General features: G+C 69.5%; 199 protein-coding genes, 3 tRNA genes and 1 pseudogene (2 of these 203 running past the window's edge). 111 read left to right on the forward strand and 92 right to left on the reverse strand.

The annotated features are described in order from the left end of the window. A protein-coding gene (locus tag AC07SQ_RS25265) for an NAD(P)/FAD-dependent oxidoreductase (RefSeq protein ID WP_447746174.1) crosses the window boundary here: on the forward strand, positions 1 to 799 show its 3' portion. The gene continues 548 nt to the left of window position 1, outside the view; only the last 799 of its 1,347 coding nucleotides appear in the window; its start codon lies off the left edge, out of view; the stop codon is at positions 797 to 799. Between the two features lie 19 nt (positions 800 to 818). Further along, entirely contained in the window at positions 819 to 1,070 is a 252-nt protein-coding gene (locus AC07SQ_RS25270; protein ID WP_070062528.1) for a hypothetical protein, read from the forward strand. 39 nt (positions 1,071 to 1,109) lie between these two features. Here AC07SQ_RS25270 and AC07SQ_RS25275 read toward each other — a convergent pair whose 3' ends face one another. From AC07SQ_RS25275 to AC07SQ_RS25285, 3 genes are all read right to left on the reverse strand, one after another. Continuing rightward, the gene (locus AC07SQ_RS25275) at positions 1,110 to 3,035 is read right to left on the reverse strand and encodes a PhoX family protein (RefSeq protein WP_495271703.1); all 1,926 of its coding nucleotides are present in this window, start codon (positions 3,033 to 3,035) and stop codon (positions 1,110 to 1,112) included. Between the two features lie 60 nt (positions 3,036 to 3,095). Further along, positions 3,096 to 3,671 (reverse strand): thermonuclease family protein, encoded by a 576-nt coding sequence (locus AC07SQ_RS25280; protein ID WP_495271704.1) that lies wholly within the window; start codon positions 3,669 to 3,671, stop codon positions 3,096 to 3,098. 96 nt (positions 3,672 to 3,767) lie between these two features. Further along, positions 3,768 to 4,799 (reverse strand): LacI family DNA-binding transcriptional regulator, encoded by a 1,032-nt coding sequence (locus AC07SQ_RS25285; RefSeq protein WP_495271705.1) that lies wholly within the window; start codon positions 4,797 to 4,799, stop codon positions 3,768 to 3,770. Positions 4,800 to 4,929: 130 nt separating this feature from the next. Here AC07SQ_RS25285 and AC07SQ_RS25290 point away from each other — a divergent pair, with 130 nt between their 5' ends. The 6 genes from AC07SQ_RS25290 to AC07SQ_RS25315 all read left to right on the forward strand — a co-directional run bounded on the left by AC07SQ_RS25290 (position 4,930) and on the right by AC07SQ_RS25315 (position 9,913). Beyond that, positions 4,930 to 5,796, forward strand: coding sequence for a dioxygenase family protein (locus AC07SQ_RS25290; protein WP_495271706.1), 867 nt, complete (start codon positions 4,930 to 4,932; stop codon positions 5,794 to 5,796). 22 nt (positions 5,797 to 5,818) lie between these two features. Next, entirely contained in the window at positions 5,819 to 6,589 is a 771-nt protein-coding gene (locus AC07SQ_RS25295) for an SDR family NAD(P)-dependent oxidoreductase (protein ID WP_495271707.1), read from the forward strand. After that, positions 6,586 to 7,494, forward strand: coding sequence for a beta-keto acid cleavage family enzyme (locus AC07SQ_RS25300; protein WP_495271708.1), 909 nt, complete (start codon positions 6,586 to 6,588; stop codon positions 7,492 to 7,494). Before AC07SQ_RS25295 ends, AC07SQ_RS25300 begins: the two co-directional genes overlap by 4 nt. Continuing rightward, positions 7,491 to 8,486, forward strand: a complete 996-nt coding sequence (locus tag AC07SQ_RS25305) for a quinone oxidoreductase family protein (RefSeq protein WP_495271709.1) — start codon at positions 7,491 to 7,493, stop codon at positions 8,484 to 8,486. The genes AC07SQ_RS25300 and AC07SQ_RS25305 overlap by 4 nt, the downstream gene beginning before the upstream one ends. A gap of 18 nt (positions 8,487 to 8,504) precedes the next feature. After that, positions 8,505 to 8,861: a cupin domain-containing protein gene (locus tag AC07SQ_RS25310; RefSeq protein ID WP_095746215.1), complete on the forward strand. Its 357-nt coding sequence runs from the start codon at positions 8,505 to 8,507 to the stop codon at positions 8,859 to 8,861. Positions 8,862 to 8,923: 62 nt separating this feature from the next. Further along, positions 8,924 to 9,913 (forward strand): Bug family tripartite tricarboxylate transporter substrate binding protein, encoded by a 990-nt coding sequence (locus tag AC07SQ_RS25315; RefSeq protein ID WP_495271710.1) that lies wholly within the window; start codon positions 8,924 to 8,926, stop codon positions 9,911 to 9,913. On the opposite strand, the gene AC07SQ_RS25320 is transcribed toward AC07SQ_RS25315, so the two are convergent. The 7 genes from AC07SQ_RS25320 to AC07SQ_RS25350 form a co-directional block, all read right to left on the reverse strand. Continuing rightward, the gene (locus tag AC07SQ_RS25320) at positions 9,900 to 10,277 is read right to left on the reverse strand and encodes a DUF3325 domain-containing protein (protein WP_495271711.1); all 378 of its coding nucleotides are present in this window, start codon (positions 10,275 to 10,277) and stop codon (positions 9,900 to 9,902) included. The genes AC07SQ_RS25315 and AC07SQ_RS25320 overlap by 14 nt on opposite strands. Then, positions 10,274 to 11,893: a PepSY-associated TM helix domain-containing protein gene (locus AC07SQ_RS25325; RefSeq protein ID WP_495271712.1), complete on the reverse strand. Its 1,620-nt coding sequence runs from the start codon at positions 11,891 to 11,893 to the stop codon at positions 10,274 to 10,276. The genes AC07SQ_RS25320 and AC07SQ_RS25325 overlap by 4 nt, the downstream gene beginning before the upstream one ends. Continuing rightward, a complete protein-coding gene (locus AC07SQ_RS25330) occupies positions 11,890 to 12,192 on the reverse strand; it encodes a hypothetical protein (protein ID WP_495271713.1) in 303 nt (100 codons plus the stop codon). Before AC07SQ_RS25330 ends, AC07SQ_RS25325 begins: the two co-directional genes overlap by 4 nt. A gap of 91 nt (positions 12,193 to 12,283) precedes the next feature. Then, entirely contained in the window at positions 12,284 to 14,761 is a 2,478-nt protein-coding gene (gene fhuE, locus AC07SQ_RS25335; RefSeq protein WP_495271714.1) for a ferric-rhodotorulic acid/ferric-coprogen receptor FhuE, read from the reverse strand. 70 nt (positions 14,762 to 14,831) lie between these two features. Next, complete coding sequence (locus tag AC07SQ_RS25340; RefSeq protein WP_495271715.1) at positions 14,832 to 15,878, reverse strand: FecR domain-containing protein; 1,047 nt, start codon at positions 15,876 to 15,878, stop codon at positions 14,832 to 14,834. Between the two features lie 61 nt (positions 15,879 to 15,939). Continuing rightward, a complete protein-coding gene (locus AC07SQ_RS25345; RefSeq protein ID WP_070062515.1) occupies positions 15,940 to 16,443 on the reverse strand; it encodes a sigma-70 family RNA polymerase sigma factor in 504 nt (167 codons plus the stop codon). Between the two features lie 113 nt (positions 16,444 to 16,556). After that, entirely contained in the window at positions 16,557 to 17,306 is a 750-nt protein-coding gene (locus AC07SQ_RS25350; protein ID WP_495271716.1) for an SDR family oxidoreductase, read from the reverse strand. Positions 17,307 to 17,408: 102 nt separating this feature from the next. On the opposite strand from AC07SQ_RS25350, the gene AC07SQ_RS25355 reads away from it, so the two are divergent. Next, on the forward strand, positions 17,409 to 18,314 hold the full coding sequence (locus tag AC07SQ_RS25355; RefSeq protein WP_495271717.1) for an AraC family transcriptional regulator: 906 nt from the start codon (positions 17,409 to 17,411) through the stop codon (positions 18,312 to 18,314). A 16-nt stretch (positions 18,315 to 18,330) separates the two neighbouring features. Here AC07SQ_RS25355 and AC07SQ_RS25360 read toward each other — a convergent pair whose 3' ends face one another. Next, complete coding sequence (locus AC07SQ_RS25360; RefSeq protein ID WP_495271718.1) at positions 18,331 to 20,028, reverse strand: long-chain fatty acid--CoA ligase; 1,698 nt, start codon at positions 20,026 to 20,028, stop codon at positions 18,331 to 18,333. 206 nt (positions 20,029 to 20,234) lie between these two features. On the opposite strand from AC07SQ_RS25360, the gene AC07SQ_RS25365 reads away from it, so the two are divergent. The 3 genes from AC07SQ_RS25365 (at position 20,235) to AC07SQ_RS25375 (ending at position 22,374) form a co-directional block, all read left to right on the forward strand. Next, entirely contained in the window at positions 20,235 to 20,795 is a 561-nt protein-coding gene (locus tag AC07SQ_RS25365; RefSeq protein ID WP_495271719.1) for a CHRD domain-containing protein, read from the forward strand. Between the two features lie 109 nt (positions 20,796 to 20,904). Beyond that, positions 20,905 to 21,345: an OsmC family protein gene (locus AC07SQ_RS25370; protein ID WP_495271720.1), complete on the forward strand. Its 441-nt coding sequence runs from the start codon at positions 20,905 to 20,907 to the stop codon at positions 21,343 to 21,345. A gap of 42 nt (positions 21,346 to 21,387) precedes the next feature. Beyond that, positions 21,388 to 22,374 (forward strand): Bug family tripartite tricarboxylate transporter substrate binding protein, encoded by a 987-nt coding sequence (locus AC07SQ_RS25375; RefSeq protein WP_062475921.1) that lies wholly within the window; start codon positions 21,388 to 21,390, stop codon positions 22,372 to 22,374. Positions 22,375 to 22,387: 13 nt separating this feature from the next. Here the strand turns inward: AC07SQ_RS25375 and AC07SQ_RS25380 are convergent, their stop codons facing one another. Beyond that, positions 22,388 to 23,116 (reverse strand): Crp/Fnr family transcriptional regulator, encoded by a 729-nt coding sequence (locus AC07SQ_RS25380; protein ID WP_159275937.1) that lies wholly within the window; start codon positions 23,114 to 23,116, stop codon positions 22,388 to 22,390. Positions 23,117 to 23,258: 142 nt separating this feature from the next. Here AC07SQ_RS25380 and AC07SQ_RS25385 point away from each other — a divergent pair, with 142 nt between their 5' ends. The 9 genes from AC07SQ_RS25385 to AC07SQ_RS25425 all read left to right on the forward strand — a co-directional run bounded on the left by AC07SQ_RS25385 (position 23,259) and on the right by AC07SQ_RS25425 (position 30,797). Further along, positions 23,259 to 23,759, forward strand: coding sequence for an ester cyclase (locus tag AC07SQ_RS25385; protein WP_495271721.1), 501 nt, complete (start codon positions 23,259 to 23,261; stop codon positions 23,757 to 23,759). Further along, positions 23,756 to 24,529: an SDR family NAD(P)-dependent oxidoreductase gene (locus tag AC07SQ_RS25390; RefSeq protein ID WP_495271722.1), complete on the forward strand. Its 774-nt coding sequence runs from the start codon at positions 23,756 to 23,758 to the stop codon at positions 24,527 to 24,529. Before AC07SQ_RS25385 ends, AC07SQ_RS25390 begins: the two co-directional genes overlap by 4 nt. A 44-nt stretch (positions 24,530 to 24,573) precedes the next feature. Next, entirely contained in the window at positions 24,574 to 25,647 is a 1,074-nt protein-coding gene (locus tag AC07SQ_RS25395; RefSeq protein WP_495271723.1) for an MBL fold metallo-hydrolase, read from the forward strand. A gap of 46 nt (positions 25,648 to 25,693) precedes the next feature. Continuing rightward, positions 25,694 to 27,031 carry an MFS transporter gene (locus AC07SQ_RS25400; protein WP_495271724.1) on the forward strand — a complete coding sequence of 446 codons (1,338 nt, stop codon included), beginning with the start codon at positions 25,694 to 25,696 and terminating at the stop codon, positions 27,029 to 27,031. Between the two features lie 88 nt (positions 27,032 to 27,119). Then, positions 27,120 to 27,884, forward strand: coding sequence for a GntR family transcriptional regulator (locus AC07SQ_RS25405; protein ID WP_495271725.1), 765 nt, complete (start codon positions 27,120 to 27,122; stop codon positions 27,882 to 27,884). Beyond that, on the forward strand, positions 27,881 to 28,678 hold the full coding sequence (locus tag AC07SQ_RS25410; protein WP_495271726.1) for a transporter substrate-binding domain-containing protein: 798 nt from the start codon (positions 27,881 to 27,883) through the stop codon (positions 28,676 to 28,678). The genes AC07SQ_RS25405 and AC07SQ_RS25410 overlap by 4 nt, the downstream gene beginning before the upstream one ends. A gap of 15 nt (positions 28,679 to 28,693) precedes the next feature. Then, positions 28,694 to 29,356, forward strand: coding sequence for an amino acid ABC transporter permease (locus tag AC07SQ_RS25415; protein WP_062475944.1), 663 nt, complete (start codon positions 28,694 to 28,696; stop codon positions 29,354 to 29,356). An 18-nt stretch (positions 29,357 to 29,374) separates the two neighbouring features. Next, positions 29,375 to 30,028 (forward strand): amino acid ABC transporter permease, encoded by a 654-nt coding sequence (locus AC07SQ_RS25420; protein WP_095746234.1) that lies wholly within the window; start codon positions 29,375 to 29,377, stop codon positions 30,026 to 30,028. Continuing rightward, positions 30,012 to 30,797 (forward strand): amino acid ABC transporter ATP-binding protein, encoded by a 786-nt coding sequence (locus AC07SQ_RS25425; RefSeq protein WP_369629633.1) that lies wholly within the window; start codon positions 30,012 to 30,014, stop codon positions 30,795 to 30,797. The genes AC07SQ_RS25420 and AC07SQ_RS25425 overlap by 17 nt, the downstream gene beginning before the upstream one ends. Before the next feature lie 33 nt (positions 30,798 to 30,830). Here AC07SQ_RS25425 and AC07SQ_RS25430 read toward each other — a convergent pair whose 3' ends face one another. Further along, entirely contained in the window at positions 30,831 to 31,151 is a 321-nt protein-coding gene (locus AC07SQ_RS25430; protein ID WP_159275929.1) for a LysR family transcriptional regulator, read from the reverse strand. A gap of 397 nt (positions 31,152 to 31,548) precedes the next feature. After that, a complete protein-coding gene (gene idi, locus AC07SQ_RS25435) occupies positions 31,549 to 32,094 on the reverse strand; it encodes an isopentenyl-diphosphate Delta-isomerase (protein ID WP_495271727.1) in 546 nt (181 codons plus the stop codon). Positions 32,095 to 32,618: 524 nt separating this feature from the next. On the opposite strand from idi, the gene AC07SQ_RS25440 reads away from it, so the two are divergent. The 11 genes from AC07SQ_RS25440 to AC07SQ_RS25490 all read left to right on the forward strand — a co-directional run bounded on the left by AC07SQ_RS25440 (position 32,619) and on the right by AC07SQ_RS25490 (position 40,336). Next, a complete protein-coding gene (locus AC07SQ_RS25440) occupies positions 32,619 to 33,125 on the forward strand; it encodes a P-loop nucleotide/nucleoside kinase family protein (RefSeq protein ID WP_495271728.1) in 507 nt (168 codons plus the stop codon). An 11-nt stretch (positions 33,126 to 33,136) separates the two neighbouring features. Then, on the forward strand, positions 33,137 to 33,625 hold the full coding sequence (locus tag AC07SQ_RS25445) for a GNAT family N-acetyltransferase (protein ID WP_495271729.1): 489 nt from the start codon (positions 33,137 to 33,139) through the stop codon (positions 33,623 to 33,625). A gap of 72 nt (positions 33,626 to 33,697) precedes the next feature. Then, positions 33,698 to 34,279 carry a YceB family lipoprotein gene (locus tag AC07SQ_RS25450; RefSeq protein WP_062475964.1) on the forward strand — a complete coding sequence of 194 codons (582 nt, stop codon included), beginning with the start codon at positions 33,698 to 33,700 and terminating at the stop codon, positions 34,277 to 34,279. Then, positions 34,276 to 35,283 carry a glycerophosphodiester phosphodiesterase gene (locus AC07SQ_RS25455; protein WP_495271730.1) on the forward strand — a complete coding sequence of 336 codons (1,008 nt, stop codon included), beginning with the start codon at positions 34,276 to 34,278 and terminating at the stop codon, positions 35,281 to 35,283. The genes AC07SQ_RS25450 and AC07SQ_RS25455 overlap by 4 nt, the downstream gene beginning before the upstream one ends. After that, a complete protein-coding gene (locus tag AC07SQ_RS25460) occupies positions 35,280 to 35,555 on the forward strand; it encodes a hypothetical protein (RefSeq protein WP_070062497.1) in 276 nt (91 codons plus the stop codon). Before AC07SQ_RS25455 ends, AC07SQ_RS25460 begins: the two co-directional genes overlap by 4 nt. 40 nt (positions 35,556 to 35,595) lie before the next feature. Next, positions 35,596 to 36,006, forward strand: a complete 411-nt coding sequence (locus tag AC07SQ_RS25465; protein ID WP_495271731.1) for a hypothetical protein — start codon at positions 35,596 to 35,598, stop codon at positions 36,004 to 36,006. A gap of 77 nt (positions 36,007 to 36,083) precedes the next feature. After that, entirely contained in the window at positions 36,084 to 37,583 is a 1,500-nt protein-coding gene (locus AC07SQ_RS25470; protein ID WP_495276230.1) for a TolC family protein, read from the forward strand. Between the two features lies 1 nt (position 37,584). After that, the gene (locus tag AC07SQ_RS25475; protein ID WP_095948997.1) at positions 37,585 to 38,973 is read left to right on the forward strand and encodes a multicopper oxidase family protein; all 1,389 of its coding nucleotides are present in this window, start codon (positions 37,585 to 37,587) and stop codon (positions 38,971 to 38,973) included. Positions 38,974 to 39,005: 32 nt separating this feature from the next. Beyond that, entirely contained in the window at positions 39,006 to 39,527 is a 522-nt protein-coding gene (locus tag AC07SQ_RS25480; RefSeq protein WP_447746246.1) for a cupredoxin domain-containing protein, read from the forward strand. A 21-nt stretch (positions 39,528 to 39,548) separates the two neighbouring features. Next, entirely contained in the window at positions 39,549 to 39,998 is a 450-nt protein-coding gene (locus AC07SQ_RS25485) for a DUF411 domain-containing protein (RefSeq protein WP_495271733.1), read from the forward strand. A 47-nt stretch (positions 39,999 to 40,045) separates the two neighbouring features. Then, entirely contained in the window at positions 40,046 to 40,336 is a 291-nt protein-coding gene (locus AC07SQ_RS25490; RefSeq protein WP_062475985.1) for a copper-binding protein, read from the forward strand. A 3-nt stretch (positions 40,337 to 40,339) separates the two neighbouring features. Here the strand turns inward: AC07SQ_RS25490 and AC07SQ_RS25495 are convergent, their stop codons facing one another. Next, a complete protein-coding gene (locus tag AC07SQ_RS25495; protein ID WP_495271734.1) occupies positions 40,340 to 41,641 on the reverse strand; it encodes an NAD(P)/FAD-dependent oxidoreductase in 1,302 nt (433 codons plus the stop codon). Between the two features lie 40 nt (positions 41,642 to 41,681). Here AC07SQ_RS25495 and AC07SQ_RS25500 point away from each other — a divergent pair, with 40 nt between their 5' ends. From AC07SQ_RS25500 to AC07SQ_RS25515, 4 genes are read left to right on the forward strand one after another with little or no spacing between them, the layout of a single operon-like run. Then, on the forward strand, positions 41,682 to 42,710 hold the full coding sequence (locus tag AC07SQ_RS25500) for a P1 family peptidase (protein WP_495271735.1): 1,029 nt from the start codon (positions 41,682 to 41,684) through the stop codon (positions 42,708 to 42,710). A gap of 27 nt (positions 42,711 to 42,737) precedes the next feature. Further along, on the forward strand, positions 42,738 to 44,120 hold the full coding sequence (locus AC07SQ_RS25505) for a TAXI family TRAP transporter solute-binding subunit (RefSeq protein WP_495271736.1): 1,383 nt from the start codon (positions 42,738 to 42,740) through the stop codon (positions 44,118 to 44,120). A 21-nt stretch (positions 44,121 to 44,141) separates the two neighbouring features. Next, positions 44,142 to 45,272, forward strand: a complete 1,131-nt coding sequence (pabB, locus tag AC07SQ_RS25510) for an aminodeoxychorismate synthase component I (RefSeq protein WP_495271737.1) — start codon at positions 44,142 to 44,144, stop codon at positions 45,270 to 45,272. After that, the gene (locus AC07SQ_RS25515; RefSeq protein ID WP_495271738.1) at positions 45,269 to 45,901 is read left to right on the forward strand and encodes an aminotransferase class IV; all 633 of its coding nucleotides are present in this window, start codon (positions 45,269 to 45,271) and stop codon (positions 45,899 to 45,901) included. The genes pabB and AC07SQ_RS25515 overlap by 4 nt, the downstream gene beginning before the upstream one ends. A gap of 75 nt (positions 45,902 to 45,976) precedes the next feature. Here AC07SQ_RS25515 and ettA read toward each other — a convergent pair whose 3' ends face one another. Continuing rightward, the gene (ettA, locus tag AC07SQ_RS25520) at positions 45,977 to 47,638 is read right to left on the reverse strand and encodes an energy-dependent translational throttle protein EttA (RefSeq protein WP_062475998.1); all 1,662 of its coding nucleotides are present in this window, start codon (positions 47,636 to 47,638) and stop codon (positions 45,977 to 45,979) included. Positions 47,639 to 47,932: 294 nt separating this feature from the next. Between ettA and AC07SQ_RS25525 the strand changes: the two genes are divergently transcribed. Further along, a complete protein-coding gene (locus AC07SQ_RS25525; RefSeq protein ID WP_495271739.1) occupies positions 47,933 to 49,729 on the forward strand; it encodes a DEAD/DEAH box helicase in 1,797 nt (598 codons plus the stop codon). Positions 49,730 to 49,925: 196 nt separating this feature from the next. Here the strand turns inward: AC07SQ_RS25525 and AC07SQ_RS25530 are convergent, their stop codons facing one another. Next, complete coding sequence (locus AC07SQ_RS25530) at positions 49,926 to 51,314, reverse strand: hypothetical protein (RefSeq protein ID WP_495265879.1); 1,389 nt, start codon at positions 51,312 to 51,314, stop codon at positions 49,926 to 49,928. Between the two features lie 130 nt (positions 51,315 to 51,444). Between AC07SQ_RS25530 and AC07SQ_RS25535 the strand changes: the two genes are divergently transcribed. Then, positions 51,445 to 52,494, forward strand: coding sequence for an endonuclease/exonuclease/phosphatase family protein (locus AC07SQ_RS25535; protein WP_139702865.1), 1,050 nt, complete (start codon positions 51,445 to 51,447; stop codon positions 52,492 to 52,494). Between the two features lie 9 nt (positions 52,495 to 52,503). Here AC07SQ_RS25535 and AC07SQ_RS25540 read toward each other — a convergent pair whose 3' ends face one another. The 5 genes from AC07SQ_RS25540 to AC07SQ_RS25560 all read right to left on the reverse strand — a co-directional run bounded on the left by AC07SQ_RS25540 (position 52,504) and on the right by AC07SQ_RS25560 (position 57,515). Further along, a complete protein-coding gene (locus AC07SQ_RS25540; RefSeq protein ID WP_062476010.1) occupies positions 52,504 to 53,703 on the reverse strand; it encodes a mandelate racemase/muconate lactonizing enzyme family protein in 1,200 nt (399 codons plus the stop codon). 86 nt (positions 53,704 to 53,789) lie between these two features. Next, positions 53,790 to 54,800, reverse strand: a complete 1,011-nt coding sequence (locus AC07SQ_RS25545; protein ID WP_062476013.1) for a TRAP transporter substrate-binding protein — start codon at positions 54,798 to 54,800, stop codon at positions 53,790 to 53,792. A 61-nt stretch (positions 54,801 to 54,861) separates the two neighbouring features. Beyond that, complete coding sequence (locus tag AC07SQ_RS25550; RefSeq protein WP_070062487.1) at positions 54,862 to 56,163, reverse strand: TRAP transporter large permease; 1,302 nt, start codon at positions 56,161 to 56,163, stop codon at positions 54,862 to 54,864. Next, on the reverse strand, positions 56,160 to 56,711 hold the full coding sequence (locus tag AC07SQ_RS25555) for a TRAP transporter small permease (RefSeq protein ID WP_223301408.1): 552 nt from the start codon (positions 56,709 to 56,711) through the stop codon (positions 56,160 to 56,162). The genes AC07SQ_RS25550 and AC07SQ_RS25555 overlap by 4 nt, the downstream gene beginning before the upstream one ends. Before the next feature lie 54 nt (positions 56,712 to 56,765). Continuing rightward, entirely contained in the window at positions 56,766 to 57,515 is a 750-nt protein-coding gene (locus AC07SQ_RS25560; RefSeq protein ID WP_062476018.1) for a FadR/GntR family transcriptional regulator, read from the reverse strand. A 215-nt stretch (positions 57,516 to 57,730) separates the two neighbouring features. Between AC07SQ_RS25560 and AC07SQ_RS25565 the strand changes: the two genes are divergently transcribed. The 5 genes from AC07SQ_RS25565 to AC07SQ_RS25585 all read left to right on the forward strand — a co-directional run bounded on the left by AC07SQ_RS25565 (position 57,731) and on the right by AC07SQ_RS25585 (position 62,540). Then, positions 57,731 to 59,470, forward strand: coding sequence for an IlvD/Edd family dehydratase (locus tag AC07SQ_RS25565; RefSeq protein WP_062476021.1), 1,740 nt, complete (start codon positions 57,731 to 57,733; stop codon positions 59,468 to 59,470). 298 nt (positions 59,471 to 59,768) lie between these two features. Further along, on the forward strand, positions 59,769 to 60,680 hold the full coding sequence (locus AC07SQ_RS25570; RefSeq protein ID WP_492741677.1) for a 2-dehydro-3-deoxygalactonokinase: 912 nt from the start codon (positions 59,769 to 59,771) through the stop codon (positions 60,678 to 60,680). Further along, the gene (locus AC07SQ_RS25575) at positions 60,677 to 61,318 is read left to right on the forward strand and encodes a 2-dehydro-3-deoxy-6-phosphogalactonate aldolase (protein ID WP_495271740.1); all 642 of its coding nucleotides are present in this window, start codon (positions 60,677 to 60,679) and stop codon (positions 61,316 to 61,318) included. Before AC07SQ_RS25570 ends, AC07SQ_RS25575 begins: the two co-directional genes overlap by 4 nt. A gap of 44 nt (positions 61,319 to 61,362) precedes the next feature. Continuing rightward, the gene (locus AC07SQ_RS25580; protein ID WP_095746253.1) at positions 61,363 to 62,100 is read left to right on the forward strand and encodes an aldolase; all 738 of its coding nucleotides are present in this window, start codon (positions 61,363 to 61,365) and stop codon (positions 62,098 to 62,100) included. Between the two features lie 113 nt (positions 62,101 to 62,213). Further along, positions 62,214 to 62,540: a hypothetical protein gene (locus AC07SQ_RS25585; protein WP_095746254.1), complete on the forward strand. Its 327-nt coding sequence runs from the start codon at positions 62,214 to 62,216 to the stop codon at positions 62,538 to 62,540. A 9-nt stretch (positions 62,541 to 62,549) separates the two neighbouring features. Here AC07SQ_RS25585 and AC07SQ_RS25590 read toward each other — a convergent pair whose 3' ends face one another. The 4 genes from AC07SQ_RS25590 to AC07SQ_RS25605 all read right to left on the reverse strand — a co-directional run bounded on the left by AC07SQ_RS25590 (position 62,550) and on the right by AC07SQ_RS25605 (position 66,619). Continuing rightward, positions 62,550 to 63,257 (reverse strand): SDR family oxidoreductase, encoded by a 708-nt coding sequence (locus tag AC07SQ_RS25590; RefSeq protein ID WP_495271741.1) that lies wholly within the window; start codon positions 63,255 to 63,257, stop codon positions 62,550 to 62,552. A gap of 38 nt (positions 63,258 to 63,295) precedes the next feature. Beyond that, positions 63,296 to 64,720, reverse strand: a complete 1,425-nt coding sequence (locus AC07SQ_RS25595) for an MATE family efflux transporter (RefSeq protein WP_095746256.1) — start codon at positions 64,718 to 64,720, stop codon at positions 63,296 to 63,298. Positions 64,721 to 64,735: 15 nt separating this feature from the next. Next, positions 64,736 to 66,052: an MFS transporter gene (locus AC07SQ_RS25600; RefSeq protein WP_495271742.1), complete on the reverse strand. Its 1,317-nt coding sequence runs from the start codon at positions 66,050 to 66,052 to the stop codon at positions 64,736 to 64,738. 111 nt (positions 66,053 to 66,163) lie between these two features. Next, entirely contained in the window at positions 66,164 to 66,619 is a 456-nt protein-coding gene (locus AC07SQ_RS25605; protein ID WP_070062480.1) for a MarR family winged helix-turn-helix transcriptional regulator, read from the reverse strand. 75 nt (positions 66,620 to 66,694) lie between these two features. Here AC07SQ_RS25605 and AC07SQ_RS25610 point away from each other — a divergent pair, with 75 nt between their 5' ends. The 9 genes from AC07SQ_RS25610 (at position 66,695) to AC07SQ_RS25650 (ending at position 76,894) form a co-directional block, all read left to right on the forward strand. After that, the gene (locus tag AC07SQ_RS25610; protein WP_070062479.1) at positions 66,695 to 67,261 is read left to right on the forward strand and encodes a PaaI family thioesterase; all 567 of its coding nucleotides are present in this window, start codon (positions 66,695 to 66,697) and stop codon (positions 67,259 to 67,261) included. A 63-nt stretch (positions 67,262 to 67,324) separates the two neighbouring features. Continuing rightward, on the forward strand, positions 67,325 to 70,030 hold the full coding sequence (locus AC07SQ_RS25615) for a phage head spike fiber domain-containing protein (protein WP_495271743.1): 2,706 nt from the start codon (positions 67,325 to 67,327) through the stop codon (positions 70,028 to 70,030). A 283-nt stretch (positions 70,031 to 70,313) separates the two neighbouring features. Continuing rightward, on the forward strand, positions 70,314 to 71,375 hold the full coding sequence (locus AC07SQ_RS25620; protein WP_159275910.1) for a Fe(3+) ABC transporter substrate-binding protein: 1,062 nt from the start codon (positions 70,314 to 70,316) through the stop codon (positions 71,373 to 71,375). Between the two features lie 35 nt (positions 71,376 to 71,410). Further along, positions 71,411 to 73,096 (forward strand): ABC transporter permease, encoded by a 1,686-nt coding sequence (locus AC07SQ_RS25625; protein ID WP_495271744.1) that lies wholly within the window; start codon positions 71,411 to 71,413, stop codon positions 73,094 to 73,096. Further along, entirely contained in the window at positions 73,093 to 73,776 is a 684-nt protein-coding gene (locus AC07SQ_RS25630) for an ABC transporter ATP-binding protein (RefSeq protein ID WP_495271745.1), read from the forward strand. Before AC07SQ_RS25625 ends, AC07SQ_RS25630 begins: the two co-directional genes overlap by 4 nt. Before the next feature lie 14 nt (positions 73,777 to 73,790). Further along, positions 73,791 to 75,047, forward strand: coding sequence for a hypothetical protein (locus AC07SQ_RS25635; RefSeq protein ID WP_495271746.1), 1,257 nt, complete (start codon positions 73,791 to 73,793; stop codon positions 75,045 to 75,047). A 100-nt stretch (positions 75,048 to 75,147) separates the two neighbouring features. Further along, positions 75,148 to 75,828 (forward strand): glutathione S-transferase family protein, encoded by a 681-nt coding sequence (locus tag AC07SQ_RS25640; protein ID WP_159275906.1) that lies wholly within the window; start codon positions 75,148 to 75,150, stop codon positions 75,826 to 75,828. Positions 75,829 to 75,885: 57 nt separating this feature from the next. Next, a complete protein-coding gene (gene gloA / locus AC07SQ_RS25645) occupies positions 75,886 to 76,299 on the forward strand; it encodes a lactoylglutathione lyase (RefSeq protein WP_070062472.1) in 414 nt (137 codons plus the stop codon). A 25-nt stretch (positions 76,300 to 76,324) separates the two neighbouring features. Continuing rightward, positions 76,325 to 76,894, forward strand: a complete 570-nt coding sequence (locus AC07SQ_RS25650) for a DUF1697 domain-containing protein (protein ID WP_159275905.1) — start codon at positions 76,325 to 76,327, stop codon at positions 76,892 to 76,894. Between the two features lie 4 nt (positions 76,895 to 76,898). Here AC07SQ_RS25650 and AC07SQ_RS25655 read toward each other — a convergent pair whose 3' ends face one another. The 4 genes from AC07SQ_RS25655 to AC07SQ_RS25670 all read right to left on the reverse strand — a co-directional run bounded on the left by AC07SQ_RS25655 (position 76,899) and on the right by AC07SQ_RS25670 (position 80,895). Beyond that, on the reverse strand, positions 76,899 to 77,627 hold the full coding sequence (locus tag AC07SQ_RS25655; RefSeq protein WP_062480144.1) for a haloacid dehalogenase type II: 729 nt from the start codon (positions 77,625 to 77,627) through the stop codon (positions 76,899 to 76,901). Positions 77,628 to 77,629: 2 nt separating this feature from the next. Next, entirely contained in the window at positions 77,630 to 78,265 is a 636-nt protein-coding gene (eda, locus tag AC07SQ_RS25660; RefSeq protein WP_095949017.1) for a bifunctional 4-hydroxy-2-oxoglutarate aldolase/2-dehydro-3-deoxy-phosphogluconate aldolase, read from the reverse strand. 48 nt (positions 78,266 to 78,313) lie between these two features. Next, complete coding sequence (gene edd / locus AC07SQ_RS25665; RefSeq protein WP_495271747.1) at positions 78,314 to 80,143, reverse strand: phosphogluconate dehydratase; 1,830 nt, start codon at positions 80,141 to 80,143, stop codon at positions 78,314 to 78,316. 200 nt (positions 80,144 to 80,343) lie between these two features. Further along, positions 80,344 to 80,895 (reverse strand): OmpA family protein, encoded by a 552-nt coding sequence (locus AC07SQ_RS25670; RefSeq protein ID WP_495271748.1) that lies wholly within the window; start codon positions 80,893 to 80,895, stop codon positions 80,344 to 80,346. Positions 80,896 to 81,030: 135 nt separating this feature from the next. On the opposite strand from AC07SQ_RS25670, the gene AC07SQ_RS25675 reads away from it, so the two are divergent. Next, complete coding sequence (locus AC07SQ_RS25675; protein WP_495271749.1) at positions 81,031 to 81,726, forward strand: gamma-glutamylcyclotransferase; 696 nt, start codon at positions 81,031 to 81,033, stop codon at positions 81,724 to 81,726. Then, entirely contained in the window at positions 81,723 to 82,262 is a 540-nt protein-coding gene (locus AC07SQ_RS25680; RefSeq protein ID WP_495271750.1) for a superoxide dismutase family protein, read from the forward strand. Before AC07SQ_RS25675 ends, AC07SQ_RS25680 begins: the two co-directional genes overlap by 4 nt. Positions 82,263 to 82,279: 17 nt before the next feature. Here the strand turns inward: AC07SQ_RS25680 and AC07SQ_RS25685 are convergent, their stop codons facing one another. Next, the gene (locus AC07SQ_RS25685) at positions 82,280 to 82,849 is read right to left on the reverse strand and encodes a nucleotidyltransferase family protein (protein ID WP_495271751.1); all 570 of its coding nucleotides are present in this window, start codon (positions 82,847 to 82,849) and stop codon (positions 82,280 to 82,282) included. Positions 82,850 to 82,878: 29 nt separating this feature from the next. Here AC07SQ_RS25685 and pdxH point away from each other — a divergent pair, with 29 nt between their 5' ends. Further along, entirely contained in the window at positions 82,879 to 83,535 is a 657-nt protein-coding gene (gene pdxH / locus AC07SQ_RS25690; RefSeq protein ID WP_495271752.1) for a pyridoxamine 5'-phosphate oxidase, read from the forward strand. Between the two features lie 7 nt (positions 83,536 to 83,542). On the opposite strand, the gene AC07SQ_RS25695 is transcribed toward pdxH, so the two are convergent. From AC07SQ_RS25695 to msrA, 6 genes are all read right to left on the reverse strand, one after another. Further along, positions 83,543 to 84,760: an OmpA family protein gene (locus AC07SQ_RS25695; RefSeq protein WP_495271753.1), complete on the reverse strand. Its 1,218-nt coding sequence runs from the start codon at positions 84,758 to 84,760 to the stop codon at positions 83,543 to 83,545. Then, a complete protein-coding gene (locus AC07SQ_RS25700; protein WP_495271754.1) occupies positions 84,760 to 85,143 on the reverse strand; it encodes a hypothetical protein in 384 nt (127 codons plus the stop codon). Before AC07SQ_RS25700 ends, AC07SQ_RS25695 begins: the two co-directional genes overlap by 1 nt. A 254-nt stretch (positions 85,144 to 85,397) precedes the next feature. Next, on the reverse strand, positions 85,398 to 86,348 hold the full coding sequence (locus tag AC07SQ_RS25705) for an AEC family transporter (RefSeq protein ID WP_139702887.1): 951 nt from the start codon (positions 86,346 to 86,348) through the stop codon (positions 85,398 to 85,400). Positions 86,349 to 86,391: 43 nt separating this feature from the next. Beyond that, a complete protein-coding gene (locus tag AC07SQ_RS25710) occupies positions 86,392 to 88,488 on the reverse strand; it encodes a TonB-dependent receptor (RefSeq protein WP_495271755.1) in 2,097 nt (698 codons plus the stop codon). 83 nt (positions 88,489 to 88,571) lie between these two features. Then, positions 88,572 to 88,967 carry a hypothetical protein gene (locus AC07SQ_RS25715; RefSeq protein ID WP_495271756.1) on the reverse strand — a complete coding sequence of 132 codons (396 nt, stop codon included), beginning with the start codon at positions 88,965 to 88,967 and terminating at the stop codon, positions 88,572 to 88,574. Positions 88,968 to 88,986: 19 nt separating this feature from the next. Beyond that, positions 88,987 to 89,538, reverse strand: coding sequence for a peptide-methionine (S)-S-oxide reductase MsrA (gene msrA / locus AC07SQ_RS25720; protein WP_159270836.1), 552 nt, complete (start codon positions 89,536 to 89,538; stop codon positions 88,987 to 88,989). A 103-nt stretch (positions 89,539 to 89,641) separates the two neighbouring features. On the opposite strand from msrA, the gene AC07SQ_RS25725 reads away from it, so the two are divergent. From AC07SQ_RS25725 to AC07SQ_RS25740, 4 genes are all read left to right on the forward strand, one after another. Then, positions 89,642 to 90,319 carry a TetR/AcrR family transcriptional regulator gene (locus AC07SQ_RS25725; protein WP_159270835.1) on the forward strand — a complete coding sequence of 226 codons (678 nt, stop codon included), beginning with the start codon at positions 89,642 to 89,644 and terminating at the stop codon, positions 90,317 to 90,319. A gap of 94 nt (positions 90,320 to 90,413) precedes the next feature. Next, on the forward strand, positions 90,414 to 91,091 hold the full coding sequence (locus tag AC07SQ_RS25730) for a protein-L-isoaspartate O-methyltransferase family protein (protein ID WP_495271757.1): 678 nt from the start codon (positions 90,414 to 90,416) through the stop codon (positions 91,089 to 91,091). A gap of 16 nt (positions 91,092 to 91,107) precedes the next feature. Further along, positions 91,108 to 91,461: a rhodanese-like domain-containing protein gene (locus tag AC07SQ_RS25735; protein WP_070062458.1), complete on the forward strand. Its 354-nt coding sequence runs from the start codon at positions 91,108 to 91,110 to the stop codon at positions 91,459 to 91,461. A 24-nt stretch (positions 91,462 to 91,485) separates the two neighbouring features. Then, positions 91,486 to 93,015: a TolC family outer membrane protein gene (locus AC07SQ_RS25740; protein WP_495271758.1), complete on the forward strand. Its 1,530-nt coding sequence runs from the start codon at positions 91,486 to 91,488 to the stop codon at positions 93,013 to 93,015. 16 nt (positions 93,016 to 93,031) lie between these two features. Here the strand turns inward: AC07SQ_RS25740 and AC07SQ_RS25745 are convergent, their stop codons facing one another. Beyond that, entirely contained in the window at positions 93,032 to 94,423 is a 1,392-nt protein-coding gene (locus AC07SQ_RS25745) for a 3-deoxy-D-manno-octulosonic acid transferase (protein ID WP_369629673.1), read from the reverse strand. A 7-nt stretch (positions 94,424 to 94,430) separates the two neighbouring features. Then, a complete protein-coding gene (locus AC07SQ_RS25750) occupies positions 94,431 to 95,813 on the reverse strand; it encodes a phosphomannomutase/phosphoglucomutase (RefSeq protein ID WP_062469990.1) in 1,383 nt (460 codons plus the stop codon). 110 nt (positions 95,814 to 95,923) lie between these two features. On the opposite strand from AC07SQ_RS25750, the gene AC07SQ_RS25755 reads away from it, so the two are divergent. The 3 genes from AC07SQ_RS25755 to AC07SQ_RS25765 all read left to right on the forward strand — a co-directional run bounded on the left by AC07SQ_RS25755 (position 95,924) and on the right by AC07SQ_RS25765 (position 99,061). After that, positions 95,924 to 97,528: a DNA-3-methyladenine glycosylase 2 family protein gene (locus AC07SQ_RS25755; RefSeq protein ID WP_495271759.1), complete on the forward strand. Its 1,605-nt coding sequence runs from the start codon at positions 95,924 to 95,926 to the stop codon at positions 97,526 to 97,528. Further along, positions 97,525 to 98,022 carry a methylated-DNA--[protein]-cysteine S-methyltransferase gene (locus AC07SQ_RS25760; protein ID WP_495271760.1) on the forward strand — a complete coding sequence of 166 codons (498 nt, stop codon included), beginning with the start codon at positions 97,525 to 97,527 and terminating at the stop codon, positions 98,020 to 98,022. Before AC07SQ_RS25755 ends, AC07SQ_RS25760 begins: the two co-directional genes overlap by 4 nt. Positions 98,023 to 98,098: 76 nt before the next feature. Continuing rightward, the gene (locus AC07SQ_RS25765) at positions 98,099 to 99,061 is read left to right on the forward strand and encodes a DMT family transporter (protein ID WP_159270831.1); all 963 of its coding nucleotides are present in this window, start codon (positions 98,099 to 98,101) and stop codon (positions 99,059 to 99,061) included. A gap of 6 nt (positions 99,062 to 99,067) precedes the next feature. Here the strand turns inward: AC07SQ_RS25765 and AC07SQ_RS25770 are convergent, their stop codons facing one another. Next, positions 99,068 to 99,721 carry a DUF1345 domain-containing protein gene (locus tag AC07SQ_RS25770; RefSeq protein WP_070062606.1) on the reverse strand — a complete coding sequence of 218 codons (654 nt, stop codon included), beginning with the start codon at positions 99,719 to 99,721 and terminating at the stop codon, positions 99,068 to 99,070. A 186-nt stretch (positions 99,722 to 99,907) separates the two neighbouring features. Between AC07SQ_RS25770 and AC07SQ_RS25775 the strand changes: the two genes are divergently transcribed. Together AC07SQ_RS25775 and AC07SQ_RS25780 are read left to right on the forward strand one after the other, a co-directional pair. Beyond that, on the forward strand, positions 99,908 to 100,747 hold the full coding sequence (locus AC07SQ_RS25775) for a hypothetical protein (RefSeq protein WP_495271761.1): 840 nt from the start codon (positions 99,908 to 99,910) through the stop codon (positions 100,745 to 100,747). 114 nt (positions 100,748 to 100,861) lie between these two features. After that, positions 100,862 to 102,469, forward strand: coding sequence for a class I adenylate-forming enzyme family protein (locus AC07SQ_RS25780; protein WP_495271762.1), 1,608 nt, complete (start codon positions 100,862 to 100,864; stop codon positions 102,467 to 102,469). Between the two features lies 1 nt (position 102,470). Here AC07SQ_RS25780 and AC07SQ_RS25785 read toward each other — a convergent pair whose 3' ends face one another. From AC07SQ_RS25785 to AC07SQ_RS25795, 3 genes are read right to left on the reverse strand one after another with little or no spacing between them, the layout of a single operon-like run. Beyond that, positions 102,471 to 104,015 carry an acyl-CoA synthetase gene (locus AC07SQ_RS25785; RefSeq protein WP_495271763.1) on the reverse strand — a complete coding sequence of 515 codons (1,545 nt, stop codon included), beginning with the start codon at positions 104,013 to 104,015 and terminating at the stop codon, positions 102,471 to 102,473. 5 nt (positions 104,016 to 104,020) lie between these two features. Next, positions 104,021 to 105,154 carry a DUF5938 domain-containing protein gene (locus AC07SQ_RS25790; RefSeq protein ID WP_159275887.1) on the reverse strand — a complete coding sequence of 378 codons (1,134 nt, stop codon included), beginning with the start codon at positions 105,152 to 105,154 and terminating at the stop codon, positions 104,021 to 104,023. Positions 105,155 to 105,176: 22 nt separating this feature from the next. Next, complete coding sequence (locus AC07SQ_RS25795) at positions 105,177 to 105,980, reverse strand: SDR family NAD(P)-dependent oxidoreductase (protein WP_095746287.1); 804 nt, start codon at positions 105,978 to 105,980, stop codon at positions 105,177 to 105,179. Between the two features lie 202 nt (positions 105,981 to 106,182). Between AC07SQ_RS25795 and AC07SQ_RS25800 the strand changes: the two genes are divergently transcribed. From AC07SQ_RS25800 to AC07SQ_RS25815, 4 genes are all read left to right on the forward strand, one after another. Then, entirely contained in the window at positions 106,183 to 106,854 is a 672-nt protein-coding gene (locus tag AC07SQ_RS25800; protein WP_139702901.1) for a TetR/AcrR family transcriptional regulator, read from the forward strand. A gap of 7 nt (positions 106,855 to 106,861) precedes the next feature. Beyond that, on the forward strand, positions 106,862 to 107,824 hold the full coding sequence (locus AC07SQ_RS25805; protein WP_495271764.1) for a TIGR03571 family LLM class oxidoreductase: 963 nt from the start codon (positions 106,862 to 106,864) through the stop codon (positions 107,822 to 107,824). Positions 107,825 to 107,878: 54 nt separating this feature from the next. Next, entirely contained in the window at positions 107,879 to 108,583 is a 705-nt protein-coding gene (locus AC07SQ_RS25810; RefSeq protein WP_307637852.1) for a glutathione S-transferase N-terminal domain-containing protein, read from the forward strand. 250 nt (positions 108,584 to 108,833) lie between these two features. Further along, a complete protein-coding gene (locus AC07SQ_RS25815) occupies positions 108,834 to 110,225 on the forward strand; it encodes a hypothetical protein (protein ID WP_495271765.1) in 1,392 nt (463 codons plus the stop codon). A gap of 37 nt (positions 110,226 to 110,262) precedes the next feature. Here AC07SQ_RS25815 and AC07SQ_RS25820 read toward each other — a convergent pair whose 3' ends face one another. The 3 genes from AC07SQ_RS25820 to AC07SQ_RS25830 form a co-directional block, all read right to left on the reverse strand. Then, on the reverse strand, positions 110,263 to 111,513 hold the full coding sequence (locus AC07SQ_RS25820) for a glutamate carboxypeptidase (protein WP_495271766.1): 1,251 nt from the start codon (positions 111,511 to 111,513) through the stop codon (positions 110,263 to 110,265). 74 nt (positions 111,514 to 111,587) lie between these two features. Beyond that, positions 111,588 to 113,267, reverse strand: a complete 1,680-nt coding sequence (locus AC07SQ_RS25825) for a cyclic peptide export ABC transporter (protein ID WP_495271767.1) — start codon at positions 113,265 to 113,267, stop codon at positions 111,588 to 111,590. A gap of 85 nt (positions 113,268 to 113,352) precedes the next feature. Further along, positions 113,353 to 113,586 carry a hypothetical protein gene (locus AC07SQ_RS25830; RefSeq protein ID WP_070062443.1) on the reverse strand — a complete coding sequence of 78 codons (234 nt, stop codon included), beginning with the start codon at positions 113,584 to 113,586 and terminating at the stop codon, positions 113,353 to 113,355. 162 nt (positions 113,587 to 113,748) lie between these two features. Between AC07SQ_RS25830 and fhuF the strand changes: the two genes are divergently transcribed. The 6 genes from fhuF (at position 113,749) to AC07SQ_RS25860 (ending at position 121,433) form a co-directional block, all read left to right on the forward strand. Continuing rightward, on the forward strand, positions 113,749 to 114,534 hold the full coding sequence (fhuF, locus tag AC07SQ_RS25835) for a siderophore-iron reductase FhuF (protein ID WP_495271768.1): 786 nt from the start codon (positions 113,749 to 113,751) through the stop codon (positions 114,532 to 114,534). Positions 114,535 to 114,602: 68 nt separating this feature from the next. After that, positions 114,603 to 115,709: a GNAT family N-acetyltransferase gene (locus tag AC07SQ_RS25840; RefSeq protein ID WP_495271769.1), complete on the forward strand. Its 1,107-nt coding sequence runs from the start codon at positions 114,603 to 114,605 to the stop codon at positions 115,707 to 115,709. Next, positions 115,696 to 117,015 (forward strand): lysine N(6)-hydroxylase/L-ornithine N(5)-oxygenase family protein, encoded by a 1,320-nt coding sequence (locus AC07SQ_RS25845; protein WP_495271770.1) that lies wholly within the window; start codon positions 115,696 to 115,698, stop codon positions 117,013 to 117,015. Before AC07SQ_RS25840 ends, AC07SQ_RS25845 begins: the two co-directional genes overlap by 14 nt. A 160-nt stretch (positions 117,016 to 117,175) precedes the next feature. Next, positions 117,176 to 117,754 carry an RNA polymerase sigma factor gene (locus tag AC07SQ_RS25850; RefSeq protein ID WP_159275880.1) on the forward strand — a complete coding sequence of 193 codons (579 nt, stop codon included), beginning with the start codon at positions 117,176 to 117,178 and terminating at the stop codon, positions 117,752 to 117,754. Further along, the gene (locus tag AC07SQ_RS25855; protein ID WP_495271771.1) at positions 117,751 to 118,779 is read left to right on the forward strand and encodes a FecR family protein; all 1,029 of its coding nucleotides are present in this window, start codon (positions 117,751 to 117,753) and stop codon (positions 118,777 to 118,779) included. Before AC07SQ_RS25850 ends, AC07SQ_RS25855 begins: the two co-directional genes overlap by 4 nt. 206 nt (positions 118,780 to 118,985) lie before the next feature. Continuing rightward, positions 118,986 to 121,433 (forward strand): TonB-dependent siderophore receptor, encoded by a 2,448-nt coding sequence (locus AC07SQ_RS25860; protein ID WP_495271772.1) that lies wholly within the window; start codon positions 118,986 to 118,988, stop codon positions 121,431 to 121,433. 96 nt (positions 121,434 to 121,529) lie between these two features. Here the strand turns inward: AC07SQ_RS25860 and AC07SQ_RS25865 are convergent, their stop codons facing one another. The 10 genes from AC07SQ_RS25865 to AC07SQ_RS25910 form a co-directional block, all read right to left on the reverse strand. After that, positions 121,530 to 128,906 carry an amino acid adenylation domain-containing protein gene (locus tag AC07SQ_RS25865; RefSeq protein WP_495271773.1) on the reverse strand — a complete coding sequence of 2,459 codons (7,377 nt, stop codon included), beginning with the start codon at positions 128,904 to 128,906 and terminating at the stop codon, positions 121,530 to 121,532. Continuing rightward, entirely contained in the window at positions 128,907 to 136,670 is a 7,764-nt protein-coding gene (locus AC07SQ_RS25870) for an amino acid adenylation domain-containing protein (protein WP_495271774.1), read from the reverse strand. After that, positions 136,667 to 139,762, reverse strand: a complete 3,096-nt coding sequence (locus AC07SQ_RS25875; RefSeq protein WP_495271775.1) for a non-ribosomal peptide synthetase — start codon at positions 139,760 to 139,762, stop codon at positions 136,667 to 136,669. Before AC07SQ_RS25875 ends, AC07SQ_RS25870 begins: the two co-directional genes overlap by 4 nt. 14 nt (positions 139,763 to 139,776) lie before the next feature. After that, positions 139,777 to 146,820 (reverse strand): SDR family NAD(P)-dependent oxidoreductase, encoded by a 7,044-nt coding sequence (locus tag AC07SQ_RS25880; protein WP_495271776.1) that lies wholly within the window; start codon positions 146,818 to 146,820, stop codon positions 139,777 to 139,779. Continuing rightward, the gene (locus tag AC07SQ_RS25885) at positions 146,820 to 152,087 is read right to left on the reverse strand and encodes an amino acid adenylation domain-containing protein (protein ID WP_495271915.1); all 5,268 of its coding nucleotides are present in this window, start codon (positions 152,085 to 152,087) and stop codon (positions 146,820 to 146,822) included. The genes AC07SQ_RS25880 and AC07SQ_RS25885 overlap by 1 nt, the downstream gene beginning before the upstream one ends. Positions 152,088 to 152,092: 5 nt before the next feature. Further along, on the reverse strand, positions 152,093 to 152,794 hold the full coding sequence (locus AC07SQ_RS25890) for a 4'-phosphopantetheinyl transferase family protein (protein ID WP_159270816.1): 702 nt from the start codon (positions 152,792 to 152,794) through the stop codon (positions 152,093 to 152,095). Beyond that, positions 152,772 to 153,518, reverse strand: a complete 747-nt coding sequence (locus AC07SQ_RS25895; RefSeq protein WP_495271777.1) for a thioesterase II family protein — start codon at positions 153,516 to 153,518, stop codon at positions 152,772 to 152,774. Before AC07SQ_RS25895 ends, AC07SQ_RS25890 begins: the two co-directional genes overlap by 23 nt. A 5-nt stretch (positions 153,519 to 153,523) precedes the next feature. Next, positions 153,524 to 153,772, reverse strand: coding sequence for an MbtH family protein (locus tag AC07SQ_RS25900; protein ID WP_495271778.1), 249 nt, complete (start codon positions 153,770 to 153,772; stop codon positions 153,524 to 153,526). 159 nt (positions 153,773 to 153,931) lie between these two features. Further along, entirely contained in the window at positions 153,932 to 154,177 is a 246-nt protein-coding gene (locus tag AC07SQ_RS25905) for a FecR/PupR family sigma factor regulator (RefSeq protein ID WP_495271779.1), read from the reverse strand. A gap of 39 nt (positions 154,178 to 154,216) precedes the next feature. After that, on the reverse strand, positions 154,217 to 154,750 hold the full coding sequence (locus AC07SQ_RS25910; protein ID WP_070062431.1) for a sigma-70 family RNA polymerase sigma factor: 534 nt from the start codon (positions 154,748 to 154,750) through the stop codon (positions 154,217 to 154,219). Between the two features lie 175 nt (positions 154,751 to 154,925). Between AC07SQ_RS25910 and AC07SQ_RS25915 the strand changes: the two genes are divergently transcribed. The 5 genes from AC07SQ_RS25915 to AC07SQ_RS25935 all read left to right on the forward strand — a co-directional run bounded on the left by AC07SQ_RS25915 (position 154,926) and on the right by AC07SQ_RS25935 (position 158,257). Next, positions 154,926 to 155,774 (forward strand): ParB N-terminal domain-containing protein, encoded by an 849-nt coding sequence (locus AC07SQ_RS25915; RefSeq protein ID WP_487848185.1) that lies wholly within the window; start codon positions 154,926 to 154,928, stop codon positions 155,772 to 155,774. Positions 155,775 to 156,124: 350 nt separating this feature from the next. After that, positions 156,125 to 156,841, forward strand: a complete 717-nt coding sequence (locus tag AC07SQ_RS25920; protein ID WP_095950834.1) for a hypothetical protein — start codon at positions 156,125 to 156,127, stop codon at positions 156,839 to 156,841. Next, positions 156,838 to 157,362 carry a GTP-binding protein gene (locus tag AC07SQ_RS25925; protein ID WP_062469903.1) on the forward strand — a complete coding sequence of 175 codons (525 nt, stop codon included), beginning with the start codon at positions 156,838 to 156,840 and terminating at the stop codon, positions 157,360 to 157,362. Before AC07SQ_RS25920 ends, AC07SQ_RS25925 begins: the two co-directional genes overlap by 4 nt. 48 nt (positions 157,363 to 157,410) lie before the next feature. Further along, positions 157,411 to 157,794, forward strand: coding sequence for a roadblock/LC7 domain-containing protein (locus AC07SQ_RS25930; RefSeq protein WP_062469906.1), 384 nt, complete (start codon positions 157,411 to 157,413; stop codon positions 157,792 to 157,794). A gap of 103 nt (positions 157,795 to 157,897) precedes the next feature. Further along, positions 157,898 to 158,257: a hypothetical protein gene (locus AC07SQ_RS25935; protein WP_095746312.1), complete on the forward strand. Its 360-nt coding sequence runs from the start codon at positions 157,898 to 157,900 to the stop codon at positions 158,255 to 158,257. Between the two features lie 55 nt (positions 158,258 to 158,312). Here the strand turns inward: AC07SQ_RS25935 and AC07SQ_RS25940 are convergent, their stop codons facing one another. The 5 genes and pseudogenes from AC07SQ_RS25940 to AC07SQ_RS25960 all read right to left on the reverse strand — a co-directional run bounded on the left by AC07SQ_RS25940 (position 158,313) and on the right by AC07SQ_RS25960 (position 163,449). Continuing rightward, the gene (locus AC07SQ_RS25940) at positions 158,313 to 159,554 is read right to left on the reverse strand and encodes a dienelactone hydrolase family protein (RefSeq protein ID WP_495271780.1); all 1,242 of its coding nucleotides are present in this window, start codon (positions 159,552 to 159,554) and stop codon (positions 158,313 to 158,315) included. Positions 159,555 to 159,605: 51 nt separating this feature from the next. Next, positions 159,606 to 160,067 carry a flavin reductase family protein gene (locus AC07SQ_RS25945; RefSeq protein WP_253252594.1) on the reverse strand — a complete coding sequence of 154 codons (462 nt, stop codon included), beginning with the start codon at positions 160,065 to 160,067 and terminating at the stop codon, positions 159,606 to 159,608. Between the two features lie 36 nt (positions 160,068 to 160,103). Then, positions 160,104 to 161,339, reverse strand: a pseudogene (locus AC07SQ_RS25950) (styrene monooxygenase/indole monooxygenase family protein); the annotation flags it as partial. 13 nt (positions 161,340 to 161,352) lie between these two features. Then, positions 161,353 to 162,606: a styrene monooxygenase/indole monooxygenase family protein gene (locus AC07SQ_RS25955; RefSeq protein WP_495271781.1), complete on the reverse strand. Its 1,254-nt coding sequence runs from the start codon at positions 162,604 to 162,606 to the stop codon at positions 161,353 to 161,355. A gap of 48 nt (positions 162,607 to 162,654) precedes the next feature. Then, the gene (locus tag AC07SQ_RS25960) at positions 162,655 to 163,449 is read right to left on the reverse strand and encodes an SDR family oxidoreductase (protein WP_095950837.1); all 795 of its coding nucleotides are present in this window, start codon (positions 163,447 to 163,449) and stop codon (positions 162,655 to 162,657) included. 185 nt (positions 163,450 to 163,634) lie between these two features. Here AC07SQ_RS25960 and AC07SQ_RS25965 point away from each other — a divergent pair, with 185 nt between their 5' ends. Next, the gene (locus AC07SQ_RS25965) at positions 163,635 to 164,645 is read left to right on the forward strand and encodes an AraC family transcriptional regulator (protein ID WP_070062423.1); all 1,011 of its coding nucleotides are present in this window, start codon (positions 163,635 to 163,637) and stop codon (positions 164,643 to 164,645) included. A 15-nt stretch (positions 164,646 to 164,660) separates the two neighbouring features. Here AC07SQ_RS25965 and AC07SQ_RS25970 read toward each other — a convergent pair whose 3' ends face one another. Continuing rightward, positions 164,661 to 165,470 carry a siderophore-interacting protein gene (locus AC07SQ_RS25970; RefSeq protein WP_369646202.1) on the reverse strand — a complete coding sequence of 270 codons (810 nt, stop codon included), beginning with the start codon at positions 165,468 to 165,470 and terminating at the stop codon, positions 164,661 to 164,663. Between the two features lie 110 nt (positions 165,471 to 165,580). On the opposite strand from AC07SQ_RS25970, the gene AC07SQ_RS25975 reads away from it, so the two are divergent. The 5 genes from AC07SQ_RS25975 (at position 165,581) to AC07SQ_RS25995 (ending at position 170,231) form a co-directional block, all read left to right on the forward strand. Next, positions 165,581 to 166,204, forward strand: coding sequence for a TetR/AcrR family transcriptional regulator (locus AC07SQ_RS25975; RefSeq protein WP_062469927.1), 624 nt, complete (start codon positions 165,581 to 165,583; stop codon positions 166,202 to 166,204). Between the two features lie 418 nt (positions 166,205 to 166,622). Beyond that, positions 166,623 to 167,573, forward strand: a complete 951-nt coding sequence (locus tag AC07SQ_RS25980) for a universal stress protein (protein WP_495271782.1) — start codon at positions 166,623 to 166,625, stop codon at positions 167,571 to 167,573. Continuing rightward, positions 167,563 to 168,078 carry a hypothetical protein gene (locus AC07SQ_RS25985; protein WP_354343854.1) on the forward strand — a complete coding sequence of 172 codons (516 nt, stop codon included), beginning with the start codon at positions 167,563 to 167,565 and terminating at the stop codon, positions 168,076 to 168,078. Before AC07SQ_RS25980 ends, AC07SQ_RS25985 begins: the two co-directional genes overlap by 11 nt. 76 nt (positions 168,079 to 168,154) lie before the next feature. Beyond that, positions 168,155 to 168,418, forward strand: a complete 264-nt coding sequence (locus AC07SQ_RS25990) for a hypothetical protein (protein WP_492728115.1) — start codon at positions 168,155 to 168,157, stop codon at positions 168,416 to 168,418. Between the two features lie 169 nt (positions 168,419 to 168,587). Beyond that, positions 168,588 to 170,231 carry an ATP-binding protein gene (locus AC07SQ_RS25995; protein ID WP_495271783.1) on the forward strand — a complete coding sequence of 548 codons (1,644 nt, stop codon included), beginning with the start codon at positions 168,588 to 168,590 and terminating at the stop codon, positions 170,229 to 170,231. On the opposite strand, the gene AC07SQ_RS26000 is transcribed toward AC07SQ_RS25995, so the two are convergent. From AC07SQ_RS26000 to folC, 11 genes are all read right to left on the reverse strand, one after another. Further along, positions 170,228 to 170,845: a DUF4337 domain-containing protein gene (locus tag AC07SQ_RS26000; protein WP_062469943.1), complete on the reverse strand. Its 618-nt coding sequence runs from the start codon at positions 170,843 to 170,845 to the stop codon at positions 170,228 to 170,230. The two genes, AC07SQ_RS25995 and AC07SQ_RS26000, sit on opposite strands and share 4 nt — an antisense overlap. 253 nt (positions 170,846 to 171,098) lie before the next feature. Continuing rightward, entirely contained in the window at positions 171,099 to 171,470 is a 372-nt protein-coding gene (locus tag AC07SQ_RS26005) for a hypothetical protein (protein ID WP_159275861.1), read from the reverse strand. 218 nt (positions 171,471 to 171,688) lie between these two features. Further along, a tRNA-Asp gene (locus AC07SQ_RS26010) sits at positions 171,689 to 171,765 on the reverse strand. Positions 171,766 to 171,834: 69 nt separating this feature from the next. Then, positions 171,835 to 171,910 (reverse strand) — tRNA-Glu (locus tag AC07SQ_RS26015). Between the two features lie 51 nt (positions 171,911 to 171,961). Beyond that, positions 171,962 to 172,037 (reverse strand) — tRNA-Ala (locus AC07SQ_RS26020). Positions 172,038 to 172,073: 36 nt separating this feature from the next. Next, entirely contained in the window at positions 172,074 to 173,462 is a 1,389-nt protein-coding gene (gltX, locus tag AC07SQ_RS26025; RefSeq protein ID WP_495271784.1) for a glutamate--tRNA ligase, read from the reverse strand. A gap of 11 nt (positions 173,463 to 173,473) precedes the next feature. After that, positions 173,474 to 174,697, reverse strand: coding sequence for an O-succinylhomoserine sulfhydrylase (locus AC07SQ_RS26030; RefSeq protein WP_495271785.1), 1,224 nt, complete (start codon positions 174,695 to 174,697; stop codon positions 173,474 to 173,476). Between the two features lie 21 nt (positions 174,698 to 174,718). Then, on the reverse strand, positions 174,719 to 176,221 hold the full coding sequence (gene purF, locus AC07SQ_RS26035; RefSeq protein ID WP_070062415.1) for an amidophosphoribosyltransferase: 1,503 nt from the start codon (positions 176,219 to 176,221) through the stop codon (positions 174,719 to 174,721). Between the two features lie 12 nt (positions 176,222 to 176,233). Next, a complete protein-coding gene (locus AC07SQ_RS26040) occupies positions 176,234 to 176,719 on the reverse strand; it encodes a CvpA family protein (RefSeq protein ID WP_070062414.1) in 486 nt (161 codons plus the stop codon). Positions 176,720 to 176,754: 35 nt separating this feature from the next. Then, positions 176,755 to 177,630 (reverse strand): SPOR domain-containing protein, encoded by an 876-nt coding sequence (locus AC07SQ_RS26045; protein WP_495271786.1) that lies wholly within the window; start codon positions 177,628 to 177,630, stop codon positions 176,755 to 176,757. Between the two features lie 72 nt (positions 177,631 to 177,702). Next, positions 177,703 to 179,010 carry a bifunctional tetrahydrofolate synthase/dihydrofolate synthase gene (folC, locus tag AC07SQ_RS26050; protein ID WP_492728125.1) on the reverse strand — a complete coding sequence of 436 codons (1,308 nt, stop codon included), beginning with the start codon at positions 179,008 to 179,010 and terminating at the stop codon, positions 177,703 to 177,705. A gap of 36 nt (positions 179,011 to 179,046) precedes the next feature. Here folC and AC07SQ_RS26055 point away from each other — a divergent pair, with 36 nt between their 5' ends. The 4 genes from AC07SQ_RS26055 (at position 179,047) to argG (ending at position 181,897) form a co-directional block, all read left to right on the forward strand. Then, positions 179,047 to 179,400, forward strand: coding sequence for an ArsC family reductase (locus AC07SQ_RS26055; RefSeq protein ID WP_495271787.1), 354 nt, complete (start codon positions 179,047 to 179,049; stop codon positions 179,398 to 179,400). Positions 179,401 to 179,458: 58 nt separating this feature from the next. Continuing rightward, entirely contained in the window at positions 179,459 to 180,088 is a 630-nt protein-coding gene (locus AC07SQ_RS26060; protein WP_495271788.1) for a hypothetical protein, read from the forward strand. A 126-nt stretch (positions 180,089 to 180,214) separates the two neighbouring features. Continuing rightward, positions 180,215 to 180,541, forward strand: a complete 327-nt coding sequence (gene ppnP, locus AC07SQ_RS26065; RefSeq protein ID WP_095950849.1) for a pyrimidine/purine nucleoside phosphorylase — start codon at positions 180,215 to 180,217, stop codon at positions 180,539 to 180,541. A gap of 15 nt (positions 180,542 to 180,556) precedes the next feature. After that, positions 180,557 to 181,897 (forward strand): argininosuccinate synthase, encoded by a 1,341-nt coding sequence (gene argG / locus AC07SQ_RS26070; RefSeq protein WP_062469963.1) that lies wholly within the window; start codon positions 180,557 to 180,559, stop codon positions 181,895 to 181,897. Positions 181,898 to 181,987: 90 nt separating this feature from the next. Here argG and AC07SQ_RS26075 read toward each other — a convergent pair whose 3' ends face one another. Together AC07SQ_RS26075 and murB are read right to left on the reverse strand one after the other, a co-directional pair. Further along, positions 181,988 to 182,821: a glycine-rich domain-containing protein gene (locus AC07SQ_RS26075; protein ID WP_495271789.1), complete on the reverse strand. Its 834-nt coding sequence runs from the start codon at positions 182,819 to 182,821 to the stop codon at positions 181,988 to 181,990. Between the two features lie 4 nt (positions 182,822 to 182,825). Continuing rightward, positions 182,826 to 183,878 (reverse strand): UDP-N-acetylmuramate dehydrogenase, encoded by a 1,053-nt coding sequence (murB, locus tag AC07SQ_RS26080; protein ID WP_495271790.1) that lies wholly within the window; start codon positions 183,876 to 183,878, stop codon positions 182,826 to 182,828. A gap of 43 nt (positions 183,879 to 183,921) precedes the next feature. Between murB and AC07SQ_RS26085 the strand changes: the two genes are divergently transcribed. Both AC07SQ_RS26085 and AC07SQ_RS26090 read left to right on the forward strand, forming a co-directional pair. Then, the gene (locus AC07SQ_RS26085; RefSeq protein ID WP_095746332.1) at positions 183,922 to 184,407 is read left to right on the forward strand and encodes a YajQ family cyclic di-GMP-binding protein; all 486 of its coding nucleotides are present in this window, start codon (positions 183,922 to 183,924) and stop codon (positions 184,405 to 184,407) included. Positions 184,408 to 184,414: 7 nt separating this feature from the next. Continuing rightward, positions 184,415 to 185,059: a retropepsin-like aspartic protease family protein gene (locus AC07SQ_RS26090; protein WP_495271791.1), complete on the forward strand. Its 645-nt coding sequence runs from the start codon at positions 184,415 to 184,417 to the stop codon at positions 185,057 to 185,059. 19 nt (positions 185,060 to 185,078) lie between these two features. Here AC07SQ_RS26090 and AC07SQ_RS26095 read toward each other — a convergent pair whose 3' ends face one another. The 4 genes from AC07SQ_RS26095 to AC07SQ_RS26110 all read right to left on the reverse strand — a co-directional run bounded on the left by AC07SQ_RS26095 (position 185,079) and on the right by AC07SQ_RS26110 (position 187,711). Beyond that, positions 185,079 to 185,432: a RidA family protein gene (locus AC07SQ_RS26095; protein WP_070062404.1), complete on the reverse strand. Its 354-nt coding sequence runs from the start codon at positions 185,430 to 185,432 to the stop codon at positions 185,079 to 185,081. 7 nt (positions 185,433 to 185,439) lie between these two features. After that, complete coding sequence (plsY, locus tag AC07SQ_RS26100) at positions 185,440 to 186,075, reverse strand: glycerol-3-phosphate 1-O-acyltransferase PlsY (RefSeq protein ID WP_062469978.1); 636 nt, start codon at positions 186,073 to 186,075, stop codon at positions 185,440 to 185,442. A 73-nt stretch (positions 186,076 to 186,148) separates the two neighbouring features. Then, on the reverse strand, positions 186,149 to 186,640 hold the full coding sequence (locus AC07SQ_RS26105; RefSeq protein WP_495271792.1) for an aminoacyl-tRNA deacylase: 492 nt from the start codon (positions 186,638 to 186,640) through the stop codon (positions 186,149 to 186,151). Positions 186,641 to 186,649: 9 nt separating this feature from the next. After that, a complete protein-coding gene (locus AC07SQ_RS26110; protein ID WP_062469984.1) occupies positions 186,650 to 187,711 on the reverse strand; it encodes an aldo/keto reductase in 1,062 nt (353 codons plus the stop codon). 118 nt (positions 187,712 to 187,829) lie between these two features. Between AC07SQ_RS26110 and AC07SQ_RS26115 the strand changes: the two genes are divergently transcribed. Continuing rightward, positions 187,830 to 188,756 (forward strand): alpha/beta fold hydrolase, encoded by a 927-nt coding sequence (locus AC07SQ_RS26115; protein ID WP_495271793.1) that lies wholly within the window; start codon positions 187,830 to 187,832, stop codon positions 188,754 to 188,756. A gap of 2 nt (positions 188,757 to 188,758) precedes the next feature. Here the strand turns inward: AC07SQ_RS26115 and AC07SQ_RS26120 are convergent, their stop codons facing one another. Beyond that, entirely contained in the window at positions 188,759 to 189,454 is a 696-nt protein-coding gene (locus AC07SQ_RS26120; RefSeq protein ID WP_495271794.1) for an aspartate/glutamate racemase family protein, read from the reverse strand. Between the two features lie 131 nt (positions 189,455 to 189,585). On the opposite strand from AC07SQ_RS26120, the gene AC07SQ_RS26125 reads away from it, so the two are divergent. Both AC07SQ_RS26125 and AC07SQ_RS26130 read left to right on the forward strand, forming a co-directional pair. Continuing rightward, positions 189,586 to 190,419: a MetQ/NlpA family ABC transporter substrate-binding protein gene (locus tag AC07SQ_RS26125; protein ID WP_495271795.1), complete on the forward strand. Its 834-nt coding sequence runs from the start codon at positions 189,586 to 189,588 to the stop codon at positions 190,417 to 190,419. Further along, positions 190,416 to 191,771 (forward strand): LLM class flavin-dependent oxidoreductase, encoded by a 1,356-nt coding sequence (locus AC07SQ_RS26130; protein ID WP_495271796.1) that lies wholly within the window; start codon positions 190,416 to 190,418, stop codon positions 191,769 to 191,771. Before AC07SQ_RS26125 ends, AC07SQ_RS26130 begins: the two co-directional genes overlap by 4 nt. Positions 191,772 to 191,912: 141 nt before the next feature. Here AC07SQ_RS26130 and AC07SQ_RS26135 read toward each other — a convergent pair whose 3' ends face one another. Then, complete coding sequence (locus AC07SQ_RS26135) at positions 191,913 to 192,815, reverse strand: LysR family transcriptional regulator (RefSeq protein ID WP_495271797.1); 903 nt, start codon at positions 192,813 to 192,815, stop codon at positions 191,913 to 191,915. A gap of 111 nt (positions 192,816 to 192,926) precedes the next feature. On the opposite strand from AC07SQ_RS26135, the gene gcl reads away from it, so the two are divergent. The 3 genes from gcl to AC07SQ_RS26150 are packed head-to-tail and all read left to right on the forward strand — an operon-like array spanning position 192,927 to position 196,464. Further along, complete coding sequence (gene gcl / locus AC07SQ_RS26140) at positions 192,927 to 194,720, forward strand: glyoxylate carboligase (protein WP_495271798.1); 1,794 nt, start codon at positions 192,927 to 192,929, stop codon at positions 194,718 to 194,720. 17 nt (positions 194,721 to 194,737) lie between these two features. Beyond that, positions 194,738 to 195,523 (forward strand): hydroxypyruvate isomerase, encoded by a 786-nt coding sequence (gene hyi, locus AC07SQ_RS26145; RefSeq protein WP_495271799.1) that lies wholly within the window; start codon positions 194,738 to 194,740, stop codon positions 195,521 to 195,523. A gap of 23 nt (positions 195,524 to 195,546) precedes the next feature. Beyond that, complete coding sequence (locus AC07SQ_RS26150) at positions 195,547 to 196,464, forward strand: 2-hydroxy-3-oxopropionate reductase (RefSeq protein ID WP_495271800.1); 918 nt, start codon at positions 195,547 to 195,549, stop codon at positions 196,462 to 196,464. A gap of 2 nt (positions 196,465 to 196,466) precedes the next feature. Here AC07SQ_RS26150 and AC07SQ_RS26155 read toward each other — a convergent pair whose 3' ends face one another. Beyond that, entirely contained in the window at positions 196,467 to 197,807 is a 1,341-nt protein-coding gene (locus AC07SQ_RS26155) for an NAD(P)/FAD-dependent oxidoreductase (protein ID WP_495271801.1), read from the reverse strand. A gap of 221 nt (positions 197,808 to 198,028) precedes the next feature. Between AC07SQ_RS26155 and AC07SQ_RS26160 the strand changes: the two genes are divergently transcribed. Then, complete coding sequence (locus tag AC07SQ_RS26160; protein WP_070062392.1) at positions 198,029 to 200,329, forward strand: NADP-dependent malic enzyme; 2,301 nt, start codon at positions 198,029 to 198,031, stop codon at positions 200,327 to 200,329. Positions 200,330 to 200,403: 74 nt separating this feature from the next. Here AC07SQ_RS26160 and AC07SQ_RS26165 read toward each other — a convergent pair whose 3' ends face one another. From AC07SQ_RS26165 to AC07SQ_RS26175, 3 genes are read right to left on the reverse strand one after another with little or no spacing between them, the layout of a single operon-like run. Next, the gene (locus AC07SQ_RS26165; RefSeq protein ID WP_495271802.1) at positions 200,404 to 201,195 is read right to left on the reverse strand and encodes an aspartate/glutamate racemase family protein; all 792 of its coding nucleotides are present in this window, start codon (positions 201,193 to 201,195) and stop codon (positions 200,404 to 200,406) included. 13 nt (positions 201,196 to 201,208) lie between these two features. Then, positions 201,209 to 202,258: an S-methyl thiohydantoin desulfurase domain-containing protein gene (locus AC07SQ_RS26170; RefSeq protein ID WP_062473363.1), complete on the reverse strand. Its 1,050-nt coding sequence runs from the start codon at positions 202,256 to 202,258 to the stop codon at positions 201,209 to 201,211. 42 nt (positions 202,259 to 202,300) lie between these two features. Continuing rightward, positions 202,301 to 203,962 carry an OPT/YSL family transporter gene (locus AC07SQ_RS26175; RefSeq protein ID WP_495271803.1) on the reverse strand — a complete coding sequence of 554 codons (1,662 nt, stop codon included), beginning with the start codon at positions 203,960 to 203,962 and terminating at the stop codon, positions 202,301 to 202,303. Positions 203,963 to 204,121: 159 nt separating this feature from the next. Here AC07SQ_RS26175 and AC07SQ_RS26180 point away from each other — a divergent pair, with 159 nt between their 5' ends. From AC07SQ_RS26180 to AC07SQ_RS26230, 11 genes are all read left to right on the forward strand, one after another. Further along, the gene (locus AC07SQ_RS26180) at positions 204,122 to 204,901 is read left to right on the forward strand and encodes an IclR family transcriptional regulator (RefSeq protein WP_062473361.1); all 780 of its coding nucleotides are present in this window, start codon (positions 204,122 to 204,124) and stop codon (positions 204,899 to 204,901) included. A 296-nt stretch (positions 204,902 to 205,197) separates the two neighbouring features. Then, on the forward strand, positions 205,198 to 206,112 hold the full coding sequence (locus tag AC07SQ_RS26185; RefSeq protein WP_062473360.1) for a dihydrodipicolinate synthase family protein: 915 nt from the start codon (positions 205,198 to 205,200) through the stop codon (positions 206,110 to 206,112). Between the two features lie 38 nt (positions 206,113 to 206,150). Continuing rightward, entirely contained in the window at positions 206,151 to 206,768 is a 618-nt protein-coding gene (locus AC07SQ_RS26190) for a TRAP transporter small permease (protein ID WP_495271804.1), read from the forward strand. A 1-nt stretch (position 206,769) separates the two neighbouring features. Beyond that, positions 206,770 to 208,035: a TRAP transporter large permease gene (locus AC07SQ_RS26195; RefSeq protein WP_062473357.1), complete on the forward strand. Its 1,266-nt coding sequence runs from the start codon at positions 206,770 to 206,772 to the stop codon at positions 208,033 to 208,035. A gap of 55 nt (positions 208,036 to 208,090) precedes the next feature. Further along, positions 208,091 to 209,089: a TRAP transporter substrate-binding protein gene (locus tag AC07SQ_RS26200; RefSeq protein WP_070062387.1), complete on the forward strand. Its 999-nt coding sequence runs from the start codon at positions 208,091 to 208,093 to the stop codon at positions 209,087 to 209,089. A 155-nt stretch (positions 209,090 to 209,244) separates the two neighbouring features. Beyond that, complete coding sequence (locus tag AC07SQ_RS26205) at positions 209,245 to 210,279, forward strand: ABC transporter substrate-binding protein (protein ID WP_062473355.1); 1,035 nt, start codon at positions 209,245 to 209,247, stop codon at positions 210,277 to 210,279. Further along, the gene (locus AC07SQ_RS26210) at positions 210,279 to 211,142 is read left to right on the forward strand and encodes an ABC transporter ATP-binding protein (RefSeq protein WP_493193513.1); all 864 of its coding nucleotides are present in this window, start codon (positions 210,279 to 210,281) and stop codon (positions 211,140 to 211,142) included. Before AC07SQ_RS26205 ends, AC07SQ_RS26210 begins: the two co-directional genes overlap by 1 nt. 10 nt (positions 211,143 to 211,152) lie before the next feature. Next, on the forward strand, positions 211,153 to 211,923 hold the full coding sequence (locus AC07SQ_RS26215; protein WP_139702026.1) for an ABC transporter permease: 771 nt from the start codon (positions 211,153 to 211,155) through the stop codon (positions 211,921 to 211,923). Positions 211,924 to 211,934: 11 nt separating this feature from the next. After that, a complete protein-coding gene (locus AC07SQ_RS26220; RefSeq protein WP_159273291.1) occupies positions 211,935 to 212,411 on the forward strand; it encodes a nucleoside deaminase in 477 nt (158 codons plus the stop codon). Between the two features lie 14 nt (positions 212,412 to 212,425). Beyond that, positions 212,426 to 213,229 carry an aminoglycoside phosphotransferase family protein gene (locus AC07SQ_RS26225; RefSeq protein WP_495313011.1) on the forward strand — a complete coding sequence of 268 codons (804 nt, stop codon included), beginning with the start codon at positions 212,426 to 212,428 and terminating at the stop codon, positions 213,227 to 213,229. Positions 213,230 to 213,239: 10 nt separating this feature from the next. Further along, on the forward strand, positions 213,240 to 214,670 hold the full coding sequence (locus AC07SQ_RS26230) for a hypothetical protein (RefSeq protein WP_495271806.1): 1,431 nt from the start codon (positions 213,240 to 213,242) through the stop codon (positions 214,668 to 214,670). Here AC07SQ_RS26230 and AC07SQ_RS26235 read toward each other — a convergent pair. The 3 genes from AC07SQ_RS26235 to AC07SQ_RS26245 are packed head-to-tail and all read right to left on the reverse strand — an operon-like array spanning position 214,667 to position 216,934. Beyond that, entirely contained in the window at positions 214,667 to 214,888 is a 222-nt protein-coding gene (locus AC07SQ_RS26235) for an oxidoreductase-like domain-containing protein (RefSeq protein WP_062473346.1), read from the reverse strand. The two genes, AC07SQ_RS26230 and AC07SQ_RS26235, sit on opposite strands and share 4 nt — an antisense overlap. 16 nt (positions 214,889 to 214,904) lie before the next feature. Further along, positions 214,905 to 216,257, reverse strand: coding sequence for a sensor histidine kinase (locus tag AC07SQ_RS26240; RefSeq protein ID WP_495271807.1), 1,353 nt, complete (start codon positions 216,255 to 216,257; stop codon positions 214,905 to 214,907). Continuing rightward, positions 216,254 to 216,934: a response regulator gene (locus AC07SQ_RS26245; protein WP_062473345.1), complete on the reverse strand. Its 681-nt coding sequence runs from the start codon at positions 216,932 to 216,934 to the stop codon at positions 216,254 to 216,256. Before AC07SQ_RS26245 ends, AC07SQ_RS26240 begins: the two co-directional genes overlap by 4 nt. A gap of 122 nt (positions 216,935 to 217,056) precedes the next feature. On the opposite strand from AC07SQ_RS26245, the gene AC07SQ_RS26250 reads away from it, so the two are divergent. Further along, complete coding sequence (locus AC07SQ_RS26250) at positions 217,057 to 217,749, forward strand: phosphatase PAP2 family protein (protein WP_495271808.1); 693 nt, start codon at positions 217,057 to 217,059, stop codon at positions 217,747 to 217,749. A gap of 127 nt (positions 217,750 to 217,876) precedes the next feature. On the opposite strand, the gene lpxO is transcribed toward AC07SQ_RS26250, so the two are convergent. From lpxO to AC07SQ_RS26265, 3 genes are all read right to left on the reverse strand, one after another. After that, complete coding sequence (gene lpxO / locus AC07SQ_RS26255) at positions 217,877 to 218,773, reverse strand: lipid A hydroxylase LpxO (RefSeq protein WP_062473341.1); 897 nt, start codon at positions 218,771 to 218,773, stop codon at positions 217,877 to 217,879. Positions 218,774 to 218,866: 93 nt separating this feature from the next. Next, entirely contained in the window at positions 218,867 to 220,297 is a 1,431-nt protein-coding gene (locus tag AC07SQ_RS26260; protein ID WP_062473339.1) for a sensor histidine kinase, read from the reverse strand. Then, positions 220,294 to 220,977 (reverse strand): response regulator, encoded by a 684-nt coding sequence (locus AC07SQ_RS26265; RefSeq protein WP_062473337.1) that lies wholly within the window; start codon positions 220,975 to 220,977, stop codon positions 220,294 to 220,296. The genes AC07SQ_RS26260 and AC07SQ_RS26265 overlap by 4 nt, the downstream gene beginning before the upstream one ends. Positions 220,978 to 221,143: 166 nt before the next feature. On the opposite strand from AC07SQ_RS26265, the gene AC07SQ_RS26270 reads away from it, so the two are divergent. Then, complete coding sequence (locus AC07SQ_RS26270) at positions 221,144 to 222,280, forward strand: alpha/beta hydrolase (RefSeq protein WP_495271809.1); 1,137 nt, start codon at positions 221,144 to 221,146, stop codon at positions 222,278 to 222,280. A gap of 3 nt (positions 222,281 to 222,283) precedes the next feature. Here the strand turns inward: AC07SQ_RS26270 and AC07SQ_RS26275 are convergent, their stop codons facing one another. After that, positions 222,284 to 222,443, reverse strand: partial view of an NAD(P)-dependent oxidoreductase gene (locus AC07SQ_RS26275; protein WP_307588797.1) — the final stretch only. The gene runs 719 nt beyond the window's last position; 160 of the gene's 879 nt are visible here — the last part of the coding sequence; its start codon lies off the right edge, out of view — the gene reads right to left on this strand; it ends in the stop codon at positions 222,284 to 222,286.

Raw genomic sequence — 222,443 nt, forward strand, 5'->3', positions numbered from 1 at the left:
GATCGCCAAGCACACGCTCGCGGGCGAGTTCCGCCGCATCGACCCCGGCAGCGCGCAGGTGCTGCTGGTCGAGGGCGGCCCGCGCGTGCTGCAGGCCATGCCCGAAAGCCTGAGCCAGAAGGCGCTCGAACAACTGGAACGGCTCGGCGTGGAGGTGCGGCTGAACGCGCGCGTCACCGCCATCGACAACGCCGGCCTCGAAGTGCAGACCGGCGGCGGCCCCGACGGCGCGCCGCTGCAGAGCTACCGCATTCCCAGCAGCTGCGTGGTGTGGGCGGCCGGTGTCGCGGCCTCGCCGCTGGGCCGGCTGCTCGGCAATGCCACGGGCGTCGAGTGCGACCGCGCGGGCCGCATCAAGGTCGAGCCCGACCTGAGCCTGGCCGGCCACCCCGAGATCAGCGTGGTGGGCGACCTGGCCGCCGCCATGAGCCACGCGCCCGGCAAGCCGCCCAAGCCGGTGCCCGGCGTGTCGCCCGGCGCCAAGCAGGCCGGCCGCGCGGCGGCGGCGAACATCCTGCGCCGCCTGGCGGGCCAGCCCACCGTGCCGTTCCGCTACGCCGACTACGGCAACCTGGCCACCATCGGGCGCAACTCGGCGGTGGTCGACCTGGGCACGCCCTTCGGCCCGCTGCGCTTCAGCGGCCGGCCCGCGTGGCTGTTCTGGCTGTTCGCGCACGCGTACTTCCTCATCGGTTTCCGCAACCGCGTGGTCGTGATGTGGGACTGGGCCAGCGCCTATTGGAGCTTCCAGCGCAACGCGCGCGTGGTGGCCGACGTGCAGGGCCGCAGCGAGTCGTAAGCACTTCCCACGCCGCGCGATGACGTTGCTCTGGTGGGTCGTCTTTCATGCGCTCGATGCGCTGTTCTGGCTCTGGATCCTGCGCTGGGGCGGCGCGGCCTGGCTCGAGGGCACCTTTCTCTCGGGCTTTCTCGTGAGCATCTTCGCGCCGCGCTGGGGCGCCGAGGGCCTGCGCATGTTCGCGCTGCTGATGCTGGTCGTGTGCGCGATCAGCTTCGTCTGGGGCCTGCTCATGCCCGAGATGCGCTGCTGGTACTCGGGCCACTGCTGAAGGCCCGAGGGCGCCCCGCAAGGCGCCCTCTTGGCTGCGTCAGCTGCCGATCACCCCACCGTCGATCTTCGTGATGACCACGGTCGCCGAGCGCGGCCGGCCCGCGCCGTCGGGCCACTTCGACACGGCGAGCGGGCGCTCGGGGTCGCTGCGCTCGTTGGCCGGCTCGCCCGGGTGCTGGATGTTGATGAACAGCGTGCGCAGGTCGGGCGTGGCCGTGAGGCCGGTGATCTCGCAGCCGGCCGGGCCGAGCAGAAAGCGGCGGATCTCGCCCTTGGTCGGGTCGCAGGCCAGCATCTGGTTGTTCGGCAGGTTCGTGTACTCGCCCTTGCCCAGCGTGGAGGTCGACACGTCGGTCTGGATCCACAGCACGCCGCGCGCATCGACCATCAGGCCGTCGGGGCTGCCGAAGGCGTCGCCCTTGACGTTGCCCTGCGCCTCGTAGCGCGTCTGCTTCGGGTCGCCCGCGAGCACGAGGTGGTTCCACGCGAACTTCGTGGCGTCGAGGTCGCCGCTTTCCTTCCAGCGGATGATCTGGCCCATCGTGTTGTTGGAGCGCGGGTTGGCCGCGTCCATGAAGGGCTGGCCCGGTGCGCCGCGGTTGCTGTTGTTGGTGAGCGTGCAGTAGACCTCCTTCGTCAGCGGATCGACGGTGGTCCACTCGGGGCGGTCCATCTTCGTCGCGCCAAGGATGTCGCTGGCCTGGCGCGACTTGATGAGCACGTCGCCCTGCGTGGCGAAGCCCTTGTCGGCCACCAGCCCGCCCTTGCCTTGCACCAGCGGCAGCCATTCGCCCGTGCCGTCGACGTCGAAGCGGCCCACGTAGAGCGTGCCGTGGTCGAGCAGCTCGCGGTTGGCGGCGGCGCCGCCGGGGCGGACCTTGTCGCGGCTCACGAACTTGTAGATGTACTCGAAGCGCGAGTCCTCGCCCATGTAGACCACGGCGCGGCCGTCGTCGGTGAGCGCCACGGCCGCGCCCTCATGCGCGGCGCGGCCCAGTGCGGTGCGCTTGCGCGGGGTGGAGCTCGGGTCTTGCGGATCGATCTCGACCACCCAGCCGTAGCGGTTCGATTCGTTCGGGTGCTTTTCGACGTCGAAGCGTTCTTCGTGCTCGTGCCAGCGGTACTTGGCGCCGTTGCCCTTCTTGAGGCCCCAGCGCTTCTGGTGCGCGTCGGGCGTGGCCGTGCCCTCGAAGTAGTCGGCGAAGTTTTCCTCGCAGGTCAGGTAGGTGCCCCACGGCGTCTGGCCGTTGGCGCAGTTGTTGAAGGTGCCGAGCACCTGCGTGCCCGAGGGGTCGCCCGCCGTGCGCAGCATCGGGTGGCCGGCCGCGGGGCCGGTCAGCGTCATCGGCGTGAGCGCGGTGATGCGGCGCGCGAAACGCGAAGGCAGCACCTGCTGCCAGGCCGCGCCGTCGCGCTGCAGCTCGATCACCGACACGCCGTGCGCGTGCATCGACTTGCGCACCTTCGCGGCGCTCCAGGTCTTCATGCCGTCGGTGTGCAGCAGGCCGTCGTCCACGTACTCGTGGTTCAGCACCAGCAGGCCGCGGTTCGATCCATCGAGCGGAAAGAAGGCCATGCCGTCGTGGTGCATGCCGGCCTGCAGCGCCTGGTCGTCGGCGGAGTCGGAGGCATCGGTCTTGAAGGCGGGCATGCGGCCCGCGATGCCGGTGGGGTCGCCCCAGCGGTACAGCACCTGCGTGCGGTAGCCCTCGGGCACGACCACCTGGTCGACCGCCGCCATGGGCACGCTCTTGAAACCGATGGCGCGGCCCAGGCCGCTCACGGCGCTATTGCTACTGCCGCTGCCCGTGCTGGCACAGCCGGCCAGCGGCCCGAACAGGCCCGCCACGGCCGCCGCCAGGCCGCCGCGCACGAAGACCCGCCGCTGCGGATCGGACACGTCGTGGATGGTGGGGTTGCTGGAGGGGTTCGAGTCCTCCATGCGCGCGAAGTCTTTGGCCATGTCCTGGGGGTCCGTGGGAATCGTGGGAACCTGCGATGCTCCCGCGCCCCCATGAAGCCGTCATGACAGGGGTTCGAAGCGCACGTCGCCCCAGGGCCGCGAGTTACCGCCGTGGTTGTTGTTGCCGCGCGGCTGCTCCCGCCGTTCGCGGCGCCAGTCCCAGGGCGGCGTCGGCGCGGTGTCGGCCCACAGGCCCAGATGCTGCGCACGCGCCGCGGCCTCGAGGCGGAACAGGTCGCCGCCACGCTTCTTCGCGATGCCGTGGTAGTCGTACACCCAGGCCCAGCCTTCGGCCACCAGGCGGCGGCCGGCGTCTTCGCCGTTGCAGCGCACATCGGCCACGGTGCGGCCGTAGCGGTCGGTGTCGCGCTCGGTGATGACGGCCTTCTCGGCATAGCACAGGCGGCTCAGCGCCTGGCGGCTGCGCTGGCCGTAGGGCTGCGCTTTCTCGGGCGCGTCGATGGCGGCGATGCGCACCTTGACCTGCTCGTAGGCGCCGCTGCGGCCGCAGCGCGCGGTGAGCGTGTCGCCGTCGCTCACGCCCACGACGAGGCAGGTGCGCGGCGACGCGGCGTGGGTCAGCAGCGGGAGGGAAAGGCCGAGGGAAAGAAGCAGGAAGACGGGACGAAAGCGCATGCGGAAAGGGAACGGAACACGGGGCCGGGAATGGCCGACGATTCTCGGCGCGAAGTGTGCGCGCCGCCCTGCGGATGCATTTGTTTTCGTCTTCGTTCAGCGCGCGGCCGGCGCGGCCGTCGACTTGCGCACCACCAGCTCCGGGCGCAGCACCACGGTGGAGGCCGACAGCGCCTGCCCGTCGATCTCCTCGAACAGCATCTCGGCCGCGCGCCAGCCGAGTTCGCGGTGCGGCAGGCGGATGGTGGTGAGCGGCGGATCGACCATGTCGACCAGCGGCATGTCGTTGTGGCCGGTGATCGAAATGTCCTGCGGCACGCGCAGGCCGGCCTCGCGCAGCGCGTCGTAGGCGCCCAGCGCCACGAGGTCGTTGCAGCAGACCACGGCTTGCGGCGCGGCGCCGGCCGCGAGCATCTGCTTCATCGCGACCGCGCCGGCCTCGCGGCTGTAGCTCGTGCATTCGACGATGCGGGCCGGCTTCATGCGGTGGTCGCGCAGCGCCTGCTCCACGCCCAGCAGGCGGCCCACGCCGGTGGGGATGGTCTGCGGCCCCGCCAGGTGCGCGATGCGCTTGTGGCCCAGGCCCACGAGGTGATCGACCGCGAGCTTCATCGCCAGCCGGTCGTCGCTCACCACGGCGGGCAGGCGGCCGGTTTCGTCGGCGCGGTTGACCAGCACCGCGGTCATGCCGGCCTTGGCGACGAAGTCGACCAGCGGGTCGTCGCGCGTGGCGGTGGCCAGGATCACGCCGTCCACGCGCTGCGCCAGCATGCGCTCGAGCACCGGCCGCGCGAGCGCCGGGTCGACCACGTTGGTGACGAACACGAAGTAGCCGCGCGCCGCCGCGCTGGCCTCGATGCCCTGCAGGATCGGCGGGAACACCGCGTTCGTGATGTCGGGCACCAGCACGCCGATGGTGTGGGTGCGGCCCGTGCGCAACGCCGAGGCCGCGCGGTTGGGCCGGTAGCCCAGCCGCTGCGCGGCCTCCTCGACCACGCGCAGCACCTCGTCGCTGATCAGCGAGCGCTTCTCGAGACTGAGCGCGCGCGACACGGTCGACACATGCACCCCGGCGGCACGGGCGACGTCGCGGATGGTGACGGGGCTGGAAGGGGGATGGGTGCTCATTGGTGCAAACGATTGTTGGGCATCCGGTGCGCCATGGTTGGCGAATTCCCATTCTGGCATCCCGGATACCCGCCATTTTACTTTTCTGGAATCTGCCGTAAGATTATGCAAACGATTGCAAGAATTGCAGATGAACATCGCCACCTCCCCCGATTCGGTGCTCGGCTTTGCGCTCGACGCCATGCAACGCACCCCCGACCCGCGCCTGCGCACCGTGATGGACGCGCTCACGCGCCACCTGCATGCCTTCGTCCAGGAGGTGAAGCTGACCGAGGAGGAGTTCGAGCAGGCGCTCGAATTCATCGTCGCCATCGGCCACGCCACGGGAGAGACCAAGAACGAGGTGGTGCTGGCGGCCGACATCCTGGGCGTGTCCACGGTGGTGGCGCTGCAGAACAACCAGGACCCGCACGGCGAATCGCCGGCCGCCCTGCTCGGCCCCTTCTGGCGCGCCAACTCGCCAGCCTGCGCGGCGGGCGAGAGCATTGCGCGCTCGGGCACGCCCGGCACGCCGCTGGAGGTGACGGGCACGGTGCGCGACGTGGGCGGGCAGCCGATGGCCGATGTCACGGTCGATGTGTGGCAGGCCTCGCCGGTCGGGCTCTACGAGAACCAGGACCCCGAACAGGACGACATGAACCTGCGCGGACGCTTCACCACCGATGCCGAGGGCCGCTTTCATTTCCGCAGCGTGCGCCCCGCCGGCTACCCCGTGCCCACCGACGGGCCGTGCGGCGTGCTGCTGCGCGCGCAGCAGCGCCACCCGAACCGGCCCGCGCACCTGCACTTCATGCTGAGCAAGCCGGGCCACAAGGTGCTGGTCACGCAGGTGTTCGCCGACGACGACGAGAACCTGGAGAGCGACCCGACCTTCGGCGTGACGCGCCAGCTCATCGGCCGCTTCGCGCTCGCGCCCGACGGCGGTAGCGCCACGCTGCAGTACGACTTCCAGCTCGAACCCGGCGAGATGAAGTTCCCCCGCCCACCGATCCCCTGATTCCGCAACTTCCCTTCATCCCATGAGCTTCGATCCCCAATCCCGACTCCACGGCAAGATCGCCGTCATCACCGGCGGCCTCGGCGCCATCGGCTATGCCACGGCCACGCGGCTGGCCGCGCTGGGCGCCACCTGCGTGCTACTGCACCGCGGTGGCGACAACAACAACGCCGCCGCGCGCGCCGCCGCCCTGCCCTCGGACAGCGGCCAGCGCCACGGCGCGATCCGCGCCGACATCGTCGACACGCCGAGCCTGCAGGCCGCCGCCGCCGAGGTGAAGGCCGCGCACGGGCGCTGCGACATCCTGGTCAACAGCGCAGGCCACACGCGGCCCGTGCCCGCCGCCGACCTCGACGCGCTGACCGACGACCTCATCGACGACCTGCTGCGCGCCAACTTCCGCGGCGTGTTCGCCACCATCCGCGCCTTCGCGCCGATGCTCAAGGCGACCGGCGACGGGCTGGTGGTCAACATCTCGTCCATCGCCGGCTTCACGGGCGTGGGCAGCAACCTCGCGTACGTCGCGGCCAAGGCCGGGCTCGACGTGGTGGGCGACGCACTGGCCAAGGCGCTGGCGCCGGCGGTGCGCGTGGTGTCCGTGTCGCCGGGTGCGGTCGAGTCGGGCTTCGTGCCCGGGCGCGGCGCGGAATTCGCCGACAAGATGGCCAGCACCACGCCGCTGGGGCGCATCGGCAAGCCCGACGACGTGGCGGCCACCGTGGAAGCGCTGGCCACCACGCTGCGCTTCGTCACCGGCACGCGCATCGTGGTCGACGGAGGGCGCCACCTGTGAACAACGCCAAGACGCTCATCACCTGCGCCGTCACGGGCAACCTCGTGAAGCCCGAGCAGACGCCGCACCTGCCGATCACGCCGGTGCAGATCGCCGACGAATGCCTGGCCGCCGCCGAAGCCGGCGCGGCGCAGGTGCACATCCACGTGCGCCACCCGGAGACGGGCAAGCCCTCGATGGAGGTCGAGCTGTACCGCGAGGTGGTCGATCGCATCCGCCGCGAGAACCGCGAGCTGATCGTGAACCTCACGACCGGGCCGGGCGGGCGCTTCATTCCGAGCGAGGACGACCCGAAGATCGCCGCGCCCGGCACCACGCTGCTGCCGCCCGAGAAGCGCGTGGAGCACATCGCGCTGATCCGGCCCGACGTGTGCTCGCTCGACCTCAACACCATGAACTCCGGCCCCGACGTGGTGATCAACACGCCGAAGAACGTGCGCCGCATGGCGAAGGTGATGCGCGAGGCCGGCGTGAAACCCGAGCTGGAGATCTTCGACTCGGGCGACATCCACCTGGCGCTGGACCTCATCGCCGACGGCACGCTCGATGGCCCCGCGATGTGGACCTTCGTGCTCGGCGTGAAGTACGGCTTCGCGCCCACACCCGAGACGCTGCTCTATGCGCGCAACCTGCTGCCGCGCGGCGCCTTCTGGAGCGCCTTCGGCATCGGCCGCACGGAGTTTCCGATCGTCGCGCAGTCGTGGCTGCTGGGCGGCCACGTGCGCGTGGGCATGGAAGACAACATCTACCTCGAGAAAGGCGTGCTGGCCCAGAGCAACGCGCAGCTCGTGGCGAAGGCGCGCGACATCCTGCGCAGCCTGGGCGGCGAGGTCGCCAACCCGCGCGAGGCCCGCGCGATGCTGGGGCTGGCCGACGCCCGCGCCGTTCAGGGAGCCGCACGATGAGCGCCGTCACTCAAGAGCCCCGCGCCCTGCGCGTGAACGGCAAGGCCGCCAACCCCGAGGCACTGCACCTGGAGGCCGCGCCGCAACCCGAGCCCGTGGCGCCACCCGGCCATGCCGTGGTGCGCGTGGCCGCCGCCGCCGTGAACCCGAGCGACGTGAAGGCCGCGCTGGGCCTGATGCCGCAGGCCGCCTGGCCGCGCACGCCGGGCCGCGACTTCGCGGGCACCGTCGTGAGCGGCCCTTCGGAATGGATCGGCCGCGAGGTCTACGGCTCGGGCGGCGATGTCGGCATCACGCGCGACGGCTCGCATGCGCGCTACCTGGTGCTGCCCGAAGCGGCCCTGCGCGCCAAGCCGAAGGGCATCTCGATGGACGAGGCCGGCGCGGTGGGCGTGCCCTTCGTCACGGCCTACGAGGGCTTCCGGCGCTGCGGCATGCCGCAGACGGGCCAGACGGTGCTGGTGCTGGGCGCCAACGGCAAGGTCGGGCAGGCGGCGGTGCAGCTGGCCGCGCAGGCCGGCGCGCGCGTGATCGCGGTGCAGCGCGGCCCGGGGCCCTTCGCGGGGTTCGCGAGCGCGCCGGTCGACGTGGTCGATGCGCGCCACCACGCCGACGTGGGCGCGCAGGTGCGCGAGCTCACCGACGGACGCGGCGCGCACATCGTCTACAACACCGTGGGCAGCGCCTACTTCGAGGCCGCCAACAAGGCAATGGCCAAGGGGGCCACGCAGATCTTCATCGCCACGCACGACCGCGCGGTGCCCTTCGACATCTTCGCGTTCTACCGCGGCATGCACACCTACGTGGGCATCGACTCGCTGGCGATGGACTGCGTGGCCTCCACCGCGCAACTCGACGCGATGCGCGAAGGCTTCGAGCGCGGCACGCTGAAACCCTTTCCCGTGGCACGCCACTTCGCGCTCGACGAGGCGCTCGACGCCTACCGGCTGGTGCTGTCGGGCAGCACCGACCGCGTCGTGCTGCGCCCCTGACTCCCGAGGACACCCACCATGCATGTGACCCGTTTCAGCGAGGCGCCGCACTACGAGGCGCCCAACCACTTCGACATGCGCTGCCTGCGCCTGCAGGGCAAGGAAGCCGGCCCCTCGACGCAGATGTGGATGGGCATGAGCCAGATCCTGCCGGGCGGGCACACCGGGCTGGACGGCTCGCCGATGGAAAAGCTCTACCTTGTGCTCGAGGGCGAACTGCACATCGTCGGCGAACTCGAGGGCGCGCACCAGGAAGACGTGCTGCTGCCCTACGACAGCTGCCGCTTCGCACCCGGCGAGAAGCGCCAGCTCGAGAACCGCAGCAACCGCCCGGTGCTGGTGGCGCTGGTGATGGCGAACGCACCGCCCGCCTGACGCGCTCCTTTCCCAGTCAGTCATTCATCGCTCGCACCAACAAATCAACGGAGACAAGACGCATGAAGAAGACATTCCCCTGGAGCCGCCGACAGGCACTCACGATCGCTGCGGCACTCGCGGCCTGCACGCTCGGCGGCGCCCATGCACAAGGCGCGTGGCCGGGCACGCAGCCCATCAAGCTGGTCGTGCCCTTCACGGCGGGCAGCGGCACCGACATCGTCGCGCGCCTGGTCGCCGAAAAGCTCGGGCCCGCGCTGGGCACCAGCGTGATCGTGGACAACCGCCCCGGCGCGGGCGGCACGCTGGGCGCGGCCATCGCCGCCAAGGCGCCGGCCGACGGCTACACGCTGCTGGTGCATTCGGCCGGCCATCTCGTGAACCCGTGGATCTACAAGGGCCTGTCGTACGACACGCTGAAGGACTTCACGGGCGTCACGCCGATGGCCAGCCTGCCCAACGTGCTGGTGACCTCGCCCTCGCACTTCGCCGACGTGAAAGACCTCGTGGCCAAGGCGAAGGCCAAGCCCGGCGGGCTGAACTACGGCTCCGCGGGCAACGGCTCGGCCACGCACATGAACGCGGAGGTGTTCCGCCTCGCGGCCGGCGTCGATGCGCAGCATGTGCCCTTTCGCGGCACGCCCGAAGCCATGACCGAGGTGATGGCCGGGCGCGTCGACTGGTTCTTCGCGCCGATGGTGTCGGCGCTGCCGCTGATCAAGAGCGGCAAGCTGAAGGCGCTGGCCGTGGGCACCGCCGGCCGCTCGTCCGCCCTGCCCGACGCGCCCACCACCGTGGAGGCCGGCGTGCCGGGCTCGGCCTACCTGTTCTGGGTCGGCCTGTTCGCGCCCGCCAAAACGCCGCAGCCCGTGGTGGACCGGCTGCAGGCCGAGGTCGCGAAGATCATGGTCGCGCCCGAGCTGAAGGAACGGCTGGAGAAACTCGGCGCCGAACCTTTCACCATGCCCTCCGCGCAGTTCAACAAGTTCATTGCCGACGAGACCGCGAAGGCGCAGCAGGTGGTCAAGGCCGCGGCCATCAAGGTGGACTGACCTCAGCGCAGCAGCGCCGCCAGCACCGGCGCCAGCCCCGCTCCACCGGCCACGGCGGCAGCACCGGCGCCCACGCCACGGCGCGTGGGCGGTACGGCAACATCAGCGCCACCGGCAACGCACCCGCCGACAGGAAGCCCAGCCAGGCGACCGTCCCGACCGTCGGGCCCCACGCCATCACGCAGGGCACGATGGCCGCTGCCAGCAGCACCATGCCGATCGCGCGCAAGCCCGTGCGCCGGCGCGCGGGCACTTCGCGTCCGCGCGTCAGCTGCTCGTGGTGCCGGTCCATGGCAAAGCTCAGGCACGCCATGCCCGCATACGCCAGCGCAAGGCCAAGCAACGAAGCCCATGCCGTCGTCATCGCACCACCTTCTTCAGCAGATGGCGCAGCGCGCCCAGCGCCGCAAGCCCGAAGGCCACCACGCCCAGTTCGACGCCGAGGCTTTCCCAATCACTGCGCCGAAACTGCGCCAGCAGGTGATCGCCCGTGGTCACGAAGTTGAGCACCGGCAGCAGCAGGCACAGCGCGGCCAGCGCACCGAGTTGCTCGCGCCACGCGCGCGCCGGCTGGCGCACGAAGGCGTGCACCAGCGCCAGCGCCCACAGCGCGAAGAAGACCTGCAGTTCGCGGTCCGCGCGGTGCCCGATGCCCACCGGCACCAGCCGGTTGGCCCACAGGTAGCCCACGCAGGCGATCGCCAGGCCGGCGATGGCCGCGACGTTCAGTGCCTCGACCAGCCGGTAGACCCGCGCCGTCGCGCCGGCGAACTCGCCCAGATGCTTCTGGCGGCGCTTGACGATGAACAGCACGGCGCCCGACCCCATCATCGCGGTGCCCGCGAGCCCACATAAAAAGTAGAGCCACTTCATCGGCCAGCCGCCGAAGGTGACCATGTGCAGCCCGCTCATGGCCGACTGCGCGAGCATGGCCGCGCCGCCGTCCGCGGCGCCCGGCAGGCGCACGCGCTGCACCTCGCCACTGGCGGCCGAGAACTGCACCATGCCGGTGGTGGCGCTGAGCCGGCGCGCGGATTCGTCGTCGCCGTTCCATCCGTACACGCCGATGCGCGCAGCCGCGTCGCCCGGGTGGTCGATGACGACCGCGCGCACCGGCTGGCCCATGCGCTCCTGGCCGCGTGCCGCGAAGGGTTCGAGCACGGGCACGGGCATCGCGCGGCCGGTGGCGGCGGGCTTGTCGCTGTCGCCCAGTTCGGAGACGAAACGCACCTGCGCCTGCGGGCCCGTGCCGTAGTGCAAGACCTTGGGGGCCGGCATGAAGCTGGTGCCCGAGATCACGAGGCCGGTGTAGGCGATCATGAACTGGAAGGGCAAGGTCAGCACCGCCACCGCGTTGTGCGCGTCGAGCCAGCTGCGCTGGCCTTTCTTGGGACGGAAGGTGAAGAAGTCCTTGAAGATGCGCTTGTGCGTGATGACGCCCGACACCAGCGCCACCAGCATCGCCATCGCGGCGATGCCGACGATCCACAGGCCGACAGTGCCGGCGTGCAGCTCGTAGTGGAAATCGACGAAGTGATGGCCGCCGAGCGTGGCGCGCGCCGCGTGGCCGCCGTCTTCCTTCAACGGCTTGCCGGTGGCGGGGTCGAGCGCGACGCCCGCGTACTGGCGGTTGGCGTCGAACCAGAACACACGCAGCTCACCGCCGCCTTGCGCGTCCGAAGGCCACAGCTCCCACATCGAGGCGCCCGGGTGGTGCTCGGCCATGTAGGCCATGCCCCAGGCCAGGCGCTGCGCGCGGTCGGCCGTGGGTTCGCCCTTTCTGGCTGCGGCGGCGGCTTCCTCGGCGTGGTGTTCCGGCGTCATCCAGTGGGTGATGGGCTCGTCGAACACCGCCAGCGTGCCGGTGAGGAACACCGCGAACAGCAGCCACGAGAACCACAGGCCGCACCAGGTGTGCAGCCAAGCCTGGGCCTGGCGAAAGCCCCCTCGCGAGGGCGCATTGGTTGTCTTCGTGCTCATGCGCCGCCTCCCGCGCCGCGCAAGGCCAGGCCGAGCCCGGCCAGCACCACGGCGGGCAGCACAAGGCCGGCCCAGGCGCGCGGCAGCGACACGGGCGCAAAGGCCCAGATCACGGCGACGGTGTAGACCGCGAAGCTGAACTGCATGCCCCCGAGCGCGGCCTCGGCGGGGCCGGCCGGCAGCACGGCGGCCAGGAAGACGGCGGCGGCCGAGGCCAGCGCGTAGCCGCCAAGCACGGCGGCCGCGACACGGGACAGCAGCCGCAGGGCGGGAGAAAAGGAGGAGGTGCGGGTGTTCATCGGGGACCGGAAAACGGGGCGCGGACATGCGCCCCTCCCCTACATGACAAACGAGAACGAAAAAAGGGTCATGCCCCCCGCTCTTTCCAGGTCAGAACGCGTAGCTCAGCGTCGCCACCGCGTTGCGCGGCGTGCCGAAGTAGGCCTGTCCGTCGATGTTGCTGTAGTACTTCTTGTCGAAGAGGTTCTCGATGTTCAGCTGCAGCGCCAGCTTGGGCGTGAAGGCGTAGCGCGCCATCAGGCTCACGACCGCGCGCGAGCCCTGCTGGTAGCGCAGGTCGACGTCGCCCACGCTGTACGCGTAGTAGGTGCGGTTCTGCCAGTTGACGCCACCGCCCAAGGTGAGCCGGTGCCATTCGCCGGGCAGCCGGTAGGTGGTGAACAGCGTGGCCTGCGTGGTCGGCATGGCGGTGTTGATGCGGTTGCCGTTGCCTTCGCGGCCCAGCGTGCGCGCGATGCCCGCGTTCAGCTGCCAGCCCGGGGCCAGTTCGCCCGACACCTGCAGCTCGATGCCCTTGCTGGTCACGCCGCGCGCGCCGTAGTAGGCGCCTTCGCTCGAGTTGGGCACGAGCTTGGTGCCGTCGCGCTGCGCCACGTTCTCCTGCTCGGCGCGGAAGACGGCGATGGAGGTGTTGAGCTTGCCGTTCAGGTGCTCGCCCTTGAGGCCGATCTCGTAGCTCTTTCCGGTCACCGGGTCGAGGTACGCGCCGCTGGCGTCGCGGTAGTTCTGCGGCTGAAAGATGTCGGTGTAGCTCGCGTACACCGAGTAGTTCTCGCTCAGGTCGTACACCAGGCCCGCGTAGGGCGTGAACACCTCGTGCTTGCGCGTGGCCGGGGCGTCGGCGGTCAGGCGCGTGGAGCGCCAGCTGTTCTGACGCCCGCCCACGATGAACTTGAGCGAATCGGCCAGCGACAGGCGCGCGGCGCCGTAGTAGCCGGTCTGGCGCGTCTTGGTGATGGCCGAGACCTTCAGCGGGTCCCAGCCCGGCTCGGGGTACGACGCGGCGTTCCAGTCGTAGAAGTTGCCGGTGTCGGGCAACGCGCTGGTGCGTGGATGGCTCGCCTCCACGTAGCGCGACTGGCTGTTGCTGACGCCCACCACGAGTTCGTGCGTGCGGCCCAGCAACTTGAACGGGCCGGTGGCCTGCAGGTCGAGGCTGTTCTGGCGGAACTGGTGCTCGAAGTAGCCGGGCAGCGAGCCCAGGCCGGTGCCGGTGAGGCGGTCGAGGTCGCCGTACAGGTACAGCAGCTTGGCGTTCTGCTTGCTCTGCCGGTGCGAGCCGTTGGCCTTGAGCTTCCAGCCGTTGTCGAACTGGTGCGTGAGGTTCGCGAAGGCGGTGGTGGTGGTCGTGTCCCAGTGGGTCCATGGTGTTCCGACGGTCTTGGAGCGGTCCCAGCGCGTGGCCGTGCCGTCGCTGAAGGTCAGCGGCAGGCCGCCCCAGGTCGACGAGGTGGGCCGCGTGGCCTGCGACTCGATGCCCACGCTCAGCGTGGTGCTGGGCGTGAGGTCGGCATCGACCACGCCGTACAGCACGTGCTTGCGGCCGTGGTACATGTCGATGAAGGAGTCGCGGTCTTCCGTCATGCCGATGAGGCGGGCGCGCACGCGGCCGTCTTTCGTCACCGGCGTCTGCAGGTCGACGGTGCCGCGGCGCAGGTTCCACGAGCCCAGCGCGAGCGATGCGTTGCCGGCGAACACCTTGCTGTCGGCGTGCTTGCGCACCAGATTCACCGAGGCCGACGGGTTGCCCGCGCCGGTGAGCAGCCCCGTCGAGCCGCGCACGACCTCGATGCGGTCGTACAGCACCGGGTCGTTGGTGGAGGCGCCGAAGAAGTCGGTGGTGACCGTGGTCGGCACGCCGTCGTACTGGTAGTTGTCGATGTAGAAACCGCGCGCGTACAGGTCGGTGCGGTCGCTGTCGGAACTCACCGAGAACACGCCGGGCACGCTCTGCATGGCCTGGCCGAGCGACAGCAGGTTCTGGTCGTCGATCTGCTGGCGCGTGATGACGGTGACCGACTGCGGCGTCTCGCGCGGCGAGAGCGCGAGCCCCGTGGCCGCCGCCGTGGCGCGCGTGGTGTAGGCGCCGGTGCCTTCTGTGGTGCCGCTGCGGTCGGCCTCGGCCGTGACGGTGACGGGCGAGAGCGTGTCGATGCCGCCCAGCCCCACAGCAGGCGCGCCGGCCTCGCGGCGGTTCAGCGTGTAGCTGCCGTCGGTGCGCGCCACCACCTGCAGGCCGCTGCCCACGAGCAGGCGCTCGATGGCTTCGCGCGCGGTGTAGCGGCCGGCCACCGCAGGGCTGCTGCGCCCCTGCGTCAGCGCGGGGTCGAACGACAGCGCGATGCCGTTGCCCGCCGCGAAGGCGGCGAGCGTGCGGCCCAGCGGACCGGCGGGGATGTCGTAGGCGCGGGACGCGGCGTCGAGCGAGGACGGCGACGCCTGCGCGAAGGCCGGCCCTCCCGCGCCGGCCAGGCCGCCGAGGGCAAGCGCCACCAGGGCATGGCGAAGGACGGTGTTCAGGCGGCGCTCTGCGAACGGGCGCAAGGCGGACGGGCGGGATGCAGACATGGAGACGGGCCTTTCGGTTGGGCAACGGTGGGTTCTTCACCCTCCTTGCCAGCCGAAACGAAAAAAAGTCTCACCCCCGGATCGAAATATTTTTCGAAGTGCCCGCCGCGCCTTCTTCAGATGCCGCACGCGGCACCAGCGTGACCCAGTAGCCGCGCAGGCGCGTGGCCGCGTCCACCGGATACGTCGACACCAGCATGCGCAGCACGCCGTCGGTGTCGGCCAGCGGAAAGGCGCCCGAGACACGCAGCTCGGCCACCGCCGCGTCGCACTGCAGCAGGCCGGGGCGGTAGCGCGACAGCTCGGCGGCGAAGTCGGCCAGCCGCATGCCGTCGGCGAGCAGCATGCCTTGGGTCCACGCCAGCACCGAGGCGTCCGCCGGGCGGAAGTCGTCGATGCCGTCGGCCGTGAAGCGGGCCTGCTGCCCCGCCGGCAGCACGCGCGCGGCGGCGCGCTCGGGCGTGATGCGCACCGCGCCTTCGAGCACGGCGATGTGGGTGGCGCCGCCGGCCTCCTTGCGCACGCTGAAGCGCGTGCCCAGGGCCTCCAGCGTGCCGCCGGCGCTGGCCACGCGGAACGGGCGGTGCGCGGCGGCGGGGTCGGGCGCGGTGGCGATGAAGATCTCGCCCGCCTGCAGCACCACGCGGCGCTGCGTGCCGTCGAAGTGCACATCGACCGCGCTGGCGGTGTTGAGCGTGAGGCGGCTGCCGTCGGCCAGCCGCAGTTCGCGGCGCTCGCCGGTGGCGGTGCGGTGCCCGGCCATCCAGCCGCGCTCGTCCGCCATCTCGACCGCCTGCCAGCCGAGCCAGCCGGCGGGCACGGCCGCCAGCAGCGCGGCCAGCCGGCCGAGGGTGGCGCGGCGGCTGTTCGCATTGCCGCGCGCGGGCCGCGCGAGCGATGACATCGCCAGCGCCGGCGGCAGGCCGCCGAGCTTGTTCATCAGCTGCTCGGCGCGCGCCCAGGCGCGGGCGTGGTCGGGGTGGCTCTGGCGCCAGCGCTCGCAGGCGCGGCGGTCTTCGTCGGTGACGGCGCTGTCGTGCAGCCGCATCAGCCATTCGGCGGCTTCGTCGAGCACGCGCGGGGCGAGCGTCGATGTTTCGAAATTCATCGCGCTCATCAGAATGCCTTCGTGCTTCGCACTTCGGCGCGCGCTTGCTTGGGGCGGCCCGGCGCGGCGCTCATGCCATCACCGCCAGGCAGCCCCGGAAGCCCTGCTGCATGTAGCGCTTGACCGTGACCAGCGACACGCCCAGCTCGCGCGCGATGTCCTCGTACTTCATGCCGTCGAGCTGCGACAGCAGGAAGGCCCGGCGTGCGAGCGGCTTGAGGGCGTCGAGCATCGCGTCGATCTCGTGCAGCGTCTGCAGGATCACCAGCCGCTGCTCGGGCGACGGCGCCTCGGGCTCGGGCATCACGGCCAGCGCCTCGAGGTAGGCCCGCTCCAGCGCCTGGCGCTGGTACCAGTTCACGAGGATGTTCTTGGCCACGCTCGTGAGGTAGGCGCGCGGCTGCACGATGACCTCGGGGTTGCGCGCCGTCAGCAGCCGCGCGAAGGTGTCCTGCGCGAGGTCGGCCGCATCGCACGAATTGCCGAGCTTCTTGCGCAGCCACGACTGCAGCCAGCCGTGGTGGTCGCTGTAGAGGGTGTGGACTTGCTGGAAGGCGGCTTCGGCAGCGGACATGGCGGGCGGCACGGCGGCGGGGGCTCCGCCTACAAATAAGAATTATTCTCATTTTAAGCAAAAAGGCCGCACTGCCGCCCTGCCCGTCCTGTCCGCACTGCGGACAGCGTGGCTCAGGCCGGCCGGGCCGCCGCGAGCGCCACCGCGTCCGCGCCCGCCGGATAGCGCAGCGTCTCCGCCGTGTCGTTCGCGGCGCGCCAGACGGCCTCGGCCACGTCGGCCGCCGTGGTCACGGCCGTGGGGTTGCCCAGCGCCGCGAAGACGCCCTGCGCGAGCGGTGCGTAGTCCGGCGGGATCAGGCCCTGCATGCGCTGCGCCCCGTTCTCGGTGAACCGCGTGCCGGGCCCGTACCCCGGCTCGACCAGCTTCACGCGCACGTCGAACGCCGCCAGCTCGAACGCGAGCGAGGCAGTGAAGCCCTCGATCGCCGTCTTGCTCGCGGTGTACGCGGCCACCAGCGGCATCGGCGCGAGCGTGACGGTCGACGTGACGTTGACCAGCAGCCCCGAGCGCCGCGCCCGGAACTGCGGCAGCACGGCCTGCGCCATGGCCATCATGCCGAAGGTGTTGGTCTCGAACACCTCGCGCACGGCGGCCATGGGCGTGGCCTCGAAGGCGCCGAAAAGACCGACGCCCGCGTTGTTCACGAGCACGTCGATCGGGCCCGCGTTCTCGATGGCGGCGGCGATGCTGTCGGGCTGCGTCACGTCGAGCGGCAGCACGCGCAGGTTCGGCGCGTCGGGAAAGAGGTCGTCGCGCGGTGTGCGCATGGTGGCGACGACGCGCCAGCCCTGAGCGTGGAAGTGGCGGGCGGTGGCCAGGCCGTAGCCGGAGGAGCAGCCGGTGATCAGTGCGGTTTTCAATGGGGTTCCTTGGAAGTGGGTGATGAAGAGCCCCAACGATAGGGACGACCGACCGGACTTGCTACCATCGAAAGTCGCCATTTCTTTTGCAGGAGTCCAGCCATGGCCGATCCCCTGGCCGAGGTCATCGCGCTGCTTCGCCCGCGTGCCGTGTATTCCAAGGTGATCGCGGGCGCCGGCGCCTGGGCCGTGCGCTACTCGGCCTTTGGCCAGCCCAGCTTCTGCACCATGCTCGAGGGCGAGTGCATCCTGGCGGTCGACGGCCAGCCGCCGCTGGCGCTGGCCGCCGGCGACTTCCTGCTCATGCCGGCCACGCCCGGCTTCACGCTGTCGGGGCGCACGCCGGCACCGCCGGTGTTTCTCGATTCGCATGAACAGGCGGCGCGCGAGGACGCACACAACGAGGTTCGCCACGGCGACCGGCAGGGCCCGCCCGACGTGCGCATGCTCGGCGGCTACTTCGCCTTCGATTCGCCCGACGCCGCCCTGATGGTGTCGCTGCTGCCCTCGGTGCTGCACATGCGCGGCGTCGCGCGGCTGTCGCTGCTGGTGCAGCTCGTGCGCGAAGAGTCCCTGGCGCAGCGGCCGGGGCGCGACCTCGTGCTCGGGCGGCTGGTCGAGGTGCTGCTGATCGAGGCGCTGCGCTCGGCGCCTGGCGAAGGCGCGCCGCCGGGGCTGCTGCGCGCGCTGGCGGACAGCCGGCTGGCCGTCGCCGTACGGCACATGCACGCGGACCCCGCGCGTTCATGGACGGTGGAAGAACTCGCCGGCAAGGCCGCGCTCTCGCGCTCGGCCTTCTTCGAGCGCTTCTCGCGCGCCGTGGGCCTGCCGCCGATGGAATACCTGCTGGCGTGGCGCATGGCGCTCGCCAAGGACCTGCTGCGCCGCGGCGGCTGCGCGCCGGCGGAGGTGGCCGCGCGCGTCGGCTACAGCTCGGCCAGCACCTTCAGCACGGCGTTCAGCCGCCATGTGGGCCAGGCGCCGGGGCGCTACGCGCGCCAGCCCTAGCAAAGACAAAGGCTGCTCAGGCCGCCGTGCCTTCCTTCTCCTGCAGCAAGCGCCACATCACCTTGCCGCTGCCGCTCTTGGGCAGCGCATCGACGAACTCCACCTTGCGCGGAATCTTGTAGACCGCCATGTTCTCGCGGCACCAGTCGATGATCTGCTGCTCGGTCGTGTCCTTGTGCGTGGCGCGCAGCACCACCACGGCCTTGACCGATTCGCCGCGGTAGTCGTCCTTGGTCGAGATGACGCAGGCCTCCTGGATCGCGGGGTGGCGGAACATCAGCAGCTCGACCTCGGCCGGCCACACCTTGAAGCCGCTCGCGTTGATCATGCGTTTCAAGCGGTCGGTGATGAAGAAGTAGCCCTCCTCGTCCATGCGGCCCATGTCGCCCGAGCGGAAGAAGCGCTTGCCCTCGAACTCGACGAAAGCGGACTTGGTGGCGTCGGGGCGCTTCCAGTAGCCCTGGAACACCTCGGGGCCGTGGATGATGATCTCGCCCGATTCGCCGATGGGCATCTCCTGCAGCGTGTCGGGGTCGACCACGCGCGCGTCGGTGCTCATGAACGGAATGCCCAGGCACTGCTGCTTGGGGTGGTCCGAGGGGTTGGTGTGCGAGGGCGCGGCGGTCTCGGTGAGGCCGTAGCCTTCCTGGTACTTCAGGCCGTACTGCTCGAGCAGGCGCTGCGCCACGGCCTGCGGCATGGCGGCGCCGCCGCCCCCGATGTGGGTCATGCTCGTGAGGTCGTAGCTCGCGAAGTTGGGGCTGGCCATGAGGTCGATGACCATGGTGGGGATGTTGGTCCAGCTCGTGACCTTCCAGCGCGAGATGAGCCGGCCCGCCACGTCGCGGTCCCAGCGCGGCATGATGACCAGCGTGGCCGCCGCGAGGATCGAGGTGTGCATCATGCTCACCACGCCGGTGATGTGGAACATCGGCACCACGGCCAGCACCACCGCCTCCGACGTGGCCTGGCCCCAGAGCTGGCCGGCCATCGCGTTGTGCATGAGGCTCGAATGGTGGTGCACGCAGCCCTTGGGCAGGCCGGTGGTGCCGCTGGTGTAGGGCAGCAGCGCCATGTCGTTGGCGCCCACCACGTGCGCGGGGGCCGGGTGGCCGGCCGCGAGCGCGTCGGTCCACGCCATGACCTGGCCGTCGGCCAGCGCGGGCAGCGGGTGGCGCGTGCCGAGCCAGTCGACCCAGGCCGGCGCGGGGGCGTCGTCGCCGGTCACGCCGGCATCGAAGGCGTCGGTGAACTGGCTCACGATGAGGTGCGACAGGCGCTGCTCGGGCGGCAGTGCGTCGCTGGCCTTGGCCAGCTCGGCCGCGAGGTCGCCGGTGGTGATCGCCACCTTGGCGTCGGGGTCGACGATGTAGTGCTTGAGCTCTTCGGCCCGGTTCATCGGGTTGACCGGCACCACGACGGCGTTGGCGCGCAGGATGGCGAAATGCGCGATCACCAGCTGCGGGCAGTTCTGCATGTTCAGCACCACCCGGTCGCCGCGCTGCACGCCCAGCGCATGCAGCGTGCCGGCCAGCCGCTCGACCTGGTCGGCCACGTCGCGGTAGCTCAGCACGCGGCCGAAGAAGACCAGCGCGGCCTTGTCGGGGTAGCGCGCCGCCGAGGTGGCCAGGTTGTGCCACAGCGAGGTCGCGGGGACGGTGATCGAATGCGGGAGGCGCTTGGGCCAGAACTTGTAATGCGGGCGTGGTTGCATGGTCTGTGAACAGGCGAAGGAGGAAGGAGAGGGAAAAGAAAGCGGTGCGACAAAGGCGCAATGCGCCAGCCTAAGCCGCACCGGCCGCCGCTCCCATCGGGGAAGCCCCCGGGGCGTCACCTTGGCGACGCCCATTCTTCGTACGTCGGGTAGGCACAGCGCATCGGCTATCGTGCGGGCTCCGCTTCACCCCGTGACTGTCCGCCATGCCTGATCCCGCCCGCACTCCCCTGCGCCGACGCATCGCCCTCTTCGGTGCCGCACTGGCCGCCCTGGCCGCGGCGGGCTGCTCGCGGGTCCCCCGGTTCGGCATGTCGGCCCCGACGACGGAGCAGCCGTCCAAGGAACCACCGACGTGGTTCGTGGCCGACTGCTGGCTCGGAACCGAAGAGGTGGTCCCGCCGCACAAGGGCAAGGCCGGCGGCTCGGCGGCCGGCACCCTGACGCTGGCCACCGGGGTGTTCGAATGGCGCGTGAACGCCGCACGCCTGAGCGGGCCGGCAACGGTCGTCGGCTTCTACGGCCCCGCCGCCACGGGCAGCAATGGCCCGCTGGCGATCCAGCTGCCGCTGTCCAGCGAGGGGGAGCCGCGCAACGACGGCACCGGCGCCGGCTACGAGCGGACCGGCACGAGCCGGTTGACGCCCGCCCAGATGGCCGACCTGATGGCCGGCCTCTGGTATGTCAGCGTGTCGACCCTGGCCTGGCCGGGCGGCGAGGTCCGGGGCCAGCTCAAGCGCAGCACCTGGGGCGTGCACGGCGGCTGACGTCGGCCCCCGATGCGATGCGCTCTGCGACTACAGACAGGCGCGGATTTCGGAGCGATACCTGCGGTTCTCCCTCCGATCCACCCTCCACCTGACTGAAGGAATGTCCATGGCAGCAGACAAGCACGCAAGCGTTCACTGGGAAGGCGCCGGCAAGACCGGCAAGGGCCTGGTCAGCACCGAGACCGGCGCCCTCAAGGACTATCCCTACGGCTTCGCCAGCCGCTTCGAAGACGACCGGCGCGGCACCAACCCCGAGGAGATCGTCGGCGCGGCCCATGCGGCCTGCCTGACGATGGCCTTCGCCTTCGCGCTGGAAGCGGCAGGCCTGACCGCGACGCGCGTCGACACCAAGGCCGCCGTGCGGCTGGCCAAGGACGGCGCCGGCTTCAAGATCGACCGCATCCAGCTCGAACTGGACGCGGCCGTGCCGAACCTCGACGAAGCGAAGTTCCAGGAAATCGCCGCCGCCGCCAAGGCCGGCTGCCCGCTGTCGAAGGCGCTGGCGAGCGTGCCCGAGATCACGCTGAAGGCCACGCTGGCGAACTGACCGCGCTGCTTATGATCGTCTCCACAACAAAGGAGACGGATCATGAGCAAGCCCACCCGGACCGCATCGGCGGTCCTTTCTTTCGCCCTCGGCGCATTCGGTGCGTTCGGCACCACGGCGGCCCTGGCCGCCTACCCCGACAAGCCGATCAAGGTCGTCATCGGCTTTCCGGCCGGCGGCCCGCTCGACCAGCACGCGCGCCTTCTGACCGACAAGCTGCAGGCCGTGCTCGGCCAGCCGCTGATCGTCGACTACAAGCCCGGCGCGGGCGGCTCGGTCGGTGCCGACTTCGTCGCCAAGAGCCCGGCCGACGGCTACACGCTGGTGCTGGCCAACACCGGCGTGGCGGTGATCAACGGCGCGCTCTACAGCAAGCTGCCCTACAACACGCAGCGCGACTTCGTGCCGATCGCGCGCACCGCGATGCAGCCGCTCGCGCTCCTGGTCACGCCCAAGCTGCCGGTGCAGAACCTCAAGCAGTTCATCGACTACGCCAAGGCGCGGCCGGGCCAGGTCAACTACGGCTCGGCGGGCAACGGTGGCATCAGCCACCTCGTGCCCGAGATGTTCAAGACCGCGACCGGCCTCTTCATGGTGCACATCCCCTACCGCGGCAGCGCGCCAGCCTTCACCGACCTGATGGGCGGGCAGGTTCAGTTCATGGCCGAATCGATTCCGCAGGCCGCCAACTATCACAAGCAGGGCAAGGTGCGCGCGCTGGCCGTGACCAGCCGCGAGCGCAACCCCGCGCTGCCCGACGTGCCGACCGTCATCGAGTCGGGCGTCAAGGGCTTCGAGGTGGTGGGCTTCTACGGTTTCCTGGCGCCGAAGGACACGCCCAAGGACGTGGTCGCCAAGCTCAGCGATGCGTTCAGGCAGGTGCTGACCAGCCCCGAGGTGCGCGAGCGCATGGTGAGCCAGGGCGCGGACCCGGCCTACCTGGGCAGCGAAGACTTCGCACGCTTCCTCGCGACGGAAACGCCGCGCTGGGACAAGGCGGTGAAGGCCTCGGGCGCGCGGATGGACTGAACCCCGGCCGCGCTCAGCGCGGCGTGGCCGCGTGCCGCTCCAGCTGTGCGCGGTCGAGCAACTCGATGCTGCGGTAGCGCACGCGCAGCGTGCCGTCTTCCTCCCACAGCTTGAGCTGTCGGTTCACGCTCTGGCGCGACACGCCGAGCATGAACGACAGGTCTTCCTGCGACACGCCCAGCAACGTGCCGCCCCCTTCCTCGGTCGGCGCGACCGCGCGCGCGTCCAGCGTGAGCAGCCGGTGCGCCAGCCGCACGGGCAGCGGCATCAGGATCACGTCGTCGATCCAGGCCAGCGCCTGGCGCAACCGCAGGCACACGAGCCGGGTGAAGGCCATGTGCACGTCGGGATGGTCGGCCACCAGCCGGTGGAAGTCGGCCGCCGCGACCACGGCCATCTCGGTGGTGTCGACCGCGCAGGTGTCGTAGACGCGCTCGCGCCCCACCAGCAGCGAGACCTCGCCGAACCAGTGGCCCGGCTCCAGCATCGCGATCACCGCCTCGCGCCCGCCCGGCGCCACCACGCTCACGCGCAACGAGCCGCTGACCACGCCGAACAGCGCGTCGGGCGACGAGCCCTTGTGGAACAGCGATTCGCCGCGCACCAGCGTGCGCCGGTGCGCCACCGCGAGCAGGCGCTGCTGCACGTCGTCGGCCAGCCGCATGTCGCTGTTGTGCACGGGCGAAGGCTGCGCGTCCGGCTCGGCGGGGCTGGCGCTGGCAGAAGGGGAAGAGCGTGGCATCGCGGGTTTGTCCGGGGCCTCGATTGCCAACACCGGACAGTCTGGGTTCGAGGGGCTGTCGATAGTACGCAGGCCACCCGGGTCGACGCATTCGCGGCAACCCGATGTCCCCTGTCACCCCTGTCGCATGGAGCACACCCCGATGACCACACTGACCGACCTGCAAGCCCGCCGCGAGCGCCTCGTGCTCGACCATTTCGCCGACGAGACCCGCCAGGACTTCGACGCGGTGCTCGGCACCTTCCCGCACCCGCACTACGAGCTGATTCCCAGCGGCGAGGTGCACGACGGCATCGCCGACGTGCGCCAGTACTACACCGACACGCGCCGCGCCTTCCCCGACCAGCGCCACGAGATCATCCAGCTGCGCCATGCCGACGATTCGGTGATCGTGGAGTTCTGGCTGCTCGGCACGCACCGCGGCCCGCTCAAGGGCCTGCCGCCGACGGGCAACAGCTTTCGCTGCCGCATGAACGCCTTCTTCATCTTCGAGGGCGACCGGCTGGTGTGCGAGCGCGTGTACTTCGACACGCTGACGATGCTGCGCCAGCTGCTCGTGGGCGTGCCCCCGGAGATGGTGGGCGGCATGGTCGCCGGACTGCTCGGCCAAACCGCCCCGCGGCCCGAGGCAGCCACGGCATGACCGGCACGCCCGCCCGGGCGCTCGAAGGGCGCCATGCGATCGTGACCGGCGGTGCGCGCGGCATCGGCCTGGCCATCGCGCGGCGCTGCCTCGCGAACGGCGCGAGCGTCGCGCTGTGGGACGTCGAGGCCGCGACGCTGGCGGAGGCCATGGCGCAACTGGCGCCGCTGGGCACCGTGGTCACATCGTTGGTCGACGTGCGCGATGAAGACCAGATCGCCCACGCGGCCTCGCAGTCGCAGGAGCGCTTCGGCCGCGTCGACATCCTCGTCAACAACGCGGGCGTGCTCGGACCGACCGTGCCCGCGTGGGAGCACACGCCCGCGCAATGGCGCCACGTGCTCGACATCAACCTCACGGGCGCCTGGCTGTGCTGCCGCGCCATCGCGCCGCTGATGCTGGCGCAGCAGCGCGGGCGCATCGTCAACATCGCCTCGGTCGCGGGCAAGGAAGGCAACGGCTTCAACGCCGCCTACTCGGCCTCGAAGGCCGGGCTCATCGCGCTGACCAAGTCGCTCGGCAAGGAGCTGGCGTCGTCGGGCGTGCTGGTGAACTGCATCACGCCGTCGGCGGCCGACACGGCCGTCTTCGCAGGTGTGCCCGCCGAGCACCGCGAACAGCTGCGCGCCGCCCTGCTCTCGCGCGTGCCGATGGGGCGCTTTGTCGACGTCGACGAAGTGGCGGCGATGGCCGCGTGGCTGGCTTCGGACGAGTGCTCGTTCAGCACCGGCGCGGTGTTCGATATCTCCGGAGGGCGCTCGATGTACTGAGCGACGAAGCAAGCAGCCCACGCATCCAGACACAGGAGACGACCATGACCCGAGACCCCGACCCCACCGGCTTCGCGCAGATCACCGAACTCGACGGCACGCGCGACGTCGCCATGCCGCAGGACCGCCTGCGCGCCATCCGCCGCGGCGCCGAAGCCCTGCGCGAGCGGCTGCTCGACGCGCCGCCCGTTCACTTCGCGCGCAGCTTCAACCTGCTGCGCATTCCGTACCCCGCGTGGTTCGCCTTCACCGGCGTGTACTCGCAGCAGCTGCTCAAGCCGCACATGGTGCATCTGCTGGCGCGCACCGTGCTCGTCCAATACGACGACTTCGAAGGCCGGCTGCGCACGCTGCTCTTCACGCCGGCCGACTTCGAGGCCGGCAACGAGACGCCCTACTTCAAGCGCCTGAGCGACCAGACGCCGAAGTTCCTGCACAAGGCCATCGCGCCGGTCTACCAGACCGTGCTGCAGGCGCTCGCCGGCTGCGGCGTTTCGCCCGAACAGATCGACCACATCACCTACGACCACCTGCACACGCAGGACGTGCGCCGCTGGCTCGGCAACGCGGGCGCGCCGGGCCTGCTGCCGAACGCGAAGCTGCTGGTGCACCGCCAGGAACTCGCGAACGTGCAGGGCCTGCTGCCGGTGCAGGCCGAGTGGTACTGCCCGCACGGCCTGGACGGGGTGCCGCCCGAACGCATCGTCGCCTTCGACGGCAGCCTGCAGCTCGGGCCCGGCGTCGCGCTGGTGCACACGCCGGGGCACACCGAAGGCAACCACTCGCTGGTGTACCGCACGGGCGACGGCCTGCGCGTGAGCAGCGAGAACGGCGTGTCGGCCGACAGCTGGGCGCCGCTGCAGTCGCGCCACAACGGCATCCGCCGCTATGCGCAGGCCACGGGCGCCGAGGTGATCCTCAACGGCAACACGCAGGAGAGCAGCAACGACCAGTACCTGTCGATGGTGCTCGAGAAGACGCTCGCGGGCACCTCGGCGCTGCACGGCTTCAGCAACGTCGTGCCGTCGGCCGAGTGCTCGCCGCACTGGCTGTTTCCGGGCGCGCCCACGAGCCACCTGTGGGGCGAAACCAGCTTCGGCGCGCTCGTGCCGGCCTGACCTGCCAACACGCGCACAACAGCAAAAAAGAGAAGGAGACACACCGATGAACACCGCCACCCTCGACGCCGCCGCCGGCGCGCGCACACCGGCCTCGGCCGATGCGCGCGACGATGCCGCGCTCTTTCGCAAGATCACCTGGCGGCTGATGCCGCTGCTGTGCGCCTGCTACGTGCTGAACTACCTGGACCGCACCAACGTCGGCTACGCGCAGCTGCAGATGAAGGACCAGCTGGGCTTCAGCGACGCGGTGTTCGGCCTGGGCGCCGGCATCTTCTTCCTGGGCTATGCGGTGTTCGAGATCCCGAGCAACCTGATGCTCGCGAAGATCGGCGTGCGCGCCACGCTGCTGCGCATCATGGGCCTGTGGGGCCTGGCCTCGGCGGCGATGATGTTCGCCACCACGCCCACGCAGTTCTACGTGCTGCGCTTTCTCATCGGCGTGTTCGAGGCCGGCTTCGCGCCGGGCGTGCTGTTCTACCTGACGCTGTGGTTCCCCTCGCGCCGCCGCGCGCAGGCGACCGCGCTCTTCTTCATGGCCTTCGGCGCGGCGCCCATCGTCGCGGGGCCGATCGCCGGGCTCACGATGACCTACCTGGACGGCGTGCTCGCGCTGCGCGGCTGGCAGTGGCTGTTCCTGCTCGAGGGGCTGCCGAGCGTGCTGCTGGGCGTGATCGCCTTCCGCACGCTGTCGAACAGCCCGGCGCAGGCGCCGTGGCTCTCGGCAACCGAGAAGCAGCGCGTGGCCCACCTGCTGGCCGAGGACCAGGCCGCGCACGGCGCCGCCGGGCGCCACACCTTCGGCGCGGCGATGCGCGACGGGCGCGTGTGGCTGATCGGCTTCATGTCCTTCCTGATCATCCTGGGCATCTACGCGCTGTCGTTCTGGCAGCCGACGATCCTGAAGTCGATGGGGCTCAGCGTGCTGCAGATCGGCTTCTATTCGGTGATCCCCGCCGTGGCCGGCATCGCGGCCAACATCGTCGTGGGGCGCCACTCCGACCGGCACCAGGAACGCCGCTGGCACTTCGCGCTGGGCGCGCTCGCGGGCGCGGCCGGGCTGGCGCTGACCACGCTCTTCATGCACAGCCCCGTGGCCGCCGTGCTGTGCCTGGCGCTGGCGTCGATGGGCATCTCTAGCGCCTTCACCGTGCTGTGGGCGATTCCCGGCAGCTTCATGTCCAAGAGCGCCGCGGCGGCGGGCATTGCGCTCATCAGCACCATCGGCGGCAGCGCGGGGCTGGTGGCGCCGATGATGGTGGGCGCGCTCAAGACGCTCACGGGCGGCTTCACGGCCAGCCTGTATGTGCTGAGCGGCGCGCTGGTGCTGTCGGCGCTGCTCATGCTGCTGGCCCTGCCCCGCAGCGCGCTCGGCAAACGGTAGCGCGCACCGCCGGCGCACCGCGGCCGGCCCATTTCGGTGCACACGGCTTGCATACCAGTTGGCACGGAAGCTGCTGATATGCAGGCATATGGCCATCTCCGCATCCGAAATCAGTGCACGCATCGTCGAAGCGGTGATGGCGCAGAAGCTCGCGCCCGGCGCGCGCCTGGGCGAGCAGCCGCTGGCGATGCTTTTCGACTGCAGCCGCACCATCGTGCGCGAGGCGCTCACGCGGCTGGCCGCACGCGGCATCGTCACGGTGAGCGCGCGGCGCGGCTGGTTCGTCATCGAGCCCTCGCAGGACGAGGCGCGCGAGGCCTTCGAGGCGCGGCGCGTGATCGAGCTCGGGCTCATCCGCAGTACCGACAAGATCGACAAGGCTGCGCTGCGCCAATTGAAGGCGCACCTGCAGCGTGAAAAGGCCGCACTGAAAGAGAGCGACGTCGGCCACCGCAGCTTCCTGTTGGGCGACTTCCATGTGTGCCTGGCCGAGTGCCTGGGCAACACGCTGCTGGCCGACACGCTGCGCGACTTCACCGCGCGCACCACGCTGATCGCCATGCTCTACCAGAGCACGCATGACGCGGTGCAGTCGTGCGAAGACCACGTGCAGATCGTCGCGGCGCTGGAGCGCGGCGACCACGCCGCCGCCGAGGCGCTGATGGCCGAACACATCGGCACGGTGCAGTCGGCGCTGCGCGTGCAGGCGCCCGCCGACCCGCTCGCGCAGCTGCGCGATGCATTGGCACCGCTGAACAACAACCCCACCCCCACGCCGAAGCGCCGCCGCAAGGCCGCGCCCGCCGACGACGCCACCACCGATTCATCGACCTACCTAGGAGCCCTGCTATGACCTCTTTCGCCTCCCGCCGTCTTGCCCTCGCGCTGGCCAGCGTCGCCCTGCTGGCCGCCACCGGCGCCGCCCAGGCGCAGAACGCGCTCGACAACGTGCTCAAGGCCAGGACCATCAAGATCGCCGTGCCCACCGACTACCCGCCGTACGGCTCGGTCGACCGCAACATGCAGCCGCAGGGCCTGGACGTGGAGATGGCGCAGCTCGTCGCCGCCAAGCTCGGCGTGAAGGTCGAGCTGGTGCCGGTGACCAGCGCCAACCGCATTCCCTACCTGCAGACGCGCAAGGCCGATCTCGTGATCTCCACGCTCGGCAAGAACGTCGAGCGCGAGAAGGTGATCGACTTCAGCGCGGCCTATGCGCCCTTCTTCCAGGCCGTGTATGCCGCCAAGAGCATGAAGCTCACGAGCTTCGCCGACATGGCCGGCAAGACCGTCGCCGTGACGCGCGGCGCCATGGAAGACCAGGAACTGAACAAGGTGGCGCCGCCGAACGTCGACTACCGCCGCTTCGAGGACAACAACGCGACGATCGCCGCCTTCGTGGCCGGCCAGACGCAGACCCTCGCGACCAGCGCGGCGGTGGCCGGCGACATGCTCGCGAAGAACCCGAAGGTGAGCGCCGAGTACAAGCTGCTGCTGAAAGACAGCCCCTGCTTCATCGGCATCGCCAAGGGCGAGACCGCATTGAAGACGCGGGTCAACGAGATCATTGCCGCCGCCAAGAAGGACGGCACGCTCGACGCGATGTCCAAGAAGTGGCTTGGCAAGGCCGCCGGCGACCTGCCGGTCTGATCGAAGGGCGCGGCCATGGGCATTGAATTCGACTTTGGCGCCGTGCTCGCCGAGTGGCCGCTGCTGCTGCGCGGCGTGGCATGGACGCTGGGCCTCACGGCCGTCGGCACCGTGCTCGGCCTGGCGGTGGGCACGCTGTGCGCGTGGGCCCGCTCGGGCGGGCCGGCGTGGCTGCGCGCGCTCGTGGGCGCGTACGTGGAGCTGATCCGCAACACGCCCTTCATCGTGCAGCTGTTCTTCATCTTCTTCGGGCTGCCGGCGGCGGGCGTGAAGCTCTCGCCCGAGGTGGCGTCGGTGATCGCGATGGTGATGAACCTGGGCGCGTATTCCACCGAGATCATCCGCGCCGGCATCGAGGCCACGCCCAAGGGGCAGATCGAAGCCGCCGTGAGCCTGGCGCTCAGCAAGGCGCAGGTGTTCCTGCGCGTGGTGCTGCCGCCGGCGCTCAAGAAGGTGTGGCCCGCGATGGTGAGCCAGATCGTCATCGTGATGCTGGGCTCGGCGGTGTGCGGGCAGATCTCGACGGAGGAGCTGAGCTATGCGGCCAACCTGATCCAGAGCCGCAACTTCCGCGCCTTCGAATCCTTCATCGTCGCCACGCTCATCTACCTGGCGCTGGCCGTGGCGCTGCGCCGCCTGCTCCAGTGGGCGGGGCCGCGCTTCTTCTTCGGCCGCTGAACGCGAGGCCCTTGCACCATGGTCGATTTTTCTCTGTGGGACATCCTGCGCAACCTGCTGATGGCACTGCGCTGGACCGTCGTGCTCTCGCTCATCGCCTTCGTCGGCGGCGGGATCGTGGGCGCGCTGCTGCTGTTCGCGCGGCTGCGCGGCGGCAAGGCGGCGCAGCGGGCCGTGGGCCTGTACGTGCAGCTGTTCCAGGGCACGCCACTGCTGATGCAGCTGTTTCTCGCCTACTTCGGCATCGCGCTGTTCGGCATCGACGTGTCGGCGTGGACCGCCGCGAGCGTGGCGCTCACGCTGTACACCAGCGCCTTTCTCACCGAGATCTGGCGCGGCTGCGTGGCCTCGATCCCCAAGGGCCAGTGGGAGGCCTCGGGCAGCCTGGCGCTGAGCTTCGGCGAGCAGATGCGCCACGTGATCCTGCCGCAGGCCGTGAAGATCGCCATCGCACCGACGGTCGGTTTCCTGGTGCAGGTGATCAAGGGCACGGCGCTGGCGTCGGTGATCGGGTTTGTCGAACTCACCAAGGCCGGCAGCATGATCTCGAACGCCACCTTCCAGCCCTTCGTGGTGTTCAGCTGCGTCGCCCTGCTTTACTTCGTGCTGTGCTTCCCCGTGAGCCTGTACGCCAAGACCCTCGAGAGGAAGACCCATGGCCGCCGTGCTTGAACCAACACCACAACCCGAAGCCGCACCGTTCGCCGCGCCCATCGTGCGCATCACGGCGCTGCGCAAGTCCTACGGCACGAACGAGGTGCTCAAGGGCATCGACCTGGACGTGAAGCGCGGCGAGGTGATCGCCATCATCGGCAAGAGCGGCTCGGGCAAGAGCACGCTGCTGCGCTGCATCAACGGGCTCGAGGTGTTCCAGGAAGGTGCGCTCACGGTCGACGGCAAGCCGCTCCTGCATGAGAGCGCGATGGCCATGCGCACGCTGCGCCAGCGCGTGGGCATGATCTTCCAGGGCTTCAACCTGTTCCCGCACCTCACGGTCGGCAAGAACGTGATGCTCGCGCCCACGCTGGTGAAGAAGCGTTCGTCGATGGAAGCCGCTTCGCAGGCGCGCAAGCTGCTCGAGCGCGTGGGCCTGGCCGAGAAGTTCGATGCGATGCCCGAGCAGCTGTCGGGCGGCCAGCAGCAGCGCGTGGCCATTGCCCGCGCGCTCGCGATGGAACCGGCGGTGCTGCTGTGCGACGAGATCACCTCGGCGCTCGACCCCGAGCTGGTGGGCGAGGTGCTGCGCGTGGTGGAGTCACTGGCCGACGAAGGCATGACGCTGTTGATGGTCACGCACGAGATGAGCTTTGCGCGCAAGGTCAGCGACCGCGTGATCTTCATGCACCAGGGCCGCGTGCACGAGATGGGCCCGCCGGCGGAACTGTTCGGCGCGCCGCAGACGCCGGAGCTCAAGCAGTTCCTGTCATCGCTGCACGACTGACCGCGCGCGCGGCGGCAGCAGCAGCAGCAGCCGCTACAGGTGCTGCGATTCGTCGATGCCCAGCCGCAGCCCCGCGGCCAGCGGCGGCACCAGCCGTCCGCCGCGCCGCTCGACCTCTTCGCCTGCCTTCAGCAGCTGCTGCACCTGCTGGAAGAGTTCGTCGCCGGCCGCGGTCAGCTGCACGCCCTGCTGGCTGCGCGCGAACAGCGCGTGCCCGAGGATGCCTTCGAGCTCCCTCACGCGGGCCGTGATGGCCGGCTGGCTGACAAAGAGGTGGCGGGCCGCCGCGTTGACGGAGCCCAATGTCGCGGCCCAGTGAAAGGCCTCCAGTTGCCGGAAGGTGATGCGCAACACCGCAGCCCCCTTTCAGCCGGGGGCTGTCGTGGACGTGCAGGGGTACACCGCGGCCTGTTCGCTCTTCTGCTTCATGTCTGCCTTCTTTCAAAGCAATTCAATCGCATCGAATGGCGAGAAGGCCACGCAACGGGGAATTCTAATTGCGTGAATTCCCATGACTACGGACGCAAACCACGGATCCAATCCAATTCAACAGAGGTGATTCCTTCTCATCAAATCCTTGAATTAACCGACTCCCAGGCTTGTAAGGCATCGCCGGGAGCGAATTGAGAATTTAGTGCAATTGCAGTTCCTGTTAAAGAGAATTTTTTGATATAGAACTTTGGCGTTAGGTGCGATTCGGCCGAAAGCCACGGGAATCGGTGGGCCTTGCGGGCCTGGCCGGGGCCGCGCGTCAATGCGCCGCCAACGCGCGCTCCCGCCAGGCCCCCAGGCCTTCCGGCCCGAAGCGCTCGGCGATGCGGTGCAGCCAGATGGTGAAGTGCGCCGGGGCCCGCGCCAGTTCGCGGTGCAGGTCGGGCAAGGCCAGCCATCGCCACTCGCGCACCTCGCCGGGGTCGGGTTGCGGCAGCCCGTGCGCGATGCCGACGAACACGTGGTCGTACTCGTGCTCGACCAGCTCCGCGGACACCGCCTCCCGGTAGAGAAAGGCCGTCACCGGCTGCAGCGCGCACCGCAGGCCCAGCTCTTCGTGCAGCCGCCGCAGGGCGGCCGCGCCGGTGTCCTCGCCAGGGCGCGGATGCCCGCAGCAGCTGTTGCTCCACAGGCCGGGCGAGTGGTATTTGCCCAGCGCGCGCTGCTGCAGCAGCACCCGGCCCTGCGTGTCGAACAGGAAGATCGAGAACGCCCGGTGCAGGATGCCCTCGCGGTGGGCGTTCATCTTCTCGACCGCGTGCAGCGACCGGTCTTCGGCGTCGACGGCGATCAGGAATTCGTCCATGAGCTGCTCCAGAAATGAGGGCCCGGAGCCTCGCGGCCCTGCGATTTCCGTGGCCTGGCGGCTTCGAAAAAACCGGCTCGCTTCTTTAGCACGTATTTTTTGCCAGACCACAATAAGAAATTCAAATTAGTTCGAACTGATTACATCGATGAAGAATATAAAAAATGGAATAAACACAAATAATTACATAGATAACAAAAATATCGAATCCGATTCACAAATGCGCCCAAACCGCTCCACAGGTATTTCTTTCGCATTTCGAACCGTGGTTCCTGGTTCGCCCCTCGCGGCCCGGTCAATGGCGCGCCATCGGCAACGCGTGATCGCCGCCGCTTTCCCGCGCGCCCCGGGCCGGGTTAACCTCGCCCTCCATGGCCCGCCTTCGCACCGCATCGATCATTCGCCCGCTCTCGCGAGAGCGGGTGAGCTAGCGCACGGTTCGAAACCACGCCATGCAACCCGCCCCAGGAGGCGGGTTTTTCTTGTCCGTCTCCCGAGCTTTGTTCCCACCCGCAGGAGACCGAATGACATCGACACCACCCTCACCGCCCTCGCCCGTGCTGCACATGGTCTGCGGCAAGATCGGCGCCGGAAAGTCCACGCTGACCCGGCGCCTGGCGCAGGCGCCCGCCACCGTGTGCATCAGCGAGGACACCTGGCTCGCCGCGCTCTACCCCGGTGAAATCCACGCGCTGCCCGACTACGTGCGCGCCGCCGGCCGGCTCAAGCAGGCGATGGGCGAGCACGTCTGCGCGCTGCTGGGCGCCGGCGTGTCGGTGGTGCTCGACTTTCCGGCCAACACCGTGAGCCACCGGGCCTGGGCGCGCGGCCTCTTCGAGCAGGCCGGCGCGGCGCACCAGCTGCACTTTCTCGACGTGCCGGACGACATCTGCAAGGCGCGGCTGCGGGCGCGCAACGCGGCGGGCGAGCACCCGTTCGAGACCTCCGACGCGCAGTTCGACCTGATCACCCGTCACTTCGTGCCGCCCACGACCGAGGAAGGCTTCCACGTGATCCGCCACGATCGGTAAGCTGCGCGCCGATGCACATCGAACCTGCCCTTTCCAGCGAAGCGCCCGCCGTCGCGGCCGTGTTGACCGAAGCCGCGCAATGGCTCGCCGAGGGCGGACGCCCGCTCTGGAGCGCCGCCGACACCGGCATCGAACGCATCCAGCGCGACACCGACGCCGGCCGCTATGTGGTGGCCAAGGAGAACGGCGACTGGGCCGGCGTGATGCGCCTGGACCTGGAAGACCCGTCGTTCTGGCCCGAGATCGCGCCCGGCAGTTCGCTCTTCGTCCACAAGCTGGCCGTGCGCCGCGCCTGGGCGGGCCGGGGCGTGTCGCGCACGCTGCTGGGCCATGCGCGCGACCACGCCCGCGCGCTCGGGCGCCCCTGGCTGCGGCTGGACTGCGTGGCCGACCGCACCGCGCTGCGCACGCTGTACGAAGGCTTCGGCTTCGCACTGCACAGCTGCATCGACCTGCGCGGCGGGACGTTTGCGCGTTACGAACTGCGCGTGAACGGCTGAACCTCCGACACGCCGGCGCGCTCTTGCGCCGCTGGCGGGAACATCGTCGCCTGTGGCAAGCTCGCAAGCTCCATGACCGACCGAATCCCGCCCTCTCATTTCCGCCGTCGGGTGCTGCGCGCGCTGCTGGGCGCCGCCGCCCTGCCCGCGCCGTTCGCGGCGCTGGCCGGCTTCAACTTCTTCACCAACGAATACACCGCCACGCGCGAGGAGCTGCAGTCGCAGATCGCCAAGCGCTTTCCGGTGGCCGAGCGCTATGCCGAGATCTTCATGGTCGGGCTGCGCGACCCGCAGCTGGGCCTGGACGGGCGCGCCAACCGCGCGGCCATCACGGCCACGCTGACCATCGCCAGCCCGCTGCTGGCGGCTTCGCCGGTGCAGGGCGTGGTGTCGGTGAGCAGCGCGCTGCGCTACGACGCGGCGGCACGCGCGCTGCGGCTGGACCAGCCCAAGGCCGAGCGCCTCGAGCTGCAGGGCGTGGAAGGCCGCGACGCCGAGCGCCTGCAGAAGGTCGGCGCGGTGGTCGCGCAGGAACTGCTGCAGGGCCAGATCCTGCGCAGCTTCACGGCCGACGAACTCACGGTCGGGCGCAAGACCTACGAGGTGGGCGACATCACGGTGCAAGACAACGGCATCAAAGTGCAACTCAAATGAAACAACGTGCCGCCCTTCTTGTCCTGATCGCCGCTGCGCTCGTCGGCGCCGGCTGCGCCGCCATCGCCCCGAAGGCGAAACAGCATTTCGACCTGCAGGCCCACCGCGGCGGACGCGGCCTGGCGCCCGAGAACACGCTGGCCGCGTTCTCCAACGCGATGGACCTGGGCGTGACCACGCTCGAACTCGACATCGGGCTCACGGCCGACGGCGTGGTGGTGGTGTCGCACGACACGGCGCTCAACGCCGACCACACGCGCGACGCGCGCGGCGCCTGGCTCACGGCCAAGCCCGCCCCTTCCGTGCGCTCGCTCACGCTGGCGCAGCTGCAGACCTACGACGTGGGCCGCCTCAACCCCGAGAGCAACTACGGCAAGCAGTTCGCGCTGCAACAACCGCGCGACGGCGAGCGCATTCCCACGCTGGCCGCGCTGTTCGCGCAGGTGCAGGCGCGCGGCGCCGATGCCGCGCGGGTGCACTTCAACATCGAGACCAAGATCGATCCCACGAAGCCCGACGAGACCGCCGCGCCCGAGCCCATGGTGCGCGCGCTGCTGGCCGAGATCGACAAGGCGAAGATGGGCGACCGCGTGACCATCCAGAGCTTCGACTGGCGCACGCTCGCGCTGGTCGGCCAGCTCGCGCCGCAGCTGTCGCGCGCCTACCTCACCACGCCCCGCACGCTGAAGGACAGCCGCTGGACCGCCGGCCTGGCCGCCGCGAACTTCGCCTCGGTGCCGCAGCTGGTGAAGGCCGCGGCCGGTGCCTCGACCGGGCCGGTGATCTGGTCGCCGGCGCATGCCGACCTGGGCGCCCCCGCGATCCGCGAAGCGCAGAAGCTCGGCATGAAGGTCGTGCCCTGGACCGTGAACCAGCGCGCCGACATGGTGCGGCTCATGGACGCGGGCGCCGATGGCCTGATCACCGACTACCCCGACGTGCTGCGCGACCTCATGCGCGAGCGCGGGCTGGCATTGCCACCACCAGCGATGGCCACCTCATGAGCACCGTGACGCAACTCGACACCATCGCCTCGGGCATCGCCGCGCTGCAAGGCGGCGGCGGCTCGGTCGCCACGCTCTCCACGGCCGCGCGCGCCAGCACCGAGCTGCTCGGCGCCCTGCCGCCGCGCTACGGCGAGGTGCTGCTGAACCTGCTGGACCGCCTCGAATCGAGCGCGCTCTTCAGCGAGGAAAGCTGCTCGTTCAGCCAGAAGGACCTGCTCGACAACCTGCAGGTGTGGGTCGACAAGGCCCGCGGCCAACTGGTGTCTTGAGGCGCCGGCGCCCCGCCCCGGTTTATCATCGCGCCCAACCATGCGCACCCTGCTGCTCGCCCTCATGATCGCCCTGCTGCCCATCCGTGGCTGGCTCGGCGACGCCATGGCGGTCGAGATGGTGCGGCATTCGCTGCCCGCCGCCGAGGCGGTGGTGGCTGCAGCAGCCGGCATCGCCGAATCGCACTGCCATGACGCCACCATGGAGGCCGACACCGGCCACGACATGGCGGCCATGCACGACAACAGCAGCGATTCGCAGCAGTCCCACGGCACCGACCACGCGAACTGCGGCACCTGTGTCGCCTGCCAGGTCTGCCACACGGTGGCGCTCGGCAGCATGCCGCTGGTCGACACCCCGCATGCGGCGCCCCAGGCGCCGCCGGCCGCACACGCGGCCCGCTTTGCCAGCGCCGAGCCCGTCCTGGGCTTCAAGCCGCCCATTTCCTGATCTTCCTGCCCGTAGTCCGTCCGCAGTGAGCCTTTGCCGGCTCGCAGCGTTCGCCGTATTGCCCATGGAGATCGCTCGTGAATTCCCTTGCTCGCCGGCCGTATGCCGGCATCCCCCGCTATCGAACAGATAGCCCGCCCCTCGGGCGAAAAAGTCACCTTTCACTTCTACGAACCGCTGCTGCGCTGGCCGCCGCGCTGGTGCTCGCCGGCTGCGCCAGCCTGTCGCCCGACGGCGGCGCCGGCGACGTGCAGGCGCTGGTCGACGGCAACCCGCTCATGGCGGGCGCCGCGGCCCAGCGCAAGCCGGACGACGCCTCGCAGCAAAGCGTCGACGCGCTGCTGGCCAAGCCGCTGGACGCCGAGGCCGCCGTGCGCATCGCGCTCGTCAACAGCCCGCGCGTGCAGGAGGCCTTTGCCACGCTGCAACTGAGCGACGCCGACCGCGTGCAGGCCGCGAGCCTGCCGAACCCGGTGCTGTCTTTCAGCCGACTGGCGCAGGGCAGCGAGCGCGAGTTCGAACGCATGCTGACTTTCAACGTGGTGGGCCTGCTCACGCTGCCGTGGCAGGCGCGCTGGGCCGGCCAGCGGCACGAGGCCGCCAAGCTGCAGGCCGCGCAGAGCGTGCTGCTGCTGGCCGCCGACACCCGCCGCGCCTGGGTGCGCGCGGTGGCCGCGCAGCAGAGCGTGAGCTACCTGCGCGACGCGAAGGACGCCACCGAGGCCGGCGCCGAACTGGCGCACCGCATGGCCCAGGTCGGCAACTGGAGCGCGCTGCAGCGCACGCGCGAACAGTTGCTGCTGGCCGACGCGTCCGCGCAGCTCGCACGCGCCGAACAGGCGGCCGTCGCCAGCCGCGAACAGCTCACGCGCCTGCTGGGCCTGAGCGGCGCGCGCACCGCCTACACCCTGCCCGACCGCCTGCCGCCGCTGCCGAAAGCCGCGCCCGAACTCGGCGACGTGCAGGCCCTGGCGCTGCGCGACCGGCTCGACGTGCGCTCGGCGCAGGCGCAAAACACGGCCGTGGCCGGCTCGCTCGGCCTCACGCACGCCACCCGCATGATCAATGCGATGGAGTTGGGCGTGGTGCGCAACACCACCTTCGAGAACGATGCCGATCGCTCGAAATCGACCACGCGCGGCTTCGAGCTCGAGCTGCCGATTCCGATCTTCGACTGGGGTCAGGCCCGCAGCGGCCGCGCCGAGGCGCAGTACCTGCAGTCGGCCGCGCGTGTGCGCGACGTGGGCGTGCTCGCGGCCAGCGAGGCGCGCGAAGCCTGGCAGGGCTGGAACACCGCCTACGCCCTCGCCCGCCGCTACCGCGACGAGGTGCTGCCGCTGCGCAAGCAGGTCAACGAGGAGATGGTGCTGCGCTACAACGGCATGCTCGCCAGCGTGTGGGAGCTGCTCGGCGAAACGCGCGCGAGCATGCTGGCGGTGAACGCCGGCATGGAAGCCCAGCGCGATTTCTGGCTGGCCGACACCGACCTTCAACTGGTGCTCACGGGCAGCTCGCCCGGCGGCATGACGGCCCTGCAGACCGCGGCCACCAACGAACCTGCGGCGGGAGGCCACTGACATGAACCGTCGCAACTTCTTTGCGGGCGCCGCCACAGCCGTGGCCGCCACCACCGTGAGCCGCGTGAGCATGGCTGCACTGCCCGAGCCGGTGACACAGGCATCGACCGCCACCGCGCCACCGCTCGTGCCGCCCAACGGCCGGCCCTACAACCCCGTCGTCACGCTCAACGGCTGGACGCTGCCCTGGCGCATGAACGCCGGCGTCAAGGAATTCCACCTCGTCGCCGAACCCGTCGTGCGCGAGATGGCGCCCGGCTTCAAGGTCAACATGTGGGGCTACAACGGCCAGTCGCCGGGCCCGACCATCGAGGTGGTCGAGGGCGACCGCGTGCGCATCTTCGTGACCAACAAGCTGCCCGAGCACACGACCGTGCACTGGCACGGCCAGCGCCTGCCCAACGGCATGGACGGCGTGGGCGGCATCACGCAGCCGCACATCCCGCCGGGCAAGACCTTCGTCTACGAGTTCACGGCGCGCCGCCCCGGCACCTTCATGTACCACCCGCATGCCGACGAGATGGTGCAGATGGCGATGGGGATGATGGGCTTCTGGGTCACGCACCCGAAGGCGGAGCATCCGCTGATCGAGAAGGTCGACCGCGACTTCTGCTTCCTGCTCGGCAGCTTCGACGTGGAGCCCGGCAGCGCCACGCCCAAGGTCAACACCATGACCGACTTCAACATCTGGAGCTTCAACAGCCGCGTGTTCCCGGCCATCGACACGCTCAACGTGCGCAAAGGCGACCGCGTGCGCATCCGCGCGGGCAACCTCACGATGACCAACCACCCGATCCACATCCACGGCCACGAGTTCGAGGTCACGGGCACCGACGGCGGCCCCGTGCCGCGCACCGCGCGCTGGCCCGAGGTGTCGGTGGACGTGGCGGTGGGCCAGATGCGGCAGATGGAGTTCATCGCCGACGAGGAAGGCGACTGGGCGCTGCACTGCCACAAGGCGCACCACACGATGGGCCCGATGGGCCACGACGTGCCGACCATGATCGGCGTGGACCACAAGGGCGTGGCCGAGAAGATCAAGAAGCTCGTGCCCGACTACATGGTGATGGGCGACAAGGGCATGGCCGACATGGGCGAGATGGAAATGCCCATTCCCGAGAACACCGTGCCCATGATGACCGGCACCGGCCCCTTCGGTTCGGCCGAGATGGGCGGCATGTTCACGCTGCTGAAGGTGCGGCGCGACCAGAAGCCGGGCGACTACCGCGACCCGGGCTGGTTCAAGCACCCGGCCGGCACGGTCGCGCGCGAGGTGTCGGCCAGCGGTGCGCCCGTGGCGCCGCGCAAGACGGGCGCCGCACCCGCGAGCCCTGACAGCGGCAGCGCCACCGTGCGCAAGCCCTCGGGCCACGGGGCCCACAACCACTGATCGCATCCATCCAATTCTTTGAGATTCAACTCATGAACACCCGTTTCTCCACCCTCGTCGCTGGCCTCGCACTGGCGGCCGTCGCCACCTTCGCCACGGCCCACGAAAACCACGCGCCCGAAGCCGGCAAGGCCGCTGCCGCATCGCTCGCACCCGAGCAGAAAGCCTGGGGCATCGCCGGCAAGGCCAGCGCCGTGAAGCGCACCATCGACATCGCGATGGCCGACGACATGACCTTCACGCCCTCGGTCCTCGAAGTGCGCGAAGGCGACACCATCCGCCTGCGGCTGAAGAACCGCGGCAAGGACCTGCACGAGCTCGTGCTTGGCACCACCGCCGTCATCGAGGACCATGCCGCCATGATGAAGAAGCACCCCGGCATGGAGCACGACGAGCCCTGGATGGCGCATGTGCAGCCGGGCAAGACCGGCGAACTGATCTGGACCTTCAACCGCGCTGGCGACTTCGACTTCGCCTGCCTCGTGAAGGACCACTACGAACTCGGCATGGCCGGCCGCGTGCGCGTGCGGGCCGCTGCCGCGCCCGCACGATGACCCACTGAAAGGAAACCCACCATGCAACGACGAACCCTTCTGAAACTCGCCGCCGCCACCGCGTCCCTGCCGCTCGCCGCGCAGGCCGCCGCGCCGATGGTCGAGATCTGGAAAGACCCGAACTGCGGCTGCTGCCAGGACTGGGTCAAGCACCTCAACAAGAACGGCTTTGCCACGCGCGTGCACGACGAGGGCAACGGCCCCGCGCGCGAGCGGCTCGGCATTCCGGCGAAGCTGGGTTCGTGCCACACCGGCCGCGTCGGCGGCTACGTCATCGAAGGCCACGTGCCGGCGCGCGAGATGCAGCGCCTGCTGAAGGAAAAGCCCAAGGCCATCGGCCTGGCCGTGCCCGGCATGCCCATCGGCTCGCCCGGCATGGACGGCCCGGCCTACGGCGACCAGCGCGACGCCTACGACGTGCTGCTGGTGCTGGCCGACGGCAGCACGCGCGTCTACCAGAGCTACCGCTGACCCCCTCTTACCCTTCATCCCATCCAAACCAGGAAGGAACCCCGACCATGAAAAAAGTCCTCACCGCCCTCTCCACCCTCGTGCTCGCCGCCGCGGCGTTCGCGCAGGCCGCGCTGCCCCAGGTCGACGGCGAAGTCCGCAAGGTCGACACCGACGCCAAGAAGATCACCCTGCGCCACGGCGACATCCCGAACCTCGAGATGACCGGCATGACCATGGTGTTCCGCGTGAGCGACCCGGCACTGCTCGCCAAGGTGAAGGCCGGCGACAAGGTGAAGTTCACCGTCGACAAGGTCGACGGCGCACTCACCGTGCTGTCGATCACGCCGGCGAACTGAACCTCAGGACCTGAAGCGCCCCGGATCGAAGGGCGCCAGCGGTATCTCCGGCGCAACGCCCGCCAGCAGCTGCGCCGCCAGCCGCCCTGTTCGCGCCGAGCCGCACAGGCCGACGTGGCCATGCCCGAAGGCCAGCACGATGTCGGCGCTGGCCGCCGACGGGCCGATGCACGGCAGGCCGTCGGGCAGGCTCGGGCGGTGTCCGAGCCAGTGCGCCACCGAAGGCGCGCCGGGCGCGGGCGGTGCCAGCGACGGAAACATCGATCGCAGATGCGCGTGCAGGATCTCGGCGCGGCGCCAGTCGGGCGCCGCTTCGAGGCCCGCGATCTCCACCTGGCCCGCCGCGCGCAGGCCGCCGTCCATCCAGTGCGCGATGAGTTTGCCGTCGGCCACCATGGTCGGCGTGCGCGGGCCGGCCGTGGCGGCTTCGAGCACCACGTGGTAGCCGCGCTCGGACTCCAGCGGCACCGCCGAGCCGGCCGCCGCGGCCAGCGGGCCCGAGCGCGCGCCGGCGCAGATGGCAGCACCATCGCAGGCGATCTCGCCGGCCTCGGTGCGCACGGCGCGCAGCCGGCCGCCCTCGATGCGAAAGCCGGTGGCCCGCGCGGCGACGCGTTCGGCGCCCGCGTCGAGCGCACGTTGGGCGAGGGCCGCCACGTAGGCGCCCGGATTGCGGCAGTGGCCGGCTTCGGGAACGAAGATGCCGAGCGTGTAGCGCGCGGCCAGATCGGGCTCGCGGCGGCGCAGTTCGTCCGCCGGCCATTCTTCCCACTGGACACCGGCGCGCCGGCGCACGCGCCAGCCCAGCGCGTCGCCGTCGAACTCGGCGCGCGAACGGTAGGCATGCAGCAGCCCGCGCCGTTCGATGAGCTGCGGCACGCCGGCCTCGGCGGCCAGTTGCGCATGCAGCGCGGGCGCATCGGCCAGCAGCGTGCGCAATGCGTCGGCGGTGCGCTGCACGCGCGCCTCGGTCCAGCCCGAGGCCAGGTAGCGCAACAGCCACGGCAGCGCGCGCGGCAGGTGGCGCCAGCGCAACGCCAGCGGCCCGAGCGGGTCGGCCAGCCAGCCCGGCACCTTGCGCCAGGCCCCCGGCAGCGCGGGCGGCACCACGGAGTGCGACGACAGCCAGCCGGCGTTGCCGTAGCTCGTGGCCTGCGGGCCACCCGGCTCGCCGGGCTCCACCAGCGTCACGCGCAGGCCCGCGCGCAGGGCCTCGATGGCAGTGGCGCAGCCCACCGCGCCCGCGCCGATCACCACCACGTGGCGGCTGCCGCCCTCGGGGGAGAAACTTCTTGCAACTGTCATTGTGGGGATCGTAAAGGTCGCGGTCCCATAATCGGCCGCCATGTCCGCTGCGTCTTCTTCCTCCTCTTCTCACGCCGGTGCCATCACCGACGTCGCCGGCATCGAAGTCGGCCATTTCTCCGACACCCGCCGCCCCACCGGCTGCACCGTGATCATTGCGCGCGACGGCGCCGTGGCCGGTGTCGATGTGCGCGGCGCCGCGCCCGGCACGCGCGAGACCGACCTGCTCTCGCCCGGCAACCTCGTGCAGGAAGTGCACGCCGTCATGCTCGCCGGCGGCAGCGCCTGGGGCCTGGCCGCCGCCGAGGGCGCGATGCGCTGGCTCGAAGAGCGCGGCGTCGGCATGGACGTGCGCTTCGGCACCCTGCCCATCGTGCCGGCCGCCGTGCTGTTCGACCTGCCCATGGGCGACGCGCGCATCCGGCCCGACGCGGCCGCGGGCTACGCCGCCTGCGAAGCCGCCTCGACCGACGCGCCCGCCGAAGGCAACGTGGGCGCGGGCACCGGCGCGCTGGTGGGCAAGCTGTTCGGCGTGCACCGCGCGATGAAGGGCGGCATCGGCACCGCCTCGGTCACCGTGGGCGGCGTGACGGTGGGTGCGCTGATCGCGGTCAACTCGCTGGGCGACGTGATCGACCCCGACACCGCGCTGCCCGTGGCCGGCGCGCGCACCGAGGACGGCAGCGCCCTGCTCGACACGCGCCGCGCGCTGCTGCGCGGCGAGCTGCCCAAGCCGCTGCTGGCGGGCACCAACACCACCATCGGCGTGATCGCCACCGACGCGGTGCTGACCAAGGTGCAGGCCAACCGGCTCGCCATGGTGGCGCACGACGGCCTGGCGCGCGCCATCAACCCGGTGCACACCATGAGCGACGGCGACACGCTGTTCGCACTGGCCACCGGCCGCGTGCCGCTCGAAGGCGATGCGCCCGGCATGACCGTGCTGAGCACCATGGCCGCCGAAGCCACCGCGATCGCCACGGTGCGCGCGGTGCGCGCCGCGCGCGCGATGACCGTGGGCGAGCTGCACATTCCCTGCGCCGCCGACCTGGCCGCACCGCGCGGCTGACGCGCGCACCGCACGACGAGGCACCCCATGGCGTTTCCCCGCACCCTGAAGCTGATCCTGCTGTCGATCCGCGACCTGATCGCCTCGGCCGGCCCGATCGTGTTCATCGTCATCGGCCTGCTGATTGCGGCCTACTGGTGGTTGCAGCCGCAGCCGCCCAAGCACGTGACGCTGGCCACCGGCCCCACGGGCAGCGCCTATGCGCAGTTCGGCAAGCGCTACGCCGACGCCTTGAAGCACAGCGGCATCACCGTCGAGCTCAAGGCCACCTCGGGCTCGACCGAGAACCTGCAACTGCTGCGCACCGGCGGCGCCGACGTGGCCTTCGTGCGCGGCGGCAGCGCCGACCCGGTGGCCGACGAAGAGGCCGGCCTGCGCTCGCTGGGCGCGCTGTTCTTCGAGCCGATCTGGCTGTTCTACCGCACCGACAGCGCGCAGAAGATCGACCGCAAGACCAGCACCCTGACCTCGCTCACGCAGTTGCGCGGCCTGCGCGTGAACGTCGACCTGCCCGGCAGCGGGCTGCCCGAGATCATGGAGCGGCTGCTCAAGGCCAACCGCCTCGGGCCCGACGACCTGCTGCTGTCGAACCTCGAGCAGGCCGCCGCGGCCGAGGCGCTGCAGGCCGGGCTGCTCGACGCCATCGTGCTGTTCTCGGCGCCGCAGTCGCCACAGGTGCAGCGCCTGCTGCGCGCGGGCGACATCCAGCTCATGGACTTCGGCCAGGCCGAGGCCTACACACGGCGCTTTCCGTTCCTGTCGGCCGTGTCGCTGCCGCGCGGCGTGGTCGACCTGTCGAAGGACCTGCCGCTGCACGACGTGTCGCTGCTCGCCGCCACCACCTCGCTGCTGTCGCGCGACGAGACCCACCCGGCCCTGCGCCAGCTGTTCGCGCAGGCCGCGCAGACCGTGCACAGCGACGCCGGCTGGTTCAACCGCGCGCGCGACTTTCCCAACACCCGCACCAGCGAACTGCCCGTGAGCCCCGAGGGCGACCGCGCCATCAACGGCACGCCGCCCTTCTGGCAGCGCTACCTGCCGTTCTGGGCCAGCAACCTGGTCGAGCGCATGTGGCTGGTGCTGGGCGGTGTGCTGGTGCTGATGCTGCCGCTGAGCCGCGTGATCCCGCCGCTGTACCAGTTCCGCGTGCGCCGCCGCGTGTTCCGCTGGTACGCGCGGCTGCGCGACATCGAGGCCAAGGTGGACGGGCGCCAGAGTCAGGCCGAGCGCGACAAGCTGCTGGAAGAACTCGACGACCTCGACCGCGTGGTCAACAAGGTGGCCGTGCCGCTGTCGTACGCCGACGAGCTCTATGCGCTGCGCAACAACATCTACGCGGTGCGCAAGCGGGCCCTCGCGGGATCGGCGGGCGCAGCAGCAGCAGCAGCGCCGGTCCGCGCGGCCACCTGACAAAAAGGCCCGGGCGCGCGCTTGCTGTCCACGCTGATCGATTTCGCCGACCCGCGCACCGACGGGGCGACCCGGTTGCGCGCCGCCTTCGGCACACCGGTGCGCGTGCTCGTCGCCCATGCGCCGCACGAGGTGCGCCCTGTGCTGGAGACCGTCGAGGCGCTGGCCCGCGAAGGTCGCTGGTGCGTCGGCCACCTGCGCTACGAAGCCGCCGCGGCCTTCGACCCGGCGTTCGAGGTGCATGCACCCGACGGGCCGCTGGCCTGGTTCGGCGTGCATGACGAGGCGTTGCCATGGCCGGATGCGCCGGCACCCGCTGTAGCGCCCGTCGCGTGGACGGCCGAGCTGTCGCGCGAGGCTTTCGACCGCAATATGGCCGCGATCCACCGCGCCATCGCCGACGGCGTGCTGTACCAGCTCAACTACACGGCGCCGCTGCGCGCCACTTTTGACGGCGACGCGCAGGCCTGGTTCCATGCGCTGCGGCAGGCACAGCCCAACGGCTACGGCGCCTTCATCGACACCGGCGACGAGCAGGTGCTATCGGTGTCGCCCGAGCTGTTCTTCGACCGCGACGGCGACCGCATCCTCGTGCGCCCCATGAAGGGCACCGCACCACGCGGCGCCACGCCCGCCGAGGACGAAGCCCACGCGCTGCGGCTGCGCACCGTGCCCAAGGAGCGCGCCGAGAACGTGATGATCGTGGACCTGATCCGCAACGACCTCTCGCGCGTGGCCCAGCCCTTCTCGGTGCGCGTGCCGCGCCTTTTCCACACCGAGGCGCTGCCCACCGTGTGGCAGATGACCTCCGACGTGGAAGCCCGGCTGCGCGAAGGCACGACGCTGGCCGACCTGTTCGCGGCGCTGTTCCCCTGCGGTTCCATCACCGGCGCGCCGAAGGTGAGCGCCATGCGCATGATCCGCGCGCTGGAGCCCGACGCGCGCGGCGTGTACTGCGGCGCCGTGGGCGTGGTGCGGCCCGGCGGGCACGCGACCTTCAACGTGCCGATCCGCACCGTCACGCTGCGCGAGGGCGCCGCGCGCTGCGGCATCGGCAGCGGCATCACGGCCGATGCGCAGGCGGATGCGGAGTGGGACGAGTGGCGGCACAAGCGCGCCTTTCTCGGCGCGGCGGTATCTTCGCAACCATGACCTCCTTCGAGCTGCTCGAAACCCTGGCGCTGACCGATGGCGCACTGCGCGATGCGCCCGCGCACCTCGCCCGCATGCATCGTGCGGCGGCGCACTTCGGCTATCCGTGGCATGAAGCACACCTGACGGCCTGCCTGGACCGGCTGAGCGCAGCGCATGCCGCAGGCACATGGCGCGTGCGCCTGCTGCTCGACGCGCAAGGCCAGCCGCGCGCCGAAGCCTTCGCCATGGACGCTGCGCCACCGCGCGTGCGCCTGCAGCTGGCCGCGCGTGCCTTCGATGAGGCCGACAGCGAGTTCTCGCGCTTCAAGACCACGCGCCGCGCGCACTACGAGGCGTTCACACCGACCACGCCCGGCGTGTTCGACACGCTGCTGTGGAACCGCGATGGCGAGATCACCGAATGCACGCGTGGCAACATCGCGCTGCAGCTCGACGGCCGCTGGGTCACGCCGCCGCTGCATTGCGGCCTGCTCGACGGCATCGGCCGGGCCCGCCGCATCCGCGAGGGACAGCTTGCCGAAGCCGTCGTGCGGGTGGACGATCTGCCCCGCGTCGAAGCGCTCGCCTTCGTCAACAGCCTGCGCGGCTGGCTCGACGCGGACCTCGTCGACGACAACACCCCCTGAACGACAAAGCGCGCGGCCCCTTGCGGAACCGCGCGCTCTGGTCGTCGAAGCGGCCGAAGCCGCCCGCGTCCTGTCTTACTTGAGGGCCTTGTAGCGCATGCGCTTCGGCTTCGCGCCTTCTTCGCCCAGGCGCTTCTTCTTGTCGGCTTCGTACTCCTGGTAGTTGCCGTCGAAGAAGGTCCACTGGCTGTCGCCTTCGGCCGCGAGGATGTGCGTGGCGATACGGTCGAGGAACCAGCGGTCGTGGCTGATGACCATCACGGTGCCGGCGAACTCGAGCAGGGCGTCTTCCAGCGCGCGCAGGGTTTCCACGTCCAGGTCGTTCGACGGTTCGTCCAGCAGCAGCACGTTGCCGCCCGCGATCAGCGTCTTGGCCAGGTGCAGACGGCCGCGTTCACCGCCCGACAGCGTGCCGACCTTCTTCTGCTGGTCGGCGCCGTTGAAGTTGAAGCGGCCCGCGTACGCGCGGCTGGCCATCTGGAACTTGCCGACGTTGATGATGTCCAGGCCGTTGGAGATGTCTTCCCACACGGTCTTGTCGGACGCCAGCTCGTCGCGGTGCTGGTCGACGAAGGCCATCTTCACGGTCTGGCCGATGACGACCTCGCCCGTGTCCGGCTTTTCCTTGCCCGCGAGCAGCTTGAACAGCGTCGACTTGCCGGCGCCGTTCGGGCCGATGATGCCGACGATGGCGCCCGGCGGCACGGTGAAGCTCAGGTTGTCGATCAGCATGCGGTCGCCGAAGGACTTGCTGACGCCGTGGAACTCGAACACCTGCTGGCCCAGCCGCTCCGCCACAGGAATGAAGATTTCCTGCGTTTCGTTGCGCTTCTGGTATTCCATGTCGCTCAGCTCCTCGAAGCGGGCCAGGCGCGACTTGCTCTTGGCCTGGCGTGCCTTCGGGTTCTGGCGCGACCACTCGAGTTCCTTCTTCAGGGCCTTGGCGTGGGCTTCTTCGCTCTTTTGCTCCTGCGCCAGGCGTTCGCCCTTCTGCTCGAGCCAGGTGCTGTAGTTGCCCTTCCAGGGAATGCCGCGACCGCGGTCCATTTCCAAGATCCACTCGGCGGCGTTGTCCAGGAAGTAGCGATCGTGGGTGATGGCCACCACGGTGCCCGTGAAGCGCTGCAGGAACACTTCGAGCCACTCGACCGATTCGGCGTCCAGGTGGTTGGTCGGTTCGTCGAGCAGCAGCATGTCGGGCTTGGACAGCAGCAGGCGGCACAGCGCCACACGGCGCTTTTCACCGCCCGACAGCAGGCCGATCTTGGCGTCCCACGGCGGCAGGCGCAGCGCGTCGGCGGCAATTTCGAGCTGGTGCTCGGAATCGGTGCCGGCGGTGGCGATGATGGCTTCGAGCTGGGCCTGCTCGGCCGCCAGCGCGTCGAAGTCGGCGTCTTCGGCACCGTAGGCGATATACACCTCTTCGAGGCGGGCCTTGGCCGCGAACACCGCGCCCATGGACTCTTCGACCGATTCGCGCACCGTGTGCTCGGCGTTGAGCTTGGGTTCCTGCTCCAGATAGCCGATCGTCATCCCCGGCATGGGCAGGGCCTCGCCCTCGAATTCCTTGTCCACACCCGCCATGATCTTGAGCAGCGTGGACTTGCCCGAGCCGTTCAGGCCGAGCACACCGATCTTGGCGCCGGGGAAGAAAGAGAGCGAAATGTCCTTCAAGAGCTGCCGCTTGGGCGGCACGGTCTTGCTGACGCGGTTCATCGAATAGACGTATTGAGCCATCTGTGAATGATTACCTTGGGTAGCTTGGGATTTGCGTAAAAGCACGGTCGTCCGGACAGTGATCCGGGCGCGGCGAACCCATGATTATCGACTCATGCGACAATAGTCCTCGTTGCCGGGTCCAGTTGCCCGCAAACCGGCTCTCTGCCGGGGACGAAGAAAACCCCAAATCACCGCGGGTCTTCCGGCTCCCACCCCTGACCTTCATCTGCCTTGACTGGCTCGGCGTCACCCCAAAACGACGCCTGGCGGGCCGATGCCACTGCGCCGTGTATGGCGCTTGTTGTTTCCACAATGAATTTTGACGAACTGAAGCTGGCTCCCGCCATCTTGAAGGCTGTGCACGAGCACGGCTACGACACCCCCACCCCCATCCAGGCGCAAGCCATTCCCGTGGTCCTCGACGGCCACGACCTGCTGGGCGGCGCCCAGACCGGCACCGGCAAGACCGCGGCCTTCACCCTGCCGATGCTGCACAAGCTCACCATGAGCCGCAGCGCCACCAACAAGTTCGGCGGCATCGGCATCCGTGCCCTCGTGCTGACCCCCACGCGTGAACTCGCGGCCCAGGTCGAAGAGTCGGTGCGCACCTACGGCAAGTACCTGCAGCTCGACTCCACCGTGATCTTCGGTGGCGTGGGCATGAACCCGCAGATCAGCAAGCTCAAGAAGGGCGTCGACATCCTCGTGGCCACCCCCGGCCGCCTGCTCGACCTGCAGCAGCAGGGCATGCTCGACCTGAGCCAGGTCCAGATGCTGATCCTGGACGAAGCCGACCGCATGCTGGACATGGGCTTCATCCACGACGTGAAGAAGATCCTGGCCCTGGTGCCCAAGGAAAAGCAGAGCCTGCTGTTCTCGGCCACCTTCAGCGACGAGATCCGCGACCTCGCCGGCTCGCTGCTCAAGAACCCGCAGAGCATCCAGGTCACGCCGCGCAACACCACGGTGCAGCGCATCACGCAGGTGATCCACCCCGTGGGCCGCGGCAAGAAGAAGGCGCTGCTCGCGCACATCATCAACGAGAACAAGTGGAGCCAGGTGCTCGTGTTCACGCGCACCAAGTTCGGCGCCAACAGCGTGGCCGAATTCCTCACCAAGAACGGCATCGAGGCGATGGCGCTGCACGGCAACAAGAGCCAGAGCGCCCGCACGCAGGCGCTGGCCGGCTTCAAGAGCGGCGACATCCGCGCCCTGGTGGCCACCGACATCGCCGCGCGCGGCATCGACATCGATGAGCTGCCGCACGTCGTGAACTACGAAATCCCGAACGTCAGCGAAGACTACGTGCACCGCATCGGCCGCACCGGCCGCGCCGGTTCGAGCGGCGAGGCCGTGAGCTTCGTGTGCCTGGACGAAGAAGGCTTCATGCAGGAAATCGAACGCTTCACGAAGCAGACGATCCCGGTGCAGAAGGTCGAGGGCTTCGGTCCTGAAGAAGGCGAACGCGCCGAGCCGATCGCCATGGGTCGCCAGACGATCTGGGGCGGCGCCGGCCGTCCGCCGAGCCGCGAAGTCATGCAGGCAGCCGCCAAGGCCGCCCGCACCGAGATGATGTCGCGCATCCGCGAGAACAAGGCCGGCCAGGGTGGCGGCAACGGCGGTGGTGGCGGCGGCAATGGCGGCGGTCAACGCCGTGGTGGCGGCCAGGGCGGCGGTCAAGCCCGCAATGCCAACGGTGGCGGCCAAGGCCAGGGCCAGGGCCCGCGTGGCCAGGGCGCAGCCCGTCCCGCACAGGGCCGCGGCCCGCAGCAAGGCCAGCCGCGCGCACCGCAGCAGCCCCATCACCACGCCCCGCACGAAGAGCGCCAACCGCGCCATCACGGCAACAGCCACAGCCCGACGCAGGCCAACCAGGTCGCACACCTGCGCGCCGAAGCCGTTGCAGGCGGCGGCGCCGGCCAGCCGGACCCGCTGCGCACGAGCGTCGACCACATGGGTGGTCGCGGTCGCGGCGGCCGTCCGGGCGGCGGTGGCGGCTACGGCGGCAACCGGTCGGGTGGCGGTGGCCGCTCGGGTGGTGGCGGTGGCTACGGCGGCGGCGGTGGTGGCCGCTCCGGCGGCGGCGGTGGCCGTTCGTTCGGTCGCTGACAAGACACCGCGGGTGGCACGCCACCCGGAAATTGGAAAAGGGCACCTCGGTGCCCTTTTCTTTTGAGCTCCCGCAGGAGCAGCCGTCAGCGCGGCGGCGCCGCCTGCATCCGGGCCACGGGAGCCGGCGCGCCTGCGCAGGCCACGGCCAGACCAAGGCTGTGCAGCAGCGTGCGCCGATGCGCCGCGGCTGCGTTCACTGTTCGACTGCAGTGATCTTCTTGATGCCTTCTGAAGGCGGCTTGGCTGCGGCCTCCCGAAGCTGCAGGGCGTAGCCGTAGTCAGTCAGATAGACGTAGGTGTCGGTCCGTTCGAGCGAATCGGGCTGCATGCGGCACTCCAGGCGCCTGGCGTCGCCACTCAGGACAGGATGAAGCTCGGCAGCCGCACTCACGCCGACGACCTTGCAGACCGTCGTGTAGTCGTAGGTCACTCCGCCGATCATGCTGAACAAGCTCAGTTTCTTCGTCTCGTAGCGCAACTCCGAGCCCACGGCCATACGTTGCCAGTCGCCCGTCAACGTGAGATCGGTCATGGCCTGGCTGATCGTGTCAGAGCCAGGAAGAAAGTTGACGAAGCTGCTCAAGTCGACCAGGCCCAGGAATGAAGCGGTCTGCGACCGCGTGCCGTCCGCGGGGCCTGTGCCGGTCTTCGTCCGGGTTCGGAACATGGAAGCTGTCGCGTCCGGCGCAATCTGGAGCTCGTTGCGGGTCGGCGTCGTCTTCCCGTCGCGGGTCCATGTGCCTTCGAGCACGACGCGCTTCAGGCGCTTGGGCGCCGGTGGAAGCCCCAGCTGGGAAACAGCCTTCATCACCGCCGGGCTCGGCGGCGTCAGGCCTGCGGGATCAGGCAGCGCCTTGGCGCGAGAAGTGAAGGCAGGCAACACCTGCCCTGCCGAAGCACCGCTGCAGGCCGCCTTGAAGAGCGCCTTGTAGTCCGCATTCGTGTCGCCGCCGACCGTGTACGACTTCGCCCTGTCACCTTCAACCCGGCCGTCCGTAACGCGGCCGCGCTCGTCGATGTCGAAGCCACTCACCTGGGCATAGGATTGCGATTGGCACGCGAGCCTGAAGCGCTCGCGCTTCTGGCCAAAGGGTGCCCGGTAAGGCAGGTCGAAGTCCATGCGCGGATAGTCGAACGCGCCCCAGAAGAGCAAGGCGCCCTCGGAGGTCTCGACGCTCGCGATGTCGATGAGTGTGAATGTGCCGTCTGCGCCGCGTTGCACCTCGCGCCAATCGGGCGGGGTCGCGCGGCATGCGCGTTCGACCGCCGGCTGCGCTTTCAGGGCCAATGCCTGGCGCTCGTCCAGTTCCTTGCGCACGCCATACCGCCGGCCGGTCACCGGATAGCTGCGGCCGGTGCGCAGATCGGAGTAGAGCAACCACGCCTGGGGCGCATTGCACGCGACAGTGAAGTTGCGCGTCTCGGGCCCATCTTCCAGGGCAAAGGACACATGGTCCTCGACGCGCAGCAGGCTGTGTTCGACAAGGCTGCCGCCGAAGGACATCGACGGATGGCTCCTGGACGCGCAGCCCGCAACGAGCAGCGCCGCCACGGCGCAGATGGTGAGATGGATGAGCTTCATGCATTCCGCGCTGGGCGGCTCCCCGGTTTCGTTGTTGTTTCTTGCGGCCGGCCTCGCCATCGAGTGACATGGACGACATGGCGGGCGCACCTCAGCTTGAAATCCTAACCCGGGACACAATCGCGTTTCCATGCCATACATCCCGCCCAACTACGCCACGCTCTTCGTCGCGACCTGCAACCTGCTCAACCTCGCGAACCCCAACCGCGTGTACTACGAGAACCAGGACGCCTACAACGAGCGCGAATACGAACGCAAGATCGACTGGATCGGCGAGCGCATCCACGCGCTCAATGCCGACGTGCTCGCGGTGCAGGAGGTGTGGGACGAGGCCGCGCTGAAGGCCGCCATTGGCCGCAGCGGGCTGCGCTACGACTTCGTCTCGGTGCCGGGCGCCGAGAACTCGCCGCCGCCCGGCAGCCCGCCGGGCACGCCCGGACGGCCGGGCGCACAGGGCACGCCGCGCGTCGGCATCGTCACGCGGCTGCAGGTGGACAGCGTGCAGTCCTTCGTCGACTTTCCCGCGGGCTTCGGCGTCGAGGTGCCGGGCATCGGCCCGCACACGCGCTTCGAGCGCCCGCCCCTGCTGGCCACCGTGCGCATGAAGCACGGCCAGCAGGTGCATGTGCTGACGGTGCACCTGAAGTCCAAGCGCCCCAAGTTCCTGCAGGACGCGCAAGGCAACCACCTCGAAGACCGCGACGACCGCAAGATCGGCGCCATGGCCTCGCTGCGCTCGCTGCTGATGCGCGGCGCCGAGGCCGCGGCCCTGCGCTGCATCGTGATCGACCTGCTGCAGGGCACCAACGTGCCGCTGGTGGTGATGGGCGACTTCAACGACAACCCGCACAGCGTGACCACGCAGCTGGTGGCCGCCACCTCCGAAGTGGCCTACGACAAGGCCGCGCGCGACGTGGCGCTGTTCAACGCCTACGAGATGCAGGGCGAGTCGGCGCTGAAGAAGGACGTGGCTTATTCGCACATCCACCAGGGCTTTCCGGACGTGCTCGACCAGATCCTGGTGAGCGAGGAGTTCGTCGCCAGCAGCCGCCACAGCCTGGGCGACGTGCGCCGCGTCGACTACTTCAACGACCACCTGCACGAAGGCCGCGACCGCTCGCGCTCGGACCACGGCTTCGTGCGCGCCCTGCTGCGGCTGCGCACCGACGACAACCGCTGACGAACCGCGCTACGCCGCCTTCGACACCCGCACGATCGCGTCGGCGCGCTTGTGCAGGTCGGGCAGCAGCTCCAGGCCGAGGCCGGGCTTGTCATTGAGGCTGATCATGCCGTTCTCGACCTTCGGCAGCTCGGTGACGAGTTCCTTGTACCAGCCGGTGAAGAAGGCGCGCACGCTCTCCTGGATGAGCGCATTGGGCGCATGCAGGCTCAGGTGCGTGGACGCGGCCCAGACCACCGGCCCCGTGCAGTCGTGCGGTGCCACGGGCAGTTGCCAGGCGTCGGCCATGGCGGCGATCTTGCGCGCCTCGGTGAGGCCGCCGCACCAGCTCAGGTCGAGCATCGCGACCCCGGCCACGCCGGTCTGCAGGTAGTCCTTGAAGCCCCACTTGTAGCTCAGCGTCTCGCTGGCGCAGACGAGCGCCTGGCAGTCCTTCGCGTACTGCTTGAGCAGGTCCAGGCTGTCCATGCGGATCGCGTCCTCGTGCCAGAAGGTGTCGAACTCCTGCAGCGCGCGCGCGATCTTCTGCGCCATCGGCAGCCGCCACAGGCTGTGGAACTCGACCATGATGTCCATCTTGCCGCCCACCGCCTGGCGGATCTTGCGGAAGGGCTCGAGCGCGGTGTCGAGATCGGCGTTGCTGATGTACTGCCCGTGGCTCTTTTCCGCCGCCGGGTCGAAGGGCCAGATCTTCATGGCCGTGATGCCTTCGGACAGCAGCGACTCGGCCAGTTCGTCGGCATGGTGCAGGAAGCCCTGCAGGTCTTCGTACGGCCCGTTGTTGTTGGCCAGACCCCAGTTCGAGCTGGTCTGGTTGGTGGCGCTGCGGATGTACTGGTAGCCCGCGCAGGTGTTGTAGATGCGGATCGCATCGCGGCTCTTGCCGCCCAGCGCCGTGTGCACCGGCATGTTGGCGGCCTTGCCGAACAGGTCCCACAGCGCGATGTCGACGGCCGAGTTGCCGCGCGTTTCCACGCCCGATCCGCGCCAGCCCAGGTAGCCCGTGATGTCGCGGTTGCGCGCCTCGATCTGCAGCGGGTCGGTGCCCAGCAGCTTCAGCGCCGCCCATTCGTGCAGGTAGGCCTCGACCGCTTCGGCGCCCATGAAGGTCTCGCCGAGGCCGACCAGGCCCTCGTCGGTGTGCAGGCGCACCCACAGGATGTTGGGAAACTCGCCGAGGCGGATGGTTTCGAGCTGCGTGATTTTCATGACAAGGATTCCGCAAAAAGAAAAAGCCGCAGCGGCAGGTGCCGCGCGGCTCTTGCACACATTCAGCGCATGGCCGAAAACCTCGGTCAGCCCCCGCGCGCCTTCTTCAGCGCGTCGGTGACCACGCCCACGGCTTCCGTGCCGATGTTGGGCACGTTCTTGTCGTACACGGGCTTGACCTTCTCCAGCATGCGCTTCTGTTCGGCCGCCGAGACTTCGTTCACCGTCATGGTCTTGCGCAGGCTGGCGAGCGACTTCTCGTTGAGCGCCCGGTTGGCTTCGCGCTGGACCTTCTGGCCTTCCTTCGCGGCCTCGCGCAGCACCGCCTGCTCCTGCGGGTTGAGCTGGTCCCAGAGCTTCTTGCTGTAGAGGATGAGGAAGGGCGTGTAGGCGTGGCGCGTCACGCTCAGGTACTTCTGGACCTCGCTGAACTTGGAGGTCTCGATGGTCACGAAGGGGTTCTCCTGGCCGTCGATGGTGCGGGTCTCGAGTGCGGTGAACACCTCGCCGAAGGCCATGGGCACGGCGTTGGCACCCAGGGTCTTGAACGAATCGAGGAAGATGTTGTTCTGCATCACGCGCAGCTTCACGCCTTCGAAGTCCTCCGCCTTGGCCACGGGCTTCTTGCTGTTGGTGAGGTTGCGGAAGCCGTTCTCCCAGTAGGCCAGGTTCACGAGACCGGCGGCTTCGAGCTTCTTGTTGAAGTACTCGCCCGCGGGGCCGTCGAGCACCGCGTCGGCCTCCTTCTCGTTGGCGAACAGGAACGGCAGGTCGAAGGCGCCGAGCTCCTTCACGATGCCCACCAGCGGCGAGCTCGACGTGCACACCATTTCCTGCGTGCCCGCGCGCAGGGCCTGCGTGGCCGGCAGGTCGCCGCCCGCGGCGCCGCCCCAGAAGGCCGTGATCTTCATCTTGCCGCCGGTCTTGGCCGCCAGCACTTCCTGCATCTTCTTCACGCCCACGCCCACGGGGTGGTCTTCGTTCACGCCGTTGGTGAACTTGATCGTGCGTTCGGCAAACTGCGCGAGGGCGCCAGTCGACGCCAGCAGGCCGCCGGCCACGAGGGCGGCGGTCATCAGGGTTCTGCGAAACAACATGCTTGTCTCCTTCGATTCGAGGGGTTGGTTGAACGAACTGACTGACAGGAAAAACGAAGAACTAGCGCCCCATCCACCACTGCAACGGCACGGTCACGAGCTGCGGGAAGAACACCAGCGTGAACAGCACCACCAGGTGGGCGATGAAGAAGGGCATCACGCCCTTGAAGGCATCGTCCATCGAGATGCGCGCCACGCCGCTCACCACGTTGAGCACCGTGCCCACGGGCGGCGTGATCAGGCCGATGGCGTTGTTCATGATGAACAGCACGCCGAAGTACACCGGGTCGATGCCGGCCTTGAGCACCACGGGCATCAGCACCGGCGTGAGGATGAGCACGGTGGGCGTGAAGTCGAGCGCGGTGCCCACGATGACGATCAGCACCATCATCACGAACATCAGCAGCGTCTTGTTGTCCAGGAAGGGCTCCAGCAGCGACACCACCTCGGTCGGGATGTTGGCCACCGTGATGAGCCAGGCGCTCACCATCGCGGCGGCCACGAGGAACATCACCACCGCGGTGGTCTTGCCCGCCGCGAGCGTGAGGCGGTACAGGTCTTTGACCTTGAGCTCGCCGTAGATGAAGAGGCCCACCACGAGCGAATAGACGGCCGCGACCACGGCGGCTTCGGTCGGCGTGAAGACGCCGAACTTCATGCCGCCGATGATGATGATCGGCAGCGCCAGCGCCAGGCTGCCCTGCGCCGTGACCTTCAGCCGCTCGCCCCAGGGCACGCGCGGCGAGGACTTCACGTTGTCCTTCCGGGCCACGATCCACCAGGCCACGCCCACTGCGAGCCCCATCAGGATGCCGGGCACGATGCCCGCGAGGAACAGCTTGGTGATCGACACGTTGCCCGCCACGCCGAACACGATGAGCCCGATCGACGGCGGGATCACCGGCGCGATGATGCCGCCCGCGGCGATGAGGCCGGCCGAACGGTTCATCTGGTAGCCGGCGGCCTTCATCATCGGGATGAGGAGCGCGGCGAGCGCGGCCGTGTCGGCCACGGCCGAACCCGACAGCGAGGCCATGATGATCGCGGCCAGCACCGCCACATAGCCCATGCCGCCGCGGTAGTGGCCGACCCAGGCCATCGCCAGGTTGACGATGCGCCGGCTGAGCCCGCCCGCGTTCATGAACTCGCCGGCCAGGAGGAAGAACGGCACCGCGAGCAGCGGGAAGTTGTCGGCGCCATCGACAAAACGCTGCGCAATGATCTGGCTGTCGAAGGCCGGCAGGCCGCCGGTGTAGGCCAGCCAGCCCATCAGCGAGACACCGCACACCAGCAGCGAGTACGAGATCGGAATGCCCAGTGCCATGGCGCCGAGCAGGGAGACGATGAAGATCGTGACGGTCATTGCGCCACCTTCCCGTGTGCGGCGGCGTCGAGCACCTGTTCTTCGGATTCCATGATCTGGATCAGCTCCTGGTCGGGCACCCGGCCCCTGAACAATCGCCAGAGCTTGTCGATGTTGAAGAGGGCCATCACCACCGACACCACGTAGCCGATGCCGTAGACCCAGATCATCGAGATGCCCACCACGGGCGAGATGTTGGTCACCTGCAGCTCGTGCATCTCGTAGGTGCCCATGAAGAAGAGCACGTTGCAGAACAGCATGAGCGACTGGCTCAGGAAGAAGCAGACCTTCTTGCCCATGAGCGGCAGGTGCTTGATGAGCGTGTCGACGCCCAGGTGCGCGCCGTCGCGCATGGCCACCATGGCGCCGATGTAGGTGAGCCAGATGAAGCAGTAGCGCGACATCTCGTCCGACACCGAAATGCCCGAATTGAAACCGTAGCGCAGCACCACGTTGCCGAACACCATGACGACCATCGCCACCATGCACACGACGACGAGGAACTCCAGCAGGCGAAAAAATCCGTCGATAGCCCTTTGCATCAGCATCTGCGTCTCCTGACTTTCCAGTGTTGTTATGGGATGTCTGCGCGGCCGCCGCGTCTAGAGCGGGAAGGCCTTCAGCTGCGTCGCCGGGCGGCTGATGCGCGGAATCTTCTTGCGCGAGGCCAGCACCGTCTCGATGTCGTGGCGCGCACCGTCGATGAGCACCAGCACGGCTTTTTCGGCGGCGGCCGGATCGCGTGCGATCACGGCGTCGAGCACCGCGCGGTGCAACGGCAGCGAACTCGCGGGCCCGTTCTTGCGGGTGGTCGAAATCTCGAAGCTGGTGCGCAGCAGCGCGCCCAGCGCACGGCTCATCTGCACCAGCATGCGGTTGTGGCTGGAGCGGATGAGGCCCTGGTGAAAGCGCAGGTCGGGCGTGATGTAGTCGCCGCCGAATTCGATGGCGCGCTTCATGCCCGCGTAGGCGTCTTCCATGTCGGCGATGTCTTCGGCGGTGGCGCGCTGGGCGGCCAGCGCCACCGCGGCGGGCTCCACCACGCGGCGCAGGTCCTGCAGGTCGCGCAGGAACTCGGCCGACAGGCCCGCCTGCGTCTGCCACACGATGACGTCGGCGTCGAACCAGTTCCACTGGTCGGGCGGCTGCACGCGCGTGCCCACCTTCGGGCCGCTGGTCACCAGGCCCTTGGCGATCAGCGACTTGATCGATTCGCGCACCACGGTTCGGCTCACGCCGAGCTCTTCGCACAAGAGCGGCTCCGGCGGAATCGACGCGCCGGGCGCATAGCGGCCCGCGACGATGTCGCTGCCGATGCGGTCGACCGTGTTGCCGTGAACGTTCTTGATCATGCCTGCCTGTGGGTGTGTGGTTCTGGTGGTGTCCGGTGCCTGTTTGCCTGCCCGTATCGGGGCCGGATTCAGGCAGCTCCTGCCTGTGCCGGCCACTCGAAAACCCTGAATGCGCGACAGCTCGTCACGCTTATCATATGATGATTGAAACCGGCGTCCCGCAGGAAAAACCCTGAGGATTTCCGCAAAGCATCAACGACGAAGAGACACATCCCATGAGCAACGCCCCGAAGAAAAAGCCCGCCAGCGAACTGCGCAGCCAGCAGTGGTTCGGACGCCACGACCGCGACGGTTTCATCTACCGCAGCTGGATGAAGGGCAAGGGCGTGCCGCACGACCAGTTCGACGGTCGCCCGGTCATCGGCATCTGCAACACCTTCAGCGAACTCACGCCCTGCAACTCGCACTTCCGCACGCTCGCCGAGCAGGTGAAGATCGGCGTGTACGAGGCCGGCGGCTTCCCGCTCGAGTTCCCGGTGATGTCGCTGGGCGAGACGCTCTTGCGCCCCACCGCCATGCTGTACCGCAACCTCGCGAGCATGGACGTCGAGGAAAGCATTCGCGGCAACCCGCTCGATGGCGTGGTGCTGCTCATGGGCTGCGACAAGACCACGCCCGCGCTGATGATGGGCGCGGCCAGCGTCGATCTGCCGACCATCGGCGTGTCGGGCGGCCCGATGCTCTCGGGCAAGTGGCGCGGCCAGGAGCTGGGCTCGGGCACCGGCGTGTGGCAGATGAGTGAGCAGGTGCGCGCCGGCACGCTCAAGCTGCAGGACTTCTTCGAGGCCGAGAGCTGCATGCACCGCAGCCACGGCCACTGCATGACGATGGGCACGGCCAGCACCATGGCCAGCATGGTCGAGTCGCTGGGCATCGGCCTGCCGGGCAACGCGGCCTACCCTGCCGTCGACGGCCGGCGCAACGTGCTGGCGCGCCAGGCGGGCCGGCGCATCGTCGACATGGTGCATGAAGACCTGAACATGTCGAAGATCCTCACGCGCCAGGCGATCGAGAACGCGATCAAGGTCAACGCGGCCATCGGCGGTTCGACCAACTTCGTGATCCACCTGCTGGCCATTGCGGGGCGCATGGGTGTCGAGCTCACGCTCGACGACTTCGACCGCCTCGCCGCCGACCTGCCTTGCCTCGTGAACCTGCAGCCCTCGGGCCAGTTCCTGATGGAAGACTTCTGCTACGCGGGCGGCCTGCCGGTGGTCATCAAGGAAATCGCCGACCACCTGCACAAGGACATCCTGACCGTCACCGGCCAAAGCGTGTGGGAGAACGTGAAGGACGCCGAGAACTACAACCCGCAGGTCATCCGCACCCAGGCCGAGCCCTTCAAGGACAAGGCCGGCATCTGCGTGCTGCGCGGCAACCTCGCGCCCAACGGCGCCATCATCAAGCCCAGCGCGGCCACGCCCGAGCTGCTCGTGCACAAGGGCCGCGCGGTGGTGTTCGAAAGCGCCGACGACCTGCACAAGCGCATCGACGACGAGAACCTGGACATCGACGAGCACTGCATCATGGTGCTCAAGAACTGCGGCCCCAAGGGCTACCCCGGCATGGCCGAGGCGGGCAACATGCCGCTGCCGCCGAAGGTGCTGCGCAAGGGCATCACGGACATGGTCCGCATCAGCGACGCACGCATGAGCGGCACGGCCTACGGCACCGTCGTTCTGCACACCGCGCCCGAAGCGGCTGCGGGCGGCCCGCTGGCTCTGGTGCAGGACGGCGACATCGTCGAGCTCGACGTGCCGAACCGCAAGCTGCACCTGCATGTGAGCGACGAGGAACTGGCGAAGCGCCGCGCGAAGTGGGTGGCGCCCAAGGCCCCGCTCGATTCGGGATACTGGAAGCTGTACGTCGACACGGTGCTGCAGGCCGACCAGGGAGCGGACCTGGCCTTTCTGCGTGGTCGTCGTGGGGCTTTTGTGCCGCGAGACAATCACTGATTTGGAGAGATCCAGGGCGCGCTCCCGCCGACGGGGTACCTTGCTCCGCGAATGTCCCCCGCCCTTCGGGCTCCTCCTTGATTTCGCTGCGCAAGGCACCCCATCGACGTGAGCGTTGTTCGCTGCAGTCGTTGATCGGCACGCACAACAACCGCGCCTCCAGTGCTCAGGGCACTGGGTGCTTCCCGCAGCGAAATCAAGGAGGAGGCCGCAGGCCGGGGGACATTCGCGGAGGGAAGTACCCGGTGTCCTGGGCACGCGCCCCGAACAAACTCTCGAAACGCAACAGACGACAGACATGACAAGACTCATCGCCATCGACTGGGGCACAAGCTCGCTACGCGGTGCATTGCTCGACCCGAGCGGGCAGGTCATCGAAGAGCGCAGCGACGCCCGCGGCATCCTCACCGTGCCCGAGGGCGGCTTTCCTGCCGTGTTCGAGTCACTGTTCGGCGACTGGATGCGCCTGGAAGACACGCGCTGCCTGATCTCCGGCATGGCCGGCAGCAAGCAGGGCTGGGTCGAAGCGCCCTACTGCCCCTGCCCCGCGGGCCGCGTCGAAGTAGGCCGCAGCATCATCGCCACAGACGCCATCCCCGGCGCGCGCATCGCCATCGTGCCCGGCCTGAGCGACGAGCACGCCGGCGTGCCCGACGTGATGCGCGGCGAAGAGGTGCAGATCCTCGGCGCCATGACGATCACCGGCCTGGACGACGGCGTCTTCGTGCTGCCCGGCACCCACAACAAATGGGCCACGGTCAAGAAGGGCCGCGTCGCCGGCTTTCGCACCTACATGACGGGCGAGTTCTACGCGCTGCTGAGCCAGCACTCGATCCTGGGGCGCACGCTCGACGCGGCCGCGCCACTCGACGAAGCCGCGTTCCTCGAAGGCGTGACGCGCTCCGAGAACGGCCACGGCCTGTTGCACAACGCTTTCGGCACGCGCACGCTCGCGCTGTTCGAGCGCATGCCCAAGGAAGAGCTGTCGAGCTACCTCTCGGGCCTGCTCATCGGCGAAGAGCTGCGCACGCAATCGGTACAGGCCGTCGGCGAGGTCGTGCTGATCGGCTCTTCCACCCTCACCCAGCGCTACACCCTGGCCCTGCGCGCCACCGGCGTCGCCACGCGCACGCTCGGCGCCGAAGCCACCTGGGCCGGACTGCACACGCTGTCCGGCTTCCTCGACACCGACAGGACACCCGCCCCATGACCACGCCCCTCGATAAATTCAACGCCGCGATGCAGGCCCTGCCGCTGGTGGCCATCCTGCGCGGCCTCTCGCCCGCCGAAGCCGCCGACGTGGGCGACGCCATCGTCGAACCCGGCTTCCGGTTGCTCGAAGTGCCGCTCAATTCGCCGCAGCCGCTGGAGAGCATCGCGCTGATGCTCCAGCGCTTTCCCACCGCGCTGGTCGGCGCGGGCACGGTGCTTGAAGCAAAGCAGGTGCGCGAGGTGCATGCGGCCGGCGGCGAGCTGATCGTGTCGCCCAACTTCAATGCTGAAGTCATCGCCGAGGCCGCGCGCCTGGGCATGGCCTGCCTGCCCGGCGTGATGACGCCGACCGAGGCCTTCGGCGCGCTCGCGGCCGGTGCCACGGGCCTCAAGCTGTTCCCGGCCGAGCTGGCCTCCCCCGCCGTGGTGAAGGCCTTGCTCGCGGTGCTGCCCGCCGGCACGCCCGTGATGCCCGTGGGCGGCATCGCGCCCGACAACATGGGCGCATGGCGCGCGGCCGGCGCGGCCGGCTTCGGCATCGGCTCGTCGCTCTACAAGCCCGGCAAGACCGCCGCCGCCGTGCGCGAGGACGCGCAGCGCTTCGTGGCGGCCTGGGCCGGGCTGGTCCGCGCCTGATCCAACACACCCCGTCCACCACAAGAAAGAAGGAGACCCCCGCGATGTCCGCCGATTCCGAATACGCCAGCCCCGCCGTGCGCCAGTTGCGCGAAGACCTCGCGCTCGCATTGCGCGCCGCGGCCCACCACGGGCTGTCCGAAGGTGTGTGCAACCATTTCAGCGTGTTGCTGCCGGGCGCGCAGGACCGCTACCTCATCAACCCGCGCGGGCTGCACTGGAGCGAGATCGGTCCCGACGACATCGTGCTGATCGACGTGCACGGCGAAGTGCTCGCAGGCCGTCATCGCGTGGAACCCACCGCCCTCTTCATCCACGGCGCGGTGCACCGGCTCACGGGCCACGCCGTGGTGCTGCACTGCCACATGCCCTACGCGACGGCGCTGACGCTCACGGTCGACCGCGCGCTCGACCCGACCGCCAGCCAGAACGCCATGCGCTACATGAACCGCATCGCCATCGACGCCGAGTACAACGGCCTGGCACTGGACGACGCCGAGGGCGAGCGCATCGCGCGCGCCATGGCGGGCAAGGACGTGGCCTTTCTCGCGAACCACGGCGTGATCGTGGCGGGCGGCACCATCGCCCACGCCTACGACGACCTGTACTACCTGGAGCGCGCCTGCCTGCACCAGGTGATCGCGCAATCGACCGGGCGCCCGCTGGTGCCGGTCAACGCCAAGCTGGCCGCGCATGTGGCGGCGCAGATCCAGGGCGAGCGGGAACAGTCCGACCTGTTCTTCGAAGCCCTGCGGCGCATGCTGCCGGCCCCGCAACGCTGAAAGAGCGTGAGCGCAGCGGCTTACAGCTCTTCATGCGATTTCGCTTCCGGCTTACAAGAACTTCACATAATGGCGCGACGATGAGGCATCGCAATCACTCCCCAGGAGTCGCCATGAAAAAACTGACATTCGCCTTCGGTGCTGCCGCCCTGCTGTCGCTGGCCGCCCTCACCGCGCCGGCCCATGCCCAGGCCGGCGGCCCGTTCATCCAGGCCCAGGTGTACGTGACACCAGCGCCGCCGCCGCGCCATCACTACTACGCCCCGCCGCCGCCTCCGCGCCACTACCACCCGGGCTACTACGACGGTCCGCGCCGCCACGGCTACTACGACCACGGCCGCCGCGATTGGGAAGGCCGTCGCCACGGCCGCCGGGACAACGACGGCGACGGTGTGCCCAACCGTTACGACCGCCGCCCCAACAACCCCTACCGCTACTGACGCACGCCCTCAGGCCGGCGGGCTCGCATAGGCGGGCCGCTCGGTCGACAGGCTCTGCTTGAGCTGGCGCGTGACCTCGTCGGCCAGCACCTCGGGCAGCCCCGCTTCCACGCCCGCCAGCGCCTGGCGCGCGGCGTCATCGGGCGAGGTCTTGGGACCGGGCAGGCGCGCCGCCATGTCGGTGTCCATGAGCGCCACGTGCAGGCTCGTGACCTGCGTGCCCTGCCCCGCCAGTTCGTTGCGCAAGCCGTTGCTCAGCGACCAGGCCGCCGACTTGGTGGCGCTGTAGGTCGCCACGCCGGGGAACGTCGTCCAGGCCAGGGCCGACAGCACGTTGAGGACCGCACCACCGCCATTCGACGCGAGCACCGGCGCAAAGGCCTGTGTGAGCGCCCAGGGGCCGAAGAAGTTGGTCTCGAACTCGGCGCGCGCCGCGGCCACCGCGTCGGGCGATCCCAGGAAGCTCGATCCGCGCGAGATGCCCGCGTTGTTGACCAGCAGCGTCACGTCGCCGCAGGTGCGCACCGCGGCCTCGATCTGCGCGGGCTGCGTCACGTCGAGCGCCACGGGCACGACGCCCGCGAGCGTGATGCTCTTGGGGTCGCGCGCGGCCCCGTAGACCTTGCGCGCGCCGGCCGCGAGCGCCGCCTTGGCGAACGCCAGGCCGAGCCCCCGGTTGGCGCCGGTGATGAAGACGACGGAATCCTTGATCTGCATGACGAGCCTTTCGTTGATGAAGAGATAGCGAGAGCGCTTCAGGCCTGCGCCACGCGGCGCAGCAACCCTTGGGTCGTGCGCGGCCAGCCGACGCGGCCGAACCACGCACCGCCCGCGATGGCCGAGGCGATGACGATGCCGTACACCACCAGCGCCACGCCCTGCGCCGCGAACACGCCGGTGAGCCCGCCGCCCCAACGCAGCGCCAGCCAGCCGCCCGTGCCCGCAACGGCGAGCCGCGCGATGTTGCCGAGCACCGGCCACAGCAGCCGGCCCGCACCCTGCGACGCGAAGTACAGCACCAGCCCGACGCCGAAGAAACCGTACAGCGGCCCCACCACGCGCAGGTAGTGTGCGCCGGTCTCGAGCATCACGGGGTCGTGGCCGAACAGCATCAGCCACGGACGCGGGAACAGCGCGGCGGCCAGCCCGATGACCTCGGCCATGCCGAAGGCCAGCGCCGCGCCAGCCCAGGTGGCACGCAGCGCGCGCTCGCGCAGCCCCGCGCCCATGCAGGTGCCGACCATCGCGACCAGCGGCGCGCCGAGGCCGAACACCAGCGGCACCAGCAGGTACTCGAGCCGCGACGCGGTGCCGTAGCCGGCCAGCGCGCCCGCGCCGAAATGGCCGGTGAGCGCGGTGGCGATGCCGATCGACAGGTTGGTCGCCACCGTCGACACCGTGCCCACCAGCCCGATGCGCAGGATGTCGCGGAACAGCGGCCAGCGCATCTGGAACGCCGCCAGCGTGGGCCGCAGCAGGCTGCGCGGCGAGCGCAGGTAGGCGATGAGTGCGAGCGAGCCCAGCAGGTAGTACAGCAGCAGCGCCAGCGCCCCGCCCGCGATGCCCATGCCGCCCCACGGCCCGATGCCGAAGATCAGGAGCGGCGACGCGGGAATGAGGAACACCACGCCCACCACCGTCACGTTGGCCGGCACCGCCATGTTGCCGGTGCCGCGGATGATGGCGGACAGCGAGTTGAAGAGCCACACCAGCACCGCGCCCGCGAACACCCAGTTCGAATACGTGAGCGCGGCTTCCAGCGCCGCGCCGGTGCCGCCCATCACGCCGTACAGCCAGCGCCCGCCCAGCAGCAGCGCGAGCGTGAAGCACAGGCCGAAGCCGATCGCGATGACCACCGCATGCCACACCAGCGCATCGGCGTCGCCCCGGCGGCGCGCGCCCAGCGCACGCGCGATCGACGAGGCGATGCCGCCGCCCATCGCGCCGCTGGAGGTCATCTGCATCAGCATGACGATGGGGAACACCAGCGCCATGCCGGCCAGCGCGTCGGTGCCGAGCTTGCCGACGAAGTAGGTCTCGATGAGCCCGACGGAGGCCTGCGCCAGCATCACGAGCACATTGGGCGCGGCCAGCCGCAGCAGCGTGGGGATGATGGGCGCCTCGAGCAGGCGGCGCGTGCGCGGGTCGAGGTCGCCGTTCGCTTGTTGGGGGGTGGTCATGCGGATCTCCGGCAGTCAGGCGCGTGCGGCGGCGTTGGTGGTGGCCGTGGCCGGTGCAGCGGCGGTCTTGGCGGGACGGCGGATCGCCATCACGATCAGCGCCGCGAACAGGCAGGCCGCGCCGGCCGTGTACAGCGCGGGCGTGTAGGTCAGCAGCAGCGTGCGCGCAAAGCCCGCGCCATAGGCCGCTGTGGCCGCGCCCAGCTGGTGGGCCGCGAAGATCCAGCCGAACACCAGCCCGACCTTCGCGGGGCCGAAGGCGGCGCCCGCGAGCTTGACGGTCGGCGGCACGGTGGCGATCCAGTCCAGGCCGTAGAACATCGCGAACAGGCCCAGGCCGTAGATCGTGAACTCCGAATGCGGCAGCCAGAACAGCGACAGCCCGCGCAGGCCGTAGTACCAGAAGAGCAGCTTGCGGTTGTCGTAGCGGTCGGAGAGCCAGCCCGACAGGATGGTGCCGACGAAGTCGAAGGCGCCCATCATCGCGAGCACCGAGGCGGCGGGCACGGCGCTCATCCCGTAGTCGCCGCACAGCGAGATGAAGTGCGTCTGCACCAGGCCGTTGGTGCTCAGGCCGCAGATGAAGAAGGTGCCGGCCAGGATCAGGAAGGTGCGGTTGGTCGCCACCTCGCGCAGCACGCGAAACGGCGTGGCGAAGTTCATCGTGAACGCGGGCGCCGGCGCCGGCTGCGTGCCGGGCGCTTCGCCGTAGGGCAGCAGGCCGATGTCCGACGGCCGGTTGCGCACCAGGCACAGCGCGAGCAGCGCGATCACCACGCTGCCGACCACGATCGGCACGATGGCCGAGCGCCAGCCCCAGTGCTCGATCATCCAGGCCGCCAGCGGCAGGAAGGCCAGCTGGCCGGTGGCCGCGCTGGCCGTGAGCATGCCCACAACCAGGCCGCGCCGCGCGACGAACCAGCGGTTGGCCACCACGGCGCCGAGCACCAGCGCCGTCATGCCGGTGCCCAGGCCGAGCATCAGGCTCCACAGCACGAACAGCTGCCACAGCTGCGAGGCCGTGGTGACCAGCGCCATGCCCAGGCCGACCAGCGTGAGGCCGGCGCACATCACCGCGCGCAGGCCGTAGCGCTCCATCAGCACCGCGGCGAACGGGCCCATGAGGCCGAACAGCGCAAAGCGCAGCGCGAGCGCGGACGAGATCTGCTCGGTGCTCCAGCCGAACTCCTCGCCGAGCGGCTTCATCATCGCGCCCGGCAGGCCGAGCGCGGCCGACATGGTGAGCATGGTCAGGAAGGTGACGGCGGCGACGATCCAGCCGTAGTGGATGCCGCGGCGCTGCAGCCATGCGGAGACGTGGGTGGCGAACATGGGACCTCTGGAACTGTTGGAATGGGTCGGGGGAGAAACGAAGAGACAGGGAATCCGGCCGCGCGGCTTCGTAGACGCGGAACGTGTTCGTTGTGGGGGTGGCGGGAAGCGTCAGTCCTGCACGTCGACCGGCTCGCCCGTGCCGAGCAGCGCGAGCGATTCGTCGATGAGCGCATGCAGCGCCAGCACGCGCTCCACGCCCAGCAGCGCATTGAGCTTGAGCTGCGCCGTCTTCCAGTGCTGCTGCGCTTCGCGCCACTTGGCGTCGCCGGCGTCGGTGAGCGACACCAGCCGGCTGCGCGCATCCGCGCCCGCCACTTGCGCCACCCAGCCCGCGGTGATGAGCGGCTGCAGGTTGCGGCTCAGCGTGGACGCGGTCATCTTCAGTTCGCCCGCCAGGTCGACCGGGCGCATCGGGCCCAGGCGCTTGAGGTGCGACAGCAGCGAGTACTGCGTGGTCTTGAGGCCGCTGCGCGACACCTCGGCGTCATAGTGCTGCGTCAGGCGGCGCATCAGCTGGCGCGTCTTGAAGCTGGTGCAGCCGCGGGGTTGGGTGGGTGTGTCCATGGGGTATTATTGTATGTGCAACTATTGCATATGCAATCAACCCCTCCACGCAAAGCCCCCAGCAGGAACACAGGCATGACGCAGCAAGCTTTCACCGACACCCCCTCCCATCTGCTCGACGCATGGATCGCCGAAGAACGGCAGATCGCCGAGCGCCTCGAGAACGGTCCCGGCCCCGGGCTCGCGCGCCCCGAGCAGGTCGCCGGCAAGACCGGCTTGGAGGTCATGCAGGCCATGCTCAACGGCGAGATTCCCTACGCCGCCATCGCCAAGACGCTGGACTTCACCATCGTCTCGGTCAGCAAGGGCATCGCCATCTTCCAGGGCACGCCGCTGCCGCAGCACCTGAACCCGCTGGGCACCATCCACGGCGGCTGGGTCGCCACGATGCTCGACTCGGCGCTGGGCTGCTCGGTCCACACCATGATGCCGCCCGGTCGCGCGTACACGACGGCCGAGCTCAGCGTGAACTACGTCAAGGGCCTCACGCCGAAGGTGCAGCGCGTGCGCGCCGAGGGCAAGGTGATCCACTGCGGCAAGCAGCTCGCCACCGCCGAGGCGCGGCTGGTCGGGGCGGACGGCACGCTGTATGCGCATGCGACGACGACGTGCCTGGTGTTCGAGGTGCCGGCGGGGCGGTGAGGTCCCAAAGACCCCGCTCTCGTTGAATTGCGGGGCGCCCCTCACTTCTTTGAAGGCCGACATATGTCGGCCTTTTTCGTTGGGGCGTTCGGCGAGAAAGTCGTCATCGCCAACCAAGGAAAAGACTGCCATGGCCGCCATGGGCTGGCCGGCGGCGGAACCCTCCGCCGCCGAACCCGAAGGTACCGCCTGCGTTCGCGCAAGGCAGCCCGCAGAGGACTCAACCAGATGACAACGACACTTACCGAAAAGACTTTTGCCGAGCTGTTCACCTATGCGGGCGGCACGAACGGCTCTCGCGTTAACGCCCAAGGCTTCATCGAGCCCTGCGCCACGCCGCGCTTCGACTTCGATCCGATCACGAAGGTGGCGAAGGGGCTGCTCATTGAAAACGCGCGAATCAACCAATTGGCGTTTTCGTCGCGATTTGAAAACGCGGTCTGGGCGAAGACGAGCGTCACCGCCGTGCCTGGCGCAGCCCAGGCGCCGAACGGACGTTGGGATGCCTGCAAGCTGACCTTGCTCAACGGCGGGATCGCGTCCGTGGGCCGCGCGTCGCAGACGACTGCCAAAGCGGCGGCCGCAATCATCTACGCCTTTTCTTTCTATGCGAAGGCCGCAGGCTCCTCGAATGGATGGGCCTTTGCTTCCGGCGCGACAACAGGCGAAAGAATCAGCTTCGCCTTCGACCTGTCGGCCTTGACCATCTCCCTCTTCACCACCTCTGTCTTTACGGAGGTGTCGAAACGGATCGTCGATGTCGGCGGTGGGTGGCGCAGGGTCGAGATCGTCTTCACGACAGACGCATCCGCGGCGCTGACCGCGGCCGTCTACCCCGGCGCAGCGGCTACCGGCACCGGTCCCGGCGACGGCGTCGCCGGCCTCTACATCTGGGGTGCGCAGCTCGAAGTGGGTGCGTTCGCCAGCTCCTACATCCCCAGTTGGGACGGAGTCACGGCACGGGCCTCGATCGGCAGCTACTACGACGCCAAAGGCATCCTGCGCTATGCGGCGGCAGGCGTTGCGCGCAACAGCTACGAGCCGTCGAATCTGGCGTTGCCGCCTGTGCTGATGGTGGAAGAGCAGCGCACCAACATCCTGCTCAAGAGCAGCGACATGCATTTGGTTCCATGGTTCTTTGCCGGCGCAGTCTCACGTGCGACCGGCAAGTTGGCCCCCGACGGGACATTGCGAGCCGTCGAGGTCTCCGGAACACCTACCGGATCATTGGGCCAGTCGGCGGCTGCTACATCGACGGTGATGACGTTCTCCGTCTATCTGAAAAACGTATCGAGGAACGCTCCAGTGTCGCTACAGCTGCGCAATACGACCACAGCGGCGCAGTTCACTTTCGGCTATGCCACGCTTCATGGTGGCAGTCCTTCTATCTCGGGCAATGGGTGGGAAATGCGGTCGGTAGGCGGCGGATGGTTCCGCTGCGCATTCACCCAGTCTACGGGGATCACCGTCGGCGATACGCTTGCCATCTACCCATTTCATGTCGGCGACGGCACCGACCACGGTGCATTTCAGATCTGGGGCGCCCAGCTCGAAACGGGCGCCTTTGCTACAAGCTACGTTCCGAGCGTCGAGACCTTTACCGGACGTGCTTCCATCGGGACCTACTTCGATTCGACCGGCGCAATGAAGACCGCTGTGGTCGGCGCAGCGCGGATGACTTACAACCCCGCCGACCCGACCATTGCGCCTTGGCTGATGCAGGAGGCGGAGGGCGCGAACCTGTTCACCGAAAGCGAGTTCCGCAACGGTGTTTCGGATGCGCCAACCCGCAATGGTGTGACGGCCACGACGGTAGATTGGCTCGGATTCACAACAGGGCTTGCATTCCAAGCACCGACCGGCCCATACAACTACGCGGTCAAGGCGGCCACCCTTGCCGCGTCGACGACTTACGTGGTTTCAGCCTTTGTGAAAATGGATGATGGCCTTCCGCCTGTTCTCGGTCTGGGGGCAGGTGCGGATTTGGCGATGGTGATCGCCAACGGTGCTGTTGGAACAGGAGCCACATCGGTAGTGCACGTCGGCAATGGTGTGTACAAGGTCTCTGGCTGGGCGACAACTGGCGCAGCACCCGCCGGTGGCGCTGGAATCTACAAGTACGCCGCCAACAGTGCACGGACCTTCAAGGTCACCGGATACCAGCTCGAACAGGCCTCGTTCGCGTCAAGCTACGTTCCGACCACGACGGCCCCTGTGACCCGCCTTGCTGACGCGGCAACCTCGGTCGCCGCGACCCGCCAAGCGGACACCGCGACCTCAGCGGCCACGACGCGCGCAGGCGACAACGTCCGTGTCGATACGAGCAAGGGCTGGTGCAATGCAACCGAGGGCACGATCTTCATGGAGTTCGGTCGCCCGCTCATGGGGCCCGCAGAGTCTCGGACCCTGGTGGAGATCGGAGCCACGTCCTCGAACCGTCTTGGCATCGGCTTCAACCCTACCGGCACTGCACACGCCGTTTCGGTGACCAACGGTGTCGTCGGGCCCAGCACCTCGACAGCCAACCTTGCTGGCACGCCGGAGGGCGGCACAGTGAAGGCGTCGATCAGCTACGGCGTCGACGGAGTTCGTTTCGGGTGCAACGGTCAAACGCTGAGGAAGGTCGCGTTGGCGGCAGTCTCACCCTTTGCCTTCCTCGGGATCGGGAATCTCTGCTACGGGGGCAACCAGCCCTTCTTTCATGTGCGCGCGCTGCGCTACCAGCCGCAGAAGCTCACTGACGCTGAGGTGGTGGCGCTGACGGCATAGGAAAGAGCCCCGAGCCTGCCCTTGTTTCCTTGGACGCCACTCCGTTTCAGCTGGCGTAACGGAATGGCAGTCGCGCTGTCGTGTCACCGGCTGCCAAGTCCTTGCGGAGCGCTTCACCTTGACGGCCTAGAGCCCCCAGCCGAGCGCATCGCAGTAAACCCTCAACCCGTAAGCCAAAGGAAAACCCACCCCTCCCCGTCAGTGATAATTGTTCTCATCAGCGACGCACCCGTCGTCGCCGATGCCTTTCCTAGAACACCTCACCGCACCTGGAGGATCCTTCATGACCGACCGTTCCGGCCCCCAGGGCCGCGTGGCGCACGCCCTCCTCGGCGTTTCCGCCGCCTGGCTCGCCCTCTCCGCCCTGCCCGCGCACGCCGCCAATGACGAGCTCACGCTCTACACGACGCGCGAGCCGGCGCTGATCCAGCCGCTGATCTCGGCGTTCAGCGCGCAGAGCAAGATCAAGGTCAACACGGTGTTCGTGAAAGACGGCCTGCTGGAGCGCGTGAAGGCCGAAGGCGCGCGCTCGCCGGCCGACGTGCTGATGACGGTGGACATCGGCAACCTCGTCGACCTCGTCGAAGGCGGCGTGACGCAGCCGGTGAAGTCGGCTGCGCTCGAGTCGGCCATTCCGGCCAACCTGCGCGGCGCCGACGGCCAGTGGTTCGCGCTCTCGCTGCGCGCGCGCGTGCTGTACGCCGACAAGAACCAGCCGCTGACCAGCTTCCGCTACGAAGACCTGGCCAACCCGAAGTACAAGGGCAAGGTCTGCATCCGCGCCGGCCAGCACCCCTACAACACGGCCCTGGTGGCCGCGATGATCGCGCACGACGGCGAAGCCAAGACCGAGCAGTGGCTGCGCGGCGTCAAGGGCAACCTGGCGCGCAAGGCCACCGGCGGCGACCGCGACGTGGCGCGCGACATCCTCGGCGGCATCTGCGACATCGGCGTGGCCAACTCGTACTACGTCGGCCAGATGAAGAGCGCCAAGGAAGGCACCGACGCGCGCAAGTGGGGCGACGCCATCAAGGTGATCCGCCCGACCTTCGCCAGCGCCAAGAGCGGCGGCACGCATGTGAACATCAGCGGCGCGGCCGTGGCCAAGAACGCGCCGCAGCGCGCCAACGCGGTCAAGCTGCTCGAGTTCCTGGTGTCGGAACCGGCCCAGGCGCTGTACGCCGACGCCAACTACGAATACCCGGTGCGCAAGGGCGTGGCCCTCGACCCGATCATCGGCCAGTCCATCGGCGAACTGAAGGTCGACCCGCTGCCGCTGACCGAGATTGCCAAGTACCGCAAGCAGGCCAGCGCCCTCGTCGACAAGGTCGGCTTCGACCAGTGACCTTGCATGGCCGGGCACACCTTGCCGGCAACTGAATGCTGATTTCGCGGCGCCAGCCGCCGGGCCTGCGCGCCGCGGGCCCGGCATGGCGCTGCGCGTCGTTCCTGATCGCCCTCGGCGTGCTCGCGCCGGTGCTCACGCTGGCCTGGCTCGCGTTCGGCTCGGGCGTCGGCCACTGGGGGCCGCTGTTCGCGCACGTGCTGCCGCAGGCGGCGCTCAACACGGCGCTGCTGCTCGCGGGCGTCGGCACCCTCGTCCTCGTGATCGGCACCGGCTGTGCCTGGCTGGTCACGGCGCATGATTTCCCCGGCCGCGGCGTGCTCAACTGGGCGCTGCTGCTGCCGCTGGCGATGCCGACCTACATCGTCGCCTTCGCCTACCTCGACCTGCTGCACCCGATCGGCCCCGTGCAGGGCGCGATCCGCTGGATGCTGGGCTTCGACAGCCCGCGCCAGTTCCGTCTGCCCGACCTGCGTTCGATGCCGGGCGCGATCTTCGTGCTGGGCTTCGTGCTCTATCCGTACGTCTACATGACGGCGCGCGCGATGTTCATGACCCAGCCGGCGCACCTGCTGGAAGCGGCGCGCACGCTGGGCGAGAACCGGCGCGGCGCCTTCTTTCGCGTGGCCCTGCCGCTGGCGCGGCCGGCGCTGGCCGTGGGCTTGAGCCTGGCGCTGCTCGAGACGCTCAACGACATCGGCGCCTCCGAATTCCTCGGCGTGAACACGCTCACGGTGGCGGTCTACACCACCTGGATCACGCGCTCCGACCTGGCCGGCGCCGCGCAGATCGCCTGCGCGATGCTGTTCGTGGTGGTGGCGCTGGTCTGGCTCGAACGCAACGGCCGCCAGCACCAGCGCTTCGGCTCCGCGCAGCGCATGCGCGCGGTGCAGCCCCGGCGCCTGCACGGTGGCGCGGCCTGGGCGGCGACCGCGACGGCGGCGCTGCCGGTGCTGATCGGTTTTGTCGCGCCCGCGCTGTACCTGGTCTGGGAAAGCGGCAAACGGCTGTACCAGGGCGGCGGCATTTCGCAGGGCCTCGTGGCCAGCCTGGGCAACACGCTGGCGCTCGCGGCGGGCGTGACGGTGGTGGCCGTGGCGGCGGGGCTGGTCGTGGCCTGGGCCTCGCGCAGCCAGGGCACGAGCCTCAACCGCGCCCGCTGGCAGGCGCGCGTGGCCACGCTGGGCTACGCGGTGCCGGGCACCGTGCTCGCCATCGGCCTGCTGACGCCGGCGCTGGCCTTCGACGCGGCGCTGGCCGGCGCGATGGGCTGGCAGGGCCTGCCGCTGATGGGCGCGGGCATCGTGCTGGTCATGGCCTGCGCGATCCGCTTTCTTGCGATGCCCGTGGGTGGCATCGAGGCCGGGCTGGCGCGCATTCCGCCGGCCATCGAGCAGGCCTCGCGCCTGCTCGGCGAAACCACCGGCGGCACGCTGCGCCGCGTGCACCTTCCGCTGCTGCAGCCCGCCATCGCGGCGGGCGCGCTGCTGGTCTTCGTCGACGCCATGAAAGAGCTGCCGGCCACGCTGTTGCTGCGCCCGGCCAACTTCGACACCCTCGCCACCTGGCTCTACGCCGAGGCCGCGCGCGGCACCTACGAGGAAGGCGCGATCGCCGCGCTGGCCATCGTGGTCGCCGGCCTGCTGCCGGTGGTGCTGCTGGCGCGCAACCAGCTCGGCACGACACCGGCGGTGACGCCTCCCGACACGGACCCCGCATGAGTTCCCCGCTTCATCTCGACTCGCTCCAGCTCGCGTACGACACGCCGCGCGGCCCGCACACGGTGGTCGACGGCTTTTCGCTGGACCTGCCCGCGGGCGAGATCGCCTGCCTGTTCGGCCCCTCGGGCTGCGGCAAGACCACGGTGCTGCGCGCCATCGCCGGCTTCGAGCCCGTGCGCGCCGGCACCATCCGCCTCGGCGACACGCTGCTGTCGTCGCCGCAGAAGCACCTGCCGCCCGAGCAGCGGCGCGTGGGCATGATGTTCCAGGAGTACGCGCTGTTCCCGCACCTGTCGGCCGCCAGGAACGTCGCCTTCGGCCTGCGCCGCCTGGGCCGCGCGGCGCAGCAGGCGCGCGTGGCCGAGATGCTCGCGCTGGTCGGCCTGGCCGAGGCCGGCGAGCGCTACCCGCACGAACTGTCGGGCGGCCAGCAGCAACGCATCGCACTGGCCCGCGCGCTGGCGCCCTCGCCCGCCTTGCTGTTGCTGGACGAACCGTTTTCCAACCTCGACGGCGGCACGCGCGAGCGCCTGACCGGCGAGGTGCGCGGCATCCTGAAGAAGGCCGGCCAGACCGCGATCCTCGTCACGCACAACGAGGCCGAGGCGCATGCGATGGCCGACCGCATCGGCGTGATGCACAACGGGCGGATCACGCACTGGCTGGAGACGGCCTCGTAAAGGGAGGCGCTCCGATGCACAAGGCGACCCGACTCTTCCTCGCGTGGGCGACATTGCTCGGGTCGGCGATGCCGGCCATGGCAGAAGTCCGCACGGTCTACCAAGGCACCCTCGGCACCAGCGAGGTCGTGCTCGAAGTGAATGCCACTGGCGGCGGGCGGTATTTCTATCGCCGCCACGGTGTCGACATTCCGCTCTCCGGGCCAGTGACGAAGCTCGTGGAAGCCCTCCCGATCCAGGGCGAGGCGATGTACCGGGCGGCACAAGGCGGCAACGCGCCGTTGTTCGAAGATGCGCAGACCCGGCAGCCGGGCCCGACGTGGCGCGGCCAAGTCGTCGACGGCACCTTTGCCGGAAGCTGGAGCGATGGCCCCGGCAAGCAGAACGTCGCGTTCGAGCTTCGGCAAGTTCGCCAGTACGACCCAGACCGGAGTCCCGGCGCCACTGCGCCGGTGACGCGCGCCATCCCGCCAGGCAACACCACCGGCGCGGCTTCGGACGCGCCGATCTCCATCGAGACGGCACCCTACGACCACCTGAAGCTGCAGACCCCGCTCAAGCAAGGCGCGGAGCACGTCAGCGGAGCGGTGGCATGGCGCATGGTCATCGATCCGCGCACGCGCTTTTCCTATCCGCGGCTCACGCGACACCCGAATGCACGCGTGGTCGAGAAGGTCAACGCCATCCTCGCGCGCAGGCACGGACAGCTCAGCCTCGCCGCGCTCGAATGCAAGGCCACCCTTTACACCGCGACGCACCCGGCAGCCGGCTCGCTGGGAAACTACGACGCGGAATCGGTGCGCGTCACCTTTCTCAGCCCGACGCTGATGAGCGTCGTCGAATCGGGAAGCGCCGACTGCGGCGGCGCCCATCCCCACAACCACTACGCGCCCTACACGCTCGACCTGGTCCGTGGCGAGTACCTCGACTTCGATCGCCTGTTCCGCGCGTTCACCCAGACACCGGACGGGTTCGCGCCGAGCAAGACGCTCATGGCGCTGATCGGGAAGAAGCTGAAAGCACAGGGACGCGGGCCCGAATCCGCAGCCGCCGCAGACCCGCAGCACTACACGGGTTGCGACGAGGTGTGGCCCGAGTACCTGGCGTTGCATTTCGAGCGCACCCGCGGGCGCGATGCGCTGGCCGTCGCGGTCAGCGGCGTGCCGCATGCGCTCGGCGCCTGCCTCGGCACCACGGTGGCGCTGCCGTTCACCGAACTCAAGCCCCTTCTCAAACCTGCGGCCGACGCGTACCTCTTTCCCAAGCCGTAGCTACCGGGCGGCGCCCGAATGGGCTTTTCCAGAAAAGGTTGTTCAGGCCCGCAAGAATCGCGGCGATCCCGACCCAAACCCTTCGAAAGCGGAACGCCCCATGACCCAGGCCCTCACCCTCGTCAGCCACCTGCTGTGCCCCTACGTGCAACGCGCCGCGATCGCGCTGCACGAGAAGAACGTGCCCTTCGAGCGCGTCGTGATCGATCTCGCGAACAAGCCCCAATGGTTTCTCGACATCTCGCCGCTGGGCAAGGTGCCGTTGCTGAAGGTGCAGCGCCCCGACGGCACCGAGGCCGTGCTGTTCGAGAGCAACGTGATCTGCGAGTACCTCGAGGAAACGCAACCCGGCGCCCGCCTGCACCCCGAAGACCCGCTCGCACGTGCACAGCACCGTGCATGGATGGAGTTCGGCTCGGCCATCCTCGCCGACCTGTGGGGCTACGAGACCACACAGGACGCCGCCGTGTTCGCGCAGAAGCGCGAGGCACTGGCCGCCAAGTTCGAACGCGTCGAGGCCGCGCTGGCGCAAGGCCCCTACTTCGCGGGCGAAGCCTTCAGCCTCGTCGACGCGGTGTTCGCACCGGTGTTCCGCTACTTCGAAGTGTTCGACGCGATCAGCGATTCGCACCTGTTCGACGCGCTGCCCAAGGTGAACGCCTGGCGCCACGCGCTGGCGGCGCGCCCCAGCGTGCGCGCGGCGGTGGTGCCCGAGTACCCACGGCATCTGATGGATTTCCTGAAGAAGTACCAGGCGCACCTGCTGACGCTGGCCGCTTGATCGCCCGGACCAGAGGGCGACAATAGCGCCATCCCCCATAACGACACGACCCACGAGATGCGACTTCTCCACACCATGCTGCGCGTTGGCAATCTCCAGCGCTCCATCGACTTCTACACGCAGGTGCTCGGCATGACGCTGCTGCGCACGTCGGAAAACCCCGAGTACAAGTACAGCCTCGCGTTCGTCGGCTACGGCAACGGCAACCCTGACCAGGCCGAGATCGAGCTCACCTACAACTGGGGCACCGAGAGCTACGAGCTCGGCACCGCCTATGGCCACATCGCGCTCGGCGTGCCCGATGCCTACGCGGCCTGCGACAAGATCAAGGCCGCGGGCGGCAACGTGACGCGCGAGGCCGGTCCGGTCAAGGGCGGCACGACGGTGATCGCCTTCGTGACGGACCCTGACGGCTACAAGATTGAATTGATCCAGCGCAACGAGAACGCCGCGGGCGGCGGCCTGCGCTGAGCCGCTTCGGGCCACACCCCACGCCATGGCAAGCCCGAAGACAAAGAAGAAAGACGCGCCGCTGACGCGCTACGTCGCCCTGCTGCGCGGCGTGAACGTCAACGGCATCACGATCAAGAGCGCCGACCTGAAGGCGCTGTTCGTCGACGAACTCGGCTTCGGCGCGGTGCGCACGGTGCTCGCCAGCGGCAACGTGCTGTTCGACACCGACGCGCCCGATGCCGCCGCGCTGCGCACGCGCATCGAGCAGGCGCTGCGTCAGTGCTTCGGCTACGAGGCGTGGATCGTGCTGCTCACGCAGCAGCGCGTGGCCGACATGGCCGCAAGCTACCCCTTTGAGCGCATCGACGACACGCACCATCCGTACCTCGTGTTCGGCTCCGACGCCGCGATGCTCGACGAGATCATGGACAAAGCCGGCACGGTCGACGCCAAGGTCGAACAGCTGGTGCGCGGCGATGGCGTGCTGTACTGGCAGTGCCCGCGCGGCGAAAGCCTGGAGACGCCGGTCGCGAAGCTGCTTGCGAAGACCCGCTACAAGTCGAGCACCACCACGCGCAACCTGCGCACGGTGGAAAAGCTCATCACGGACTGATCGATCAGCAGCCCAGCCGGTCGGCCAGCGCGACGATGTCGCGCACATGCAGGTTGTTGTCCGGCTGCGGCGACACGTCCTTCGGCTGGTTGCGGCCGAATTCGTGGGGCCGCTCGATGTACGCCGTCTTCAGGCCGCACACGCGCGCGGCCGCCAGGTCGTCGTGGTGCGCCGCGGCGAGCATGACCTGCCCCGGCGTCGCGTCGAACACGCCCGCCACCCCGAGGTAGGTGCGCGGGTCGGGCTTGTAGGCCTTGAACACCTCGGCCGACAGCACGCAGTCCCAGGGCAGGCCGGCGCGCTTGGCCATCTCGGTGAGCAGGCCGATGTTGCCGTTGGAGAGCGTGCAGATGGTGAACTTCTTCTTCAGCCGCGTGAGCCCCTCGACCGCATCGGGCCAGGCCGGCAGGCGGTGCCAGGCGCGGCTCAGGTCGCGCTTGGCGGCGCTGTCGAGGTGGTCGGCCAGGCTGAAGTCGTGCAGCACCTGTTCGAGCATGCTCAGGTGCAACTCGTCGAGCAGCGTGAAGCCGCCCTCGCCGGCCGCGATGCGTTCCATCACGGCCTTCATGGCGGGCTGGTAGCCGGCGCGCCAGGCCAGCGCAAAGGCCGCGCCGTCCACGCCGGGCAGCACGCGCTCGACCTCGGCCGCGATGCCGCTGTGCCAGTCGACCACCGTGCCGAACACGTCGAACGCGATGACCTTGAGGTCGCCCGCGTCGAAATCGGCCGACATGCTCAGCGGGGCAGCTGGCTCGCGGCGCGCGCCAGTTGCTCGATGCGGGTCCAGTCGCCGTCGCGGATGGCGTCGGTCGGCACGATCCACGAACCGCCCACGCAGGCCACGTTCGACAGTGCGAGGAACTCGGCCGCGTTGCCCGCATGGATGCCGCCCGTGGGGCAGAAGGTGACGTCGCCGAACGGGCCCTGCCAGGCCTTGAGCATCGGCAGGCCGCCGGCCTGCAGCGCGGGGAAGAACTTCAGCTGGGTGTAGCCGTCTTCCTGCGCCGTCATGATCTCGCTGCCGGTGGCCACGCCGGGCAGCAGCGGCAGGCCGAGGTCGTGGCAGGCCTTGCCGACCGCGCGCGTGTAGCCCGGGCTCACGCCGAACTTGGCGCCGGCCAGCGCCGAGGCCTGTGCGTCGGCCGCGCTGCGGATGGTGCCCGCGCCGGCGACGGCCTCGGGCACTTCCTTGGCGATGGCCTCGATGCACTGCAGCGCCTGCGGCGTGCGCAGCGTCACTTCGAGCATGCGGATGCCGCCTGCGACCAGCGCGCGCGCCAGGGGCACGGCGTGCTTCACGTCGTTGAGCACGATGACCGGGATGACCGGGGCGTCGCGCATCACGTCGAGGGGGGTGAGTCTGTCTGTCATGTCATAGCTCCATTACGTTGCGCATCACTTTGCGGTCGATGCTTGTGTTCACAGCCAAGTGCAGGCGCCCTCTTCGGCGGTCAGCGCGTTGCGACGCATGCCGGCGAACAGTTCGCGGCCCAGGCCGTGCCCGTCCGCGATGCGTTGCGCGTCGGACAGCGTCGCGGTCTCGCGCGCGGCCCATTCGTCTTCGGGCAGCAACACGGCGAGCGTACCCGCTACGGCGTCGAGGCGGATCAGGTCGCCGTCGCGCACCTTGGCCAGCGGGCCGCCGGCGGCCGCTTCGGGCGACACGTGGATGGCGGCCGGGATCTTGCCCGAGGCACCGCTCATGCGGCCGTCGGTCACCAGCGCCACGCGGAAGCCCTTGCCCTGCAGCACCGACAGCGGCGGCGTGAGCTTGTGCAGCTCGGGCATGCCGTTGGCCTGCGGGCCTTGCCAGCGCACCACGCAGACCACGTCGCGCTCCAGCTCGCCGGCCGTGAACGCTTTTTGCAGCGCGGCCTGCGAGTCGAACACACGCGCCGGCGCTTCGATGACGTGGCGGTCGTCGGGCACCGACGACACCTTGATCACGCTGCGCCCCAGGTTGCCGCTGAGCAGCTTGAGGCCGCCGGTGGCGCTGAAGGGGCTGGCCACCGGGCGCGTGACGGCTTCCTTCTGCAGCGGCGCAGCGGGCGTCCATTGCAGCGTGTTCTCACCGGCCAGCGACGGGATGTTGGCGAATTCGCGGATGCCGCCGGCGCGCACCGTGAGCACGTCGGCGTGCATGAGGCCGGCCTCGACCAGCTCGCCGATCACGAAGCCCGGGCCGCCGCAGGCCTGGAACTCGTTCACGTCGGCACTGCCGTTGGGGTACACGCGCGTGAGCAGCGGCACCACGTCGGACAGCTGGGAGAAGTCGTCCCAGTCGATGAGGATGCCCGCGGCGCGCGCCACGGCCACCCAGTGGATCAGGTGGTTGGTGGAGCCGCCCGTCGCCAGCAGCGCGACCATGGCATTGACGATGCAGCGCTCGTCGACCATCTCGCCAATCGGCGGGCAGTTGAAGGCCGTGTCGCTCGCCTTGCCGAGCACCGAGCGCACCGCTTCGCGCGTGAGCGTTTCGCGCATGGCGTCGCCGGGCTGGATGAAGGCGGTGCCGGGCACGTGCAGGCCCATGGCCTCCAGCAGCATCTGGTTGCTGTTGGCGGTGCCGTAGAAGGTGCAGGTGCCGACCGTGTGATAGGCGGCCATCTCGGCCTCGAGCAGGCCCTGGCGGCCCACGAGCCCCTGCGCGGCCTGCTCGCGCACCTTCGACTTGGCGGTGTTCGACAGGCCCGAGGGCATCGGCCCGGCGGGCACGAAGACGGTGGGCAGGTGGCCGAAGTGCAGCGCGCCGATCAAGAGGCCCGGCACGATCTTGTCGCACACGCCGAGCATCAGCGCGCCGTCGAACATGTCGTGCGTGAGCGCGACGGCGGTGCTCATGGCGATCAGGTCGCGGCTGAACAGGCTCAGCTCCATGCCGGGCGTGCCCTGCGTGACGCCGTCGCACATGGCGGGCACGCCGCCGGCGACCTGCGCGGTGGCGCCGTGGCGGCGGGCCTCTTGCTTGATGATGTCCGGGTAGCCCTGGTACGGCGCGTGGGCCGAGAGCATGTCGTTGTAGGCGGTGACGATGCCCAGGTTGGGCGCGCGCTCGGCCACCACCTTGAACTTGTCGTTGGCCGGGATGCCGGCCACGGCGTGCGCCACGTTGGCGCAGCCCATGCGGTCGGAGCCGCGGTCGCGGGCGCGGATCTCGGCCAGGCGCGTGAGGTAGGTGCTGCGCGTGTCGCGGCTGCGCGCGCGGATGCGATCGGTGACGTCGCGGACGGTGGGGTGTGTGCTGCTCATGGGGAAGTTGGCTCTTGCTGCGTGTCGCCGGCGCGACTGTGGGCCTGGAGGCCCATCGTACCAATTCGAGCGCGACGCCCCGATGAAATCAGGCCGCAGAACGATACGAAATTACTCAGGCATGCACCCGGTCGCGTGCAGGCACAAAAAAACCCGGCCATGCCGGGTTTTTCCTTGGGGGATGCAAAAGGCCGGATCGCTCAGTCGACCAGCCGGACCTCGACGCGGCGCGCCTCGGCGTTGTTGCCCGATCCGGCGGTGACGGCGGGCTTCTGCAGGTCGATCTTCTCGGCCGGCACGCCCAGGCCCGCCAGCACCTCGCGCACCATCTGGGCGCGCTTCTTGGCCAGTTCCTCGTTCACGGCGGCATCGCCGGTGGCGTCGTGGAAGCCCGAGACCACCGCCTTGCGGCCGCCCTCGACGCCCTTGATGACCACGGCCAGCGCCTCGGCGGCGCCCGGTGCGAGGTCGGCGCTGCCGGTCGCGAAGTAGAAGTTCACCACGCCGCCGACCACGCGGATGCTGGCGCCGTCGGGGATCACCACGGTGACGGTCTCGGTGACTTCGGTCACCTGCACCGCGCCGCCCGGCGCCGCTGCCGCCGAAGCGGCGACAGCGGGCTTGGCCTGCGCGGCCGTCGCGCCCAGGCCCTTGTGCCAGAAGGCGACGCCGATCACGAACATGATCACGAGCATGATCAATGCCACCAGGAAGCCGAGGGCGAAATTCTGCTGGCTGTCGTCGTTGTTCATGGAAGCGCGATCTCCGTAGGAAAGGGGTCGGTAAATAATGGTGCGGTGAACCATGATCACGAAATTGTAGGCGCCACCCCCGACACCCCCGTGTCAGCCGTCGCGCCGGACCCCGGTCCGCCGGGGCTGGACCCCATGCCCCGTCCGCTGCGCGACCCGCAGCCGATGCTGGAACGCGCGATCGCCGACTGGGGCGGACGCGACGATCTCTGGCTGTTCGGCTACGGCTCGCTGATCTGGCGGCCCGAATTCGGCTTTGCGGAACGGCGCGCGGCCTCGGTGCACGGCTGGCACCGCGCGCTCAAGATGTGGAGCCGCGTCAACCGCGGCAGCGTGCAGACGCCGGGCCTGGTGTTCGGGCTGCTCTCGGGCGGCAGCTGCCGGGGCGTGGTGTTCCGCGTGCCGAAGGCCGAGGGCCTGGAGACGCTCAAGCGCCTCTGGCTGCGCGAGATGCCGACCGGCGTGTACGACCCCAAGTGGCTGCAATGCGGCACCGCCGAAGGGCCGGTGCGCGCGCTGGCCTTCACGCTGTCGCGGCGCAGCCCCAACTTCACGGGCGAGCTCAGCGACGAGCGCTACCGCCACATCTTCGCGAATGCCGTGGGCCGTTACGGCAGCTCGCTCGACTACGCGCGCCAGACCCTGCTCGAGCTGCGGCGCCACGCGATCCACGACGCCGCGCTGGCCCGGCTGGTGGCGCTGGCCGCCGAGCCGCCATTTCAGACACCCGCCGATTGCGGGACAGCCCCGGCTCCGGTATACGTTGCGGGGTCTTCGGACACCGCGTCCTCTCAACCCTCCACCCCGTTCATCAACAAGGAAAACCAATGATCCATCGCCGTCTCCTCGCCACTGGCACCGCCCTCCTCGCCACTGCCGTGCTCGCCGCCTGCGGCAGCATGGGCGGCAAGCCGAGCACCACGGTCGAGCTGACGCCGACCGCCGCCGTCACGCCCAACCCCGCGCGCGGCTCGGTGACGCTCACCGCCCTCGACCACGGCGTGCGCGTGTCCGGCGAGGTGCGCGGCCTGGCGCCGGGCAGCGAGCACGGTTTCCACATCCATGAAAAGGGCGACTGCGGCAACAACGGCAACGCCTCGGGCGGCCACTTCAACCCGGCCGGCGGCACGCACGGCAAGTTCTCCGCCCCCGGCAGCCATGCCGGCGAGCTGCCCAGCCTCGTGGCCGATGCCAGCGGCGTGGCGCGCTTCAGCGTCGAGAACCACGCGATCTCGCTGACCGACGGCACCGCCAACAACGTGCGCGGCCGTGCGCTCGTGGTGCACCGCGACCGCGACGACTTCACGACGCAGCCCGCCGGCAACTCCGGCCCACGCGTGCTCTGCGCGGTCGTTGCCCAGAACTAAGCAAAAAGTGTGAGTGGTCAGGCGCCCGCGCGCGCCTGCCAGAGCGCCTCGGCCCGCGCCAGGGCCTCGGGCGTGTCGATGTCGGTCACGACGCCGGCATCGTCCACCGCCAGGTCGACGACCGCATCGATGGCACGCATCGCCCGCAGGACGGACGATGCGCCCAGGTTCCCCTCCAGCGCCGCCAGCTGCGCCCCGCAGCCCGCCGCAAAGCCCACCGGATGCCCGCGCTCGCCCCGGTACTGCGGCTGCACGGCATTCACCCGCCCGCCGAGCGCGGCGGCCACCGCCCGCAGCGTCGCGGCCTGCACCAGCGGCAGGTCGCCCGGCAGGATCAGCCAGCCCGCCGCGTGGGGCGTGGCGCGCACCGCGGCGGCAATCGAATCGCCCATGCCGGGGTGCCCCGCGTCTTCCAGGTGCCACGGCAGGCCGCTCGCGTGCACCGCGTCGAGCGTGCGCTCGAGCACCGGCCGGCCTGCGAGCAGCGCCTTCAGCTTGGAACCCGTGCCGCCGGCCGCGATGAAACGCTCGCCACGGCCCGAGGCCAGCACGATCACGGTCGGGGAGTTCGCCTCGGTCGTCGTCATGGGCCGAGTATGTGCGCAACAATCCCGGCATGACTTCTTCTCCTCTTTCCAAGGACGCGCTGGCCGCGCTGCGCAAGAGCTACGAGCGCGCCGAGCTCGACGAGACCCGCAGCGCCGCCGACCCGCTCCAGCAGTTCGAGCGCTGGCTCACCGAGGCCGTCGACGCGCACATCCCCGAGCCCAACGCGATGACGCTGAGCACCGTGGGCAGCGACCTGCGGCCGTCCAGCCGCATCGTGCTCATCAAGGGCTACGACGCGCGCGGCATCGTCTGGTACACCAACTACGACAGCCGCAAGGGCCGCGAGCTGTCGGGCAACCCGTATGCCTCGCTGCAGTTCCACTGGGTCGAGCTGGAGCGCGTGGTGCGCATCGAGGGCCGCGTGGAAAGGGTCAGCGCCGAGGAGAGCGACGCCTACTACGCCAGCCGCCCGCTCGATTCACGCATCGGCGCCTGGGCCAGCCCGCAGAGCGAAGTGATCAGTGGGCGCGACGTGCTGGTGAAAAACGCCGCCGTGTACGCCGCCAAGCACCTGCTCTCGCCGCCGCGTCCGCCGCACTGGGGCGGCTTCCGTCTCGTGCCCGACCGCTGGGAGTTCTGGCAGGGCCGCAAGAGCCGGCTGCACGACCGGCTACGCTACCGGCTCGAAGGTGCGGACTGGGTGCGCGAACGGCTCGCGCCCTGAGCCTGGCTCAGGCCTCGCAACCGGCCACCTTGAACTCGACGCGCCGGTCCAGCGCGTCGCTCGCATCGTCGGCGCCCGTGCCGACGATGTTCTCGCGAAAGCCCATGCCGGCTTCGCGCAGCTTCTTCGACAGCGGCGGCGCCTCGCCCACCAGCCGCGCCTTGACGCTGGTTGCGCGCTGCAGCGACAGCCGCTCGTTGACCGCCTCCGAGCCCGTGCGGCTCGTGTGGCCCGTGACCACCACGCACGACTCGATCTGCGCCGCCTGCCGCGCGATCTGGCGCAGCCACATCGGGTAGGCCGCGCTGATCTTCGGGTCGGCCAGGAAGTCGGTCGAGCCCGGCTTGAACAGGAACTTGACACTCAGGTTGTTGCTCTCGAGCCCCAGCCGCGCCAGTGTGCCGAAGGTGCGCTCGGCATCGGCCGTGCGGCCCAGCTGCGACTGCGTGAGGTACAGCCCGCTGTAGATGCGCAGCTGCTGACCATCGGACCGCTTCGACGCGGCCTCGTAGCGGTTCAGGGCCTCGCTCATGCGGCCGGCCTCGTAGGCGGCGGTGGCCTCCTGCAGCACCGTGGCGGTCGGCAGGCGCTCCAGGTACAGCGCGTCGGCGGCCTGCCCGGCCGGCGTCTCGGCGGTGCGGATGTAGCCCTCCACGCCGCGGTCCTTGCCGTTCACGGGGCTGTCGCGGAAGAAGGCGGTGGGCCGTGTGTCGAGCGAGGCATCGCTGATGCGCGCCACCGACTGCGCGATCACCATGCCGCTCTTGATCTCGGTCATGGCGAGGTTCAGCCGGTACGGCGCGCCCGAGGCGTCCTTGTCGCGCACCAGCGTGCCGTTGAGCACGTACTGCGCGTTGCCGATCTCGTTGGCGTTGAACGGCGTCACGGTGAACTGCTTGAACTGCGCCTGCATGCGCTGCACGATGCGCTGCTCGGCCACGCGCGTCACCTCGGTCTGCTGGCCGCTCGCGCCTTCGAGCAGCGGGTCGATCACGATGCGCCGCTGCGTCAGCGTCGACTCCACCTTGGCCAGGAAGGCCGGCAGTTTCTGGGTCTGCACCATGAGGTCGTCGACCGCCTGGGTGACGGCCTGGTCGAAGGGCATGGCGCTGCTGGACGCGGGGCGGTGCGCGCAGGCGGCGGCCAGCAACGCGGCGGTGCACAGCGCCAGCACGCGCCACAGGGTGCGGGGGGCGGCGGTGTTGGTGGTGGTGGTCGTGGTCATCAGCACTGGCTCCTCAAAATGGTCATGTCCTGGTCGGACAGCGGCTCGCCGACGGCGGCGCGCATGTTGATCTCGCTGCAGCGTTTCGAAGGCGCGGGGCGGCGCTCGACGGGTTCGCGATGCGCCTCGGGCGCTGGGGCCGGGGCTGCGGTGGCGGTGATCTGCGGGCGCGGCTTCGGCGCGGGCCGCACGACGGCGGGCTTGGGCTCCGCTTCCTTGGCCGGCGGCGCCTCCGCCGGCACGGGAACGGCCAGGCAGGGCGTGCGGCATGGCTTGGCCTCGCCCGCCGCATGCGCGCGTGCGCCGTACAGCGCGATCACCGTCGCGACCACCGCCGTCACTGCAAGGGCAAGGGGCGAAACACGCGCCGGGTAGATCGTCATCAGCCGGCAAATGTAGGGGCGCGAACGCCGCTCGCCAGCCCACCAAACGGCCACCCCTGCCAAACGGCATAGGGCTAGCGCTGTCGCTCAGTCGGGCAAAAGTTCGCGAAAACGCCGGAATCCGGCGCGCCATGAAACTGGCGCGATTCAGTCGTGGGACACCGCAGAACCGGCTTTGCCGGGCTGCTGGTGTCGCCCCCGGTAGGGGGTTGGCGTAGCGACACGAAGTGCGCGAAGCCTGGGGGCGAGCTCCTTCATGGCAACCACTGCACCCAGACCATCACGAGCGTGAGCGTGCCCAGCGCCAGCACGGTCGACACCGCCACGCTGGCCGTGACCAGGTCTTCTGCGCTGCGGTAGCGCTGCGAGAACAGGAACACGTTGGCGCCGATGGGCAGCGCCGCCGCCACCACCATCACGGTGAGCGGAATGCCGCGCACGCCCAGCAGCCAGCCGATGAGCGCCACCAGCAGCGGGTGCACGAGGTTCTTCACCAGCGCCTGCACCAGTGCGCCGCGCCAGTGGCGCCCGATGGGCGTGAGCGCGAGCGTGATGCCCACCATCACCAGCGCGACCGGCCCGAAGGCCTGGCCCAGCAGCTGGATCGGCTTGTCGATCACCTCGGGCATCACGAGGCCCGTCTGCGCGAACAGCAGGCCCGCAATGATCGGCAGCGGCACCGGATGGATGATGGCGTTGCGCAGCGCGCGCCCCACGGTGCGCGCCATGGAGCGCCGGTCGGCACCGCTCACCGCCGCATGCTCGCGCGCCACGGCCAGCTCGAGCACCACGGTGGCGCTGGTCATGAGCACGAGCGAATGCAGCGAGATCAGCGTGAGCAGCACCACCATGCCGGGCTCGCCGTAGGCCAGGCCGATCAGCGCGATGCCGATCATCACGGTGTTGCTGTAGGTGTTGGCCAGCGCGAGCACCGCGCCCGTGCGGTTGAAGCCGCGCCACGCGAGCGTGGCCGCGAACAGCAGGCCCGAGGCGATGAAGTACGCCGCCACGGGCTTCAGGCTCAGCTGCTGCACGTGCACCGTGCTCATGGCGCGGAACAGCAGCGCGGGCGCGAGCAGCAGGAAGATGAGGTTCGACAGGTCTTTCACCGCATTGCCGCCGATCCACCGGCGCCGTCCGGCAAGGTAGCCGGCGGCAATGAGGAGAACGACGGGCAGCAGGGAAGAAATGACGAACGAATTCACCCGGCGAGGATAGCGCGCGCCCGTCGCCCGGAAGGCCAGCGCGTCAGAACGTGACGCGCAGGCCCACCTTCAGCGAACGCCCCGGCAGCGGCGCCTTCGGGAACACCGTGGTCGTCAGGATCGAGGTCGGCGTGTAGGCCAGCGTGTTCCCGATGTTGTCCATGCGCGCGTACCAGGTGAGGTTGGCGCGCTGCACCTTCATGCGGTAGCTGATGGACGCGTTCCACAGCGTGTACGCGTCCGTCTCGCGCGCGCCCACGCTCGGCACCCGGCGCTGCGCCGCGTTGTAGTCGAAGCCGACGCGCGCGGTCCACGGCCCGTTGCCGTAGGCCAGCGTGGCGCCCAGGCGCAGCGGCGCGATGCGCGGCAGCGGCTCGCCGGTGTCGAGGTTCTTGGCGCGCACGATATCGCCGCGCCACTCGAGGTCGAGCGTGCCCGCGTCGGCCATCCGCGCGAAGCCGTCGGTGCCCAGCAGCCGCAGGTTGCCGTTGGCCTCGATGCCGGTGAAGCGCGCGCGCATGCCGCCGTAGCGGTACTCGGCCAGCGTGTCGGTCGCTTCGGGGTCGGTGACGACCTGCCCTTCCTCGTCGAGCGTGCGGCCCGACGCGGTCAGGCCGATGTAGTTGCGAAAGCGCGTGACGTACGCGTTCACGCGGGCCGTGTTCGGGCCCGACTTCCACTGCGCGCCCAGGTCGAAGCCGGTGGACTTTTCCTTGCCCAGGTTCGGGTCGCCCACTTCCCAGGCCGCCGTGGCCACGTGCGGGCCGTTGGCGAGCAGTTCGTAGTCCTTCGGTGCGCGCTCGGTGTAGGCCAGGTTCGAGGTCAGCTGCCACTGCGGCGTGAGATTGACCAGCGCGCCGAGCGCCGCGCTGTGCGGGTTGAAGGTGCGCTCGCCGATGGCGAAGCGCGTCACCGACAGGTCGTCGGGGTAGCCCAGCGAGCGCACCGTGACCTTCTCGGTGCGCGCGCCGAAGCTCAGGCGGCCCCACGAGGTGCCGAGCTCTTCGTGCAGGAACAGCGCGTTGGAGCGCGTGCGGCTGTGCGGCGCGAAGGCCTCCGAGCCGTCGGCGGCGAAGCGGTTGGTCTCGCGGCTGAAGCCGACCAGGCCTTCGAGGTTGCCGATCTTCTCGTGCCGCGCCTCGATGCGCAGGTCGTTGCTCAGGTTCGAGAAAGTGGTGCCGGCCTCGCGGCCCTCGAACTCGGTGTGGCGGTAGTCGGTGCGGCTCACCTTGGCGTGGATGCTGCGGATGAAGCCGCCCGGGCGCCATTCGCCTTCCAGCGCGTAGCGGTCGGACTTCATGCCGATGGTCACGTCATCCTCGGCCACGGTGCCGTAGTTGCTGCGGTAGGTGCTGGCCGAGGCACCGATCCAGCCCTGGCTGAAGAAGAGCGTGCCGCCGACCGCGCCGCCGTTCGCCTGGTTCTCTGAATTGCAGATGCGGCGCGCGAGCGACGGGCGCCCGGGCTTGCTGCATTCGAGGTCGATCGGCACCGACATGTCTTTCGAATCGCGGTTGAAGGCGTCGACGTGCAGGGCGAAGCGGTCGTTGCCGCCTTCGAGCAGCACGCCGCCGCTCTTTTCCTTGTTGCCGCTGGCGTAGCCCAGTTCGGCACGGCCGCCGAAGCCGTTGATGGGCTCGGTCGGGATGCGGTTGTCGATCACGTTGACCACGCCGCCCACGGCGCTGCCGCCGTACTGCAGCGCCGAGGGGCCGCGCAGCACCTCGATGCGCTCGGTCACCAGCGCGTCGACGGGCACCGCGTGGTCGTAGCTCAGGGCCGAGGCGTCGGGCGCACCGCCGCCGTTCTGCAGGATGCGGATGCGGTCGCCGTCCTGCCCGCGGATGCTGGGGCGGCTCGCGTTGGGGCCGAAGTAGCTGCTGCTCACGCCGGGCAGGTTGTTCAGCGTTTCGCCCAGCGTCGATTCGGAGCGCAGCAGCAGCTGGTCGCCCGACAGCGAGGTGGTCGGCGCGATCAGGTCGCTCGCGCCCAGCGGATTGCCGGTGACGGTGACCTCGCGCAGGCTGGTGGCGTCAGCAGTCGGGGCGGCAGCGGTGTCGGCGGTCTGGGCCAGGCTCGCCACCGAGGCGAGCGAAAGAACGGCAGCGCCGATGGCGTTGCGACGGAATTGGGGGGTCATGAAGAAGGAACACTCGTTGAATCGGGGAACGACCGGCCGCCCTCACCCGCCCGAAGGGGTGCAGCAACCGGAACACGGGGGATTCAGCGAGTGGACGGCGGGCCGCGCGCGTCGAAGAGCGCGACCCAGCGGGCGATGGCTTCGCCCTGCAGATAAGCAAACGTGGCCGCCGGCAGCAGCATCGGCAGCACCACCAGCGGCACGCCGGGCACGCCCGTGCCGTGCGCGAGCTGGTCGTACAGGCGGCAGTCGGCGTCGTCGTGCACGCCGAACAGGCTGGCCAGCGTGTGGCCGCTGTCGTGCCGGTGCGCGGCCTGTGCCTGCGCCGCCGCAGCAGCGGCGGGCAGGCCTGGCACGTGCAGCGAACGGTGCATGAGCCCCATCGTGCCGGCGAACCAGAGCGCGAACGCCAGCGCGACGACGAGCGCGCGGGTGGCGCGCGTCATGCAGGTCGGGGTCTGGCGCAGGGTGGCGGACACGGGGCGTGAAAGAAGAGGCTCAGGCCTTGACGCGCGAAGCGAAGGTCTTCTGGAACTTCTCGACCTTCGGGCCGACCACGAACGCGCAGTAGCCCTGGTTCGGGTGGTTCAGGAAGTAGTCCTGGTGGTAGGCCTCGGCCGTCGAGTAGTTGGCCAGCGGGGCGACCTCGGTCACCACGGGCGAGCTGTAGGTCTTGCTGGCCTCGATCTCGCGGATGACGGCGTCGGCGACCTCTTTCTGGGCGTCGCTCGTGATGTAGATGCCGCTGCGGTACTGGGTGCCGACGTCGTTGCCCTGGCGGTTGAGCGTGGTGGGGTCGTGCACCACGAAGAAGATCTCGAGCAGCTCGCGCAGGCTGATCTGCGCCGGGTCGAATTCGAGCTTCACGACCTCGGCATGGCCGGTGCGGCCGGTGCAGATCTGCTCGTAGCTCGGGTTCAGGGTCTGGCCATTGCTGTAGCCCGATTCGACGTCCAGCACGCCCTGCACCCGGTCGAACACCGCCTCGGTGCACCAGAAGCAGCCTCCGCCGAGCACGATGGTTTCGGTGGGCGACGGTGAGGAAGACATGGCGCGGCTCCGGGTGGGTTGGAAAAAGCGGGGACCGGTATTGTCGCGGCTTGACGGGCTGGATGCCGGTCACTACATTACTAACCCGTCAGTCATTAACATCATGGCCTCCCCCCGTTCCCTCGTCGACAAGTTCTGCCCGCTGCCGTCCAAGCGCGAGCGGCGCAAGGAAGCGCGTCCGGGCGAGCTGCTGGCAGCGGCGCTCGACCTGTTCGTCGAAAAGGGCTTTGCCGCCACCCGCTCGGAAGAAGTGGCGGCCCGTGCCGGCGTGTCCAAGGGCACCCTCTTTCTTTACTTTCCGAGCAAGGAAGAGCTGTTCAAGGCCGTGGTGATCGAAAACCTCGGCGGCCGTTTCACAGAGTGGAACGCCGAGTTCGAGGCCTTCGAGGGCACGACGGCCGAGATGCTGCGCTACTGCATGAACGTCTGGTGGGAGCGCGTCGGCCTGACCAAGGCCTCGGGCCTGACCAAGCTGATGATGAGCGAAGGCGGCAATTTCCCCGAGCTGGCGGAGTTCTACCGCCAGCAGGTGGTGCGCCCCGGCCACGACCTGCTGCGCCGCATCCTGCAGCGCGGCATCGACCGCGGCGAGTTCGTGCAAATGGACATCGACCACGCCATCTACTCGGTGGTCGCCCCCATGGTGTTCCTCATGCTCTGGAAGCATTCGGCCATGGTCTGCGTCGACGGCGTGAGCACGCTGGACCCCGAAAAATTCATCGCCACCCAGTGCGAAACCGTGCTCCACGGCCTGTGCGTGCGCCCCGGGAGCCCCGCATGACGGCCATCGGATGGCCGACTGGCGCGGTGGCGTCATCGGCGCGACCTAAAATTGAAGGTTTGTCCCGTCCAGAGCCTTCAAGGAAAGCCACGCCATGAACCCCACGCCCACCCTCGAGCGCTTGCGCTTCAACATGATCGAACAGCAGATCCGTCCCTGGGACGTGCTGGAGTCGGACATCCTCGAGCTGCTGGCCGAGATTCACCGCGAAGACTACGTGCCCGACGCGCACCGCACGCTGTCCTTCTTCGACATGGAACTGCCGCTGCTCGACGGCTCGGTGCCCGGCGAATTCATGTTGTCGCCCAAGGTCGAGGCCCGCACCCTGCAGGACCTGCACATCCAGAAGCACGAATCGGTGCTCGAGATCGGCACCGGCTCCGGCTTCATGGCCGCCCTGCTCGGCGCCCGCGCGGCCCAGGTGCTGTCGCTCGAAATCAACCCCGTGCTGGCCGCCCGCGCCGCCGAGACGCTGCGCAACAACGGCGTGACGAATGTCGAAGTGCGCCACGCCGACGGCGCCGTGCCCCTGGCCAGCGGCCCGAGCTTCGACGTGATCGTGCTCAGCGGCTCGGTTGCGCGCATTCCGCAGAACCTGCTCGGTTCGCTCAAGGTCGGCGGCCGCCTGTCGGCCATCGTCGGCGACGAGCCCATGATGCGCGCCCATTTCGTGACCCGCACCAGCGAAAGCAAGTGGGAGACGATCCAGCCCTGGGACACCGTGGCGCCGCGCCTGCTGAACTTCCCCGAGCCCTCGCGCTTCGCCTTCTGACCGAGCGGCCCACCGAATGATCGATCAAGTCCGCCCCGCCGACCTGGCCGCCTGGTTCGCACAGGACGCCGACGCCGCCCCCGTGCTGCTCGACGTGCGCGAGCCCTGGGAGCTGCAGACGGCGAGCGTCGCGCCGCAGGGCTTCACGCTGGTCGCGATCCCGATGAACGAGATCCCCGGCCGGCTGGCCGAACTCGCCGCCGGCGACGGACAGCCCGCGCCCCGCATCGCCTGCCTGTGCCACCACGGCGCCCGCAGCCAGCGCGTGGCCGCTTTTCTGCACCAGAACGGCTTTGACTCGCTCGCCAACGTGGCGGGGGGCATCGACGCCTGGTCCGCGCAGCACGACCCGAGCGTGCCGCGCTACTGATTCTTTCCCTCCCAAGGACGTTCAATGCCTCCCAGGCCCCGGCTTCTGCCTCTTTCCGCAGCCCTCGCAAGCGCCATTGCGAGCCTGCTCGCACTGCCGGCCCAGGGCCAGACACTGAACGAACTCTACGATTCCGCGCGCGGCTTCGACGCCACCTACCAGGGCGCGCGGGCCCAGTACGAGGCCAACCTGGCGCGCGCCGCGCAGGCCAAGGCGGGCATCCTGCCGGCCGTCGGGCTCACCGCGGGCGTGAACCGCAGCAACCTGGACATCGACACCCTGACCGGCACCGGCCGCGGCACCAGCGCCTCGCGCGACTTCACCACGCAGAACGTCGGCATCAATGCCACGCAGCCGCTGTACCGCCCCGCCAACTGGGCCACCTACGAGCAGGGCAAGCGCCAGGCCGAGGTGGCGCAGGCGGTGCTCACCATCGCCGAGCAGGACCTGATCGTGCGCGTGAGCCAGGCCTACTTCGACGTGCTCGCCAGCCAGGACAGCCTGGCCCTGGTGCGCGCGCAGAAGGTGGCCGTGGCCGAGCAGCTGGCCTCGGCCAAGCGCAACTTCGAGGTCGGCACCTCCACCATCACCGACTCGCGCGAGGCCCAGGCCCGCTACGACCTCGTGATTGCCCAGGAAATCGCCGCCGAGAACGACCTGCAGGTCAAGAAGGTGGTGCTCGACCAGCTGGTCGGCCGCCCGGGCAGCGTGCCCGTGCCGCTGGCCGCGCCGGTCGTGCTGCCGACCGCGCAGCCCGCCGACATCAACGCCTGGGTGGCGCAGGCCGACGAGGTGCATCCGGCGATCCGCCAGGCGCGCCTGGGCCTGGACGTGGCCGGGCTCGAGGTGCAGAAGGCGCAGGCCGGCCACAAGCCCACGCTGGACGCCAACCTGGGCTACAACGTCACGCGCAACCCGACCGGCACCAGCACCAGCACCGTGGGCACGCGCGTCAACGCCGCCACGGTCGGCGTCACCTTCAACCTGCCGCTGTTCGCGGGCTTTGCCACCGAGAACCGCATCAAGGAAACGCTGGCCCTCGAAGACCAGTCGCGCAGCGTGCTCGAGGGCACGCGCCGCAGCGTGGCGCAGGCCACGCGCGCGGCCTACCTCGGGCTGGTGTCGGGCGCCGGCCAGGTGAAGGCGCTCGAAGCGGCCGAGTCCTCCAGCCAGAGCGCGCTCGACGCCAACAAGCTGGGCTACCAGGTGGGCGTGCGCATCAACATCGACGTGCTCAACTCGCAGAGCCAGCTGTTCCAGACCAAGCGCGACCTCGCGCAGGCGCGCTACAACGTGCTGCTGGGCAACCTGAAGCTGCGCCAGGCCAACGGCACGCTGACGACCGACGACATGAACGCGATCAACGCGACGCTGGCACGCAACGGCAGCACGCCTGCGGTGCCTGCCGCGACGACGGGTGCGCCCGTGGTGCCCGTGACGCCGCCGGCCATTCCGGTGGTGCCGCCGGTGCCGGTGCAGCCGTTCAACCCGCCTGCGCCGACGATGCCGTCGGCACCGCCGCCGCCGGTGATCCTGAACCCGCCGGTGCGCTGACCCGGCAACGGGTCGCTCAATCCAGCGTGGGTTCGGCCCGCGCCGCTTCGGGCGGCGCGCCGTCGTCGCCGGCCACCGGCGTCGTCACCGGCTCCGCCGCCTGCGCAATCGCCAGCACCGCCGCCGCCGTGCGTTCGGCCGCGCCACGGTTCGACGACGAGAAGGCCAGCGCGGCCTGCGCCATCACGGCGCGGCGCTCCGGGTTCTCGACCAGCTTGAGCGCCGCCGTCACCGCCTGCTCCATGCCCTCGACGCGCAGCGACGCGCCCGCCGCGAGCGACAGCTGCGCCGCCTCGGCGAAATTGAAGGTCGAAGGGCCCATGACCACCGGGCAACCGCAGGCCGCCGGCTCGATGAGGTTCTGCCCGCCCAGCGGCTCGAAGCTGCCGCCGAGCAAGGCCACGTCGGCGAGGCCGTAGTACAGCGCCATCTCGCCCAGCGAATCGCCGAGCCAGATCTCGGCCTCGGCCGGCTGGCCGGCCGCGCTGCGGCGTGCCACCGCAAAGCCTTCGGCCTCGATGAGCGCCGCCACTTCGTCGAAACGCTGCGGATGGCGGGGCACGATCATCCATTGCACGTCGTGCACGCGCTTGGCGATCGAGCGGATCGCACCCTGCTCGGGCGGCACCGGAGAGGTGGCGCCGAAGCGCTTGAGCACCTCGAGCAGCAGCCGCTCCTCGCCGTCGCGCGAACTGGCCAGCACAACCATCGGGCGCGGCAGATGCTCGCGCAGCGAGACGGCCGTGGCCAGTTGCCGCGCGTCGGGCGTGGCGTCGAACTTGAGGTTGCCGTAGATCCCGGCCACCTTGGCGCCCAGCGACACCAGCCGGTGCGCATCGGCCTCGGTCTGCGCCCAGACGGCGGCGAGCGCCGAGTACGCCGGCCGCGCCAGCCCGCTGAGCCGTTCGGCCGCGGCGCGCGATTTCTCGTTGAGCCGCGCATTGGCCAGTACCAGCGGAATGCGGCGCTCGGCGCAGGCGGCGGCCATCTCGGGCCAGACCTCGGTTTCCATCAGCACGCCGATGCGCGGCTGGAAGCGGTCGAGAAAGCGGGCGACGGCGCCCGGCGTGTCCCACGGCTGCCAGACCTGCGTGTCGCCGGGCTCGAGCAGCTTGGCGCCCTCTTCGCGGCCCGTGGCGGTGCCGTGCGTGAGCAGGATCGGAATGCCCGGGTACTGGCGCCGCAGTTCGGCGATCAGGATGGCGGCGGCGCGCGTCTCGCCCAGCGAGACGGCATGCACCCAGCACTGGGCAAAGCCGGTGGTGGCGTCGTCGTAGTGGCCGAAGCGCTCCTCGACGGCCACGGCATAGCCGGGCTCGGCGATGGCGCGGCGGCGCAGCTTGCGGCGGACCAGCGGTTGGACGGCGGTGGTGAAGACGCCGTAGAGGCGAAGCAGCAGGGAACGCACAGGTTCTTCAGTGGGCAGCAGCGGCCAGCGTGGCGTCGGGCTTGACCGTTCGCAGCACCGCAAGCATCTCGGTCTCGATGCGTTGGAGCGCCGCCTCGGTCTGGCCTTCGAAGCGCAGCACCAGCACGGGGGTGGTATTGGAAGCGCGGATCAGCCCGAATCCATCGGGCCAGTCCACGCGCAGGCCGTCGATGGTCGAGACCTGGGCGGGCGCGTCGAAGCGCGCGTTCTGCACGAGCTGGGCGACCAGCGCGTGCGGCTCGCCTTCGGCGCAGGCGACGTTCAGCTCGGGGGTCGAGAAGCTGGTGGGCAGCGCATTGAGCACGGCGTTCGCGTCCGGGTGCTTGCTCAGGATCTCGAGCAGGCGGCAGCCGGCGTAGGTGCCGTCGTCGAAGCCGTACCAGCGCTCCTTGAAGAAGATGTGGCCGCTCATCTCGCCGCCCAGCGGCGAATCGATTTCCTTCATCTTCGCCTTGATGAGCGAATGGCCGGTCTTGTAGATCATCGGCGTGCCGCCCGCGGCCTCGATGGCCGGCGCCAGGCGCTGCGAGCACTTCACGTCGTAGACGATGGTGCCGCCGGGCACGCGCGAGAGCACGTCCTGCGCAAAGAGCTGCATCTGGCGGTCGGGGAAGATGTTCTGGCCGTCCTTGGTGACGATGCCCAGCCGGTCGCCGTCGCCGTCGAAAGCCAGGCCCAGCTCGGCCTGGCCCTTGGCCAGTTCGGCCATCAGGTCCCGGAGGTTGTCGGGCTTGCTCGGATCGGGGTGGTGGTTGGGGAAATTGCCGTCGACTTCGCTGAACAGCTCAACCACGTCGCAGCCGATGGCGCGGAAGATGGCCGGCGCGGTCGCACCCGCGATGCCGTTGCCCGAATCGACCACGATCTTCATGGGGCGTGCCAGCTTGATGTCGCCCACGATGCGCTGCACGTAGGCGTCGGTGACGTCGACCTTGCGCACGCTGCCGCCGGGCGCCAGCGTGGCGCTGCCGTCTTCCATGGTCTTGCGCAGGCCCTGGATCTCGTCGCCGTAGATCGCGCGACCGGCCAGCACCATCTTGAAGCCGTTGTAGTCCTTCGGGTTGTGGCTGCCCGTGACCTGGATGCCGCTGGTGCACAGCGTGTGGGCCGCGAAGTACAGCATCGGGGTCGTGACCGCGCCGATGTCGATCACCTCGACGCCGGTGGCGACCAGGCCGTCGATCAGCGCGTCCACCAGCGCCGGGCCCGACAGGCGGCCGTCGCGGCCCACGGCCACCGCGGTCTCGCCGGCCGCGCGTGCTGCGCTGCCGAAGGCACGGCCCAGCGCCTCGGCCACTTCGACATCGAGACTGAGGGGCACGACGCCGCGGATGTCATAGGCCTTGAAGATCGATGCGCTGAGCTGCATGAAGGGCGGGGTCACTGTTGGTTCGGAGTCGGGCATTGTAGGCAACGCGTTGTAGACATCGATGTCCGAAAACGGCCAGTTGAAACGAGTCGAAACCGTATCATTTCCCCATGTCTACCGCCCACGCCCCCACCGAAGTGCTCGAGAGCGACGCCTGCTACCTGGCGATGAAGACGCACGATGCGCGCTTCGACGGCTCGTTCTTCACGGCAGTGACCTCCACCGGCATCTACTGCCGGCCGGTGTGCCGCGTGAAGCTGCCGCGGCGCGAGAACTGCCGTTTCTTCCGCCACGCGGCCCAGGCCGAGGCCGCAGGCTTTCGGCCCTGCCTGCGCTGCCGGCCCGAGCTGGCACCGCGCGCGGCCAGCTGGTCGACCGAAGACGCCTCGCGCATCCTCGCGCTGCAGGCGGCGCGGCTCATCGACGAGCCCGACGCCTGGGCCGAGGAAGGCCCCGGCGCGGCGCAGATCGCGGCCCGCCTGGGCGTGAGCGACCGCCATCTGCGGCGCATCTTCGAGGCGCAGTTCGGCGTGTCGCCGCTGCAGTACCTGCAGACGCGCCGCCTGCTGGCCGCCAAGCAGCTCATCGCCGACACGCGCCTGCCGATGACGCAGGTGGCGCTGGCCAGCGGCTTCGCGAGCGTGCGGCGCTTCAACGCGGCCTTCGTGGAGCACTACGGGCTCAACCCGAGCGCGCTGCGCCGCGCGGGCGGCACCGAGGGCGGCGAAGGCAAGGCCATCGAGGTGCGGCTGGGCTTTCGCCCGCCCTACGACGCGAACGCCATGCTCGGCTTCTTCGCACGGCGCGCGCTGCGCGGCGTGGAGACCGTGCACACCGCCGACGGCAAGGAGCCCGCCAAGGGCAGCACGCCGACCTACGTGCGGCTGGCGCGCACGCTGCGCGTGCAGCAGGGCGGGCAGACGCACGCCGGCTGGCTGCAGCTGCGCTTCGACCTCGAACGCGAGCAGGTGCTGTTGGCCGTGAGCGATTCGCTGGCCGCGGTGCTGCCCATCGTCATCAGCCGCGCACGCGCCCTGTTCGACCTCGACGCCGAGCCGATGGCCATCAACGCCGCGCTGCACGCCGCCTTTCCGCACGGCGACGGGCTGCGCGTACCGGGCACGGTCGACGGTTTCGAGCTCGCGGTACGCGCGGTGCTGGGCCAGCAGATCACCGTGGCCGCGGCGCGCACGCTGGGCTCGCGGCTGGTCGAGGCCTTCGGCGACGCGATCGACACGCCCATCGACGGCCTGAGCCGCCTGTTCCCCACGCCCGCCGCGCTGGCGGCGGCCAGCGGCGATGCGCTCGGGCAGCTGGGCATCGTGCGCCAGCGGCAGGCCGCGCTGCAGGCCATCGCGCGCGAAGTGGCCTCGGGCCGGCTGGCGCTGCATGCGGGCGCCGACGTGCCCTCCACCCTCGCGGCGCTGCAGGAACTGCCCGGCATCGGCGCCTGGACGGCGCAGTACATCGCGATGCGCGCGCTGCGCTGGCCCGACGCCTTTCCCGCCGGCGACGTGGCCCTGCAGAAGGCGCTGGGCGTGACCACCGCGCGCGCCGCGGGCGAAGCCTCGCAGGCCTGGCGGCCCTGGCGCAGCTATGCGGTGCTGCGGGCCTGGCACACGCCGCCCGCGCCCTCTGAACCGGCACCGGCCGCCGCGCCGATCGCCATTTCTTCCGACCTCGCAACGGCAGGCCCCGTGCCTGAAAGACCATGAAATTCAAGCGCACCGTCATCTACACCTCGCACACCGAAACGCCGCTGGGCGGCGTCACGATGGCCGCCACCGACCAGGGCCTGGCCGGCGTCTGGTTCGACCACCAGCGCCACTGGCCCGACACCACGGGCTGGCAGACCCAGGACGACCACCCCGCGCTGGTCGAGGCCGCCGCGCAGCTGCGCGACTACTTCGCGGGCCGCCGCAGCCACTTCGACATGCAGCTCGACCTGTCGCACGGCACCGCCTTCCAGCAGGGCGTGTGGCAGGCGCTGCTGGCCATCCCGGCCGGCGAGACCACGACCTACGGCACGCTGAGCCAGCGCGTGGGCAACCCGGCCGCGGTGCGCGCGGTGGGCGCGGCGGTCGGGCGCAACCCGATCAGCGTGATCGTGCCCTGCCACCGCGTGCTCGGTGCAGACGGCTCGCTGACCGGTTACGCTGGCGGGCTCGAGCGCAAGACCGCCTTGCTCGACCTCGAGACCGGCAAGTAAGACAGAAGAAAACACCGCCCGCGGCGCAGCGCGACATCCTCTCGATGTGGCGCCGCGCCGTTCCCCAAAGAGACGCATGACCACAACGAACAACAACACCACCGTCGCTCCCTCGCCTTCGCCCGCTCCCGCCGCGCTCGCACCGAAGGCGTGGCTCGTCGATCTCGTGCTGCTGGGCGCGCTGTGGGGCGCCTCTTTCCTGTTCATGCGCATCGGCGCGGCGGAGTTCGGCGCGCTGCCCACGGCCGCCGTGCGCGTCGTCATCGCGGCGCTGTTCCTGCTGCCGATCGCGCTGCTGCGCGGCCAGGGGCCGTCGATCGCCAAGCACTGGAAGGCCAGCCTCACGGTCGGCATCTTCAACTCGGGCATGCCCTTCGCGCTGTTCTGCTTCGCGCTGCTGACCATCAACACCGGCCTGGCGGCGGTGCTCAACGCCACCACGCCGATGTTCGGCGCGCTGGTGGCCTGGGCCTGGTTCCGCGAGCGGCCGAACGGCTCGCGCCTCGTCGGTCTGGTGATCGGTTTCGCGGGCGTCGCGATGCTCGCCAGCCGCAGCGCCGGCCTGCACGCCGGCGCCAGCAACCACGCCGCGCTGTGGGCCGTGCTGGCGTGCCTGGCGGCCTGCCTGTGCTACGGCATCTCGGCCAGCGCCACGCGGCGCCACCTGTCAGGCGTGCCCGCGCTGACCACGGCCACCGGCAGCCAGATCGGCGCCAGCCTGTTCCTCGCACTGCCCGCGATCTGGCTCTGGCCCGCGCAGATGCCCAGCCTGCGCGCGTGGCTGGCGCTGCTGGCCCTGGGCATCGCCTGCACGGGCGTGGCCTACATCCTGTTCTTCCGGCTCATCGAGCGCGCCGGCCCGGCCCGCGCGCTCACCGTGACCTTCCTCGTGCCGGTGTTCGCGCTGTTCTACGGCGCCGTGTTCCTGGGCGAGCAGATCACGCAGTGGATGCTGATCTGCGCCTTCGTGATCGTGTGCGGCGTGGCGCTGTCGACCGGCATCGTCAAGCTGCCGTCGCTGCGCAAGGCCGCGGGCTGAGCCTTCTTAGACCACGCCGGCCACCACGTTCACGGACAGGGCCAGCACCAGCATGTTGAAGGCGAAGGCGAGCACGCTGTGGACCAGCGTGATGCGCCGCATCTCGTGCGAGGTGGCCTGCACGTCCGACACCTGCGAGGTCATGCCGATCACGTAGGCGTAGTACATGAAGTCGAAGTAGTCGGGCGCTTCCTTGCCCGGAAAGTCGAGCCCGCCGTCGGAGGCGCTGTCCTTGCGGTCGATGTAGTAGCGGTGCGCGTAGTGGAAGGCGTAGATCGTGTGCATCATCAGCCACGAGCCCGCCAGTGCCACGAGCCCGAGCGCCACGTGCGCGCCGCGCGCCCAGCCGCTGAGCTGGCGCACCTGCTGCAGCAGCATCGCGATGGCGACCACGCTCACGCCCACCGCCACCAGCATCGACACCAGGATCACGACGTTGGGCTGGTCCAGCTGCTGCGCGCGCTCGCGCGTGCGCTGGGCATCGAAGGTCTCGGCCAGCCACCAGCTGAGCACCTGGTACACCGCCACGCCCGCGCACCAGCCGGCCAGCGCGCGCGCCGTGAGGCCCATCGGCCAGGGCACGAGCGCCACCGCGACGGCCGCCGCGGCCCCGTAGAGAAGACGTTGGGGACCGGTGGTGGTGGAAAGGTGTTCGCGCATGGGCGGACTGTAGCGCCGAGGCATGCGTCGGCGTGCGATCGGCAATTTCCTACAGGCACATCGGCCAACGGCGCATGCGCAGCGCGGTGCCGCGTCACTAAGGTGATGCGGTTTCAGGGAGCCTCAGCCCGGAGGCATCGCGCCATGCACATGCCCGAGGCATCTTTCACCCGAAGGATTTCTTTCATGCTGTTGCTTCGTTCGCGTCCGTTCGACCGGACCGCGAGATTCGGCGCCCTGGCCGGAACCGGCGCCCTCTCCCTTCTTTGCTTCGTGCCCTCCGCTGGGGCCGAGCCCTCGCCGGCGCTGGACCGTTTCAGCTTCTCGGTGGGGGCCTTCAGTGCCGATCCCAAGTTCAGCGCCTCGGTCGAAACCCCCTACGGCGTGCTGCGCTCGAACGAACTCAAGCCGGGCCGCGTGACCATGCCGCGCATCTCGGCCGACGTGCTGATCGGCGACAGCCAGGGCCTGTCTTTCGACTACTACCGCTACAAGCGCGACTACGAAGGGCAGGTGGCGGGCAACACCTCGTTCGGCAGCTTCGGCTCGCTGAGCGCCATCGGCAACGCGAACCTCTCGGCCCAGCTCGACTTCGCCAAGCTCGCCTACAAGTGGTGGCTCGGCTCGGGCAACACCGTCTTCGGCCTGGGCGCCGGCGCGGCCTACTACCGCGCGACGCTCGGTGCCAGCGCGCTGGTCGGCGTGAACGGACAGGTGCGCTCGGTCAGCGAGCGCTCGAGCGACAACGCCATCGCGCCCCTGCTCGAGGTCGGCGTGCGCCACGCGATCACGCCCGACCTTCGGCTGTTCGCCGACGCCTCCGGCGTGTGGAAGAGCAGCGGCCGCTTCCACGGCAACATCTACAACGCCGCAGCCGGCGTGGAGTGGTTCCCGGTGAAGAACGTGGGCCTGGTGCTGTCGTATGGCGTGACCAACATCGACCTCACGCGCGAGGGCGGCTTTGCCGATTCGCGCCTCAAGGTGCGGCTGCAGGGGCCCTCGGCCTTCCTCAAGGCCCGCTTCTGACGCGGCCCCGGCGGGCGGCCGGCGCCGCATAGCCACTCTTCGCAAGACCGGCAGGCGGTGCCGGTCTTAGTCTGCGCTCCGATCGACACCCCCAACGACCGGAGACACGACGCCATGCCCGCCGCCCGCCCTGAGCCCTCCCCTTCCTCCTTCCAGCGCATCGCCCGCATTGCGCTGGGCGATGTGATCCACCGCAGCGCGCGGCGCTTCGGCGCGCGCACCGCGCTGATCGAGGGCGAGCACCGCATGAGCTACAGCGAGCTCGACGCCGCATCGAACCGTTTCGCGCACCACCTGCTGGGCCTGGGCCTCGCAAGCGGCGAGCGCGTGGCCATGCTGTGCAACAACTCGATCGAGATGGTGGTCGCGCTGCTCGGCATCCAGAAGGCCGGCCTCGTGTGGGTGCCGATCAACACGGCGCTCGCGGTCGATGCCATCGGCTACATCCTCGAACACGCCGAAGCGCGGCATCTGGTGATCGACACCGCGCTGCACGCGCGCCCCGAACTGCGCCAGCTGCTGGACACGGCCAGCGTCTCACCGCTGCTGTGCGTGCTCGACGGCGACACGCCGCCGTCCGGCGTGCCCACCGTGGCGCAGGCCATCGCGCAGGGCCCCGCCACGCTGCCCGACGTGGCCATCGACAGCGACCAGCTCGCGCTCATCATGTACACCAGCGGCACCACCGGCCGGCAGAAGGGCGTGATGCATTCGCACGCCTCGGTGCACTCGGTGCTCCAGAGCAACATGCTCGAATGGGGCGGCGGCCCGGCGCACCACGACGTGTGGAGCAACGTGCTGCCGCTCTTTCACTGCGGGCAGCACACGGTGCTGATGTCGGCGCTTGCGGTGGGCGGCACGAACGTCATCCTGCGCGGCTTCGACCCCGGCGCGATGCTCGCCGCCATCGAGCGCCACAGGATCACCGTGACGGTCGGACTGCCCATGATGTACGGCGCGCTGCTGGCCCACCCGCAGCGCGAGTCGCGCGACCTGTCGAGCCTGCGGCTGTGCGTGTATGCGATGGCGCCGATGTCGCGCACGCTGCTGCTGCGCCTGCTCGATGCGCTGTGCCCGAACTTCGCACTGGCCTCGGGGCAGACCGAGATGTACCCCGGCGCCACCATCTTCGAGACGCACCAGCAGCGCGAGCGCTTCGGCTCGTACTGGGGCGTGGGCACGCTGGTGAACGAGGTCGCGGTGATGGGCGACGAGGGCGAGCTGCTGGCGCCGAACCAGGTCGGCGAGATCGTCTTTCGCGGACCGAACGTGATGCTCGGCTACTACAAGGACCCGCAGGCCACGGCGCACGCGCAGCGCTTCGGCTGGCATCACTCGGGCGACCTGGGCAAGCTGGACGACGACGGGCAGCTGATCTTTCTCGACCGCCTCAAGGACATGGTCAAGTCGGGCGGCGAGAACGTGCCCTCGCTCAAGGTCGAGGAGGTGTTGCTGCGCCACCCGGGCGTGCTCAATGCCGCGGTGGTCGGCCTGCCGCACGAGCGCTGGGGCGAGGCCATCACGGCCTTCGTCACGCGCCGGCCCGATGCGTCGGCCGAGTTCTCGGAGGCCGCGCTCACGGCGCACTGCAAGGAACACCTCGGTGGCTTCGAGGTGCCCAAGGACATCGTCTTCGTGCCCGCGCTGCCGATGACCTCGACGGGCAAGATCCAGAAGTTCGAGCTGCGCCAGGCGCACCAGGGGCACTACCAGCGCGACTGAATCAGGATGACGATAGCTTCTGCAGCAGCGACGCCCGCACTTCCTTCTTGAGCACCTTGCCGACCTTGGAGCGCGGCAGGTCGGCCCACACCTCGACCTGCTTGGGCGCCTTCACGCTGCCGATGCGCGACTTGACGAACGCCTTGATCGCCTCGGCGTCCACGCTGCGGCCCGCATGCAGCTGCAGCACGGCCACCACGCGCTCGCCCCACTTCTCGTCGGGCAGGCCGACGACGGCGCTGTCCTGCACGTCGGGGTGCTGCATCAGCACCTGCTCCACCTCGGCGGAGTAGACGTTGAAGCCGCCCGAGATGATCATGTCCTTGGCGCGGTCGACGATGTACAGGAAGCCGTCGCCGTCGAGGTAGCCGATGTCGCCCGTGTGGTGCCAGCCGTGGCGCGAGGCCTCCTGCGTGGCCTTCGGGTCCTTGTAGTAGCCGCGCATCACGAGCGAGCCGCGCACCACGATCTCGCCGCTCTCGCCCGTGGGCAGCAAGGCGCCCTCGCCGTTCATGATGCCGACCTGCACCAGCGGCCCGGGCCGCCCCGCCGAGGCCAGGCGCTGGCGCGCCACCGAGCCGTCGGCATTGAAGTGGTCGCGCGGCGGCATCATCGAGACCATCATCGGCGCCTCGGTCTGGCCGAAGAGCTGGGCCATGACGGGGCCGATCTTGTCGAGCGCCTCTTCGAGCCGCGCGGCCGACATGGGCGCGGCGCCGTACCAGAAGCACTGCAGCGAGTCGCGCTTCGTCTGCGCCAGCTCAGGGTGCTGCAGCAGCATGTAGATCAGCGTCGGCGGCAGGAAGGTGTGGGTGACGCGCCGGCGCTCGATGAGCGAAAGGAACTCGCTCAGGTCGGGCTTGGGCATGATGACCACGCGCCCGCCCAGCGCCATCACCGGCAGGCACAGCACGCCGGCCGCATGCGTGAGCGGCGCGAGCGCCAGGTACACGGGCCGGCCTTCGAACGGGTAGCCCATGAGGGTCAGCGCCGACATGGCCTCCAGGTTGCCGCCCGACAGCATCACGCCCTTGGGCTGGCCAGTGGTGCCGCCGGTGCCGGCGATCATGGCCACGTCGTCGGGCGGCGCGATGTCGATCGGCGCGTCGTCCAGCCCGTCGAGCCACTCGTCCATGGCGGACGCGAAGGCCTGGCGCTGGTCGAGGCACACCAGCGCCTTCAGTTTCGGCAGCTGCGCGCGCATCTGCTCGACCATGGGTGCGTAGTTGCTGTGGAACACGAGGCACGCGCAATCGAAGGCATCGAGCACGAAGGCGTTCTCGCTGGCCTCGTTGCGCGGGTTGATCGGGCACCACACGCCACCGGCGCGCGAGATGCCGAACACCGTGGCGAAGGCCAGGGCGTCGTTGCTCGAGAGCACCGCCACCTTGTCCCCGGGCTGAATGCCGGCGCGCTGCAGGCCGCGCGCCACGCGCCAGCTGATGCGTTGCACCTGGCCGTAGCTCAGGTCGGCGTCGCCCATGGTGAGGCACGGCGAATCGGCGCCCTGCTGGGCGCCTTTGTCGAGGTAGTCGACGAGGCGCATGCGCGTCAGCCCATCCGCGTGAGCACGGGTTCCTGCACCAGCCCGAAGCTGCGCAGCGCCCCCAGCAGCTCGCGGTGTCCGAAGGCCTGGCAACCCGAGGCGAAACCGGCGCGGCGCGGCGCCTGCTGCAGCAGCGAGGCCGCGGCATAGGCCTGCAGCAGGCCGGTCTGCTTGTAGTTGCAGTTGCCGAAGATCACGCAATGCGCGCGCCCCAGCGGACCGGAGGCATGCACCGAATCGACCGACTTGTTGATGCGCGGGTTCTCGCGCGGCGGCATGGTGTTCATCACGCCCGCGGCCGTCTGGGCCAGCGCTGCATAGCGGTCTTCGTCGTTCATGCCTTCGGTGGCCTTGAGCGCGGCGGCCACGATCTGCGGCACGCCCAGCATCAGCGGCTTGTTGAAGACGCCGCCGAGCACCTTCACGTTGGCCACGCGCGGATCGCGCTTGAACCACACCGGGTGCGAGGTGCCGCCCCAGGGCAATGCCAGTGCGGCTTCATGCTGGCCGGGAATCGACAGGTGGTACAGGCCCGCGTCGGGTTGCCATTCGACGTACTGGTTCTGCTCCAGGTAGAAGGCCTTGGACGTGGCCGCGTTCACCAGGATGGTCTGCGTCGACGCGATGGTCGGGCTGCCGCCCCAGAACACGGCGATGTCGAGCGTGTCCAGGCCGGGCGTCTCCAGGCACAGCTGCGCCGCGATTTCGCCGGTGGTGTACATCTGCGCCAGGCCGGGCGACAGCAGCAGGCCTGCCGCCGCGAACTTGGCGCCGTATTTCTGGTCGAGCGTGATGAGCCAGTCTTGTTCGCCGGTGGTGTCGGTGTAGTGGCAGCCGGCGGCCAGGCAGGCATCGACCACCTCGGGACCGAACTTGGCGAACGGCCCCACCGTGTTGAGCACGACCGAGGCGCCGGTGAAGAGCTCGGTGAGCGCCTGGACCGTGTGCGCGACCTCGACCACTTCGTAGTCCGCGGTCTCGATGCCGGGCACGTTCGACTTCATCGCCGCTTCGAGCTTCTCTGCGCTGCGGCCCGCGGCGATGAAGGGGATGTGGTACTCGCGCAGGTACTCGCAGACCAGGCGCCCGGTGTAGCCGGAGGCGCCGTAGACGATGACGGGTTTCTTCTTGCTGCTCATTGTTTCTCTCCTGGTTGATCGCTCACATGCCCATGCCGCCGTCCACCGCGAGGCCCGCGCCGGTGATGAACCGGGCGGCGTCGGAGCAGAGGAAGACCACCACGTCGGCCATGTCGCCGATCTCGCCGAGGCGGCCCAGCGGCGTCTGGCCGATGACATCGCCCACGGCGGCCTCGACGCTGGGCGCGAGCCCCGCGGCCACGATGTCGTTGGCGAGCTTCATGCCCATGTCGGTAGGCACGAGGCCGGGGTAGATGCAGTTGACGCGCACGCCGTAGCCCAGCTTGCCGGACTCCATGGCCGCCACCCGCGTGGCGCGGTCGACCGCCGACTTGGTCGCCGAGTAACCGGCGATGGCGGGAAAGGCGATGGTGGCCGCGACCGAGGCGATGTTGACCACCGCCCCGCCGCCGCCCGCGCTGCCGCCGGGGCGCATCGCGCGAAAGGCGTGCTTCATGCCCAGCAGCGTGCCGGCCACGTTCACGTCGAGCATGCGGCGCAGGTCGTCGCCGTCGACGTCGACCACCAGCGAGGTGATCTCGATGCCGGCGTTGTTGACCAGGATGTCGAAGCCGCCTAGCGCCTTCACCGTGGCTTCGGTGGCAGCAGCCCAATCGCCGTCCTTCGTGACGTCGAGCGGGACGAAGCCCACCTTCGCCCCTTCGGCGGAAAGCCGCTGTGCGGTCTCCTTGCCCAGATCGGCGAGCACGTCGCCGATCATCACCGACGCACCCGCCTGCGCCAACGCCTGGGCGATGCCCGCGCCAATGCCGCGCGCACCCCCTGTCACCAGGGCCTTGCGCCCCGTCAAGTCGAACTTGGCCATCACTTGTCTCCTGTGGATATGTGTATGAGATGGAGCGGCCATGCTAGGAATCGACTTGACGAGTGTCAAGAATTTTTTTGACGACTGCCCAAATTTCGTAAAATGCCTCTGGAATGCACGTACGAGGGATTTCCCACGCCGCGTGCTATGGTTTGCAATCACCAGGAAACACAGCGGCCGGCACACTGCGGCCTGGCTAGAAATGACCACTCATTCACGGGTAAAGAAGCACGCCGGACGGGTGCAGAAGGCACCGGCCGACAAGTTCGAGCAGCGCCGCGCCGAGCTCGGCGAAGCCGCCCTCACCACGCTGGCCACGCTCGGCTACGCGCGCACCAGCCTGCGCGAGATTGCGCAGAACTCCGAGTTCTCGCACGGCGTGCTGCACTACTACTTCAGCGACAAGGTCGACCTCATCGTCTGCAGCGTCAAGCAGTACAAGGCCCGCTGCGTCACGCGCTACGACCACGCGGTCGACACCGCCACGACGTATGACGAGCTCATGGAAGGCTTCCTGCAGAGCCTGGGCGACACGCTGCTGGGCGAAGGCCACGTGCACCGGCTCTGGTACGACCTGCGTTCGCAGGCGCTGTTCGAAGCGGCCTTCCACGACGACGTGGTGCAGATCGACAAGAGCCTCGAAGACATGATCTGGCGCATCATGAGCCGCTTCGCCGAACTCTCCGGCCAGGCGCCGGGCCTGCCGCCCTCGGCCTGCTACGCCCTCTTCGACGGGCTGTTCCTGCAGGCGCTGCTCAAGCACCTCTCGGGCGACACCAAGGCCATCGCCGACATGCAGGCCGACGTGCGGCAATCGATCGAGCGGCTGTTCGCTGCGCCCGTCGCGCCGGCCTCCCGCAAGCGGCGCGCCTGACGCCGCCATGGCGCCCTTCAACACCGCCTACCGGCAGACGCTGCTCGCCGGGCGCCTCACCCTGGGCCTGATGACGCCGCTGGCGCGCCCGCCCGGCGCGATGGCCGACCCCGCGATCGAACTGCACCTGGCCCGCCTGGCCGACACGCTCGGCTTTGCCGCGCTGTGGACGCGCGACGTGCCGGTGATGCTGCCGCAGGGCGAAGAGACCGCGGTGCTCGACGAGCCCTTCGTCTGGCTCACCGCGCTGGCCGCCGCCACGCAGCGCATCGCGCTCGGCACCGCCGCCGCGGTGCTGCCGCTGCGCCATCCGCTGCACGTGGCCAAGGCCGCGCTCTCGCTCAACCGCCTGTCGAACGACCGCTTCATCCTCGGCCTGGGCTCGGGTGACCGCGAGGCCGAGTTCGCCATCTTCCAGCAGGACATCGCGCTGCGCGGCGACGTCTTCCGCGAACGCTGGAACCTCGTGCGCTCGGCGCTCTCGCCCGATGCGCACGAGCGCGCCGCGCTGCACGAAGCCACCGGCGGCCACGACCTCATGGCGGCGCCCGCCGCGCGCATCGGCATGCTGGTGGTGGGCTCGGCGCGCCAGTCGCTGCAATGGACCGCCGCCCACGCCGACGGCTGGGCCACCTACCACCGCGACGAAGCGCGCCAGCAGGGCCGCATCGGCCTGTGGCAGACCGCGCTGCGCGAACGCGCGGGCGGCGAAGCCAAGCCCTTCATTCAATCGTTGCAGCTCGACCTGCTGGACGATGCCGACGCGCCCGCCGAGCCCATCGAACTCGGCCTGCGCACGGGACGCCATGCGCTCGTCGACTACCTCGACCGCATGGAAGACGCCGGCGTCGCCCACGTGCTGCTGAACCTCGCGCGCAGCAGCCGGCGACCCGCGCAGGACGTGGTCGACGAGCTCGGCCGCGAGGTGCTGCCGCGCCTGCAAGGCCATGCGCGCACGCCGCCAGCCTGACCCGTGCAGAATCCGGCGCTCGCCGTTGTCGACCTCCTTCCAAGGACTTCCCCCATGACCGATCTCTCGCACTTCCCCATCACGAAGAAATGGCCCGCGCAGCACCCCGAGCGCCTGCAGCTGTACTCGCTGCCCACGCCCAACGGCGTGAAGGTGTCGATCCTGCTGGAGGAAACCGGCCTGCCCTACGAGCCGCACCTCGTGAGCTTCGAGACCCAGGACCAGATGTCGCCGGAGTTCCTGTCGCTCAACCCGAACAACAAGATCCCCGCCATCCTCGACCCGAACGGCCCAGGCGGCCAGCCGCTGGCGCTGTTCGAATCGGGTGCGATCCTGCTGTACATCGCCGAGAAGACCGGCCAGTTCATCCCGAAGGATGCGGCGGCCCGCTACGAGACCATCCAGTGGGTGATGTTCCAGATGGGCGGCATCGGCCCGATGTTCGGCCAGCTCGGCTTCTTCAACAAGTTCGCCGGCAAGGACTACGAAGACAAGCGCCCGCGCGACCGCTACGTGGCCGAGTCGAAGCGCCTGCTCGGCGTGCTCGACAAGCACCTTGCCGACCGCGCCTGGATCATGGGTGACACGTACACCATCGCCGACATCGCCACCTTCCCGTGGGTGCGCAACCTGATCGGCTTCTACGAGGCCGGCGACCTCGTGGGCTTCAGCGAGTTCAAGAACGTGGCGCGCGTGCTTGAGGCCTTTGTGGCACGGCCGGCGGTGGTGAAGGGCCTGGGCATTCCGAAGCGGGGCTGAGGCCTCTCGATCAGCCCTCTGCCGGGGCCGTCGTCTGCATCGGCGGCGGCCGTACCGAGCCCGTTGCTCGAACGACTCCCTCGTTTGTGGGATTCCTGACCCTCCCGGCGACTGGAACAGTCCCTCTGCGTTGTTGCGGGGACTGACAAGAATTACGCGATCGCACATTTGCGGCGATACGGCGCAGGCTTCCCCTCCTCCACGCACGAAACCGGATTCGACATCCACGTGGAACCACAAGGAGGAAGCCATGAAGAATGCAATCATCCTGCGCGCGGCGGCCGTCGTGCTGGTGCAGGCCTGCACTTTTGCGAACGCCGCCGACGACCAAGGCGTCAACGACTACGCGAAGGCGCACTGGAGCATCGCCAATTCCTGCGTCCCGTTCGTCAGGAAATACCAATCGGTGTGCGGCAACGATTTCTCCGCAGACACAGATGCTCAGGCCTATGACATTCGGGCCACTGGCGAGAGATGTAATGCGGTCACACAGAACCAGCACCCCGCCATACAAAAGGGCGACGTGATCACGGTTCATCTGAGCCAGGTTTTCATCAACGAGTTCGTCGAGCGCGGTGCCAGTCTGCTCGGCTTCAAGAAGCGCGGCGAGATCGCCATCGTTGCGCGCATCGCAGAGCAAGACGCCCAGACCGATTTCGATTTCAGTGTTGCCGGAAGGGATCGTGGCCGCCTCATCTACTACTCGGAAGGCGTCGCGCCTGGGCAGTACCTGAATTTCAGCCAGTTGCCCATCTACGGGCCCATCGAATACCACGGCAAGCCCCTGCTCCTGGAGTTCTACATCATGGAGCTCGACATCAAGGAGAACACGGAAATCTCGGGCCTGCTCACCGCAGCGGCCAGCCTGGGCGCCGTGGCCTATCCGCCGGCATCGCCAGTGCTGAAGGTGCTCGACACGATCGGCGGCGGCTTGCTCAAAGCCAACAAGAGCGACATCGAGTTCAAGTACCACGCCTCGTTGCTCCCGGGCGCGGAGCAGATCAATTCACTGCATTCCGGTCGGCTGGAATACGGCAACTACGCGTTCGTGCGCATGCCATTCGCGGACTCGGGTGGCTCTGGGAGCAGTTCAACGCATCCCTGGACACGCTGGTGGTTCAACCAGAAAAATGGGCGGATCTACGAAGACGCGACATGCAATTCAGTGCTGAAGAATCGCACCTACCTCACGGTGCAGATCAATCGCGCCAAGGAGGAGGCCACGCTCGACCCCGCCAACACCTTCGCTGCATTTACCGCCAAACTCTCTTCCGAGGCCCAGGCCTCCACCGCCGAGCGCGTCGCGGTCATCGATGCGCTGAAAGCCAGCGTCAACAAGAACCAGCGCTATCGAGACGCGAAGAAGTTGATCGATTTCGCACAGAGCGTGAAATGGCCCGACGGCACCAAGAGTGACAAGAAGGCCCTGGATGCGGTAACCGTCAATGCGCTCGCCGCGGTTGCAACCAAGATCGAAACATCCTCGACTCAATTGCGCGACCCCCAGCAGCGCGACAAAGCGGACTTCGATGAATCGCAAATACAGGTGCTCGTCGATGCACTGTCGCGGCTCTCCGGCAAACGCTACTCACCGCAAACCTTCAAGGCAAGCGATCTGAAGTTGGAGCTCGAGAAAACCTGACGCTGGCACTCCAAGCCAGCGTCCCCAGGAACCGAAATCAGTTCGCGCTCAAGTCCATGAGCATCCGCGACAGCAGATAAAGCCGCGGCACCACGCTCTCGACCTCGGCGTATTCCTCCGGCGTGTGGATGCCGCCGCCCACGATGCCGAAGCCGTCGAGCACGGGCACGCCGACACCGGCCACGAGGCTGGCGTCGGCGGCGCCGCCGCTGCTCTCGATGGTGAGCTTCTTGCCGATCTCGCCGTAGATGCCCTCGGCCATGCGCACCAGCTTGTCCGATGCGGGCGAGCGCGGCATCGGCGGCAGGCCGCGCACGAGGCGCACGCGCACCTCGGTCTCGGGGATGAGCTTGTTCTGCGCGATGCGCGTCAGATCTTTCTCGACGCGGTCGAGCTCCTCGGGCGTGGCGGCGCGCACGTCGCCCTTGGCGCTGGCCGACGCGGGGATCACGTTGGTCGGTCCGTTGGCCGTGAGCACCGTGAAGTTGACCGTGGTCTTCTTCGCCGCATCTGCCACCTTCGACAGTTGCAGGACCTGGTGCGCGACCTCCATCGCGGCATTGCGGCCCGCCTCGGGCGCGACGCCCGCATGCGACGCGAGCCCCTTCACCTCGATGAGCGCCGTGGCCGAACCCTTGCGCTCGACGACGAGGCCGTCGGCCGGGCGGCCCGGCTCGAGGTTCAGCGCCACGTCGTGCTGCTTGGCCACGCGCTCGATGAGCGCGCTGGTGCCGACCGAGCCCGTTTCTTCATTGGTGTCGATCAGGAAGGTGATCTGGCCGTAGTCCTTGAAACCGATCTTCTGCAGGATCTTCAGCGCCTGCAGGCCGGCCACGACGCCGCCCTTGTTGTCCATCACGCCGGGGCCATAGGCACGGCCGTCCTTGATGTAGAAGGGCTTGCCCGCGGCCGTGCCGTCCTTGAACACGGTGTCGATGTGGGCCAGGATGAGGATCTTCTTCTTGCCCTGCCCCGTCAGCGTCGCGACCAGGTTGGTGCCCGGGTGCGGCTCGGCGGGAAAGCTCTCGATGCGCGCGTCGAGCTTGCGCAGCTCGTCCGCCACCATCTCGCGCACCTTGGCCAGGCCCTCGGTGTTGGTCGAGCCCGAATCGATGTTGACCATGCGCTCCAGCAGCTGCAGCGTCTCGTCCTTCTGCTGCGTGGCGGCGTCGAGCACGCCCTGGTGCGGCTTCTGGGCCAAGGCGTTGACGGCGAGCAAGGCACTGGCCAGCACGGCGCCCTGGCAGGCGGCGCGCGTCCATGAGCGCGGGGTGGAGCGAAAGTGCATGAGGAAGCCTGTTCTTTCTGTTGTGGAGGTTCGGTCGAAGCGAACCCCACACTAGCACCCGCTTCGCGAACGGGTCAAGCCGCGAGGCTCGGCGCCGGCGCCTCGGTGGCCTGCGCGATGCGCCCGGCCTTCATGTGGACGATGCGGTCAGCCACATGAAAGTAGCGGTCGTCGTGCGAGATGACCACCAGCGAGTGCCCCTTGGCGCGCAGCTCGGGCAGCAGCTCGGTGTAGAACAGATGGCGAAAGGCCGGGTCCTGGTCGGCGGCCCATTCGTCGAACACCAGCACCGGCCGGCCTTCGAGGTAGGCATGCACCAGCGCCAGCCGCTTGCGCTGGCCGGTCGAGAGGTCGGTGGTGCTGAAGGCGCCGTCTTTCACCGACACCTTGTGCGCGATCTCCAGCCGTTGCAGGTAGGGCAAGGCGGTTTCGGGCAGCGCTTGGTGGCCGCCCTCTTCGCCGGCCACGAGGTCTTCGAACAGGTAGAAGTCCGAGAACACGGTGGTGAAGAGCTGGCGGTAGTCGTCGCGCGTCTGCGGCGTCACGGGCTGGCCGTCGAGCAGCAGCTCGCCATCGACCGGCGCGTACAGGCCCAGCAGCAGCTTGATGAGCGTGGTCTTGCCCGAGCCGTTGTCGCCGACGATGAAGACGATCTCGCGGCGGCCGATGCGCAAATCCACCGGGCCGAGCACGAAGGGCTCCGCGCCCTCCACCGCTGGGAACGCATAGCGCGCGCCGCGCAGCTCGATGGCGTCGTGCAGCACCGGCGTGGCGGGCGGCGCGTGCAGGTCCAGGTGCGGCTCGGGCGTGGCGAAGCGGGCCGACAGGTCACCGATGCGCTCGAAGGCCACCTTCGCGCGCCCCAGGTGCGGCAGCGCCGCCACCACCTGGTCGAGCGGCCCCTTCAAAAACAGCAGCACCAGCACGAAGCCGCTGAGCACGACCGGCGCGGTGTCGCGGAATGCGGCCCAGCCGAGGATGAGTGCAATCAGCAGAAAGAACAGCGCCGAGCCGAAGGACGAGGCCAGCACGAAGATGTTGATGGCGCGGCGGTTGATGTCGTGGATGCGCTCGACCGTGTGCGCCACCTGCTGCTCGTACACCTTGGCGCGGCGCGCGCGGTGCATGCGCAGCTCCTTCGCGCCTTCGCTGATACCGCGGTAGGCCTTGTGCAGCGCCTCTTCCTGCTCGCGCGCCTTGAAGAAACCCGAGATGCCGCGCGCATGCGCCAGGCTCTGCACGGTGATGCCCACCAGCAGCGCCGCCAGCAGCAGGCCGAACAGCGGCGGCGAGAGCCAGGCCAGGTAGCCCAGGCAACCGAAGGAGACGGCCAGCGCGATCATGGTCGAGGCCAGCATGAAGGCCACGTCGCTGATCATGTCGACGTCCTGCGTGAGCACGGGCATCAGGCGGTGCATGCGGTAACGCTCGAGCGCATCGATCGGCGCCGCGAGGATCTTCAGCGCCAGGCTCTTGCGCACTTGCGCCACGAGCCGCTGGCCGACCACGTTGTTCGACATGTCGGAGGTGGCGCGCCCGACCAGCGCCACCACGCACAGGCCGATGAAGGTCAGCAGCAGTCCGCCGGCCAGGCCGCCGGGGCGATGCAGCACCTGGTTGATGGTCGCCAGCAGCGCGACGGTCGCGATGCCCGCGCCGATGCCGGTCACGGTCGACAGCGCGATCCACGGGAAATAGGGCCGCAACAGCCGGACGAGTTCGGACGCGGGGGCGCTGGCGGGTGTGAGGTTCATGCGGCGGACGGTTCGTTGCAAAGGGAGACGGGCTCCCTGCAATGACGTTCGGCGCGCCTGCTTGTTTAGCAGGAAGGCGCGGCGCCTATTGCAGCAGCGGCTGCGCGCCCGCCTCGCGCGCGGCCTCCACCACCGAGGCGCCGGCCAGGGCCCACAGCGTCAGGGCCTCGTCGAGCGCGCGCACGTGGCTCGGGTCCTGGCCGAGCCAGGCCACGAGCTGCTCGGCGCGCTCGGGCGACGGTGCGTCGTGCAGCTCGCGAAAAAGCCGCCAGGCCATGCTGAAGGCCGGATCGGAGGGACGGTGTCTCGGGAAGCTCATGGGGATTCGCACGCCTGCACTGCTGTCGATGAGTGAGTAGACGCTCCGTGGGGCAGGCTGTTTAGGCGCGGGGCCTGCGCGGACTAAATTTCCGGCCCGCCGGCGCGTCTTCTGCTGCATGCCTGTGCGCCTTCTTCTTCACGCCACCTTCGGCCCCGCCCCGTGATCCCGCTGCTCGCGCCGATCTTCCAGGGCGAGTGGGCGCCCTACGGCGAAACGCTGGCCTGCGCCCCGCACCCACCGCCCGACGCCGTGCGCGTGGCCGACCTGCTGGCCGATCCGCCGCGCCTGCTGGCGCTGCTGCGCCTGAAGGCGCGCACGCTGAACATGCCGGAGCGCGACCTGCGCGCGGTCGCGTCCGCCTGGAGCATGAACTACCTGCACGCACTGCTGCCGCCCGTGGCCGCTGCGGCGAGCCTGCTGCAGCACGGCTTTCCGGTCACGCCCGAACAGGTGTGGGTGTCGCTCGACGACGCAGACGGCGACCCGGAGTGCTTCCACATCGTCGAACTCGGCACGCCGCGCCCCGGCACCGATACGGCCGCGCGCTACGACGTGCTGCTGTGGGAACACTTGGCCCCGTTGTTCGCACTGCTGACGCAACTCACACGGCTGGCGCCCAAGATCCTCTGGGGCAACGCCGTGCGCTACCTCGAGCCGGTGCTCGAAGAAGGCCTGCGCATGAGCGGCCAGGCGCCCGCCGTGGCCGCCGACCTCGAGCACCTGCTGCACCGCCCGACCTGGCCGCAACCGTGCGGCACGCTGCGCGACAACCCGATGTGCATGCCCGCGCGCCGCGGCGTGCGCGTGACCGACCGCAGCGCGCCGCCCGTCACGCTGCACCGCCAGTGCTGCCTCTACTACCTCGTGCCGCGGCTGGGCTACTGCGGCGCGTGTCCGCTCTCGCCCGAGTTCGAGCGGGAGCGCTGCGCAAGCACCGCCGACTAAACATCCGGCCGCAGCCTGCGTCTTCCTTCTGCATCCCACACACATCGACCACACCCCGGAGGCTTTGCTTGACCGCCCACGACACTGCATGGCGCTTTCACGCGCATCCCGAAGGCCGGGTGCTGGACGTCCGGCTGGAAGGCTCCGCGCTCAAGGTCACGCCGCTCGACGGCGACCGCCACGGCAGCACCTGGGCCCTGCGCGCGCAGCCCGGCACGCCGCGCCTCGAATGGCTGGGCGCCTGCGCGGGCGAGCCTGACGAAGCGCACCTGCTGGCGGCGATCGAGGCGGCCTTCCAGCGCCACCCGGCCGCGCGGCAGCTCGCGCTGCAATCGCCGCTGCCGACCGGCACGCGGCTGGTGGACGCGGGCATCGTCACGCCGGCCGAGGGCGCGCTGCCCACGGTCGCGCGCGAGGCCTTCTGGCAATGGCCGCGCGCCTGGCTGCCGCAGCCGCGCGAGCCCTTCGCGCAGCGCTTCGTCGTCACGCAGGGCAAGCGCCATCCGCTGCGCCCCGCCAAGCCGCAGGGCACGGTGTACCGCCGCCACATCCCGTGGCTGGGTAAGACGCTCACGCTCGACACGGTCGACATCGAACGCGACCTGCCCGCCTTCCACCGTTGGATGAACGACCCCGTGGTCGCCCATTTCTGGGAAGAGGAAGGCGACCTCGCGCGCCACCGCCAGTACCTGGAAGGCATCGCGGCCGACCCGCGCGTGACCGGCCTCGTCGGCCGCTTCGACGGCGAGCCTTTTGGCTACTTCGAGGCCTACTGGGCCAAGGAAGACCGCATCGCGCCCTTCTACGACGCGGCCGACCACGACCGCGGCTGGCATGCGCTGGTGGGCGAGGCGCGCTTTCGCGGCAAGCCCTTTCTCACGGCCTGGATGCCGTCGGTGTCGCACTACCTGTTCCTGGACGACCCGCGCACGCAGCGCCTGGTGATCGAGCCGCGCGCCGACAACGAAAAAATGATCCGGAGCCTGGGCCGCTGCGGCTACGCCCATGTGAAGGAGTTCGACTTTCCGCACAAGCGCGCCCTGCTGGGCGTGCTGTGGCGCGAGCGTTTCTTCGGCGAGGCGCTGTGGATTCCGCGCGCCGACCCCACCGCCGCTTCGCCGGCCCCGGCTCGTCGACACGAGCCATCCCTGGAGGACATCCATGCAAATCCATGACCTGATCGGCGTCGGCTTCGGCCCGTCCAACATCGCACTGGCCATCGCGCTCGACGAGAAGCGCCAGAAGGGCCACTTCGTCGATGCGCTGTTCATCGAGAAGCAGCCGGGCTTCGTCTGGCACCGCAACATGCTGCTGGACAATGCGCACATGCAGATCTCGTTCCTGAAGGACCTGGCCACGCTGCGCAATCCGTCCAGCCGCTTCACCTTCCTGAACTACCTGCACGAGAAGCAGCGCCTGCAGGACTTCATCAACCTCAAGACCTTCTTCCCGAGCCGCCACGAGTTCAACGACTACCTGGGCTGGGCCGCGGCGCAGTTCGAAGACCGCTGCGCCTACGGCGAGGCCGTGTTCGAGGTGGTGCCCGAGATGAAGGGCAACGAGGTCTCGCTGCTGCGCGTGCGCTCGCGCGACGCCAACGGCGCGGTGCGCGAGCGCCTGGCGCGCAACCTGGTGGTGAGCGTGGGCGGCGTGGCCAACATCCCGGCGCGCTTCCAGCCCCTGCGGGACGACGGCCGCGTGTTCCATTCGAGCACCTACCTGGAGGCCATCGCCCGCCACCCCGGCGCCGACCGCATCGCCATCGTGGGCGCAGGCCAGAGCGCGGCCGAGATCTTCATGGACCTGCAGTCGCACCCGGCCAAGCCGCAGGTCGACCTGATCATGCGGGCGCGCTCCATCAAGCCCTCGGACGACAGCCCGTTCGTGAACGAGATCTTCAACACCGACTTCACCGACTTCGTGTTCAACCGCTCGGTGAACGAGCGCGCCGAGCTGCTCGAGGAGTTCTGGCACACCAACTACGCCGCGCCCGACCTGGAACTGATCCAGCAGATCTTCAACGTGTTCTACCGCCAGCGCGTGGCCGGCTCGACGCGCCACAGCTTCCTGCGGCGGCACGAGGTGTCGGTCGTGCGCGCCGCGCAGGACGGCATCCACCTGTCGCTGCACGACCTGAACACCGGCGCGCGCCACGACAAGGCCTACGACGCCGTGGTGCTCGCCACCGGCTACGCGCGCGACGCGCACCGCACGCTGCTGGCGCCGCTGGCGCCCTACCTGGGCGATTTCTCGGTCGACCGCGACTACCGCGTGCAGGGCACGCCGGCGCTGCGCCCGGGCATCTTCCTGCAGGGCGCCTGCGAGACCAGCCACGGCCTGAGCGACACGCTGCTGTCGGTCACCGCCATCCGCTCCGACGAGATCGGCCAGGCGCTGCTGAACGCCACGCCGCGGCACACCGCGCAGGCGCCACAGGTGCCGGCCGCAGAGCGCCCCGCCCACGCCGCGCCCGTGGTCTAGCCACGGAAACGCAAGGCTTCGGTGCTACACTCAATAAGAATAGTTCTTATTCACCCCATCCCCGGGGTCACCGAAGCCAGCGCCCTCGCCTCCTCTTCACCGGCGCGCACCAGCCATCGGCCCAGGGGTCCTTTGTCGATGCTTGCGAGAAGGCGACCGGATGCGCGACCTCGTCCAGGAACTTGTGTCTCACTACGCGGACTTGCGCCGGCAGCTCACGCGCGACCTGCGCGACCCGCACCATGCGGCCGACATCGCGCAGTCCAGCTTCGAGCGCGTGTACACGCACACCCTCGGCCTGCGTGACGGCGCCGCCATCGAGTCGCCGCGTGCCCTGCTGTTCCGCGTGGCGCGCAACCTGTGCATCGACGAAGCCCGCCACCGCAAGGTGGCGCAGGAGTGGGCCGTCTCGCATGCCGTCGTGGGCACGCACCTCACGGCCCCTTCGTCCGAATACGTCGTGGCCCAGCACCGCGTGCTGCGCCGCGTGGTGGAAACCATGGAACAGCTGCCGCCGCGCCGGCGCGAGGTGTTCCTGCTGTTCCGCGCCTACGGCCATTCGCGCGCCGAAATCGCGCAGCGCCTGGGCATCACCGAAATGGCGGTCGCCAAGCACCTGCTGCGCGCCACCATCGACTGCTCGCGCGTGTTCGCCGAGCTGCGCCAGGAACTGATCGAGCCGCAGGCGGTGAACAGCCACGCCGGTTTCGACACCGCACTGGCCGAAGACTTTTCATGAGCCGTGCGGCCACAGCGGTCGTTCCGCGTGAACGGCTGATCGAACGCGCGCTCGCGCTCATCGTCGAGGACGAGATCGCGCCGCCGAGCCCGGCCGCCAACAGCGCCCGGCTCGCGCTCGACCAGTGGCGCACGCGCTCGCCCGAACACGCCGCCGCCGTGCGCGAGGCGCGCGAGCGCTGGAACGCGCTGGGCGGCATGGCCGACGACCTGCGCGCGCACTTCGACGAGCCCGTGCCCGCACCGGCCCCGCGCAACCCCTCGCGCCGCAAGCTGCTGCTGTCGGTCGCCGGCCTGCTCGGCGCCGGCGTGGTCGCCGGGCGCGGCGTGCAGTGGTACTGGCAGCAGCCCGTGTTCCAGGCGACGTACCGCACACCGAACGCGCGGATGCTCAAGGTCACGCTGGCCGATGCCGCCGATGCCTCGGCCGGCAGCCGCCTCGACCTGGCGCCCCAGAGCGCCGTCGACGTCACGCTCTACCGCCGCCGCCGGATGATCGACATGGCACGCGGCGAGGTCCGCTTCGACGTGGCGCCCGACGCCGAGCGGCCCTTCGTGGTGCGCACGCGCGAGGCGATCATCGAAGTGGTCGGCACCGCTTTCACCGTGCGCGACCGCGGCGGCCCGATCACCGTGGGCGTCGAGCACGGCCATGTGCGCGTGCAGGTGCTGCGCCAGGCCGGCACCGAGCGCAGCGGCGAAGTGGTCGACCTGCGCGCCGGCGACATGCTCGAGGTGCGCGACGGCCACGCCGATCCGGTGCGCCAGGCCGACACCGCCGCCCTCTCGGCCTGGCGCGACGGCTGGCTGGTGTTCGACAACACCCCGCTGGGCGACGCGCTGGCCGCGGTCAACAGCTACCGCAGCGCGCCCATCGTCGGCGCCGACGCCCGCATCGACGCGATGCGGCTCTCGGGGCGCTTTCGCACCAACGACTCGGCCGGCCTGCTCGACGCGCTGCCGGCCATCCTGCCGCTGGTGGCGGTGGCCCGGCCCGACGGCAGCGTGCGCCTGCAGGCGCGCTGACCCGGGCGTCCCACGGGCGCGCTGCTCCTTTTTCCCGCTCGTTTTTCGACCCGCATCGACGCGGCGGCCGATGCCTTGTCACGGGCCTGTCTCTCTTTTTCGAGTTCAAACGTCTTACATCCAGAAGCACCCCGCATCCGATCGACGGCTGCGGCGCGCCGCCCGCTTTCATGCCGCACCGATTTATTTGTCTGGAGCCTTCACCCATGCGTTTCTCGCCTCGCCACCGACTCCTGAGCGCCGCGCTTGCCGCCGCCTTCGGAACCGCCCTTGCCAGCTGGAGCGGCCTCGCCGCCGCCCAGGGCGCCGACCAGCCCGCTGCACAAGCACGCGACATCAACGTCCCCGCCCAGCCGCTGGGCGCCGCGCTCAACGAGCTGTCGCGCCAGACCGGCGTGCAGGTGCTCGCCGCCGGTGACGTGGTCTCGGGCCTGGCCGCACCGGCGGTGTCGGGCCGCCTGAGCTTCCAGCAGGCGCTCGACCGCCTGCTGGCCGGCAGCGGCCTCGTGGCGGTGCGCAACGGCCCCACGCGCGTCACCATCCAGCGCCAGAGCACGGGCGGCGCGTCCACGCTGCCGGCCGTGACCGTGGCCGCGCAGGCCGCCACCGACGGCACCACCGAAGGCACGGGCTCGTACACCACGCGCGCCGCCGCCGGCGCCACGCGCATGGACCTGTCGCTGCGCGAGACGCCGCAGTCGGTCAGCGTCATCGGCCGCCAGCAGATCGACGACCAGAACCTCGTCACCCTCGAGGACGTGCTGCGCCAGACGCCCGGCATCGTGGCCGACCGCAACGACGAGCGCGTGACCTTCTCCTCGCGCGGCTTCGCCCTGAGCACCATGATCGACGGCGTGCCCACGCTGGGCTTCAACAGCGTGGCCGGCGAGTCGAGCATGATCAGCACCGCCTTCTACGACCGCGTCGAGGTGATCCGTGGCGCGGCCGGCCTGCTCAACGGCGTGGGCTCGCCCGGCGGCGCCATCAACCTCGTGCGCAAGCGCCCGACCTCCGAGTTCGCAGGGCACATCTCGGGCGGCATCGGCAGCTGGAGCCGCTACAACGCAGAGATCGACGTGGGCGGCCCCCTCAACGCCGACGGCACCGTGCGCGGCCGCTTCATGGCCTCGCGCACCGACGGCAAGAGCTTCATCGAGAACAAGAAGCGCAGCGAAGACGCGCTGTACGGCATTCTCGAAGTCGACCTCGCGGCGGGCTCGCGCCTGTCGGTGGGCTTCGAGCACCAGAAGACCGCCATCGACGGCGCCAACTACGGCCAGAGCCCGCTGTTCTTCAGCAACGGCCAGCGCACCAACCTGCCACGCTCGTTCAACTCCAGCGCCCCGTGGAGCTACTGGGACATGTACAGCGACAAGCTGTTCGCGAACCTCGACCAGCGCCTCGGCGCGGGCTGGCAGCTCAAGGTGGACGCCAGCTACCTCAAGAGCAAGCGCGAGCGCGCCTCGGGCGACCTGAGCATCTACCGCGCGATCAACGCGCGCACCGGCGCCTCCACCATCGACATCCGCGAGAACCCCGCCGAAGGCGCCAACAAGGCCCTCGACGTGCACCTGAAGGGCCCGTTCGAGGCCTTCGGCCAGACGCACGAGGCCGTGGTCGGCATGAGCTACAACACCTACGACGCCACCGTGTACACGCGCGGCGCCGTGCCGCGCATGATCGACCGCCGGCCGCTGAACTTCTACCAGCTGCAGAGCTTCCCCGAGCCGACCTCCTTCTCGTACCCGTTGTACACGGCGCCGCTGAACACCACCGAGAAAGCCATCTACGCCTCGACCCGCCTGAAGCTGGCCGAGCCGCTGTCGCTCATCGTCGGCGCGCGCGGCACCTGGTACAAGTCCGACGCGTCCACGCTCGACTGGACCACCTGGCGGCGCACCGGCGTGAGCTCGATGCGCGAGAACGGCGTGGTCACGCCCTACCTGGGCGTGGTGTTCGACGTGAGCAAGGAACTCTCGCTGTACGGCAGCTACACCGACATCTTCCAGCCGAATACGGTGCGCGACCGCAACAACTCGCTCATTGCACCGCAGCGCGGCAAGAACATCGAGCTGGGCCTGAAGGGCGAGCACTTCGGCGGCAAGCTCAACACCAGCGCCGCGATCTTCAAGACGCGCGAGACCAACCTGGCCGTGATCGACACCGGCGCCGGCTCGCTGCTGCCCGACGGCGGCATCCCGTACCGCGCGGTGCAGGGCGCCAAGAGCAAGGGCTTCGAGCTCACCGCCGCCGGCGAAGTGCTGCCGGGCCTGCAGATGCTCGCGGGCTACACCTACCACGCCAAGCGCGACGCCGACGGCGTGCTGCTGAACCCGCAGTACCCGCGCCGCCTGTTCCGGGTGGCCACCAGCTACCGCCTGCCGGGCGAGTGGAGCAAGCTCACCGTCGGCGGCAGCGTGAGCTACCAGAGCGGCATTTACTACGACGAGTTCAACGAACTCGGCCGCGCCTCGCAAGGCGGCCTGACGCTGTTCGGCCTGATGGCGCGCTACGACATCAACAACCGCCTGAGCGCCTCGCTGCACATCGAGAACCTGGGCGACAAGCGCTACTACAACGGCCTGGGCGCCTACAACGGCTACACGCAAGGCAACCCGCGCAACGCCTGGCTGAAGCTCAGCTACAAGCTCTGACACGCACCAACGAACTGAAATAGGGCGGCACCGGCAGAAGGGTGCCCTTGACGCACGACCCGGCTTCCGGGTCGTGCGTTTTTTTAAGCCCGGGCGTCAGGCCGCGAGGGCTTCGGCTTCGCCCAGTCGCTCGACCAGTTGCGTCAACAACACCGGGCTGCGCAGGATCGCGTGGTGGTCCTCGTCCAGCGCCGCAGTGCTCGCGAGGTCCGGCCGCCCCAGCTGCAGCGCGAGCGCGGCGCGGTCCGCCGCCGGGCGCCGCGCGATCCACCAGCACTCGGCGCGGCAACGCAGCGGCACGAGCGCCTCGGTCTCGATCGCCTTCAGCTGCTGGCTCACGAGGAAGATGCGGGCCAGTTCGTCGTCGGGCAGGTTCGCGTGCGCCGGCATGTCGAGCGCATCGCCACGGGCCTGCGCCTTGGAACGCGCCTGGGCGATCAGCGCGGCCACCGTCGCCTCGTCGCAGACGAAGTCGTCGATGTCCAGCAGCCCGTCGAGGCGCGCCGCCGGCCAGGCCGAGGCGACGAAGTCGGCGAAGTCGCGGCGGCCATCGTCGTCCACCGTCTGCAAGGGCGCGTCGGGCTCGGGCACGTAGGGATCGACCAGGCCGAGAAACGCCACGGCCTGCCCTTCGGCTTCGAGCCGCGCCGCCACGGCCGCCGCGAGCACACCGCCGAGCGACCAGCCCAGCAGGTGGTACGGCCCCTGCGGCTGCACGCCACGGAGCATGCGGGCGTAGTCGTCGGCCATGCGCGCCAGCGACACGTCGCGGTGCGCAGGGTCGGCGAGCATGCGGCACGGCAGGCCGTACACGGTGCGCACGCCCTGCAGGCGGCGCGCCAGCGGTGCGTAGTCGTACACCGTGCCCAGGGCGGCGTGCAGGCAGAACAGCGGCGCCGCACCCGGCACCACGGCATTCAGCGCGACCAGCGACGGCGCCTCGGCACGCCTGCCCAGCAGCCCCGCGATGGTCGGCGCGCGCAGGAAGTCGTGCAGCTTCAGATCGAGCGCCGGCAGGCCCAGGCGACGCGCCTGCGCCATCACCTTCAGGCTCAGCAGCGAATCGCCGCCGAGTTCGAAGAAGTTGTCGTCGCGGCCCACGCGTGCCACGCCCAGCACCTCGGACCAGATGCGCGCGAGCGCCTGCTCGGCGCTGCCGCGCGGCGCGTCGTAGCCGTCGCCGCCGGCGAACACCGGCGCCGGCAGCGCATGGCGATCGACCTTGCCGCTCATGTTGAGCGGCAGCGTGTCGAGCACGACGATGGCGGCCGGCACCATGTGCTCGGGCAGCAGCGCCGCAAGGCCGGCACGCAGCTGCGAAGGCTCGATACGCTCGCCCGCCAGCGGCGAGACATACGCCACCAACCGCGCGCCGCCCCCGCCCTGGCTGGCGACGGCCACGGCCTCGCGCACCTGCGGCAGCGCCAGCAGCTGCGCCTCGATTTCGCCGAGCTCGATGCGAAAGCCGCGGATCTTCACCTGGTGGTCGATGCGCCCCAGGTACGCCATCTGCCCGTCGGCCTCCCAGCGCACGAGGTCGCCCGTGCGGTAGAGCCGGCCGCCCGGCGCGCCGAAGGGGTCGGCCACGAAGCGTTCCGCGCTCAGGCCCGCGCGCTGCAGGTAGCCGCGCGCCAGGCCGTCGCCGCCGAGGTACAACTCGCCGGCCACGCCGGGCGGCACCTGGTTCATGGCGCCGTCGAGCACATAGGCCGTGCGGTCGCCCACGAGGCGGCCGATGGGCATGTAGGCCGCGTCGAAGCCCTCGCCCGGCGCGGCCTTGGCGATCATCGGCGTGATCACCGTCTCGGTCGGCCCATAACCGTTGACGATGCGCGGCGGCTTCAGCACCGACTGCACCAGCGCGAAGCTGGTGCGCGGCATCGCCTCGCCGCCCACGGTGTAGGAGCGGATCGGCAGCCGGCTCGCGGCCTCGCCCATCAACTCGGCCATCTGGTGCAGGTAACCGGGCGTGAAGCAGGCGATGGTGATGCCGTGGCGGGCAATTTCGGCGCAGGTGCGCTCCACCGGCCAGACCTCTTCGTCGCGCGGCATCAACGCCGCGCCGAAGGCCAGCGGCACCCAGGTGCGCTCGTGCGCGCCGTCGAAGTTGATCGATGCGAACTGCAGCTCGCGGTCCTCCGGCGTCATGCCGTAGGCCTCGCCGATGGACTGCACGTGCATGGCCAACGGCCCGTGCGCCACCGCCACGCCCTTGGGCTTGCCGGTCGAGCCCGAGGTGTAGATCACGTAGGCCAGGTGGTCGCGGTGCACCGCCACGCCGGGGTCGTGCGAGGGGCCGTCCGACAGGTCGAGCGTGTCGAGCCTCAGCGCCTTCACACCGGGCAGGCCGATGCGGTCCAGCACCACAGCGTCGTCGGCCAGCAGCAGCGCGACGCCGCTGTCTTCCACCATGTAGGCGAGGCGCTGCGGCGGGTAGGCCGGATCGAGCGGCACGTAGGCGCCGCCCGCTTTCAGGATCGCGAGCAGCGCCACGACCATGTCGGCCGAGCGCCGCACCGCGAGGCCCACGCGCACTTCGGGCCGCAGGCCCGCGCGCACGAGGTGATGCGCCAGCCGGTTGGCGCGCGCCTCCAGCGCGGCGTAGCTCAGCGTGTGGTCGCCGAAGATCAGCGCCGTGGCCTCGGGCCGCAGCGCGGCCTGGCGTGCCACCAGCACATGCACCGGCGCGGTGTGCTGGTAGGCGGGCGTGTTCTCGCCCCAGGCCTGCAGGCGCTGCGCCTCGTCGGCGGTGTACAGGTCGAAGGCCACGACGGGGTGCGTGGCCGCTTGCGCGAGGTCGTCGGCCACGCGGCGCACCGCGTCGTCCATGTACTGGCACACGCGCGCGGCGCCAACCGATGCATCGACCTGCGCGGTCAGCGCGAAGCCGTCGGCGCGTTCGTTCACCGACAGCGCGAAGGCGTAGTTCGAGCGCTCCTGCGCGCCGAGCGTCTCGATGCCTTCCCAGCCGCCGGCACCGGCGCCCGCCTCGGGCGATTGCGCCACATAGCGGTAGTTCAGCAGCGTCGAGAACAGCGGCGTTCCCTTGGGCACCGCGCTGCAGCGCTGCGCGAGCGACAGGCTCGCATGCTCGTGGTGCAGCAGGCCGGCCAGCGCGGCGTGGGTCTGGCGCACGCAGGCCAGCGCGTGGCTGCGGCCCAGCGTCACGCGCAGCGGCAGCGTGTTGATCATCATGCCGAGCGCGCGCCCCGCGCCCTCGCCGCCCGCGAGCCGGCCGAACAGCACGGTGCCGAACACCACGTCGTCCTTGCCCGTGGTCTTGGCCAGCACCAGCGCCCATGCCAGGTGGAACAGCGTGGCCGCGCTCACGCCGCTGCGCTGCGCCTGCGTGCGCACGGCCTGCGCCAATGCCGCGTCGAGTTCGAGGTGCGCTTCTTCCACGGCCGTGCCATCGCCGCGCGCGTCGAACAGGTCGAAAGGCGCGGTTGGTTCGCGCACGTCGCCGAGCATGCGGCGAAAGAACGTCTCCTGCTCGGCCACGTCGGCACCGAGTCGCGCCTGCGCGACGAAGCTGCGGAACGGCACGGGTGGGGGCAGCGCGTCGGCGCGGCCTTGCAGCAGCAGCGTGATCTCCTCGACCAGCAGGTCGCGCGAGACATGGTCGAGCGCCAGGTGGTGGCTCGGCAGCTGCAACAGCCAGCCACCGCCCGCCGCATCGTGCGCGGCGATGGCGCGCAGCATGGGCGCGCGGCGCACGTCGAGGCGGTAGTGGCCGGGGCGCACATGCGCTTCGAGCTGCGCGGCGACATCGCCTGCGGCGGCGTCGACCGGCAGCCATTCGATCTCGGCGGGCGCATGGCGGTGCACCACCTGCACCGGCTCCGCCAGCCCTTCCCACAGCACCGCCGTGCGCAGCATGTCGTGGCGCGCGATGACGCGGTTCAGGCAGTCCATGAACGCGTCGAGCCGCGCCTGGCTGTCGAAGCGCATCTGCAGCGACTGCACGTAGACGTCGCCCTCGGCCTGCATCAGGTGATGGAACAGCAGGCCTTCCTGCAGCGGCGCGAGCGGGTAGATGTCCTGGATGTTGGCCGCGCCGCCGGGCACGGCGGCCTCGATGCGGCGCAGCTGCGCGTCGTCGAGCGTCACCAACGGCAGCATCTGCGACGTGAGCCGCGTGCAGCCGTCGGGAATCGCGTTGTCGGGCACCACCGGCACCGGGCGCGGCGAGGCGCCGGCCTCCAGCGTGGCGCGCGCGAAGTCGGCGAAGCGCGGGTTCTGGAACAGCGTGCGCACCTGCGCGCCGAAGCCCTGCCGGCGCAGTCGCTCGAGCAGCTGCATGGCCAGCAGCGAATGGCCGCCGAGTTCGAAGAAGTTGTCGTTGCGGCCCACGCGCGGCGCGCCCAGCACCTCGGCCCACACGGCGGCCATCGCCTCCTCGGCCGCGCCCTGCGGCGCTTCCCATCTGTCGGCTGTAGCAGCGAACACGGGCTCGGGCAGCGCGGCGCGGTCGACCTTGCCGTTGGCGTTCAGCGGCAGCGCCGAGAGCACGGTGATCGCCGACGGCACCATGTACTCGGGCAGCACCTGCGCCAGCCCATCGCGCAGCGTGAAGGCCTCGACCGGGCGTTGCGCGTCGAGGCTCGACACGTAGGCCAGCAACAGCGCACCGCCTGCACGCTCGCGCGCGACCACCACGGCCTCGCGCACGCCGGGCTGCGCGCGCAGCCGCGCCTCGACCTCGCCGAGCTCGATGCGGAAACCGCGCACCTTCACCTGGTGATCGAGCCGTCCCAGGTATTCGAGCTGTCCGTCAGCGCGCCAGCGCACGAGGTCGCCCGTGCGGTACAGGCGCCCGCCCTTCGCATCGAAGGGGTCGGCCACGAAGCGCTCGGCGCTCAGGCCGGCGCGGTTCAGGTAGCCGCGCGCCAGCCCCGAACCGCCGAGGTACAGCTCGCCGGCCATGCCGGGCGGCACCAGGTTCATGTCGGTGTCGAGCACCACGGCGCGGCGGTCGCCCACGGGCGCGCCGATGGGCAGGTAGGCGGCGTCGAAGGTAGTGCCGGCATAGGCCTTGGCGATGGTCGGCGTGATCACCGTCTCGGTCGGGCCGTAGCCATTGATGAGGCGTGGCGGCTGCAGGGTCTGCATCACGCGCTCGCAGGCCACGCGGCCCATGGCCTCGCCGCCGACGGTGTACGAACGCAGCGTGGGCACGCGCCCGTCCTCGCCGAGCTCGTCGGCCATCTGCTGCAGGTAGCCCGGCGTGAAGCACGCGACGGTGATGCCGTGGCGCTGCATCTCTTCGCGGCTGCGGTGCACGGTCCACAGCTCCTGGCTGCGCGGCATCAGCGTGGCGCCAAAGGCCAGCGGCGTCCAGATGCGCTCGTGCGCGCCGTCGAAGTTGATCGACGCGAACTGCAGCTCGCGGTCTTCGGGCGTCATGCCGTAGGCGCGGCCGATGGTCTGGATGTGCATGCTCAGCGGGCCATGCGCCACGGCCACGCCCTTGGGTTGGCCGGTGGAGCCCGAGGTGTAGATCACGTAGGCCAGGTGTTCGGGATGCACCGCGACATCGGGCGCGCTTTCAGGACCCCTGTCGAGCACGCCGCCATCGAGCAGCAGCGCGGGCAGCGCCTGCATCGATGCGGCCAGGCGTTCGCGCACACGCGCCTGCGTGAGCAGCAGCCGCACGCCGCTGTCGGCCGCCATGAAGTCGAGCCGGTCGGGCGGGTAGTCCGGGTCGAGCGGCACGTAGGCCGCGCCGGCTTTCAGCACGCCGAGCAGCGCCACCACCATCTCGGGCGACCGCTCCACTGCGAGGCCGATGCGGTCCTCGGGCTGCACGCCCTGCGCGATGAGGGCGTGCGCGAGCCGGTTGGCACGCCGATCGAAATCGCGGAAGCACATCGGCACGCCATCGACGATCAGCGCCGTCGCCTCGGGCCGCAGCGCGGCCTGGCGCTCGACGAGGCGGTGCACGGGCACCTCGTCCCAGTCGGTGTCCCGGCCCTCGCCCCATTCGCGCAGCTGGGCATGCTCCTGCGGACCGAGCAGCGCCACCTCGCGCAGCGTGCGCGACGGGTCGTCGGCCAGCTGGCGCAGCACCGCGACGTAGTGCGCGGCCATGCGCTCGATGGTCGCGGTCTCGAAGATCGCGCGGGCGTAGGTGAAGCTCAGGCCGAGCGTTCCGTCGGCCTGCTCCAGCGTGTCGAGCGCAAGTTCGAAGGGCGCCGCCTGCTCGTCGAGTTCACAAGGTTCGATGCGCAGGCCTTCGAGCCGGTCGAGCGCGCCCAGGTCCTGCTGCCGGTGGTTGAAGATCACCTGGAACAGCGGCGGGTGGCTCAGGCTGCGCTCGGGCTGCAGCGCCTCGACCAGCTGTTCGAACGGCAGGTCCTGGTGCGCCTGCGCGCCCAGCGCCGCCTCGCGCGCCTGCGCCAGCGCCTCGGCCAGCGTGGTGTGACCGGCCAGCTCGGCGCGCAGCACCTGCGTGTTGACGAACAGGCCGAGGATGCCGGCCGTCTCGGGCCGGTCGCGGTTGGCCACGGGCACGCCGAGCCGGATCTCGCCCTGCCCCGTGTAGCGGTGCAGCAGCGCCTGGAAGCCGGCCAGCAGCACCATGAAGAGCGTCGCGCCCTCGGCGCTCGCGCGGCGGCGCAGCGCCTGCGTCAACTCATCCGGCAGGTCGAGCCGATGGCGCGCGGCGAGGTACGGCCCCTGCGGCGGACGCGCGCGGTCGGCGGGCAGTTGCAGCAGCGGCTGTTCGCCGCCCAGGCGTTCGGTCCAGTAGGCGAGCTGGCGTTCGCCCTCGCCTGCTTCGAGCCAGTGGCGCTGCCAGGCCGCGTAGTCGGCGTACTGCAGCGCCGGCGCGGCCGGCACGGCGGCGTCGTTCCCTTGACGGTGCGCCTGGTACAGCGCGCCGAAGTCGTCGACCAGAAGCTGCATCGACCAGCCGTCGGACACGATGTGGTGCATCACCAGCACCAGCAGGTGCGCGGTCTCGCCGGTGCGCAGCAGACCCACGCGCAGCAGCGGGCCGTGCGACAGGTCGAAGGGCGTGCGCACGAGGCGCGCAGCCTCGTCGCGCACCTGCGCGGGGTGGGCGCGCAGATCGGCTTCGCGCAGGTCGAGCACCGCCTCGGGCGACACGGTCTGCTGCGGCACGCCGTCGTCGCTCATGCCGAAGCGCGTGCGCAGCGACGGATGCCGCGCCACCAGCGCCTGCAGGCTCGCACGCAGCGCTGCACCGTCGAGCGCGCCGTGCAGCGTGAGCGCGGCCGTGATGTGCTGCGCGGTGCTTTCGGGGTCCATCTGCCAGAGGAACCACTGGCGCGCCTGCGCGTACGAAGCGGGCCGCGGCGCACCCGGCACAGCGGCCGGGTCGGGCACGATCGGCAGGCGGCCGAAGTCGATGCCCTGCGCACGCAGCGCGGCGATGAATTCCTTCTGCCGCGCCGGCGGCAAACCCGCCAGCCGTTGGGCGATGGCCCTACTGCGTTCGCTACTGCTCACTCAACCCCCCAGACTTTCCAACAATGCATCCATGCGATCGAGATCGCTCTCGGCCTGCGCGGCCTGCTGCGCCTGCGCCGGCCCTTGCGCGTCGAGCGCCTGCGCGCAGGCCGCCAGGTCGGGCAACTCGAAGTAGCGCTGCAGCGGCAAGTCGATGCCCATCTGTGCCTTGACCTGCTGGCGCAGCTTGAGCACCGCGAGCGAATGCCCGCCGAGCTCGAAGAAGTTGTCGCCGCGCCCCACGCGCGACAGCCCCAGCACCTGCGCCCACAGACCCGCCAGCGCGGTTTCGGTGGCGCTCTGCGGCGGCACATGCGCGCGCTCTTCCGCCGCTTCGGGCGGTGGCAGCGCCTGCCGATCGACCTTGCCGTTGGCGTTCAGCGGCAGCCCCTGCGGCATCGCGACGATGACGCTCGGCACCATGTAGTCGGGCAGCGCCGCCGCGAGACCCGCACGCAGCGCCGCGGGGCGCAGTGGCTGGCCTTCGGCGCCGGCCGCATAGGCCACCAGCCGCGCACCGCCCGGTCCTTCCTGCGCCAGCACCAGGGCCTGTCGCACGCCGGGTTGCGCGAGCATCTGCGCCTCGACCTCGCCGAGTTCGATGCGAAAGCCTCGCACCTTCACCTGGTGGTCGAGCCGGCCGAGGTACTCGAGCTGGCCGTCGGCGCGCCAGCGCACGAGATCGCCGGTGCGGTAGAGCCGCCCGCCGTGCCCATCGAACGGATCGGCGACGAAGCGCTGCGCCGTCAGGCCGGCGCGGCGCAGGTAGCCGCGCGCCAGCACCTCGGCGCCCACGCACAGCTCGCCCGCCACGCCGACGGGCACGGGGTTCAGTTGCGCGTCGAGCACATGCAGCCGCGCGCTCGATGCGGGCGTACCGATGGGTGGCAGGTCTTCGTCGCCTGCGCTGTCGAGCACGAACTCGCTCACCACGTGCGTCTCGGTCGGCCCGTACTGGTTGATGAGCCGACACTGCGATTCGCGCGCCAGCCACTCGGCCAGCGCGGGCGTGCGCTTGAGCTGCTCGCCCGCCGTGAGGATCTGCCGCAGCGCCGGCAACCGCCGGCCCGAGGCCAGCGACTGCTCGGCGAAATGCTGCAGCACCGAGAAGGTGAGGAACATGCGTTCGACGCCTTCTCCGTGCACCAACGCCTCGAGCGCATCGAGGTCGAGCCGCTGCGCGTCGGTGGTCTGCACGAGGCAGCCGCCGCCGGCCAGCCCGCTGACCATCTCCTGGAACGCCACGTCGAAGCACGGCGAGGCGAACAGCAGCGTGCGGCTCGCGCTCGGCAGGCGTTGCAGCTGCCACGCGATGAGGCGCGCCACCGCGTCGTGGCGCATCGCCACGCCCTTGGGTCGGCCGGTGGAGCCCGAGGTGTAGAGCACGTAGGCCAGCTGCTCGCCATGCACCGGCACCGCCGGGTCGTGGTCGGGCCAGGCGGCCATGCCGTCGTCGGCCGCGTCGAGGTCGAACGCCAGCCGCTGCACGCTCGCTGCGTCGGGCAGGCGTGGCATCAGCGCGCGGCGCGTGAGCAGCAGCGAAGCGCCGCTGTCCTCGACCATGTAGGCCAGCCGCTCGGTCGGGAACGCCGGGTCGAGCGGCACGTAAGCGCCGCCGGCCTTGAGCACGGCGAGCAGGCCGACGACGGTCTCGGCCGAGCGATCGACCGCGATCGCGACCGGCATGTCGGGCCGCACGCCCTGCGCGATCAGCCGGTGCGCCCAGCGGTTGGCGAGGCGGTTGAGTGCGGCGTAGGTGAGGCGATGGTCGGCCGTGACGAGTGCCAGTGCATCGGGGTTCGCCTTCGCCTGCTGTTCGATGAGGTGGTGGACGGGCACGACCCTTTCCGGCGTGAATGCACCGCGCGACCAAAGCGACAACCGCTCGCGCTCGGCCGCATCGGCCAACGTCAGCTGGCCCACGGCCTGCGCCGCATCGCCGGCCAGCGCCAGCAGCGCCGCGCGCAACTGGCCCACAAGCGCGGCGGCCTGCGCCTCGTCGCACACGTCGAGCGCATGCACGAGGTCGATGTGCAGCGCCGCATCGTCGTGCACCATCAACGTGAGCGGGTACGAGGTTTCTTCCTGCGTGTGCACCGCGCCGAAGCTCAGGCCGGCCGCAGCATCGCCACGCAAGGCTGCATCGACCGGGTAGTTCTCGAACACCACCAGCGTGTCGAACAGCCCCTGCCCGCCCAGCCCGGCCCAGGCCTGGATCTCGTGCAGCGGCGTGTGCTCGTGTTCGCGCGACGCGACCTGCGCCGCCTGCAGTTCGCGCAGCCAGTCGCCCACGGGCTGGCCGGGGCGCAGGTGCGCGACCACGGGCAGCGTGTTGATGAACAGGCCCAGCATGCGCTCGGCACCCGGCATCTCGGCGCTGCGGCCGGAGACGGTGGCGCCGAACACGACGGTGCCCGTGCGCGTGCGCTGGCCCAGCAGCAGCGCCCAGGCGGCCTGCACAACGGTGTTGAGCGTGACGTGCGCGGCCCGCGCGGCTTCGCGCAGGCCGCGCGTGGCTTCGGTGTCGAAGGCCAGCCGCTGGCGGGCCTTGCCCGGGCGCGGTGCGACAGGCGGCACCAGCGCCGTGGCAAGGCGTGTCGGTTCTTCCACACCGGCCAGCACGCGGCGCCAGTGCGCCTCGCCGGCCTGTGCATCGCGCGCGGCGAGCCACGCGATGTGGTCGCGGAAACGCCCGGGTGCGGGCTCGCCGGCCTGCCCTGCGTAGCTGCGCAGCACCTCGGCCAGCAGCTGCGCCACGCTCCAGCCGTCGAGCAGCAGGTGGTGGTAGGTCCAGACGAGGTGATGGCGCTGCGCCTGCGTGCGGACCAGCGCGATGCGCATGAGCGGCGGGCGCGCGAGGTCGAAGCCGCTCGCGCGCTGCGACGCGGCCAGCCGCGCCAGTGCAGCTGGCACATCGACGCTCTCGCGCAGGTCTTGCATCACCCACGGCATCTCGGCGCTGCGCGCCACCCATTGCAACGGCGTGGCGCCGTCGGCCAGGAAGCCGCTGCGCAGGATCTCGTGGCGTGCCAGCACGCGCTGCCATGCGGCGCGGAAGCGCTCGGCATCAAGGCCGTCGATGTCCACACACAGCTGGTTGACGTAGGCCTCGCCCTGCGCATCGACCAGGCTGTGGAACAGCATGCCCGACTGCATCGGCGACAACGGATAGAGGTCTTCGAGTTGTGCCACGGGCAGCGGCAGCGCGTCGAGCTGCGCGGCGTCGAGCCCGGCCAGCGGGAAGTCCGACGGCGTGACGCCGCAAGCGCCCGAGGTGCAGTGCGCGATCAGCGCTTCGAGTTCGTCGCCGAAACGGTTCACCCAGCCTTGCACGTCCTCCTGCGCATGCCGCGCCGCGCTGAAGTCCACCGTCAGTTGCAGCGCACCGTCGCGCACCTGTGCATTGACGCTGAATTCGTGCAGCAGCGGTGCGCTCGCGGCGACCGGCTCGCCCGCGTCTTCAGGTGCGAGCGACCACACGGCCTCTCCTGCACCATCAACCTGCCCCAGGTAGTTGAAGACCAGCTGCGGCCGCGGCAATGCGCGCAGCGCCTGCTGCTGTGCGTCCGTGCCCAGATGCCTCAGCACGCCATGGCCGAGCCCGCGTTGCGGCACACGGCGCAGGTCTTCCTTCACGCGCTTGATCGCATCGCCCCACGCGCCCAGCGGATCGAGCCGCACGGGGAACAGGCTGGTGAACCAGCCCGTGGTGCGCGACAGGTCGAGCGCCTTCTGCGCGGGGAGGATGTCTTCGCGGCCGTGGCCTTCGAGCAGGATCGCCAGCTGCGCATGCCCGCTCCAGCCGCACAGCGCGCGCCCGAGCGCGGTGAGCAGCAGGTCGTTGACCTGCGTGCGGTAGGCGGCCGGCGCCGTCTTGAGCAGTGCCTGCGTGCGCGCGCGGTCGAGCTGCCACGCGATGCTGGCGCGGCGCGCCACGGTGTTCACGCCGTCGGGCCGCGCGCAGGGCAGCGCCACCGGCACGTCGGCGAAGGCCTGCCAGTGCGCGAGTTCGCCGTCCACCGTGGCGGCCTCGCCCTGCAGCGCGCGCGCCCAGGCCTGCAGGCTGGCGCTCTTCGGCGGCAGCACGACGGGCCGGCCGTCGCGGCACTGCGCGTACGCGGTGGCCAGGTCGTCGAGCACGATGCGCCACGACACGCCATCGACCACGAGGTGGTGCGCCGCCAGCAGCAGGCGCCAGTCGCCGCCGGGCAGGCGGATGACCAGCGGACGCAGCAGCGGCCCGTGCGCGAGGTCGAGGCTGCGCTGCGCCTCGTCGCACAGCACGGTGATCTGCGCGGGGTTCGCTGCATCGCGCACCCAGAGCCATTCTTCGCGCCAGCGCGTCGGCAGGGCCTCGTAGGCCTGTCGCCAGCAGCCATCGGCCGCGCGATGGAAGCGCAGGCGGAAAGCATCATGGTGCTGCACCACAGCCGCCAGCGCGGCTTCGAGCGCGGGCACCGCCAGCGGCTCGCGGCCTTGCAGCAGCAGCGACTGGTTCCAGTGGTGGCGCTCGGGCATGTCGGCCTCGAAGAACGCGGCCTGGAACGGCAGCAGCGGCACCTCGCCTTCGGCAGCGGTCTGCTGGGCCTGCACCGCAGCGTCCACGGGCTCGGCCACGGCCGCCTGCCCGGCGACGGTCTGGCGCTCGAACATCTGGCGCGGCGTGAGCTTCCAACCCGTCGTGCGCAGTCGCGACACGATCTGCAGGCTCAGGATCGAATCGCCGCCGAGTTCGAAGAAGTTGTCCTGCCGACCCACGCGCGGCAGGCCGAGCACCTCGGCCCAGACCGTGGCGAGCGCCTGTTCGACCACGCCCTCGGGCGCCTCGTAGGCCTGCGCCCCGCTGCGTTCGGTCTTGGGCAGCGACTTGCGGTCGATCTTGCCGTTGGCGTTGAGCGGCAGGGCCGGCAGCACGCACAGCAGCGACGGCACCATGTACTCGGGCAGCACCTCGGCCAGGCGCGCCTTGAGCACGGCCACGTCCACCGCCGCACCGGGCTGCGGCGACACGTAGCCGACCAACCGCGTGCCGCCCGGGCCTTCGTCGGCCACCACCACGGCCTCGCGCACCTGCGGCTGCGCCAGCAGCTGCGCCTCGATCTCGCCGAGCTCGATGCGAAAGCCCCGCACCTTCACCTGGTGGTCGATGCGGCCCAGGTAGGCCAGCTGGCCGTCGTCGCGCCAGCGCACGAGGTCGCCCGTGCGGTACAGGCGCTCGCCGCTGTCGCTGAACGGGTCGGCGACAAAGCGCTCGGCCGTGAGGCCCAGCCGGTGCAGGTAGCCGCGCGCCAGGCCGATGCCACCCAGGTACAGCTCACCGCCCACGCCCGGCGGCACGGGGTTCAGGCCCGCGTCGAGCACGTAGGTCTTGCAGCCCGCGATGGGGCGGCCGATGGCGACGTGGTTCAGCCCGTCGGCGCGGCAGGTCCAGTGCGTCACGTCGATGGCCGCCTCGGTCGGGCCGTAGAGGTTGTACAGCCCCGCGCCCGGCAGGCGCTCGAACACCTTCGCCTGCGCCTCGGCCGGCAGCGCCTCGCCGCTGCAGACGATGCGCCGCAGGCTGGTGCAGGCCTCGATGCCTTCGTGCGCCAGGAAGGCCTGCAGCATCGAGGGTACGAAATGCAGCGTGGTCACGCCGTGCGCGCGGATCAACTCGACCAGGCGTGCCGGTTCGCGGTGATCGCCGGGCGCGGCGACGACGAGGCGCGCGCCCTGCATCAGCGGCCAGAAGAACTCCCACACCGACACGTCGAAGCCGAAGGGCGTCTTCTGCAGCACGGTGTCGGCGTCGCCCAGCGCGTAGGCGTCCTGCATCCAGGCCAGGCGGTTGTAGAGCGCGTTGTGGCGGTTGGCCGCGCCCTTGGGGCGGCCCGTGGAGCCCGAGGTGAAGATCACGTAGGCGAGGTTTTCGCCATGCAGTGCGACCTGCGGGCAGGCGGTGGATTCGGCCGACAGGTCGAGCGCATCCAATGCCAGCAACTGCACGTGCACCGCCACCGGCAGCGCCTCGCGCAGGTGCGACTGCGTGAGCAGCAGCGTCACCCCGCTGTCTTCGAGCATGTAGGCGATGCGTTCGCGCGGCAGCTCGGGGTCGATGGGCACATAGGCGCCGCCGGCCTTCAGGATCGCCAGCAGCCCCACGACCATCTCGAGGCTGCGCTCGGCGGCGATGCCCACGGGCATGTCGGGCCGCACGCCGAGGCCGATCAGGCGGTGGGCCAGCGCGTTGGCGCGCGCGTCGAGTTCGCCGTAGCGCAGCACCGTGTCGCCGAACACCAGCGCGACCGCCTCGGGCCGCTCGCGCGCCTGCGCTTCGATCCTCTGGTGCACGGGCTGCGTGTACGGGCGGTGCGGCAGGTTCTCGCTCCACGCACGCAGCCGCGCCTCATCGTCCGCATCGGTGAGCACGAGGTTCGCGAGCACGCGATCGGGGTCGTCCGACATCGCCTGCAGCACGCGCTGGTAGGCGCGCACCAGGCGCTGCGCGGTCGTGGCGTCGAACAGGTCGGTGTTGTATTCGAGCCGGCCGCGCACGCCGCGCGGGTCGATGTAGAAGTCCAGCGACAGGTCGAACTTGGCACCCGCGTCGTCGAACTCCTGCAGCTCGGCGCGCACGCCCGCGAAGTCGAGCGCGACGGCCTCGCCGGCCATCTGCACGCCGAACATGGCCTGGAACAGCGGGCTGCGCGCGGGGTCGCGGCGGTCCTTGCGGCTGGCCAGCAGCACCTCGAACGGCAGGTCGGCATGGTCGAGCGCGGCCAGCGCGTCGGCGCGCACCTGCCGGCACACCTCGCGCAGCGTGCGCCGGGGCGCGAGCCGCGCGCGGAACACCTGCGTGGTGATGAAGAAGCCCAGCAGGTCCTGCACCTCCTCGCGGTGACGGCCTGCGTTGGGCACGCCGATGGCGAAGTCGTCCTGCCCGCTACAGCGCGACAGCAGCACCTGCCAGGCCGCGAGCAGCACGACGAACGGCGTGCAACGCTCGGCGCGGCAAAAGGTCTGCAGCGCCGCCGCCAACGCCGGCGGCAGCTCGAAGCCCAGCGCGGTGCCGGCGAAGGTCTGTTGCGCGGGGCGTGCGCGGTCAGTCGGCAGATCGAGCGACGGCACCTCGTCGCCGAGGTGGCGGTTCCAGTGCGCGAGCTGCGGCGCGAGCGCCCCGCCCTGCACGCGGGCACGCTGCCACACGGCAAAGTCGGCGTACTGCACGGGCAGCGACGGCAGCTGCACCGGGCCTTCGCTGCGCAGCGCCAGCGCGTAGGCCGCGCCGAGGTCGCGCGCCAGGATCGGGTTCGACCAGGCGTCGGACACGATGTGGTGCAGGCAGACGGTCAGCACATGCCGGTCGTCGGCCAGCTTTGCGAGCCGCGCCACCAGCGCGGGCGCACGGCCCAGGTCGAACACATGCGTCGCTGTGCGGCGCACGAGCGAATCGACAGCAACTTGCTGCTCGTCTGCGCTCTGGCCCGAGAGGTCGATGCGCTCCAGCGCGAACGGCACCTCGGCCTGCACCATCTGCATCGGCACGCCGTCGTGTTCGACGAAGCGCGTGCGCAGGATCGCGTGGCGCGCAACGACCGCCTGGAACGCGCGTTCCAGCGCATCGGCGTCGAGCGCGCCGGTCAGCCGGAACACACGCGGCAGGTTGTAGGCCGTGAGCCCGGGCTCGAGCTTCTGCAGGAAGCACAGCTGTTCCTGGGCATACGACAGCGGCACCGCCTGGCCGTCGTGCACGGTGCGGGTGATCTCGTCCATGGCGATGCTCATGCGGCCTCGCCCACGGATTCGTCGGCCAGGTCGCGTTGCCGGTGCGTCTGCGCCAGCTGTTCGAGCGCGACGGCATCGGCGCTGGCCTCGCGCAGCACGGCGGCGAGCGCCGCCGGCGTCGGGTGATCGAACACCACGCCGGCCGCCACCTCGACCTGCAGCAGCTTGCGGATGCGAGCGACCAGCTTGATGACCTGCAGCGAGTGGCCGCCGAGTTCGAAGAAGTCGTCTTCCACGCCGACCGGACCGCCGCCCAGCAGCGTGGCCATGCCGTCGGCGAGCAGCGCTTCGAGCGCGTCGCGCGGGGCCTTCACTGCACGCTGCGGCGCTTCGGCCGGGGCCGAGGCCGCCAGCGCGAGCCGGTCGATCTTGCCGTTCGGCAGGCGCGCGAAGGCGCTCACGGCCGTGCAGCTCGCGGGCACCATGTGTGCGGGCAGCAACGCGGCGAGTTGCTCGCGCAGCGCGCGGCCGTCGACCCCCTCGCCGTCGCCGACGAAGAAGGCGGCGAGCGTGGTCGCGCCGGCTGCATCGGGCACGGCGAGCACGGCCGCCTGGCGCACGCCGGGCCGCGCCAGCAGCGCCGCCTCGACCTCGGCGGGCTCGACGCGGTAGCCGTGGACCTTCACCTGGTGGTCAGCGCGCCCCGCGAGCCGCAGCCCGCCTTCGGGCAGCACCCACGCGAGGTCGCCCGTGCGGTAGAGGCGCTCGCCGGCGCGGAACGGGTCGGCGACGAACACGTCAGCGTTCGCGCGGTTCAGGTAGCCACGGCACAGCTGCGCACCGCCGATGCAGACCTCGCCCAACCCACCGGCCGGCACGAGGCCGCGCGACGCATCGAGCACGCGCACGCGGTTGTTCGCGAGCACGCGCGTCAGCGGCAGCTGCTCGGGCACCGGCGCGCCAGGTTCGACGGCATGCACCATGACGCCGACCGTGGCCTCGGTCGGCCCGTAGTGGTTGTAGATGGCGCACTGCGGCGCCAGCCGCGCGATGCGCTCGACCAGCGCGCGCGGCGCGGCCTCGCCGCCCAGCACCAGCGTGCGCGGCAGGCAGGACGTGGCGGTTTCGAGCAGTGCCTCGAGGTGCGAGGGCACGATCTTCAGCGCGTCGATGGCGTGGGCGCGCATGAAGCACGCGAAGGCCTCGGCATCTTTTGCCTCGTGCGGCGCCGCCACGACGAGGCAGGCGCCGTTGTGGAACGCGCCGAACAGCGCGGTGTTGCCCAGGTCGGCCGCCACCGAGCTGGTGAGCGCCCAGCGGCGGCAGGTGTCGAGCTGCATCGCCGCCGAAGCCGCCGCCACGTAGTTCTGCAGCTGGCCCTGCTCGACGGCCACGCCCTTGGGCGTGCCGGTGGAGCCGGAGGTGTAGAGCACGTAGGCGAGGTCGCTCGGTGCAGCGATGTGCGATGCGGCTTGTGCTTCGGGCAGCGTGCTCGCATCGGGCAATGCCGCGTCGATGGTGAAGATGGGCTTCGCATCGGCCAGCACCGCCGCACGGCGCGCCTCGGGCCAGTCGGGGTCGAGCGGCAGGTAGACGGCGCCCGCGCGCCAGACAGAGAGGATCGCCACCGGCAGGTCGAGCGCACGCGGCAGGTTCAGCGCGACGATCGCACCGGGCGTCACGCCCTGCCCTTGCAGCCAGTGGGCGATGCGACCGATGCGCTGGTCGAGTTCGCGGTAGCTCAGGCGCTGGTCGCCTGCTTCGAGTGCGGGCGCATGGGGCGTTTCGACGGCCCAATGGGCGATGCGCTGCGTGACGGTCTGCGTACCGACATCGGCCACGGCCTCTTGCGACTGCAGCAGCAGCTCGCGCTCGCGCGCACCGACCAGCGGCAGCGCGCCGAGCGCGGTGTCGGGGCGTTCGACGATGGCATCCAGCAGGCAAAGGTATTGCATCAGCAGGCGCTGCGCCGCCATCTCGCTGTGGCGCGCGGCATCGGCATGCACCGAGAGCGCAGCGCCGTCGGCGTCCCATGCGATCTGCAAGGCGAGTTCGAAAGCCGGCAACGGCCCCGGTAGCGCAGCCAGTTGCCATTGCGGATCGGCGCCGTGACGGCGCGGCCGGTCGTGGCACGCGAAGCCGACCGCGAGGTGCGCGGCGATGGGCGGAGCCTCGACGGCCCAGTACTCCTGCGCCTCGACATGCGCGGCCAGCGTGCCGTCGACGTTGTCGAACCAGTCGGCAAAGCGCGTCTCGGGCGCGGTCTCGACGATGAGCGGCAGCACCTTGTCGAACACGCCGACCGCCCCCTGCATCGGCGGGTAGTCGCGGCGGCAGTCGTGCTGCCAGCCGGCGATGAAACGGCCGGTACCGTCCAGGCGCGCGAGCAGCAGCCACCAGACGGCTTGCAGCAGCGCGTCGGGCTGTGCGCCCAGTGTGTCGGCGCAGGCGGCGATGCGACTCAGAAAAGTGGCGTCGACGGATTCGTCGGCACGCACGCGCGCAGTCTGCTGGGAGACAGCAGCTTGCCGACCGACGAGGCGCGGCGGCGTGAGCGCGGCGGCCTGCGCGAGGTAGCGCTGCCAGTAGGCGCGGCCCTCGGCGGCGTCTTCGCCGTCGAGCAGGTCCTGGCGCCAGGTCACGAAGCGCGCATACGGGAACACCTCGGCGGCATCGAAAGCGTGTTCGTCCGCGAAGGCCGTGGCGATCTGGTCGAACAGGTGCTGCAGGCTGCCCCGGTCGCCGACCCAGGCATGCACGGAAAGCGCCAGCGTGTGACGTGCCTCCCCGGTGCGTGCGAGCCCGGCATGGACCATCTCGCCGCGCGCGATGTCCAGCGGCGCGGCCTGCAGGTTCGCCAGCCAGTCGGCCAAGGCAGCTTCAGGCGCATCGCGCAGGTCTGCGTCCGCCCAGGCCAGCGGCGTCATCCCGTCGGTGTACTGCTGGCGCAGGCCGCGGTAGCCCGGCACCGCGCGGATCGCGCTGCACAGCGCGCCGTGCGCGCCCAGTACGCGCGCCACCACGTCGCGCAGGCGCGCAGCGTCGAGCCCGCCCTCGATGTCGGCGCGCAGCAGCAGGCGCGGCGCATCGGCCGGCACGGCGCGTTGTTCGGGGCTCAGCGGGAAGGTGGTGTCGTCGAAGTGGTCGGTCATGGTCGTCATTTCGTTCAGGCGCCCTGTTCGTCGGCCAGGCGGGACTCGGCGCCGCGCGCACCGTCGTCGAGCGCGGCGCGGTCGAACATCGCGCCCATCGCCACCACGATCTTTCGCGGGCCCTCGAAGGGGTCGCGCGCATGGGCGGCGAGCATGTTGTCGAGCATCACGACGTCGCCTTGGCGCCAGTCGAAGCGCACGGCGCAGGCCTCGTAGGCCTCGCCGACGATGGCCATGGTCTCGTCCGCGATGGGCGAGCCGTCGCCGTAGGTCACATGGCGCGGCAGGCGCTCGACGCCGCCCATGGCCAGCAGGTCTTCGCGCACCTGCGCCTCGAGGCAGGCGACGTGGTGCAGCTGCACCTGGTTGAAGAACACGCGCTCGCCGGTGAGCGGATGGCGGATCACGGCGGGGCAACGGGTGCGCGTCTGCAGCGTGTCGCCGTCGAACCAGCGCCATTCGATGCCGGCGGCGGCCAGGCGCGCCTCGACGTCTTCGCGGCGGTCGGTCTTGTAGAAGTCCTGCCAGCTCACGTCCAGGCCGGGCGTGAAGGTGCGCACGTACTGCAGCCCCTTGCGCTCGAAGCCGGCGACCACCTCGGCCGGCAGGCGGCGCAGCATCTCGCGGCAGTCGACGATGGGCGTGGCGCCGCCCACGGGCGACGGCAGCTCGCAGAAGAACCACTGCTTGCGCGGCCAGCGGTCCAGGTGCGCGCTCTCGTTGTGGAACAGGATCATCTGGCGCTCGGGGTACGGCGTGGAGCGGTAGGTCTTCTTGCCGCCCTCCTTCTTCGGCAGGTCGCCGTAGCTGCCGTACAGCTCGGGCTCGATGGCCTCGGCAAAAGCCTCGAAGTCCTGCGGCGTCTTCAGGCCGAAGTCGCGGAACAGGATGCCGCCGTGCCTGGCGACCAGCATCTCGATGTAGTCGGCCTGGCCCTTGGCCCAGGCGACGGTGTCGAGCTCGGGGCTGGTGGCCTGCAGCACGATGGGGAATTCGGCACCGGGCTTCAGGAACGAGGTCTGCACGGCGGGCCGCGCGGCGGCGCGCACAGGGACGCGGCCGGCGCCCAGGGCGTCGAGCTTTCCAAGTTTGCCGAGCTTGTCCAGCTTCGAGGCCGGGCGGACGTTGGGAGCGTTTGTCATGGCGATGGATTCCTGCGAGGGCATGGGAGCCAGCGCGTCGAGGGGCTGGCCGGGTGTGGCGACGATCCGCTCCAGCAGCGCATGCCACGAAGCGGTGAAGGTTTCGACGGTCTGCCGCCGGTAGAGGTCGGTGGCGAACACCCACTCGGCGGTGAGCGCGCCGTCGTGTTCGCTGGCGAACACCGCCAGGTCGAACTTGGATTCGTTCATCTGCTGGGGCAGCACCTCGACCTCGGCGCCTTCGATGGCGAACCGGATCTCGGGTGTGTTCTGGAGCACGAAGAGCACCTGCACCAGCGGGTTGCGGTCGCGCGCACGCGGCACGCCCGACAGCTCGACGATGCGGTCGAAAGGCACGTCCTGGTGGTCCATCGCGGCCAGGGTGTCGGCCTTGGTGGCGGCGAGCCATTGCGCGAAGTCGGTCGTTCCCTTCGTACGACGCGAGCGCAGCGGCACCACGTTGACGAAGAAGCCGAGCAGCCCTTCGAGGTCCGGGTGGCCGCGGCCCGCGACGTCGGTGCCGATGACGATGTCGTCCGCGCCCGAGGCCTGGTGGAAGAACAGGAAGAACGACGACAGCAGCAGCGTGAACAGCGACGTGTCCGACGCCCGCGCGAGCGCGGCCAGCGACTGCGACAACGCCGGCGACAGCGTGAGTCGCACCGAATCGCCGGCGTGCGTGGGCACAGAGGGGCGTGGGTGGTCAGGCTTGATGCCCGAGGCCTGCGGTGCGCCCGCCAGCCGCACGCGCCAGAACGCGGCCTTCGGCGCGAAGCCGTCGGAGGCCAGCGCGCGCGCATACCAGGCGGCGTAGTCGGCGTACTGCACGGGCAGCGGTGCCAGTGCCAGCGGCTGGCCGCGCCGTGCGCGCTCGTAGAACGCGGCCAGCTCGCGCGCGAACACGGCGATCGACCAGCCGTCGAACACGATGTGGTGCACCACGAGCACCAGCACATGCTCGCGCGTCGCCATGCGCACGACGGTGGCCTTGATGAGCGGGCCCTCGGCCAGTGCGAGCGGTGCGCGCACCAGTTCGTCGAACAGGGGGCCGTAGCGCGCACCGTCGTCGAGTGCGATGACGGGAATGTCGAGCGGCGCACCGGGGCGCACGACGGCCATGGGTTCGCCGTCGTCGTCCTCGGTGAACACGGTGCGCAGCACCTCGTGACGCGCAACGATCGCGTCGATGGCGGCGCGCAGCGCGCCGATGTCGAGTTCGCCGTGCAGCGCGAGGCCGGCCGACATGTTGTAGGCCGCGCGGCCGCTGCGGTTGGTGGCGTCGGTGAGGCGGTCGACCAGCCAGAGGCGGTGCTGCATCGGCGACAGCGGCAGCGCACCGCCGCGCGCGACGGGCGTGATCTCCATCGCGCTGCGCTGCGGCGCGGCGGCGGTCGAGACGACGCCGAGCCGCGCGGCCAGGCCGGCGATGGTCGGCGCCTTGAAGAACTCGCTCGGGTGCAGCTCGGTCGCGTAGCGCTTGCGCACACGCGACAGCAACTGGATGGCGACGAGCGAATCGCCGCCGAGCTCGAACAGGTTGTCGTCCACGCCGATGGGTGCGATGCCCAGGCGCTCGGTCCACAGCGCGGCAAGCGCGGTCTCGACCTCGCCCTGCGGTGCGACGAACGGGGTCTGCAGCGCGGGCCGGGGATGGGCAGCGCCTGCGGCAGCGGCCGGTGCCTCGTCGCCGAGCAGGTCGAGCATGCCGTTGTCGAGCGGGCCGAGGCGCGTGGCCAGGTCGGTGGTCGAGATCACGGTCTGCGCCCGCGCCGGGCCGTTGACGATGCGCTCGAAGACGCGCGCGCCTTCGGGGCCGTCCATGCCGATGTCGTCGGGCACGTCCATGTGCGCGGCCATGCCCAGGCCGCGCCAGGCGTCCCAGTTGACCGAGAACACCGGGAACGCGCCGAGCCGTTCGTGCGCGACGGCCACGGCGTCGAGGTAGGCGTTGGCGGCGGCGTAGTCGCTCATGCCCAGGCCGCCGGCCACGCTGGAGATGGACGAGCACAGCAGCACGAAGTCCAGCGGCTGGCCGCGCAGCGCGTCGAGCAGCACGCGCGTGCCGCGCACCTTGGTCGCGAACACGGTGTCGACCTGCGCGCGCGTGCGACCGGCCATCATGCCGCCACCCGCATCGCCGGCCGCGTGCACGACGCCGTGCAGCGGGCCGAAGCGATCGTTCGCCTGTGCGAGGGCGGCACGCATCGCGTCGGCGTCGGACACGTCGGACGACACGGTGAGCACCTGTGCGCCGAGCGCTTCGATTTCGAGCAGTTGATGCAGCCGCGCCTTCAGATCGGCGGGCGTGCTGTCGGCCGCCACCAGCGCGGGCCACTCGGTGCGCGCCGGCAGCGCGGTGCGGCCCAGCAGCACCAGCCGCGCCTGCCAGTGCGCGGCCAGTTGCTTCGCCAGCGCGAGGCCGACACCGCCCAGGCCGCCGGTGACGAGGTAGACGCCCTCGCGGCGCAGGCGCGGCTGCGCCACAGCGGTCAATGTTGCGGGCGCATAGGTCTTGATCCAACGATGCGCGCCACGGCAGGCCACGAGCGGCTCACCGGGCTCGGCCTGCAGCGCCGCGGCCTCGGCCACGATCTGCGCGACCAGCCGGCCTTCGGCATCGCTTTCGGGCGCGGGCAGCACGACGTCGATCACGCGGCAATGCACGCGCGGGTATTCCTGGCCGATCACCTTGCCGATGCCGCGCAGCGTGGCCTTCTCGGGGCACAGCGGCTCGGTGCCGGTGACGTCTTCGAGCTGGTTGGCGACGACGGCGAGCGGCAGTGTGCGCTCGCCGGCTTCGAGCGATTGCACGAGCGCGAGCAGGCTGAAGAAGCTGCGCTCGAGCAGCTCGGCCTGCGGCTGCTGCGCGGGCAGCGCCTCGTCGAGGCTCCAGAGGTGGTAGATGCCGGCGATGGCGCCGAAGTCAGCCGCGATCTCGGACTGCAGGCGGGCATGGTCGTCGCGCGCGCCGGGGCGCAGCGTCCAGCGGCCGTGGCCCGTGCGCGCGAAGGTGCTGCCACGCTCGGCCAGCACCACGGTGCGGCCCTGCGCGCGCAGCCGACGCACGAGGTGGCCCGTGAAGCTGCGGCTGTCGCCGAGCACGAGCAGGCAGCCGCTGGTATCGGTCGAAGGCGCGACGGCCAGCGGCTCCGTGCGCTGCCACGAGGGCACATAGAACGCGTCGGCGTTGGTTCGTTGCGGCGCCTTCGCAGCGCCGGGCGCTTCCACCCAGTAGCGGCGGCGCTGGAACGGATACGCCGGTAGCGGCACGCGCCGACGCGGAGCGCCCGCGCGGCAGGCGGCCCAGTCGATGTCCACGCCCGCCACCCACAGCTGGGCCAGCGTCTGCGCGATCTGCTGCGCATTGCGTGCCTGCTGCTGCGGATGCGCCTGGCTGGCGAGCACGCCGGCGGCGGTGTCGGCCAGCAAATGCTGGCGCGCCAGGCCCGCCAGCGTTTCGCCGGGGCCGACTTCGAGCAGCACGCGGCCCGGCACCTGCAGCAAGGTGCGCACGCCGTCGACGAACTGGACGGTGCCACGCAGGTGCCGCGCCCAGTAGGCGGGGCTCATGGCCTCCTCGGGCGTGATGAGCTGGCCCGTGACGTTCGAGACGAAGGGGATGGTCGGCGGCCGGCGCGGCACCGAGGCGATGAGCGCTTCGAGCGGCGCCAGCAGCGGCTCGGTCATCGCCGAGTGCGAAGCGATCGACACATGCAGCCGGCGCGGCAGGTGCCCCGCCGCGCGCAGCCGCGCCTCGGCGGCCTCGACCGCTTCGCGCGGGCCGGAGATCACGCACAGCTGTTCAGCGTTGGCGGCGGCGAGGTCGCAGCCCGGCGCCAGGAAGGGCGCGAGCGCGGCCTGCGACAGCGGCACGGCGGTCATCGCACCGGGCGGCATCGACTGCAGCAGGCGACCGCGCAGGGCCGCGACACGCAGCGCGTCTTCGAGGCGGAACACGCCCGCCAGGCAGGCGGCGACGTACTCGCCCAGGCTGTGGCCCATCATCGCGGCGGGCCGCACGCCGCGGCGCATCCACCACTGCGCCATCGCGTACGCGACGACGAAGAGCGCGGGTTGCGCGAGTGCGATGTCGAACAGCCGCGCGTCGGCCTCGGCTTCGCCGCCGGGCGCGGGGAACAGCACGGTGCGCAGGTCGAAACCCAGCTCGGGTTCCAGCAGCGCGCAGCAGCGGTCGATGTCGTCGCGGAAGGCCGCGTCGTCCTCGTAGAGCGCGCGGCCCATCTGGGCGTGCTGCGTGCCGCCGCCGGGGAAAAGGAAGACCACCTCGGGTGCCTGCGCGGGTGCGGCCCGCACGGCCAGTCCTTCGCCCGCCGAGAGCAATTGCACGGCGCCTTCGGCACGGTCGGCCACCACGGCACTGCGGTGCTCGAAGACGCGGCGGCCCGCTTGCAGGGTGTGGGCGACGTCGGTGAGCCGCAGTGTGGGATGCGCGCGCAGGTGAACGGCCAGCTGCTGCGCGGCCTGCCGTGTCGCGGGCGCACTGCGGGTCGACAGCGGCAGCACCTGCCAGCCGGCCGATGCGGTGGCCGTGACCACGCGCGGCGCCTCTTCCAGCACGACGTGCACGTTGGTGCCGCCGATGCCGAAGGAGCTGACGCCCGCACGACGCGGTGTATCGCCCTCGGGCCACGGGCGCGCCTCCGTGTTCACGCGGAACGGGCTGTTCGCGAAATCGATCTGCGGGTTCGGTTGCTCGAAGTGCAGGCTCGGCGGCAGCGTGCGGTGGTGCAGCGCCAGCGTCGCCTTGATGAGCCCCGCCACGCCGGCCGCCGCGTCGAGGTGGCCGATGTTGGTCTTGACCGAGCCGATGGCGCAGTAGCCGCAGCGCCCGCCATCACCACCGTCCGAACGGAAGGCCTCCGTGAGCGCGGCCAGCTCGATCGGGTCGCCCAGCGTGGTGCCCGTGCCGTGCGCCTCGACATAGCCGATGGTGTGCGCGGGCACGTCGGCCATCAGCTGCGCCGCGCGGATCGCGCCGGCCTGGCCTTGCACGCTCGGTGCGGTGAAGCCGATCTTGTCGGCGCCGTCGTTGTTGGCGGCCGTGCCCTTGATGACGGCGTGGATGGTGTCGCCGTCGCGCAGCGCGTCGGCCAGCCGGCGCAGCACGACGATGCCCGCGCCGCTGCCGATCACCGTGCCCGCGGCCTGGGCGTCGAAGGCGCGGCAGTGGCCGTCGGGCGAGAGGATGGCGCCGTTCTGGTAGCGGTAGCCGCCCTCCTGCAGCAGGTTGAGCCACACGCCGCCGGCCAGCGCCATGTCGCAGTCGTGGCTCAGCAGGCCCTGGCAGGCCAGGTGCACGGCCACCAGCGAAGTCGAGCATTCGGTCTGCACGCTCAGCGCCGGGCCGCGCAGGTCGAGCTTGTAGGCCACGCGCGTGCACAGCGAGCCGGCGGAGTTGCCGCTCATGAGGCCCAGCATGTCGGCGATGCCGGTTCCCGCGTCGATGCCGACGGCGGGCAGCAGGTGCTTCATGAGGTAGAGATTGGGGCCGTCGCCCGCGTAGACGCCGACGGGCGCCCCGCCCTTCTGCCCGGTCGGCCAGCCCGCATGGTCCATCGCCTCCCAGGCGCATTCGAGAAAGATGCGCTGCTGCGGATCGAGGTGCTCGGCCTCGCGCGGCGAATAGCCGAAGAAGCCGGCGTCGAAGCGGTCGAAGCCATCGAACAGCACGCCAGCCTTCACGTAGTCGGGGTCGGCCAGCGCGCGCTCGGGCACGCCGCGCGCGCGCAGTTCGTCGTCGCTGAAGACGGTGACCGACTCGACGCCGTCGCGGATGTTGCGCCAGAAGGCGTCCACGTCGGGCGCGCCGGGAAAGCGGCCGGCCATGCCGACGATGGCGATCTCGAGGCCCGTGGTATCGGGGGAAGAAAGCGGGGTGTCGTCTTGCGCGTGCATCAGAGGGTTCTTTCCGTGGGTCGGCGGCGTTGCAGCAGGGCGGCGCGCTGCTGCTGCGCGCGCTGTTTCGCCTGCGCTGCGTCGTCGGTGGCGGTGGCAGCGGCGGGGCCGTGCCCCTTCTGCTCGATGTGGCGGGCGAGCGCGCCGACGGTCGGGTACTTGAAGAGGTCGACCACCGCCAGGCCCGGCTGCAGGCGGTCTTCCACCAGCCGGTGCATGCGGATCACGAGCAGCGAGTTGCCGCCGAGGTCGAAGAAGTTGTCGTGCAGGCCGACCTGCGCAACCTTGAGCAGCTCGGCCCAGATCGCGGCCAGCGTCTGCGCGACGTCGCCGTGGGGGGCTTCGTAGCCTGGCGTGCCGGCGGCCGCCGGTGCGGGCAACGCGCGGCGATCGACCTTGCCGTTGGCGCCGAGCGGGAAGCTGTCGAGCACCATCAACGCGGACGGCACCATGTAGTCGGGCAACGCCTGCGCCAGCTGCGTCTTGAGCGTGGTCGCGTCGAGCGATGCGCCCGCCGCCGGTGCGACGTAGGCCACGAGCGACGGGCCGGCTGCGCCCTCGTGCAGGCACACCAGCGCCGCGCGCACGCCGGGCTGCTCGCGCAAGCGCGCCTCGACTTCGCCGAGCTCGATGCGGAAGCCCCGCACCTTCACCTGGTGATCGAGCCGCTCGAGGTACTCGAGCTGCCCGTCGGCGCGCCAGCGCACGAGGTCGCCGGTGCGGTACAGGCGACCGCCCGCCCCGTCGAAGGGGTCGGCGACGAAGCGCTCGGCCGTCAGGGCCGAACGCCCGAGGTAGCCACGCGCGAGGCCGTCGCCGCCGAGGTACAACTCGCCGGGCACGCCCTGCGGCACGGGCTGCAGGTCGGCGTCGAGCACATGGGCGGTGCGGCGGCCGACCGGGCGGCCGATGGGGGCGTAGCCCTGCACAATGGCCTCGGCGTCGGCGGACCACAGGGTCGGCGTGATCACGGCCTCAGTCGGGCCGTAGGCGTTCACGATGCGCGCAGGGTGCAGCACGCGGCGGATCAGCGCGAGGTCTTCGCCCGTCCAGGCTTCGCCGCCGAAGAGCGCGAGGCGCACGGCGTGCTGGAACGGCGGCTGGTCCTGCAGCAGCTGGCGCGCGTAGGCCGGCGGCAGGTCGACCACGCTGACGCAGTGGCGTTGGAGCAGGGCGTCGAGTTCGCTGGCGAGCGAGCACCACTGCGGCTGCAGCACCAGCGCGGCGCCGGTGGTCAGCGGCAGCAGGCACTGCTCGATGGCGGCATCGACGTGCGGCAGCGCGAACTGCAGCGAACGATCGCTCGCCGTGAAGCCGCAGGTGTCGGCCATGGCCTGGAGGTGCATCGACAGCGCGCCGTGCGCGACCGCCACGCCCTTGGGGCGGCCGGTGGTGCCCGAGGTGTGGATCACGTAGGCCAGGTGGTGGTCGTGCAGCGCGACTTGCGGGGGGGCGTCCGGTTCGTCGTCGAGCGATGCGTCATCGACCGTGATGCGCGTGACGGGTCCGTTCACTGAGCTGTGGCTGCCGGTCAGCAGCAGCGCGGCGCCGCTGTCGGCCAGCAACTCCGACAGTCGCTGCGGCGGATGCGACGGGTCCATCGGCAGGTAGGTGCCGCCGGCCTTCAACACGGCCAGCAGGCTGACGACGCGATCGACCGGGGCATCGACGGCCACGGCGACTGGCGTGTCGGGCCGCACACCGTGGCGCAGCAGGCGGTGCGCGAGCCGGTTCGCGCGGCGGTCGAGGGCGGCGTAGGAGAGCTCGGTGTCGCCGGCGATCAACGCGATGGCATCCGGTGCACGGCGGACGTACGCCTCGAAAAGCCGGTGTGCGGGTGTCGCGGCGGATGCGGGCGATGTGCCTGTGCCCCAGGCGTGCAGTTGCGCCTGCTCTTCGGCAACGAGCCATGGCGCATCGCCGATGGCGCGGGCCGGGTCGGCGGTCAGCGCGTCGAGCAGCGCGCGGTAGTGCGCGGCCATGCGCGCGACGGTCTCCCCGTCGAACAACTCGGCCGCCGCGGTGAAGACCGCACGCACCCGGCCGTCGGCGCGCTCGCGGATGTCGAGCGCGAGTTCGCACTGCGCGGCGCTGTCGTCCATGCGGTACTCGTCGACCGCCAGGCCCGGCAGGCCGCGCAGCACTGCGGTGTCTTCGCGCAGCAGATTGAACATCACCTGGAACAGCGGGTTGTGGCTCAGGCTGCGCTGCGGCTGCAGGGCGTCCACGAGCTGTTCGAACGGCAGGTCCTGGTGGGCCTGCGCGCCGAGCGCGGCCTCGCGGGTCTGGGCCAGCAGTTGCGCGAACGGGGTGCGGCCGTTCAGCGTGGCGCGCAGCACCTGCGTGTTGACGAAGAAGCCGATGAGGCCCGTGGTCTCGGGGCGGTGGCGGTTCGCGACCGGCACGCCCACGCGCACGTCGGGCTGACCCGTGTAGCGATGCAGCAGCGCCTGGAAACCCGCGAGCAAGACCATGAACAGCGTGGCGCCATGCGCCTGTGCAGTGGCGTGCAGGCGGGCGACGAGGGCTGCGTCGAGGTCGAAGGCTTGCGAGGCGGCGCGGTAGTTGGCGACCGCGTGGCGGGGGCGGTCCGTGGGCAGGGCCAACACGGGATGGTCGTTGCCGAGCTGGGTGCGCCAGTAGGCCAGCTGGCGTTCGGCCTCGCCGGCGGCGAGCCAGTCGCGCTGCCACGCGGCGTAGTCGGCGTACTGGATCGCCGGTGCGGCGAGTGACGGCGTCTCGCCCTTCGCGTGCGCCGCATAGGCCACGCCGAACTCGTCGAGCAGCACCTGCAGCGACGCACCGTCGGACACGATGTGGTGCGTGACGATCGCGAGGATGTGGTGCGCGTCGCCGAGCTGGAGCCAGGCGGCGCGCAGCACCGGGCCGGCCACGAGGTCGAAGGGCTCGGCCTGCAGTGCGCGTGCCTGTGCGGCGGCGGCGCCTTCGCGGTCGCCGTCCGGCAGCGCGCGAAGGTCGATGTGAGCGAGCGCCAGCGGCGCCGTCGGCAGCACCTGCTGGCCGACCGTGCCGTCGGCCGCGGTGCGGAACACGGTGCGCAGGCTTTCGTGGCGCGCGAGCAGGCCTTCGAGTGCCGCCTTCATTGCGTCGGCATCCAGCACGCCCGACAGGCGCAGCGCCACGCCCACGTGGTAGGCGCTGTTCTGCGGATCGAGCTGCCACAGGAACCACTGGCGCGCCTGCGCATGCGACAGCGCGAGCAGCCCCGTGCGGCGCTCGGCGGGCAAGACCTGAATCGGCTGGTGCGCGCGGCGCTGGCCGAGCGCGAGCACGCGCCGCAGTTCGCGCGCGAGGTCGCCCAAGCGCGGTTGCTCGAACAGCGCACGCAGCGGAAAGTCGATGTCCCAGCGCTCGCCGATGCGCGCGGCCACCTGCGTGGCGGCGAGCGAGTTGCCGCCGTGGGTGAAGAAGTGCGCGTCGCGCGCCAGCGGCCGTTCGGCGGGGCGGCGCAGCACCTCGTGCCAGATCGTGGCGAGGGCCTGTTCGACGTCGTCGAGTGCGGCTTCGGATGTGTCGACTGCTGGGGCGCTGCCGCCCAGCACGAACGCGCCGTGTGCGTAGATCGCATAGGCGTCCGCAGTGCGATCGATCCAGCCCTGGCGGCAGGCGCCGCGCTGCAGCTTGCCGCTCGTGGTCTTGGGCATGCCGCCGGGGTTGAGCAGCATCACGACCGACAGCGGCTCGCCGCACTGCTCGCTCACCGCCGCGCTCAGTGCCTCGACCAGCACCTCGGGCCGCACCAGCTTCTGGATGCTGCGCGACACCTCGGCCGCGAGGCCGATGCCCTCGCCTTCCGGCCCCTCGACCGCGAAGGCTGCGACGCGGCCCTTGCGCACGGCTTCGACCTCGCGCTCCACTTCGCGCTCGATGTCCTGCGGGTACAGGTTGTGGCCGCGCACGATGATCATGTCCTTGATGCGGCCGGCCACGTAGAGCTGGCCGTCGTGCACGAAGCCCAGGTCACCGGTGCGTAGCCAGCGCGCGCCCTCGTGCTCGACGAAGGTCTGCTGCGACACCTCGGGCTTGTTCCAGTAGCCGCTGCCCAGGCTCGGGCCCGAGGCCCAGATTTCGCCGACGGCGCCGTCCGCGCACACGGCCAGCGTGGCCGTGTCGACGATGCGCACCGCGTGGTGCGTCACGCTGCGGCCGCAGCCCACGAGCATCGCGCCGCCCTCGTCGCGCACCACGGCGCCTTGCGCCAGGCGCGCCTTGTCGAAGGCGTGCGCGACCATGCCGGCGCCGCGCTGCCCGCCCGTGACGAACAGCGTCGATTCGGCCAGGCCGTAGCAGGGGTACACCGCCTCGGCCGGAAAACCCGCGGGCGCGAAGCGTTGCTGGAACGCGCGCAGCGTGTCGGCCCGCACCGGCTCGGCGCCGGAGAACGCGAGGCGCCACGACGACAGGTCGAGCCTTTGCAGCTGCGCGTCGGACACGCGGTCCAGGCACAGGCGGTAGGCGAAGTCGGGCCCGCCGCTGACCGTGGCGCGCAGCCGCGACACGGCTTCGAGCCAGCGCACGGGGCGCTCGAGAAAGTAGCGCGGAGACATCAGTGCCACGACCGCACCGCGATGCATCGGCTGCAGCAGGCCGCCGATGAGGCCCATGTCGTGGTTCAGCGGCAGCCAGGTGACGAAGGTGTCGCTCGTGCAGACCGAGAGGCCCTCCTCGATCGCGCGCATGTTCGCCATCAGGTTGGCGTGCGTGACCATGACGCCCTTGGGCGCCGAAGTGGAACCGGAGGTGTACTGCAGGAAGGCGATGTCGGTGGCGGCCGGCGTGTGCGGGCGCCATGCGTCGGCGCCGGTGGCGTCGATCTCGTCCACGGCGATGAGCGTGGCCTGCGCGAAGGCGTCGGCCACGCCTGCCATCGCGTCGCGGATGGCGGCGTGGGTCAGCACGCAGCAGGCGCCCGCGTCGGCGGCGATGCCCTCGAGCTTGCCCAGGTGGCGCTTGCGCGTGGACTCGGGCGGGAACACCGGCACGGCGACGAGGCCCGCGTAGAGGCAGGCGAAGAAGCTGACAACGTAGTCGTCGCTGTTGTCCAACATGATCAGTGCGCGGCCGCCGGGTGCGAAGGCCTGCTGCAGGTGCGCCGCGAGACCGCGCACGCGCGCGTCGAGGGCGCGGTAGCGGATGGGCGTGTCGAGTGCGGTGCCGTCGCGGTCGGTGATGGCGATCAATGCGATGTCGTCAGGTCGCTGCGCGGCGAGGCCACGCAGGTGGGTCACGAAGTCCACGGGATGCATCGGGTTCACAGGGGTTGTTCCTTGGTGTGCCAGGCCAGCGCGGCGGCGTAGCCCGGCGGCGCGGACAGCGCCATCGCTTCGATGCCGGCCCACGCGGGCACGGCGCAGTCGATGGCGAGTGCGCCGTGGGCGTCGGGGTGGATGCCGACGCTTTGCAGGTGCTCGGCCATGCCGACGCCGACGGCCTTGAGCACGGCCTCCTTGCCGACCCAACGTCGGTAGAAGGCGTGTGGCAGGTCGGCGTCGCTGCGGATTTCGCGCTGCTCGCGCGCGGTAAAGGCCATGGCGAGCAGCGCATCGGCGTCGGCCATGAGGTCGCGCGCGCAGGCTTCGATGTCGACGCCGACGCAGCGCACGCGCGCCGGGTCGGCCAGCGCGATGAGCGCGTGATCGCCGGCGTGCGAGATGTTGAAGAGGGGCACGGCGTTGTCGCCCGCTGCTTCGACGTAGGGTTTGCCGTGTGCGTCGGCACGCAGCGGCACCTCCGCCGGACGGCAGGCGAGGCGCTGCGCGATCAGGCGGCGCACGGCGGCGCGGGTGTGGGCGAAGCGCACGCAGTCGGCGCGGCGGGCAAAGCGATTGGCGCGGGCGCGCTCGTCCGGCGCGAGGTCGGCCCAGGCATCGCCGTCCTCCGCCGCGAGGTCCAGGTCCAGGCGGTGCAACGCGATGCCCGGCGGCAAGGGGTCATGCCAGGGCACGAGCCGCATCGACGCCTCCTGCCGCCATCACCGTTGGCGCGAGGTGCCGCGCCAGCGCAGCCAGCACGGAGGTCTCGTGCTGGCGGATGAAGAAATGACCGCCCTCGAACCAATCGAGCGTGAAGCGCACATGCGCGGTCTCGGCGGCCCAGGCCTGCATGCGCCAAGGGGCGATGTCGTCCTGGCGGCCGGCCAGCACATGCAGGGGCACGGGCAATGGCGCGGGGTCGGCGTGCACGAAGCTGCGGCACAGGCGGTAGTCGGCACCGAGGGTGTCGAGCGTCATGCGCAGCAGCTCGGGGCTGTCGAACAGCTCGTCGGGCGTGCCGCCCTGCTTGCGCAGGTCGGCGATGAGGGCCGCGTCGTCGGCGATGTCGAGAAAGCGGTCAGGGTCGCGCTGCGACGGTGCAGCGCTGCCGGAGACGATCAGCGCATCCGGCAGCGGGCGGTGCTGTTGCCGCTGGTGCTGCGCCATGCCCCAGGCCAGCAGCGCGCCCATGCTGTGGCCGAAGAGCGCGTAGCGACCGCGCAGAACGCCTTCATGCTCGGCGCACAGCTGCGCGACCATGCGATCGAAGTCGTCGACGAAGCGTTCGCCCAGGCGCCCGCCGCGGCCCGGCAGCTCGACCGGCACGACCTCGATCCAGCGCGGCAGCGCACGCCGCCAGCGCAGGTACATGGTGGCGCTGGCGCCCGCGCAGGGCAGGCACAGCAGGGGCAGCGAGGCCTGCATGTGCGTCAGGCGGAGGCGGACGCGTTGTCGCTCTGCTGCTGCGCGGCCATCCAGTCGCGCAGCGACTTGGGGCGCATGTCGGTCCACTGGGCTTCGACGTAGTCGAGCACGGTCTTCTTGTCGCCCTTCACGCCGTCGACGGCGCTCCAGCCGCCGGGCACGGCCTTCCAATGCGGCCAGATGGAGTACTGCGCTTCGTGGTTGACGAGCACGATGAAGGTCTCGTCCTCGCGGTCGAAACAGCTGGTAGACATGGGCGGTCCTCTTGGTAAGTGCAATGACGGGCAGGGTTTGCCCTTGCGATACAAGACGCGCCGCGGGGCCGGGTGTTTAGTCCTCTGTGCATGAAAGCCGCACACGGCTGCGCCTCGGCGAGGGCCGCTGTAGGAGCTGCGAAAAAAAGAGGAAGTCGGTCAGCGGGCCGCGTCTTCGGCGTCCGGCGAAGGGACGTCGTGCGCGGGCGGCACGAGGCCCACGAGCAACCAGAGGCGGCGTGCCTCGTCGTAGGCTTGGCGGTGCGCGGGATCGGCGGCGAGCCAATGCGCGAGCTCGGCGCTCGCGGCGGCATCGAGCTCGCCCTCGCCGGCGTGCTGGCGGCGGACCCACGCCCAGGCGGTCTGCCAGGTGGGGTCGCTTTGCGTGTCGTTGGGGCTGCTCATCGGCGGCCATCGTAGCGCCGATGCGGTGCGTCGGAAAACTCAGGCGGCCTGCACGAGGTAGCGGCAGCTTTCGAGGGCGGCGTCGGCGTCCTTGATCATGAAGTTCACGAGCGTGGCGGAGCAGCCCAGGCGCGTGGCGATCTCGCGCTGGGTCAGGCCACTGAGACGGTTGAGTTCGAACGCGAGGCGGGTGCGCGGCGGCAGCGCTTCGAGCACGCGGTCGATGGCCACCAGCGCCTGCCGGCCGCCGAGCACGCGGTCGGGCGCGTCGTTGCTGCTGGGCGGGCTCACGAGCTCGACGTCGTCGCAGTAGGTGCGGTAGCTGGCCTCCACGGAATGATGGCGGTGGTAGTCGACCGCCACGTTGCGCACCACCTGGCAGCAGTAGCCGAGCGGCTTGCGGACATCGCGCACCGAAGCGCCGTCGGCGAGCTTCAGGTAGGCGTCCTGCAGCACTTCGTCTGCGAGGTCAGCGGTGCGAACGATCTTTTGCGCGACGCGCTGGAGCTGGGCACGGTTCGCGATGAAGACCTCCCCCAGCGTGGGCGCGGACGGGGAAAGCGACAGATCCATGGGTACTCCTGAAGTGTTCAAGGGCAAAGATGCAAATAAGAACTATTACCATTTGATGACGCAAGAAGGCCCTGTTTTTCCCGGTGGCGCCTTCTCGTCTCTCTCCCTGTCTAGACGTTCGAGCGGCCGAAACCGAGACACCTAAAATTCCGCCCCTTACATCGCACCCGTACCCATGAACATCGTCGTCAACGAAGAACTCAAAGCCTATATCGATCCCTTGACGCCGGAGGAGTACGAAGCCCTCGAACGCAGCATCCTCACCGAAGGCTGCCGCGACGCGCTGGTGCTGTGGGGCGACGTGCTGGTGGACGGCCACAACCGCTACGGCATCTGCCAGAAGCACGGCCTGCCCTTCCAGACCGTGCAGAACACGCGCTTCAAGACGCTGCAGGACGTGCACCTGTGGATGATCGACCAGCACCTGGGCCGCCGCAGCATCTCGGACTACCTGCGCGGCGTGCTGGCGCTGCGCAAGAAGGACATCGTGGACGAGCGCCGCGCCCGCAGCAGCGCCGCCACACCGACCACCCCGACCACGGCGGACGATCCGCCCTTCGACGTCGACGACGCGCCCGCTTCGACCTCCGCTCCCGCTTCCGACGAGGCCCTGCCGCCGCCCGTGCCGCTGAACAGCCGCGAGGCCATCGCCCGCGCCGCGCGCCTGAGCAGCAGCCAGGTCGTGATGATCGAGAAGATCCAGAAGCAGGCTGCGCCCGAGCTGGTGGCGGCCGTGAAGTCGGGCGTGATCTCGATCAACACGGCCGCGGCCGTCGCGTCCCTGCCCGCCGAAGAGCAGGTGTCGGCGGCCAACGCCGGCAAGGATGAGCTGAAGCAGGCCGCCAAGCGCGTGCGCGAAGCCAAGCGCAAGCCGCGCGAGGCCGCGCCCGAAAGCGAAGAAGGCGCCGAACCCGCAGCGCTCGACGCCGTGCAGCAACTGCAACAGCGCGTGGCCGAACTCACGGCCGAGAACGCGGACCTGCGCCGGCAAGTGGCCGAGCTGCAGGCCCAACTGGCGCACTGACCCCCGGCGGGCGCCCTTCTCCCTGCCCGCCGCTTTCCCCGCCCCTCCCTGAAACCTCGCGTGCCGCGCTACGGCACGCGAGGCTTTGTCGCGTCCGCGACCCACTGAAAACAGTTGTTCGTAATCTTGTGTTTTTATTTGCAACAAGTGTTATATTTTTGACGCCACCTCCAAACAAACACTTTAGTTCTCCCAGCCAGCGTTGCGATCGGCGTCTCCGTCCAACTTCTTACAGTGAGTGCTTAAGTTGCAAAAAGAACGGCGATGCCGCCTCCAATCGGTGTTTTCGATGCGGTTGAACGCAACATCCCACAGCGGCCGGCCGATGGGCTCGGTGGTGCGGAGGCTGCATGACGGCCGTTAACACCGTTCCCAAAAGTCAACGCGCGCTGCTGAGCTACAGCGTCGAAGGGCTGCCGCACCGCGAAGAAGTGCTGCTCAAGTCGCTGATCCGGCTGCTCGACCACCGCACGCACCAGAACTGGTCGTGGAAGGCCGAACAGGCCGACCTGCGGGTCGTCGGCGACCAGGTCGCCCTCGCAGCCGCCTCGCCCCAACCGGCGGTGCCCACGCTGACCGTCGCCCATGCCGACCCGCAACGCGGCCCTTTCCTGGCCCTGCCGCTGCACACCGATGCGCTGGAAGTGGCGCTCAACCGCCTCGGCGCGATGGTCGTCCACGCCCGCGGCCTGGGGCTGGCCATGACCGAGGTGCCGATCGGCGAGCACGAAGAGTTCCGCATGCTGCGCTGGCCGCCCGCGGCCGTGCTCGAGGCGCCGATCCGCCTGCGACTGGCCACGCTGATGTCCAACCGGCCGGCGTCGGTGCTGTCGCTGCAGCAGCGCTCGCCCGCCACGCGCCAGGAGTGCGCGGACTTCCTGGCCGACCTGCAGCGCGCCGGCCTGCTCGAACGCGCCGCCAGCCCCGGCGTTCTTGTGGCCGCCTCGGCCCCCGACAGCGTCTTCCCCGACAGCCGCTTCCCGGCACCCGCCCGCGACACCGTGCAGCCCGGCCTGCTCGCACGCATCAGGAACCGACTCGGCTTGCTGCCGTCAGGCCCTCAATGACCGTAGAACACAAGATCCTCTTCACCGGCACCATGGGCGCCGGCAAAACCACGGCCATCGCCGGCGTGAGCGAGATCCCGCCCGTGAGCACCGACGTGCGCAACAGCGACACCTCGGTCGCCAAGGCCACCACCACGGTCGGCCTGGACTACGGCGAACTCACGCTCGACAACGGCGAGAAGCTGCGCCTGTACGGCACGCCCGGCCAGATGCGCTTCGACTTCATGTGGCGCATCCTGGGGCGCGGCGCGCTCGGCGTGGTGATCCTGGTGGACAACAGCCGCCCCGATCCGCTGGCCGACCTGGACATCTACCTGGACGGCTTTGCCGAACTCATTGCGCAGACCGCCTGCGTGGTGGCGGTGGGCCGCATGGAGACGCACCCGAGCCCCGGCATCGACGCCTACGCACGGCGCATGGAGGCCAAGGGCGTCGTGTGCCCGGTGCTGCCGGCCAATGTCACCGATGCGCAGCAGGTCGTGCAGCTGCTGGAACTGCTCCTGCTCCAGCTCGAGGTCTGAACGCAGGACGCCCCCTCTTTTTCTCCTTTTCCTTCCATTCAGGCAGCAATGAACATCACTCCAAGAATCAGGCTTGCAGCGGAATCGGCCATCGACACCCTGATGCGGGAAATCAAGGGCGTGAAGGCCGTGGTGATCTCGACCGAAGACGGCCTGGAGCTGGCCGCGCGCGTCGAGAACACCGCGCAGGTCGCGCGCCTGTCGGCCATCGCCAGTTCTCTCGCCGCGTTGGGCGCCGTGGCCGGCGAGGAAAGCCAGCTGGGCCACTGCGACAACGTGGCGATCGAGGCCACGCACGGCCACATCCTGATGCTGCAGGCGCGGCATCCCGAGATGACGTTGATCGTGAGCGTGGTCACCAGCCGCGAAGCCATCATCGGCCAGGTCCTGTACTTCGCGAAACAGGCGACGCAGCTGTTGCAGCACGCCTGACGCCGGGCATCAGCGCACCACACCCATTCGACACCGGCAGCCGCCCATTCCCTTCGCCCGGGTGGCCGCCGACTTTCAGGGGCGAGGACTAGGAAAGATTTCGATGGCAAATATCAAGCAATCCATGGACGACCTGATGACCTGCGACGGCGCCCTGTGCGCAGCGCTGGTCGATTCGAGCAGCGGCATGATCCTGGGCCAGATCGGCTCGGGCGTCGATCTCGAGGTGGCCGCCGCCGGCAACACCGAAGTGGTCCGCGCCAAGCTGCGCACCATGCGCGACCTCGGCCTGAACGACAGCATCGAAGACATGCTGATCACGCTCGGCAAGCAGTACCACATCATCCGCCCGATGCAGAAGAAGGAAGGCCTGTTCGTCTACCTGGTGCTGGACAAGACCAAGTCGAACCTGGCCATGGCGCGCCGCAAGACGCTCGACGTCGAACAAGGCATGACGGTCTGAGACGCCCGCCGCGTCCCGCGCGGCAGCTTCGCCGCGCGGACGCATCAGGCGCGCATCAAGCGCGCGTCAGCAACGTGTTCGACGGCAGCGTCTCGTCGAGCAGCTTGCGCGCCGTTTCCACGCCCGCCACCGGCAGCAGCGCCGCGTCGAGCAGGCCCACCTGCACCAGCACGCTCGCCTGGTCCCAGTAGATGTGCTCGTGGTAGAGCTTGTCGCCGCGGAACTTGATGACCGCGAGCAGCGGGATCTCCACGCGCTTTCCGGTGGGCGCCACGCCGGGCAGCATCCACGGGATCTCGGTGGTGTGGGTGAAGCAGAACAGCATCTCGTCGACCACCTGCGTCGCGCCCACGGTGCGCGAGATCGGCACCAGCGAGGTGTCGGGCGGGTTGCTGTTGACGAAGTGATTCGTGTAGAACGCGTGCAGGTTCTTGTAGCCCACGCCGCCGGTCATGGTCGGGATGTGGTTGACGTAGGGCTCGGCCACCATGGTGCCCATGGTGTCGTCGACATTGCGCGTGCCGAACTCGTACTCGCAGTGCTTGTCCCACAGCGCCGCCAGGTCGTAGTTGGGGCCGATGGCCGACTTCAGCGCGGCCACGCTGCGCTCGTGCGCCATGAGCGCCGAGGCACGGTGGAAGTGTTCGCCGCCCACACGCGCGAAGGCGTGGTCGACGCCGGGGTACACATGCACCTCGACGTTCGGCCGGCCGCGCAGGGTCTGCACGATGCGGTCGCGCGCCTCGGGCGGACAGAAGCCGTCGAGCTCGGCCACGTGCAGTGCCAGCTTGCAGCGGATGCGGTCGGCCTCGTCGAGCGCGGCGTCGATGCCCACGCCGTAGTAGCCCACGGCCACGTCGGCGTCGGTGCGGCAGGCCGCCAGGTAGGCGAGCTTGCCGCCCAGGCAGAAGCCGAGCACGCCGACCTTGCCGCCGGGCACCTCGGGGCGCTGGCGCAGCGCGGTGATGGCAGCCTGCATGTCCTGCATGCCGAGCGCTTCGTCGAAGCCCTGGTACAGCGCGAAGGCGCGCTGCCAGTCGTCGGGCGTGTAGCCCAGCTGCACGTCGGGCTGCTGGCGCCAGAACAGGTCGGGCACGAGCACCACGTAGCCTTCCTCGGCGTAGTAGTCGGCCACGTCACGCATGGTCTTGTTGACGCCGAAGATTTCCTGCGCAAGCACCAGGCCCGGGCCGGTGCCGCCGCGCGGCAGGGCCAGGTAGGCGCCGAAGCTGCCGCTGCCGTCGGCGGCCTGGATGCGGATGTCTTGCGACGAGGAGGTGGATGCCTTGTTCTGCATGGGTGTGTGACTCCGTTCAATGCTCAAAGGTGGACGTGGGGAACCAGGGGCTCACTGTACGCATTCCGGATGGCGCGTCGTGACCTGGTAGTAGCCCGAGTGAAAAACCAGCGGCTCGCCGTCGAAGCGTTCGTAGCCTTCGACCTCGCCGATGAAGATCAGGTGGTCGCCGCCGTCGTACTGCCGCACGTTGCGGCACACGAAGCGCGCGAGCACGCCGTTGAGCAGCGGCACGCCGGCCGTGCCCTCGCAGCAGTCGACGCCGCCGAACTTGTCGGCCTGCGGTGTCGAAAACTGGCGCGACAGGTGGTGCTGCGGCGCGGCCAGCACGTTGATCGCGAAGTGGCTCGCGCCCGTGAAGTCGGCCACGCTGGGCGCCTGCCGCGCCAGGCTCCACAGCACCAGCGGCGGATCGAGCGACACCGACGAGAACGAGTTGGCCGTCATGCCGACGCGGCGCCCGTCGAGCGCGCGCGTGGTGATCACGGTGACGCCGGTGCTGAACTGGCCCAGCGCCTTGCGGAAGTCGCGCCGGTCGAAGCGATCGACCGCGGCCTCGCGCGCCTTGGCTTCGAGAAAGCGATCGGCCTCGGCCGCATCGAACCACCAGGGCGCGAAGTTGCGCGGGTCGTCGAAGCCGTTGACCACCGCGCTCGCCACGGCCGGCCTGTGCGTGGCGCTCTGCAGCAGCTTCTGCAGATGCGGCGCGGGCGGCGTGAGCAGGCTGTGCGTCCAGTCGGTGGCCCAGCGGGCGTAGCCCTCCCAGTAGCGGTCGAAGGTCTGCTGCATCCACGCGGCATCGAAAGGTGCGTCGCCGTGCTCGAGGATGCGCTTGAGGTAGATGTCGGCCGCCTTGGCCGCGTTGTTCGAGCCCTGCCCCGTGATCGGGTCGTTGAGCACCACCGCGTCGGCGAGCCCCAGCACCTGGCGGCCCGAGGGCAGCGTGGCCACCGGGTGGCGCACCACGGGCGTGACGCGGCCACGCAGCACGCCGTGGTCGTCGGTGAGCTCGATGTGTTCGCAGCGCTCGGCCTCCCAGGGCAGGAAGGTCTCGAGAATCTGCTTGCTGCGCGCCAGGTGCTCCTGCGGCGTCTTCACGTCGTCCCAGCAGTCCATGGGGCCGCCGGGCACGCCTTCGAACACCATGATCTCGCACGGGCCGCTGGTGGTGAACGCGGGGAACACGAAGTACTCGCCGACACCCGGAATGAGGTTGAAGCTCACGGCCGCGAACGGTTCGCGCGGGCGCATGCCCTTCACGTAGGTGAGCGCCAGCGCGCGCTGCGGCGCGTCGAACGGCGAGCGCGCCGCGTCGCGCGGGAACAGCGCCGAGATCTCGCCCTTGCCGCTCGCGACGACCACGAGGTCGTGCGTGCGCGCGCAGTCTTCCAGCGTGTCGAGGTCGGCGTCCTGGTGCACGAGGCGCCCGCCACGCGCTTCGAAGAGCTGCATCCATGCAGAGATCTTCAGGCGCTGGTCGACCGACTGCGCGGGGCCGTCGAGCTTCGCCTCCCACGCGATGGCGCGCTGGCCTTCCGGGCTGCGCACCGACATGCCGATGCCCTCGACCACCGGGCAGATGTCGGTCCAGCTGTCGAGCCCCAGTTCGCGCTCGGTCTGCAGCGCGGTCTCGAACATGCACTGGCTGGACATCACCGGCCCGTCGAAGATCTCCTGCGCCGTGCGGTTCGCATACACCGTCACGGCGTACCCTTTGGCCCGCAGGCCCAGTGCGAGCTGCATGCCGGACTGGCCGGCGCCGACGATGGCCACGCGTCGTGTCATGGGCTGGCTCCGCCTACGCAACCGCTGCTGCGGCAGCAGCCGCGCAGGTGTCGAGGTAGCGGTCGGCCTCCTGCGGGTCGGCGAACCACGGGAAGAAGGTGCGCGGATCGTCGAAGCCGTTGGCGATGGCGCTGGCCATCGGCGCCACGGCGCCGGCGCTGCCGAGCAGCTTGAGCACGTGCGGCGGCGGCGGTGCGAGCAGCATGTTGGTCCAGCGCGTGACCCACTGCGCGTAGCCGAACCAGTAGCGGTCGAAGGTCTGCTGCATCCACGGCGCATCGGCCGCGCCCTCGCCGCGCGCCAGGATGCTTTTCAGGTACGTGTCGGCGCACTTCGCCGCGTTGTTCGAACCCTGTCCCGTGATCGGATCGTTGAGCACCACCACGTCGGCCAGGCCGAGCACCTTGCGGCCCGAGGGCAGCGTGGCGATGGGCTTGCGCACGGTGGGCGCGAAGCGGCCGGCGAGGATGCCGTTGTCGTCGGTGAGTTCGATGTCGGCGCAGCGCTCGGCCTCCCAGGGCGTGAAGGTGTCGAGAATCCACTTGCTGCGCGCCAGGTGCTCCTGCGGCGTCTTCACGTCGGCCCAGCAGTCCATCGGGCCGCCGGGCACGCCTTCGAACACCATGATCTCGCACGGGCCCGTGGTGGTGAGCGCCGGGAACACGAAGTACTCGCCCACGCCCGGAATGAGGTTGAAGCACACGGCCGAGTACGGCGTGCGCGGGCGCATGCCCTTCACGTAGGTGAGCGCCAGTGCGCGCTGCGGCTGGTCGTAGGTCGACTTGGCGGCGTCGCGCTCGAAGAGCTTGGAGATCTCGCCCTTGCCGCTGGCCACCAGCGTGAGGTCGTGGCTGCGGGTGCAGGCCTCGAGGTCGTCGATGCCGGCGTCCTTGAAGACCAGCTCGCCGCCCTTCTGCTGGAACAGCGCCATCCACGCCGGCACCTTCACGCGCTGGTCGACCGACTGCGCGCTCGAGTTCAGCCGCGCCGCCCATTCGATGGCCTTGGCGCCCTTCTGCTCGGGGTGCGGCACGGCGAAGCCGATGCCATCGACCGTGGGGCAGTCGCTGGCCCAATGGTCGAGTCCGAGGTCGCGCTCGACCTGCAGCGCGGTGTGGAACATGCACTGGCTCGACATGACCTTGCCGTGGCGGATGTCGTCCGCCGTGCGGTTGCTGTACATCGTGACCTCGTAGCCTGCGTCCAGCAGACCGAGTCCCAGTTGCAGGCCCGACTGGCCTGCGCCGACGATGGCGATTCGCTTCATGGCTTGCTCCTTCTGTGTTGTCTCGTGGGGTGTTGTTGTGGATGCCGATCAGGGTTCCATCAGGCGGGGAATGGCCGGCACGGCCTGCTCCGGGCCCATGGCGGAGTAGCCGCCGTCCACCGCGTAGTCGGCGCCGGTGACGAAGCTCGCGTGCTCGGAGCACAGGAACAGCACTACCTGCGCCACCTCGTCGGGGTCGCCGACGCGCCCCAGCAGGTGGTAGGGCGCGGCCACGCGGTCGGTGCGCGCGCGGTCGCCGCCCGTGAGCTGGTCCATCACGGCCGACCAGGTCCAGCCCGGCGAGACGCTGTTCACGCGGATGCGGTCGGGGGCGAGGTCCATCGCCATGTTGCGCGTGAGCTGCGCCATGGCGGCCTTGCTCACCGGGTAGAGCCAGCGCCCGGTCTGGGCCACGCGCGAGGAGATGCTGGTGAAGTTGACCACCGCCCCGCCGCCCGCCGCCACCATGTGCGGGTGCACCGCCTGCAGCATGGCCACGGCGCTGGCCACGTTCACGTTGAACGAGGTGAGCCAGTCGGCGCGCGGCGACTTGAAGCCGTCGTCCACGTACGAGCACGCCAGGTTCACCAGAAAGTGCACGCCGCCGTGGCGGGCCGCGGCCTCGTCGACGCAGGCCTTCACCTGCGCGTCGTCGGTGATGTCGGTGCGCACGAAGCGCGCTCCGGCGCCCAGCGCGTCGGCCAGCGGCTGGCCCTTGTCGGCGTCGATGTCGGCGATGACCACCTTCACGCCCGCCGCGTGAAAGGCGCGCACCACGCCGGCGCCTATCAATGTCGAACCACCCGTGACGATGGCGCTTTTGCCTTCGAGACCCTTGAACATGACGCTTGCTCTCCTCGGTTGAATCGCCGGTTCGGCGAATGGGCCAAAGGTAGAACGCAAGGCCTCGCCGGCCGATCCGGAAAACGCAGGCGCTGTCCCTGCCGCGCAGGTTTTTTCGGGGGGGTCCAAGGGACGGCCCGAATTGTGGGCTGGAAGGCTTTTTGCTACGGTCTGCCCGCTTCCCTATGGAAACCGCCACCGCCCCACGGCTGCCGCTGCAGCGTTACCGTTTGTTCGAGAGCCACGACATGGACGAGGCGCGCGAGAGCGTGGCCCGCGTGTTCTGCCCCCACGGCCTCACGATGCTGCGCCCGCGCACCGAGCTGGACGCCTGCCACCACAGTGCGCGGCTGCACCGCGACGTGAGCCTCAATTACGTGCAGTACGGCCCCGGCGTGCAGATCGACCCGGGCTACCTGCAAGACTTCTTCCTGTTGCAGATTCCGTTGCGCGGCGGCGCCGACATCCGCTGCGGCGGCCAGCAGGTCGAGGCCACGCCGCGCGTCGCCTCGCTGCCCTCGCCCACCGAGCTGCTGTCGATGCGCTGGGCCGACGACAGCCCGCACCTGATCGTGCGCATCGCGCGCGCGGCGCTGTTGTCGCGGCTCGAGGCACTGCTGCAGGCGCCCGTGCGCCAGCACCTGGTGTTCGACCTCGGCGTGCCGCTGGACAACCCCGCGCTCGCGCCGCTGGTGCATTTCATCGACTACCTGCGGCTCACGCTCGACGCCGGCAATGCACTGCAGGGCGGCGGGCGCCTGGCCGAGCATGCCGAGGAGTACCTGATGTCGAGCCTGCTGATGTCGGCCGGCCACAACCACTCGCGCGCGCTCGCCGGCGATGCGCAGCGCCACCTGCTGCCGCGCGCGGTGCGCAAAGCGCAGGAGTTCATGGCCGCGCACGCCGAGCAGCCGCTGTCGCTGGCCGACGTGTGCCGCGAGGCCGGCTGCAGTGCACGCGCCCTGCAGCTCGCGTTCCGCCAGCATGCGGGCCAGGGACCGATGGAGTTCCTGCGCGAGCTGCGGCTGGACCGCGTCCGCGCCGAGCTGCAGGCCGCGTCCACGCAGACGGGCGTGCGCGACGTGGCACAGAAATACGGCTTCCTTCACCTGGGCCATTTCGCCGCCCAGTACCGCGCGCGCTTCGGCGAGCGGCCTTCGGACACCCGCACGCGCCACGCACCGGCGGAACACTGACCCGGCGCGTCGGGCTCAGGCCCGGTCGCGGTGATCGGCTTCGCCGTGCTTCCAGTAGCCCTTGGCGGTCAGGCGCGTGCGTGCCAGACCCTGGTCGTTCAGGAAATGGGCGCGCAACGTGCGCACCACGCCCGACTCGCCCGCCAGCCAGATGTAACCGGGCCCCGCCGGCTGCGGCCGGTGCATCAGCTGTTGTTGAAGCGCCAGCCCCGGCTCGGCCGGATCGCCGGTGAGCCAGCAGGTGCGCAACACGGCCTGGCTGCGGATCTCCTGCACATCGGCCGCCGTGGGCACTTCGACATAGGTCTTGAGGCGGATCTCCGGCCCGAGGCTCGCGGCAATCGACTGGATCGCGGGCAGCGCGGTCGCGTCGCCCGCCAGCATCACCCAGCGCGCGTCGTCCGGGAGCGCGAAACCGCCGTCGCGCGGCCCGGCGAAGCCGATGCGTTCGCCCGGCTGCGCCCGTGCCGCCCAGGCCGAAGCGGGGCCTTCGTGGCCGCTGTCGCCGTGCAGCACGAAGTCCAGCTCGAGCGTGGCGGCGACGCGGTCGATGCGCCGAAGGGTGTAGGCGCGCCCTTCGCCGCCGGGCACGAACACCTTCACCCAGGCGCCGGGTTGGTCGGCCGCCGCGTGGCGCAAGAAGGCGGCGACGTCCGGGCCGCCGAGGGTGATGCGGCGCATGTGCGGCGTCACGAGGCGGCACTGGAGGACATGGGCTTCCAGCCGCGTGCCCCGCTCGGGTGGGACCGCAGCGATCGGCTGCAGGAGCGGGAAGGCGGAAGGCAACGCACGCGGCGCGTGGGCCTCGGAGGCATTGGCTGTCATGGTGTGTGTATCGATTCGGATGTTGCGAACTCTTGAATGCGAGTATTTGCTCGGTTCTTCTTAGAATACGAGCCATCACTCGCATTGAAAACTCGCATTCGGAACGCCCGATGAAATCCCTTCCCCAGCCAAGAAAGGCGCCGCGCCAGGCGCGCTCCCAGCAGATGGTCGAGGTCATTCTGGAAGCCACGGCTCGCGTTCTGGGAGAACGCGGCTATGCCGGCACCAACACCAACGTGGTGGCCGAACGCGCCGGCGTGAGCGTGGGTTCGCTCTACCAGTACTTCCCGAACAAGGACTCGCTGATCACCGCGCTGCACGAGCGGCACGCGGGTCAGATGTACGCGGTGATCGACGAGGTGCTGGCCGCCTCGCGTGCGCGCAGCCTGCGCGGGCGCGTGCAGGCCATGGTGCGCGCGCTGCTCGCGGCGCATGCGCTCTATCCGGCGCTGCATCGCGTGCTCGAAAAGGAATTTCCCTTCTTCGATGCGCCGCGCGAAGAGAGTGCGGCCGACCACGACATCTTCCGGCGCGTGCGCCAGCTGCTGGACGAGCACCGCCCCGAGCTCGCGCCGCGCAACCTCGACCTCGCCACCTGGGTGGTGCTGCAGATCATGGAGACGCTGGTGCATGCGGCCGTCATCGAACCGCCCGCGCAGTTCGAGCCGGCCGCGCTCGAGGCCTCGATCGTCGATGCGCTCATGGGCTATCTCTGCGGCCCGGCCGGGCGCTAGACAGTGGGATCTCATGCGTGAACCTCCAGGAAGACGGGGACAGACACGGAAACACGTCCCCTCCTGCGCATGACAAATGAAAAGGAAAAATGGGAAGCCCAACCGCGCACGCCCTGCACCGCGCGGCTTCAATCTGGCAAAGGTTGTGCGGGTACTGAACGGATTCGGCCGCATCCGGCCTAGACTCCCCGCCATGAACGCCCAGCCCTTCCTCCACACCTTGACGTCCCGCCCCGGCGGTTGCACGCCTGCGTGGGCGCGGATGACAGCGGCGGCCCAGCAGACGCCCGCACATTCCTGAGCCCGGCGGTCTGCCTCTTTCCCCTCTCTCTTTTCAGCGCAAACCATCGACCGCCGGGCACCTGCCCCGCGCGGCTGCGCCCCCGTCATCCGGGGTCGCGTTCGACTGGAGTGCGTCATGCATCATCATCAGGTTCAGCGGGAGCACGCCCTTCCCGGAGGCGGCGTCGCATCCAGCACGCCGTCCTTTCAATCCATCCTCACCGTCACCGACCTGACGGCGCGCGGCAACCGCGCGGTCGAACGCGCCGCCCTGCTCGCGGCCGAGCACGGCGCGCTGCTGAAGCTCGTGTACGCGCCCGCGGACCTGGCGCCGCTTGCGCACGCCGAAGCGGCCCCCGCCCTCGCGGGACTGGCCCGCGCCATGGCCTCGCGCTTCGATGTGCTGGTCAAGCAGGTCGCGGGGCCGGGCGGCGGTCTCGCGCAGATCGTGGACGAGGCGCGCTACGTCGACCTTGTGGTGCTGAGCCACGAACGCGACCGCTCGCCCGCCGCCTTCTTCACCGGCCAACCCGTGGAGCGCCTGTTGCGGCAGCTGCGCTGCCCGGTGCTCGTGACGCGGCTCGACACGCGCCTGCGCTACAGCCGCATCCTGGTGGCCGTCGACTTCACGCCCGCCTCGCGCGAGCTCGTGAGCCTGGCCCACGGACTGGACCCCGACGCCGCGCTGGAGCTGTTCCACGCGCTCAACACGATGCACGAGAGCAAGCTGCGCTACGCCGAAGTGTCCGAACACGCCATCAAGACCTACCGCCACGACAGCATGCGGCAGGCGCGCGAGCGGCTGTTCTCGCTCACCGACTCCTCCAGCGCGCGGCGCAACCGCGTGCTCTCGGCCATCGGCCGCGGCGACCCGGCGCGGCAGGCCACGGTGCAGCAGCAGCACGCGCGTGCCGAGCTGCTGGTGGTCGGCAAGCGCCGCGCCCATCCGCTGGCCGACTTCCTGTTCGGCAGCGTGGCGCAGCGCGTGCTGTGCTGGGCCACGGGCGACGTGCTGGTCGTGCCCGCGGACCGCCGCGCCGACACCCCGTCGCTCGTCATTTCGAGGAAGCTGCAAGATGTTCGCTGAAGACCCCCTCACCAAGTACCCGCTGCGCCAGTCGCTGCTGCCCGGCGCCGAAGGGCTGGCCGTCTTCGCCCAGCGCGGGCCGGTCGACTGGCTCTCGCGCCCCGACCAGTACGTGTTCATCTGCGAAGGACGCGGCGGCCGGATCTACGCGGCGAACGAGGCCGCGCTCGAAGAAGCCCAGCAGCTGATCCGGGACGCGCACGGCGACCAGGTCGTCTCGCGCGAACCCGAGATCCACACCTTCGTCGATCCCGCGCTCGACGCGGTGGTGGAGCCGATCATGTTCCTGCGCCTGAAGAGCCCCCGCGCCTACGCCACCGTGCTGCGCGACGAGCTCGACCGGCGCCGCGCGGACGTGAAGGAAGAAGACCTGCAGCGCCACGACGTCGTGATCCGCGCCGAGGTGCGGCTGGCCGACCTCATGGGCTATGCGAAGGCGGCGCTGGCGATGTCGAACGGCTCGGCGGTGATCTGGAACTGGCTGCTGCGCTATGGGATGGCCTGAGGGCTGCGGCCGGGCGCCTTCTCCCCTCCCACAAACCCGGTAGCCGGATTTCGGCCGGCGCGGCTAGATTTGCGGCATGGCCGACAACCCGCTGTTCCTCTTCTTCACGATGACCGAGAAATTCTCGGACCACCTGAGCGCGACCGGCGCCTATCCAGAGAAGTTCGTGCTGAACCTTGCGCAGCACGACACCTACCTGCGCGACGTGGCGCTCTTCAACGCGGGCCGCCAGCGCCCCCTGGACCCGGCCTTGCACATGGGCATCCGCATCGAGATCGATGCGGCCTCGCCGGGCGTGATGGTGGCTTCCGACGGCACGCGGGTCCTGCTGCTGGGGTAGCGCTGCGCTTGAACTCGCGCAACCTGGGAAGGCGCGAACCGGTCAATGACCGGACAGGGCGCCCGATCAAAACCGGCGCACCGCCAGGCAAAGGCGGCTGACGAGATCCTCCGCAGAATCGGACTCCCCTCGGAGCGACGCGCATCGCCAAGCGTCGATCGAAGTCCAAATGAACCTGAATCTGGGAACTGCTGCGTTCTTCACGGCGCTGGCGGAGTTTGTCCTTGCCGCCGGCATGCTGGCGCTGTGGGCGAAGGGACGCGCGCGCTATCTGCTGGTCTGGGGCGTCGGTTTCCTTTTCTTCGGGATCGGCGCTTTGCTGCTCATCCTGCGGGACAGGATCCCCGACTTCTTCTCCATCCTCCTCGGGAATTTCCTCACGACACTGAGTTCGGTCCTGTTCTACGTGGGCATCTGCCTGTTCTTCGATCGGCGCCGCGCGTGGCTGCCCTGGATGGCTGGGGTACTGGCCGTGGAAGTGGCCTTGCTGGCCTGCTTCTCCTATGTCACGTACGACACCTCGGCGCGTGTCTACGTGTACGGCGCGGCCCAGTCCGTGATCGCCCTGATGACCCTTCAGGCACTGTGCACGATGGGTCGTGGGCGCGGGGGAAACAGCAACCCCGAAGTGGTCGTCGTCGCCTTGTTGGCGTTGCTGGTTCATGGTGCACGTCTGGTCGGCACGCCCTTCTTTCCCGTGCCACAGGATTTTCTGGCGTCGGGCAATTTCCAGACCCTGCTGGCCTTCGGCTTGAAGTTGACCCACATCGGTTACGCGCTCGCGTTCGGCAACATGCACGCCGCCGCCTTGCATGCCGATCTGCGCGCGGCCCTCGCCCACATCGAGGCCAAGGCCCATCAGAAAGTCGAGATCCTGGGCTACATCGGCCACGATTTGCGCGCACCGCTTGCGACGATCGGCGGGTACGCGTCTCTCCTGCTCGCCGATGCGCACGACACGCAGCGCAAGCATCTGCTCACCATCCAGCGCAGCGTCAAGTACCAGCTCCACCTGATCGACGAACTGCTGGAGTACGCCAAGGCAGAACTGCAACCGCTGACGGTCCGCCCCGTCACCACCGACCTGCCGCGCCTGCTGGACGACATTTCCGATTACGCCGTCGCCCTGTGCGCGCAGCGGAACAACCGCTTTCGCTACCGCCCTTCCGAGCGAATGCCCCGAGAGATCGGCCTGGACGGAAAGCGCATGCAGCAGGTGCTGCTGAACCTGCTGTCCAACGCCGCCAAGTTCACGCGCGACGGCGTGGTGACCTTGTCGGTCACGGCCCGGCCCGAGGGGCGCGCCTGTGTCTTGAGCTTCGCTGTCAGTGACACCGGGATCGGCATCGACATGAGCCGCAACATCGACATCTTCGGCGCCTTCCAGCAGATGCACCCCGCGAGCGGCAGCACGGGACTGGGCCTGTTCATCGCGCAGCGCATCGTCTCGGCCATGGGCGGAACGCTGAGCGTGGCCAGCGTGGCCGGCCAGGGCGCGACGTTCTCCTTCACGCTATCGGTACCGGTCGATACCTCCGACGCGGACTGGCCCGTCGTCGCGCAGCGAGAGACAGCGCCTGGCGAAGCATCACCGACGCCCGCGATGCCCCGACATGCCATGCCGGAGGATCGCGCCCTGGACGAACTCGCCAGCCTGGCGCTTGAGGGCCGCGTCACGGACATCGAGCACTGGATCGCACGCCACGCCGACGAAGCCGCCTACGCGCCTTTCATGGCTCTGCTTGCCGACCTGCTGGAGCGGTTGGACTTGCGCGGGATTCACGCGCTGGTGAACCGCCCCGCCCAGTCCTAGATGTGCAGCGCGGCCAGCGCGCCGATCGCGACGCCCGCGACGGCCACGCCGTACATGGCGCGCTCCAGCCATTTCTTCCGGGTGAGCAGCGCAATGGCCGCCAGCGCGATGGAGACCTGCAGCACGGTGGTGGCCTGCGCCCAGCGGTGGTGCTGGTGCATCTGCGTCTCGGACTGCGCGTCCCAGCGGCTGGCCTCGTCCTCCAGCTTCTTGGCGGCGGCCTGGATCTCGGTCTTCTCCTGCTCATAGCGGGTGACCTTCACCTGCCAGCCCTGGCGACGGCCGTCGTCGGTGGCCGTGTCGCGTGCGAACTCCGCCAGCGCCTGCTTGGTGCTCTTCGACTGGAAGTAATTCCACTGGTTCGAAGCCTCGGTCTTCTTGATGGCCGCGTTGTTCTTGTAAAGGCCGGCGTTGGCCTGCGTGGCCCCGCCCATGTACGCGAAGATCGCGCCCGCCGTCGCAATGGCGGCGGTGCTCACGGCGATCTTTCCCGTCGTGCTCATGCCCTTGCCTGAAGAGGCGGCACCGTCATGGCCGTGGCCGTGGCCGCCGGAGGCGGCATGTTCGAGTTCGTGATCGTGCGGACCATGCACGTGAAAGCCGTGTCCTGACATGAAGTTCTTCTAGGCGTTGTTGTTGGAAATCTGGAGGGCGCGCGAGTATGCCCGGACTTCACGTGTTGATGGCTCGGTGAAAGTCCTGTCGGCCCTGCGGATGCGCAGGGCGCGCAGGCAACCGCCGGGAGCGCGTGGCTGCGCTCGGGAAACGTGCTGCGCTCAGGTCAACCGCGCGTGCATGCGAGCCGGGCCTGGCAGCAGATCACTGATGCCAGGCCCGGCAGATTCGCAGGGATCGACGTTCCCGATGTCAGTCGCGATCCTCGTAGTAGCGGCGGTGCTGCTCGCGCTCCCATTGCCGGCGGCGCCATTCGCGGCGCTCTGCGCGGCGTTCCTCCCAGCGTTGCGCGCGACGTTCTTCCCAACGGGATTCAGGCTCGTAGTAGACAGGTGCAGGGGCGGAGTAGACCGGCTGTGCGGGCTGGTAGTAGGTCGGGGCTGGCCTAGAGTAGACAGGCGCCGGCTCGTAATAGACCGGTGCCGGCTCGCTCACGACCACGCCAGGCAGGTTGACGCCAATGGACCAGCTGGTGGCCGCACTGGCCGATGCGGCGGTGAAAACGGCGGCGGCAGCCACGAGACCTGCGACACCGAGCTTGAGAGTGGACCGGGGAAAAATCATTTCATCTCCTGGAGGGCGAGAAACTGCCCTGATGCATCACCAACGCCTGGCCTGGCGGCGTCGCGTACATCGCCACGGTGAAGAACGTTCCCAAATGTCACGCTGCCAGCTGGTCGAGGTGGGTTAGCCGGAATCCCAGGAACAAGTGCCCATCCGCGCCCAAGCCCCGGAGCAAAACAAAAAGCCCCAGTAGCAGAACTGCTACTGGGGCTTGTGTTTGGCGGAGTGGACGGGACTCGAACCCGCGACCCCCGGCGTGACAGGCCGGTATTCTAACCAACTGAACTACCACTCCTGGTAGACAACGTTCGTTCCTTGCGAAACCGAGTGTTGACGACTCGTGCCGACTTCACCGAAGTGAAACTGGCGACCCTACGGGGATTCGAACCCCGGTAGCCACCGTGAAAGGGTGGTGTCCTAGGCCTCTAGACGATAGGGTCAAAACCTTGGACGTGCTGCGATCAGCATCTCTAACCTACTCGACACTTTGATGGTGGAGGTAAACGGGATCGAACCGATGACCTCTTGCATGCCATGCAAGCGCTCTCCCAGCTGAGCTATACCCCCGTGTGGGTGTCGAGCCTCGAATTATAGCCCGATTTTTCAGGCCTTTTTCAATCGCTCGATAACTTTTTCGCGGGAAAAAATTTCGAGCACTGAATCGAGGGACGGTGTCTGCGATGTTCCCATCACAAGCACTCGTACTGGCATCGCTAACACGGGCATTTTCAGCGCGTGTGTCGCGAGGACTTCCTTGATCATAACTGCGATTTCGGCCCTCTCCCAGGCGACCGTCATCAATTTTTCAACGAGTGTTGCGATCGCGGGCTTCACTGCATCGGTGATGTGCTGCGCGCGGTCCGCATCGCTCACTTCGATGTCCGAATAGAACGCTGCAGCCCAACCTGCGAGCGCCACCGTGGTGTCGCAACGGTCCTTGAAGAGCGCACAGATCGCAGGCAGACGCTCGTCGGCGACGATGCCGCGCTTTTGCAACTGCGCTGCAACAAGCGGCGCGAGCTCGTCGCCGCTCTTGGCCTTGATGTACTGCGCATTCACCCACGCGAGCTTGGCCGCGTCCCACTGCGCGGGGCTCTTCGACAGGTGCGATCCGTCGAACCAGCTCACCATCTGCTCGCGCGTGAAAAGCTCGTCGTCGCCGTGGCTCCAACCCAGGCGCGCGAGGTAGTTGAGCATGGCTTCGGGCAGGTAGCCGTTGTCCTCGTAGGCGGTGACGCTCACCGCGCCGCGGCGCTTCGACAGCTTCTGCCCGTCGTCGCCGAGGATCACGGGCACATGGCCGAACTGTGGCAGCGGTGCGCCGAGCGCGCGGAAGATGTTGATCTGCCACGGCGTGTTGTTGATGTGCTCGTCGCCGCGGAACACGTGCGTGATGGCCATGTCCCAGTCGTCGACCACCACCGCGAAGTTGTAGGTGGGCACACCGTCGGGCCGCAGGATGATCAGGTCGTCGATCTCGCGGTTGTTGATGGTGATCTCGCCCTTGACGAGGTCGTTCCACGTCACATCGCCTTCGGGCGGATTGCAAAAGCGCACCACGGGCGGCACGCCTTCGGGCACGGGCGGCAGCACCTTGCCGGGCGCCGGGCGCCAGCGGCGGTCGTACAGCGTCTTCTCGCCGCGCGCGCGTTGGGCTTCGCGCATCTCGTCGAGCTCGGCCGGCGTGCAGTAGCAGTGGTAGGCGGTGCCGGCCGCGAGCATCTGTGCGATGACTTCGCGGTAGCGCTCGAGGCGCTGCATCTGGTAGATCGGGCCTTCGTCGTAGTCGAGGCCGAGCCAGTGCATCGACGCGAGGATCTGGTCGGTCGAGTCCTGCGTGGAACGGGCCACGTCGGTGTCCTCGATGCGCAGCACGAACTCACCGCCGTGGTGGCGCGCATAGGCCCACGAATAGAGTGCGGTGCGCGCCGTGCCCAGGTGCAGGAAGCCGGTGGGAGACGGTGCGATGCGGGTGCGAACTTTGCCGGTCATGAAATGAAAAATCAGGAAGTCAGGGTGCTCAGGCCGCGCGAAAGGTCGGCCGTGATGTCGTCGATGTATTCGAGGCCGACCGCGAGGCGGATCAACCCCTGGCTGATGCCGGCGGCCTGGCGCTGCACTTCGGTGAGGCGGCCGTGCGAGGTCGTGCCGGGGTGCGTGATGATGGTCTTGGTGTCGCCCAGGTTGGTGGCGATGCTCACCACGCGCGTGCTGTTGATCACGTGGAAGGCGTTGGCGCGCGCGGCTTCGGGTGTGTCGCCGACCACGTCGAACGACACCACCGCCCCGCCCTGCCCCGACTGCTGGCGCATCGCGAGTTCGTGCTGTCCATGCGAGGCAAGACCGGGGTAGTACACGCGCGCAATGCCGGGCTGCTGCTCGAGCCACTGCGCCACGGCCAGCGCATTCGCGCATTGCGCCTTCATGCGAATGCCGAGTGTTTCCATGCCCTTGAGCACGACCCACGCATTGAATGGCGACAGCGCCATGCCGGCGGTGCGCACCACGGGGCCGAAGACATCGACGATGAGCTTCGACGGACCGCAGATCGCGCCAGCCATCACGCGGCCCTGGCCGTCGAGGTACTTGGTGCCCGAATGGATGATGAGGTCAGCGCCCAGCTCAGCCGGCCGCTGCAGGATCGGCGTGCAGAAGCAGTTGTCGACCGCGAGCAGCGCGCCCACGCCGTGGGCCAGGTCGGCCAATGCCTGGATGTCGCAGACTTCCGTCAGCGGGTTGGTCGGCGTTTCTGCGAAGAGCAGCTTGGTGTTGGGCTTGAGCGCCGCGCGCCATTCGGCCACGTCGGTCTGCGAGACAAAGGTGGTCTCGACGCCGAACTTGGCGAACTCCTTGCCGAACAGGTTCAGCGTGGAGCCGAACACCGAGCGCGAGCAGATCACGTGGTCACCGGCCTTGAGCAGGCCCATGCACATCATGAGGATCGCGCCCATGCCGGTCGAGGCGCCGATCGCGGCCTCGGTGCCTTCGAGCGCGGCCAGGCGCTGCTCGAAGCTGGCGACCGTCGGGTTCGACGTTCGCGAGTAGGTGAAGCCGGCCTCGGTGCCGGCGAAGCGGCGTGCCGAGGTCTCGGCGTCGGGCTGCACGAAGCCGCTCGTGAGGAACAGGGCCTCCGAGTGCTCGCCGTGCTGGCTGGGCGCCAGGCCGGTGCGCAGCGCGAGGGTGTCGCGGTGCAGGCCGGGCGGCAAGGTGCGTTCGTCTTGGCTCACGTCGGCCCTCTCTTCTTTCTCTTACTCGCTGGGGTTCGGCAGGGCGAGGCGCGAAGCGTCTTCTTCGTTTTCCTCGATGCGCGGACGGTTGCCGTTCATGCGCGAGATGGCGGCGGTGTCGATGTCGCCGGTCACGTACACGCCGTCGAAGCACGAGGCGTCGAAACCGGCGAGCTTCGGATTGAGCGAACCGATGGCGCGCTTCATGGCGTCGACGTCCTGGTAGATCAGCGCGTCGCAGCCGATGAGTTCGCGGATTTCCTCGACGGTGCGGTCGTGCGCCACGAGTTCGTCCTTGGTCGGCATGTCGATGCCGTAGACGTTCGGGTAGCGCACCGGCGGTGCGGCGCTGGCCAGGTAGACCTTGCGCGCGCCGGCGTCGCGCGCCATCTGCACGATCTCGCGGCTGGTGGTGCCGCGCACGATGGAGTCGTCGACCAGCAGCACGTTGCGGCCCTTGAACTCGCTGCCGATCACGTTGAGCTTCTGGCGCACCGACTTCTTGCGAACGCCCTGCCCCGGCATGATGAAGGTGCGGCCCACGTAGCGGTTCTTCACGAAGCCTTCGCGGTACGGAATACCCAGCAGGTGCGCGAGTTGCGTGGCGCTCGGGCGGCTCGATTCGGGAATCGGGATGATCACGTCGATCTGGTTCGGCGGCACGGTCGAGACCACGCGCTTGGCCAGCGTTTCGCCCAGGTTCAGGCGTGCCTGATACACCGAGATGCCGTCGAGCACCGAGTCGGGACGCGCGAGGTACACGAACTCGAAGATGCACGGGTTGAGCGACGCGCCTTCGGCGCACTGCATCGAGTGCACGTTGCCTTCGAGGTCGATGAACACGGCCTCGCCCGGTTCGATGTTGCGTTCGAACACGTGGCCCGAGCCTTCGAGCGCGACCGATTCGCTGGCCACCATGACGGTGCCGTCGGCACTGCGGCCCATGCACAGCGGACGGATGCCGTAGGGGTCGCGGAAGGCCAGCAGGCCGTGGCCGGCGATCAGCGAGACCACGGCGTAGGAGCCGCGCAGGCGCTTGTAGACGTTCTTGACGGCGGCGAACACCTCGGCCGGGTGCAGCGGCACGCCGCGCGAAGAGCGCTCGACTTCGTGGGCCAGCACGTTGAGCAGCACTTCGGAGTCGCTCTCGGTGTTGGTATGGCGGTGGTCGGTGGAGAACAGCTCCGCGCGCAGGGCGTGCGCGTTGGTCAGGTTGCCGTTGTGCACGAGCACGATGCCGAAGGGCGCGTTCACGTAGAAGGGCTGCGCCTCTTCCTCGCTGTAGGCGTTGCCCGCGGTCGGGTAGCGCACCTGGCCCAGGCCCACGTTGCCCGGCAGCGCGCGCATGTTGCGGGTGCGGAACACGTCGCGCACCATGCCCTTGGCCTTGTGCATGAAGAACTTGCGTTCCAGCAAGGTCACGATGCCGGCCGCGTCCTGGCCGCGGTGCTGCAGCAGCAGCAGCGCGTCATAGAGCAGCTGGTTGACGGGTGCGTTGCTGACAACGCCGACGATTCCACACATGAACGATTCCTCTCAGGGCAGGTAGCTTGCCAACTTTTCAGGCAGCGAGGGTTTGAGGCCCTGCAATGCCGCATCGAGAACAATGGCGCTGCGCGATTCGTGCCACCAGGCACTGTCGCTCAACGCCAGCAAATGAACAACGACCGCCAGCACGAGCAGGGCCACCGCCCCCCGTGCCGCGCCGAACGCTGCTCCCAAAATCCGGTCCACCGGCCGCAGGCCGACCGCGGCGATCAGCTTGCGCGTGAGGGCTGCCGCCAGCCCCACGCCGAACGCCACCGCCACGAACACCAGCACGAAGGCCAGCGGATAACGCCAGGTGGCCTGCGGGTCGCCGAACGGCAGCCAAGCCGCCACGTCGGAGGCCACCCACTGGGCCACGATGAAGGCGGCCACCCAGCCGATCAGCGAAATCACTTCGAACACCAGGCCGCGCACCAGCCCGAACAGCATCGACAGCACGATGAGCGCGATGGCGATCCAGTCGAGCAGGGCCACGGCAATGAACTACAGGCAGCGGGCGACGGCGGTGCTTACAACGTGAGGATGGCTGCGGCCAAAGACAAGCCCTTGACCCGGTCCGCGGCCTTCTCGGCCTCGGCACGCGAGGCGAACGGCCCGACGCGCACACGCGTGCGTTCGCCGTCGGTCGTCTTGGCGACGTGTACGTAGGTCTTGAGGCCGGCGCGCTCGAGCTTCTGGCGCACTTCGCGCGCCTTGTCGGCATCGGCGAAAGCACCGACCTGCACGACGAAGCGGCCGTTGTCGTCGGCGGCCGGCTTGGGCGCGGCGGCGGGCGGCTTGCCTTCGAGCAGCGCGCGGGCGCGGGCGCCGTCGTCGGCATTTGCGGCGGGCTTGGCGGGTTCCGGCTTCGGCTTGGGCTCGGGCTTCGGTTCAGGCTTTTTCGGCTCCGGCTTGGGCTCCGGTTTGGGTTCGGGCTTCGGCTCGGGTTTGGGTTCCGGCTTGGGCTCGGGCTTCTTCGGCTCCACGGCGGGCTTGGGCGCCGGCGGGGTGGCGGGCACGGTCGTGCCGGGCTCGATCACGGTGCCGTCGGCGGTCTCAGTGATCATGCCGCCGGCCGACGAGGCTGCCGCCACGCGGGAGCTGCCATCGGACGACGACGACGGCGCGCTGCTCGTCGCGGGTGCCGGCGTGGCGGGCACGGGCAGCGGCTTGGCCTTGTTGCGGTCGGGAATCTCGATCGGGATGTCGACCGGCACGGGGCGCGGCTGGGTATCGAACAGCAGCGGAAAGCCGATCACGCCGACCAGCACCAGCACCGCCGCGCCGAGCAGCCGATGGCGCGCACGCCGGCGCATGGATTCGACACTTTCCGCCGGCACCGCCGCGGGGGCGCTGCGTCCTTCGTTGCCTTGTGGGCCGCGCGCGCGGAACTTGAAAAACGCCATGAAGTTCGATCCCTGGAGGAGTGCAGCGAGGTGGTGCCCGATGGTGCCGGATGGGTGTGGACAGCCCGACGATCAGCCGCCTGGCAGCAGGTGTTTGGCTTGCAGCCGGGGGGTGCCGTTTTCGAGGACGCCACCCACGGTGAAGAACGATCCGAAGACCACGATTCTATCAGTGGCACCTGCCTGCTCGATGGCCGCGCGCAGGGCGTCCATCGGGCTCGCATGCACGCTGCCCGAGGCGTCGGCGCGCGTGTTCTGGGCCTGCCACGCGGCCAGCAGATCGGCGGCCTTGGCGGCGCGCGGCGTGGGCAGGTCGGTGAAGTACCAGCGGTCGATCAGCGGCCCGATGCGCGCCAGGATGGGCGCGAGGTCCTTGTCGGCCATGACGCCGAACACGCCGTGCGTGGTGGGCGAAAAACCCATCGCGTCAAGGTTCTCGGCCAGCGCCGCCACGGCGTGGGCGTTGTGCGCCACGTCGAGCACCAGCGTGGGCTCGCCCGGCACGATCTGGAAGCGGCCCGGCAGCTCGACCATCGCGAGCCCGTTGCGCACCGCCTGCGCCGTGATCGGCAGCTGCGGGCGCAGCGCCTCGAGCGCCGCGAGCACGCCCGCCGCGTTGAGCAGCTGGTTGGCGCCGCGCAACGCCGGATAGGCCAGCCCGCTGTAGCGCCGCCCCCGGCCCGACCAGCCCCACTGCTGCTTGTCGCCCGAGACATTGAAGTCGTGCCCGAAGCGCCACAGGTCGGCGCCGATGGCGTTGGCGTGGTCGATGACGCTTTGCGGCGGCACCGGATCGCTCACGATGGCGGGCTTGCCGGCGCGCAGGATGCCGGCCTTCTCGAAGCCGATGCTTTCGCGGTCGGGGCCGAGGTATTCCATGTGGTCCAGGTCGATGCTGGTGATGACCGCGCAGTCGGCGTCGATGATGTTCACTGCGTCGAGCCGGCCGCCCAGTCCGACCTCGAGGATCGCCACGTCGGGCTTCTCCTGGATCATGCAATGCAGGATGCCGAGCGTGGTGAACTCGAAGTAGGTCAGGGCCATGTCGCCACGGGCCTTTTCCACCACCTCGAAGCTTGCTATCAGTTTGGAAGCATCGACCGCCTCGCCCTTGAGCCGCAGCCGCTCCTCGAAGCGCACCAGGTGCGGCGAGGTGAACACGGCCGTGCGGTAGCCCGCGTGCGTCAGGATCGATTCGAGCATGGCGCAGGTCGAGCCCTTGCCATTGGTGCCCGCCACCGTGATGACGGGGCAGTCGAAACGCAGGCCCAGACGCTGCGCCATTTCTTTGGCGCGATCGAGCCCGAGTTCGATCTTGTCGGGATGAAGGTGCTCGGCGCGCGCGAGCCAGTCGTTCAGGGTTTCCATGGAGGCCGGCATTGTCGCCGACCCGCCGCTCGCGGCATCATGGCGGCCATGACAACCCTATACGGCATTCCGAACTGCGACACCGTCAAGCGCGCCCGCGCCTGGCTCGACGACCATGGCGTGGCCTACGCCTTCCACGATTTCAAGAAACAGGGCGTGCCCGAAGCCGAACTCGACCGCTGGCTCCAGGCCCCCGGCTGGGAGGCGCTGGTGAACCGCAAGGGCACCACCTGGCGCAAGCTGGACGAGGCCACCCGCGACGCGGTGGTCGACGCCGCCTCGGCCCGCCCCGTGCTGCTGGCCAACCCCAGCCTGATCAAGCGGCCGGTGGTCGACTGGGGCCCGAAGACGGGCGTAACGACTGGTTTCGATGCCGATCGCTGGGCTGTGAACGCCGTGTAAACCCCGGAACCCCGTCCCGCCGGCCGGCCTCCAACCGCGATCTGCAGGAGAGAACACCATGAACAGACACGTTTTTCGCATCCTCACAGGGCTTTCGGCGGCCGGCCTGCTGGCCACGGGCGCCAGCGTCGTGCAGGCCCAGCAAGTGGTCCAGGCGCGCGTGATTTCCGCCACGCCGATCCGCGAAACGACCGGCAGCGACGTCAGCTACAACGTCACCTACGAATACCAGGGCCGCCAGTACACGACCCGCACCACCAGCCGGCCGGGCGCCACCATCCCGATCCAGGCCAGCGCCTACGGTGTGACCACCGCGCCGGTCCAGCCCCAGTCGCAATTGCAGCCCTACCCGGTCGAGGCCAACAACGGCCCGCAGTACCCGGAACAGTACCCGCAGCAGGGGCAGTACCCGTACCAGCAAGGCGCCAACTCCCCGTGGGACAGCGTCGTGCCCGAACCCGGCGTGGTGGTGTCCAACGCGCCGGCGCCGGTCTACACGCAGCCGGCCGCGGTGTACGCCCCGCCCGTCTACGTACAGCCCGCCTACACCTACCCGTATGCGCAGCCCTACGTCTACCCGCCGGTCGGCATCTCGCTGAACCTGGGCTATTCGCGCGGCTGGGGCGGTGGCGGCTACTACCGTGGCTACCGCGGATGGGGCGGCCATCGCCACGGCTGGCGCTACTGAGTTCCCCCACGGCGGGCCGGCTCGCCCGAGCCCCTAAAATCGAGGGCTTCTCCAACCCCGGGGGTGCTGCTGCCGCGGCGCGTCCCTCGATCCGCCGAACGCGCAGGCGCCGGCGCCATCCATCCAATGACGACGACTACCGACACCATCAACAGCGCCGCAGTGGCCACCAAGGCCAATGTGTATTTCGACGGCAAGTGCGTGAGCCACAACCTCACCCTGGCGGACGGCACCAAGAAATCGGTCGGCGTGGTCCTGCCCTCCACCCTCACCTTCAACACCGGCGCGCCTGAAATCATGGAAGGCACCGGCGGCAGCTGCGAATACCAGCTCGCGGGCACCAGCGAATGGATCGCCTCGGGCCCCGGCCAGAAGTTCAGCATCCCGGGCAACTCGAGCTTCCAGATCCGCGTGACTGGCGAGCCCTACAGCTACATCTGCCACTTCGGTTGAAACGGAACCCCTGACATGTCGACCATTCTCCAAAACGTTCCCGCCGGCCAGAAGGTCGGCATCGCCTTCTCGGGCGGCCTGGACACCAGCGCGGCGCTGCACTGGATGAAGCTCAAGGGCGCGGTCCCCTACGCCTACACCGCCAACCTCGGCCAGCCCGACGAGCCCGACTACGACGAGATCCCGCGCAAGGCGATGCTCTACGGCGCCGAGAACGCCCGCCTGATCGACTGCCGCGCGCAGCTGGCCAACGAAGGCATCGCCGCCCTGCAGGCCGGCGCGTTCCACGTGACCACCGCCGGCGTGACCTACTTCAACACCACGCCGCTGGGCCGCGCGGTGACGGGCACCATGCTGGTGTCGGCCATGAAGGAAGACGACGTCCACATCTGGGGCGACGGCAGCACCTACAAGGGCAACGACATCGAGCGCTTCTACCGCTACGGCCTGCTCACCAACCCCGCGCTGAAGATCTACAAGCCCTGGCTCGACCAGGTCTTCATCGACGAACTGGGCGGCCGCGCCGAAATGTCGGCGTTCATGCAAAAGGCCGGCTTCGCCTACAAGATGTCGTCCGAGAAGGCCTACTCGACCGACTCGAACATGCTGGGCGCCACGCACGAGGCCAAAGACCTCGAGCACCTGAACAGCGGCATGCAGATCGTGCAGCCCATCATGGGCGTGGCCTTCTGGAAGGACGAAGTCGAAGTCAAGCGCGAAACCGTCTCGGTGCGCTTCGAGGAAGGCGTGCCCGTCGCGCTGAACGGCGTGCGCTACACGAACCTGGTCGAGCTGATCCTCGAAGCCAACCGCATCGGCGGTCGTCACGGCCTGGGCATGAGCGACCAGATCGAGAACCGCATCATCGAGGCCAAGAGCCGCGGCATCTACGAGGCTCCCGGCCTGGCGCTGCTGTTCATCGCCTACGAGCGCCTGGTCACCGGCATCCACAACGAAGACACCATCGAGCAGTACCGCGACAACGGCCGCCGCCTGGGCCGCCTGCTGTACCAGGGCCGCTGGTTCGACCCGCAAGCCATCATGCTGCGCGAGACGGCCCAGCGCTGGGTGGCACGCGCCATCACCGGCGAAGTGACGGTCGAGCTGCGCCGCGGCAACGACTACTCGATCCTGAACACCGAATCGGCCAACCTCACGTACAAGCCCGAGCGCCTGAGCATGGAAAAGGTCGAAGGCGCGTTCACGCCGCTGGACCGCATCGGCCAGCTCACGATGCGCAATCTGGACATCGTCGACACGCGCGAAAAGCTCGCCATCTACACGCAGGTCGGCCTGCTGTCGTCGGGCGAAGGCGCCTCGCTGCCGAAGCTGGCGAACGACGGCGACGCGAGCTGATCGATCCCTTCGCTGCCCTTGCCAACCGCAAGGGCAGCAATGACAACGGGCCCCTCGGGGCCCGTTTTTCTTTGGAAGGTGCACCCGGCGTCAGTCGCCGCCGCCTCCGCACCCGCCGCCGCATCCACCACCGCCATCGGACGCACCACCGCCGTCGCTGGAGCCGCCATCGCCGCTCCCGCTCGACTCGCTGCCACCGAAGCCCCCGGCATCGCCCGAGCTGCCGCCGTCGGACGACGAATCGCCGAAGCTCGAGCCGCAGTGCGCGTCGGTGCCCGTTGCGCGCTCGATCGCCCGGCAATCGGGGATGTAGTGGAAGCCGCCCGCAATCGCGAACTTGATGTCCAGCGCAAACAGCAGCGGCAGCCGCGCCGGATTACGCGGGTCGATGCTTTCTTCCTTGCAGGCCCAGTACCAGGTGCGGCGCAGGCCGTCGTTGCGCCGCGCGTCCTGGCCCAGTACCTCGGCCGGGCTGTGGTGCAGCAGGCGCCCGAAGGCCGCCTGGCACCAGGTCTGGTAGCCCTGCGTGTGCAGGATGAACTCGTGCCAGGCCGTGTCGACCACCCGCGAGGGCATGGCGACGAACTTGAGGTTGCTGCGCAGGTACGCCATGAAGAACTGCCGCAGCCCGCGCAGCACCAGCTCGGCGTCGCGTCGGCTCAGTTGCGGGTGCGCCGCACGGAGCTTGCCGATCAGGAACGGCGGCAGCCGGGCCTCGCGGATGAACTGGCGGCGCAGGCTGAGTTCGATCTGGCTCAGGAGCACCGCGAAGGAGAAGGCCGCGAGGATCAGCAGCACCGACCCCCACCAGCCCGCCCGCACCAGGAACACCGAGGCGATGCCCGCCACGATGACGGCAAGCTGCGCCCAGCCCAGCACGGCGATGCGCCGGCGGTAGTTCAGGTGCAGGAAGTCGAGATCCACCGCGTCAGACCACCACCGGCTCCGGCTCCAGCCGGATGCCGAAGCGCTCGTACACGCTGGTCTGGATCGCCTTGGCCAGCGTCATCACCTCGCCGCCGGTCACCGGGTTGGCCGAGCCGCCGCGGTTGACCAGCACCAGCGCCTGCTTTTCGTACACGCCGGCGTTGCCCACCGACTTGCCCTTCCAGCCGCAGGCGTCGATGAGCCAGCCGGCCGCGAGCTTGATGCTGCCGTCGTCCATCGGGTAGTGCACGATCTTGGGGTCGCGCGCGATGATGTCGGCGCACTGCTCGGGCGTGACCGTCGGGTTCTTGAAGAAGCTGCCGGCGTTGCCCAGCACGCGCCAGTCGGGCAGCTTGGCGCGGCGGATGGCGCAGATCCATTCGAAGATGCCGACCGCGCTCGGTGTGAAATTGCCGGTTTCTTCCATCTTGCGCTCAAGGTCGAGGTAGCCGACCACCGGCTTCCAGGGCTTGGGCAGCCGGAAACGCACCCGTGTGATGACCGCCCGCCCCGCCAGGCCGAAATCGTTCGGGCCGCTGCGCACGTGCTTGAAGACCGAGTCGCGGTAGCCGAAGGCGCACTGCGCCGCATCGAGCGTGAAGGCGCGGCCGGTTTCGAGGTCGAAGGCGTCGAGCGAGTCGAAGCGGTCCTGCAGCTCGACGCCGTAGGCGCCGATGTTCTGCACCGGCGCGCCGCCCACCGTGCCGGGAATGAGCGCCAGGTTTTCCAGCCCCGGGTAGCCGCTGCGCACCATCCATTCGACGGTGTCGTGCCAGGTTTCGCCGGCGCCGGCCTCGACGACCCAGGCCCGCGGCGTCTCTTCGACCAGCCGGCGGCCCTTGATCTCGACCTTCAGCACCAGCGGCTTGACGTCGCCCGTGAGCACGATGTTGCTGCCGCCGCCGAGCACGAAACGGGGTTCGTCGCGCCAGGCGGGGTCGGCGTGCAGCGCGGCCAGGTCGGCCTCGCTGGTGATGCGCGCCAGGTGCTGCGCGCGCGCGACGATGCCGAAGCTGTTGTAGGGCTGCAGCGGGACATTGGACTCCACGATCATGGGAGAATTGTCGCATTCAGTCCCCGTGCGTCCAGGAGAGCCTATGCCGTCTTTCGATACCGTCTGCGAGCCCAATCTGCCCGAAGTGAAGAATGCGGTCGAAAACACCGCCAAGGAAATCGGCACGCGCTTCGATTTCAAGGGCACCGCCGCCGCCGTCGAGCTCAAGGACAAGGAGATCACCATGATCGGCGATGCCGAGTTCCAGCTCGTGCAGGTCGAGGACATCCTTCGCAACAAGCTCACCAAGCGCAACGTCGACGTGCGCTTTCTCGACAAGGGCGACGTCCAGAAAATGGGCGGCGACAAGGTCAAGCAGGTCATCAAGATCAAGAACGGCATCGAGAGCGAGCAGGCCAAGAAGATCACCCGCATCGTCAAGGACAGCAAGCTCAAGGTGCAGGCCGCGATCCAGGGCGACGCCGTGCGCATCACCGGCGCCAAGCGCGACGACCTGCAGGCCGCCATGGCCCTCATCAAGAAGGACGTGCCCGACATGCCGCTGTCCTTCAACAACTTCCGCGACTGACCCGCGCATGAAGGCGCTCCTCGTCGCGGCGCTGTGGGCGGCCGCGGCCATGGCGGCGCACGCCGCCGACTCGGTCACGCTGACCGGCTCCATCGGCAGCCGCGCGATCCTCATCGTGAACGGCGCGCCGCCCAAGACGGTGGCGGTCGGGGAGACCTTCCAGGGCGTCAAGCTGGTGTCGCTGCAGGCCGACCAGGCGGTCGTCGAATCGGCGGGCAAGCGCTTCTCGCTGCGCATGGATTCGCCCGTGAGCATCGGCCGGGGCGGCATTGCCGGCAGCGGCGGCAACCGCATCGTGTTGCAGGCCGACAGCCGGGGCCACTACATGACGCAGGGCCAGATCAACGGCCGCGCCGTCACCTTCATGCTCGACACCGGCGCGACCACCATCGCGCTGTCGGCGGTCGATGCCCAGCGCATCGGGCTCGACTACAGCAAGGGGCAGCCGGTGCAGATTCGCACCGCCAACGGCAACGCCCCAGGCTACAGGCTGCGGCTGCAGAGCGTGCGCGTGGGCGACGTCGAGGTCTACGACATCGACGCCATCGTCTCGCAGCAGCCCATGCCGTACGTGCTGCTGGGCAACAGCTTTCTCAATCGCTTCTCGATGCGGCGCGACGCCGACGAGATGATTCTCGAGAAGCGGTACTGAGACCGCTCCCGCCCCGGTCTCAGGCCTGTGCGGCCGTGACCACGATCTCGATCTTGTAGGCCGCGTTGGCCATCTTGGCCTCCACGGTCGCGCGCGGCGGCGTGTTGCCGGCCGGAATCCACGCATCCCACACCTCGTTCATGGCGCCGATGTCGCCGATGTCGGCCAGGAAGATCTGCGTCATGAGGATGCGCGACTTGTCGCTGCCGGCCTCGGCCAGCAGGCGGTCGACCATGCCGAGCACCTGGGCGGTCTGGCCGCGGATGTCCTGCGTGGTGTCGTCGGGCACCTGGCCCGCGAGGTAGATGGTGCCGTTGTGCACCGCGGTCTCGGACAGACGCGGGCCGACGTGGAAGCGGGTGATGGATGCCATGGTGAGTTCAAGCCTTTTTCTTCGAGCCGAGTTTCGACTCCGTGCCGGCCGCGAGCCGGCGGATGTTTTCGCGGTGCCGCCAGATCAGCAGCAGACTCATGATGATGATCGCAATCAGCACCGTGCGGTCGAGTGGCCACGCAATGTTTCCACCCAGCAGGTAGTAGGCCGGCGCGAAGAACGCCGCCACCAGCGACGACAGCGACGAGTAGCGGAAGAAGATCGCGATGATCAGCCAGGTCGCGCCCGTGGCCAGCCCCAGCCAGGGCGCGATGCCCACCAGCACGCCGGCGGCCGTGGCCACGCCCTTGCCGCCCTGGAAACCGAAGAACACCGGGTACAGGTGGCCCAGGAAGGCCGCCAGGCCCGCCAGCGCCGCCACGCCCTCGCCCAGCCCCCACTGCGCGCCGAACTGGCGGATCAGGAACACCGGCAGCCAGCCCTTCGCCGCGTCGAGCAGCAAGGTGGCCAGCGCGGCGCCCTTGTTGCCCGAGCGCAGCACGTTGGTGGCGCCAGGGTTGCCGCTGCCGTAGCTGCGCGGGTCGGCCATGCCGAGCGACTTGCTCACGATGACCGCAAACGACAGCGAACCGATCAGGTACGACGCCACGATGGCAAGGAGGGAAGGCAGATCGAAACTCAAGGCGGTCTCCGGGGAACGGATTGTTGTTGTGCGCCGCCGGCCTGCATGCCCGGCGGGAAAAAGCAAACGCCGGCTATTCTGCCAGCGCGCACTGCACGGGCTTGGCGCCCAGGAGCGTCAGGCACACCTGCGGATCGATGCCCACGAGGTAGCCGCGCCGCCCGCCGTTGATCGCGATCTTCGGCAGTTCGAGCACGCTCGACTCGATGTAGACGGGCATCTCGCGCCGCGTGCCGAAGGGCGAGGTGCCGCCCACCAGGTAGCCGCTGTGGCGCTGCGCCACCTCGGGCTTGCAGGGCTCGACCGACTTGGCGCCGATCTGCCGCGCGAGGTTCTTGGTCGACACCGTGCGGTTGCCGTGCATCAGCACGATCAGCGGCCTGGCGTCCTGGTCCTGCATCACCAGCGTCTTGACCACGGTGAACGGGTCGAAGCCCAGCACCTGCGCGCTGTGCTGGGCGCCGCCGTGCTCCAGGTACTCGTAGGGGTGCTCGGTGAAGGCGACCTTGTTCGCCCGCAGCAGCTGGGTGGCGGGCGTCTCGGAAACGTGGGCTTTCTTGCTCACTTGCTCAGGTCAGGCGGCGGGGTCACGGATGTCCAGGCGGATCTTGTCGATCTCGGCCAGCACCTCGGCCGACAGCGTGGTGCCGTAGGCGTCCAGGTCTTCGTCGAGCTGCGCCACCGAGGTCACGCCGATGATCGTGCTCGCCACCTGCCACTTGGTGTAGCAGAAGGCCAGCGCGAGCTGCGTCGGGCTCAGGCCGTGGTCGCGCGCGAGCTGGTTGTAGCGCCGCGCCGCGCGCAGCGCGTCGGGCTTGCCCCAGCGCTGCTTGCGCACCGACTCGTAGCTCGAGATGCGTGCACCCTTGGGCGCGTCGGGGCCCTCGATGCCGCTCTGGTCGTATTTGCCCGTCAGCAGGCCGAAGGCCAGCGGCGAGTACGCCAGCAGCGACACGCCGAGCCGGTGCATGGTCTCGTCGAGCGCGTTCTCGTGCGCGCGGCTCACGAGGTTGTAGACGTTCTGCACCGACACCACGCGCGGCAGCCCATGCTGCTCGGCCAGCCGCACGAACTCGTGCACGCCGTAGGGCGTCTCGTTCGACAGGCCGATGGTGCGCACCTTGCCCGCCTTCACCAGCTTGCCCAGCGCTTCGAGCTGGTCGTGGATCGGCGTCTGCGAGGTTTCCTTCTCGGGGTTGTAGTGGATGTTGCCGAACACCGGCACGTGGCGCTCGGGCCAGTGGATCTGGTACAGGTCAATCACGTCGGTCTGCAGGCGGCGCAGGCTGCCGTGGCACGAGGCCTCGATGTCGGCCGCCGTCATGCCCGTGCCTTCGCGCACCCAGGGCATGCCGCGCGAGGGGCCGGCCACCTTGGTGGCCAGCGTGATCTTCTGGCGCGTGCCGGGGTTGGCCGCAAACCAGTTCCCGATGATGGTTTCGGTCGCGCCGCAGGTTTCCTTGCTTGCCGGCACCGCGTACATCTCGGCCGTGTCGATGAAGTCGACGCCGCGCTCGAGCGAACGGTTCAGGACGGCGTGGGCGGTGGGCTCGTCGACCTGCTCGCCGAAAGTCATGGTGCCGAGGCAGATCGGGGTGACGTGGAGGTCGCTCTGACCGAGTGGAATCTTTTTCATGCGCGGAATGCTAGCGCGCCCGCGCGGCAGGCGCTGCCCCGGCCCCGAGAAACCGAGCGCCGCCCTGTCCTGTGGCGGACTGCGCGCGGCGCGGCCTCTCCGTATCATCGAGCGCCATATGTACCAAGCCCTCCGCCCCTCGCGCAGCGAATTCGTGCCCGTGCGCAACCTGAACTACCACGTCCGCCTCTGGGGGCAACCGTCGAGCGAGCGCCCGCCGCTGGTGCTGGTGCATGGCTGGATGGACGTGGCGGCCTCCTGGCAGTTCGTGGTCGATGCGCTGCAGGACGACCGCTTCATCGTCGCCCCCGACTGGCGCGGCTTCGGCCTCACCGACGGCGGCGGCGTCGACAACTACTGGCTGCCCGACTACCTGGCCGACCTCGAATGGCTGCTCGACCACTACGCCGGCGAAGGTGACGATGCCCGCCCGGTCGACCTCGTGGGCCACAGCATGGGCGGCAACGTCGCCATGCACTACGCGGGCGTGCGCCCGGCGCGCATCCGCCGCCTCGTCAACCTCGAGGGCTTCGGCATGCCCGCGCGCCAGCCCGCCGAGGCGCCCGCGCGCTACGGCCAGTGGATCGACGAGCTCAAGGGCCTGCACCGCGGCGAGAAGGCGCTCGCGGGCTATTCGGCGGTGGACGGCGTGGCGCGCCGCCTCATGAAGACCAACCCGCGCCTCACACAGGACAAGGCCGACTGGCTGGCCGGCCACTGGTCGGCGCCGCAGGCCCAGGCCGACGGCAGCACGCGCTGGCAGATCCTCGGCGAGGCCGCGCACAAGATCGTCAACGCCAACATCTTCCGCGTCGACGAGACGCTCGCGCTCTATGCGCGCATCACCGCGCCGACGCTGATGGTCGAGGCCTCGGACGACAGCCTGCACGGCTGGTGGAAGGCCCGCTACACGCTCGCCGAGTTCCACGAGCGGCTCAAGTCCGTGCCCTCGGTGCGCATCGAGCAACTCGACGACGCGGGCCACATGCTGCACCACGACCAGCCGCAGCGCGTGGCGCAACTGATCGAAGACTTCCTGGCCTAGTTTTACTTCTGCGTGGCGCGGCGCAAGGCCGCACGCGCCAGCAGCCGCGTCGAATCCAGCGTCGGCAACGGCGAATTCGCATCGCTCATGATCAGCGGGATCTCGGTGCAGCCGAGCACGACCGCGTCGCAGCCCTCCTCGTCCTTCAGGCGCTGCATCACGCGCTGGAAGGTGGCCACGGCCTCGGGCTTGAAGATGCCGCAGACCAGCTCGTCCATGATGATCCGGCCGATCTCGGCGCGCTCTTCGACGGTGGGGCGCACGTATTCAAGGCCGCGCGCCGAGAGCTTCTCGGGATACACCTCGCTGTCGGTCAGCCAGCGCGTGCCCGTGATGCCGATGCGGCGAAAGCCCCGGCGCACGGCCTCGTCGGCCACCACCTCGGCGATGTGCAGCCAGGGCCGCGGCGAATGCGGCGCCACGTGGTCGAAGGCCTGGTGGATCGTGTTGTCGGGACAGATCAGGAAGTCCGCGCCCGCCGCGGCGAGCTTGTGCGCGGAGCCGAGCATCAGCTCGCCCACGCCCGCCAGGTCGCCCGCGTCCAGGCAGCGCGTGTACTCCGCGAGCGAGGGCGTGTGCATCGACACCTCGGGGTGCGCATGCGGGCCGAGCAGCGCCGCGCCCTCGATGCAGATGGTCTTGTAGCAAAGCGCCGCGCCTTCGGCGGAGCAGCCGACGATTCCGATGTGCAGGGTCATGGGCGCATCCTACAAAAGCCGGCGCGGTTTATCCGGCCTGCGGATATGCAAGCGCGCAAATCTTCGTTCGCGGCGCGCAGCGTGCGTCCTAGAGTGCCCGACTCCCCTTGCCGTCTCCCGGAGTTGTCGCCATGCCTTCCCTTTCGCGCGCGCCCTCGTGGCTGCGCCGCCTCGCCCCGCTGTCCGGCGGGCTCGCACTGAGCCTGCTGCTGCTGGCGCCCGCCCACGCGGACGACCTGCGCGTCGGCTTCATGCCGGGCCCCTACCGCGACGCCTTCACCCACGGCATCGAGCCCCAGCTGAAGAAGCTGGGCTACAGCATCAAATACGTCGAGTTCAGCCAGGGCGTGCAGCCCAACGACGCGGTGGAGCGCGGGCAGATCGACGCCAACATCTTCCAGCACTCGCTGTACCTGAACGCCACCAACAAGCAGCAGGGCTTCGACCTCGTGCCCGTGGTGCACGTGCCGACCCCGCCCATGGGCCTGTATTCGCGGCGCCACAAGACGCTCGACGCCGTGCCCGACGGCGCCACCGTCACGCTGCCGGCCGATCCGGTGAATGCGGCGCGCGCGCTCAACATCCTCGCGGCCATCGGCTGGGTCACGCTCAAGCCGGGCGTGAGCCCGCTGAGCGTGTCGGAGCGCGACATCGCGAGCAACCCCAAGCGCCTGAAGATCGTGCCGCTGGACGCCGCGCAGGCGCCGCGCTCGCTGGCCGACGCCGACCTCGCGGCCGTGCAGGGCAACTTCGCCGTGGCCTCGGGCCTGAAGCTCACCGAGGCGCTGAAGCTCGAAGACATGACGCTGCCCTACGTCAACGTGGTGGCGGTCAGGCGCAGCAACGAAAACGCGAAGTTCGCGAAAGACATCGCCACCGCCTACCAGTCGCCCGAATTCCAGAAGTTCTTCAAGGCCAACCCCGTGTGGGCGGGCTACCGGCTGCCGGACTACTTCAGCCAATGAGCAACAACCACAACACCGCGCCGCGCAGGCAGCTGCACCTCAACGTCAACATCCTGCATTCCGGCTTCGTGCCCTCGGCCTGGCGCCTGCCCGAGAGCGACCCGTGGGCGTTCGCCGACATCCAGCACTACATCCGCACCGCGCAGATCGCCGAGGCCGCCAAGCTCGACGCCGTGTTCCTGGCCGACAACGCGGCCATCGTCGACCAGATCCACTTTCGCCCGATCACCGCACTGGAGCCCACCATCCTGCTGGCCTGCGTGGCCGCCGCGACCACGCACATCGGCCTCATCGCCACCGCCTCCACCAGCTACAACGAGCCCTACAACCTCGCGCGCCGCTTCGCCACGCTCGACCACGTGAGCGCCGGCCGTGCCGGCTGGAACATGGTGACCACGGCCGACCTGCCCTCGGCGCGCAACTTCGGCCTGGACACCACGCCCGACCACGCCAAGCGCTACGCCCGCGCCTCGGAGTTCGCCGACATCGTCAAGGCGCTGTGGGACAGCTGGGAAGACGACGCCTTCGTCGGCGACAAGGCCGCCGGCCGCTTCATCGACCCCGCCAAGGTGCATGCACTCGCGCACCGCGGCGAGCACTTCGCGGTGCAGGGCCCGCTCAACCTGCCGCGCCCGCCGCAGGGCCACCCCGTGCTGGTGCAGGCCGGCGCCTCGGCCGACGGGCGCGAGCTCGCTTCGCGCCATGCCGAAGCCGTGTTCTCCGCCTCGCAATCCTTCGAAGAATCGCAGGCCTACGCACGCGCCCTCAAGACCCGCGCCGCCGAGCTGGGCCGCGGCCCCGACGCGGTGAAGGTGCTGGCCGGCCTCACCACCATCGTCGGCGCCACCGAAGCGCAGGCGCTTCGCCGCCGCGACGCGCTGGTCGACCTGATCCCGTGGGACTACAGCCTCACGCGCCTGGCCGGCACGCTGGGCATCACGCCCGACCGCCTCAAGCTCGACGAGCGCCTGCCCGACGACCTGCCGCTGCCCGGCAATGGCAACGGCAACCACACCTTCTTCAACGCCGTGGTCGCGGCCGGTCGCACGCACGGCTACACGGTGCGCCAGCTGATCCGCGAACTCGCAGGCGGCGGCGGGCACCGCGTGATCGTCGGCACACCCGAGCAGATCGCCGACGACATCGAACGCTGGTTCAAGGGCGGCGCGGCCGATGGCTTCAACCTGATGCCCGATGCGCTGCCGCACGGGCTGCAGGACTTCGTGGAGGGCGTGGTGCCAATCCTGCAGAAGCGAGGCCTCTTTCGCACCGAATACGAGGGGCGCACGTTGCGCGACCACCTTGGGTTGGCCAGGCCTGCAGGGCGGGCGGCGCAACGGCTTGCAGCCTGAAGGTTCAGTTCCCCCACAGCGGGCCCTGTGCCCAGGACACCGGGTGCTTCCCGCAGCGAAATCAAGGAGGAGGCCGCAGGCCGGGGGACATTCGCGGAGGGAAGTACCCGGTGGCCTGGGCACGCGCCCTGAACAGTCGGCTCAGGCTTCCCACCACCCCTCGTCAAAGCGCCCCTGCAAGAAGGCCACAAACCCCGACACCTTCCCCGGCACCAACTTCGGCGAAGGAAACACCGCGTGAATCTCCTGCTCAGGCAGCGCATGGTCCCCAAGGACGGCGTTCACCTTCCCCGCCGCCAGCGACTCGCTCGCCACATAGCGCGGCATCAACGCAATGCCCAACCCATCACGCGCCGCAGCCAGCACCGCCGACAGGTTGTTCGACCGGAAGCGCCCCGAGACCGGCACCGTCACCGGATCGCCCTTGGGCGTGTGCATGCGCCAGAACTCGTCGCCCACCACGCTGCTGTAGATCAGCGCCACGTGCGCGCTGAGGTCCTGCGCGCGCTTGGGCGTGCCGTGCTTCTTCAGGTAGGTCGGCGACGCCACCATGACCCACGGGTTCGCGCCCAGGTAGCGCGCCCCCAGTGACGAATCGGCCAGCTTGCCCATGCGGATCGCCACGTCGATGCCCTGCGCAATGAGGTCGACATAGCGGTCCTCGAAGCTCAGGTCGAGCTGCACCTGCGGATGCCGGCGCATGTACTCCAGCGCCAGCGGCACCACCACGCGCCGCCCGAAGGCCACCGACGTGCCCACGCGCAAGAGGCCCTGCGCCTGGTTCTGGCGCAGCTGCACGATGCTGTCGGCCTCCTCCGCGTCGCGCACGATGGTCTTGCACTTCTCGTAGTACAGCGCGCCCGGCTCCGTGAGGCTCACGCCGCGCGTGTTGCGGTTGAGCAGCCGCACCTTCAGGCGCGCCTCCGTGGCCGCGACCTGCTTGGTCACGGTGGGTTGCGTGGTGTTGAACTCGCGCGCCGCCTTCGAGAAGCTGCCCGTCTCGACGACCCGCACGAACATTTCCATTGCCAATAGACGGTCCATGGCCGGATGGTAGCCACTTATTCCGCCATGGAATAGGTTTTATGGCCCCCAGCCGTCTTCTTGGAATGCGCCCCGCTTCCTACAGTGAGGCCACCTCAAGGAGACTTTCAAATGGCAAAGATGACAGCGGTCCAGGCCGCAGTTCTGGTGATGGAAAAAGAAGGCGTGACGCAGGCCTTCGGCGTGCCGGGCGCAGCAATCAACCCGTTGTACTCGGCCCTGCGCCAGCGCGGCAGCATCTCGCACATCCTCGCGCGCCACGTCGAGGGCGCCTCGCACATGGCCGAGGGTTACACCCGCGCCGTGGCCGGCAACATCGGCGTGTGCATCGGCACCTCGGGCCCCGCGGGCACCGACATGATCACGGGCCTGTACTCGGCCTGGGCCGATTCCATTCCCATTCTCTGCATCACCGGCCAGGCACCGCGCGCGCGCCTGTACAAGGAAGACTTCCAGGCGGTCGACATCGAGTCGATCTCCAAGCCCGTCACCAAGTGGTCGGTCACCGTGCGCGAACCCGGCCAGGTGCCGCAGGTGTTCCAGCAGGCCTTCCACCTCATGCGCTCGGGCCGCCCGGGCCCCGTGCTCATCGACCTGCCCTTCGACGTGCAGATGGCGCAGATCGAGTTCGACATCGACGCCTACGAGCCCCTCAAGCCCTACAAGCCGGCCGCCACGCGCGCCCAGATCGAGAAGGCCATCGGCATGATGCAGGCGGCCGAGCGCCCGCTGATCGTGGCCGGCGGCGGCATCATCAACGCCGACGCGTCCGACCTGCTCGTGCGCTTTGCCGAAGCCACCGGCGTGCCGGTGATCCCCACGCTCATGGGCTGGGGCGCCATTCCCGACGACCACCCGCTCATGGCCGGCATGTGCGGCCTGCAGACCAGCCACCGCTACGGCAACGCCACCGTGCTGGCGTCGGACTTCGTGCTGGGCATCGGCAACCGCTGGGCCAACCGCCACACCGGCTCGGTCGACGTCTACACCAAGGGCCGCACCTTCGTGCACGTGGACATCGAGCCCACGCAGATCGGCCGCGTGTTCACGCCCGACTTCGGCATCGTCTCCGACGCCAAGGCCGCGCTCGCGCTCTTCGTCGAAGTGGCCGAGGAAATGAAGGCCGCCGGCAAGCTCACCGACCGTGGCGCCTGGGCCGGCGAATGCCGCGAGCGCAAGAAGACCTTGCTGCGCAAGACCAACTTCGACACCGTGCCGATGAAGCCGCAGCGCGTGTACCAGTGCATGAACAACCACCTGGAGCGCGACACCTGCTACGTGAGCACCATCGGCCTGTCGCAGATCGCGGCCGCGCAGTTCCTGCACGTGTACAACCCGCGCCACTGGATCAACTGCGGCCAGGCCGGCCCGCTGGGCTGGACCATTCCCGCCGCGCTGGGCGTGCGCGCCGCCGACCCGACGCGCAAGATCGTCGCGCTCTCGGGCGACTACGACTTCCAGTTCATGATCGAAGAGCTGGCCGTGGGCGCGCAGTTCAAGCTGCCCTATCTGCACATCGTGGTCAACAACTCCTACCTCGGCCTGATCCGCCAGTCGCAGCGCGGCTTCGAGATGGACTACTGCGTGCAGCTGGCCTTCGACAACATCAACGCACCGGCCGACGCCGGCATCGAAGGCAGCTACGGCGTCGATCACCTCAAGGTGGTCGAGGGCCTGGGCTGCAAGGCGATCCGCGTGCACAAGCAGGAAGAGATGGCGCCCGCCATCGCCCGCGCCGAAGCGCTCATGGCCGAGTTCCAGGTGCCGGTCGTCATCGAGGTGATGCTGGAGCGCGTGACCAACATCGCGATGGGCACCGAGATCGACGCCATCAACGAATTCGAACCGCTGGCCGAAAGCACGGCCGACGCACCGACCGCCCTCGCGGTGGCGATGCTGGACTGACCGAGGAGACAAGAGACATGCCCAAGTTCGCAGCCAATCTCACGATGCTCTTCACCGAGCTGCCGTTCATGCAGCGCTTCGAGGCGGCCGCCAAGGCCGGCTTCAAGGCGGTGGAGTACCTCTTCCCCTACCCCTTCGACAAGAAGGAACTCACGGCCGCCCTGCGCGCCAACGGCCTGCAGCAGGTGCTGCACAACCTGCCGGCCGGCGACTGGGACAAGGGCGAGCGCGGCATCGCCTGCCACCCGGACCGCACCGGCGAGTTCCGCGAAGGCATCGCGCTGGCCATCGACTACGCCACGGCGCTGGGCTGCCCGCAGCTCAACTGCCTGGTCGGCAAGGTGCCGGCGGGCGTGAGCACCGACGCCGCGCACAAGACCGTGGTCGAGAACCTGCGCCTCGCAGCGCGCGAGCTCGAAGCCGCGGGCCTGCGCCTGCTGATCGAGCCGATCAACACCTTCGACATCCCCGGTTTCTTTCTCACGCGCACCGACCAGGCGCTGGCGCTGATCGACGAGGTGGGCTCGGACAACCTGCGCGTGCAGTACGACATCTACCACGCACAGCGCATGGAAGGCGAGCTGGGCAACACGCTCACCAAGCAGCTGGCGCGCATCGGCCACATCCAGCTGGCCGACAACCCGGGCCGTGGCGAGCCGGGCACGGGCGAGATCAACTACCCGTGGCTGTTCCAGCACATCGATGCGCTGGGCTACGACGGCTGGATCGGCTGCGAGTACAAGCCCCGCGCCACCACGGTGGAAGGCCTCGGCTGGCGCGAAGCCCTCACGAAGAAGCAATGAACGTTCACGAAGGAAACAGAGACATGACCACTGCAGCAACTGCACAAAAAATCGGATTCATCGGCCTGGGCATCATGGGCGCGCCCATGGCGGGCCACCTGCTCGACGCAGGCCACGAGCTCTTCGTGAACACGCACGGCAACACGCCGGAGCCCTTCGTCTCCAAGGCCACCATCTGCGGCTCGGCCGCCGAAGTGGCGCGCAAGGCCGACATCGTCTTCATCATGGTGCCCGACACCCCGGACGTGGAAAAGGTGCTGTTCGGCGCCCCCGGCGCGGAAGGTGTGGCCGACGGCCTGAAGGGTTCGCAGGGCAAGATCGTGGTGGACTGCAGCTCCATCGACCCGATCGCCACCAAGGAATTCGCGCGCCGCATCGTGGCGCTGGGCGCCGGCTACATCGACGCGCCGGTCTCGGGCGGCGAAGTGGGCGCCAAGGCCGCGAGCCTGACGATCATGTGCGGCGGCGACGAAGGCACCTTCGGCCGCGTGAAGCCGCTGCTGGACAAGATGGGCAAGAACGTGACGCTGGTGGGCGGCGCGGGCGACGGCCAGGTCTGCAAGGTGGCCAACCAGATCATCGTGGCGCTGAACATCGCCGCGGTGAGCGAAGCCCTGGTGTTCGCCTCGAAGGCCGGCGCCGACCCGGCCAAGGTGCGCCAGGCGCTGATGGGCGGCTTCGCCAGCTCGCGCATCCTCGAAGTGCACGGCGAACGCATGATCAAGCGCACCTTCGCGCCGGGCTTCCGCATTTCGCTGCACCAGAAGGACCTGAACCTGGCGATGCAAAGCGCCCGTTCGCTGGGCGTTGCGCTGCCGCAGACCGCGAACGCAGCGCAGCTGATGAACGCCTGCGCGGCGATGGGCTATGGCCAGCTGGACCACTCGGCGCTGGTGAAGGCCCTTGAGGCCCTCGCTCAGCACACCGTGTCCCCCGACTGAAACTAGCTCTTTGCAGTCTCCAGAGACTCTTTCAGGTTGCGCCGGCGCCATGCCCAGGTCTTCACGGCCTGCGGCAGGATGCCCAGGCACGACGCGTAGTACGTCACCTTGAACCCCCAGAAGCGCGGCCCGATGGGCGTGTTGCGGAACAGGTCGCCGGCCAGGATGGACAAGAGCGCCTCCTGCATGCGCCAGATGTTGCGCGGCGCCATGAACAGGCGGCGGATGGCGGGCGAGGTGATGCGGTAGATGAACCACGAGAACATCTTCGGCCCGTGCTTCATCACCTTCTCGTAATGGCGGAAGGCCTTCTCGGCCTCCTTCGCCTCGCCCTTGAGCCAGTGGTCGGCGCAGGTCGCGGCCTCGAAGCCGCTGTTCATCGCCAGGTACACGCCCGAGGAGAACATCGGGTCGACGAAGGCGTAGGCGTCGCCCACCATCATGAAGCGGTCGCCACGGCAGAACTTGGAGTCGTAGGCGTAGTTGCCGGTGGTGGTGGCGCCTTCCATCAGCGTGGCGTTCTTCAGCCGCGCAGCCAGCTTGGGCGCCAGCGCGATGGTCTGCATCAGGAAGTCCTCGAGCGAGGCGCCCTGGCGCCGCTTGAAGTAGGCCGGCGAGGCCACGGCGCCCACGCTCACGGTGCCGTCCTTCAGCGGGATGTACCAGAACCAGCCGTGGTCGAACCAGAACAGCGAAATATTTCCCTCGAAGCGGCCCGGCCGGCGCTCGGCGTTGGCGAAGTGGCCGTACAGCGCCGCGCTCGCATGCTTGCGGTTGCGCTGCTTGGCGTCGAACTGGTTCGACAGCAGCGTGTCGCGCCCGCTGGCGTCGATCACGAAGCGCGGGCGCCATTCGGTCTCGGTGCCGTCGTCGGCCTTGACCTTCACCAGCGGGCGGTTGTCGGGCGTTCCCTTGCCGGCGTCCATGTCGACGCCGGTAACGCGCCGGCCCTCGAAGGTGCGCGCGCCGCGCTTGCCGGCGTGGCGGAACAGCAGCTCGTCGAATTCCGAACGGCGCACGTGCACGGCATAGGGAAAACTCTTGTCCATCGCCTGGCCGAAGTCGAAGTGGCTGCTGTGGTCGTGCCAGGGCGAGACGAACTCGGCGCCGTGCTTGCGCAGGCCGATGGCCTCGACCTCGGTGCGCACGCCAAGCCGGTCGAACAGCGGCATGTTCATCGGCAGCAAGGATTCGCCGATGTGAAAGCGCGGGTGCTGCGCCTTCTCGAGCAGCACCACGTCGTGGCCCTTGTCTGCGAGCAAGGCAGCCACCGTGGAGCCCGAGGGGCCTCCGCCGATGACCACGACATCCGGCTCGGTGCCGGTGAAAGGTCCGGGTGTCATTCGATGTCCCTCCGTGTTGTTCTGTGGTTGTGGACGTTGGTTCGCCGCACCGCCCGTGCGGCACGGATTTGCCCCCCCGGAAACGGGGGTGTTGAAGTTTAGCGAGTCGGCAGACCCTCTCGATCAGGCGGAAGATAGAGGGTCTCGTCGTTCCCCCCGAGAGAAGAGGCCGCGCTTTTGCGGTAGCCTCATTGCCCGCCAGAACCTAGGAGACTTTTCAAATGGCTGCATCCCTGTCCCCCGCTGAAGAAGCACTTCGAGAAGCAGCGCGCGAATACCACCGCTCGCCCGTCAAGGGCAAGATCTCGATCACCCCCACCAAGCCCCTGCTGAACCAGCGCGACCTGTCGCTGGCTTACTCGCCGGGCGTGGCCTACCCCTGCCTCGACATTGCGGAAGATCCCGCGCTCGCGGCCGAATACACCGCCCGCGGCAACCTCGTGGGCGTCATCACCAACGGCACCGCCGTGCTGGGCCTGGGCAACATCGGCCCGCTGGCCTCCAAGCCCGTGATGGAAGGCAAAGGCTGCCTGTTCAAGAAATTCGCCGGCATCGACGTGTTCGACATCGAGCTGGCCGAGAACGACCCCGACAAGCTGGTCGACATCATCGCGGCGCTGGAGCCCACGCTGGGCGGCATCAACCTCGAGGACATCAAGGCGCCCGAGTGCTTCTACATCGAGAAGAAGCTGCGCGAGCGCATGAACATCCCGGTGTTCCACGACGACCAGCACGGCACGGCCATCATCTCGGCCGCAGCACTGCTCAACGGCCTGGAGCTGGTCGGCAAGAAGATCGAAGACGTCAAGATCGCCGTCTCGGGCGCGGGCGCCGCCGCCATCGCCTGCCTGGACGTGATGGTCGGCCTGGGCGCCAAGCCCGCCAACATCTACGCCTGCGACTCCAAGGGCCTGATCTACATGGGCCGCGCGGGCGGCTTCGACGAATCGAAGGCCCGCTACGCCCAGAAGGACACCGGTGCACGCACCCTGGCCGACGTGGTGAAGGACGCCGACGTGTTCCTGGGCTGCTCGGCCCCCGGCGTCATGAGCGCCGAGATGGTCAAGACCATGGGCACGCAGCCGATCATCCTGGCGCTTGCCAACCCCGAGCCCGAGATCCGCCCCGAGCTGGCCAAGGCCGTGCGCCCCGACTGCATCATTGCCACGGGTCGTTCGGACTACCCGAACCAGGTCAACAACGTGCTGTGCTTCCCGTACATCTTCCGCGGGGCGCTCGATTGCGGCGCGAGCAAGATCACGGAAGAAATGAAGCTGGCCTGCGTGCGCGAGATCGCCGACCTCACCAAGGCGGACATCAGCGAAGAGGTGGCCACCGCCTACGCCGGCCAGGAGCTGGCCTTCGGCCCCGACTACATCATTCCGAAGCCCTTCGACTCGCGCCTGATCCTGCGCATCGCGCCGGCCGTGGCCAAGGCGGCCGCCGCCTCGGGCGTGGCCTCGCGCCCCATCGAAGACATGGAGGCCTACCGCCAGCACCTGACGCGCTTCGTCTACCAGACGGGCATGTTCATGCGCCCGGTGTTCAGCGCCGCCAAAATTTCCACCACCAAGCGCGTGGCCTACGCCGAGGGCGAGGACGAGCGCGTGCTGCGCGCCGCGCAGTGGGCGGTCGACGAAGGCCTGGCCCAGCCCATCCTGGTGGGCCGCCCCGCCGTGATCGAGGCACGCATCCAGAAGGCCGGCCTGCACATCCGCCCCGGCACCGACTTCGAGATCGTGAACCCCGAGGACGATCCGCGCTTCCGTACCTACTGGGAGAGCTTCCACAAGCTCATGGGCCGCCGCGGCGTCACGCCCGAGGCCGCCAAGACCATGGTGCGCCGCTCCAACACCACCATCGCCGCGCTGATGCTGCACCTGGGCGATGCCGACGCGATGATCTGCGGCCTGGTCGGGCGCTTCGACGTGCACCTGGAGCACATCCGCAACCTGATCGGCCTGAAGCGCGGCGCGCCCGGCTTTGCCACGCTGAATGCGCTCACGCTCGAGAAGCGCACGGTGTTCATCACCGACACCAACGTGAACGAAGACCCGAGCGCCGAGTTGCTGGCCAGCATCGCCGTGATGGCCGCCGAAGAGGTGCGCCGCTTCGGCCTGCCGCCGAAGGTGGCCTTCCTGTCGCACTCGAACTACGGCACCTCCAGCCGCGGCTCGGCGCGCAAGATGCGCCTGGCGCGCGACCTGTTCTCGCAGATGGCACCCGACATCGAGTGCGACGGCGAGATGCACGGCGACGCCGCGCTGTCCGACGAGATCCGCCGCACCGCCCTGCCCGAGACCACGCTCACGGGCGAGGCCAACCTGCTGGTGTGCCCGAACCTCGACTCGGCCCACATCCTCTACAACGTGCTGAAGATGACGGGCGCGAACGGCATCACGGTGGGCCCGATCCTGCTGGGTGGCGCGAGCTCGGCCCACGTGCTGACGCCTTCGGCGACGGTGCGCCGCATCATCAACATGACGGCGCTGGCCGTGGCGAAGGTGAAGTCCCAGGACTGACGCCGACGTTTCTTCCATGAAACACAACGCCCCGTCGCGGTCTCCGCGGCGGGGCGTTTTTCATGGCGCAATGCTCAGGCGCGCACGGGGGACGCCACGGGCACGTCGGCCGGGTCGAACACATTCCAGGCCAGCAGCTCCTTGTCTTCGGGCGGCGGCTCGCAGCCGCCGACGCGGCTGGGCGTCCAGTTGAAACGCTGTTTCGTATCGGCCAGCGCCTCGGCGCGCTTGAAGGCCGCCAGCGCCGAATCGATGACGGGCACGCCCAGCGCGTCCTGCAGCTGGCGGTAGAAGCCGAACTCGAGCGTGCAGCCGAGGATGAGCGCTTCGGCGCCGTCCTCGTCGATGGCGCGGCGGCCCTGCGCGATCATGCGGCGCACGGTCTCGTCGCGGTCGCGCTGGAAGTCTTCCACGCCGAGCTCCAGCGCGCGGAACGAGGCGATCAGGTGCGCGTGGCCGTACTCGCGCACGCGTGCCTCGATGCGCGGCACCCACTTGCGCCGCCCCACGATCACCGACGCCTTCTGCGCCAGGTTGGACGCGACCTCGAACGAGGCCTGGCAGGGCGCGACCACCACCGTCTGGCCGGAAATCTCGCGTGCCTCGACCAGCACCGGGTCGTAGAAGCAGCCGACCACCACGGCGTCGAAGCCCTGCTGCGCGGTGTCGCGTACGGCGCGCACGATGTCGGCGCCCAGCAGCGCCTCGTAGCTCTGGTACTCGACGTGGTGCTGCACCGAGGCGTTGCGCAGCGACACCACCTCGACCTCGGTGCCGGGGTTCTTCACCTGCGCGAACTCCTGCGCGAAGCGCGCGTTGTAGGTGTCGTTGCCGACGGCCCGGATCCAGCGGATGCGCAATGCCATGTCGTGTCTCCGTTCAGGCCGGCGCGAAGGCTTCGCCCAGCGACTTCTCGAGCGGGCGGTACAGCTCGGGCATGAACATGGTGCGCGACAGCAGCAGCCGCGCGCGCGGCGCCACCAGCACGCGCAGCCGTGCGCCCTGGCGCACATGCGCCGACACCACGGGCTGGCCGTCGTCCGAGAAAGTCATGATCAGGTCGGGAAAGCGCGCGATGCGCTCGCCGCCCTGCGCCAGCAGCATGTACTCGTTGATGAAGCGCAGCGTGGTGCCGGCCGCGTCGTCGAGCTCGACCACGCCGACGTCCAGCCCTTCCTGCTGCTCGCAGCGGTAGCTGCGCACCGTGCCCTCGGCCACGAGGCGCCCGTCGAGCGAACGGGCCACGGCATCGACGCCGCCGTCGAGAAAGGTCTGGCCCAGCGCGATGGCGTGGCTGATGGCGCCCGGTGCGCCGTGCTGGCGCGCGTAGCCCACGGTCACGGGGTTGCGCGCCACCGCCACGAGGCCGCCCGCCTCCACCGAAGCGCGGCGCACCACGGCCGAGGTCTGCTCGAGCCGGCCCGACACCACGCCCTCCACGTAGCGGTGCGGCTCGCCGCCCGCGTAGGCCTGCACCGAGAGGTAGTCGGGCTCGGTGTGCAGGCCCAGCGCGCCCATCACGCTCGAGGGGTGGGCGCGGCCGTTGCACGCGAGGTCGATCACGGGCAGGCCGGTCATGGCGGCATGGAACCAGCCGTTGACCGTGGTCTCGGCGCCGTTCTCGTTGGCATGCAGCGCGACCAGCTTCTGGCCCGCCGGCAGCTCACGCCGCAGCAGCTCCAGCGTGCGCAGCAGGTGCGCCGGTTGCACATGCGGATCGGGCGCGGCCGGCGCGCCCACCAGCGCCATGGTGGCGGTGAGCGCGGCGTCGTCGAACTCGTCGACGCTCCACAGCTGCGGCGTGCCGACCTGCAGCGCCAGCCGCGCGGCGCGCTCGCCGGCCGCGATGAGCCCGCCGCCCCCGCCGCCGAGGATGGCGCCGCCCCAGATGGCCGCGCGGACGTCGTCGCTGGTCAGATTGCGTTTCATGGATTCGATTCCTGTGTGTGTGATGAAAGGAAAGAAGGAGAACTACTTGCGCAGGCTCTTCACCGCGCCCGAGAAGAAGCTGTAGAGCGCGTCGCCCGCGATCACGCCGCCGGCGAACACCTCGAGCCGTTCGCGCGCGGCGGCGCCGAGCACGGCGTGCACCGCGAGCCGGCAGGCGATGCCGGCCGCGACCATCCAGCCGGCCATCGGGCTGGCGATGAGCAGGCCGGTGGCGAACAGCACGCCCAGCTGCTGGCGCGGCCCGCCCGCCAGCTGCAGCAGCGCGCCGGGCACGGCCCACAGCGCGAGGTTGCGCGCGGTCTCGCCCGAGATGCCGGCCTTGATCGCGGCCACGTAGGCGGCGTTGATCGGCGCGGTCTGGTGGTTGGCGAAGAACAGCGGGTAGGCGCAGGCCACCACCACGATCGCCACGCCGAAGCCGACCATGCCGGCGATCATCTGTTCGCGCCGGCCTTCGAGTTCGAAGGCCGAGCCCGAGGCCTCGCCGCGCAGCAGGTGGCCGGCCTTGAGGTCGTAGCCCATGTCGGCAAAGGCCGGGCCGGTGGCGGCCGAGAAGCCGGCCAGCACCACCAGCGCCTCGGGCGGAAAGTCGATCAGGATGCCCAGCAGCAGCGAGATCAGCGCCACCGCGAAGGCCGGGAACCAGCCCGAGTGCATGGCCGCGATGCCCACGATGAGTTCGTGCACGAAGGCCGCGAAGGTGCCGTACACGATGAACAAGGCCAGCATGCCCGGCGACATGCCGGTGTAGATGCCGGTGCCCGCGCACAGCAGCACCATGATCGCGAGGTAGCCCGCGCCGCCGAGCTTGAGCGAGCGGCCGAGCACGCTGGCGCCGCGCGCCTCGGCCAGCGCCTCTGTCGCCGCGGCGGTGCCGTCAGTGTCGGCCGCGCGCCCGTGCTTCTTCAGCACCACGCGCGCCACCTGCACCAGCGCGACGAGGCCGGCGCCGATCATCATCCCGTGCGGCACATAGCGCGTGCCGATGTCGAAGCCGAACAGCGGCGCCGAGTAGCCCCGCACCAGCAGCCCGATGCCGAAGGCGGTCATGGCGCCGAGCCCGCCGATCAGCGCCACGCCGAAGGCCGACATCGGCAGCTTGAACACCGCGCCCGCCACGCCGGTGGCCAGCCCGCCCAGCAGCAGCCAGGCCTGCTTGCCGCCACCGTCGCCCGCCTTGATGGCCTCGGCCGCGGCGATGCCCAGCGGCCACGGGTTCTTCGCCGGGAAGGCGGGCGTGTCGAACATGCGGTACAGCAGCCAGGCATCGAGCAGCATCGCCAGGCTCACGCCAATGAGCATCGGCACCACCATCTGCGGCAGGCCGAACAGGAACGGAATGCCGATCGGCAGGAACAGGCTGTTGGCCGCGCCGAAGGTGGCCGACGAGATGCTCGTCTGCGCCAGGTTCTGCGCATGCACCGAGCGAAAGCCCCGGAACATGGCCAGCGGCACGCGCGCCAGCGACATCGCCGCGAGCGCGCCGATCAGCGAGGTGCTCGGCGTGATGCCCAGGCTGGCCAGCATCTGGATGCCGACGATGGCGCCGAACACGCTCAGCACCACCGTGAGGATCAGGTTGGCGGGCGCGAGCGCCTTGGGATGCAGCGCGGCCGGCGGCAACGCGGTGTGCCCGGCGCCCTTGTCTTCCAGCGGCGCGACGGCGGTCACTTCATGGTGCATGGTCATTCCTTGTTAGTTCCATATTTTGGAACCATGTCCAATAAACTTGGACTGAATGATAAAACCGTACTTTCGGCTGTCAAGCGGGCGTTCACCCGGGTCGGCCGAAAGACGCACCGGCGCCGAACCTATGATTCCCACCCCAACCCACCGAACACGATGAGCACCCTTGCCAACGCCATGGACGTCCTGAAGCTGATCGCGCGGCTGCGCCGCGACATCACGGTGACGGACGTCGTGACCGAGCTGGGCCTGCCCAAGAGCTCGGCCTCCCGCACGCTGAGCATGATGGCCGGCTACGGCTTCCTGGACCGCGACGCAGCCACGCGCGCCTACCGCCCGGGCGGCGTGATCATGGAAGCCTCGTACCACTTCCGCGCCTCGCGCAACACGGCCTCGCTGGTCGAGGAGGCGCTCGACGCGCTGGTGCGCGAGACGGGTTGCACGGGCTACATCAACGTGCTCGATGGGGCCGACACGCTGGTGATCCAGATGCGCACCGGCGCCGGTGCGCTGCAGATCTACACGCCGCCGGGCAGCCGCGCACCCGCCTATTCCAGCGCCATGGGCCGCGCGCTGCTGGCCCGCCTGGACGACGACGAAGTGGGCGCCCTGATCGGCACCAAGCTCGACCAGGGCCGCGGCCACGCCCCGAAGACGCGCAAGGACCTGCTCGCGCGCCTGGCCGTGATCCGCGACACGGGCTGGGCCCTGTCGCGCGGCGAGTACGTGACCAACGTGGCGGGCATCTCGTCGGCGGTGCTCGACCCCGCCACGCGCCAGACCTACGCCTTCGGCATCGCGCTGCCCGCGGAGCAGCTGTCTGAAGCGCTGGTGGAGCGCTTCGGCGCCACCGTGCGCGACGCGGCCAGCAGCGTGGGCAAGCGCGTGGGCGATCCGTACTGGCTGGGCTTCGGGGCGACCGCCGCGCTGACGTAGCCGCACCAACTCCGGCCCAAGCCACACGCCCCGCCGCGTTCGCCGCTGCGGGCTTTTTTTCGCCTGCCGCATCGTGAGGCGCCTCGGTGCGCAGGTGCGCCAAGGCGGTGCCTCCAGGCTCCCAAACGCCCTTTCCAGAAGCCTCCAACCACCATTTCGGCTGGCATGCAATCTGCTAATACCCTGATCAGATATTTCTCATATCTTACTAATATATTTAAAAACCAAGCCTTCAAGCCCTGGTTTCGACCGCTGTCCGCAGCGCCCTTTTCTTCTTTTTTTCGAGGTACACGTTCATGAGCAATCCCCGCTGGCAAGGCATCTTCCCCGCCATCACCACCAAGTTCCACGCCGACGAAAGCATCGACGCCGAGGGCACCGCCCGCCACATCGACTTCCAGATCCGCAACGGCATCCACGGCCTCGTCACCTGCGGCTCGCTGGGCGAAGCCAGCACGCTGACACTCGAAGAAAAACTGCAGGTCGCGAAGATCGCCCTGGAAGCCGCCGACGGCCGCATCCCCGTGCTGGCCAACGTCTCGGAGACCAGCACCCGCGAAGCCCTGCGCTACGTGGACGGCGCCAACAAGCTGGGCGTGGCCGGTTACATGGTCATGCCCTCGGTGATCTACGTGGCCGACGCGCGTGAAGCCATGCTCAACGTGCGCACCATCGCCAACGCAGCCCAGAAACCCATCATGGTCTACAACAACCCGGTGGCCTACCGCGTGGACCTCAAGCCCCAGCACATGGTCGAGCTGGCCGATTGCGAATGGATCGCCGCCATCAAGGAAAGCACCGACGACATCCGCCGCATCACCGACCTGCGCAACACGGTCGGCGACCGCTACCAGCTGTTCCTGGGCGTGGACGACCTGGCCTACGAAGGCCTGGCCCTGGGCTGCGACGGCCTGCTGGCCGGTGTGGGCTGCGCCTTCCCGCGCGAGACGGTGGCGCTGTACGACCTGATGAAGGCCGGCAAATTCGCCGAAGCCCTGAAGCTGTACCAGTGGATGACGCCGATGTTGCACCTGGACGTGTCGACCAAGCTGGTGCAAAACCTCAAGCTCATCGACCTGCTGGTCGGCGTGGGCACCGAGCACATGCGCCGCCCGCGCCTGCCGCTCATCGGCGAGGAGCGCGCCTTCATCGAGAAGGTCGTCGCCAAGGCGCTGGCCACGCGGCCCGCGCAGTACCAGTCGGTCATGTAATCGCCGCGCGCACGACGCACCGCAAGGCCCAGAACACCATGCAAGAAAACGCCTTGAAAGAAAGCGGCGGCCTGTCCCGCCGCGTGCTCGACGCGTCGGACTTCGTCCTGCGCTGCGAGCGCCACCTGCTCAGCAGCCTCATGGGGCTGCTCATCGTGCTGGTGCTGCTGAACGTGGTCACGCGCTACGGCGGCTTTCCGCTCTACTGGGTGGACGAGGCCTCGGTGTACTGCGTGGTCTGGCTCACCTTCATCGGTGCGTCGGCGATGACGCGGCTGCGGCTGGACTTTGCGGTGACGCTGCTCACCGACAAGCTCGGCGCCCGGGCCGTGCGCGTCGCCAAGGCCAGTGCCTCGGGCGGCGTGCTGCTGCTCGGGCTGGCCCTGCTCGCGATGTGCTGGCTGTGGATGGACCCGGCCGGCATCGTGCGCCACGGCTTCGACGCGAAGGAGTTCGCGGCCGAGAGCTTCAACTTCCTCTACACCGAGCGCACGCAGACGCTCGACTGGCCGACGTGGGTGGTGCAGCTCATCCTGCCGGTCTTCGCGCTCACCCTCAGCGTGCATGCGCTGGCCAACCTCTTCGAAGACCTCGGCCTGCAGCCCAAGCGCACGCACGACGAGTTCCATGTCGCCAACGCGGACGCCGTGAACTGAAATGCTGACCTCTGCCTTCTTCCTGCTGATCATGCTGGTCGGCGTGCCGATCGGTGCCTGCCTGTGCCTGTCGGGCATCGTCTACATCCTCAACTCGGGCGACACGGTGCTGTTCCAGTCGTTCCCGGTGCAGATGTTCGGCGGCGTCGACAGCTACAGCCTCATTGCGATTCCGCTGTTCATCCTCATCGGCGAGATCATGAACGGCGGCGGCATCACGCGCCGGCTCGTCGACCTCGCGCTGGCCTTCATCGGTTCGGTGAAGGGCGGGCTGGCCTACGTGAACATCCTGGCGAACATGCTGGTGTCGTCGATCATCGGCTCGGCCACCGCGCAGGTGGCGATCATGAGCCAGATCATGGTGCCCGAGATGGAGAAGCAGGGCTACGACAAGACCTTCGCGGCCGGCATCACGGTGTACGGCGGCATGCTCGGCCCGATCATTCCGCCCTCGGTGATGTTCGTGGTGTACAGCGTGCTCGCGCAGGTGGCGGTGGGCGACATGCTCATCGCAGGGATCATCCCCGGCGTGATCCTCACGGTGCTGTTCTTCATCGTCATCGCCGGCATGGGCGTGATCTACAACTACCCGCGCACCGAGAAGCGCACCGCCCGCCAGCGGCTGCACACGATTCTCACGGCCTGCCCGACGCTGCTCATTCCGATCGTGATCGTCGGCTCAATCCTCGGCGGCCTGGCCAACCCCACCGAATCGGCGGCGGTGGGCGCGGTGGCCGCGGTGCTGGTGGGTCGCTATGTGACCAAGGAATTCCGCTTCGCGATGATTCCGCAGATCCTGCTCAAGTCGGCGATCTACTCGGCGGTGGTGCTCTTCCTGGTGGCGGCCGCCGCGGTGTTCTCGTGGCTGCTGATCTACGGCAAGGTGCCGCAGGCCACGGCCGCATGGATACAGACGGTGGCGAAGGACCCGATCGCCTTCCTGCTTCTGGTGAACGTGATCCTGCTGGTGATCGGCACCGTGATCGACGGCATTCCCGGTCTCATCATGACCGTGCCGATCCTCTTGCCCATCGCGACCGAGATCTACGGCATCGACCCGCGCCACTTCGGCGTGGTGGTGGTGATCAACCTCGTGCTCGGGCTGATGACGCCGCCGGTGGGGCTGAGCTTCTTCGTGGCCTCGGCGGTGACCGGGGCCAAGCCCGGAAAGATGTTCATCGTCACGCTGCCCTTCTTCCTGATCTGCTGCGTGGCGCTGGTGCTGCTGTCGCTGTTCCCGAGTCTTTCGCTGGCGCTCATCAAGTAAGCGCTGAACCGATCTCTCTCTCGCTTCCCTTCACCTCACCCCACAGGAGCTTCGCATGGCCCTCTCCCGCCGCCAGTTCGTCCAGGCCGCCGCCGGCACCGCCGCCGCGTCGACCGCCCTCTTCGGCACCGTGTCGCGTGCCGCCGCCGCCAAGGAATTCCGCCTGGGCCTCATCACGCCTGCGGGCCACTCGTGGAACCGCGCCGCGGTGAGCTTCGGCGAGGCGCTGAAGAAGGCCACCGACGGCCGCCTGAGCGCCACGGTGTTCCACTCGGGCCAGCTCGGCAACGAGTCGGCCATGATGCAGCAGCTGCAGTCGGGCGCGCTCGACATGGGCTGGATTCAAGCCGCCGAGCTCGGCTCGCGCGTGGCGAGCGTGGCGGCCATCAATGCGCCCTACCTCGTGCGCTCGACCACCAACGTCGCCTCGCTGGTGCGCACGCCCGCGGCGCTCAAGCTGCTCGACGTGCTGCCGCGCGAGACCGGCACCATCGGCCTGGGCTGGGGCATCACCGGCATGCGCGTGGTGTTCGCGACCAAGGACATCGCCTCGCCCACCGACCTGAAGGGCATGAAGCTGCGCATCAACCCCACGCCGGTGTACCGCGACTTCTACCAATTGCTGGGCGCCGCGCCCACGCCCATTCCCACGCCGGGCGTGTTCGACGCGATGTCCAACGGCCAGGTCGACGGGCTCGAAGCCGACATCGAGTTCTCGTGGAACCAGCGCTTCGACCGCGTCTCGAAAACGCTGCTGCCGATGAACGCGCTGTTCATGCCCTTCGCGCCGCTGGTGTCGGGCCGCATCTGGCAGACACTCGATGCGAAGGACAAGGCGCTCATCACCGACCTCGTGAAGCAGCAGCTCGACGCGCAGATCAAGGACATCGTGACCACCGAGCTGGGCCTCATCGACAAGTTCAAGGCCAGCGGCATCGCGATCAAGAGCGCCAGCAACTACAACCCCGCGCCGGTCATCGCCGAGTTCGACAAGGTCTGGCTGCCCAAGGCGCCGCAGATTGCCGAGCTGCGCAAGATCGGCGCGACGCTCTGACGGCGGTCCACGGCCCGGATTCCCAGGCGCGGTGCACGCCGCACACGCCCTGGGCGCACCGCGCACCTCGGTGATTCACCGGAAGGGTTCGCACCAATCGCGTGCGGGCACCGTTTTTGCTTGAATGCCGAAGCATTCACCTTCACGGAACCCGCATGAACAAGCGTCAACTGATCCAGTCCTTCCTCGCCGCCTCGGCCCTCAGCTTCGGCCTGTCTTCGGCCATGGCCCAGAGCCCGACGCCGATCAAGTTCCAGCTCGACTGGCGTTTCGAAGGACCGGCCGCGCTGTTCCTGCACCCCGCGGCCAAGGGCTACTTCAAGGCCGCCGGCCTGGACGTGACCATCGACGCCGGCAACGGCTCGGGCGGCACCGTGACGCGCGTGGCCTCGGGCGCCTACGACATGGGCTTTGCCGACCTGGCGGCGCTGATGGAGTTCCACGCCAACAACCCCGACAGCCCGAACAAGCCGGTGGCCGTGATGATGGTCTACAACAACACGCCGGCCTCGGTCATGGCGCTCAAGAAGAGCGGCATCACCAAGCCGGCCGACCTTGCGGGCAAGAAGCTCGGCGCGCCGGTGTTCGACGCGGGCCGCCGCGCGTTCCCCATCTTCGCCAAGGCCAACAACATCGGCGCCGTGAACTGGACCGCCATGGACCCGACGCTGCGCGAGACCATGCTGGTGCGCGGCGACATCGACGCCATCACGGGCTTCACCTTCACCTCGCTGCTCAACCTGGAAGCGCGCGGCGCCAAGGCGGCCGACGTGGTGATCCTGCCCTACCCCGACTACGGCGTGAAGCTGTACGGCAACGTGATCATCGCCTCGCCCAAGCTGCTCAAGGACAACCCGGCGGCGGTGAAGAAGTTCCTCTCGGCCTTCGCCAAGGGCGCCAAGGAAGTCATCGCCAACCCGGCCCTGGGCATCGAGTCGGTGAAGGCGCGCGACGGCATCATCGACAGCAAGCTCGAGACGCGCCGCCTGCAGCTGGCCATCGACACCGTCATCAACAGCGCCGACGCGCGCACCGACGGCTTCGGCGCCGTCAACGCGGGCCGCATGTCGCTCATGGCGTCGCAGGTGTCCGATGCCTTCAACACCAAGACGCGCGTGAGCCCCGACGCCGTGTGGACCGCAGCCATGCTCCCGCCCGCGGCCGAGCTCAGCGGAATCCTGCGCAAGTGATGGCGGCCGGCGCAACGACACCCGACGCAGCCGCCCCCTTCGTCGATTTCCAGGACGTCTGGCTCGCCTACAACGAAGAGCTGCTGCGCGCCAACCACTTCGCGGTCGAGGCCATCGACCTGAAGGTGACGCGCGGCGAGTTCATCGCCATCGTCGGCCCCTCGGGCTGCGGCAAGTCGACCTTCATGAAGCTCACCACCGGGCTGAAGATGCCCTCGATGGGCAAGATCCGCATCGACGGCCAGCCCGTGACCGGGCCGCTGAAGATCTCGGGCATGGCCTTCCAGGCGCCCTCGCTGCTGCCGTGGCGCACCACGGTCGACAACGTGCTGCTGCCGCTGGAAATCGTCGAACCCTACCGCTCGAACTTCAAGGCCAAGCGCAAGGAATACGAAGAGCGCGCCCGCCGCCTGCTGCAGAAGGTGGGCCTGGGCGGCTACGAGGACAAGTTCCCGTGGCAGCTCTCGGGCGGCATGCAGCAGCGCGCGAGCATCTGCCGCGCACTCATCCACGAGCCCAAGATGCTGCTGCTGGACGAGCCCTTCGGCGCGCTCGACGCGTTCACGCGCGAAGAGCTGTGGTGCATCCTGCGCGACCTGTGGACCGAGCAGCAGTTCAACGTGATCCTGGTCACGCACGACCTGCGCGAGTCGGTGTTCCTAGCCGACACGGTGTACGTGATGAGCAAGAGCCCCGGGCGCTTCGTGGTCAAGCGCGAGATCGACCTGCCGCGCCCGCGCGAGCTGGAGCTGACCTACACCAAGGAGTTCACCGACATCGTGCTCGAGTTGCGCGGCCACATCGGCGCCATCCGCGGCAACGCCACCACCACCTCCTCCGCTGCGGCGGCGGCAGCGCACTGAGGAGGCGGCAATGAAAAACAGCAAACAACTCGAGCGCTGGTCGCCGTGGCTGCTGCTCGTGGCGGTGCTCCTGCTGTGGCAGGTGATCTGCGCGGGCTTCGGCGTGTCGGACTTCATCTTTCCGAGTCCGCTGCGCATCTGGGAGCAGTTCTGGGAGTTCAAGGAAATCATCGCGGGCCACGCGTGGCGCACCTTCTGGGTCACGATGGCGGGCTTCGGCCTGGCGATCGTGGTGGGCGTGCTGCTGGGCTTCGTGATCGGCAGCTCGCGCCTGGCGTATGCGGCGATCTACCCGCTCATGACGGCCTTCAACGCCCTGCCCAAGGCGGCCTTCGTGCCGATCCTGGTCGTGTGGTTCGGCATCGGCATCGGGCCGGCGATCCTCACGGCGTTTCTGATCAGCTTCTTCCCGATCATGGTGAACATCGCGACCGGCCTGGCCACGCTCGAGCCGGAGCTGGAAGACGTGCTGCGCGTGCTGGGCGCCAAGCGCTGGGACGTGCTCATCAAGATCGGCCTGCCGCGCTCCATGCCCTACTTCTTCGGCTCGCTGAAGGTGGCGATCACGCTGGCCTTCGTCGGCACCACGGTGTCGGAGATGACCGCCGCCAACGAGGGCATCGGCTACCTGCTGATCTCGGCCGGCTCGGCCATGCAGATGGGCCTGGCCTTCGCGGGCCTGATGGTGGTGGGTGCGATGGCGATGATCATGTATGAGCTGTTCAGCCTCATCGAGAAACACACCACCGGCTGGGCACACCGCGGCTCGCAGAACGCATAAATAATGGGGGCATGACCCCCGAACAGATCACCCGCGCGCTGCGTCGCGCCGACGCCGTGGCGCGACGCGCCATGGCCATGGGCCGCCACCCCTTCGGCGCCGTGCTCGTCGCACCCGACGGTGAGACCATCCTCGCCGAACAGGGCAACATCGACACGGTGCACCACGCGGAGGCCACGCTCGCGCGCCACGCCGCGCAGAACTGGCCGCCCGAGTACCTGTGGCAGTGCACGCTGGTGACCACCTTCGAGCCCTGTGCCATGTGCGCGGGCACGAGCTACTGGGCGAACATCGGGCGCATCGTGTACGGCGCGGAAGAATCCGCGCTGCTCGCGCTCACCGGCGACCACCCCGAGAACCCGACGCTGAGCCTGCCCTGCCGCGAGGTCTTCGCACGCGGACAGAAACCCGTCGAGGTGATCGGCCCCGTGCCCGAGGTGGCCGACGAGATGATCGCCACGCACCGGGGGTTCTGGGAATCGCGCTAGTGGTCCCGCTCGGCGTGTTCGCGCCTTACCTGGAACGCTGGAACCTCACGCCCGACGGCGAGGCCTTCACCTCGCTGAGCGGCACGCTGCTGCCCGTGCGCCAGCAGGGCGTGGCGGCCATGCTCAAGCTCTCGCACGAAGCCGAGGAACAGGCAGGCAGCCTGCTGATGGCCTGGTGGAACGGCGACGGCGCCGCGCCCGTGCTGGCCCATGACGGCGAAGCCCTGCTGATGGTGCGTGCGCAAGGCACGGCCTCGCTCGCGCAGATGGTTCACGGCGGCCGCGACGACGAGGCCACGCGCATCCTGTGCGCCGCCGCCGCGCGCCTGCATGCCCCGCGCGACACGCCGCCGCCCCCGACGCTGGTGCCGCTTGCGCGTTGGTTCGAATCGCTGTGGGCCGGCGCGGCCACGCACGGCGGCGTCTTCGACCACAGCGCGCGCACCGCACGCGAACTGCTGGCGGCGCCGCGCGAGGTGGTCGTGCTGCATGGCGACATTCACCACGACAACGTGCTCGACTTCGGCCCGGCCGGCTGGCTCGCCATCGACCCCAAGTGCCTGCACGGCGAGCGCGGCTTCGACCACGCGAACATCCTGTGCAACCCGGACGGCGAGAGTGCGCTGGTGCCCGGGCGCTTCGCGCGCCGCATCGAGGTCATCGCAGAGGCCACGGGCATCGAGCAGCGGCGATTGCTGCAGTGGGTGCTGGCGTGGGCGGGGCTGTCGTCGGTGTGGATGCTGGAAGATGGCGAGGCGCCTGGGAGCACGCTGGAGGTGGCGAAGCTGGCGGCTGCGGCGCTCGGGATCGCCGGCTAGATTCGGACGCATGTCTCGCCCTCACTCCTACCTCGACGTCCTTGCGCGGGTCCTGGCGCTGCCGATATCGGAAGGCCTTGCGTCTTCTGACGAGCGCTTTCATGCGACATCGGCGGGTGAAGACGCATTGATCGTCGATGTCGAGAAGCGCCGCTACCACCGCGTGCCCGATGCGCGTCCTCAGCGCTTCGATGACACGGCGCATGACGGCGTCGCGCAGGCAGCGCTGCAGCTTGAACACCGCGATGGCATCCGCACGATCGCACTGGCCGCGCAGGACGACAGCTTCTGGACGCCGCTGCCCGATCCGCGCGTGATCGGCCTGCCGCGCATCGTGCAGCGGCATGACGCGGCGTGGATGTCTCCGGCACCGCCACCGTCAGATGCTCCCCAACGGACCCGTCTCACCGACTGGCTGGGTTCGCTGGTCGCGCTGGCGGTGCTGGCCTTCTTTGCCGCCTTCGGTTTCAACGCACTGCGCTGGTCGCTGGAAGGAGGCTGGAACTTGCTGTGGCTGCTGGTGGGGCTGCCGGTGTTTCCGGTCTTCACCGTGCTGACACTGTCGACCGCCTACGGCTTTTTCCGAACTGCGGTGCCACCGCGCCAGGCCCTGAACGCGATCGATGTCCGTCGCGACGAGCGCTTTCGCATCGGCGAACCCCTGGCGTTTCGCGTGGATGCCACGGTGCCAGCATCGGTAGGCGATCAACCCGCGGAGCCGCCGCCCCGGATCTTCGCTCGCCTTGTCGTCCAGACGGTGAACGACAAGGGAGATGGCAGTTGGTCGGCGAGGGATCAGGAGTGGGCCACGGACACCGCCGACTGCACGCCATCAACGCTCGCTGGTACGGGCGAGCGCCACGTGCACTATGCCGGCACCTTGACGGCAGCGCGCCGGACGCCGCGCGAGGCGCAAGAGCGGTGGTATCTGACGCTATCCGCCAGCATGGAAATGGATACCAAGCCGTTCTACGTCACCAGCCTCGCCGCGCCTCCCTTGATCACGCCCTATCGAATAGTGCAGCAGCCGGATCGCCCGGCGCAGCTCAACGCCCTGCTGCACGGCACGGCATGGGAGCTGGTCCGCACGGCCTACAACGGAGAAGACGATAGGACGTCCTTCGAGGATTTCACACCGGAAGAGTGCCACGCGGTGTTCACAGTCGACATCGAAGCGCTGGTGGATCACGCAATGACTACCCGCTGGTACGAAGACAAGCTCAGGGCCGAGCGAACCAACGGAGACAGCTCCTACTACCTACTGAAAGAAGGCCTGAGCTACAAACTGATGTACGTCGAACGCCACTGGGCCGAAGCGCTGTTGTACGAGTCCCCCGATCTGCGCAGCGTGGTAGGACGCTACCTGGTCGCAGCCCATCTGTTTGCCGACCATCTGCCAGGTGCGGAAACGATGAGGGTGCTGCAGCCGCGCTTCTACTAGCCCAGCAGCAGCGACGCCTCATCCCGCCAATAAGCCACCGCCGCCAGCCACCCTTCCCACACGCACCCATTGCAGCCACGCCCGCAGCAGGTGGTCGGCTCCGGCGGCGGCGCGCGCATCGCCACCCCTTCGGCATCGAGCATCGCCTGCACGCGCGCGATCAGCGCTTGCGCGCCGGCGAGGTTCGTGGGTTCGGGCAGCCGGTCGATGGCGTTCATGGTGGGCGGGTCTTCTTCAGGCCTCGAGGTTCATCAGTTCGAGCCGCATCTTCGCGCCGCCCGATTCGCTCGAGCCGATGCTCAGCTGGCCGCGGTGCAGCCGCGCCACTTCGGCCACGAGGTGCAGGCCCAGCCCGGCGCCGCGCCCGCGCGGCACGAGCCGGTGGAACGGAGCCACCACGCGCTCGCGGTCGGCCTCGGGAATGCCGGGGCCCGAGTCGCGCACCTCGATGCACGAGGGCTCGCACAGCCGCACCTGGATGTCGCAGCCCGGCCCGCCGTGCTCGATGGCGTTCTGGATCAGGTTGGTGAGCGCGCGTTCCAGCGAGGGCGCATCGCCGCGCACCGTGAGCGGCTGCGGCGCATCGACCGACAGCGTGCAGCGGCTGCGGATGGCGAGCGGCGCGATGTCGGCCGCCACGCGCTCGCACAGCGGCTTCAGCTCCACCTGGTGGTCCAGCGACAGGCCGTGGTCGAGCCGCTGCAGGTCGAGCAGCTGCTCGGCCAGCGTGGCCAGCCGCGCCGAGGCCTGCATGAGCTTCATCTTCAGCGGGTCGTTGGGCAGGCCTTCGAGATGGATCTGCAGCGTGGTGATCGGCGTGCGCAGCTCGTGCGCGGCATCGGCCAGGAAGCGCTCCTGCCGGTCGTAGCCCTCGTTGAGCCGGTCGAAGGCGCGGTTGACCGCGTTGACCAGCGGACGGATCTCGCTGGCCACGTTGGCCAGCGGCAGGCGGGTGGTGCGCTCGTGCACGTCGATGCCCTCGGCATGCTCCGCCGTGGCCACCACGCCCTTCAGGCCGCGCTTCACGACGAACGGCGTCGCCAGGATCACGCCCAGGCAGGTGACGAGCGCCATCGGCGCCACCAGGAACAGGAAGGCGATGCCGGTGCCCTTGAGCGTGTTCTCCACCGTGAGCGGGCCGCCGGTCTGCGCCATCACGGCCACCGGGCCGGCGCGCGATTCGATGCGCTCGAAGCGGGCCTTGGGGCGGGTGCCGTCGCTCTCGGGGTCGATGGCCACGCGCTCGGTGTCGTCGAGCGCATCGAGCAGCCGCAGGTAGGCGGGCGGCACCTCGCCGTGGCGCAGCTGCACGCCGTTCGGGTCGCGCACGATGAACCAGAACTGCGGGTCGGCCTTCTGCAGCCGCCGCAGCGCGCTCGTGGGCTCGACCACCAGCTGGCCATCGGCGCCGCGCATCAAGGCGCGCTGGATGGAGGCCACCGTCTCGTGGCCGGTCTCGTCGACCACGCGGCCCAACGCCCACGCCAAGCCGAGGAAGCCACCCATCACCAGCAGGCCGACCACCACCTGCAACAGGATCAGGCTCCAGATCAGCCGCCAGCGCAGCGAAAGCAAGCTAAGGCTCATGCCGACTGCGGCGCGCACATCAGGTAACCCACCCCACGGATCGCATGGATCTCGACCTGCGCGCCCGCCTTGTCGAGCTTCGAGCGCAGGCGCGAGACGTGCGTGTCGAGCGCGTTCGACTGGATGTCGTCCTTGTGGCCGTACACGCGGTCTTGCAGCGCCTCGCGCAGCACGGTGCGGCCGCGGTGCTCGAGCAGCGTCTCCAGCACCAACAGCTCGCGCCGCGGCAGCGTGAGGCAGGCCTCGCCCACGTGGGCCTGGCGCGTGTGGTGGTCGAAGCGCAGCTGCCCCAGCGTCATGATGAAGTTGGCGCGCACCGCGGGGCGGCGTGCCAGTGCGCGCACGCGGGCCAGCAGCTCGTCCATCGAGAAGGGCTTGGCCAGGTAGTCGTCGGCACCGCCGTCCAGGCTCAGCACGCGCTCGGCCACGTCGGTCATGGCGGTGAGCACGAGCACGGCGCAGGCGATGTGGTTCTGCGCGAGGAACGCGACGAGCGAGAGGCCGTCGCCGTCGGGCAGGCCGCGGTCGAGCACGACCACGTCGTAGGGCGCGCCGAGCGCGGCCTCCTCGGCCGCGCGCAGCGAGCTCGCCACATCGACCACCGCCTGGTTCTGGCGCAGCGCCGACGCGAGCGCCTGCGCCAGGTCGGCTTCGTCTTCGACAAGCAGGATTCTCATGGGGGGGGATGGGGAGAGACCGGACAGGCGGGTGATTCTAGAGAGCCCCACATGAGGTAACGCAATGTTCACGCAATGCATGCGCCTACGCTGTGGCGCTTCCCTCTCCTGAAAGCGCACCGGTGACGCTGCCCTCCCGCCCGAACCCCGCCGCCCTCCCCGTCACGCCCTGGCACCTGGCGCTGGGGCAGCGCTTCGCCACGCTGTGGGTCGTGAAGATGATCGGCACCACGCTCGGCATCTCGGGCTTCTTCGTCCTGTACTTCTGGGTGATGCACCACCCGCCCTCGGCGCCGACGGTGATGCCGCTCACCGCCATCGACCACTGGGTGGACGTGAGCGACGACGCGATGCTGCTGTACAGCTCGCTGTGGTTCTACATCTCGCTCGCGCCGGCCTTCACGAAAAACAAGGCCGAGCTGTGGGCCTGCGCGCGCGGGGCCGCACTCATGGCGGCCATCGGCCTGGCGGTGTTCTGGTGCTTTCCGACGGTGGTGCCGAGCTTTGCGATCGACTGGTCGCAGTACCCGGCGCTGCAGTTCCTCAAGAGCGCCGATGCGGGCGGCAATGCCTTCCCGTCGCTGCATGTGGCCTTCGCCGTGTTCGCGGCCGTGTGGCTCGGCCGCCAGCTGCGCAGCGTGCAGGCGCCCGCGTGGACGCAATGGGTGAACGTGCTGTGGGCCGCAGGGATCGTCTATTCGACGCTGGCCACACGCCAGCACGTGCTGCTCGACGTGCTCGGCGGTGTGCTGCTGGCGGGCCTGGTGTGCTGGCGGCGCGCGCCGCGTGCCCGTTTGATACTGGCTGAGGCCTGAGCAGCGCTGTCAGGCTGGATCCTTCAAGAACCACCGCGGAACCGGCTTTGCCGGGCCGCTGGTGGTGCCCCCGGTAGGGGGTTGGCGCAGCGACACGAAGTGCGCGCAGCCTGGGGGCGAGCCTAGTTCACCAGAAGATCCAAAGCGCCAGGCCGCCGAAGATCGTCCACTTGACCAGGTAGTACGCGCGCTTGTCCCAGGCCTTCAGGCGCTTGCCGACCACGCGGATCTGGTAGATGTACTTGAAGGCGCGGTTCAGGCCGCCCGTCTTGTCGCCCGCGTCGTTGGGCGAAGCAGCGGCGGCCAGCAGGTTCTTCGCGAACCAGCGGTTCACGGCGCTGGCCCAGCGGTACTTCAGCGGACGCTCGATGTCGCAGAACAGGATCACGCGGTCGTGGTCGGTGGTGTTCTCGGCGTAGTGGATGTAGGTCTCGTCGAACACCACGGCCTCGCCGTCGCGCCAGTGGTAGCGCTGGCCGTCGACGTCGATGTAGCAGCCTTCGACACCCGGCGTCCACAGGCCCAGGTGATAACGCAGCGAACCCGCGAACGGGTCGCGGTGGCGCACGAGGCGGCTGCCCGGGGGCAGCTCGGCGAACATCGCGGCCTTGATGGTGCCGATGCCTTTGAGCAGCTCGGTGGTGCGCGGGCACAGCACGGCGGCCGAAGGATGCGCCTCGTCGTACCACTTCAGGTAGAAGCGCTTCCAGCCGCTCTTGAAGAAGGAGTTGAAGCCCACGTCGTTGAACTGGCTCGAGGCCTTGATGCTGCCGCCGTTGCGCATGGCCAGCGCCTCTTCGCGGATCACTTCCCAGTTTTCCTCGAGGATGCGCATCTCGGGGAACTGCGCGGGCGACAGGTACGGCGTACCGGGCACCTTCGAAAAAAGGTACATGAAGACGTTCAGCGGCGCCAGGAAGGTCGAGTGATCAGAGAGCTGTCTGAAGAACTTGTGCCGGACCTGGCCACGGAAGTGAACGTAGAGTGCGCTGAGCACGAAGATGGCAAGAATGACCCACTTCATTGGTGAAAGTGTCCTGTAGACGAGCGCCGGGGGAGCCGGCTAGTGTAAATCCTTGCCCCGGAACAGGCCCGGCCGGGGCCTTTTCCCCCGGGCTCAGGCGCCGACGAGCAAAGGCTGCGGCACGTCGGCCTGCGCCAGCGGCAGCCGCACCGTGGCCAGCAGGCCGCCACCCGCGGCCTCGCCCAGCACCGCGTCGCCGCCGTGCCGGTCGACCACCGACTTGACGATCGCCAGGCCCAGCCCGCTGCCGCTTTGCGTCTGGTCGGGGTTGCGGAAGAAGCGGTCGAACACGCGCTCGCGCAGCGCGGGCGGAATGCCCGGGCCCGTGTCGGCCACGGTCAGCAGCGCCCGCGCGCCCTCGCGCGCCACGTGCACCGTCACGGTGGCGCCGCAGGGGCTGTACTTGATCGCGTTGTCGATCAGGTTGTCGATCATCGAGACCAGGCTTTCGCGCTCGCCGAGCACCGGCACGGCGTCGTCGCACACCAGTTCGAGCTCCACGCCGCGCGCACGCGCCAGGCCCTCGATCATGGCCAGCCGGTCCTGCACCAGCCCGTCGAGCGACAGCATCACCGGCAGCGCGTTGGTGGCGACGGCGTCGCTGCGCATGAGCTGCAGCAGCTGCCCCACCAGCCGGGCCGCGCGGTCGTTGCTGCGCAGCAGGTTGGCCATGAGTTCGCGCTGGCCCTCGTCGCTGCTCTGCTCCTTCAGCGCCTCGACGTTCACGCGCATGGCCGCCAGCGGCGTGCGCAACTCGTGCGCCGCGTCGGCGATCAGGCTGCGCTCGCGTGTGGTGCTGTCGCGCACCCGCAGCAGCAGGCTGTTGATGCTCTGCACCATCGGCTTGAGCTCCTTGTGCGGCGGCGTGTACGACAGCGGCGTCAGGTCGTCGGGGCCGCGCTCGGCGGTCTCGCGGCTCACCTGGCGCCACGGACGCAGCGCCAGCCGCACCGACAGCCAGGCGGGAAAGACCAGGAACGGCAGGCTGATCACCAGCGGCAGCAGGTAGTAGCCGCGCGACAGCACGGTGACGGCCAGCCGCCACACGCTGGGCTCGGCCAGCACCACGCGGGTGTCGGCGATGGGCGAGGCCATCGTGCGCGCGCGCCACTCGCGGCCGCCCGCGACCACGGTCTCGTTGCGGTCGGGCACCGAGTTCAGCAGCACGGGCACACCGGCGCGCGAGTTGTAGATCAGCTTGCCGCGCTGCCACACCTGCATGACCGCCAGGGCTTCGTTGGTTTCGTCGCCGTCGCTGAGCGCCTCGATGAGCGCAGCGTCGAAGGCCTCGAGCGCCTCTCGTTGCCGCTCGGGTTGGTCCTCGAGCTTCTGCGCGATGGAGATCGCCGCCTTGAAGATGCTGGTGAACCGGAGCAGCCCCGGGTCCTTGTACGAGTCGTACAGCAGCAGCCCCACGGCCGAGGTCCACAGCAGCGCGACCACGGCCATCTGCGCCACCAGCAGGCGGCGCATCAGGGACGGCTGGTTCCAGTTCTTCCAGCCGCGCGCCAGCTGGCGCATCATTTCGACGGGCTCCGCACCAGCGACTGGGTGTCGATCACATAGCCGATGCCGCGCACCGTGCGGATGTAGCCCTGCCCGATCTTCTTGCGCAGGTTGGAGATGTGCACCTCGAGCGAGTTGCTGCCGTTGGCCTGGCCGCCGGGCAGCACCTGCTCTTCCATCACGCGGCGCGTGACCACGCGGCCGGTGCGCTTGAGCAGCAACGCGAGCAGGTCGAACTCGCAGCGCGACAGCTCGACCGGCTCGCCGTCGACGATCACGCCGCGCGTGGGTTCGTGCAGCGCCAGGCCGCGCATGCGGATGGTCTCGTCGTTGAAGCCGTAGCTGCGCCGGGCCAGGGCCCGCACGCGCGACAGCAGCTCGGCCAGCGCGAAGGGCTTCACGAGGTAGTCGTCGGCGCCGTCGTCCAGGCTGCGCAGGCGGTCGTTGAGCGCGTCGCGCGCGCTCAGCACCAGCACCGGCAGGATCTGGCGGGTGCGGCGCAGGCGCAGCAGCAGGTCGAGCCCGTCGCCGTCGGGCAGGCCCAGGTCGAGCAGCACCATGTCGAAGGCGCCGTTGTCGAGGGTGCGCAAGGCGTCGTCGAGCCGGCGGACCCACACCACGTCCAGGCCCTGGTTGGCGAGCGCAATGCGCACGCCGTTGCCAAGATCAAGATCGTCCTCAACAAGCAAAAGATTCATGGGAAGGATTCCAAGCGAACAAGCCCGGTTCCGGGAAGTGGCCGAAGTATCTGCCACACCCCGTCGCCCTGCTTCAGGAAGCCTTCATGAAGGCTGCAGGGCTTCTTCAGGCGGCGTGCCCACACTGCAAGGCTCCTGTTTTCTTCTTCCTGCCTGGAGCCCCGACGTGCCTCGCCCCTCACCTTCCACGGTTCGCCCGCACTGGGCGAACCCGCTTCATTTCCAGCGCCGCGACCTGCTGCGCGCCGTGCTCCTGGGCAGCGCGGCCGGGCTGGCCGCTTGCGGCGGCGGAGGTGGTGGCGGTGGCAACACCGGCCCCATCGGCAACGACCTTCCCGTGGCGGCCACCGACCGCCGCGTGAAAGTGTCGACCACGCCCGACGTCTCGCTGCAGGTGCGCGACTGGCAGCGCAGCGACGACGGCGGTCCCGTGCTCGTGCTGCTCGCCGGCCTGGGCGGCAACGCGCGCTGCTTCGACAGCCTGGCGCCCGCGCTGCTCGCGGCCGGCGCCGCCTCGCGCGTGCTCGCCGTGAGCCGGCGCGGCTACGGCCTGTCGGACAAGCCGCTGCCGGTGAAGAGCGCCACGCAGCACTACGAGGTCGACACGCTGGTCGACGACCTGGCCGCACTGTGCGATGCGCTCGGCCTCACGCGCGTGGTGCTCGGCGGCCACTCGATCGCGGGCAACGAACTCACGCGCTTCGCGGGTCGCTTTCCCGAGCGGGTGCGCGGCCTGGTGTACCTCGATACCACCTTCGACTACACGAAGGACGCCGACACCGGCGGCGAAGATCCGCCGCTGAACCGCCGGCTCGACGAGCCCGCGCCCACGCCCGAGGACGGCCGCTCGATGAAGGCGGCCATTGCGTACCTGCGACGCAAGTCCAAGAACTGGTGGCCCGCGCTCGAGGCCAACCTGCGCGACGCGCTCGACGAGTTGGCCGACGGCAGCGTGCGCCCCAACACGCCCGACGCCGTGGAAACCGCGATGGACACCGCGGCCCACCGCTTCTCGCCCGACTACCGGCCGGTGCGCGCGCCGGCGCTGGTGGTGAGCGCGCTGCCGTTCGACCAGCGCGACCTGTTCCCCTGGCTCGAACGGCCGCTCGATGCGCAGACCGGCCGGGACGCCGCCGACTTCCTGCGCATCTTCCGCCGCGTGCGCCGCGCCGACGCCGACCGCCTCGCGGCCGCGCTGCAGACCTCGCACCGGCTCACGCTGGACCACTGCAACCACACCGACTTCTTCATGGAGCGCGAGGCCGAGGTGGTGCGCGCCATCCAGTCGATGCGCTGGGCCTGATCCTTACTTGCGCAGCAGCTTGATCAGCGCCGCCAGTTCCTCGCCGCCGAGCCCCGCCGCATCGGCGCGCTGGAACAGGCCCGCGGCAAAGGCCGGGAACTCGGTGTTGATGCCCGCCTCCTGCGCGGTCTGCAGGATGCGCTGCGTGGCCTCGACCGAAATG

This window comes from Variovorax sp. GW821-FHT06D12 (assembly GCF_059419205.1).

Bases quoted from the DNA above. Each gene is read 5' to 3' on its own strand.
- AC07SQ_RS25775 (WP_495271761.1), top strand. From the start codon at position 99,908: ATGCTGTTGCTTCGTTCGCGTCCGTTCGACCGGACCGCGAGATTCGGC.
- AC07SQ_RS26090 (WP_495271791.1), top strand. From the start codon at position 184,415: ATGAAGGCGCTCCTCGTCGCGGCGCTGTGGGCGGCCGCGGCCATGGCG.
- AC07SQ_RS25760 (WP_495271760.1), top strand. From the start codon at position 97,525: ATGAAATTCAAGCGCACCGTCATCTACACCTCGCACACCGAAACGCCG.
- AC07SQ_RS25305 (WP_495271709.1), top strand. From the start codon at position 7,491: ATGAGCGCCGTCACTCAAGAGCCCCGCGCCCTGCGCGTGAACGGCAAG.
- AC07SQ_RS25830 (WP_070062443.1), bottom strand. From the start codon at position 113,586: ATGAGCTTCCCGAGACACCGTCCCTCCGATCCGGCCTTCAGCATGGCC.
- AC07SQ_RS25540 (WP_062476010.1), bottom strand. From the start codon at position 53,703: ATGAAAATCACGCAGCTCGAAACCATCCGCCTCGGCGAGTTTCCCAAC.
- AC07SQ_RS25670 (WP_495271748.1), bottom strand. From the start codon at position 80,895: ATGAACAACGACGACAGCCAGCAGAATTTCGCCCTCGGCTTCCTGGTG.
- AC07SQ_RS25975 (WP_062469927.1), top strand. From the start codon at position 165,581: ATGAAATCCCTTCCCCAGCCAAGAAAGGCGCCGCGCCAGGCGCGCTCC.
- AC07SQ_RS25740 (WP_495271758.1), top strand. From the start codon at position 91,486: ATGCCTCCCAGGCCCCGGCTTCTGCCTCTTTCCGCAGCCCTCGCAAGC.
- AC07SQ_RS25625 (WP_495271744.1), top strand. From the start codon at position 71,411: ATGCTGATTTCGCGGCGCCAGCCGCCGGGCCTGCGCGCCGCGGGCCCG.
- AC07SQ_RS25970 (WP_369646202.1), bottom strand. From the start codon at position 165,470: ATGACAGCCAATGCCTCCGAGGCCCACGCGCCGCGTGCGTTGCCTTCC.
- AC07SQ_RS25925 (WP_062469903.1), top strand. From the start codon at position 156,838: ATGACCGTAGAACACAAGATCCTCTTCACCGGCACCATGGGCGCCGGC.
- AC07SQ_RS25280 (WP_495271704.1), bottom strand. From the start codon at position 3,671: ATGCGCTTTCGTCCCGTCTTCCTGCTTCTTTCCCTCGGCCTTTCCCTC.
- AC07SQ_RS26155 (WP_495271801.1), bottom strand. From the start codon at position 197,807: ATGACACCCGGACCTTTCACCGGCACCGAGCCGGATGTCGTGGTCATC.
- AC07SQ_RS25295 (WP_495271707.1), top strand. From the start codon at position 5,819: ATGAGCTTCGATCCCCAATCCCGACTCCACGGCAAGATCGCCGTCATC.
- AC07SQ_RS25955 (WP_495271781.1), bottom strand. From the start codon at position 162,606: ATGAAGCGAATCGCCATCGTCGGCGCAGGCCAGTCGGGCCTGCAACTG.
- AC07SQ_RS25790 (WP_159275887.1), bottom strand. From the start codon at position 105,154: ATGAGCAGCAAGAAGAAACCCGTCATCGTCTACGGCGCCTCCGGCTAC.
- AC07SQ_RS25410 (WP_495271726.1), top strand. From the start codon at position 27,881: ATGACCTCTTTCGCCTCCCGCCGTCTTGCCCTCGCGCTGGCCAGCGTC.
- AC07SQ_RS25490 (WP_062475985.1), top strand. From the start codon at position 40,046: ATGAAAAAAGTCCTCACCGCCCTCTCCACCCTCGTGCTCGCCGCCGCG.
- AC07SQ_RS25640 (WP_159275906.1), top strand. From the start codon at position 75,148: ATGACCCAGGCCCTCACCCTCGTCAGCCACCTGCTGTGCCCCTACGTG.
- AC07SQ_RS25565 (WP_062476021.1), top strand. From the start codon at position 57,731: ATGAGCAACGCCCCGAAGAAAAAGCCCGCCAGCGAACTGCGCAGCCAG.
- AC07SQ_RS25615 (WP_495271743.1), top strand. From the start codon at position 67,325: ATGTCGGCCTTTTTCGTTGGGGCGTTCGGCGAGAAAGTCGTCATCGCC.
- AC07SQ_RS25985 (WP_354343854.1), top strand. From the start codon at position 167,563: ATGTTCGCTGAAGACCCCCTCACCAAGTACCCGCTGCGCCAGTCGCTG.
- AC07SQ_RS26045 (WP_495271786.1), bottom strand. From the start codon at position 177,630: ATGGCGTTTTTCAAGTTCCGCGCGCGCGGCCCACAAGGCAACGAAGGA.
- AC07SQ_RS26170 (WP_062473363.1), bottom strand. From the start codon at position 202,258: ATGAAACGCAATCTGACCAGCGACGACGTCCGCGCGGCCATCTGGGGC.
- AC07SQ_RS25560 (WP_062476018.1), bottom strand. From the start codon at position 57,515: ATGATCAAGAACGTTCACGGCAACACGGTCGACCGCATCGGCAGCGAC.
- AC07SQ_RS25330 (WP_495271713.1), bottom strand. From the start codon at position 12,192: ATGAACACCCGCACCTCCTCCTTTTCTCCCGCCCTGCGGCTGCTGTCC.
- AC07SQ_RS26130 (WP_495271796.1), top strand. From the start codon at position 190,416: ATGAGCAACAACCACAACACCGCGCCGCGCAGGCAGCTGCACCTCAAC.
- AC07SQ_RS25345 (WP_070062515.1), bottom strand. From the start codon at position 16,443: ATGTCCGCTGCCGAAGCCGCCTTCCAGCAAGTCCACACCCTCTACAGC.
- AC07SQ_RS25795 (WP_095746287.1), bottom strand. From the start codon at position 105,980: ATGGCCAAGTTCGACTTGACGGGGCGCAAGGCCCTGGTGACAGGGGGT.
- AC07SQ_RS25505 (WP_495271736.1), top strand. From the start codon at position 42,738: ATGGCGTTTCCCCGCACCCTGAAGCTGATCCTGCTGTCGATCCGCGAC.
- AC07SQ_RS26000 (WP_062469943.1), bottom strand. From the start codon at position 170,845: ATGTCAGGACACGGCTTTCACGTGCATGGTCCGCACGATCACGAACTC.
- AC07SQ_RS26230 (WP_495271806.1), top strand. From the start codon at position 213,240: ATGTCTCGCCCTCACTCCTACCTCGACGTCCTTGCGCGGGTCCTGGCG.
- ettA (WP_062475998.1), bottom strand. From the start codon at position 47,638: ATGGCTCAATACGTCTATTCGATGAACCGCGTCAGCAAGACCGTGCCG.
- AC07SQ_RS25415 (WP_062475944.1), top strand. From the start codon at position 28,694: ATGGGCATTGAATTCGACTTTGGCGCCGTGCTCGCCGAGTGGCCGCTG.
- AC07SQ_RS25750 (WP_062469990.1), bottom strand. From the start codon at position 95,813: ATGCAGCTCAGCGCATCGATCTTCAAGGCCTATGACATCCGCGGCGTC.
- AC07SQ_RS25845 (WP_495271770.1), top strand. From the start codon at position 115,696: ATGCAAATCCATGACCTGATCGGCGTCGGCTTCGGCCCGTCCAACATC.
- AC07SQ_RS26215 (WP_139702026.1), top strand. From the start codon at position 211,153: ATGAAAAACAGCAAACAACTCGAGCGCTGGTCGCCGTGGCTGCTGCTC.
- AC07SQ_RS25390 (WP_495271722.1), top strand. From the start codon at position 23,756: ATGACCGGCACGCCCGCCCGGGCGCTCGAAGGGCGCCATGCGATCGTG.
- AC07SQ_RS25855 (WP_495271771.1), top strand. From the start codon at position 117,751: ATGAGCCGTGCGGCCACAGCGGTCGTTCCGCGTGAACGGCTGATCGAA.
- AC07SQ_RS25655 (WP_062480144.1), bottom strand. From the start codon at position 77,627: ATGTCGGCCGATTTCGACGCGGGCGACCTCAAGGTCATCGCGTTCGAC.
- AC07SQ_RS25995 (WP_495271783.1), top strand. From the start codon at position 168,588: ATGAACCTGAATCTGGGAACTGCTGCGTTCTTCACGGCGCTGGCGGAG.
- AC07SQ_RS25450 (WP_062475964.1), top strand. From the start codon at position 33,698: ATGACCGACCGAATCCCGCCCTCTCATTTCCGCCGTCGGGTGCTGCGC.
- AC07SQ_RS26200 (WP_070062387.1), top strand. From the start codon at position 208,091: ATGGCCCTCTCCCGCCGCCAGTTCGTCCAGGCCGCCGCCGGCACCGCC.
- gltX (WP_495271784.1), bottom strand. From the start codon at position 173,462: ATGACCGGCAAAGTTCGCACCCGCATCGCACCGTCTCCCACCGGCTTC.
- AC07SQ_RS25385 (WP_495271721.1), top strand. From the start codon at position 23,259: ATGACCACACTGACCGACCTGCAAGCCCGCCGCGAGCGCCTCGTGCTC.
- AC07SQ_RS25630 (WP_495271745.1), top strand. From the start codon at position 73,093: ATGAGTTCCCCGCTTCATCTCGACTCGCTCCAGCTCGCGTACGACACG.
- AC07SQ_RS25870 (WP_495271774.1), bottom strand. From the start codon at position 136,670: ATGAGCATCGCCATGGACGAGATCACCCGCACCGTGCACGACGGCCAG.
- AC07SQ_RS25355 (WP_495271717.1), top strand. From the start codon at position 17,409: ATGGCCGATCCCCTGGCCGAGGTCATCGCGCTGCTTCGCCCGCGTGCC.
- AC07SQ_RS25480 (WP_447746246.1), top strand. From the start codon at position 39,006: ATGAACACCCGTTTCTCCACCCTCGTCGCTGGCCTCGCACTGGCGGCC.
- AC07SQ_RS25550 (WP_070062487.1), bottom strand. From the start codon at position 56,163: ATGACCGTCACGATCTTCATCGTCTCCCTGCTCGGCGCCATGGCACTG.
- AC07SQ_RS25650 (WP_159275905.1), top strand. From the start codon at position 76,325: ATGGCAAGCCCGAAGACAAAGAAGAAAGACGCGCCGCTGACGCGCTAC.
- AC07SQ_RS25440 (WP_495271728.1), top strand. From the start codon at position 32,619: ATGACATCGACACCACCCTCACCGCCCTCGCCCGTGCTGCACATGGTC.
- AC07SQ_RS26175 (WP_495271803.1), bottom strand. From the start codon at position 203,962: ATGCACCATGAAGTGACCGCCGTCGCGCCGCTGGAAGACAAGGGCGCC.
- AC07SQ_RS26190 (WP_495271804.1), top strand. From the start codon at position 206,151: ATGCAAGAAAACGCCTTGAAAGAAAGCGGCGGCCTGTCCCGCCGCGTG.
- AC07SQ_RS25980 (WP_495271782.1), top strand. From the start codon at position 166,623: ATGCATCATCATCAGGTTCAGCGGGAGCACGCCCTTCCCGGAGGCGGC.
- AC07SQ_RS25285 (WP_495271705.1), bottom strand. From the start codon at position 4,799: ATGAGCACCCATCCCCCTTCCAGCCCCGTCACCATCCGCGACGTCGCC.
- AC07SQ_RS25530 (WP_495265879.1), bottom strand. From the start codon at position 51,314: ATGAAGCTCATCCATCTCACCATCTGCGCCGTGGCGGCGCTGCTCGTT.
- AC07SQ_RS25525 (WP_495271739.1), top strand. From the start codon at position 47,933: ATGAATTTTGACGAACTGAAGCTGGCTCCCGCCATCTTGAAGGCTGTG.
- AC07SQ_RS25820 (WP_495271766.1), bottom strand. From the start codon at position 111,513: ATGCACTTTCGCTCCACCCCGCGCTCATGGACGCGCGCCGCCTGCCAG.
- AC07SQ_RS25315 (WP_495271710.1), top strand. From the start codon at position 8,924: ATGAAGAAGACATTCCCCTGGAGCCGCCGACAGGCACTCACGATCGCT.
- AC07SQ_RS25380 (WP_159275937.1), bottom strand. From the start codon at position 23,116: ATGCCACGCTCTTCCCCTTCTGCCAGCGCCAGCCCCGCCGAGCCGGAC.
- AC07SQ_RS26055 (WP_495271787.1), top strand. From the start codon at position 179,047: ATGACAACCCTATACGGCATTCCGAACTGCGACACCGTCAAGCGCGCC.
- AC07SQ_RS26120 (WP_495271794.1), bottom strand. From the start codon at position 189,454: ATGACCCTGCACATCGGAATCGTCGGCTGCTCCGCCGAAGGCGCGGCG.
- AC07SQ_RS25400 (WP_495271724.1), top strand. From the start codon at position 25,694: ATGAACACCGCCACCCTCGACGCCGCCGCCGGCGCGCGCACACCGGCC.
- AC07SQ_RS25495 (WP_495271734.1), bottom strand. From the start codon at position 41,641: ATGACAGTTGCAAGAAGTTTCTCCCCCGAGGGCGGCAGCCGCCACGTG.
- AC07SQ_RS25290 (WP_495271706.1), top strand. From the start codon at position 4,930: ATGAACATCGCCACCTCCCCCGATTCGGTGCTCGGCTTTGCGCTCGAC.
- AC07SQ_RS25890 (WP_159270816.1), bottom strand. From the start codon at position 152,794: ATGCGGCTCGTGCCCTGGCATGACCCCTTGCCGCCGGGCATCGCGTTG.
- AC07SQ_RS25605 (WP_070062480.1), bottom strand. From the start codon at position 66,619: ATGGACACACCCACCCAACCCCGCGGCTGCACCAGCTTCAAGACGCGC.
- AC07SQ_RS25900 (WP_495271778.1), bottom strand. From the start codon at position 153,772: ATGTCTACCAGCTGTTTCGACCGCGAGGACGAGACCTTCATCGTGCTC.
- AC07SQ_RS25805 (WP_495271764.1), top strand. From the start codon at position 106,862: ATGGCGCCCTTCAACACCGCCTACCGGCAGACGCTGCTCGCCGGGCGC.
- AC07SQ_RS25940 (WP_495271780.1), bottom strand. From the start codon at position 159,554: ATGCAGAACAAGGCATCCACCTCCTCGTCGCAAGACATCCGCATCCAG.
- AC07SQ_RS26185 (WP_062473360.1), top strand. From the start codon at position 205,198: ATGAGCAATCCCCGCTGGCAAGGCATCTTCCCCGCCATCACCACCAAG.
- AC07SQ_RS25930 (WP_062469906.1), top strand. From the start codon at position 157,411: ATGAACATCACTCCAAGAATCAGGCTTGCAGCGGAATCGGCCATCGAC.
- AC07SQ_RS25375 (WP_062475921.1), top strand. From the start codon at position 21,388: ATGAGCAAGCCCACCCGGACCGCATCGGCGGTCCTTTCTTTCGCCCTC.
- AC07SQ_RS25785 (WP_495271763.1), bottom strand. From the start codon at position 104,015: ATGCGCCTCGTCGACTACCTCGACAAAGGCGCCCAGCAGGGCGCCGAT.
- pdxH (WP_495271752.1), top strand. From the start codon at position 82,879: ATGACTTCTTCTCCTCTTTCCAAGGACGCGCTGGCCGCGCTGCGCAAG.
- AC07SQ_RS25675 (WP_495271749.1), top strand. From the start codon at position 81,031: ATGCCCCGTCCGCTGCGCGACCCGCAGCCGATGCTGGAACGCGCGATC.
- AC07SQ_RS25420 (WP_095746234.1), top strand. From the start codon at position 29,375: ATGGTCGATTTTTCTCTGTGGGACATCCTGCGCAACCTGCTGATGGCA.
- AC07SQ_RS25885 (WP_495271915.1), bottom strand. From the start codon at position 152,087: ATGCATCCCGTGGACTTCGTGACCCACCTGCGTGGCCTCGCCGCGCAG.
- AC07SQ_RS25395 (WP_495271723.1), top strand. From the start codon at position 24,574: ATGACCCGAGACCCCGACCCCACCGGCTTCGCGCAGATCACCGAACTC.
- AC07SQ_RS25990 (WP_492728115.1), top strand. From the start codon at position 168,155: ATGGCCGACAACCCGCTGTTCCTCTTCTTCACGATGACCGAGAAATTC.
- fhuE (WP_495271714.1), bottom strand. From the start codon at position 14,761: ATGTCTGCATCCCGCCCGTCCGCCTTGCGCCCGTTCGCAGAGCGCCGC.
- AC07SQ_RS26085 (WP_095746332.1), top strand. From the start codon at position 183,922: ATGCCGTCTTTCGATACCGTCTGCGAGCCCAATCTGCCCGAAGTGAAG.
- msrA (WP_159270836.1), bottom strand. From the start codon at position 89,538: ATGTCTTCCTCACCGTCGCCCACCGAAACCATCGTGCTCGGCGGAGGC.
- AC07SQ_RS26125 (WP_495271795.1), top strand. From the start codon at position 189,586: ATGCCTTCCCTTTCGCGCGCGCCCTCGTGGCTGCGCCGCCTCGCCCCG.
- AC07SQ_RS26195 (WP_062473357.1), top strand. From the start codon at position 206,770: ATGCTGACCTCTGCCTTCTTCCTGCTGATCATGCTGGTCGGCGTGCCG.
- AC07SQ_RS25735 (WP_070062458.1), top strand. From the start codon at position 91,108: ATGATCGATCAAGTCCGCCCCGCCGACCTGGCCGCCTGGTTCGCACAG.
- murB (WP_495271790.1), bottom strand. From the start codon at position 183,878: ATGATCGTGGAGTCCAATGTCCCGCTGCAGCCCTACAACAGCTTCGGC.
- AC07SQ_RS25590 (WP_495271741.1), bottom strand. From the start codon at position 63,257: ATGCAGATCAAGGATTCCGTCGTCTTCATCACCGGCGCCAACCGGGGG.
- AC07SQ_RS26210 (WP_493193513.1), top strand. From the start codon at position 210,279: ATGGCGGCCGGCGCAACGACACCCGACGCAGCCGCCCCCTTCGTCGAT.
- AC07SQ_RS26240 (WP_495271807.1), bottom strand. From the start codon at position 216,257: ATGAGCCTTAGCTTGCTTTCGCTGCGCTGGCGGCTGATCTGGAGCCTG.
- AC07SQ_RS25570 (WP_492741677.1), top strand. From the start codon at position 59,769: ATGACAAGACTCATCGCCATCGACTGGGGCACAAGCTCGCTACGCGGT.
- idi (WP_495271727.1), bottom strand. From the start codon at position 32,094: ATGGACGAATTCCTGATCGCCGTCGACGCCGAAGACCGGTCGCTGCAC.
- AC07SQ_RS25935 (WP_095746312.1), top strand. From the start codon at position 157,898: ATGGCAAATATCAAGCAATCCATGGACGACCTGATGACCTGCGACGGC.
- AC07SQ_RS25585 (WP_095746254.1), top strand. From the start codon at position 62,214: ATGAAAAAACTGACATTCGCCTTCGGTGCTGCCGCCCTGCTGTCGCTG.
- purF (WP_070062415.1), bottom strand. From the start codon at position 176,221: ATGTGTGGAATCGTCGGCGTTGTCAGCAACGCACCCGTCAACCAGCTG.
- AC07SQ_RS26060 (WP_495271788.1), top strand. From the start codon at position 179,459: ATGAACAGACACGTTTTTCGCATCCTCACAGGGCTTTCGGCGGCCGGC.
- AC07SQ_RS25475 (WP_095948997.1), top strand. From the start codon at position 37,585: ATGAACCGTCGCAACTTCTTTGCGGGCGCCGCCACAGCCGTGGCCGCC.
- AC07SQ_RS26115 (WP_495271793.1), top strand. From the start codon at position 187,830: ATGTACCAAGCCCTCCGCCCCTCGCGCAGCGAATTCGTGCCCGTGCGC.
- AC07SQ_RS25580 (WP_095746253.1), top strand. From the start codon at position 61,363: ATGTCCGCCGATTCCGAATACGCCAGCCCCGCCGTGCGCCAGTTGCGC.
- AC07SQ_RS25905 (WP_495271779.1), bottom strand. From the start codon at position 154,177: ATGAGCAGCCCCAACGACACGCAAAGCGACCCCACCTGGCAGACCGCC.
- AC07SQ_RS25730 (WP_495271757.1), top strand. From the start codon at position 90,414: ATGAACCCCACGCCCACCCTCGAGCGCTTGCGCTTCAACATGATCGAA.
- AC07SQ_RS25875 (WP_495271775.1), bottom strand. From the start codon at position 139,762: ATGACCGACCACTTCGACGACACCACCTTCCCGCTGAGCCCCGAACAA.
- AC07SQ_RS25965 (WP_070062423.1), top strand. From the start codon at position 163,635: ATGGAAACCGCCACCGCCCCACGGCTGCCGCTGCAGCGTTACCGTTTG.
- AC07SQ_RS25310 (WP_095746215.1), top strand. From the start codon at position 8,505: ATGCATGTGACCCGTTTCAGCGAGGCGCCGCACTACGAGGCGCCCAAC.
- AC07SQ_RS25320 (WP_495271711.1), bottom strand. From the start codon at position 10,277: ATGACGACGGCATGGGCTTCGTTGCTTGGCCTTGCGCTGGCGTATGCG.
- AC07SQ_RS25455 (WP_495271730.1), top strand. From the start codon at position 34,276: ATGAAACAACGTGCCGCCCTTCTTGTCCTGATCGCCGCTGCGCTCGTC.
- AC07SQ_RS25920 (WP_095950834.1), top strand. From the start codon at position 156,125: ATGACGGCCGTTAACACCGTTCCCAAAAGTCAACGCGCGCTGCTGAGC.
- AC07SQ_RS25635 (WP_495271746.1), top strand. From the start codon at position 73,791: ATGCACAAGGCGACCCGACTCTTCCTCGCGTGGGCGACATTGCTCGGG.
- AC07SQ_RS25710 (WP_495271755.1), bottom strand. From the start codon at position 88,488: ATGACCCCCCAATTCCGTCGCAACGCCATCGGCGCTGCCGTTCTTTCG.
- AC07SQ_RS25755 (WP_495271759.1), top strand. From the start codon at position 95,924: ATGTCTACCGCCCACGCCCCCACCGAAGTGCTCGAGAGCGACGCCTGC.
- AC07SQ_RS26220 (WP_159273291.1), top strand. From the start codon at position 211,935: ATGACCCCCGAACAGATCACCCGCGCGCTGCGTCGCGCCGACGCCGTG.
- AC07SQ_RS25610 (WP_070062479.1), top strand. From the start codon at position 66,695: ATGACGCAGCAAGCTTTCACCGACACCCCCTCCCATCTGCTCGACGCA.
- AC07SQ_RS25860 (WP_495271772.1), top strand. From the start codon at position 118,986: ATGCGTTTCTCGCCTCGCCACCGACTCCTGAGCGCCGCGCTTGCCGCC.
- AC07SQ_RS25360 (WP_495271718.1), bottom strand. From the start codon at position 20,028: ATGCAACCACGCCCGCATTACAAGTTCTGGCCCAAGCGCCTCCCGCAT.
- AC07SQ_RS25595 (WP_095746256.1), bottom strand. From the start codon at position 64,720: ATGACCACCCCCCAACAAGCGAACGGCGACCTCGACCCGCGCACGCGC.
- AC07SQ_RS25460 (WP_070062497.1), top strand. From the start codon at position 35,280: ATGAGCACCGTGACGCAACTCGACACCATCGCCTCGGGCATCGCCGCG.
- AC07SQ_RS25600 (WP_495271742.1), bottom strand. From the start codon at position 66,052: ATGTTCGCCACCCACGTCTCCGCATGGCTGCAGCGCCGCGGCATCCAC.
- AC07SQ_RS25915 (WP_487848185.1), top strand. From the start codon at position 154,926: ATGAACATCGTCGTCAACGAAGAACTCAAAGCCTATATCGATCCCTTG.
- AC07SQ_RS25800 (WP_139702901.1), top strand. From the start codon at position 106,183: ATGACCACTCATTCACGGGTAAAGAAGCACGCCGGACGGGTGCAGAAG.
- AC07SQ_RS25445 (WP_495271729.1), top strand. From the start codon at position 33,137: ATGCACATCGAACCTGCCCTTTCCAGCGAAGCGCCCGCCGTCGCGGCC.
- AC07SQ_RS25555 (WP_223301408.1), bottom strand. From the start codon at position 56,711: ATGCTGATGCAAAGGGCTATCGACGGATTTTTTCGCCTGCTGGAGTTC.
- AC07SQ_RS26180 (WP_062473361.1), top strand. From the start codon at position 204,122: ATGAGCACCCTTGCCAACGCCATGGACGTCCTGAAGCTGATCGCGCGG.
- AC07SQ_RS25500 (WP_495271735.1), top strand. From the start codon at position 41,682: ATGTCCGCTGCGTCTTCTTCCTCCTCTTCTCACGCCGGTGCCATCACC.
- AC07SQ_RS25910 (WP_070062431.1), bottom strand. From the start codon at position 154,750: ATGGATCTGTCGCTTTCCCCGTCCGCGCCCACGCTGGGGGAGGTCTTC.
- AC07SQ_RS25695 (WP_495271753.1), bottom strand. From the start codon at position 84,760: ATGACCACGACCACCACCACCAACACCGCCGCCCCCCGCACCCTGTGG.
- folC (WP_492728125.1), bottom strand. From the start codon at position 179,010: ATGCCGGCCTCCATGGAAACCCTGAACGACTGGCTCGCGCGCGCCGAG.
- ppnP (WP_095950849.1), top strand. From the start codon at position 180,215: ATGACGACGACTACCGACACCATCAACAGCGCCGCAGTGGCCACCAAG.
- AC07SQ_RS25850 (WP_159275880.1), top strand. From the start codon at position 117,176: ATGCGCGACCTCGTCCAGGAACTTGTGTCTCACTACGCGGACTTGCGC.
- AC07SQ_RS25275 (WP_495271703.1), bottom strand. From the start codon at position 3,035: ATGGCCAAAGACTTCGCGCGCATGGAGGACTCGAACCCCTCCAGCAAC.
- eda (WP_095949017.1), bottom strand. From the start codon at position 78,265: ATGACAGACAGACTCACCCCCCTCGACGTGATGCGCGACGCCCCGGTC.
- AC07SQ_RS25270 (WP_070062528.1), top strand. From the start codon at position 819: ATGACGTTGCTCTGGTGGGTCGTCTTTCATGCGCTCGATGCGCTGTTC.
- AC07SQ_RS25725 (WP_159270835.1), top strand. From the start codon at position 89,642: ATGGCCTCCCCCCGTTCCCTCGTCGACAAGTTCTGCCCGCTGCCGTCC.
- AC07SQ_RS26260 (WP_062473339.1), bottom strand. From the start codon at position 220,297: ATGATGCGCCAGCTGGCGCGCGGCTGGAAGAACTGGAACCAGCCGTCC.
- AC07SQ_RS25685 (WP_495271751.1), bottom strand. From the start codon at position 82,849: ATGACGACGACCGAGGCGAACTCCCCGACCGTGATCGTGCTGGCCTCG.
- AC07SQ_RS26165 (WP_495271802.1), bottom strand. From the start codon at position 201,195: ATGGCATTGCGCATCCGCTGGATCCGGGCCGTCGGCAACGACACCTAC.
- AC07SQ_RS25545 (WP_062476013.1), bottom strand. From the start codon at position 54,800: ATGTTGTTTCGCAGAACCCTGATGACCGCCGCCCTCGTGGCCGGCGGC.
- AC07SQ_RS25465 (WP_495271731.1), top strand. From the start codon at position 35,596: ATGCGCACCCTGCTGCTCGCCCTCATGATCGCCCTGCTGCCCATCCGT.
- AC07SQ_RS26110 (WP_062469984.1), bottom strand. From the start codon at position 187,711: ATGAAAAAGATTCCACTCGGTCAGAGCGACCTCCACGTCACCCCGATC.
- AC07SQ_RS25365 (WP_495271719.1), top strand. From the start codon at position 20,235: ATGCCTGATCCCGCCCGCACTCCCCTGCGCCGACGCATCGCCCTCTTC.
- argG (WP_062469963.1), top strand. From the start codon at position 180,557: ATGTCGACCATTCTCCAAAACGTTCCCGCCGGCCAGAAGGTCGGCATC.
- AC07SQ_RS26005 (WP_159275861.1), bottom strand. From the start codon at position 171,470: ATGATTTTTCCCCGGTCCACTCTCAAGCTCGGTGTCGCAGGTCTCGTG.
- AC07SQ_RS26245 (WP_062473345.1), bottom strand. From the start codon at position 216,934: ATGAGAATCCTGCTTGTCGAAGACGAAGCCGACCTGGCGCAGGCGCTC.
- hyi (WP_495271799.1), top strand. From the start codon at position 194,738: ATGCCCAAGTTCGCAGCCAATCTCACGATGCTCTTCACCGAGCTGCCG.
- lpxO (WP_062473341.1), bottom strand. From the start codon at position 218,773: ATGAAGTGGGTCATTCTTGCCATCTTCGTGCTCAGCGCACTCTACGTT.
- AC07SQ_RS25425 (WP_369629633.1), top strand. From the start codon at position 30,012: ATGGCCGCCGTGCTTGAACCAACACCACAACCCGAAGCCGCACCGTTC.
- AC07SQ_RS26235 (WP_062473346.1), bottom strand. From the start codon at position 214,888: ATGAACGCCATCGACCGGCTGCCCGAACCCACGAACCTCGCCGGCGCG.
- AC07SQ_RS25810 (WP_307637852.1), top strand. From the start codon at position 107,879: ATGACCGATCTCTCGCACTTCCCCATCACGAAGAAATGGCCCGCGCAG.
- AC07SQ_RS26135 (WP_495271797.1), bottom strand. From the start codon at position 192,815: ATGGACCGTCTATTGGCAATGGAAATGTTCGTGCGGGTCGTCGAGACG.
- gloA (WP_070062472.1), top strand. From the start codon at position 75,886: ATGCGACTTCTCCACACCATGCTGCGCGTTGGCAATCTCCAGCGCTCC.
- AC07SQ_RS25405 (WP_495271725.1), top strand. From the start codon at position 27,120: ATGGCCATCTCCGCATCCGAAATCAGTGCACGCATCGTCGAAGCGGTG.
- AC07SQ_RS25825 (WP_495271767.1), bottom strand. From the start codon at position 113,267: ATGAACCTCACACCCGCCAGCGCCCCCGCGTCCGAACTCGTCCGGCTG.
- AC07SQ_RS25770 (WP_070062606.1), bottom strand. From the start codon at position 99,721: ATGCGCGAACACCTTTCCACCACCACCGGTCCCCAACGTCTTCTCTAC.
- AC07SQ_RS26095 (WP_070062404.1), bottom strand. From the start codon at position 185,432: ATGGCATCCATCACCCGCTTCCACGTCGGCCCGCGTCTGTCCGAGACC.
- AC07SQ_RS25880 (WP_495271776.1), bottom strand. From the start codon at position 146,820: ATGCACGCGCAAGACGACACCCCGCTTTCTTCCCCCGATACCACGGGC.
- AC07SQ_RS25515 (WP_495271738.1), top strand. From the start codon at position 45,269: ATGACCTCCTTCGAGCTGCTCGAAACCCTGGCGCTGACCGATGGCGCA.
- AC07SQ_RS26160 (WP_070062392.1), top strand. From the start codon at position 198,029: ATGGCTGCATCCCTGTCCCCCGCTGAAGAAGCACTTCGAGAAGCAGCG.
- AC07SQ_RS25815 (WP_495271765.1), top strand. From the start codon at position 108,834: ATGAAGAATGCAATCATCCTGCGCGCGGCGGCCGTCGTGCTGGTGCAG.
- edd (WP_495271747.1), bottom strand. From the start codon at position 80,143: ATGAGCAGCACACACCCCACCGTCCGCGACGTCACCGATCGCATCCGC.
- AC07SQ_RS25960 (WP_095950837.1), bottom strand. From the start codon at position 163,449: ATGTTCAAGGGTCTCGAAGGCAAAAGCGCCATCGTCACGGGTGGTTCG.
- AC07SQ_RS25340 (WP_495271715.1), bottom strand. From the start codon at position 15,878: ATGAGCGCGATGAATTTCGAAACATCGACGCTCGCCCCGCGCGTGCTC.
- AC07SQ_RS25620 (WP_159275910.1), top strand. From the start codon at position 70,314: ATGACCGACCGTTCCGGCCCCCAGGGCCGCGTGGCGCACGCCCTCCTC.
- AC07SQ_RS25485 (WP_495271733.1), top strand. From the start codon at position 39,549: ATGCAACGACGAACCCTTCTGAAACTCGCCGCCGCCACCGCGTCCCTG.
- AC07SQ_RS25575 (WP_495271740.1), top strand. From the start codon at position 60,677: ATGACCACGCCCCTCGATAAATTCAACGCCGCGATGCAGGCCCTGCCG.
- AC07SQ_RS25765 (WP_159270831.1), top strand. From the start codon at position 98,099: ATGACCACAACGAACAACAACACCACCGTCGCTCCCTCGCCTTCGCCC.
- AC07SQ_RS25325 (WP_495271712.1), bottom strand. From the start codon at position 11,893: ATGAGCACGAAGACAACCAATGCGCCCTCGCGAGGGGGCTTTCGCCAG.
- gcl (WP_495271798.1), top strand. From the start codon at position 192,927: ATGGCAAAGATGACAGCGGTCCAGGCCGCAGTTCTGGTGATGGAAAAA.
- AC07SQ_RS25700 (WP_495271754.1), bottom strand. From the start codon at position 85,143: ATGACGATCTACCCGGCGCGTGTTTCGCCCCTTGCCCTTGCAGTGACG.
- AC07SQ_RS25535 (WP_139702865.1), top strand. From the start codon at position 51,445: ATGCCATACATCCCGCCCAACTACGCCACGCTCTTCGTCGCGACCTGC.
- AC07SQ_RS26205 (WP_062473355.1), top strand. From the start codon at position 209,245: ATGAACAAGCGTCAACTGATCCAGTCCTTCCTCGCCGCCTCGGCCCTC.
- AC07SQ_RS26150 (WP_495271800.1), top strand. From the start codon at position 195,547: ATGACCACTGCAGCAACTGCACAAAAAATCGGATTCATCGGCCTGGGC.
- AC07SQ_RS25680 (WP_495271750.1), top strand. From the start codon at position 81,723: ATGATCCATCGCCGTCTCCTCGCCACTGGCACCGCCCTCCTCGCCACT.
- AC07SQ_RS25780 (WP_495271762.1), top strand. From the start codon at position 100,862: ATGCCCGCCGCCCGCCCTGAGCCCTCCCCTTCCTCCTTCCAGCGCATC.
- AC07SQ_RS25370 (WP_495271720.1), top strand. From the start codon at position 20,905: ATGGCAGCAGACAAGCACGCAAGCGTTCACTGGGAAGGCGCCGGCAAG.
- AC07SQ_RS26265 (WP_062473337.1), bottom strand. From the start codon at position 220,977: ATGAATCTTTTGCTTGTTGAGGACGATCTTGATCTTGGCAACGGCGTG.
- AC07SQ_RS25895 (WP_495271777.1), bottom strand. From the start codon at position 153,518: ATGCAGGCCTCGCTGCCCCTGCTGTGCCTGCCCTGCGCGGGCGCCAGC.